The 229,130-nt window shown below is 63.5% G+C and carries 195 protein-coding genes, 2 tRNA genes, 4 pseudogenes and 2 riboswitches (2 of these 203 only partly in view); of the genes and pseudogenes, 96 read left to right on the forward strand and 105 right to left on the reverse strand.

The window, feature by feature from the left end; genetic code table 11:
* From R9B85_RS09635 to R9B85_RS09705, 15 genes are all read left to right on the forward strand, one after another.
* Positions 1-296: the 3' end of a cobalt-precorrin-6A reductase gene (locus tag R9B85_RS09635; RefSeq protein WP_112253644.1), read on the forward strand. 430 nt of this gene lie to the left of the window's left edge; only the last 296 of its 726 coding nucleotides appear in the window; its start codon lies beyond the left edge, outside the window; its stop codon occupies positions 294-296.
* A 223-nt stretch (positions 297-519) separates the two neighbouring features.
* Entirely contained in the window at positions 520-957 is a 438-nt protein-coding gene (locus R9B85_RS09640; protein WP_112253645.1) for an NfeD family protein, read from the forward strand.
* 26 nt (positions 958-983) lie between these two features.
* Positions 984-1,838 (forward strand): SPFH domain-containing protein, encoded by an 855-nt coding sequence (locus tag R9B85_RS09645; protein WP_112253646.1) that lies wholly within the window; start codon positions 984-986, stop codon positions 1,836-1,838.
* Between the two features lie 223 nt (positions 1,839-2,061).
* Positions 2,062-2,451, forward strand: coding sequence for a DUF2946 domain-containing protein (locus R9B85_RS09650; protein WP_207877189.1), 390 nt, complete (start codon positions 2,062-2,064; stop codon positions 2,449-2,451).
* Positions 2,452-2,498: 47 nt separating this feature from the next.
* Positions 2,499-2,984, forward strand: coding sequence for a copper chaperone PCu(A)C (locus tag R9B85_RS09655; RefSeq protein ID WP_112253647.1), 486 nt, complete (start codon positions 2,499-2,501; stop codon positions 2,982-2,984).
* A 23-nt stretch (positions 2,985-3,007) separates the two neighbouring features.
* On the forward strand, positions 3,008-3,439 hold the full coding sequence (locus tag R9B85_RS09660; protein ID WP_112253648.1) for a DUF2946 domain-containing protein: 432 nt from the start codon (positions 3,008-3,010) through the stop codon (positions 3,437-3,439).
* Positions 3,440-3,507: 68 nt separating this feature from the next.
* The gene (locus R9B85_RS09665) at positions 3,508-5,574 is read left to right on the forward strand and encodes a TonB-dependent copper receptor (RefSeq protein WP_112253649.1); all 2,067 of its coding nucleotides are present in this window, start codon (positions 3,508-3,510) and stop codon (positions 5,572-5,574) included.
* Positions 5,575-5,632: 58 nt separating this feature from the next.
* A complete protein-coding gene (locus tag R9B85_RS09670) occupies positions 5,633-7,000 on the forward strand; it encodes a PepSY-associated TM helix domain-containing protein (protein WP_112253650.1) in 1,368 nt (455 codons plus the stop codon).
* 237 nt (positions 7,001-7,237) lie between these two features.
* The gene (gene cycA / locus R9B85_RS09675) at positions 7,238-8,644 is read left to right on the forward strand and encodes a D-serine/D-alanine/glycine transporter (RefSeq protein ID WP_207877185.1); all 1,407 of its coding nucleotides are present in this window, start codon (positions 7,238-7,240) and stop codon (positions 8,642-8,644) included.
* 262 nt (positions 8,645-8,906) lie between these two features.
* Positions 8,907-10,172, forward strand: coding sequence for an urea ABC transporter substrate-binding protein (gene urtA / locus R9B85_RS09680; RefSeq protein WP_112253652.1), 1,266 nt, complete (start codon positions 8,907-8,909; stop codon positions 10,170-10,172).
* Between the two features lie 138 nt (positions 10,173-10,310).
* Positions 10,311-11,798 carry an urea ABC transporter permease subunit UrtB gene (gene urtB, locus R9B85_RS09685; RefSeq protein WP_313856781.1) on the forward strand — a complete coding sequence of 496 codons (1,488 nt, stop codon included), beginning with the start codon at positions 10,311-10,313 and terminating at the stop codon, positions 11,796-11,798.
* On the forward strand, positions 11,798-12,877 hold the full coding sequence (urtC, locus tag R9B85_RS09690; RefSeq protein WP_112253654.1) for an urea ABC transporter permease subunit UrtC: 1,080 nt from the start codon (positions 11,798-11,800) through the stop codon (positions 12,875-12,877). Before urtB ends, urtC begins: the two co-directional genes overlap by 1 nt.
* Positions 12,874-13,731, forward strand: a complete 858-nt coding sequence (urtD, locus tag R9B85_RS09695) for an urea ABC transporter ATP-binding protein UrtD (RefSeq protein WP_177421382.1) — start codon at positions 12,874-12,876, stop codon at positions 13,729-13,731. Before urtC ends, urtD begins: the two co-directional genes overlap by 4 nt.
* Before the next feature lie 137 nt (positions 13,732-13,868).
* Positions 13,869-14,567 (forward strand): urea ABC transporter ATP-binding subunit UrtE, encoded by a 699-nt coding sequence (urtE, locus tag R9B85_RS09700; protein ID WP_085587952.1) that lies wholly within the window; start codon positions 13,869-13,871, stop codon positions 14,565-14,567.
* Positions 14,568-14,598: 31 nt separating this feature from the next.
* On the forward strand, positions 14,599-15,114 hold the full coding sequence (locus R9B85_RS09705) for a GNAT family N-acetyltransferase (protein ID WP_215520473.1): 516 nt from the start codon (positions 14,599-14,601) through the stop codon (positions 15,112-15,114).
* Positions 15,115-15,240: 126 nt separating this feature from the next.
* Here the strand turns inward: R9B85_RS09705 and R9B85_RS09710 are convergent, their stop codons facing one another.
* Positions 15,241-15,546, reverse strand: a complete 306-nt coding sequence (locus tag R9B85_RS09710; RefSeq protein ID WP_025340803.1) for a chaperone modulator CbpM — start codon at positions 15,544-15,546, stop codon at positions 15,241-15,243.
* A gap of 2 nt (positions 15,547-15,548) precedes the next feature.
* The gene (cbpA, locus tag R9B85_RS09715; RefSeq protein WP_207877179.1) at positions 15,549-16,502 is read right to left on the reverse strand and encodes a curved DNA-binding protein; all 954 of its coding nucleotides are present in this window, start codon (positions 16,500-16,502) and stop codon (positions 15,549-15,551) included.
* A 164-nt stretch (positions 16,503-16,666) separates the two neighbouring features.
* On the opposite strand from cbpA, the gene R9B85_RS09720 reads away from it, so the two are divergent.
* On the forward strand, positions 16,667-17,938 hold the full coding sequence (locus tag R9B85_RS09720; protein ID WP_423770992.1) for an Hsp70 family protein: 1,272 nt from the start codon (positions 16,667-16,669) through the stop codon (positions 17,936-17,938).
* A gap of 134 nt (positions 17,939-18,072) precedes the next feature.
* Here R9B85_RS09720 and R9B85_RS09725 read toward each other — a convergent pair whose 3' ends face one another.
* The 3 genes from R9B85_RS09725 to R9B85_RS09735 all read right to left on the reverse strand — a co-directional run bounded on the left by R9B85_RS09725 (position 18,073) and on the right by R9B85_RS09735 (position 20,290).
* Positions 18,073-19,080 carry an AI-2E family transporter gene (locus R9B85_RS09725; protein WP_112253659.1) on the reverse strand — a complete coding sequence of 336 codons (1,008 nt, stop codon included), beginning with the start codon at positions 19,078-19,080 and terminating at the stop codon, positions 18,073-18,075.
* Positions 19,081-19,151: 71 nt separating this feature from the next.
* On the reverse strand, positions 19,152-19,439 hold the full coding sequence (locus R9B85_RS09730) for a PsiF family protein (RefSeq protein WP_003258250.1): 288 nt from the start codon (positions 19,437-19,439) through the stop codon (positions 19,152-19,154).
* Between the two features lie 62 nt (positions 19,440-19,501).
* Positions 19,502-20,290: an AraC family transcriptional regulator gene (locus R9B85_RS09735; protein WP_423770993.1), complete on the reverse strand. Its 789-nt coding sequence runs from the start codon at positions 20,288-20,290 to the stop codon at positions 19,502-19,504.
* Positions 20,291-20,516: 226 nt separating this feature from the next.
* Here R9B85_RS09735 and R9B85_RS09740 point away from each other — a divergent pair, with 226 nt between their 5' ends.
* A complete protein-coding gene (locus R9B85_RS09740; RefSeq protein ID WP_112253661.1) occupies positions 20,517-21,389 on the forward strand; it encodes a DMT family transporter in 873 nt (290 codons plus the stop codon).
* Here the strand turns inward: R9B85_RS09740 and R9B85_RS09745 are convergent.
* Complete coding sequence (locus R9B85_RS09745) at positions 21,386-22,276, reverse strand: esterase/lipase family protein (RefSeq protein ID WP_252379081.1); 891 nt, start codon at positions 22,274-22,276, stop codon at positions 21,386-21,388. The genes R9B85_RS09740 and R9B85_RS09745 overlap by 4 nt on opposite strands.
* A gap of 123 nt (positions 22,277-22,399) precedes the next feature.
* Here R9B85_RS09745 and osmE point away from each other — a divergent pair, with 123 nt between their 5' ends.
* Both osmE and R9B85_RS09755 read left to right on the forward strand, forming a co-directional pair.
* Positions 22,400-22,741, forward strand: a complete 342-nt coding sequence (gene osmE, locus R9B85_RS09750) for an osmotically-inducible lipoprotein OsmE (protein WP_112253663.1) — start codon at positions 22,400-22,402, stop codon at positions 22,739-22,741.
* Positions 22,742-22,788: 47 nt separating this feature from the next.
* Complete coding sequence (locus tag R9B85_RS09755) at positions 22,789-23,319, forward strand: ferritin-like domain-containing protein (RefSeq protein ID WP_112253794.1); 531 nt, start codon at positions 22,789-22,791, stop codon at positions 23,317-23,319.
* A 130-nt stretch (positions 23,320-23,449) separates the two neighbouring features.
* Here the strand turns inward: R9B85_RS09755 and R9B85_RS09760 are convergent, their stop codons facing one another.
* Entirely contained in the window at positions 23,450-25,516 is a 2,067-nt protein-coding gene (locus R9B85_RS09760; RefSeq protein ID WP_112253664.1) for an AsmA family protein, read from the reverse strand.
* Between the two features lie 340 nt (positions 25,517-25,856).
* Between R9B85_RS09760 and R9B85_RS09765 the strand changes: the two genes are divergently transcribed.
* From R9B85_RS09765 to R9B85_RS09775, 3 genes are all read left to right on the forward strand, one after another.
* On the forward strand, positions 25,857-26,309 hold the full coding sequence (locus tag R9B85_RS09765; protein WP_313856791.1) for a phage infection protein: 453 nt from the start codon (positions 25,857-25,859) through the stop codon (positions 26,307-26,309).
* A 122-nt stretch (positions 26,310-26,431) separates the two neighbouring features.
* Positions 26,432-27,064: a TetR family transcriptional regulator gene (locus R9B85_RS09770; RefSeq protein WP_112253665.1), complete on the forward strand. Its 633-nt coding sequence runs from the start codon at positions 26,432-26,434 to the stop codon at positions 27,062-27,064.
* Between the two features lie 175 nt (positions 27,065-27,239).
* On the forward strand, positions 27,240-28,337 hold the full coding sequence (locus R9B85_RS09775; RefSeq protein ID WP_252379083.1) for an AGE family epimerase/isomerase: 1,098 nt from the start codon (positions 27,240-27,242) through the stop codon (positions 28,335-28,337).
* Positions 28,338-28,435: 98 nt separating this feature from the next.
* Here R9B85_RS09775 and R9B85_RS09780 read toward each other — a convergent pair whose 3' ends face one another.
* From R9B85_RS09780 to R9B85_RS09805, 6 genes are all read right to left on the reverse strand, one after another.
* Positions 28,436-29,203, reverse strand: a complete 768-nt coding sequence (locus R9B85_RS09780) for an SDR family oxidoreductase (RefSeq protein ID WP_013974408.1) — start codon at positions 29,201-29,203, stop codon at positions 28,436-28,438.
* A gap of 698 nt (positions 29,204-29,901) precedes the next feature.
* Complete coding sequence (locus tag R9B85_RS09785; RefSeq protein WP_015271986.1) at positions 29,902-30,618, reverse strand: ABC transporter ATP-binding protein; 717 nt, start codon at positions 30,616-30,618, stop codon at positions 29,902-29,904.
* Positions 30,615-31,490, reverse strand: coding sequence for an ATP-binding cassette domain-containing protein (locus R9B85_RS09790; RefSeq protein WP_010955466.1), 876 nt, complete (start codon positions 31,488-31,490; stop codon positions 30,615-30,617). The genes R9B85_RS09785 and R9B85_RS09790 overlap by 4 nt, the downstream gene beginning before the upstream one ends.
* Positions 31,487-32,791 carry a high-affinity branched-chain amino acid ABC transporter permease LivM gene (gene livM, locus R9B85_RS09795; protein ID WP_112253667.1) on the reverse strand — a complete coding sequence of 435 codons (1,305 nt, stop codon included), beginning with the start codon at positions 32,789-32,791 and terminating at the stop codon, positions 31,487-31,489. Before livM ends, R9B85_RS09790 begins: the two co-directional genes overlap by 4 nt.
* A 2-nt stretch (positions 32,792-32,793) precedes the next feature.
* Positions 32,794-33,708 (reverse strand): ABC transporter permease subunit, encoded by a 915-nt coding sequence (locus tag R9B85_RS09800; RefSeq protein ID WP_013974411.1) that lies wholly within the window; start codon positions 33,706-33,708, stop codon positions 32,794-32,796.
* A gap of 154 nt (positions 33,709-33,862) precedes the next feature.
* Entirely contained in the window at positions 33,863-34,999 is a 1,137-nt protein-coding gene (locus R9B85_RS09805; protein WP_075046518.1) for a branched-chain amino acid ABC transporter substrate-binding protein, read from the reverse strand.
* A 525-nt stretch (positions 35,000-35,524) separates the two neighbouring features.
* Between R9B85_RS09805 and pncB the strand changes: the two genes are divergently transcribed.
* Together pncB and nadE are read left to right on the forward strand one after the other, a co-directional pair.
* Positions 35,525-36,730, forward strand: coding sequence for a nicotinate phosphoribosyltransferase (gene pncB, locus R9B85_RS09810; protein WP_112253668.1), 1,206 nt, complete (start codon positions 35,525-35,527; stop codon positions 36,728-36,730).
* A 3-nt stretch (positions 36,731-36,733) separates the two neighbouring features.
* Complete coding sequence (nadE, locus tag R9B85_RS09815) at positions 36,734-37,561, forward strand: ammonia-dependent NAD(+) synthetase (protein ID WP_423770994.1); 828 nt, start codon at positions 36,734-36,736, stop codon at positions 37,559-37,561.
* Between the two features lie 111 nt (positions 37,562-37,672).
* Here the strand turns inward: nadE and azu are convergent, their stop codons facing one another.
* Positions 37,673-38,119 carry an azurin gene (gene azu / locus R9B85_RS09820; protein ID WP_085627326.1) on the reverse strand — a complete coding sequence of 149 codons (447 nt, stop codon included), beginning with the start codon at positions 38,117-38,119 and terminating at the stop codon, positions 37,673-37,675.
* A gap of 349 nt (positions 38,120-38,468) precedes the next feature.
* Here azu and R9B85_RS09825 point away from each other — a divergent pair, with 349 nt between their 5' ends.
* Positions 38,469-39,056 carry a TIGR00730 family Rossman fold protein gene (locus R9B85_RS09825; protein ID WP_112253670.1) on the forward strand — a complete coding sequence of 196 codons (588 nt, stop codon included), beginning with the start codon at positions 38,469-38,471 and terminating at the stop codon, positions 39,054-39,056.
* Positions 39,057-39,177: 121 nt separating this feature from the next.
* On the opposite strand, the gene R9B85_RS09830 is transcribed toward R9B85_RS09825, so the two are convergent.
* The 8 genes from R9B85_RS09830 to rnr all read right to left on the reverse strand — a co-directional run bounded on the left by R9B85_RS09830 (position 39,178) and on the right by rnr (position 48,904).
* Entirely contained in the window at positions 39,178-41,481 is a 2,304-nt protein-coding gene (locus tag R9B85_RS09830; RefSeq protein WP_112253671.1) for a YgiQ family radical SAM protein, read from the reverse strand.
* 226 nt (positions 41,482-41,707) lie between these two features.
* Positions 41,708-43,105, reverse strand: a complete 1,398-nt coding sequence (gene dnaB, locus R9B85_RS09835) for a replicative DNA helicase (RefSeq protein ID WP_112253795.1) — start codon at positions 43,103-43,105, stop codon at positions 41,708-41,710.
* Positions 43,106-43,218: 113 nt separating this feature from the next.
* Entirely contained in the window at positions 43,219-43,665 is a 447-nt protein-coding gene (rplI, locus tag R9B85_RS09840; protein WP_003249568.1) for a 50S ribosomal protein L9, read from the reverse strand.
* Positions 43,666-43,685: 20 nt separating this feature from the next.
* Positions 43,686-44,549: a hypothetical protein gene (locus R9B85_RS09845; protein WP_085627323.1), complete on the reverse strand. Its 864-nt coding sequence runs from the start codon at positions 44,547-44,549 to the stop codon at positions 43,686-43,688.
* A gap of 33 nt (positions 44,550-44,582) precedes the next feature.
* Complete coding sequence (gene rpsR / locus R9B85_RS09850) at positions 44,583-44,813, reverse strand: 30S ribosomal protein S18 (RefSeq protein ID WP_003249563.1); 231 nt, start codon at positions 44,811-44,813, stop codon at positions 44,583-44,585.
* A 28-nt stretch (positions 44,814-44,841) separates the two neighbouring features.
* Positions 44,842-45,267 (reverse strand): 30S ribosomal protein S6, encoded by a 426-nt coding sequence (gene rpsF, locus R9B85_RS09855; RefSeq protein ID WP_003249557.1) that lies wholly within the window; start codon positions 45,265-45,267, stop codon positions 44,842-44,844.
* 305 nt (positions 45,268-45,572) lie between these two features.
* Positions 45,573-46,319, reverse strand: coding sequence for a 23S rRNA (guanosine(2251)-2'-O)-methyltransferase RlmB (gene rlmB / locus R9B85_RS09860; RefSeq protein ID WP_110745923.1), 747 nt, complete (start codon positions 46,317-46,319; stop codon positions 45,573-45,575).
* Positions 46,316-48,904, reverse strand: coding sequence for a ribonuclease R (gene rnr, locus R9B85_RS09865; protein WP_423770995.1), 2,589 nt, complete (start codon positions 48,902-48,904; stop codon positions 46,316-46,318). Before rnr ends, rlmB begins: the two co-directional genes overlap by 4 nt.
* A 271-nt stretch (positions 48,905-49,175) precedes the next feature.
* Here rnr and R9B85_RS09870 point away from each other — a divergent pair.
* From R9B85_RS09870 to R9B85_RS09885, 4 genes are all read left to right on the forward strand, one after another.
* Positions 49,176-49,262: transfer RNA gene (locus R9B85_RS09870), tRNA-Leu, on the forward strand.
* An 88-nt stretch (positions 49,263-49,350) separates the two neighbouring features.
* Positions 49,351-49,437: transfer RNA gene (locus tag R9B85_RS09875), tRNA-Leu, on the forward strand.
* A 257-nt stretch (positions 49,438-49,694) separates the two neighbouring features.
* A complete protein-coding gene (locus tag R9B85_RS09880; RefSeq protein ID WP_133975738.1) occupies positions 49,695-50,708 on the forward strand; it encodes an extracellular solute-binding protein in 1,014 nt (337 codons plus the stop codon).
* Entirely contained in the window at positions 50,708-52,273 is a 1,566-nt protein-coding gene (locus tag R9B85_RS09885; protein ID WP_112253677.1) for an ABC transporter permease, read from the forward strand. The genes R9B85_RS09880 and R9B85_RS09885 overlap by 1 nt, the downstream gene beginning before the upstream one ends.
* A 141-nt stretch (positions 52,274-52,414) precedes the next feature.
* Here the strand turns inward: R9B85_RS09885 and R9B85_RS09890 are convergent, their stop codons facing one another.
* The 13 genes and pseudogenes from R9B85_RS09890 to R9B85_RS09950 all read right to left on the reverse strand — a co-directional run bounded on the left by R9B85_RS09890 (position 52,415) and on the right by R9B85_RS09950 (position 66,929).
* On the reverse strand, positions 52,415-53,299 hold the full coding sequence (locus R9B85_RS09890; protein ID WP_372239060.1) for a methyl-accepting chemotaxis protein: 885 nt from the start codon (positions 53,297-53,299) through the stop codon (positions 52,415-52,417).
* A gap of 21 nt (positions 53,300-53,320) precedes the next feature.
* A pseudogene (locus tag R9B85_RS09895) lies at positions 53,321-54,013 on the reverse strand (methyl-accepting chemotaxis protein); the annotation flags it as partial.
* A 630-nt stretch (positions 54,014-54,643) separates the two neighbouring features.
* Positions 54,644-55,936 (reverse strand): adenylosuccinate synthase, encoded by a 1,293-nt coding sequence (locus tag R9B85_RS09900; protein ID WP_013974430.1) that lies wholly within the window; start codon positions 55,934-55,936, stop codon positions 54,644-54,646.
* Between the two features lie 56 nt (positions 55,937-55,992).
* Positions 55,993-57,180, reverse strand: a complete 1,188-nt coding sequence (locus R9B85_RS09905; RefSeq protein WP_112253679.1) for an ATP phosphoribosyltransferase regulatory subunit — start codon at positions 57,178-57,180, stop codon at positions 55,993-55,995.
* A 301-nt stretch (positions 57,181-57,481) separates the two neighbouring features.
* Positions 57,482-58,351: a protease modulator HflC gene (hflC, locus tag R9B85_RS09910; RefSeq protein WP_112253680.1), complete on the reverse strand. Its 870-nt coding sequence runs from the start codon at positions 58,349-58,351 to the stop codon at positions 57,482-57,484.
* Entirely contained in the window at positions 58,351-59,532 is a 1,182-nt protein-coding gene (gene hflK / locus R9B85_RS09915) for an FtsH protease activity modulator HflK (protein WP_112253681.1), read from the reverse strand. The genes hflC and hflK overlap by 1 nt, the downstream gene beginning before the upstream one ends.
* Before the next feature lie 96 nt (positions 59,533-59,628).
* Positions 59,629-60,930, reverse strand: coding sequence for a ribosome rescue GTPase HflX (gene hflX / locus R9B85_RS09920; protein WP_112253682.1), 1,302 nt, complete (start codon positions 60,928-60,930; stop codon positions 59,629-59,631).
* 12 nt (positions 60,931-60,942) lie between these two features.
* A complete protein-coding gene (gene hfq, locus R9B85_RS09925) occupies positions 60,943-61,203 on the reverse strand; it encodes an RNA chaperone Hfq (RefSeq protein ID WP_003258160.1) in 261 nt (86 codons plus the stop codon).
* A 94-nt stretch (positions 61,204-61,297) separates the two neighbouring features.
* Complete coding sequence (miaA, locus tag R9B85_RS09930) at positions 61,298-62,269, reverse strand: tRNA (adenosine(37)-N6)-dimethylallyltransferase MiaA (protein ID WP_112253683.1); 972 nt, start codon at positions 62,267-62,269, stop codon at positions 61,298-61,300.
* A 1-nt stretch (position 62,270) separates the two neighbouring features.
* Positions 62,271-64,169 (reverse strand): DNA mismatch repair endonuclease MutL, encoded by a 1,899-nt coding sequence (gene mutL / locus R9B85_RS09935; RefSeq protein WP_423770996.1) that lies wholly within the window; start codon positions 64,167-64,169, stop codon positions 62,271-62,273.
* Complete coding sequence (locus tag R9B85_RS09940) at positions 64,166-65,596, reverse strand: N-acetylmuramoyl-L-alanine amidase (RefSeq protein ID WP_112253685.1); 1,431 nt, start codon at positions 65,594-65,596, stop codon at positions 64,166-64,168. The genes mutL and R9B85_RS09940 overlap by 4 nt, the downstream gene beginning before the upstream one ends.
* Positions 65,597-65,607: 11 nt before the next feature.
* Positions 65,608-66,066 (reverse strand): tRNA (adenosine(37)-N6)-threonylcarbamoyltransferase complex ATPase subunit type 1 TsaE, encoded by a 459-nt coding sequence (gene tsaE / locus R9B85_RS09945; protein WP_153671421.1) that lies wholly within the window; start codon positions 66,064-66,066, stop codon positions 65,608-65,610.
* 2 nt (positions 66,067-66,068) lie between these two features.
* A complete protein-coding gene (locus R9B85_RS09950) occupies positions 66,069-66,929 on the reverse strand; it encodes an NAD(P)H-hydrate dehydratase (RefSeq protein WP_252379088.1) in 861 nt (286 codons plus the stop codon).
* 65 nt (positions 66,930-66,994) lie between these two features.
* Between R9B85_RS09950 and queG the strand changes: the two genes are divergently transcribed.
* Complete coding sequence (gene queG, locus R9B85_RS09955; protein ID WP_112253687.1) at positions 66,995-68,059, forward strand: tRNA epoxyqueuosine(34) reductase QueG; 1,065 nt, start codon at positions 66,995-66,997, stop codon at positions 68,057-68,059.
* Between the two features lie 171 nt (positions 68,060-68,230).
* Here the strand turns inward: queG and R9B85_RS09960 are convergent, their stop codons facing one another.
* Both R9B85_RS09960 and orn read right to left on the reverse strand, forming a co-directional pair.
* Positions 68,231-68,842, reverse strand: a complete 612-nt coding sequence (locus tag R9B85_RS09960) for a trimeric intracellular cation channel family protein (RefSeq protein WP_013974442.1) — start codon at positions 68,840-68,842, stop codon at positions 68,231-68,233.
* Positions 68,843-68,942: 100 nt separating this feature from the next.
* The gene (gene orn / locus R9B85_RS09965; protein WP_003258152.1) at positions 68,943-69,485 is read right to left on the reverse strand and encodes an oligoribonuclease; all 543 of its coding nucleotides are present in this window, start codon (positions 69,483-69,485) and stop codon (positions 68,943-68,945) included.
* A 142-nt stretch (positions 69,486-69,627) separates the two neighbouring features.
* Between orn and rsgA the strand changes: the two genes are divergently transcribed.
* Entirely contained in the window at positions 69,628-70,659 is a 1,032-nt protein-coding gene (gene rsgA, locus R9B85_RS09970) for a small ribosomal subunit biogenesis GTPase RsgA (RefSeq protein WP_112253688.1), read from the forward strand.
* Between the two features lie 176 nt (positions 70,660-70,835).
* On the opposite strand, the gene motB is transcribed toward rsgA, so the two are convergent.
* Together motB and motA are read right to left on the reverse strand one after the other, a co-directional pair.
* The gene (gene motB, locus R9B85_RS09975; protein WP_423770997.1) at positions 70,836-71,849 is read right to left on the reverse strand and encodes a flagellar motor protein MotB; all 1,014 of its coding nucleotides are present in this window, start codon (positions 71,847-71,849) and stop codon (positions 70,836-70,838) included.
* Positions 71,850-71,852: 3 nt separating this feature from the next.
* Positions 71,853-72,704 (reverse strand): flagellar motor stator protein MotA, encoded by an 852-nt coding sequence (motA, locus tag R9B85_RS09980; RefSeq protein ID WP_112253690.1) that lies wholly within the window; start codon positions 72,702-72,704, stop codon positions 71,853-71,855.
* Positions 72,705-72,834: 130 nt separating this feature from the next.
* Here motA and R9B85_RS09985 point away from each other — a divergent pair, with 130 nt between their 5' ends.
* From R9B85_RS09985 to asd, 3 genes are read left to right on the forward strand one after another with little or no spacing between them, the layout of a single operon-like run.
* The gene (locus tag R9B85_RS09985; protein WP_423770998.1) at positions 72,835-74,370 is read left to right on the forward strand and encodes an HDOD domain-containing protein; all 1,536 of its coding nucleotides are present in this window, start codon (positions 72,835-72,837) and stop codon (positions 74,368-74,370) included.
* A 44-nt stretch (positions 74,371-74,414) separates the two neighbouring features.
* Positions 74,415-75,224, forward strand: a complete 810-nt coding sequence (locus tag R9B85_RS09990; protein WP_243432361.1) for a rhodanese-like domain-containing protein — start codon at positions 74,415-74,417, stop codon at positions 75,222-75,224.
* A gap of 9 nt (positions 75,225-75,233) precedes the next feature.
* Positions 75,234-76,097, forward strand: a complete 864-nt coding sequence (asd, locus tag R9B85_RS09995) for an archaetidylserine decarboxylase (protein ID WP_215520481.1) — start codon at positions 75,234-75,236, stop codon at positions 76,095-76,097.
* Positions 76,098-76,227: 130 nt separating this feature from the next.
* Here the strand turns inward: asd and serB are convergent, their stop codons facing one another.
* A complete protein-coding gene (gene serB / locus R9B85_RS10000) occupies positions 76,228-77,442 on the reverse strand; it encodes a phosphoserine phosphatase SerB (protein WP_112253694.1) in 1,215 nt (404 codons plus the stop codon).
* 135 nt (positions 77,443-77,577) lie between these two features.
* On the opposite strand from serB, the gene R9B85_RS10005 reads away from it, so the two are divergent.
* Positions 77,578-79,041, forward strand: a complete 1,464-nt coding sequence (locus tag R9B85_RS10005; RefSeq protein WP_423770999.1) for a histidine kinase — start codon at positions 77,578-77,580, stop codon at positions 79,039-79,041.
* 146 nt (positions 79,042-79,187) lie between these two features.
* On the opposite strand, the gene R9B85_RS10010 is transcribed toward R9B85_RS10005, so the two are convergent.
* From R9B85_RS10010 to R9B85_RS10050, 9 genes are all read right to left on the reverse strand, one after another.
* Positions 79,188-79,898, reverse strand: coding sequence for a PqiC family protein (locus tag R9B85_RS10010; RefSeq protein ID WP_112253696.1), 711 nt, complete (start codon positions 79,896-79,898; stop codon positions 79,188-79,190).
* Positions 79,899-80,069: 171 nt separating this feature from the next.
* Entirely contained in the window at positions 80,070-82,328 is a 2,259-nt protein-coding gene (parC, locus tag R9B85_RS10015; protein ID WP_112253697.1) for a DNA topoisomerase IV subunit A, read from the reverse strand.
* A gap of 10 nt (positions 82,329-82,338) precedes the next feature.
* On the reverse strand, positions 82,339-82,857 hold the full coding sequence (locus R9B85_RS10020) for a retropepsin-like aspartic protease family protein (protein WP_112253698.1): 519 nt from the start codon (positions 82,855-82,857) through the stop codon (positions 82,339-82,341).
* Positions 82,854-83,837: an esterase-like activity of phytase family protein gene (locus R9B85_RS10025; RefSeq protein ID WP_423771061.1), complete on the reverse strand. Its 984-nt coding sequence runs from the start codon at positions 83,835-83,837 to the stop codon at positions 82,854-82,856. The genes R9B85_RS10020 and R9B85_RS10025 overlap by 4 nt, the downstream gene beginning before the upstream one ends.
* On the reverse strand, positions 83,837-85,741 hold the full coding sequence (gene parE, locus R9B85_RS10030; protein WP_015272020.1) for a DNA topoisomerase IV subunit B: 1,905 nt from the start codon (positions 85,739-85,741) through the stop codon (positions 83,837-83,839). Before parE ends, R9B85_RS10025 begins: the two co-directional genes overlap by 1 nt.
* A 34-nt stretch (positions 85,742-85,775) precedes the next feature.
* On the reverse strand, positions 85,776-86,384 hold the full coding sequence (locus tag R9B85_RS10035; RefSeq protein WP_423771000.1) for a YqiA/YcfP family alpha/beta fold hydrolase: 609 nt from the start codon (positions 86,382-86,384) through the stop codon (positions 85,776-85,778).
* Positions 86,385-86,657: 273 nt separating this feature from the next.
* Positions 86,658-87,458, reverse strand: a complete 801-nt coding sequence (cpdA, locus tag R9B85_RS10040; protein ID WP_423771001.1) for a 3',5'-cyclic-AMP phosphodiesterase — start codon at positions 87,456-87,458, stop codon at positions 86,658-86,660.
* An 85-nt stretch (positions 87,459-87,543) separates the two neighbouring features.
* Positions 87,544-87,996 carry a DUF1249 domain-containing protein gene (locus R9B85_RS10045; protein ID WP_016501905.1) on the reverse strand — a complete coding sequence of 151 codons (453 nt, stop codon included), beginning with the start codon at positions 87,994-87,996 and terminating at the stop codon, positions 87,544-87,546.
* The gene (locus R9B85_RS10050; RefSeq protein WP_112253702.1) at positions 87,987-88,604 is read right to left on the reverse strand and encodes an NUDIX domain-containing protein; all 618 of its coding nucleotides are present in this window, start codon (positions 88,602-88,604) and stop codon (positions 87,987-87,989) included. The genes R9B85_RS10045 and R9B85_RS10050 overlap by 10 nt, the downstream gene beginning before the upstream one ends.
* 196 nt (positions 88,605-88,800) lie before the next feature.
* Here R9B85_RS10050 and R9B85_RS10055 point away from each other — a divergent pair, with 196 nt between their 5' ends.
* Positions 88,801-89,547: an RsiV family protein gene (locus tag R9B85_RS10055; RefSeq protein ID WP_133975782.1), complete on the forward strand. Its 747-nt coding sequence runs from the start codon at positions 88,801-88,803 to the stop codon at positions 89,545-89,547.
* On the opposite strand, the gene cytX is transcribed toward R9B85_RS10055, so the two are convergent.
* Positions 89,516-90,799, reverse strand: coding sequence for a putative hydroxymethylpyrimidine transporter CytX (gene cytX, locus R9B85_RS10060; RefSeq protein WP_423771002.1), 1,284 nt, complete (start codon positions 90,797-90,799; stop codon positions 89,516-89,518). The two genes, R9B85_RS10055 and cytX, sit on opposite strands and share 32 nt — an antisense overlap.
* 164 nt (positions 90,800-90,963) lie before the next feature.
* Positions 90,964-92,844, reverse strand: coding sequence for a phosphomethylpyrimidine synthase ThiC (thiC, locus tag R9B85_RS10065; protein WP_025340847.1), 1,881 nt, complete (start codon positions 92,842-92,844; stop codon positions 90,964-90,966).
* Positions 92,845-92,998: 154 nt separating this feature from the next.
* Positions 92,999-93,105: riboswitch (TPP riboswitch) on the reverse strand.
* Between the two features lie 160 nt (positions 93,106-93,265).
* On the opposite strand from thiC, the gene R9B85_RS10070 reads away from it, so the two are divergent.
* A complete protein-coding gene (locus R9B85_RS10070) occupies positions 93,266-94,702 on the forward strand; it encodes a TolC family outer membrane protein (RefSeq protein WP_423771003.1) in 1,437 nt (478 codons plus the stop codon).
* A gap of 178 nt (positions 94,703-94,880) precedes the next feature.
* Here the strand turns inward: R9B85_RS10070 and waaA are convergent, their stop codons facing one another.
* Both waaA and R9B85_RS10080 read right to left on the reverse strand, forming a co-directional pair.
* Positions 94,881-96,152 (reverse strand): lipid IV(A) 3-deoxy-D-manno-octulosonic acid transferase, encoded by a 1,272-nt coding sequence (gene waaA, locus R9B85_RS10075; protein ID WP_112253712.1) that lies wholly within the window; start codon positions 96,150-96,152, stop codon positions 94,881-94,883.
* A gap of 11 nt (positions 96,153-96,163) precedes the next feature.
* On the reverse strand, positions 96,164-97,054 hold the full coding sequence (locus R9B85_RS10080) for a LysR family transcriptional regulator (RefSeq protein WP_207878661.1): 891 nt from the start codon (positions 97,052-97,054) through the stop codon (positions 96,164-96,166).
* 87 nt (positions 97,055-97,141) lie between these two features.
* Here R9B85_RS10080 and R9B85_RS10085 point away from each other — a divergent pair, with 87 nt between their 5' ends.
* The 4 genes from R9B85_RS10085 to R9B85_RS10100 all read left to right on the forward strand — a co-directional run bounded on the left by R9B85_RS10085 (position 97,142) and on the right by R9B85_RS10100 (position 100,670).
* Complete coding sequence (locus R9B85_RS10085; protein WP_004577390.1) at positions 97,142-97,474, forward strand: DMT family transporter; 333 nt, start codon at positions 97,142-97,144, stop codon at positions 97,472-97,474.
* A gap of 192 nt (positions 97,475-97,666) precedes the next feature.
* Positions 97,667-98,842 (forward strand): NAD(P)/FAD-dependent oxidoreductase, encoded by a 1,176-nt coding sequence (locus tag R9B85_RS10090; protein ID WP_112253714.1) that lies wholly within the window; start codon positions 97,667-97,669, stop codon positions 98,840-98,842.
* Positions 98,839-99,651, forward strand: coding sequence for an aldo/keto reductase (locus tag R9B85_RS10095; protein ID WP_313856860.1), 813 nt, complete (start codon positions 98,839-98,841; stop codon positions 99,649-99,651). The genes R9B85_RS10090 and R9B85_RS10095 overlap by 4 nt, the downstream gene beginning before the upstream one ends.
* A gap of 50 nt (positions 99,652-99,701) precedes the next feature.
* Entirely contained in the window at positions 99,702-100,670 is a 969-nt protein-coding gene (locus tag R9B85_RS10100) for a metal ABC transporter ATPase (RefSeq protein ID WP_133975797.1), read from the forward strand.
* 134 nt (positions 100,671-100,804) lie between these two features.
* Here R9B85_RS10100 and hldE read toward each other — a convergent pair whose 3' ends face one another.
* The 3 genes from hldE to R9B85_RS10115 form a co-directional block, all read right to left on the reverse strand.
* Positions 100,805-102,226: a bifunctional D-glycero-beta-D-manno-heptose-7-phosphate kinase/D-glycero-beta-D-manno-heptose 1-phosphate adenylyltransferase HldE gene (gene hldE, locus R9B85_RS10105; protein WP_112253717.1), complete on the reverse strand. Its 1,422-nt coding sequence runs from the start codon at positions 102,224-102,226 to the stop codon at positions 100,805-100,807.
* Between the two features lie 130 nt (positions 102,227-102,356).
* Positions 102,357-104,165, reverse strand: coding sequence for a lipid A export permease/ATP-binding protein MsbA (gene msbA / locus R9B85_RS10110; protein ID WP_112253718.1), 1,809 nt, complete (start codon positions 104,163-104,165; stop codon positions 102,357-102,359).
* Positions 104,166-104,180: 15 nt separating this feature from the next.
* Complete coding sequence (locus R9B85_RS10115) at positions 104,181-105,356, reverse strand: O-antigen ligase family protein (protein WP_215520486.1); 1,176 nt, start codon at positions 105,354-105,356, stop codon at positions 104,181-104,183.
* A gap of 101 nt (positions 105,357-105,457) precedes the next feature.
* Between R9B85_RS10115 and R9B85_RS10120 the strand changes: the two genes are divergently transcribed.
* The gene (locus tag R9B85_RS10120) at positions 105,458-106,063 is read left to right on the forward strand and encodes a toluene tolerance protein (RefSeq protein WP_133979316.1); all 606 of its coding nucleotides are present in this window, start codon (positions 105,458-105,460) and stop codon (positions 106,061-106,063) included.
* Between the two features lie 3 nt (positions 106,064-106,066).
* Here the strand turns inward: R9B85_RS10120 and R9B85_RS10125 are convergent, their stop codons facing one another.
* The 9 genes from R9B85_RS10125 to putP form a co-directional block, all read right to left on the reverse strand.
* The gene (locus R9B85_RS10125; protein WP_215520487.1) at positions 106,067-107,158 is read right to left on the reverse strand and encodes a glycosyltransferase; all 1,092 of its coding nucleotides are present in this window, start codon (positions 107,156-107,158) and stop codon (positions 106,067-106,069) included.
* A 37-nt stretch (positions 107,159-107,195) separates the two neighbouring features.
* A complete protein-coding gene (locus R9B85_RS10130; RefSeq protein WP_215520488.1) occupies positions 107,196-107,969 on the reverse strand; it encodes a glycosyltransferase family 2 protein in 774 nt (257 codons plus the stop codon).
* 66 nt (positions 107,970-108,035) lie between these two features.
* A complete protein-coding gene (locus tag R9B85_RS10135) occupies positions 108,036-108,992 on the reverse strand; it encodes a glycosyltransferase family protein (RefSeq protein ID WP_015272035.1) in 957 nt (318 codons plus the stop codon).
* 48 nt (positions 108,993-109,040) lie between these two features.
* Complete coding sequence (locus tag R9B85_RS10140) at positions 109,041-110,444, reverse strand: PIG-L deacetylase family protein (RefSeq protein ID WP_313856873.1); 1,404 nt, start codon at positions 110,442-110,444, stop codon at positions 109,041-109,043.
* Positions 110,441-111,337, reverse strand: a complete 897-nt coding sequence (locus R9B85_RS10145) for an antimicrobial resistance protein Mig-14 (protein ID WP_112253725.1) — start codon at positions 111,335-111,337, stop codon at positions 110,441-110,443. Before R9B85_RS10145 ends, R9B85_RS10140 begins: the two co-directional genes overlap by 4 nt.
* Positions 111,337-112,467: a glycosyltransferase gene (locus R9B85_RS10150; protein ID WP_112253726.1), complete on the reverse strand. Its 1,131-nt coding sequence runs from the start codon at positions 112,465-112,467 to the stop codon at positions 111,337-111,339. Before R9B85_RS10150 ends, R9B85_RS10145 begins: the two co-directional genes overlap by 1 nt.
* Positions 112,451-114,208 carry a carbamoyltransferase family protein gene (locus R9B85_RS10155; RefSeq protein WP_112253727.1) on the reverse strand — a complete coding sequence of 586 codons (1,758 nt, stop codon included), beginning with the start codon at positions 114,206-114,208 and terminating at the stop codon, positions 112,451-112,453. Before R9B85_RS10155 ends, R9B85_RS10150 begins: the two co-directional genes overlap by 17 nt.
* Positions 114,209-114,462: 254 nt before the next feature.
* Positions 114,463-115,299, reverse strand: a complete 837-nt coding sequence (locus tag R9B85_RS10160) for a 23S rRNA (adenine(2030)-N(6))-methyltransferase RlmJ (RefSeq protein WP_207878644.1) — start codon at positions 115,297-115,299, stop codon at positions 114,463-114,465.
* 185 nt (positions 115,300-115,484) lie between these two features.
* Complete coding sequence (putP, locus tag R9B85_RS10165) at positions 115,485-116,963, reverse strand: sodium/proline symporter PutP (protein WP_112253729.1); 1,479 nt, start codon at positions 116,961-116,963, stop codon at positions 115,485-115,487.
* 74 nt (positions 116,964-117,037) lie between these two features.
* Between putP and R9B85_RS10170 the strand changes: the two genes are divergently transcribed.
* Together R9B85_RS10170 and putA are read left to right on the forward strand one after the other, a co-directional pair.
* A complete protein-coding gene (locus tag R9B85_RS10170; protein ID WP_146742865.1) occupies positions 117,038-117,289 on the forward strand; it encodes a hypothetical protein in 252 nt (83 codons plus the stop codon).
* A 31-nt stretch (positions 117,290-117,320) separates the two neighbouring features.
* Positions 117,321-121,274 (forward strand): trifunctional transcriptional regulator/proline dehydrogenase/L-glutamate gamma-semialdehyde dehydrogenase, encoded by a 3,954-nt coding sequence (gene putA, locus R9B85_RS10175; RefSeq protein ID WP_215520493.1) that lies wholly within the window; start codon positions 117,321-117,323, stop codon positions 121,272-121,274.
* 421 nt (positions 121,275-121,695) lie between these two features.
* Here the strand turns inward: putA and R9B85_RS10180 are convergent, their stop codons facing one another.
* Complete coding sequence (locus tag R9B85_RS10180) at positions 121,696-121,959, reverse strand: DUF3077 domain-containing protein (RefSeq protein WP_112249403.1); 264 nt, start codon at positions 121,957-121,959, stop codon at positions 121,696-121,698.
* A 1,098-nt stretch (positions 121,960-123,057) separates the two neighbouring features.
* A complete protein-coding gene (locus tag R9B85_RS10185; protein ID WP_215520494.1) occupies positions 123,058-123,576 on the reverse strand; it encodes a hypothetical protein in 519 nt (172 codons plus the stop codon).
* 136 nt (positions 123,577-123,712) lie between these two features.
* On the opposite strand from R9B85_RS10185, the gene R9B85_RS10190 reads away from it, so the two are divergent.
* Entirely contained in the window at positions 123,713-125,515 is a 1,803-nt protein-coding gene (locus R9B85_RS10190) for an acyl-CoA dehydrogenase (RefSeq protein ID WP_423771004.1), read from the forward strand.
* Positions 125,516-125,534: 19 nt separating this feature from the next.
* Here R9B85_RS10190 and R9B85_RS10195 read toward each other — a convergent pair whose 3' ends face one another.
* The 3 genes from R9B85_RS10195 to R9B85_RS10205 all read right to left on the reverse strand — a co-directional run bounded on the left by R9B85_RS10195 (position 125,535) and on the right by R9B85_RS10205 (position 127,793).
* Positions 125,535-126,455: a DMT family transporter gene (locus R9B85_RS10195; protein WP_423771062.1), complete on the reverse strand. Its 921-nt coding sequence runs from the start codon at positions 126,453-126,455 to the stop codon at positions 125,535-125,537.
* A 65-nt stretch (positions 126,456-126,520) separates the two neighbouring features.
* Positions 126,521-127,417, reverse strand: coding sequence for a 2OG-Fe(II) oxygenase (locus R9B85_RS10200; protein WP_423771005.1), 897 nt, complete (start codon positions 127,415-127,417; stop codon positions 126,521-126,523).
* 112 nt (positions 127,418-127,529) lie between these two features.
* Complete coding sequence (locus tag R9B85_RS10205) at positions 127,530-127,793, reverse strand: DUF3077 domain-containing protein (RefSeq protein ID WP_112249399.1); 264 nt, start codon at positions 127,791-127,793, stop codon at positions 127,530-127,532.
* A gap of 367 nt (positions 127,794-128,160) precedes the next feature.
* Here R9B85_RS10205 and R9B85_RS10210 point away from each other — a divergent pair, with 367 nt between their 5' ends.
* From R9B85_RS10210 to yccS, 8 genes and pseudogenes are all read left to right on the forward strand, one after another.
* On the forward strand, positions 128,161-129,036 hold the full coding sequence (locus R9B85_RS10210) for a LysR family transcriptional regulator (protein ID WP_207879548.1): 876 nt from the start codon (positions 128,161-128,163) through the stop codon (positions 129,034-129,036).
* A pseudogene (locus R9B85_RS10215) lies at positions 129,024-129,143 on the forward strand (hypothetical protein); the annotation flags it as partial. The gene R9B85_RS10210 and the pseudogene R9B85_RS10215, both read left to right, overlap by 13 nt.
* Positions 129,144-129,175: 32 nt before the next feature.
* Complete coding sequence (locus R9B85_RS10220; protein ID WP_423771006.1) at positions 129,176-130,618, forward strand: TldD/PmbA family protein; 1,443 nt, start codon at positions 129,176-129,178, stop codon at positions 130,616-130,618.
* Positions 130,618-131,937 carry a TldD/PmbA family protein gene (locus R9B85_RS10225; RefSeq protein WP_423771007.1) on the forward strand — a complete coding sequence of 440 codons (1,320 nt, stop codon included), beginning with the start codon at positions 130,618-130,620 and terminating at the stop codon, positions 131,935-131,937. The genes R9B85_RS10220 and R9B85_RS10225 overlap by 1 nt, the downstream gene beginning before the upstream one ends.
* A 127-nt stretch (positions 131,938-132,064) precedes the next feature.
* Positions 132,065-133,492 carry a multidrug transporter subunit MdtD gene (gene mdtD / locus R9B85_RS10230; protein ID WP_112249395.1) on the forward strand — a complete coding sequence of 476 codons (1,428 nt, stop codon included), beginning with the start codon at positions 132,065-132,067 and terminating at the stop codon, positions 133,490-133,492.
* 112 nt (positions 133,493-133,604) lie between these two features.
* Positions 133,605-134,942: an ATP-dependent RNA helicase DbpA gene (dbpA, locus tag R9B85_RS10235; protein WP_235874650.1), complete on the forward strand. Its 1,338-nt coding sequence runs from the start codon at positions 133,605-133,607 to the stop codon at positions 134,940-134,942.
* Positions 134,943-135,064: 122 nt separating this feature from the next.
* Entirely contained in the window at positions 135,065-136,246 is a 1,182-nt protein-coding gene (locus R9B85_RS10240; RefSeq protein ID WP_207879536.1) for an NAD(P)/FAD-dependent oxidoreductase, read from the forward strand.
* A gap of 236 nt (positions 136,247-136,482) precedes the next feature.
* Positions 136,483-138,666, forward strand: coding sequence for a YccS family putative transporter (gene yccS / locus R9B85_RS10245; protein ID WP_112249392.1), 2,184 nt, complete (start codon positions 136,483-136,485; stop codon positions 138,664-138,666).
* Between the two features lie 129 nt (positions 138,667-138,795).
* On the opposite strand, the gene R9B85_RS10250 is transcribed toward yccS, so the two are convergent.
* Positions 138,796-139,533 carry a substrate-binding periplasmic protein gene (locus tag R9B85_RS10250; protein WP_112249391.1) on the reverse strand — a complete coding sequence of 246 codons (738 nt, stop codon included), beginning with the start codon at positions 139,531-139,533 and terminating at the stop codon, positions 138,796-138,798.
* 155 nt (positions 139,534-139,688) lie between these two features.
* Here R9B85_RS10250 and R9B85_RS10255 point away from each other — a divergent pair, with 155 nt between their 5' ends.
* Positions 139,689-140,141, forward strand: a complete 453-nt coding sequence (locus tag R9B85_RS10255) for a GNAT family N-acetyltransferase (protein ID WP_112249390.1) — start codon at positions 139,689-139,691, stop codon at positions 140,139-140,141.
* Positions 140,142-140,263: 122 nt separating this feature from the next.
* On the opposite strand, the gene R9B85_RS10260 is transcribed toward R9B85_RS10255, so the two are convergent.
* The 9 genes from R9B85_RS10260 to tkt form a co-directional block, all read right to left on the reverse strand.
* Entirely contained in the window at positions 140,264-140,560 is a 297-nt protein-coding gene (locus R9B85_RS10260; protein ID WP_003249396.1) for a winged helix-turn-helix domain-containing protein, read from the reverse strand.
* Between the two features lie 12 nt (positions 140,561-140,572).
* Positions 140,573-141,073, reverse strand: coding sequence for a M48 family metallopeptidase (locus R9B85_RS10265; RefSeq protein WP_423771008.1), 501 nt, complete (start codon positions 141,071-141,073; stop codon positions 140,573-140,575).
* A gap of 39 nt (positions 141,074-141,112) precedes the next feature.
* The gene (locus R9B85_RS10270) at positions 141,113-143,239 is read right to left on the reverse strand and encodes a putative bifunctional diguanylate cyclase/phosphodiesterase (protein WP_207879535.1); all 2,127 of its coding nucleotides are present in this window, start codon (positions 143,237-143,239) and stop codon (positions 141,113-141,115) included.
* A gap of 324 nt (positions 143,240-143,563) precedes the next feature.
* Positions 143,564-144,628, reverse strand: coding sequence for a class II fructose-bisphosphate aldolase (fba, locus tag R9B85_RS10275; RefSeq protein ID WP_008093958.1), 1,065 nt, complete (start codon positions 144,626-144,628; stop codon positions 143,564-143,566).
* A gap of 100 nt (positions 144,629-144,728) precedes the next feature.
* Complete coding sequence (locus R9B85_RS10280; RefSeq protein ID WP_112249386.1) at positions 144,729-145,058, reverse strand: MliC family protein; 330 nt, start codon at positions 145,056-145,058, stop codon at positions 144,729-144,731.
* Between the two features lie 160 nt (positions 145,059-145,218).
* A complete protein-coding gene (locus R9B85_RS10285; protein WP_112249385.1) occupies positions 145,219-145,470 on the reverse strand; it encodes a hypothetical protein in 252 nt (83 codons plus the stop codon).
* Complete coding sequence (locus tag R9B85_RS10290) at positions 145,470-146,633, reverse strand: phosphoglycerate kinase (protein WP_112249384.1); 1,164 nt, start codon at positions 146,631-146,633, stop codon at positions 145,470-145,472. Before R9B85_RS10290 ends, R9B85_RS10285 begins: the two co-directional genes overlap by 1 nt.
* A gap of 12 nt (positions 146,634-146,645) precedes the next feature.
* Positions 146,646-147,707, reverse strand: a complete 1,062-nt coding sequence (gene epd, locus R9B85_RS10295) for an erythrose-4-phosphate dehydrogenase (RefSeq protein WP_013974502.1) — start codon at positions 147,705-147,707, stop codon at positions 146,646-146,648.
* A 179-nt stretch (positions 147,708-147,886) separates the two neighbouring features.
* Positions 147,887-149,884, reverse strand: coding sequence for a transketolase (tkt, locus tag R9B85_RS10300; RefSeq protein ID WP_112249383.1), 1,998 nt, complete (start codon positions 149,882-149,884; stop codon positions 147,887-147,889).
* A 344-nt stretch (positions 149,885-150,228) separates the two neighbouring features.
* Here tkt and R9B85_RS10305 point away from each other — a divergent pair, with 344 nt between their 5' ends.
* From R9B85_RS10305 to R9B85_RS10320, 4 genes are all read left to right on the forward strand, one after another.
* Positions 150,229-151,221 (forward strand): ArsR/SmtB family transcription factor, encoded by a 993-nt coding sequence (locus tag R9B85_RS10305; RefSeq protein ID WP_112249381.1) that lies wholly within the window; start codon positions 150,229-150,231, stop codon positions 151,219-151,221.
* An 18-nt stretch (positions 151,222-151,239) separates the two neighbouring features.
* Positions 151,240-152,430: a methionine adenosyltransferase gene (gene metK, locus R9B85_RS10310; RefSeq protein WP_003249375.1), complete on the forward strand. Its 1,191-nt coding sequence runs from the start codon at positions 151,240-151,242 to the stop codon at positions 152,428-152,430.
* Between the two features lie 145 nt (positions 152,431-152,575).
* Positions 152,576-154,276 (forward strand): NAD-dependent DNA ligase LigB, encoded by a 1,701-nt coding sequence (ligB, locus tag R9B85_RS10315; RefSeq protein WP_207879533.1) that lies wholly within the window; start codon positions 152,576-152,578, stop codon positions 154,274-154,276.
* A gap of 132 nt (positions 154,277-154,408) precedes the next feature.
* A complete protein-coding gene (locus tag R9B85_RS10320) occupies positions 154,409-154,801 on the forward strand; it encodes a DUF1090 domain-containing protein (protein ID WP_112249379.1) in 393 nt (130 codons plus the stop codon).
* A 157-nt stretch (positions 154,802-154,958) separates the two neighbouring features.
* Here the strand turns inward: R9B85_RS10320 and R9B85_RS10325 are convergent, their stop codons facing one another.
* Positions 154,959-155,405 (reverse strand): c-type cytochrome, encoded by a 447-nt coding sequence (locus R9B85_RS10325; RefSeq protein ID WP_112249378.1) that lies wholly within the window; start codon positions 155,403-155,405, stop codon positions 154,959-154,961.
* Between the two features lie 119 nt (positions 155,406-155,524).
* On the opposite strand from R9B85_RS10325, the gene R9B85_RS10330 reads away from it, so the two are divergent.
* Positions 155,525-156,676 carry a murein transglycosylase A gene (locus R9B85_RS10330; protein ID WP_215520502.1) on the forward strand — a complete coding sequence of 384 codons (1,152 nt, stop codon included), beginning with the start codon at positions 155,525-155,527 and terminating at the stop codon, positions 156,674-156,676.
* Positions 156,677-156,791: 115 nt separating this feature from the next.
* On the opposite strand, the gene R9B85_RS10335 is transcribed toward R9B85_RS10330, so the two are convergent.
* Complete coding sequence (locus R9B85_RS10335) at positions 156,792-157,178, reverse strand: MAPEG family protein (RefSeq protein WP_075046579.1); 387 nt, start codon at positions 157,176-157,178, stop codon at positions 156,792-156,794.
* Positions 157,179-157,206: 28 nt separating this feature from the next.
* Positions 157,207-158,040: an EamA family transporter gene (locus R9B85_RS10340; RefSeq protein ID WP_112249375.1), complete on the reverse strand. Its 834-nt coding sequence runs from the start codon at positions 158,038-158,040 to the stop codon at positions 157,207-157,209.
* 320 nt (positions 158,041-158,360) lie between these two features.
* Here R9B85_RS10340 and R9B85_RS10345 point away from each other — a divergent pair, with 320 nt between their 5' ends.
* Positions 158,361-159,596, forward strand: coding sequence for a cation:proton antiporter (locus tag R9B85_RS10345; protein ID WP_112249374.1), 1,236 nt, complete (start codon positions 158,361-158,363; stop codon positions 159,594-159,596).
* A 122-nt stretch (positions 159,597-159,718) separates the two neighbouring features.
* Here the strand turns inward: R9B85_RS10345 and R9B85_RS10350 are convergent, their stop codons facing one another.
* Positions 159,719-160,120, reverse strand: coding sequence for an acyl-CoA thioesterase (locus R9B85_RS10350; RefSeq protein WP_009399312.1), 402 nt, complete (start codon positions 160,118-160,120; stop codon positions 159,719-159,721).
* Between the two features lie 178 nt (positions 160,121-160,298).
* A riboswitch (S-adenosyl-L-homocysteine riboswitch) is annotated at positions 160,299-160,395 on the forward strand.
* 20 nt (positions 160,396-160,415) lie between these two features.
* Between R9B85_RS10350 and ahcY the strand changes: the two genes are divergently transcribed.
* From ahcY to R9B85_RS10375, 5 genes are all read left to right on the forward strand, one after another.
* On the forward strand, positions 160,416-161,825 hold the full coding sequence (ahcY, locus tag R9B85_RS10355) for an adenosylhomocysteinase (RefSeq protein ID WP_025340892.1): 1,410 nt from the start codon (positions 160,416-160,418) through the stop codon (positions 161,823-161,825).
* Between the two features lie 166 nt (positions 161,826-161,991).
* The gene (gene metF, locus R9B85_RS10360) at positions 161,992-162,837 is read left to right on the forward strand and encodes a methylenetetrahydrofolate reductase [NAD(P)H] (protein ID WP_025340893.1); all 846 of its coding nucleotides are present in this window, start codon (positions 161,992-161,994) and stop codon (positions 162,835-162,837) included.
* A 92-nt stretch (positions 162,838-162,929) separates the two neighbouring features.
* Positions 162,930-164,006, forward strand: a complete 1,077-nt coding sequence (locus tag R9B85_RS10365) for a hypothetical protein (RefSeq protein ID WP_375150026.1) — start codon at positions 162,930-162,932, stop codon at positions 164,004-164,006.
* Between the two features lie 165 nt (positions 164,007-164,171).
* Complete coding sequence (locus tag R9B85_RS10370) at positions 164,172-164,960, forward strand: substrate-binding periplasmic protein (RefSeq protein WP_423771009.1); 789 nt, start codon at positions 164,172-164,174, stop codon at positions 164,958-164,960.
* Positions 164,961-165,179: 219 nt separating this feature from the next.
* Entirely contained in the window at positions 165,180-167,072 is a 1,893-nt protein-coding gene (locus R9B85_RS10375) for a DEAD/DEAH box helicase (RefSeq protein WP_423771010.1), read from the forward strand.
* A 158-nt stretch (positions 167,073-167,230) separates the two neighbouring features.
* Here the strand turns inward: R9B85_RS10375 and R9B85_RS10380 are convergent, their stop codons facing one another.
* From R9B85_RS10380 to R9B85_RS10390, 3 genes are all read right to left on the reverse strand, one after another.
* Positions 167,231-167,809: a YceI family protein gene (locus R9B85_RS10380; protein WP_025340897.1), complete on the reverse strand. Its 579-nt coding sequence runs from the start codon at positions 167,807-167,809 to the stop codon at positions 167,231-167,233.
* A 34-nt stretch (positions 167,810-167,843) separates the two neighbouring features.
* A complete protein-coding gene (locus R9B85_RS10385; protein ID WP_133975897.1) occupies positions 167,844-168,395 on the reverse strand; it encodes a cytochrome b in 552 nt (183 codons plus the stop codon).
* 273 nt (positions 168,396-168,668) lie between these two features.
* A complete protein-coding gene (locus R9B85_RS10390) occupies positions 168,669-170,534 on the reverse strand; it encodes a flavin monoamine oxidase family protein (RefSeq protein ID WP_215520506.1) in 1,866 nt (621 codons plus the stop codon).
* Positions 170,535-170,799: 265 nt separating this feature from the next.
* On the opposite strand from R9B85_RS10390, the gene R9B85_RS10395 reads away from it, so the two are divergent.
* Both R9B85_RS10395 and R9B85_RS10400 read left to right on the forward strand, forming a co-directional pair.
* Positions 170,800-172,206 carry an adenosylmethionine--8-amino-7-oxononanoate transaminase gene (locus R9B85_RS10395; RefSeq protein WP_207879620.1) on the forward strand — a complete coding sequence of 469 codons (1,407 nt, stop codon included), beginning with the start codon at positions 170,800-170,802 and terminating at the stop codon, positions 172,204-172,206.
* A gap of 129 nt (positions 172,207-172,335) precedes the next feature.
* Positions 172,336-173,055 carry a 16S rRNA (uracil(1498)-N(3))-methyltransferase gene (locus tag R9B85_RS10400; RefSeq protein ID WP_215520507.1) on the forward strand — a complete coding sequence of 240 codons (720 nt, stop codon included), beginning with the start codon at positions 172,336-172,338 and terminating at the stop codon, positions 173,053-173,055.
* Here the strand turns inward: R9B85_RS10400 and trhA are convergent, their stop codons facing one another.
* The 7 genes from trhA to R9B85_RS10435 all read right to left on the reverse strand — a co-directional run bounded on the left by trhA (position 173,056) and on the right by R9B85_RS10435 (position 182,743).
* Entirely contained in the window at positions 173,056-173,673 is a 618-nt protein-coding gene (trhA, locus tag R9B85_RS10405; protein ID WP_112249507.1) for a PAQR family membrane homeostasis protein TrhA, read from the reverse strand.
* 158 nt (positions 173,674-173,831) lie between these two features.
* Positions 173,832-174,305 carry a chemotaxis protein CheW gene (locus R9B85_RS10410; protein ID WP_112249509.1) on the reverse strand — a complete coding sequence of 158 codons (474 nt, stop codon included), beginning with the start codon at positions 174,303-174,305 and terminating at the stop codon, positions 173,832-173,834.
* The gene (locus R9B85_RS10415) at positions 174,298-179,250 is read right to left on the reverse strand and encodes an Hpt domain-containing protein (RefSeq protein WP_423771011.1); all 4,953 of its coding nucleotides are present in this window, start codon (positions 179,248-179,250) and stop codon (positions 174,298-174,300) included. The genes R9B85_RS10410 and R9B85_RS10415 overlap by 8 nt, the downstream gene beginning before the upstream one ends.
* A gap of 61 nt (positions 179,251-179,311) precedes the next feature.
* Positions 179,312-181,366: a methyl-accepting chemotaxis protein gene (locus R9B85_RS10420; RefSeq protein WP_133975910.1), complete on the reverse strand. Its 2,055-nt coding sequence runs from the start codon at positions 181,364-181,366 to the stop codon at positions 179,312-179,314.
* Between the two features lie 11 nt (positions 181,367-181,377).
* Positions 181,378-181,932, reverse strand: coding sequence for a chemotaxis protein CheW (locus tag R9B85_RS10425; RefSeq protein WP_112249515.1), 555 nt, complete (start codon positions 181,930-181,932; stop codon positions 181,378-181,380).
* Positions 181,929-182,294, reverse strand: a complete 366-nt coding sequence (pilH, locus tag R9B85_RS10430) for a twitching motility response regulator PilH (protein ID WP_012274551.1) — start codon at positions 182,292-182,294, stop codon at positions 181,929-181,931. Before pilH ends, R9B85_RS10425 begins: the two co-directional genes overlap by 4 nt.
* Before the next feature lie 47 nt (positions 182,295-182,341).
* On the reverse strand, positions 182,342-182,743 hold the full coding sequence (locus R9B85_RS10435) for a response regulator (protein WP_003257770.1): 402 nt from the start codon (positions 182,741-182,743) through the stop codon (positions 182,342-182,344).
* Between the two features lie 297 nt (positions 182,744-183,040).
* Between R9B85_RS10435 and gshB the strand changes: the two genes are divergently transcribed.
* The 14 genes from gshB to R9B85_RS10505 all read left to right on the forward strand — a co-directional run bounded on the left by gshB (position 183,041) and on the right by R9B85_RS10505 (position 197,067).
* The gene (gshB, locus tag R9B85_RS10440) at positions 183,041-183,994 is read left to right on the forward strand and encodes a glutathione synthase (protein WP_112249521.1); all 954 of its coding nucleotides are present in this window, start codon (positions 183,041-183,043) and stop codon (positions 183,992-183,994) included.
* Between the two features lie 91 nt (positions 183,995-184,085).
* Positions 184,086-184,991 carry an energy transducer TonB gene (locus tag R9B85_RS10445; protein ID WP_133975914.1) on the forward strand — a complete coding sequence of 302 codons (906 nt, stop codon included), beginning with the start codon at positions 184,086-184,088 and terminating at the stop codon, positions 184,989-184,991.
* A 171-nt stretch (positions 184,992-185,162) separates the two neighbouring features.
* Positions 185,163-185,732, forward strand: coding sequence for a YqgE/AlgH family protein (locus R9B85_RS10450; RefSeq protein ID WP_112249525.1), 570 nt, complete (start codon positions 185,163-185,165; stop codon positions 185,730-185,732).
* Entirely contained in the window at positions 185,732-186,169 is a 438-nt protein-coding gene (gene ruvX / locus R9B85_RS10455; protein WP_013974530.1) for a Holliday junction resolvase RuvX, read from the forward strand. Before R9B85_RS10450 ends, ruvX begins: the two co-directional genes overlap by 1 nt.
* Positions 186,170-186,218: 49 nt before the next feature.
* Complete coding sequence (gene pyrR / locus R9B85_RS10460) at positions 186,219-186,737, forward strand: bifunctional pyr operon transcriptional regulator/uracil phosphoribosyltransferase PyrR (RefSeq protein WP_063912001.1); 519 nt, start codon at positions 186,219-186,221, stop codon at positions 186,735-186,737.
* Between the two features lie 12 nt (positions 186,738-186,749).
* Positions 186,750-187,754: an aspartate carbamoyltransferase catalytic subunit gene (locus R9B85_RS10465; RefSeq protein ID WP_003257774.1), complete on the forward strand. Its 1,005-nt coding sequence runs from the start codon at positions 186,750-186,752 to the stop codon at positions 187,752-187,754.
* Complete coding sequence (locus tag R9B85_RS10470; protein WP_112249527.1) at positions 187,751-189,022, forward strand: dihydroorotase; 1,272 nt, start codon at positions 187,751-187,753, stop codon at positions 189,020-189,022. Before R9B85_RS10465 ends, R9B85_RS10470 begins: the two co-directional genes overlap by 4 nt.
* A gap of 212 nt (positions 189,023-189,234) precedes the next feature.
* Entirely contained in the window at positions 189,235-189,765 is a 531-nt protein-coding gene (hslV, locus tag R9B85_RS10475) for an ATP-dependent protease subunit HslV (RefSeq protein WP_025340909.1), read from the forward strand.
* A gap of 76 nt (positions 189,766-189,841) precedes the next feature.
* Positions 189,842-191,185: an ATP-dependent protease ATPase subunit HslU gene (hslU, locus tag R9B85_RS10480; RefSeq protein ID WP_003249308.1), complete on the forward strand. Its 1,344-nt coding sequence runs from the start codon at positions 189,842-189,844 to the stop codon at positions 191,183-191,185.
* Positions 191,186-191,348: 163 nt separating this feature from the next.
* Positions 191,349-191,726 (forward strand): gamma-butyrobetaine hydroxylase-like domain-containing protein, encoded by a 378-nt coding sequence (locus R9B85_RS10485; protein ID WP_003249306.1) that lies wholly within the window; start codon positions 191,349-191,351, stop codon positions 191,724-191,726.
* 268 nt (positions 191,727-191,994) lie between these two features.
* On the forward strand, positions 191,995-193,674 hold the full coding sequence (phaC, locus tag R9B85_RS10490) for a class II poly(R)-hydroxyalkanoic acid synthase (RefSeq protein WP_112249532.1): 1,680 nt from the start codon (positions 191,995-191,997) through the stop codon (positions 193,672-193,674).
* 62 nt (positions 193,675-193,736) lie between these two features.
* Complete coding sequence (phaZ, locus tag R9B85_RS10495; RefSeq protein WP_112249534.1) at positions 193,737-194,588, forward strand: poly(3-hydroxyalkanoate) depolymerase; 852 nt, start codon at positions 193,737-193,739, stop codon at positions 194,586-194,588.
* Positions 194,589-194,756: 168 nt separating this feature from the next.
* A complete protein-coding gene (gene phaC, locus R9B85_RS10500) occupies positions 194,757-196,439 on the forward strand; it encodes a class II poly(R)-hydroxyalkanoic acid synthase (RefSeq protein WP_112249538.1) in 1,683 nt (560 codons plus the stop codon).
* Positions 196,440-196,452: 13 nt separating this feature from the next.
* Positions 196,453-197,067 carry a TetR/AcrR family transcriptional regulator gene (locus tag R9B85_RS10505; RefSeq protein ID WP_215520509.1) on the forward strand — a complete coding sequence of 205 codons (615 nt, stop codon included), beginning with the start codon at positions 196,453-196,455 and terminating at the stop codon, positions 197,065-197,067.
* Positions 197,068-197,179: 112 nt separating this feature from the next.
* On the opposite strand, the gene R9B85_RS10510 is transcribed toward R9B85_RS10505, so the two are convergent.
* The gene (locus tag R9B85_RS10510) at positions 197,180-197,965 is read right to left on the reverse strand and encodes a phasin family protein (protein WP_207879640.1); all 786 of its coding nucleotides are present in this window, start codon (positions 197,963-197,965) and stop codon (positions 197,180-197,182) included.
* A 10-nt stretch (positions 197,966-197,975) separates the two neighbouring features.
* Positions 197,976-198,395 carry a phasin family protein gene (locus tag R9B85_RS10515; protein WP_112249544.1) on the reverse strand — a complete coding sequence of 140 codons (420 nt, stop codon included), beginning with the start codon at positions 198,393-198,395 and terminating at the stop codon, positions 197,976-197,978.
* Positions 198,396-198,573: 178 nt separating this feature from the next.
* Between R9B85_RS10515 and R9B85_RS10520 the strand changes: the two genes are divergently transcribed.
* On the forward strand, positions 198,574-203,304 hold the full coding sequence (locus R9B85_RS10520) for a hypothetical protein (RefSeq protein ID WP_423771012.1): 4,731 nt from the start codon (positions 198,574-198,576) through the stop codon (positions 203,302-203,304).
* A gap of 20 nt (positions 203,305-203,324) precedes the next feature.
* On the opposite strand, the gene R9B85_RS10525 is transcribed toward R9B85_RS10520, so the two are convergent.
* The gene (locus tag R9B85_RS10525) at positions 203,325-203,600 is read right to left on the reverse strand and encodes a polyhydroxyalkanoic acid system family protein (RefSeq protein WP_112249546.1); all 276 of its coding nucleotides are present in this window, start codon (positions 203,598-203,600) and stop codon (positions 203,325-203,327) included.
* Positions 203,601-203,724: 124 nt separating this feature from the next.
* Here R9B85_RS10525 and ubiE point away from each other — a divergent pair, with 124 nt between their 5' ends.
* The 13 genes and pseudogenes from ubiE to R9B85_RS10590 form a co-directional block, all read left to right on the forward strand.
* A complete protein-coding gene (gene ubiE, locus R9B85_RS10530) occupies positions 203,725-204,495 on the forward strand; it encodes a bifunctional demethylmenaquinone methyltransferase/2-methoxy-6-polyprenyl-1,4-benzoquinol methylase UbiE (protein WP_013974541.1) in 771 nt (256 codons plus the stop codon).
* The gene (locus tag R9B85_RS10535) at positions 204,495-205,118 is read left to right on the forward strand and encodes a ubiquinone biosynthesis accessory factor UbiJ (RefSeq protein WP_112249548.1); all 624 of its coding nucleotides are present in this window, start codon (positions 204,495-204,497) and stop codon (positions 205,116-205,118) included. Before ubiE ends, R9B85_RS10535 begins: the two co-directional genes overlap by 1 nt.
* Positions 205,115-206,734 (forward strand): ubiquinone biosynthesis regulatory protein kinase UbiB, encoded by a 1,620-nt coding sequence (ubiB, locus tag R9B85_RS10540; RefSeq protein WP_112249550.1) that lies wholly within the window; start codon positions 205,115-205,117, stop codon positions 206,732-206,734. Before R9B85_RS10535 ends, ubiB begins: the two co-directional genes overlap by 4 nt.
* A gap of 72 nt (positions 206,735-206,806) precedes the next feature.
* Positions 206,807-207,199 carry a phosphoribosyl-AMP cyclohydrolase gene (gene hisI / locus R9B85_RS10545; RefSeq protein ID WP_013974544.1) on the forward strand — a complete coding sequence of 131 codons (393 nt, stop codon included), beginning with the start codon at positions 206,807-206,809 and terminating at the stop codon, positions 207,197-207,199.
* A 1-nt stretch (position 207,200) separates the two neighbouring features.
* Positions 207,201-207,536: a phosphoribosyl-ATP diphosphatase gene (locus tag R9B85_RS10550; protein WP_013974545.1), complete on the forward strand. Its 336-nt coding sequence runs from the start codon at positions 207,201-207,203 to the stop codon at positions 207,534-207,536.
* Between the two features lie 147 nt (positions 207,537-207,683).
* Positions 207,684-207,956, forward strand: coding sequence for a twin-arginine translocase TatA/TatE family subunit (locus R9B85_RS10555; RefSeq protein ID WP_112249552.1), 273 nt, complete (start codon positions 207,684-207,686; stop codon positions 207,954-207,956).
* Positions 207,957-207,959: 3 nt separating this feature from the next.
* Complete coding sequence (gene tatB / locus R9B85_RS10560) at positions 207,960-208,337, forward strand: Sec-independent protein translocase protein TatB (protein WP_025340918.1); 378 nt, start codon at positions 207,960-207,962, stop codon at positions 208,335-208,337.
* Positions 208,334-209,125 (forward strand): twin-arginine translocase subunit TatC, encoded by a 792-nt coding sequence (gene tatC, locus R9B85_RS10565; RefSeq protein ID WP_085621727.1) that lies wholly within the window; start codon positions 208,334-208,336, stop codon positions 209,123-209,125. The genes tatB and tatC overlap by 4 nt, the downstream gene beginning before the upstream one ends.
* Positions 209,122-209,829: a 16S rRNA (uracil(1498)-N(3))-methyltransferase gene (locus R9B85_RS10570; RefSeq protein ID WP_215520511.1), complete on the forward strand. Its 708-nt coding sequence runs from the start codon at positions 209,122-209,124 to the stop codon at positions 209,827-209,829. Before tatC ends, R9B85_RS10570 begins: the two co-directional genes overlap by 4 nt.
* Before the next feature lie 217 nt (positions 209,830-210,046).
* Positions 210,047-210,991, forward strand: a pseudogene (locus tag R9B85_RS10575) (methyl-accepting chemotaxis protein); the annotation flags it as partial.
* Positions 210,992-211,132: 141 nt separating this feature from the next.
* Positions 211,133-211,846, forward strand: a complete 714-nt coding sequence (locus tag R9B85_RS10580) for a methyl-accepting chemotaxis protein (RefSeq protein WP_404940928.1) — start codon at positions 211,133-211,135, stop codon at positions 211,844-211,846.
* A 263-nt stretch (positions 211,847-212,109) separates the two neighbouring features.
* On the forward strand, positions 212,110-213,534 hold the full coding sequence (locus R9B85_RS10585; RefSeq protein ID WP_423771013.1) for a methyl-accepting chemotaxis protein: 1,425 nt from the start codon (positions 212,110-212,112) through the stop codon (positions 213,532-213,534).
* A gap of 21 nt (positions 213,535-213,555) precedes the next feature.
* Positions 213,556-214,053 (forward strand): annotated as a pseudogene (locus tag R9B85_RS10590) (methyl-accepting chemotaxis protein); the annotation flags it as partial.
* Positions 214,054-214,167: 114 nt separating this feature from the next.
* On the opposite strand, the gene R9B85_RS10595 reads toward R9B85_RS10590, so the two are convergent.
* From R9B85_RS10595 to pip, 7 genes are all read right to left on the reverse strand, one after another.
* Positions 214,168-214,902, reverse strand: coding sequence for an amino acid ABC transporter ATP-binding protein (locus R9B85_RS10595; protein WP_112249926.1), 735 nt, complete (start codon positions 214,900-214,902; stop codon positions 214,168-214,170).
* Complete coding sequence (locus tag R9B85_RS10600) at positions 214,895-215,857, reverse strand: amino acid ABC transporter permease (RefSeq protein ID WP_112249560.1); 963 nt, start codon at positions 215,855-215,857, stop codon at positions 214,895-214,897. The genes R9B85_RS10595 and R9B85_RS10600 overlap by 8 nt, the downstream gene beginning before the upstream one ends.
* Before the next feature lie 79 nt (positions 215,858-215,936).
* Positions 215,937-216,734 (reverse strand): transporter substrate-binding domain-containing protein, encoded by a 798-nt coding sequence (locus R9B85_RS10605; RefSeq protein WP_024087841.1) that lies wholly within the window; start codon positions 216,732-216,734, stop codon positions 215,937-215,939.
* Between the two features lie 235 nt (positions 216,735-216,969).
* Positions 216,970-219,543: a glucans biosynthesis glucosyltransferase MdoH gene (gene mdoH / locus R9B85_RS10610; protein ID WP_423771014.1), complete on the reverse strand. Its 2,574-nt coding sequence runs from the start codon at positions 219,541-219,543 to the stop codon at positions 216,970-216,972.
* The gene (locus R9B85_RS10615; protein ID WP_252378436.1) at positions 219,536-221,197 is read right to left on the reverse strand and encodes a glucan biosynthesis protein G; all 1,662 of its coding nucleotides are present in this window, start codon (positions 221,195-221,197) and stop codon (positions 219,536-219,538) included. The genes mdoH and R9B85_RS10615 overlap by 8 nt, the downstream gene beginning before the upstream one ends.
* Before the next feature lie 323 nt (positions 221,198-221,520).
* Positions 221,521-221,958, reverse strand: coding sequence for a D-aminoacyl-tRNA deacylase (gene dtd / locus R9B85_RS10620; protein WP_025340925.1), 438 nt, complete (start codon positions 221,956-221,958; stop codon positions 221,521-221,523).
* Positions 221,955-222,926: a prolyl aminopeptidase gene (gene pip / locus R9B85_RS10625; protein WP_112249567.1), complete on the reverse strand. Its 972-nt coding sequence runs from the start codon at positions 222,924-222,926 to the stop codon at positions 221,955-221,957. The genes dtd and pip overlap by 4 nt, the downstream gene beginning before the upstream one ends.
* 170 nt (positions 222,927-223,096) lie before the next feature.
* Here pip and R9B85_RS10630 point away from each other — a divergent pair, with 170 nt between their 5' ends.
* Positions 223,097-228,619, forward strand: coding sequence for a dermonecrotic toxin domain-containing protein (locus tag R9B85_RS10630; RefSeq protein WP_243432316.1), 5,523 nt, complete (start codon positions 223,097-223,099; stop codon positions 228,617-228,619).
* 59 nt (positions 228,620-228,678) lie between these two features.
* On the opposite strand, the gene hutG is transcribed toward R9B85_RS10630, so the two are convergent.
* Positions 228,679-229,130 carry the 3' portion of an N-formylglutamate deformylase gene (gene hutG, locus R9B85_RS10635; protein WP_207878223.1) on the reverse strand. The gene runs 352 nt beyond the window's last position, so only the last 452 of its 804 coding nucleotides appear in the window; its start codon lies off the right edge, out of view; it ends in the stop codon at positions 228,679-228,681.

Raw genomic sequence — 229,130 nt, forward strand, 5'->3', positions numbered from 1 at the left:
CAGAGCAATTCTGGACCTTGCGGGCGCTGGAGGCGTGCCCTGGCAACGATCGCTGCGAAGTGATTGGTGCGCGGGGGCCATTCCATATAGAGGATGAGCGGGCGTTGTTCCTGCGCCGCAAGATCGATGTGCTGATAAGCAAGAACAGTGGCAGCGTGGCGACCGAACCGAAGCTGGAGGTGGCGCGGGAGCTGGGCGTGCCGGTGCTGATCCTCAAGCGCCCGCCGTTGCCGGAGGTGGACCGGGCTTTCGACTCACTGCCTGATCTGACTGCAGCGCTCGACCTGCGCGAGTAAGGTGGGAGCGGGTTCACCCGCGAAGAATCAACGCGGTGCATGGCACCGGCTTCGCCGGTGTTCGCGGGTGAACCCGCTCCCACAGGGAACGCGGCAATTTTCATACATTTGCGCAAGGGAGCTGCTCCTACAGCCATTTCGGACTTTTCTTTCAAACCATGAAGTGGCCCTGTGCCGCCCTGCTACCTTAAACTCGGCACTCCCCCCGGAAGGCGCTATACATATGGAAATGCAATGGTGGATCTGGCTGGTGTTCGGCATCGCGCTGATGCTGCTCGAACTGGTCCTGCCGACGTTCTTCATCCTCTGGTTCGGCATCGGCGCCGTGCTGGTATCACTCATTTCGCTGGCCGCCCCCAGCCTGCAACTGGATATGCAGGTACTGCTGTGGGTGCTGATGTCGTCAGTCACCACTGCACTGTGGTTCAAGCTGTTCCGGCGCAAGCAACCAGACGTGCGCTGGACCGCCGAAAGCGTGATCGGCGAAGTGGGGCTGCTGACTGCTGGTGTATCGGAGTTCCAGAAAGGCCGCGTGCGCTTCCAGAAGCCGATCCTCGGCAACGAGGAATGGGTCTGCATCGCCAACAGCGAGATCGCCGCCGGCGAGCGGGTACGCCTGACCGCCATCGAAGGGAACACTGCCCGGGTCATTCGGGCCTGAATCCGCACTAAAAGGAATTTCGCATCATGACCAGCCTCATCGTCGTCATCGCCATCGCCCTGTTCGTCCTGATCACCGTGTTCAAGGGGGTGCGCATCGTGCCCCAGGGCGAGGAATGGGTCGTCGAGCGCCTGGGCCGCTACCAGAGCACGCTCAAGCCCGGCCTGAACATCGTCATCCCCTACATGGATGTGGTCGCCTACCGCCTGCCGACCAAGGACATCATCCTCGATGTGCAGCAGCAGGAAATCATCACCAGGGACAACGCGGTAATCGTCGCCAATGCCTTGTGCTTCGCCAAGGTGGTCGACCCGCAGAAGGCCGCCTATGGCGTACAGGACTTCTCGTTCGCCGTCACCAGCCTGACCATGACCTCGCTGCGCGCCATTGTCGGGGCCATGGACCTGGACGAAGCGCTGTCCAGCCGCGAGCAGATCAAGGCGCGCCTGCGCGAGGCGATGTCCGAGCAGACCGAAGACTGGGGCGTGACCGTGCGCTCGGTGGAGATCCAGGACATCAAGCCCTCGGAGAACATGCAACTGGCCATGGAGCGCCAGGCGGCTGCCGAGCGCGAGCGCAAGGCCGACGTGACCCGTGCCGAAGGGGCCAAGCAGGCGGCAATCCTGGAAGCAGAAGCACGCTTGCAGGCTGCCAGGCTGGATGCCGAAGCGCAGATCAGCCTGGCCGAGGCCTCGGCACGGGCGATTTCGCTGGTAAAGGACGCGGTAGGCAACGAGACCGTGCCGGCGATGTACCTGCTGGGCGAGCGCTATGTGGGGGCGATGGAGAACCTGGCGGGCAGCAGCAATGCCAAGGTGGTGGTGCTGCCGGCGGACCTGCAGGAGACCGTCCGCGGGCTGATGGGGCGTGGCAAGGCTTGATAATGCTGGGGGCGCTTTGCGCCCCATCGCGACACAAGGCCGCTCCTACAAGAACCGTGCATGTCTGGCCATGATGCGATCCCTTGTAGGAGCGGCCTTGTGTCGCGATGGGCTGCACAGCAGACCCCGAAGCCACCTGGCCTGCGTCACTTCACCGCACCCCGCCATTTTTACCTATACTCCGCCTTACAATACCCACCACGATTCCTGACCGGATCTCTCCATGCCCCCACGTCGGCACATCGCCTGGATAGCCTGCCTTGCAGTGCTGTTCAACCTGCTGGCCATGCCGCTGTCTTCTGCCGCGCCCAAGGGCCCGGCCGAGCAGCTGCTGTGGGGGGCCTTCTGTTCCAGCATGGCCAACAAGGCCAAGGTCGACGTCCAGGCCCTGGCCAAGATCGACCTCGGCCCGCAAAGCGACGACAGCGCCAGCATGATGAATTGCTGGTGCTGCACCGGTGCCGCGCCACTGCTGGCCCTGCCCGGCTACCCGCCGCAGCTGCACAACCCGCCGATACTGCTCGCCGGGCTGCTGCCGCCACCCGCCGACTACCACGCCACGCCTCGCCAACTCTGGCCGGCGCTCAACCCCCGTGCCTCTCCGCTGGCCTGAGTTCATCACGCTGTCTGCCTGAACCTGAACAGAAACGGAGATTCACCATGCTCAAGCACGCCCTCGTCATGGCCGCCCTGCTGCTGCCCGGCGCCTTTGCCAATGCCCACGAATACAGCGTGGGTGACCTGCACATCGCCCACCCCTGGTCACTGCAGCTGCCCCCCAATGCCCCCAACGTCGCGGCGTATTTCGTGGTGCACAACAATGGCCAGGCCGACGACCGCCTGCTCGGTGTCGACAGCCCCATCAGCGATGACGCACAACTGCACGAGCATGCCATGGGCGCCAGCGGTGCCATGAAGATGCAGCAGGTGCCCAGCGTGCTGGTGCCCGCAGGCAAGGACCTGACCTTCGCCCCCAGCGCCTACCATGTGATGCTGATGCAGCCCAAGGACCGCAGCCTGCTCAGCGACGGCAAGCGCTTCCCGTTGACCCTGCACTTCGAAAAGGCCGGCGATATCACCGTCGATGTGGCCGTGCAGAAGCAGGCGCCAACGGACCAGCCGCAAGCCCACGAACACGCGCACTGATCACCCGCTGAAAGGCACTCGTCATGAGCCTGCCACGCAACAGCATCAGCCGTACCACCCGCCCTGACCGCAGGCGCGCCGGTGGCGGATGGCTGAGCCTGTTCGCCATGTGGATGATCTTCATCGGCCCGCTGATTTCCCAGTCGATGCCGATGGACCACCACGCCGGCATGAGCATGCCGATGGACATGCCGATGGCGACCGCCCATCAGCATGGCGGCGACACCCATCACGGCCAGGCTGGTGATGGCCAGCTGCATGTGATGTGGGAAAAGTGCGGTTACTGCAGCCTGTTGTTCAACTGCCCGGCCCTGCCCCAGGCCCTCAGCCCGCTCAGCGCAGGCAGCGTCGTACCCACCACTCACCTGTTCGCACCCACGCACCAGGGCCATGCCCGGCAGGCTGTATTCCCTGGTGCGCGCAGCCGCGCCCCACCTTCCTCGATCAACGTCTGAACCCACATTTCTTGCGCACGAAGCCAGGAGGCTTCGCGCTGACTCATGACTGATCGACTGGAATCATTATGTACGGCTGCACCCCTGTTTTTGCCTTGTCCCTGCGTGGGACCATCGCCGCCGTGTGCGGCTCGCTGCTCGCGCCCGTGGCCCTGGCCGCCGACCCTGGCCATGAAGGCCATGCACACGACGCCCCCGAGCTGAGCCCGACGGTGATCACCGCCGTGGCCCCGAGCTCGCCGCTGACCGTGGTCACCAACCCGAAGGACCCGCGCCAGCCGGTGCCGGCCAGCGACGGCGCCGACTACCTGAAGACCATCCCCGGCTTCTCGGCCATCCGCGCCGGCGGCACCAACGGCGACCCGGTACTGCGCGGCATGTTCGGCTCGCGCCTGAACATTCTCACCAATGGCGGCCTGATGCTGGGCGCCTGCCCCAACCGCATGGACGCCCCCACCTCGTACATTTCGCCAGAAACCTATGACCGCCTGACCGTCATCAAAGGCCCGCAAAGCGTGATCTGGGGCCCGGGCGGCTCGGCAGGCACCATCCTCTTCGAGCGCGAGCCGGAGAAGTTCGGCACCCTCGGCAGCCGGGTCAATGCCAGCCTGCTGGCCGGCTCCAACGGCCGCTTCGACAAGGTGCTGGACACCGCCGCCGGCAACGACCAGGCCTACGCCCGCTTCGTCGGCAACCAGTCGCGCTCGGACGACTACCACGACGGCGATGACAACACCGTGCCGTCACGCTGGGACAAATGGAACGGCGATGTCGCCCTCGGTTGGACCCCGGACCAGGACACCTTGCTCGAGCTCACCGCCGGCAAGGGCGATGGCGAGGCCCGCTATGCCGGGCGCGGCATGGATGGCTCGCAGTTCAAGCGCGAAAGCCTGGGCCTGCGCTTCGAAAAGTCCAACCTTGGCGAGGTGCTCGACAAGGTCGAGGCGCAGGTCTACTACAACTACGCCGACCACGTGATGGACAACTACAGCCTGCGCACGCCTTCGGGCAGCGGCATGATGGGCATGCCGATGGTCAGCAACGTCGACCGCCGCACCATGGGCGCCCGCATCAAGGCCACCTGGCGCTGGGCCGATGTGCAACTGATCAGTGGCATCGACGCGCAGACCAACGAACATCGCAAGCGCGGCGGCATGGGCGTGGACGCGCACAAGGGCAAGGCCTGGACCAAGGATGCCGACTTCCACAACTATGGTGCCTTTGGCGAGCTGACCTGGTACGTCAGCGGCGAGGACCGGTTGATCAGCGGTGCCCGGCTGGACCGTGCTTCGGCCCGTGACTTCCGCCAGGGCAGCGCCACCGAAGGCGACACCCGCGCCGACACTCTGCCCAGCGGCTTCATCCGCTACGAGCACGACCTGGCGGCCATTCCGGCCACCACCTATATCGGCCTCGGCCATGCCCAACGTTTCCCCGACTACTGGGAGCTGTTCTCGCCCAAGCTGGCGCCACCCGGTGCGGCCAACGCCTTCGACGGCATCAAGCCAGAGAAGACCACCCAGCTGGACTTCGGCATCCAGTACCGCACCGAGCGCCTGGAAGCCTGGGCCTCGGGCTATGTCGGGCAGATCCGGGATTACATCCTGTTCGACTACCGCACCGGCATGATGGGCATGAGCACCTCGCAGGCGCAGAACATCGATGCCCGCATCATGGGCGGCGAACTGGGCGCGGCCTACCAGCTGACGGAAAACTGGAAGGCCGACGCAACGCTGGCCTACGCCTGGGGCAAGAACAGCAGTGACGGCACAGCACTACCGCAAATGCCGCCGCTGGAAAGCCGCCTGGGCCTGACCTACAGCCGCGATGTGTGGAGCGTCGGCGCACTGTGGCGGCTGGTGGCGGCGCAGAACCGCATCGCCGAGAACCAGGGCAACGTGGTCGGCAAGGACTACGACAAGAGTGCCGGCTTCGGCGTGTTCTCGCTCAATGGCGCCTACAAGGTGAGCAACCACCTCAAGCTCAGCGCGGGGGTCGACAACCTGTTCGACAAGACCTACGCCGAGCACTTGAACCTGGCCGGGAACGCCGGGTTCGGCTACCCGGCTACCGATCCACAGCCGGTCAACGAGCCAGGCAGGACCTTCTGGACCAAGGTCGACTTCAGCTTCTGACAACAACAACGGGCGCGGCGCAGGTCGCGCCCATCTGCTGGTCAAACAGGAGGTTCCCATGAGAGGAACACGCATCAACTTCTACAACCTGGCCTGGCGTTGGCACTTCTATGCGGGGCTGTTCGTGGCCCCGTTCATGATCCTGCTGGCGATCACCGGGATCATCTACCTGTTCAAGCCGCAGCTCGACCCGCTGCTGTACCGCGAGCTGATGGTGGTCGAAGCCGGCCACCACCGACAGGGCGCGGACACGATGCTGGCCGAGGTGCGCAAGGCCTATCCCGAGGGCCACGTTGGCCAGTACCTGCCACCGCTGGATGCCGAACGCAGCGCGCAGTTCGTGGTGCATGACGCCGGGCGCGAACTGAACGTGTTCGTCGACCCCTACAGCGGCAAGGTTCTTGGCGAACAGGATGGCAAGCAGAACCTGCAGGCCATCGCCCGCGCCCTGCATGGCGAACTGATGGTTGGCACGGTCGGCGACCGCCTGGTGGAACTGGCTGCGGGCTGGGGCATCGTACTGGTGGTGTCGGGCCTGTACTTGTGGTGGCCACGCGGGCGCAATGGCGCTGGCGTGCTGTGGCCACGGCTGTCTGCCCGCGGCCGACTGCTCTGGCGCGACCTGCATGCGGTGACCGGCTTCTGGGGCTCGGCCTTGTTGTTGCTGATGCTGGTCAGCGGCATGACCTGGACCGGCCTGTGGGGCAAGCAGTACGCCGACTTGTGGAACCGCTTTCCGGCGGCCATGTGGAACGACGTGCCCAAGTCGGACCAGCAGGCGGGTGAACTCAACAGCGCGCACCGCCAGACCGTGCCCTGGGCGCTGGAAAACACGCCAATGCCGCAGTCCGGCGCACACGCCGAACATGCAGGGCATCACACGATGTCGAGCGCGCCGGCAGCGCCACGGATAAGCCTGCAGCAGGTCGAAGACATCGCTAACGCGCGCCAGGTCGAACCGGGTTACAGCATCACCGCGCCGACCACGGCCGATGGTGTGTTCACCATTGCCGTATTCGCCGACGACCCGCGCAACGACGCCACCCTGCATGTCGACCAGTACACCGGCAAGGTCCTGGCCGATGTGCGTTGGCAGGACTACAACCCGGTCGCCCGTGCCACCGAGTTGGGCGTGATGCTGCATGAAGGCAAGATGTTCGGGGTGTTCAACCAGATCATCATCCTGCTGGTTTGCCTGATGATCTTGCTGGGCTCGGTGAGCGGGCTGGTGATGTGGTGGAAGCGCAGGCCGGCCGGCGGGCTGGGTGTGCCGCCGCTGCGCCATGACCTGCCACGCTGGAAGGCGGCGGTGGGGGTGATGCTGATGCTGGGGTTGATGTTCCCACTGGTGGGGGTGTCGATGGTGGTGATGTGGCTGGTGGATAGCCTGGTGGTAAGGCGCGGCCGGGTGCTGGCCAGCGCTTGAGCCTTGCTTCGTCAGTGCCGGCCCTTTCGCGGGTAAACCCGCTCCCACAGTTTTTGCGCCAAGCCTGAGGGCAGAGCGGTCCCTGTGGGAGCGGGTTCACCCGCGAAGAGGTCGGCACAGGCAAGAGACTGCTCCCCAAAAGTCGAGTCGATCTGTCGCGCCCCAACCTGGAACGCGCGTGTTAGCCTAGCCGGCTACCTCTGACAAGACGACCGACCTTCCAAGGGAATGCAGCCTATGACGCAAACCTCACCCGCAGCGCCAGATGAACAGCATCTGCAGCGCAACCTGACCAACCGCCACATCCAGCTGATCGCCATTGGCGGCGCGATAGGTACCGGCCTGTTCATGGGCTCGGGCAAAACCATCAGCCTGGCCGGGCCGTCGATCATCTTCGTCTACATGATCATCGGCTTCATGCTGTTTTTCGTCATGCGCGCCATGGGCGAACTGTTGCTGTCGAACCTCAACTACAAGTCGTTCATCGATTTTTCCGCAGACCTGCTCGGCCCCTGGGCGGGCTACTTCACCGGTTGGACCTACTGGTTCTGCTGGGTGGTCACCGGCATCGCCGACGTGGTCGCCATCGCGGCATATACGCAGTTCTGGTTCCCCGAACTGCCGCAGTGGATACCCGCGCTAACCTGCGTAGGGCTGCTGCTGTCGCTGAACCTGGTGACGGTGAAGATGTTCGGTGAAATGGAGTTCTGGTTCGCCCTGATCAAGATCGTCGCCATCCTGGGCCTGGTCGCGACCGGTCTGTACATGGTCATCAGCGGCTTCACCTCGCCCAGCGGGCGCACCGCGCAACTGGCCAACCTGTGGAATGACGGCGGCATGTTCCCCAACGGCCTGATGGGCTTCTTCGCCGGCTTCCAGATCGCCGTGTTCGCCTTCGTCGGCATCGAGTTGGTTGGCACCACCGCCGCCGAAGCGAAGAACCCGGAACGCACCCTGCCACGGGCGATCAATTCGATCCCGGTGCGGATCATCGTGTTCTACGTGCTGGCACTGATCGCGATCATGGCCGTGACCCCATGGCGCGACGTGGTACCGGGCAAGAGCCCGTTCGTGGAGCTGTTCGTGCTGGCCGGCCTGCCGGCGGCGGCGAGCATCATCAACTTCGTGGTGCTGACCTCGGCGGCCTCGTCGGCCAACAGCGGCGTGTTCTCCACCAGCCGCATGCTGTACGGCCTGTCGCAGGAAGGTGACGCACCCAAGGCATTCGAGAAACTGTCGAGCCGCTCGGTGCCTGCCAACGGCCTGTACTTCTCCTGCATCTGCCTGCTGCTGGGCGCAGTGCTGATCTACCTGGTGCCGAACGTGGTCGAGGCGTTCACCCTGGTCACCACAGTGTCGGCGGTGTTGTTCATGTTCGTCTGGACGCTGATCCTGCTGTCGTACCTGAAGTACCGCAAGCACCGCTCGGCGCTGCACCAGGCTTCAAAGTACAAGATGCCGGGCGGGCGCTTCATGTGCTACGTGTGCCTGGTGTTCTTTGCCTTCATCCTGGTGTTGCTGAGCCTGGAGGACGATACCCGCGCGGCGTTGCTGGTGACGCCGATCTGGTTCGTGCTGCTGGCGGTGACTTATCAGGGGGTGCGCAGCAAGCGTCATCCGCGCACGGCTGTGCGTAACGGCTGATGGCCCAGGGGGCTGCTCTGCAGCCCTTTCGCGACACAAGGCCGCTCCCAAAAGGCACGGTGTACGCCGTCCTATCTGTCGCGATGGGCCGCACAGCGGCCCCAATCCTGTGCACACAAATCCATCAGGCACCAACCTGGATCCGACCAACGCCCCAACACCTCGCACAACCCCTCTATTGCGCACCTTCCGCCGTTAGGCACACCCCTTGCAACACCCCTCCCCGCTTGCCCAACACATAACAACTCAGCGGAGAGAGCACATGAAGCGTCGCAGTCTGATCAAGGCCCTTACCCTCAGCGCATCGATTGCCGCAATGGGCCTGAGCTGGAGTATCCAGGCCGCCGAGACCATCAAGGTCGGCATCCTGCATTCGCTGTCGGGGACCATGGCCATTTCCGAGACTTCGCTCAAGGACATGGCGCTGATGACCATCGAGCAGATCAACGCCAAGGGCGGCGTGAACGGCAAGCTGCTCGAACCGGTGGTGGTCGACCCGGCCTCCAACTGGCCGCTGTTCGCTGAAAAGAGCCGCCAGCTGCTGACCCAGGACAAGGTGGCAGTAGTGTTCGGCTGCTGGACCTCGGTGTCGCGCAAGTCGGTACTGCCGGTGTTCGAAGAGCTCAACGGCCTGCTGTTCTACCCGGTGCAGTACGAGGGTGAGGAGATGTCGCCGAACGTGTTCTACACCGGCGCCGCGCCCAACCAGCAGGCGATCCCGGCCGTGGAGTACCTGATGAGCGAGGACGGCGGCAGCGCCAGGCGCTTCTTCCTGCTGGGCACCGACTACGTCTACCCGCGCACCACCAACAAGATCCTGCGTGCCTTCCTGCACAGCAAGGGCGTGGCCGACAAGGACATCGAAGAGGTGTATACGCCGTTCGGCCACAGCGATTACCAGACCATCGTCGCCAACATCAAGAAGTTCTCCGCCGGCGGCAAGACTGCAGTGATCTCCACGGTCAACGGCGACTCCAACGTGCCGTTCTACAAGGAGCTGGCCAACCAGGGCCTGAAGGCCACCGACGTGCCGGTGGTGGCGTTCTCGGTGGGCGAAGAAGAACTGCGCGGCATCGACACGAAGCCGCTGGTGGGCCACCTGGCGGCGTGGAACTACTTCGAGTCGGTGGATAACCCGGTCAACCAGAAGTTCGTTGCCGACTGGAAGGCCTATGCCAAGGCCAAGGGCCTGCCAGGCGCCGACAAGGCGGTGACCAACGACCCGATGGAGGCTACCTACGTAGGCATCCACATGTGGGCGCAGGCGGTGGAGAAAGCCAAGTCCACCGATGTCGACAAGGTGCGTGAAGCACTGGCCGGGCAAAGCTTCGAGGCGCCGTCCGGGTTCACCCTGACCATGGACAAGACCAACCACCACCTGCACAAGCCAGTGATGATCGGCGAGATCCAGGATGACGGGCAGTTCAGCGTAGTGTGGGAAACCGAGCAACCGCTACGGGCGCAGCCGTGGAGCCCGTTCATTCCCGGCAACGACAAGCGCCCCGATTACGCAGTGAAAGGTAACTGAGTGCATGGGGCCGCTATGCGGCCCATTCGCGGGTAAACCCGCTCCCACAGGTACGGTGCAAGGTCTGAAACCGGCGCGGTCCCTGTGGGAGCGGGTTCACCCGCGAAGAATCCACCGCCGATTTTCAGGATTACTCGCATGCTCAGACTGCTGCTCACCCTGCTCCTGCTGATCCCCCTGGCAACCCAGGCCAGCGAGGGCGAATTCTTCCTCACCGCCAAGCCCGCCGAGCAAGCCCGCCTGCTCGAAAGCTGGGCGGCGCAACCCGATACCGCACGCCTGCCGCTGCTGGACAACCTGCGCCAAGGCCGCATCGCCGCCAATGACACCCGCAAGGTGCGCCTGAACAACCGCCTGCGCGGCCTGATCGACAACGCCCTGGCCAGCCACCAGTTGCTCAGCGACAACAGCGCCACCCGCCTGGCCGCCGCCCAGCAACTGCAAAAGAGCGCGCAACCGGCGCAGATGGCCTTCCTCGACCGGCGCTTTGCCCTCGAAGTGGACCCCGCCGTGCACGCCGCCATCGGCCTGGCCCTGGCCAACCTGCAACTGGATGCCAGCGAACCGGCAGTACGTTTGGCAGCCGTTCGCCTGCTCGGCGAAACCGGTGACCCGCTGGCCCGCACCCGCCTCGAGGCATTGCTGCAACCCAACGCGGAAACCGACCCGGGCGTGCGCACCGCTGCCGAAACCAGCCTGGCCCAGGTGCAGCGCAAGCTGCTGGTGGGCGAACTGCTCGGCCAGGCCTTCAGCGGCCTGTCGCTAGGTTCGATCCTGCTGCTGGCAGCCCTTGGCCTGGCCATCACCTTCGGCCTGCTCGGGGTGATCAACATGGCCCACGGCGAAATGCTGATGTTCGGCGCCTACAGCACCTACATGGTCCAGATACTGCTGCAGCGCTACGCCCCCGGCGCCATCGAGTTCTACCCGCTGATCGCCCTGCCGGTGGCTTTCACCGTCAGTGCCGGGGTCGGCATGGCGCTGGAGCGCACGGTAATCCGCCACCTGTATGGCCGCCCACTGGAAACCCTGCTGGCGACCTGGGGCATCAGCCTGATCCTGATCCAGGCCATCCGCCTGCTGTTCGGCGCGCAGAACGTCGAAGTCAGCAACCCGGCCTGGCTTTCGGGGGGCATACAGCTGCTGCCCAACCTGGTGCTGCCGTACAACCGCCTGGTGATCATCGGCTTCGCCCTGGCCGTGGTTCTGCTCACCTGGCTGCTGCTCAACCGCACACGGCTGGGCCTGAACGTGCGCGCGGTCACCCAGAACCGCAACATGGCCGCCTGCTGCGGCGTGTCTACCGGGCGTGTCGACATGCTCGCCTTCGGCCTCGGCTCGGGCATCGCCGGGCTCGGCGGCGTGGCCCTGAGCCAGGTCGGCAACGTTGGCCCGGACCTGGGCCAGAGCTACATCATCGACTCGTTCCTGGTGGTGGTGCTCGGCGGCGTCGGCCAGTTGGCCGGCAGCCTCTGGGCAGCCTTTGGCCTTGGCATCGCCAACAAGCTGCTGGAGCCGCAGATCGGCGCCGTGCTCGGCAAGATCCTCATCCTTGCGTTGATCATTCTGTTCATCCAGAAACGCCCGCAAGGCCTGTTCGCCCTCAAGGGACGGGTAATCGACTGATGAACCAGCCACTGCTTGTCACCGCTACGCAAAAGGCCGGGCCACGCCTGACCCTGGCCATCGGCGCCGTCGTCGTCCTGCTGCTGGTGGCCCTGCCACTGCTGTCGCTGCTGCCGGCGGGCCATGCCCTGCAAGTGTCGGCCTACACCCTGACCCTGGTCGGCAAAATCCTTTGCTACGCCATCGTCGCCCTGGCCCTGGACCTGGTCTGGGGCTACGCCGGGCTGTTGTCACTGGGCCACGGGCTGTTCTTCGCCCTCGGTGGCTACGCCATGGGCATGTACCTGATGCGCCAGGCCGCCGGTGACGGCCTGCCAGGGTTCATGACCTTCCTGTCGTGGAGCGAGCTGCCCTGGTATTGGGCTGGTACCCAGCATTTCGCCTGGGCCCTGTGCCTGGTAGTACTGGCGCCCGGGCTGCTGGCGCTGGTGTTCGGCTGGTTCGCCTTCCGCTCGCGGATCAAGGGCGTGTACTTCTCGATCATGACCCAGGCCCTGACCTTCGCCGGCATGCTGCTGTTCTTCCGCAACGAAACCGGTTTTGGCGGCAACAACGGCTTCACCAGCTTCCGCACCATCCTCGGCTTCGACATTGCCGCCCAAGGCACCCGCGCGGTGCTGTTCCTGCTCACCGTCGGCCTGCTCCTGGCCAGCCTGTACCTGTGCTGGTGCCTGACCCGCAGCAAGTTCGGCCGTTTGCTCACCGCCGTGCGCGACGCCGAGAACCGCCTGATGTTCTGCGGCTACGACCCGCGCGGCTTCAAGTTGCTGGTGTGGGTGCTCAGTGCCGTGCTGTGCGGCCTGGCCGGTGCGCTGTATGTGCCGCAAGTGGGCATCATCAACCCCGGCGAGATGTCACCGACCAACTCCATCGAAGCCGCCGTGTGGGTGGCCCTGGGTGGGCGCGGCACCTTGATCGGCCCCCTGCTCGGCGCCGGCCTGGTCAATGGCATGAAAAGCTGGTTCACCGTGGCCTTCCCGGAGTTCTGGCTGTTCTTCCTCGGCGCATTGTTCATTCTCGTCACCCTGTACCTGCCTCAGGGCGTGGTCGGCCTGTTGAAGAAAAGGAGCCAGCCATGAGAGGCGTGCCCCCGGTACATCCGGAATTCATGCTCGAACCGGTGTTCGACAACCTCGGTGCCGGCCGCGACGCCATCGGCCTGGGCCAAAGCCGCAAGGCCGGCCTCGACACCCGCCACGGTACGGTGCTGAGCCTGGAAGACATCAGCGTCAGCTTTGATGGCTTCAAGGCGCTGAACGCTCTGAACCTGTACATCGGCGTGGGCGAGCTGCGTTGCATCATCGGCCCCAACGGTGCCGGCAAGACCACGATGATGGATGTGATCACCGGCAAGACCAGGCCCGACAGTGGCACGGCGTATTTCGGTGACACCCTCGACCTGACCCGCATGAGCGAATACCAGATCGCCCAGGCCGGCATAGGCCGCAAGTTCCAGAAGCCCACGGTGTTCGAGGCGCTGACGGTGTTCGAAAACCTGGAACTGGCACTGAAGACCGACAAGTCGGTGTGGGCCAGCCTGGCAGCGCGCCTGGGCGGTGAGCAGCGCCAGCGCATCGAGGAGGTGCTGGGTACCTTGCGCCTGCTGCCGCTGGCCCAGCGCCAGGCAGGCTTGCTGTCACATGGGCAGAAGCAGTTTCTGGAGATCGGCATGCTGCTGGTGCAGGAGCCGCAATTGCTGTTGCTGGACGAGCCAGTGGCGGGCATGACCGATGCCGAGACCGAGTTCACCGCCGAACTGTTCAAGGGGTTGGCTGGCAAGCATTCGCTGATGGTGGTGGAGCATGACATGGGGTTTGTCGGCAGCATTGCCGACCATGTGACCGTGCTGCACCAGGGCAGCGTGCTGGCGGAAGGGTCGCTGGAGCAGGTGCAGGCGGATGAGCGGGTGGTCGAGGTGTATCTGGGCCGGTAGACATTGAAACCTGTGTCGGCCTCTTCGCGGGTAAACCCGCTCCCACACAGGCCTGAAGAGCTGCGTGGTCCTTGTGGGAGCGGGTTTACCCGCGAAAGAGCCGGCACAGGCACAGCAACAATTTCAGGAATATACACATGCTCAAGATCGACACCCTGCACCAGTACTACGGCGGCAGCCACATCCTCCGGGGCCTGTCCTTCGAAGCCAAGGTCGGCGAAGTCACCTGCCTGCTGGGCCGCAACGGCGTGGGCAAGACCACCCTGCTGCGCTGCCTGATGGGCCTGGTCCCGGCGCGCGACGGCAACATCGAATGGGAAGGCAAGCCGATCACCAGCCTCAAGCCCCAGCAACGGGTCCACGCAGGCATCGCCTACGTCCCCCAGGGCCGCGAGATCTTCCCGCGCCTCACTGTCGAGGAAAACCTGCTGATGGGCCTTTCGCGCTTCCCCGCCCGTGAAGCGCGGGAGGTACCGCCCTTCATCTACGAACTGTTCCCCGTGCTGGAACAGATGAAACAACGCCGTGGCGGTGACCTGTCCGGCGGCCAGCAGCAACAGCTGGCCATCGGCCGCGCCCTGGCCAGCCGCCCGCGCCTGCTTATCCTCGACGAGCCCACCGAGGGCATCCAGCCTTCGGTGATCAAGGAGATCGGCGCAGTCATCCGTCGCCTGGCCGAGCGCGGCGACATGGCCATCCTGCTGGTGGAGCAGTTCTACGACTTCGCCGAGGAGCTGGCCGACCAGTACCTGGTGATGGCCCGTGGCGAGATCATCCAGCGGGGGCGCGGTGAAAACATGCAGGCCGAAGGTGTGCGCGGGCTGGTAACCATTTAATCTGCGAGCAACCACCCTGCGAGACGCTGTCATGAGTCATGAAATCCGCGACGCCCTGCTTTCCGATGTGCCGGGCATCCTCGACATCTACAACGACGCGGTGCGCAACACCACGGCGATCTGGAACGAAACACCGGTGGACCTGGCCAACCGCAAGGCCTGGTTCGATGCAAGGGCACAGCAGGGCTACCCGATCCTGGTGGCGGTGGATGAGAGTGGGGTGCTGGGCTATGCGTCGTTTGGCGACTGGCGGCCATTCGAGGGCTTTCGCCTTACTGTCGAGCATTCGGTGTATATCCGTGGCGACCAGCGTGGCAAGGGGCTGGGGCCGGTGCTGATGGCGGCGCTGGTCGAGCGCGCGCGCGAATGTGGCAAGCATGTGATGGTGGCGGCCATCGAGAGCGGCAATGCAGCGTCGGTGCGCCTGCACGAACGCCTGGGCTTCGTGGTGACCGGGCAGATGCCGCAGGTGGGGGTGAAGTTTGGCCGGTGGCTGGATCTGACCTTCATGCAGCTGGTGCTGGATCCGGGGGCAGAACCAAGCTGAATTTGATTTTGCCTGTACTGGCCTCTTCGCGGGTAAACCCGCTCCCACAGGTACTGCACACATCTCAGGAATCGTGCGATTCCTGTGGGAGCGGGTTCACCCGCGAAGAGGCCGGGCCTGCAAACCTCACATCTGGGTAAACCTGCCCAACCGCTGCCTCAGCATGTTGTTCTCGCTGCGCAACTGCTGCACTTCCTGCAGCAGCTCCAGCGCCAAAGCCACCCCTTCCCACTCCAGTTCCAGCTCCTGATGCAGCTTCGCCGCACGTTTGGCCAGCAACGGCGCCTGATCGTCGAACAACCAGTCTTCCGGCGTTCGGCCGGAAGGTTCGACAATGCCGTGCTCGACGATTTCGATCACGCAGTCAGCCGTGATATCGGCCTCCTGACACAAGGTACGCATGTCCAGTTGAACGATCAGGGTGCTGCTCATGATCACTTACTCCATTGTGTCCTCGGGTTGAACGCAGCCTTCTCGGAAAGCTTGGTCCACAGTTCGCGGGCAGACTCGTCGGATGCAGGCGGCATGACCACTTTCAGTTGCGCGTAAAGGTTGCCGCGCTCGCCACTCTTGTTGGCCAGGCCCTTGCCCGGTACGCGCAGGCGCTGGCCACTCTGGCTGTCGGGGCGGATGGTGAGGTTGATCTTGCCGTCCAGGGTCGGCACGGCCACCTTGGCGCCCAGTGCTGCCTCCCACGGTGCCAGCGGCACGGTGATGATCAGGTCATGACCTTCGACATCGAACAGCGGATGCGGTGCCATGCGAATGGTCAGGAACAGGTCGCCATTGGCCCCGCCGCCAATGCCCGGCGCGCCCTGGCCTTTGAGGCGGATGCGCTCGCCGTCGGTCACCCCGGCCGGGATCTTCACGTTCAGGGTCTTGGTAGTGAAGCCGGTGCGCTGGCCCATGGCATTGGTCTGCGGCACCTGGAAACTGATCTGCTTGGACTCCTTGCTCAGGGTCTCTTCAAGGAATACCGCCAGTTCTAGCTCCACGTCCTGCCCCCGCCTGCCGGCGCTGCGTTGCTGCTGCCGGGCACCACCGAACGGGTTGCCCCCCCGGCTACCAAAGATCGAACTGAAGAAGTCGGAAAAATCACCGCCTTCGAAACCACCGCCACCGCCGCGGCTTTCCCAGCCCGGTGGTGCCTGGAACGGCCGGCCATGCTGGCCGCCATACTTGCGGATTTCGTCGAATTCGGCACGTTTCTGCGCGTCGCCCAGCACTTCGTAGGCCTCGTTGGCCTCCTTGAATTTCTCCTCGGCGTCGCGCTCCTTGCTGACATCGGGGTGATACTTGCGCGCCAGCTTGCGGTACGCGGCCTTGATCGCCTTGTCGTCCGCCGTGGGCTCTACGCCGAGTATCTTGTAATAGTCTTTGAAGTCCATCTATGGATCACCAATGTGAATGTGCGTGTTGCAAGAGAAGATAGGGGTCAAGCATAGCCTTTCAAGACCGCCTTGGGTTTGCTCCATGGCAGACGACCGGTCTTGATTCTGTAGCCAACTGGCATACACTGCGCGGCCGTTTTGCCTCCGGAAGCTCATTTCCCATGTCTGACGTATCCCCGGCCCGCGCCCTGGGCATCGACTTTGGCACCTCCAACTCGACGGTCGGCTGGCACCGCCCCGGCGCCGAGTCGCTGATTGCCCTGGAAGACGGCAAGATCACCTTGCCCTCGGTGGTGTTCTTCAACATCGAGGAGCGTCGCCCGGTCTATGGCCGCCTGGCACTGCATGAGTACCTGGAAGGCTACGAAGGCCGCCTGATGCGTTCGCTGAAAAGCCTGCTGGGTTCCAAGCTGATCAAGCACGATACCAGCGTGCTGGGCAGCGCCCTGCCGTTCAAGGACCTGCTGGGCATGTTCATCGGCGAGCTGAAAAAACGCGCCGAGGCCGCTGCGGGGCGTGAGTTCGAGCAGGTAGTGCTTGGCCGCCCTGTGTTCTTCGTCGACGAAGACCCGGCCGCCGACCAGGAGGCCGAGGACACCCTGGCCGAAGTGGCGCGCAAGATCGGCTTCAAGGACGTGTCGTTCCAGTACGAGCCGATTGCCGCGGCCTTCGACTACGAGTCAAGCATCAGCCGCGAAGAGCTGGTGCTGATCGTCGACATCGGCGGTGGTACCTCGGACTTCACCCTGATCCGCCTGTCGCCCGAGCGCCACCTGGTCGCCGAGCGCCAAAGCGACATCCTCGCCACCGGCGGTGTACACATTGGCGGTACCGACTTCGACAAGCAACTGAGCCTGCAGGGTGTGATGCCACTGTTCGGCTACGGCAGCCGCATGAAGAGCGGCGCGCTGATGCCGACCAGCTATCACCTCAACCTCGCCACCTGGCACACCATCAACGCCCTGTATTCGCAGAAGTCGCAGCTGGCGCTGGGCAGCATGCGCTATGACATCGAGGACAGCTTCGGTATCGACCGCCTGTTCAAGCTGATCGAGCAGCGCGCCGGGCACTGGCTGGCGATGGAAGTGGAAGCCAGCAAGATCGAGCTGACCGAGCAGGACAGCCGCCGCATCGACCTGGGGCGAGTCGAGCCCGAGCTGACTGCGGAACTGACCCGCGCGCTGTTCGAAGAGGCGATCGAAGGGTTGCTGGAGCGGGTGCGTGGTAGCGTGACCGATCTGCTGGCCAAGGCGGGAGTGAGCGAGGCCCAGGTCGATACGGTGTTCTTCACCGGCGGTTCCAGCGGGATTCCGGCGCTGCGCAACAGTGTGTCGGCGATGCTGCCGAATGCGCGGCATGTGGAAGGCAACATCTTTGGCAGCATTGGTAGCGGGCTGGCCATCGAGGCGCGCAAGCGTTACGGCTTGGCCTGAGCCGACTGTCTAACCTGTGCCGGCCCTTTCGCGGGTAAACCCGCTCCCACAGGTACTGCACAAGTCTTGAGGTTTGTGCGATCGCTGTGGGAGCGGGTTTACCCGCGAAAGGGCCAGCACAGGCCAACAAACAATCAGACCAGTTCGGCCCGCTTCAGCTCACTCTTCAGGTAGGCATAGTAGATCGGCCCTGCCACCACCCCAGGCAGCCCGAACGCCGCCTCGAACACCAGCATCGCCAGCAGCAATTCCCACGACTTGGCACTGATCTGCCCGCCGACGATCCGCGCGTTGAGGAAATACTCGACCTTGTGGATGACGATCAGGTAACCCAGCGCCGCCGCCGCCACCCAGATCGACAGCGACAGGCCGACGATGGTGATCAGGGTATTGGACATCAGGTTGCCGATCACCGGCAGCAGGCCCAGCAGGAAGGTCAGCACGATCAGCGTCTTGGTCAGCGGCAGGTGCACATCGAACATCGGCAGCACCACGGCGAGGAAGATGCCGGTGAACGTAGTGTTGAGCAACGAAATCTTGATCTGCGCGAAGACGATGTTGCGAAACGCCTGTACCAGCAGGCTCAGGCGCTCGAACAGCGCCGCCGCCAGCGGCTTGCGCCGGGAGATGTCGGGGATGCGCTGCAAGGCGACGATGGCGCCGAGGATCATGCCGATCAGCAGGGTGACGAACATGTGCGCCATGCCCTTGCCGACCAGCTGCAGGTCGCTCAGGTGGCTCTTGATCCAGTCACCGATGGCCACCTTGAACTCCGCCGCACTGGCCGGCAGGTAGCTTTCGATGGACGGCGGCAGCTGCCCGCGGGCACGTTCCACCAGGGCCATGAACTTGTCCAGCGAGGCACCGGGGTTTTCCGCCTCGTGCAGCAGGAAGCTGAAAGCACCGGCAAACAGCAGGGTCAGGGTACTGACCACAAGCGTGCCGAGCAGCGCCACTGCCAGCCACCGCGCACGCTGCCCGGCGATCAGCGGCTGCAGCCGCGGCGTAAGCATGTTGACCAGCTCGAACACCAGCAAGCCGGCCAGCAGGCTTGGCAGCAACTTCAGGGGCAACGCCAGCAACAGGCCGGCAAACACGATGATCCAGCTGGCCAGGGTGACCTGGCGGGGGGTGAAGGTCATACAGCCTCAACGGCAGACAACGGGAAAGACCCGCAGTCTGCCAGCCTTACGCCTGCAGGCATAGGCGCAGGTCATTTCTTCTTCAGGCAGTCGCTCATGAACGCTTTGCGCTCGTCACCCTTCAGTGCCTTGGTGGTGGCGTCAGCGTTGCAGGTTTTCATCTTCTCTTGCTGGGTTTGTGGCACATCCTTCTTCAGGCAGGTGCTCATGAAGGCTTTGCGCTCATCGCCCTTGAGGGCCTTGGCGGTGGCGTCGGCGTTGCAGGTTTTCATCTTTTCCTGCTGCGCGGTATTGGCGGCGAAGCCTTGGGCGCTGAACAACACCGCCAATACCAGTAAGGGGATTTGCAGCACTTTCATGGAGTAGTCTCCTTGGCTCCGCGCCCTATGCACGGGGGTCGAGCTGAGTGTAGCCAAGATTCTCAACGCCCTGCCCGTGCCTGGCGACGGTAATGCTCGGGTGTGCACCGGGCCTGGCGCTGGAACATGGCGATGAACGCCGAGGCGCTGCTGTAGCCCAGGTCGAAGGCGATGGCCTGGATCGGCTGGCCGGCCTCAAGCGCTTCGATGGCGCGCAAAAAGCGCAGGCGCAGGCGCCATTCGCCAAAACCGATACCCAGTTCGCGCAGAAACTGGCGGGCCAAGGTACGTTCGCTGACATGCACCTGGGCAGCCCAGCCGGCCAGCGGGCGGTTGTCGCCCGGCTCGGCACCGAGGGCCTCGAGCACCTGGCGCAAGCCTTCGCTGTGGGCAAACGGCAGGTAGCAGGCCTGGGTGGGCGCCAGCAGCAGCTGGTCGACCAGCACCTGCACCAGGCGCTGGTCGCGCTCGCCCTCGGCCACCCGCAGTTCGCGTCGGGCGAAGTCGGCGAGGATAGCCTTGAGGATGTCGCTGATCATCAGGCTGCATGGTTGCTGCGGCAGTGCGGCGCACAGGCTGCGTTCCAGGTAGACCGAGCGGTAGACGATGGCCTGTGGGTTGTAGCAGCCATGCTCGGTGTCGGGCGGCACCCACACGGCGTATTGCGGTGGCGACAGGAAGTGCTGGCCGGCGACCTCCAGGTGCATCACGCCGTGGGCGGTGTAGTTGAGCTGGCCCCAGGCGTGGCGATGCAGGGCGCTGCGGGTGTCGGCACCGAACTCGTCGTGGCGGAAGTACACCGGGGCCGGGAGTTGGCTGAACTGGGGAATGTCGAGGTATTTGCGCGGCATGCTGTCTGCTTTGCGGGGTGAGTTGTCTGGATAGAAGTATAGGCTTGTTGACAGACAGTTGATAATGGCTGGCATCGGGGCCTGCTGCGCAGGCCATCGCGACACAAGGCCGCGCCTACAGGGACCCGCGTTGCCTTCCGGGCCAGTGCGATACCTGTAGGAGCGGCCTTGTGTCGCGATGGGCTGCAAAGCAGCCCCAATCAGTCCAAAACGAGTAAACCGCTACATGAACTACCTGTTCCCCCTGACCGCCATCCTGATCTGGGCCGGCAACACCGTGGTCACCAAGATGTCCGCCGGTGCCATCCACCCCGCCGAGATCGGCTTCTACCGCTGGCTGCTGGCCGCGTTCCTGTTCACCCCGTTCCTGCTGCCCGCCGTGTGGCGCAATCGCGCGGCCATCCGCCCGCACCTGGGCAAGGTCTTCGTGCTGGGCGTGCTGGGCATGGCGCTGTACCAGAGCCTGGCCTACTTCGCCGCCGGCATCACCAGCGCCACCAACATGGGCATCATCCTCTCGCTGATGCCACTGATGTCACTGGCACTGTCCATCGCCTGGCTGGGGCAGCGCCTGAGCTACGGCGCTCTGCTGGGCGCGCTGGTGTCATTTCTCGGTGTGCTTGAAGTGGTAAGCGCCGGCCACCCCGCCAGCCTGCTGCAACAAGGCCTGAACAGCGGCGACCTGCTGATGCTCGTGGCCACACTGGCCTACGCGCTGTACAGCTTCCTGCTGAAGAAATGGCAGCTACGCCTGCCGCCGATGCAGTTGCTGTACCTGCAGGTGCTGGTAGCCATCGTCGTGCTGCTGCCGCTGTTCCTGCTGTCGGACAAGACCGGCCTGAACAGCCGCAACATCGGCCTGGTGCTGTACGCCTGCGTGCTGGCCTCGATGATCGCGCCCCTGGTGTGGATGCAGGCCGTGCAACGCCTGGGGCCCAGCCGCACCACGCTGTTCTTCAACCTGCTGCCGCTGGTCACGGCACTGATCGCCGCCGTGGTGCTCGACGAGCAATTGGCCCGCTATCACCTCGTGGGTGGCCTGCTGACCCTGGTGGGCGTAGTGCTGGCCGAGCGCTGGACAACGCCGATCCGTCGCTAGAGCCCTGCCGCCTTGAGCCGGGCGGCATGTTCGATGAACAGCCGCACCGGTTCGGCACCCTTGCCCACCGCACCAAGCGACTGGTTGACGATATCCAGGTGGTCGAGCGGGTAATCGTCGCCGATCACCTGCCCCAGGTGCGAACTGAAGCGCCCGACCATACCGTCGCAATGGCCCTTTTCCTTGACGAAACTGCGCGCGAACAGGCGGCAGAAGTGGCTGCTGCCGTCAAAACGGTTGCGTCGCTGGTCGGTCAGGCCGGGCTGCAAGGTGCCGGACCAGGAGTAATAGCGCACGCCATCGACCTCATAGGCCCCTTCCTCGCCCCAGGTGTCTGGCAAGCCCTGTGGATAAGCCTGGTTGAACAGCGCCACCCCGGCGCTGGTCAACGACTGGTGCGAGGCGTGTACATCCACCGGCAGCGGGTCGCGGCGCCAGCCGGTTTCCAGCCACACCAGCAGCACGGCCAAGCCATGCAGCACAGCCTTCAGGATACGCCCCTGCGGGGAATCGCCCGGTGCCGTGCGCTCCAGGTAGTCGGCCAGTTCCGAGCCATGGTTGGGCCCCGCCACCGAAGTGACCGAAGCCACCCGCCCGGGCCGCCTGGCGGCCGCGTAGCGCGCGCTCAAGGCGCCCTGACTGTGGCCTATGAGGTTGACCCTTTGCGCACCGGTGCGCTGGCAGATGTCTTCGATGATCGCCAGCAACTGCTCGCCGCGCACCTCGCTGGAATGCAGCGGCGAAACCTGCACCGGGAACACCTGCGCCCCACCCTTGCGCAGGGCCGGCACGATGCCGAACCAGTAGGGGTAGAGCACGACGCGGACAAAACCGAGCATGCCCGGCACCAGAACCAATGGGTATCGCGTGGCCAATTCCTGCTGCATTGCCCCAGCCCCTTTCCGTGGACGATCGGCCAACACTACAGCGACCTTGATGACCATCGCAATCGAACTCCCGGCGCGCGCTGCGGTTCCAAACCACACATACCCTTTGCAAGGAGCGGGACCATGTACAAGCAGACCCTGGCAATCCTTTTGGCAAGCGCCACCCTCGCCGCCTGCGGCAGCCGCCCGGAAAACCCGGTGGACTACGTCACCTACCGCGACGAGCCGCTGGTCAAGCAGGTGGAAAACGGCATGACCATGCAGAAAGTCATCGCCATCGGCGGCAGCCCGTCCAACGTCATCGACCTTCCCCATGGCGGCACCTGCAACGACTACATCCTCAACCATGACGGCCACCAGCAGCCCTACTACGTGCGCTTCGACGCCACTGGCCATGTCGATGCCAAAGGCTTCAAGACCTGCAAGCAACGCCAGGAAGACAGCGACGCTGCCCACGGCGCATAACTTTCACAGGACCTGCCATGACCACCCTGATGCTTTCGGAGATGAACATGAATGCGACTGAACTGACTGATGTGCAAACGCTTCGCGAACGAGCTCGCCAGCATGTCGAGAACGGGGCCGTGACCGAGGGTTACCAGGCTGACCGCGAGCAAATCATCAGCCTGCTCAACGAAGCCCTGGCCACCGAGCTGGTCTGCACATTGCGCTACAAACGCCACTACTTCATGGCCAGCGGCATCAAGGCCAGCGTGGCTGCCGATGAGTTCCTCGAGCATGCCAACCAGGAAGCCGAGCACGCCGACAAGCTTGCCGAACGGATCGTGCAGTTAGGTGGAGAGCCGGATTTCAACCCGGACAACCTCAGCAAACGGTCTCATGCCCAGTATGTGGCGGGCACTTCATTGAAAGAGATGGTGCTGGAAGACCTGGTGGCGGAGCGGATCGCCATCGATAGCTATCGTGAGATCATTCGGTACATTGGTGACAAGGATCCGACTACGCGGCGGATTTTCGAAGACATCCTGGCGCAGGAAGAAGAGCACGCGGACGATATGTCCGACCTGTTGCAAGGCTTGTGATTGCTGGGGGCGCTTTGCGCCCCATCGCGACACTAGGCCGCTCCTACAGAGGGAGCGCCTCTCGGCAGATTTGCGCGATTCCCTGTAGGAGCGGCCTTGTGTCGCGATGGGCCGCGAAGGGTCCCCCCTGCTATTTCCGCTCTTTCACCACCGCCGGCGCCTTGCCCGCCTTCATCTGCTGCAACAGCGGCGTGCACTGGTTGGGATCATCCCCGCTGCTAGGCGCAATCAGCGCCAGCAACCCCGCAGCCGGCCCGGCCACCACGCCCAACGCCACCATCCCCGCGCCGCGCAAGGCCAACGGCACCGCCTGCACCCCGGCACTGGGTTTGGCGAACGGCCCGCGCACATACAGCGGCGAGCGCAGCGAGAACAGCCGCAACCCTTTCGATTCAGGGGTAATTTTCAGGTCCAGCTGCTCAGTGGCGAAATTGGCCGTGCCGTTGATGTAGATGATCGCGTTCTCGGTATCGAAGATGAACAGGCGCGTTGTCGCCAGGCCATCCTTGATACCAACATCAGCCGCCGCGCAATTGATCTTCACATCCTCATCGCCAAACAGCTTGCCGACCACATAGTTGCCCACGTTCAACCCGGCAATCTCCATCAGGCTGCGGCTGATGGCGCCATCGTTGATGAGCATGCGCAGGTCGCCATTGGCGGTGCCCAGCAAGGCGGCCACCGAGTTGCCCCGGCCGGTGATATCGGCATCGCCGTTCAACTCACCGAAGCTGGTCTGCATTGGCGCAAAGGAGGGGAACAACTGCTTGAGCTTGAAGCCCCGCGCCGTCAGCCGGGCACGACCCTGTAGCGGTACGTTGCGGCCATCCAGGCGGATCCTGGAAGCCAGGTTGCCGCCAGCGACGCCAAAACGCAGGGGCTCCAGGCGCAGCAGGCCGTCTTCCAGAATCACGTGGGCCGAAAGGTCGTTGAACGGCAGTTGTGCGCTGTGCACGATGCGCTTGCCGGCGAAGGTGACGTCAGCGTCCATCGCGCGCCAGCGCTCGGTGCGGAACTCTTCCACCGGCAGCACCTTGCCCGTCGGCTGCTTGCTGGCACCACCACGGGCCTTCTGCTCGGCGTTGGAGTCGGCGCCGATCAGCGGCGCCAGGTCCTTGAACAGCAACTGGTTGGATACCAGGTTACCGGACAGCTTGGGCCGTGGCTGGCTGGCAACGAAGGCCAGGTCGCCATGGATATCGCTGTCACCGATCTTGCCGTTGAAACCCTGGTAGTTAAAGGTGGCCCCTTGCGCCGCGTGCAGGTTGGCGCTGAGGTGGCCGTCGGTGGAATAGGCCGGGGTATCGGGCAAGGTTACGCCGGTCAACGGGTAGAGGTTGCCCAGGCTGGCCCCGGACAGGCGCAGGCGCAGGTCGAGGGCGCCGAGGTTGCGCGGGTCGGTCAGGGTACCGGCGAGTACCACATGAGTGTCGGCGATACGCACGTCAGCCTGCAGCGGGAACGGCTGGCTGGCGTCCTGCAGGGCCAGCAGGCCGCCGATCTTGCCAGTGCCGGACACCGGCTGGCCTTTGTAGCGGCCCTGGGCCTTGAGCCCGAAGGCATAGTCCTGCGCAGCACCAGTCTTCTCGGCGCTGGCCTTGCCGACGATGTCGCTGAATGGGACAGGCTTGCCCAGCGGGTCGATCTGCACCTTCATGCTGGTTTTCAGGGTTTGGTCATCGAAGCTGACATTGCCCTGGTCGAAGCCGATGGCACCAATATCCAGCTGCCATTTGGAAGGCTCCGCATTTTCATCCTTGGGACCGAAGTCGAAAGTCCAGTTGGCGCGGCCGTCGGCCAGGCGGGTGAGGCTGGCTGTGGGCTTGGTCAGGTCGATGCGCGGGATGCTGATCTGCTGGAACAGCAGGGGCAGCGGCGCCAGGCGGAACGCCACGCGCTCCAGGCCGACCATCTTCGGTTCCTTGAGCCAATCGGGGTTGCCCAGGGTCAGGTCTTCGGCAATGAAGTGCGGCCAAGGCACCCAGGCACGCCAGCCCCCTTCTTCTGGTTCGGTGCGCCAGTCCACGGCAAGGTTACCATTGATCGCGAAAGGCCGCTGCAGGGCCTCGGAGACTTTCTCGTTGAGCAGGGGCTTGACGCGGTTCCAGTCGAAGGTGGCGATCACCACCACCAGGATCGCCAGCAGGGTCAGCAGGCTGGTGAAGGTCCAGACGAGGATTCTGGCGGGACGCGTCATTGCGTGATTCTCCTTGCGGTATGGCACAGAACAGGCGCAGCGGTGGCGCTCAATATCTCGGACTGATGAAAACCCGTGGGGTTTTATCAATGGCGCCATGATAGCGAAGTTTTTCCTGGCCTTTTGCTCAGCAATTCGTCGCGCCAGAGCAGGCGTGTTACTCGGAAAGGAGTCTATCAAATTGCCATCAAATGACCTGAAAAGCACTATCTAGAGCAGCTTCTGACCTCTATCAATACGGTCGATTGTTACCATTACCCGTATGAACTTCTCTCTGGCGTTACCCGGCGTAGCATTGGCTCCGTACCCACTTTCCAGCCCCCGAGAGGAGCACCGAATCATGAAACGCCATCTGTTGACCCTGACCCTGTCCATCCTGGCTGCCAACGCTTTTGCCCTGCCAGCCGACGAGCAACATTTGAGCGCCGAATCGCGCTCCAGCGCAGCTGAAATTGCCCAGCCGCTGAAAACTGTTGCCGAAGGCGGTGCTGATCGCCTGATCGAACGTAGTGGCCGCGTTGCCGAAGGTGGCTCCGATCGCCTGATCGAACGTACTGGCCGCGTTGCAGAAGGTGGCTCCGATCGCCTGATCGAACGTAGTGGCCGCGTTGCCGAAGGCGGCTCCGATCGCCTGATCGAACGTAGTGGCCGCGTTGCCGAAGGTGGCTCCGATCGCCTGATCGAACGTAGTGGCCGCGTTGCCGAAGGTGGCTCCGATCGCCTGATCGAACGTAGTGGCCGCGTTGCCGAAGGTGGCTCCGATCGCCTGGTTGAACTCAGCCGTGTGAGCTGATCACCATGGCCGAAAACAACAACTTCTGTCACAACGCCTGCTCCCCTCCAAGCCCGGTCCATTGACCGGGCTTTGTTTTTTTAACTAGAGTGCCCAGCCTTACCGCCACAGAAGCCCGCACCATGCTGCCGCGCGCCGAACAGAAGCTACAGACCCGCCAGGCCCTGCTCGATGCTGCCTGCCAGCTCATGGAGAGTGGCCGTGGTTTCGGCAGTATCAGCCTGCGCGAAGTGGCGAAGACGGCCGGCATCGTACCTACCGGCTTTTACCGGCATTTTTCCGACATGGACGCCCTTGGCCTGGCCCTGGTTGCCGAGGTCGACACTACCTTCCGCCAGACCATCCGCCTGGTGCGCCAGAACGAATTCGAACTGGGCGGTATCACTGACGCCTCGGTGCGCATCTTCCTCGACGTAGTCGCCGCCCACCGTGCGCAGTTTCTGTTCCTCGCCCGTGAGCAGTACGGCGGTTCGCATGCCGTACGCCAGGCCATTGCCCGCCTGCGCCAGGACATCAGCGACGACCTGGCCACCGACCTTGCGCGGATGAAGCGCTGGCAGCACCTGGACAGCGCCGCGCTGGCGGTGATGGCCGACCTGGTGGTGAAGACCGTGTTCGCCACCCTGCCCGAGCTTATCGACAGCCCCGAAGCGGGTTACCCACAGGCGCTGACACCGCAGGAAAAGATCACCCAGCAGTTGCGCTTCATCTTCGTGGGTGCGCGGCATTGGCAGGGGCTTGGCAACCCGGGCTGATCGGTAGCCTGTGCCGGCCTCTTCGCGGGTGAACCCGCTCCCACAGGTACCCCGCATTGCTCGAACCTTGTGGTGATCCTGTGGGAGCGGGCGTGCCCGCGAAGAGGCCGGCACAGGCTACCCACAACCCAGTTCTGCTACCATGGCGCCCTGCCCGACAGCGACGAGCGCCGAAATGTCCGACCCCCGCCCCACCCTGCCCGAACTGGCCCGCTTCAACCAGCACTTCGCCGAACGCATCGTGCCGTTGTGGCAAGGCCCGGGCTGGAACGCCGACATGGCCCTGCCCTACGAAGCCCTGGACGCCCAGCACCAGCCATTGCCGGTGCAGCGCTACCGGGCCATGGCCTGCGCGCGCCAGCTGTACCTGTTCAGCAGCCGCATCGGGCAACCGGGCGCAGCCGAGCGTGCGGCCGCCCTGTTCCGCTCGCTGCAAAAGCACTTCCATGACGCCGAACACGGCGGCTGGTTCTACAGCATCGACGCCCAGGGCAAACCGCTGGATCGGCGCAAGGACCTCTACACCCACGCCTTCATCGTCTTCGCCTGTGCGCATTACTGGGGCAAGGTGCGTGAAAACCTGGTGGAGTCCACGCTGAACGCCGCGCTGGACATCATCGACCAGCAGTTCGCCCGCGACGATGGCCTGTACGAAGCCAGCCTCGCTGCAGACTGGGCAGACCTTGGCAGCGGCCCGCTGCAAAACCCGCAGATGCACCTGGCCGAAGCCTTCCTGCAAGTGCTGGCGGTGCGTGAGGACGAGCACGCTCGGCAATCGCTGCTGCAACTGTGCGAGGCGCTGCAGGCGCACTTCATCGAACCGGCCCACGGCCTGATGCTGGAAAAGCCACGCGGCGCTGTGGATAACTGGTTCGAGCCGGGGCACCAGTTCGAGTGGTTCTATCTGCTGCATACCTCGCCATTGCTGCGTGATACGCCGCTGCATGCGTCCATCGACCGGGCCTTTGGCTTTGCCGAGCAGTACGGGGTGAAGGATGCGGCGGTGCTGGCCATGCTGGATGCAGACGGCAAGGTGCTCGACGCCACCCAGCGGATCTGGGCACAGGCGGAGTATCTGCGTGCGTTGGTCTTGCGGACAGGAGGCGAGGCGAAGCTGGCCGGGCAGCTGCAGGCGCTGGAAATACGGTTCCTGCGTGAAGCGGGCTGGTATGAGTGCCGGGATGGGCAAGGCAGTGTCAGCCGGCATGACATGCCTTCGACTACGCCCTACCATTTGGCGACTTGCCTGGAAGGGCTGCAGCGCCTGGGCTGACGCATTCGCGGGTGAACCCGCTCCCACAGGGATAGCGCCTGCTCTGAAACCGGTGCAGTACCTGTGGAAGCGGGTTTACCCGCGAAGAGGCCCTCGGATCAGCCCTTGACCGACCGGTCGATCGAAAACCCTGCCCAGTCCTGGCTCACCGGCATCAGCTCGAGGCTGTTGATGTTGATATGTGCCGGCTGGTTGAGGATCCAGAAGATGGTCTCGGCAATGTCCTGCGGCTGGATCGGCTCGGCACCGGCATAGGTGGCGTCATATTTGGCCTGGTCACCGCCGAAGCGCACCAGCGAGAACTCGCTCTCGCACAGGCCCGGCTCGATGTTGCTCACACGCACACCCGTACCCCGCAGATCGCAGCGCAGGCTCAACGAGAACTGGCCGACGAAGGCCTTGGTGCCGCCGTACACGTTGCTGCCCGGGTACGGGTAGTTGCCCGCCACCGAACCCACGTTGAGGATCGACGCCCCACGGCCATGGGCGATCAGCCGTGGCAGCAGCAGGCGGGTGGTGTACATCAGGCCCTTGATGTTGGTGTCGACCATGGTTTCCCAGTCGTCCAGGCTGCAGTTCTGCGCCGCGTCCACACCCAGCGCCAGGCCTGCGTTGTTGACCAGGCCGCGCAACTTGTCGAAGCCGGCCGGCAGGTTGGCGATGGCCTGCTCCATGGCCTTGCGGTCACGTACGTCGAGCACCAGGCCGTGCACTTCGGTCTTGGCCGACAGTTCGGCGCACAGGGCATCCAGGCGCTCCTTGCGGCGGCCAGTGAGCACCAGCTTCCAGCCGGCTTCGGCGAAGCGGCGGGCTGTGGCCTCGCCGAAACCGGAAGTCGCGCCAGTGATGAATACGGTGGACGTCATGCTCTGTTCCTCACGGTGGGTTGTCATCGGCAGTGTTGCAGCATGCCCGCGCCGGGCGCTTGCAGCAACCCGCCCGCGCCACTGTTCATTTTTTGATCACATGCAGCAAAGCCTTGCAGCAGAGGGCTCGGCAGCAGCTATGCGCACGTTATCCACAAGCCTTTCCCCACGGATTGGGGGCAACTTGTCCACGGTGCGGAACCCTTTCAGCGACTTGCGGTCGGTGGATATCTCTTCGGTGATGGCGCAGGGCTTTCAAGCATGCTGCCTGCAGCGGTCTGTCCAAGGTTTTTTCACAGGGTTATCCACAGGCTTTGCGCGAGCCTTGGAATGAATGCAGGGCTTTGAAAAACCTGGGAAAATCATCCACAAGGCGCTTGTGATCAAAAAATGATCATGAAGCTGCAGGGCTTGCTATCAAAGGGCTTGAGCGAGATGCCACCATGTTTTCCACAGGCGGTTCCACATTATCCGTGGAAAAGATCGGGCCTGTGGAAACAAGGGCTTGAGATGGGATGCTGGAGTGTATGGAGGCAGGCCCGCGACAAGTTGTCCACATTTGGAATCGGGGCTGCTTTGCAGCCCATCGGGACACAAGGCCGCTCCTACAAGGGGCCGCGATGCCACATGGAATCGCAGATCGCCTGTAGGAGCGGCCTTGTGTCGCGATGGGCCGCAAAGCGGCCCCCGAATGCAACTCAATGCCCGCCGAGATAGGCGTTGCGCACTTCCTCGTTGACCAGCAGCTCCTGCCCCGTCCCACTCATGCGAATCTGCCCGTTGACCATCACATAAGCCCGGTCCGACAGTTTAAGCGCATGGTTGGCGTTCTGCTCCACCAGGAAGATGGTCATCCCGGTCTTGGCCAGTTCGCGCAAGGTCGAGAAGATCTGCTTGACCACGATCGGTGCCAGCCCCAGCGATGGCTCATCCAGCAGCAACAACTTTGGCCGGCTCATCAGCGCGCGGGCAATGGCCAGCATCTGCTGCTCGCCTCCGGACATGGTCATGGCCCTTTGGTTACGCCGCTCCTTCAAACGTGGGAACAGCTCGTACATGCGCTGCATGTCTTCGTCGGCATGCTTGTCGCCGATGGGGATGGTACCCATCATCAGGTTCTCCTCAACGGTCATGTCGGGGAATACCCGACGCCCTTCAGGCGACTGGGCAATACCGTTGGAGGCGATGTAGTGCGACGACTTGCGAGTGATGTCGGTGCCGCGGTACACGATATGCCCTGACGCCGCGCGCGGCTGGCCGAAGATCGACATCAGCAGGGTCGACTTGCCGGCACCGTTGGCGCCGATCAGGCTGACCGTCTCGCCCTCGTTGATGTGCATCGAGACCTTTTTCAGCGCCTGGATCGGGCCGTAGAACACGTCCAGGTCCTTCAGTTCGAGAATGGGTGCACTCATACCAGCTCCTCTTCATCGGCACCCAGGTAGGCGGCGATCACCGTCGGGTTGTGGCGGATATCCTGCGGCGCACCTTCGGCAATCACGTTGCCGTGGTCGAGCACCACGATATGGTCGGAAATGCTCATGACCATGCCCATGTCATGTTCGATCAGCACCACGGTGATGTCGTGCTCGTCACGCAGCACGCGGATCATGCGGCTTAGGGCCTCGGTTTCCTGTGGGTTCAGGCCAGCCGCCGGTTCGTCCAGGCAGATGATCTTCGGCCGCGTGCACATGGCCCGGGCAATCTCCAGACGGCGCTGCTGGCCGTACGACAGCTCACCGGCCAGGCGGTTGGCGCAATCGACCAGATCGACCACCTCCAGCCAGTAGAACGCATGGTCCAGTGCGTCGCTCTCGGCCTTGCGGTAGGCCTTGGTGTTGAGCACCCCGGCCAGCAAGTTGCGGTTGACCCACATGTGCTGGGCCACCAGCAGGTTCTCCACCACCGACATTTCCTTGAACAGGCGAATGTTCTGGAAGGTGCGTGCCAGGCCGGCACGGTTGACCAGGTGGGTACCGCCGAACATCTTGTAGTACATGCGGTTGGCAAAGCGCGCCGGCGACACGAAATCGGCCGCCTGGAAGCGCTCGCCGAGCAGCTGGATGACATTGGTATGGCTGCCGCGCACGTTCAGTTCGATGCGCCCGCCACTGGCTTTGTAGAAGCCGGTCAGGCAGTTGAATACAGTGGTCTTGCCGGCGCCGTTGGGGCCGATGAGGGCGAAGATCTGGTTACGCCGGACCTTCAGGCTGACATCGCTGAGCGCCTTGATGCCACCGAACTGCATCATCAGGTTGTCGACCGAGAGAATGATATCGTCGCTCATGGCGCCACTCCTTTACGCGGGGTCACACCGGTACGGCTGATGCGGATCAGCCCACGCGGTCGCCAGATCATCATCAGCACCATCAGCACACCGAACAGCAGCACCCGGTATTCGGAGAAGCTGCGCAGCAGCTCCGGCGCCACGGTCAGCACGAACGCCGCGATCACCACGCCCACGGTCGAGCCCATGCCGCCAAGCACGACGATGGCGAGGATCAGCGCCGATTCGAAGAAGGTGAACGACGACGGGTTGACGAAGCCCTGGTAGGTGGCGAAGAACACCCCTGCCAGGCCAGCGGTAGAGGCACCCAGGGTGAAGGCCGAGAGCTTGACCAGCACGTGGTTCAGGCCCATCGAGCGGCAGGCGATCTCGTCTTCGCGCAGCGCTTCCCAGGCACGGCCGACCGGCATGCGGGTCAGGCGGTGCTTGATGTACAGCACGGCCAGCACGACGATGAACAGCACCGCGTAGATGAACACGAACTTGAGGTTGGCGTTGTAATCGAAGCCGAAGAACTCATGGATCGGCACCCCGCCGTCCTTGGCCCGGCGGCCGAATTCCAGGCCAAAGAAGGTCGGTGCCGGCGCCGGCATGCCATTCGGGCCACCGGTGAACGACAGCCAGTTGTTCAGCACCAGGCGGATGATTTCGCCAAAACCCAGGGTCACGATCGCCAGGTAATCGCCATGCATTCGCAGCACCGGGAAACCGAGTATGCACCCCGCCAGCGCCGCAGCGATGGCCGCCAGTGGCAGCACGCTCCAGAAGCCCAGGCCAAGGTATTGGTAACCCAGCGCCAGGCCGTACGCGCCAATGGCATAGAACGCCACGTAGCCCAGGTCGAGCAGGCCGGCCAGGCCGACCACGATGTTCAGGCCCAGGCCCAGCAGCACGTAGATCAGGCCGAGAATGACCACGGTCAGCAGGTACTTGTTGGCGAAGATCGGGAAGACGATGGCGATCACCACCAGCGCCGGGATGATGTAGCGCAGGCGCGACACGTAGTTCGGCGCGCGCACATGCACGCCCGAGCCGCCGCTATCGAAGCCTTCCAGCATGCGCCGTCCGGCGGCTGTCTGCAGGTACAGGCTGAGCAGGAAGCGCCCGAGCATCACCCCGCCGACCAGCCACGCCACACGCCGCGGCTCGGCATTGAAGGTGTAGCCGTCGAGCACCACGCCGACGACCGGGCCAAACACGATGAGTGCCAGCAGGCCGGCGACGATGGTCTCCAGCAAGCTGCGTTTAAGGTCGAAACCCTTGTTGGTTTCGCTTACAGCGGCAGTTTTGGCAATGGACATGTTCACACCTTAGCCACGAGCGGGCGACCCAGCAGGCCTTGTGGGCGGAAGATAAGGATCATCACCAGCAGCGAGAAGCTGAATACGTCCTTGTAATCGGAGTTGATCAGGCCAGAGAACAGCGACTCGGAAATGCCCAGGATGATCCCGCCGAGCATGGCGCCAGGCAGCGAGCCGATGCCGCCGAGTACTGCGGCAGTGAACGCCTTGATACCGATGATGAAGCCGGCGTAGAAGTCGAAGGTGCCGTAGTTCATGGTGATCAGCACGCCGGCCAGGGCAGCCATTACCGCACCGATGACGAACACGTAGGAGATGACCCGGTCGGTGTTGATGCCCAGGATCGAGGCCATCTTGCGGTCTTGCTGGGTGGCACGGCACATGCGGCCGAGCTTGGTGTACTTGATCACGTAGGTGAGCAAGCCCATACCGACGAAGGCTGCCACCAGGATGAAGATCTTGGTGTAGGTCAGTTGCACGAAGCCGGTGCCCACTTCGACGCGCCAGGCGCCTTCAAGCAGGGTCGGCACGCCTTGCTGGCGCGCACCCTGGCTGATCTGCGCGTAGTTCTGCAGGATCAGCGAGATGCCGATGGCACTGATCAGCGGTGCCAGGCGGGTAGAGTTGCGCAGGGGTTTGTAGGCGATGCGTTCGATGGTGAAGCCGTATACGCCGGTGACGACGATGGTGAACAACAGGGTGCCCAGCATCAACAGGGGGAACGACTCGATACCAAAATAAGCCAGCAATGCCAGGCTGATCGCCGCGAGGTACGCGGAAATCATGTAAACCTCGCCGTGCGCGAAGTTGATCATGCCGATGATGCCATAGACCATTGTGTAGCCGATGGCGATCAGGCCATAGACCGACCCGAGGGTCAGGCCGTTGACCAGTTGCTGCAGGAAAATACCATCCATAACGCAATCTCACCTATTGAGATTGCACGAGCGCCGACCACGGCGGGCCTGGGACAGGCGGCCCTCGCAGCGCAGAACTGTGCAGATCTACGGATAAAGACAGGTACTGCGGGGCTTTGGCCCGGGGCTGACGCGCCCGGGCCATGGGCCGTTGTTATTTTTGTTTTTCCAGCTGGTGGTACTTGCCTTGGGCATCCCACTGGTAGACCACGTAGTCGGACACGGTCAGGTCACCCTTCTTGTCCCACTTTTTCTCGCCCATGACGGTCTGCACCGGGTTGGCCTTGAGCCACTCGGCAGCAGCTTCGCCCTTGTTCGACTTGGCACCGTTGAATGCGGCAGCCAAAGCCTGCAGCGAGGCGTAGGCGTACAGGGTGTAGCCTTCAGGTTCGGTACCGGCCTTGCGGAACTCCTCCACCACGGCCTTGCTGTCTGGCAGCAGGCGCGGGTCGGCACCGAAGGTCATGTACACGCCATCGACGTACTGCGCGCCGCCGGCGGTGGACACCAGTTCGTCGGTGACGATGCCGTCATCGGACATGAACTTGACGTCCTTCAGGCCCTGCTCGCGCAGCTGACGCACCAGCGGGCCGGCTTCCGGATGGAGGCCGCCGAAGTAGACCACGTCGGCACCGGTGGAACGGATCTTGGTGACCACGGCGCTGAAGTCCTTCTCGCCGCGAGTCAGGCCTTCGTACAGCACCGGCTTGACGCCGCGTTTCTCCAGCTGTGCCTTGGTCGCGTCGGCCAGGCCCTGGCCGTAGGTGTCCTTGTCGTGCAACACCGCGACTTTCTTGCCCTTGAGCACGTCGACGATGTAGTCGCCGGCGACGATGCCCTGCTGGTCGTCACGGCCGCACATGCGGAACATGGCGCCCAGGCCGCGCTCGGTGACCTGTGGGTTGGTGGAGCCCGGGGTGATGGCAATGACGCCAGCCTCGTCATACACCTCGGAGGCCGGGATGGTGTTGGACGAACAGAAGTGGCCGACCACACCGATCACCTTGTCCTGGTCGACCAGGCGGTTGGCCACGGCCACGGCCTGCTTCGGTTCGCAGGCGTCATCGCCTTTGACCAGGACGATTTTCTCGCCGTTCACGCCACCGGCGGCGTTGATCTTGTCGGCCGCTGCCTGCGCACCTTTCATGTACTGCTCGCCAAACGCTGCGTTGGCTCCGGTCATCGGGCCCGCTACACCGATCTTGACGTCGGCCTGAACATACGAAGAAACACCCAGTGCCGTAGCTACGGCCAGAGCCAGGAAACCTTTCTTGTAAAACGTCTGCGACATGAGGTGGTGCTCCTAGAGTTTTTTTTGGTTGGCACTACAACTTCTCAGCCCTGTGCTCCGAGCAAGGGCCGTGCCATAGGTTTTGTCTTTCGGAAAAACACCCGTTACAGGTTGGCGCCAGGCGACCGACGGCCTTTTCTTTATTGAGCGTGCAACCGTCTGCCATGCGGCAGGCGCCACCACACGTACAGACAAGGAGCAACCATCGAGTGCCATCATTGCAACCCTGGCAAGTGTTTACGTGCAACCGCCCTGTAACAGCGGACGTCACCGAACTGCACACAGCTGGTGCGCGACTGCTACAGGCGGCACCGTTTCAAGGCTAGCTGGTGCACGGAAAAACACGCGGTTTTGGCAGTTCCGGCCTCTTCGCGGGTAAACCCGCTCCCACAGAGCCCCCACTAGGTTCAAGGGCGGTGCAGTACCTGTGGGAGCGGGTTTACCCGCGAAGAGGCCGGTACAGGCCCAACAAGCCGCAAAAGGCTGGCACAATGTCCGCCATTCGCCGCTTCCGGAGCCCCATTGATGAGCGAGAGCGCATTCGCCGAGCGCATCGTGCACAACCTGCTCGACACCGACTTCTACAAACTCACCATGATGCAGGGCGTACTTCACAACTACCCGGACGCCGACGTCGAATGGGAATTCCGCTGTCGCAACGGCGAGGACCTGCGCCCCTACCTCGGCGAGATCCGCAACCAGCTCGAACTGCTCAGCGACCTGACCCTGGATGACGGCCAGCTGGCATTCCTCGAACGCATCAGCTTCCTCAAGCCTGACTTCCTGCGCTTTCTGCGCCTGTTCCGCTTCAACCTGCGCTACGTACGCCTGGGGATAGAAAACGACCAGCTGTTCCTGCGCCTCAAAGGCCCGTGGCTACATGTGATCCTGTTCGAAGTGCCGCTGCTGGCGATCATCAGCGAAGTGCGCAACCGCCATCTGCACCCGCGCATGCGCCTGGCAGAGGCCCGCGACCAGCTGTACCGCAAGTTCGACTGGCTACGCGCACATGCCACTGATGATGAACTGGCCGAAATGCAGGTGGCCGACTTCGGCACTCGCCGGCGCTTTTCCAGCCGTGTGCAGGAAGAAGTGGTGCGCGTGCTGCGCGACGATTTCCCGGGCCGCTTCGTCGGCACCAGCAATGTCGACCTGGCATGGAAACTGGATATCAAGCCGCTGGGCACCATGGCCCATGAATGGATCATGGCCCACCAGCAACTCGGCCCGCGGCTGATCGACAGCCAGATCGCCGCACTGGACTGCTGGGTGCGCGAGTACCGCGGCCTGCTCGGCATCGCCCTGACCGACTGCATCACCATGGATGCCTTCCTCGGCGATTTCGACCTGTACTTCGCCAAGCTGTTCGACGGCCTGCGCCACGACTCCGGCGAACCGGTGGCCTGGGCGGAAAAGGCCATTGCCCATTACCAGAAACTGGGTATCGACCCGATGACCAAGACCCTGGTGTTTTCCGACGGTCTCAACCTGACCCGCTCGCTGGAAATCTTCCGAGCCTTGCGCGGTCGCATCAATGTCAGCTTTGGCATCGGCACCAACCTGACCTGTGATATCCCGGGTGTGGCCCCGATGAGCATTGTGCTCAAAATGACCGACTGCAACGGCGCGCCGGTAGCGAAGATCTCGGACGAAGCCGCCAAGACCCAATGCCGCGACGAGAACTTCGTCGCCTACATGCGCCATGTATTCAAAGTCCCCAGCAAGGAGTAACCCATGCAAGCGGTTCAGCAAGAGATTGCCCAGGCGCTGAAGGTACAGCCGCCGTTCGCCGACGCCGCCGCGCTCGAGGCCGAAGTGGCCCGGCGCGTGGCGTTCATCAAGGATTGCCTGGCCAACGCCCGGCTCAAGACCCTGGTGCTGGGCATCAGCGGCGGCGTCGACTCGCTGACCGCCGCCCTGCTCGCCCAGCGTGCCATCAATGAGTTGCGCGCCGAAACCGGCGACAAGGCCTACACCTTCATCGCGGTGCGCCTGCCCTATCACGTTCAGCATGACGAGCACGACGCCCAGGCTTGCCTGGATGTGATCAAGGCCGATGAAGTGCACACCATCGACATCGCGCCAGCGGTCAAGGCGCTTGCTGCAGAGACTGAAGCGCTCAAGGGTGGCTCGCCCAGCCTGGTGGACTTCGTGGTGGGTAATGTGAAGGCGCGCATGCGCATGGTCGCCCAGTACACCATTGCCGGCGCGCGTGCAGGCCTGGTGATCGGCACCGACCATGCCGCCGAGGCGGTGATGGGCTTCTACACGAAGTTTGGCGATGGCGCTTGCGACCTGGCGCCGCTGAGCGGCCTGGTGAAGAACCAGGTGCGGGCAATTGCGCGCAGCTTTGGCGCGCCGGAGTCACTGGTGGAGAAGGTACCAACTGCGGACTTGGAAGACCTTGCGCCATGCAAGCCGGACGAAGCATCACATGGCATCACCTACCAGCAGATCGATGCCTTCCTGCACGGGCAGCCGGTTGACCAGGAAGCGTTCGACATCATCGTTGCCACCTACCGCAAGACCCAGCACAAGCGCGAACTGCCGTTCGCCCCTTGATAAGGCTATAGAAGGACCTGTGGGAGCGGGTTCACCCGCGAATACGATGGTGAAGCCACCGACGCATTCGCGGGTGAACCCGCTCCCACAGGGTTCACCGTCAGCCTTTGATTACTTGACGACGACCTTGCCCTTCATCATCGAGATGTGGCCCGGGAAGGTGCAGAAGAAGCTGTAGTCGCCGCCCGCTTCCAGTTTGGAAGTGTCCAGGGTGATGCTGGATTTTTCACCGGCACCGATCATTTTGGTGTGGCCGATGATCGCTGCGTTGTCAGCCTTGATGTAGTCCTTTTCCAGACCTTGCGTCATGCCTTCGGTGGCGATGGCCTGCATGTCGGCAGTCTTGCTGATCACCAGGTTGTGGCCCATGACGTTCTTCGGCAGCTTGCCACCGTGGGTCAGTTCGATTTCAACGGTCTTGCAGCTCTTGTCGACAGTGAACTCTTTGGTATTGAACGACATCTGGTCAGTCGAATCGACAGTGACTTTGCAGTCGGCGGCGAAGACGGAGGCGCTGGCGAGGGTCAGCAGGGATACCGCTACAGCTTTCGCAAACATCATGAATCTCCTTGGCAGGGTTTTATCAATTGCGAGACTGCCTGAAACCGTTCAGCCCCCTGCTGACATGAGTCAAAGGGGCGGCAAGCGGCCAGCCAGTTGAATTGTTCAATCGATTGTATACAACCAATCTAAGAGCACATCATGCCCTTTTATTGGACGATGGGACAACCTCTCATTTAGGAGCAATACGAAATGACCCTTGGTAGCTTGATGAACAGCCTGCTGGCGGCCTACGCCCATGGAGCGACTGGCGCCATATGTGAATTCTCCCGGCCGGAGTGAAACCGGCCTTGGAACTGTAGGACATGGCCCTTACCCTGTCAGCCTGAGTGACTGGAGATGAGCAATGCCCGTACGTTCCGTTTGTGTGTTCTGCGGCGCCAGCATTGGTGCCAACCCCGCCTACCGTGAAGCAGCCATCGCGCTGGGGCAGGCGATCGCCCGTCGCGGCCTGACACTGGTCTATGGCGGCGGCGCAGTCGGCCTGATGGGCGTGGTGGCCGATGCGGCCATGGCAGCCGGTGGCGAAGTGGTAGGAATCATTCCACAGAGCCTGCTGGACGCTGAAGTCGGCCATAAGGGCCTGACTCGCTTGGAAGTGGTGGATGGCATGCACGCGCGCAAGGCCCGCATGGCCGAGCTTAGCGATGCCTTCATCGCCCTGCCCGGTGGGCTGGGTACGCTGGAAGAGTTGTTCGAGGTATGGACCTGGGGGCAATTGGGCTATCACGCCAAGCCGCTGGGACTGCTCGATGTGAATGGCTTCTACGACAAGCTGGGCGGGTTCCTCGACCATATCGTCGAAGAAGGCTTTGTGCGGCCGCAGCATCGGGCGATGTTGCTGCTGGGGCAACAGCCTGATGAGCTGCTGGACGGGATGGACAGCTTTGTTGCGCCGGTGGCGCCGAAGTGGGTCGACAGGAAGCCTGACTGATACGATCAGCAGGCCGAACACCTAACCTGTGGGAGCGGGCGTGCCCGCGAATGCGGCAGTGAATCCACCATCGCATTCGCGGGCACGCCCGCTCCCACAGGGTTCCATGTAGCTTTCAAGATCAGCGCGGGATGACCGGCTGACGCGGCTTCTTGCTCTTGCCGCCACCACCCTTGCCCGCTTCCTTGCGCTCCTTGGCCGCCTGCTGGTTACGCGCAAACGCTTCGGCCTTGGCCTTTTCACGCTTGTCCCACGGCTTGCTGCCATCGCTGCCACGCGGCGGCAGACCTGTGTGCTGGGTAAGGACCTTCTGCTCCTTGCCCACTTTGTGGCTACCCGCCGGGGTCGAGTTCTTGCGGCGCGCACTCTGGTAGGTATCGCTCTGCGGCTGGTGCAGCGGGATCAGCTGGTGCTTGCCCGGCCCGATCAAGTCGGCACGGCCCATGCGCTGCAGCGCTTCACGCAGCATCGGCCAGCCCTTCGGGTCGTGATAACGCAAGAACGCCTTGTGCAGCCGGCGCTGCTCCTCGCTCTTGACGATCTCCACACCTTCGCTCTTGTAGGTCACCTTGCGCAGCGGGTTCTTGCCCGAGTGATACATGGCCGTGGCCGAGGCCATCGGCGACGGGTAGAACGCCTGCACCTGGTCGGCTCGGAAGCCGTTGCCTTTCAGCCACAGGGCCAGGTTCATCATGTCTTCGTCGGTAGTGCCCGGGTGCGCGGCGATGAAGTACGGGATCAGGTACTGCTCCTTGCCCGCCTCTTTCGAGAACTTCTCGAACATGCGCTTGAAGCGGTCATAGGTGCCGATGCCCGGCTTCATCATCTTGTCCAGCGGGCCACGCTCGGTGTGCTCCGGGGCAATCTTCAGGTAACCGCCGACATGGTGGGTGACCAGCTCCTTGACATACTCCGGCGACTCCACCGCCAGGTCATAACGCAGGCCCGAGGCAATCAGGATCTTCTTCACACCCGGCAGGGCACGAGCCTTGCGGTACAGCTCGATCAGCGAGCTGTGGTCGGTGTTGAGGTTTTCGCAGATGCCCGGGAACACGCACGACGGCTTGCGGCAGTGCTTCTCGATGTCATGGCTCTTGCAGGCGATGCGGTACATGTTGGCAGTCGGGCCACCAAGGTCGGAGACCACGCCGGTGAAGCCCGGCACCTTGTCACGCATCTCTTCGATTTCGTGCAGGATCGACTCGTGCGAGCGGTTCTGGATGATGCGGCCTTCGTGCTCGGTGATCGAGCAGAAGGTGCAGCCACCGAAGCAGCCACGCATGATGTTCACCGAGAAACGGATCATCTCATAGGCCGGAATGCGCTCCTTGCCGTAGGCAGGGTGCGGCACACGGGCATAGGGCATGCCGAACACGTAGTCCATTTCCTCGGTGCTCATGGGGATGGGTGGCGGGTTGAACCACACATCCACTTCGCCGTGTTTCTGCACCAGGGCGCGGGCGTTGCCCGGGTTGGTCTCCAGGTGCAGCACCCGGTTGGCATGGGCATAGAGTACCGGGTCGTTACGCACCTTCTCGAACGACGGCAGGCGGATCACCGACTTTTCCCGGGTCATGCTCGGGCTGTCGAGAATCTGCACGACCTTGGCTTCGTTCGGGTCCTCCTGGTCGCCCTTGGCCTGTTCGATGGCACAGGCCTGGGTGTCCTGGGTATTCACGTACGGGTTGATGATCTTGTCGACGCGGCCCGGGCGGTCGATGCGGGTCGAATCGATCTCGTACCAGCCCTGAGGCGTGTCGCGACGCACGAAAGCAGTGCCGCGCACATCGGTGATGGTCTCGATCTTTTCGCCGTTGGACAGGCGCTGGGCCACCTCGACCACCGCACGCTCGGCGTTGCCGAACAGCAGGATGTCGGCGCTGGCGTCGATCAGGATCGAGTGGCGGACCTTGTCCTGCCAGTAGTCGTAGTGGGCGATGCGGCGCAGCGAGGCCTCGATGCCGCCCAGTACGATCGGCACATGCTTGTAGGCTTCCTTGCAGCGCTGGCTGTACACCAGGCTGGCGCGGTCCGGACGGCTGCCAGCCTGGCCACCAGGGGTGTAGGCATCGTCGGACCGGATCTTCTTGTCCGCGGTGTAGCGGTTGATCATCGAGTCCATGTTGCCCGCGGCCACGCCGAAGAACAGGTTCGGCTCGCCGAGCTTCATGAAGTCGTCTTTCGACTGCCAGTTCGGCTGGGCGATGATGCCCACCCGGAAGCCCTGGGCCTCCAGCAGGCGGCCGATGATGGCCATGCCGAACGACGGATGGTCGACGTAGGCATCACCGGTCACGATGATGATGTCGCAGGAATCCCAGCCGAGCAGATCCATCTCCTCCCTGCTCATCGGCAGGAAAGGTGCTGGCCCGAAGCATTCGGCCCAGTACTTGGGATAGTCGTAGAGTGGTTTGGCTGCTTGCATGTCAGTGACCGGTTCTGGTGTGCAGGGAAATCGCGGGCGCGGAATATAGCACAAAATTTGACCAAATCCGACGATGGTTGTCGGATTCATGGTTGCTTGACGAAAGAGACTCCATCCGCTGTGGGAGCGGGTTTACCCGCGAAGAAGGCTACGCGGTGGATGGCACGGGCTGCGCCCGTGTTCGCGGGTGAACCCGCTCCCACAGTGACCGCCTCTGCCCCTGGGCTTATTCGTCGTCGTCGAAGTTGTACATGCCCGGCGCAAGGTTCTCGAAGCGGGTGTACTTGCCGATGAAGGCCAGGCGCACGAAGCCGATGGGGCCGTTACGCTGCTTACCGATGATTATTTCCGCCACCCCCTTGTGCTCGGTCTCGGGGTGGTACACCTCGTCGCGATACACGAACATGATCACGTCGGCGTCCTGCTCGATTGCACCGGATTCACGCAAGTCGGAGTTCACCGGGCGTTTGTTCGGGCGCTGTTCCAGCGAGCGGTTCAGCTGCGACAGGGCGATGACCGGGCAGTTGAACTCCTTGGCCAGTGCCTTGAGCGAGCGGGAGATCTCGGAAATTTCGTTGGTCCGGTTGTCACCGGCCGAACCCGGGATCTGCATCAGCTGCAGGTAGTCGACCATGATCATGGCGATTTCGCCGTGCTCGCGGGCCAGGCGGCGGGTACGCGCGCGCATCTCCGAGGGGCTGATGCCGGCGGTATCGTCGATGAACAGCTTGCGATCGTTTAGCAGGTTCACCGCCGAGGTCAGGCGTGGCCAGTCGTCGTCGTCCAGCTGGCCGGAACGCACCTTGGTCTGGTCGATACGGCCCAGGGACGAGAGCATACGCATGATCAGCGATTCACCTGGCATCTCGAGGGAGAACACCAGTACCGCCTTGTCGGTACGCAGTACGGCGTTTTCCACCAGGTTCATGGCGAAGGTGGTCTTGCCCATCGACGGTCGGCCGGCAACGATGATCAGGTCGGCTGGCTGCAGGCCGCTGGTCTTCTCGTCGAGGTCGGTAAAGCCGGTGGATACGCCGGTGATGTCGCTGTCGGAGTTGAACAGCGTGTCGATGCGGTCGATGGCCATGGTCAACAGTTCGTTGACGCCTACCGGGCCACCGGTCTTCGGCCGGGCTTCGGCGATCTGGAAGATCTGCCGTTCGGCATCATCGAGGATTTCCGCGGCGTTGCGCCCCTGTGGGTTGAACGCGTTGTCAGCGATGTCGGTACTGATACTGATCAGCTGACGCAACGTCGCCCGCTCGCGAATGATCGCAGCGTAGGCCTTGATGTTGGCCACCGACGGGGTGTTCTTGGCCAGCTCGGCCAGGTACGCCAGGCCACCGACTTGCGAGGACAGGCCTTCCTTGTCCAGCTGCTCGTGCAGGGTCACCACGTCGAATGGCTGGTTGGCGTCGGCCAACTTGTGCACGGCTCGGAAGATCAGGCGGTGGTCATGCCGGTAGAAGTCGCCGTCCGATACCTGGTCCAGCACCCGCTCCCAGGCGTTGTTGTCCAGCATCAGGCCACCGAGCACGGCCTGTTCGGCCTCGATGGAATGCGGCGGCACCTTCAGGGCTGCGGTTTGCAGGTCAAGCTGTTCGGAGGTGGTGATCTCGTTCATGGCCACGAAAGAATTCTGGAGGACGAAAAAGACAAAGGGCACGGCCTGTCGAAAACAGGACCGTGCCCGATGTTAACCGCCTGACCCGCAAGGAGCCAGACAGTCAGCGCAGCTTAGGCAGCTACGACGACCACGCGTACAGTGGCTTCAACGTCGCTGTGCAGGTGCACGGCTACGTCGTATTCGCCAACCTGACGGATGGTGCCGTTCGGCAGACGAACTTCAGCTTTGGCCACTTCAACGCCGGAGGCGGTCAGGGCGTCAGCGATGTCGTGGGTGCCGATCGAACCGAACAGCTTGCCTTCGTCGCCAGCGGTGGCAGTGATGGTCACTTCCAGCTCGGCCAGTTGGGCAGCGCGGCTTTCAGCCGAAGCTTTCTTGTCAGCAGCTGCTTTTTCCAGCTCGGCGCGACGCTCTTCGAACGCGGCCAGGTTGGCGGCGTTGGCAACGGTGGCCTTGCCGAATGGCAGCAGGAAGTTACGGCCGTAACCAGCCTTAACTTTTACTTTGTCGCCCAGGTTGCCCAGGTTAGCGACTTTTTCCAGCAGGATCAGTTCCATTTGGTAAAACCTCTTAACTTTTAACCTTCACCGTTCGCGGAGTCATTCCCCTTGGGGGACTTGCGACCGCGAAAATCAATCAGGCTGTCGACAATGGCCAAAACCATCAACAACGGATAAATCAGCTGCATGATCAGCGGGAGCGTCACGTACATGCCCACCAGCCAGAAACCGGCCAGTCGACCCTGTGCCACCAGCCCGTGCATCAAGGCGATGCCGGCCAGCACCAGTACCAGGCTCGAGGCCGATGCCAGGACGATGAACTGCGACCCGATGAACGGGGCCACCACCATCACTGCCACCAAGACCGCCATGGTCTGTTTCGGCAACTTCAGTTCGCGAAACTCGCGACCGAAGCCTCCAGGGTTGTACAACGCTGCCTGCCAATAGCGCGCCAGCATCAACGCCAGCACACTGAACAATTGCACCGTCACTGCTGTGGAAGCGACCAGCACAGGGCGGATCAGCTCACCGGAGAGCACCGGCTGCCCTTCGATTTTCGGCATGGCTTCGGCAAACGCCTTGGCCAGCACATCGAAGGTTTGCGCCAGCGCCAGATCAAGCACGAGGCTAAACGCCACGGCGAACACGGCACTGGCGAGCAACACCCGGCTCCAGGGATGCTCGGCACGCAACATGGCGGCCAGGGCCAGGGCACCCGCAATCACCAGAAAGGTGATGGGATCGCCCATGACCCACACGGCCAGCCCGGCCAGCAGGCCGCCGGCGATGACCGTTGTAGCATCCTTGAAACCACGCCGCAGCAGCACAAGGCTGCCGGCAGCGGCACTCAACCAGAACAGCAGCGGCAGTACCGCGCTGATGACCACCACCAGGGTGGCCTGCACACGACCGCGCATGATGAAACTTGCTAACGCTCGCATGCTAATCCCTTACTGCTTGTCGACGACCCGGTCTCAGCGGCCGTGGCTGTCGGTGTAGGGCAGCAGGGCCAGGAAGCGGGCGCGCTTGATAGCGGTAGCCAGCTGACGCTGATAACGAGCTTTGGTACCGGTGATACGGCTTGGAACGATCTTGCCGGTTTCGGATACGTAAGCTTTCAGGGTGTTGAGATCTTTGAAGTCGATCTCTTTCACGTCTTCAGCAGTGAAGCGGCAGAATTTACGACGACGGAAGAAACGTGCCATTTAATAGGCTCCTCTAAAGGTCCGTGGATTACTCGTCAGCGTTATCGCTGGAGTCGCTGTCATTGCTGTCGTCGCCTTCGGCGGAGTCAGCATGCTCAGGACGCTCGCGACGCTCACGGCGCTCGCTGCGGTTCTCTTCAGCCTTCAGCATCTCGGACTGGCCGGTAACGGCTTCGTCGCGACGGATGACCAGGTTACGGATAACGGCATCGTTGTAGCGGAAGTTGTCTTCCAGCTCGGCCAGGGCCTTGCCGGTGCACTCAACGTTCAGCATCACGTAGTGAGCCTTGTGAACATTGTTGATTGCGTAGGCCAGTTGACGACGGCCCCAGTCTTCCAGGCGGTGGATCTTGCCACCATCTTCTTCGATCAGCTTGGTGTAACGCTCAACCATGCCGCCGACTTGTTCGCTCTGGTCCGGGTGAACCAGGAAGATGATTTCGTAATGACGCATGAATGCTCCTTACGGGTTAGTAGTCTGCCAGTGAATCTGGTCAGACAAGGAGTGAATGACACTGTATGTCTTGCACGGAGGGGAGGCACATGTGCGCCTGCCAGCTCGGCAAGGGGCGCAATTGTAGAGAAGGCGGGGCGCACAAGCAAGGTAATTGGCGAATATTTGAACAGCCTGAAACACATTACAGACTGCCGGCCCTTTCGCGGGTAAACCCGCTCCCACAGGTACTCCACAGGACTCAGGCCTTGTGCGATCCCTGTGGGAGCGGGTTTACCCGCGAAGAGGCCGGTGCAGGCTATAGATCAGCGCTTGGCCTGGCGCTGACGCACAGCCTCGAACAGGCACACGCCGGTCGCCACCGACACGTTCAGGCTGCTGACACTACCGCCCATCGGCAACTTGACCAGGAAATCGCAATGCTCGCGGGTCAACCGGCGCATGCCCTTGCCTTCCGCGCCCATGATCATCACCAGCGGCCCGGTCAGGTCCTGCTGGTAGATCTCCTGCTCGGCCTCGCCGGCGGTACCGACCACCCACAGGCCCCGCTGCTGCAGTTTCTCCAGAGTGCGCGCCAGGTTGGTCACGGCCACCAGCGGGATCACCTCCGCCGCGCCGCAGGCCACCTTGCGCACAACCGGGGTCAGGGTCGCGGACTTGTCCTTGGGCACGATCACCGCCGTGGCACCGGCGGCATCGGCGGTACGCAGGCAGGCGCCAAGGTTGTGTGGGTCGGTCACGCCGTCCAGCACCAGGATCAGAGGGGGTGTTTCGGTGCGCTCGAGCAACTCCTCGAGCATCAATTCGCCCCAGACCTGGCTCGGACTCACCTCGGCGACCACGCCCTGATGCACACCCTCTACCCAGGCATCCATCTCACGGCGCTCGGCCTGGCCGACCGCCACGCGATTTTCCGCGGCCAACGCCAGCAGCGCCTGGAGGCGCGGCTCGCTACGCCCTTCCGACAGCCAGATCTGCTTGACCCGCTTCGGATGGTGCTGCAGCAATGCCTGTACGGCATGCACGCCGTAGATCTTTTCCAGCTGACTCATGACTTGCTCTTGCTCTTGCGGGGCGCGCCGGACTTCGGCGGGCCTTTACGGTGCTTGGTCGGCTTGCCGGACGCCGAGGCCTTGCCACCCTTGTCCGACTTGCTGCCGGCATGGCCGCCACTGCGCGCCTCGCTCATCAGCGCCTTCTTCATTTCGCGGCTCTTGCGCACTTCGGCGTTGCGCTGCACGGCGTCTTTCGGGAAATACGCCTCGGACGCTTCGCTCTTGCGGCTGCGCGGCTTCGGCGAGGCTTTCGCTTCGGTCACCGGCTGCTGCTGTTCAACCTTGTCGGCGGTTGGCGCAGCGCCACGCTGCTTGCGACCGATCGGTGCGGCCAGGGTCTTTTCCGACACCTCGAAGTCGATCTTGCGCTCGTCCAGGTCGACGCGCATGACCTTGACTTCGATGGTGTCGCCCAGGCGGAAGCTGCGTCCGGTACGCTCGCCAGACAGGCGGTGGTGCACCGGGTCGAAGTGGTAGTAGTCGCCCGGCAGCGCACTGACATGCACCAGGCCTTCCACATAGATGTCGGTCAGCTCGACGAACAGGCCGAAACCGGTCACCGCAGTGATCACACCCGGGAAGGTCTCGCCCACGCGGTCCTTCATGAACTCGCACTTGAGCCAGTTGACCACATCACGAGTGGCTTCATCGGCCCGGCGCTCGGTCATCGAGCACTGCTCGCCGAGCTGCTCGAGGGTGTTTTCGTCGTACGGGTAGATACGCGCCTTGGGGATGCTCATGGCGCCGGCACGCTTGACATGCGGGGTATCCACCCTGGAGCGGATGATGCTGCGGATGGCGCGGTGCACCAGCAGGTCCGGGTAACGCCGGATCGGCGAGGTGAAGTGGGTGTACGCCTCGTAGTTCAGGCCGAAGTGGCCGTTGTTTTCGGTGCTGTACACCGCCTGGCTCAACGAGCGCAACATCACGGTCTGGATCAGGTGGAAGTCCGGGCGCCCGGCGATGCTCGCCAGCAGGGCCTGGTAATCCTTCGGCGACGGGTCCTTGCCCTTGTGCAGGCTCAGGCCCAGCTCGCCGAGGAAAGCGCGCAGTTTTTCCAGGCGTTCTGGCGGCGGGCCGTCATGCACACGGTACAGGGCCGGCACGCCATGCTTCTGCAAGAACTCGGCAGTGGCAACGTTGGCCGCCAGCATGCATTCCTCGATCAGCTTGTGGGCGTCGTTGCGCACGGTCGGGCGGATCTCCGCGATCTTGCGCTCGTCACCGAAGATGATGCGGGTTTCCTGGGTCTCGAAGTCGATCGCACCCCGGGTGTGACGTGCATCCACCAGCACCTTGTACAGGTTGTACAGGTTCTTCAGGTCCGGCACGACAGCCTTGTACTCTTCGCGCAGCGCCTTGCCCTCACGGGTACGCGAGTGCTCGAGCATGCTGCTGACCTTGTTGTAGGTCAGGCGGGCGTGGGAGTGGATTACGCCTTCGTAGAACTGGTAGTCGACCATCTGGCCGGCTTTGTTCATGGTCATTTCGCAGACCATTGCCAGGCGATCGACATGCGGGTTCAGCGAACACAGGCCGTTGGACAGCTCTTCCGGGAGCATCGGCACCACGCGCTCGGGGAAGTACACCGAGTTGCCGCGCTGCTGGGCCTCGACATCCAGGGCCGAACCCAGGCGCACGTAGCTGGACACATCGGCGATGGCCACATACAGGCGCCAGCCACCCGAGAACAGCCGCAGCTTGCCCAGCGGCTCGCAATAGACGGCGTCGTCGAAGTCGCGGGCGTCCTCGCCGTCGATGGTGACGAACGGCAGGTGGCGCAGGTCGACGCGCTTCTCCTTGTCCTTCTCTTCGACTTCGGAGCGGAACTTGCGCGCTTCCTTGATCACATCCTTGGGCCAGATGTGCGGGATATCGTAGCTGCGCAGGGCAACGTCGATCTCCATGCCCGGCGCCATATAGTTGCCGATGACCTCGACCACGTCGCCCTGCGGCTGGAAGCGCGGGGTGGGCCAGTGGGTGATCTTGATCTCGACGAACTGGCCGATCTTCGCGCCACCGTTGCGCCCGGCGGTGACCAGCACTTCCTGCTGGATCTTCGGGTTATCCGGGGTCACGTAGCCGATACCGCCTTCTTCGAAGTAACGGCCGACCACGCTCTCATGGGCACGGGAGATGACTTCGACCAGCACGCCTTCGCGGCGGCCACGGCGGTCGACGCCAGAGACCCGGGCCAGGCCGCGGTCGCCGTCGAACACCAGGCGCATCTGCGACGGGCTGAGGAACAGGTCTTCGCTGCCGTCGTCCGGGATAAGGAAGCCGAAGCCGTCGCGGTGACCGGAGACCCGACCGCAGATCAGGTCCAGTTTGTCTACCGGGGCATAAGTGCCGCGCCGGGTATAGATAAGCTGGCCATCGCGCTCCATGGCACGCAGGCGGCGGCGCAGGGCTTCGATCTGGTCTTCTTCATACAGACCAAACTCTTTCGCCAGCTCCTCGCGCGCAGCGGGTTCGCCACGGTCGGCAAGGCGCTGCAGGATCAGCTCACGGCTGGGAATGGGGTTGTCGTATTTTTCCGCTTCGCGAGCGGCCTCGGGATCGAGGGATTGCCAATCGGCCATCAGAAGGGGTTCACCTTGGGGTATATAGATATGAATTCTGGCATAGGCGTATTGAAACCGGAAATGTCAGCCTTGGACAGCCCCACGGGCATACCCGGCGAGCAGGAATAGGCCTGCGGAATCAACAAGTTGAATTTTTTGAAATTTTTTTTGCTTTGGGGGTTTACAGCCTCCAGGACCGTCCGTATAGTGCGCACCACAACGACGGACAACCCCGAAGTTGTAGTAGAGATGAGCGACGCTGTAAAGCATCAGGTAATCTCGAATGTGTGCCCAGGTGGCGGAATTGGTAGACGCGCTGGTTTCAGGTATCAGTGGCTTAACGGCCGTGGAAGTTCGAGTCTTCTCCTGGGCACCAAATATTTTCAAGTAACAGATGACCAAGGATCTGTTACTACTGTGTGAAAGCGAACGATAGTCGCCTTCTCCAGATGATGCAAAGCTTTGCCCAGGTGGCGGAATTGGTAGACGCGCTGGTTTCAGGTATCAGTGACTTAACGGTCGTGGAAGTTCGAGTCTTCTCCTGGGCACCATACAAAAACCCACTAGCTTGCTAGTGGGTTTTTTCTTGCCTGCGATTTTTGTATCCCTCCCCTCTTTCGGCCACAGGTACAGACCTGTGCCCCCCCTGTGGGAGCGGCTTTAGCCGCGAAGAGGCCAGCACAGCCAACCCACCTTCAGGCTCTTGCACCATGGTCTGACCATGAATTTCTCGTCACCCGGCCACTTGAGAAACGATTTCGTTTACCATTGTTTCCAAATATGTAGCCGTAAGCGAGGAAGTACCCGCATGACGATCCGCCCGCAACCGCTGATGCGTACCTTGGCCGCCGCCGCGCTGAGCCTGGTCATCGGCGCTCCGGCCGCCATGGCAGACGCACCAGTCACCCTGACCATGTACAACGGTCAGCACAAGGAAATCGGCGAAGCCATCGCCCAGGCCTACGAGGCCAAGACCGGCGTCCACATCAATATCCGCAAGGGCAGCAGCAACCAGCTGGCCAGCCAGATCATCGAGGAAGGCGAACGCTCGCCGGCCGACATCATCTATACCGAAGAGTCCCCTCCCCTGAACAACCTGGGCGAACTGGGCCTGCTGGCGAAGATCGACGACGCCACCGCGAACATGATGCCCAAGGAGTACGTTGGCGCCAACGGCACCTGGATGGGCATTACCGCCCGTACGCGCATCGTCGTGTTCAACCCGAAGAAAGTCGACGAGAAAGACTTGCCGACCACAGTGATGGACTTCGCCAACCCCGAGTGGGAAGGCCGCGTCGGCTATGTGCCCACCAGCGGCGCTTTTCAGGAACAGGCCGTGGCCATCCTGAAGATGCACGGCCGTGAAGCCACCGAAGAATGGCTGACCGGCCTGAAGGCATTCGGCAAGACCTACACCAACAACATGGTCGCCCTCAAAGCCGTGGAAAAAGGCGAAGTGGCTGCGGTACTGGTGAACAACTATTACTGGTATGCGCTCGAGCGCGAGCGCGGCAAGCTGGACACCAAGCTCTACTACCTGGCCGATGGCGATGCCGGCAACCTGGTCACCATTTCCGGCGCAGCCGTGGTCAAGGCCAGCAAGCACCCGAAAGAAGCCCAGGCCCTGCTCAACTGGATGGCCAGCGAAGAAGGCCAGCGCGTGATCACCCAGACCACCGCCGAGTACCCACTGCACAAAGGCATGGTCTCCGACCGTGGCCTGAAGCCGTTTGAAGACCTGCGCCCGCCGAAGATCTCTCCAGCCGACCTGGGCAATGCCGAGGAAGCGATCGAGCTTGAGCGCGAGGTCGGCCTGCTCTGATGACTGCCGCCCTGACCGAACCAGTGCCGGTACGCTTCGTACCACGCCGCAAGCGCCCCTCCGTCTGGGTGGTGCTGCCTGTGCTGTTCCTGGTAGCGATGAGTTTGCTGCCTTTGCTGTACGTTGCCATGAAAGCCTGGGAGGCCGGCTGGCGCGAAGCCTTGCACCTGCTGTGGCGGCCGTTTGTCTGGGGACTGATGCGCAACACCCTGATGCTGATGGTCGGGGTGACGCTGACCTGCATGGTAGTCGGCCTGGCCCTGGCCTGGCTGCTGGAGCGCAGTAATCTGGCCGGCCGCCGATTGTGGGGCGTGGTGCTATGCCTGCCGTTTGCCGTACCGTCTTTCGTCAGCAGCTTCACCTGGGTGTCACTGAGCTCGGGCTTCGAAGGGCTGGGCGGAGCGATCATGGTCATGGCCCTGTCCAAGTACCCGCTGGTGTTCCTGCCGGTGGCCGCAACCCTGCGCAACCTCGATACCTCGCTGGAGGAGTCGGCACGTACGCTGGGTTGCAGCCGCTGGGGCGTATTCGTCAAGGTCACCCTGCCGCTGCTGTGGCCATCGATGCTGGGCGGCGCGCTGCTGATCGCCCTGCACATGCTGGTGGAGTTCGGCGCCTTGTCGATCCTCGGCCTGCAAACCTTCACCACGGCGATCTACCAACAGTTCGAACTGGAGTTCAGCAACGCCAATGCGGCCATGCTGTCCGCCGTATTGTTGGCGATGTGCCTGGTGATGCTGTGGCTTGAACTGCGGGTACGTGGCAAGGCCCGCCATGTGCGCATCGGCCAGGGTGTGGCGCGTCGTGCGCAACCGGTGCGGTTGCGTGGCTGGTCAGTGCCGGCGCAATTGTTCTGCGTGGGCCTGGCGGTATTGGGCAGCGGTATTCCGCTGGCCATGCTCGGCTACTGGCTGAGCGTGGGTTCGTCGGCGGCATTCCCTGTGGCAGCCATTTCCAAGGCGCTGTTCACCTCGTTGTCGGTGTCGCTGGGTGGTGCCGGTTTCTGCGTGCTACTGGCCCTGCCGATCAGCTTCCTGGTGGTGCGCTACAAGGGCCGCCTGGCAATCTGGGCCGAGCGCCTGCCGTACCTTCTGCACGCCCTGCCCGGCCTGGTGATTGCCCTGACCCTGGTGTTCTTCGCCCTGCATTACGTGCCGGCGCTGTACCAGACCACGGCACTGTTGCTGCTGGCCTATGCGCTGCTGTTCCTGCCACTGGCGCAATCGCCGGTGCGCACCGCGCTGAACAAGGCTTCGCCGACGCTGGAAGAAGCCGCGCGAACCTTGGGCGCAAACAGCTTTGCAGCTTTCTGCCGGGTAACCCTACCGATCATTTTCCCGGCCATGGCGGCAGCCTTTGCCCTGGTGTTCCTGGATGCCATGAAGGAGCTGACAGCGACCTTGCTGCTCAGCCCCACCGGCATGACTACCCTGGCCACCGAGGTATGGGCGCACACGGCCAACGTCGAGTTTGCAGCGGCGGCGCCATATGCGGCTCTGCTGATAGTGGTGTCGGGGTTGCCGGTTTATCTGCTGACTACGCGGATGTATCTGAACAAGGCCTGATCGGCGCCGCTCCCCAGGTTTGCGCGGTACCTGTGGGAGCGGGTTCACCCGCGAACACCGGCGAAGCCGGTGCCATCCAACGCGCTGTCTTCTTCGCGGGTAAACCCGCTCCCACAGGGGTAGCGATGTTCCCGAGAATGTCTATGCCCTGAACTGCCCCAGGCTGGCGCGCAGTTGCGCGGCCAGGTCATCCAGCACCTTGCTGCTGGCAGTGGTCTGCATCACCACTTCAGCCGAGCGTTCGGCCTGGGCATGGATGGTTTCCACCCGCCCACGTACCGCCTGCGCCCCACTCGCCTGCTGCTCGGCGGCGCGAGTAGCGAGGCCGATGGCCGCATGCACCTGCTCCACCGCTGCCTGCACAGACTGCTGGCGGCGCTCGTTGTCACGCAGCACCAACAGCCCTTCGCTGGCCTTGAGCCCGGCTTGGCTGATGGTGGCCACAGCTTCCTTGGCGCCTTTCTGCAGTGCGGCAATATGCGCCTGGATATCCCCGGTGGAGCTTTGCGTCTTGCTCGCCAGGGCCCGCACCTCATCCGCCACCACGGCAAAGCCACGCCCGGTTTCCCCAGCCCGGGCCGCTTCGATGGCGGCGTTCAACGCCAGCAGGTTGGTCTGCTCGGCAATACCGTGAATTACCGTCAGCACCACCTCGATCTGTTCGCTCTGCTTGGCCAGGCGCTCGATCACCTGGGAACCGGCATCCACCTGCCCGGCCAGGTTCTCGATCAACCCGGCGAGCTGGGTCGAGGTACGGCTGTTCTCGTCAGTCGCCTGGCGGATATCCACCACCTGCTGTAGGGCTGCCTGCATCGCGTGGCTTTCAGCCTGGGCCTCGTCGGCCATGCTCGACAGGTCGCGCAGGCTGGCAGCCACTTCATCGCGTTGCAGTGCAGCGGCAGCATCGGCGCCGGCATTGCGCTGGGCCATGGCACCAATCTCAACACCAGTGCGTTGTGCCACCTCGCCCGCCTCGCGCACGATGGGTTGCAGCTTGTCGACGAAGCGGTTCACCGCCGACGCCATGTCGCCAATCTCGTCGCGACTGTCCAGCGGCACGCGCTTGGTCAGATCGCCCTCGCCCGCCGCCAGGTCATTCAAGGCGGCAATCAGCAGGCGCAGCTTGCTCAACACCCGACGGCCCAACACCACAGCCACCACCAGCAGCACGCCGAGGCCGACCAGCACCAGGCCCAGGCCGATGCGCCAGCGCAGCTCGGCGGCAGCATCACGCACGGTCTGTGCGGTATTGGCCTGCATCGCAGCAGCGCTGCCCTGCGCCTTTTCCAGGCGCTCGCGCAGGGTCTTGCCACTGTCAGCTGCCGCACCGACCAGGCTGTCGCCGACCAATTGTTCACCACTGGCGATCAGGGCGGCGAAGCGCTGGTCAAGGGCCTTGAGTTCCTGATCGATGCCGGCAGTGGAAACACCCATCACCACCTTGCCGATTTCTGCCCCATTGGGGTTGATCGAGGCCTCCACGAAGTACACCGCCGGGTCGCGCCGGGCCGCGTCGATCACTTTGTCGAGCGCACGCTCGCCCTGCCCCTTGTCCATCAACGCCTGGTTGATCGGGTTTTGCCGATTCAGATAGCGGGTCAGGTGCTGGCCCTGGGCGTCGTCGTAGACCACAAACAGTACGTTGGGGTTGCGCTGGGCACGCCGGGCGAAGTCAGAGAGCACCGGCACGTCGTTGTCCCAGATCGCCCGCGGGGCGACCGAAGCCAGCAGCTCGGCCATATCGTTGGCGGAGTCCTTGAGGTTCTTTTCCAGCGTGCTGCGCAGTTGCTGCTGCTCATTCTGCAGGCGCGCGGACAAGCCGGCACTCAGCCGCTGGCGGGTGCTGCTGGACAAACTGTCAAGGCCCGAACGTACATCCTGCCCGGCCTTCTCCAGTTCGCCGGCAAGTTGACGGCTGTCATTGCCCAGACGCTCGCCCAGGTCGGCCTCCAGGGCGGTGACCGTGCTGCGAGTCAGCGCAACAGCAACCAGTACCTGCACCAAAAGCGCGATACCCAGGGCAACAAACACAGGCCGCAAAAGGCGGCTTCGTAACAGTGAAAGGATGGCAGACACGGTGTAACCCTCGTGTTTTCTGGCGCCACTACTTTGATGGCATCGTCAGAAACTTCTTACAGCAAGGGTTGTGCCGGGGGCAGCAGGGAAATACGCCAAGGTCTAGCAATGAGGTTGCCCGCACGGGCCTCCACGCGGGAACCCGCTCCCACATGGACCGCGCAGGTCCCCAGGACTGTGCAGTACCTGTGGGAGCGGGTTTACCCGCGAAAGAGCCAGGACAGCCATACCCCACAAATGAAAACGCCGCAGCCCCTTTCAGGGCCACGGCGTCAGATCAGCCTGGAAGGCAGATCAGGCGAACGGATGACGCAGCACGATGGTCTCGTTGCGGTCCGGCCCGGTGGAGATGATGTCGATCGGCGCACCGATCAGCTCTTCGATGCGCTTGATATAGGCGCGAGCGTTGGCTGGCAGTTCTTCCAGGGTTTTCACGCCCAGGGTCGATTCGCTCCAGCCTGGCATCTCTTCGTACACCGGCTCCAGGCCGATGTAGCTGTCGGCATCGGAAGGCGCGTCGATAACGGCACCGTTCTCGTTCTTGTAGCCAACGCAGATGTTGATGGTTTCCAGGCCATCCAGTACGTCCAGCTTGGTCAGGCAGATGCCCGAGATGCTGTTGACGTCGATGGCGCGACGCAGAATGACGGCATCGAACCAGCCACAACGGCGTGCACGGCCGGTGGTGGAGCCGAACTCATGGCCACGCTTGGCCAGGGTAGCGCCAGTCTCGTCAAACAGTTCGGTCGGGAACGGACCGGAACCCACGCGAGTGGTGTAGGCCTTGGTGATACCCAGGATGTAGTCCAGGTACATCGGGCCAACGCCGGAACCGGTGGAGATACCGCCAGCAGTGGTGTTGGAGCTGGTGACGTACGGGTAGGTACCGTGGTCGATGTCCAGCAGCGAGCCCTGGGCGCCTTCGAACATGATGTCCTTGCCGGCGCGACGCAGGTTGTGCAGCTCGGCGGTGACGTCGAGCATCATCGGCTTGAGCTGTTCGGCATAGGCCATGCACTCGTCCAGAGTCTGCTGGAAGTCGATGGCCGGCTCTTTGTAGTAATTCACCAGCTGGAAGTTGTGGTAATCCAGCAGCTCACCCAGCTTGGCGGCAAAACGCTCACGGTGGAACAGGTCGCCCACGCGCAGGCCGCGGCGTGCGACCTTGTCTTCGTAGGCTGGGCCGATACCACGGCCGGTGGTGCCGATCTTGGCTTCGCCACGGGCTTTTTCGCGGGCCTGGTCCAGGGCAACGTGGTACGACAGGATCAGCGGCGCAGCCGGGCTGATGCGCAGGCGCTCGCGCACCGGTACGCCCTTCTCTTCCAGCTTGGTGATTTCACGCATCAGGGCATCCGGGGCAACGACCACGCCGTTGCCGATCAGGCACTGTACGCCTTCACGCAGGATGCCGGACGGAATCAGGTGCAGAACGGTCTTTTCACCGTTGATCACCAGGGTGTGACCCGCGTTGTGGCCACCCTGGTAGCGCACTACGGCGGCAGCATGTTCGGTCAGCAGATCGACGATCTTGCCTTTGCCCTCATCACCCCACTGGGTGCCCAGGACGACGACATTCTTACCCATTACATTGGTCCTCATTCACGCAAACTTGGTTGCCGGCCTGTTGCCGACGCAGAAACTCACTGGGCCAGCGGCAGAACCTGCCAGCGCCCGTCTTGCTGAATCAATTGCCGATCACAATCCGCCTCGAGAGCAGCACTCAACGGCTGGCCAGGCAGGGCCTGGACCACACGCTGGCCCTCGTTGCGCAACTGGCAGACTTGCTGCCAGAGGGCCGCGTCGCCACTGTCCGGCATCCAGATGCCGCCAGCTGGCAATACGACCTCCGCTCGCCCCAGTGTGACCAGGGTCTTCAAATCCGTGGAGAAACCGGTGGCCGGGCGTGCCCGGCCAAAGTCGGCGCCGATGTCGTCATAGCGCCCGCCCTGGGCGATCGATTGACCTTCGCCCGGGACGAACACGGCGAACACCACGCCGGTGTGGTAGTTGTAACCGCGCAGCTCGCCGAGGTCGAAGTACAGCGGCAGGTCCGGGAAGCGCGACGCCAGGCGATCGGCGATCGCCAGCAGGTCGTCCAGCGCCGCCAGCACACTGGCCGGGGCACGGCCCAGGCGCACGCGGGCTTCGGCCAGCACTTCGCGGCCACCACACAGTTCGACCAGCGCGCGCAGCATGTTGCCCAGGTCCTTCGGCAGGTCGGCGGTGAGCACCTGCACTTCATCAACGGCCTTGCGCTGCAGGGCGTCGAACAGCTGCTGCTCGACCGCGCCGGACAGGCCGGCAGCACGGGCCAGGCCGCGGTAGATACCGACATGGCCCAAGTCCATGTGCACATCCGGCACATCGGTCAGTTGCAGCGTGGCGAGCATCAGGCTGATGACTTCGACATCGCTGGTGGGGCTGGCGTCGCCGTACAGCTCGGCACCCAGCTGGATCGGGCTGCGCGAGGTGGACAGGGCACGCGGCTGGGCATGCAGCACGCTGCCGGCATAGCACAGGCGGCTCGGGCCTTCACGGCGCAGGGTGTGGGCGTCGATGCGCGCTACCTGCGGGGTGAAGTCGGCGCGGAAGCCCATCAGGCGGCCGGACTGCGGGTCCACTACCTTGAAGGTGCGCTGATCCAGGTCCTGGCCGGCGCCGGTGAGCAGCGACTCCAGGTACTCGATATGCGGGGTGACGACCAGTTCGTAGCCCCAACTCTGGAACAGGTCCAACACCTGGCGGCGCGCGATCTCGATGCGCGCGGCCTCAGGTGGCAGTACTTCCTCGATGCCATCTGGCAGCAGCCAGCGGTCTACCGTTGCCATTACGCCATTTCCCCTCTGGTCCGGGCGGCTTGCCAGCAGGCGAGCCGTCAGTAAAGCCGGTATCGCGCACAGCAGCGGGCAGCACTGATCCCAGCGCAGCCACCGTACCCGATACCCTCGAATTGCCTTGCGACCTGACCAAACCGTCAACTGGCGGTTTGCCAATCAACCTTGCAGACGCAAAAAAGCCGGGAAATTTCCCGGCTGCCTCATCATACACCCCTTTTCATTCAGGATGCACCCCGCCTGGTGTTTTAGCTGCCAGGCGGGGCGCCGCTGCATGAAAATCAGGGCCTGAGCATCACGGCTTGCTCTTGTCCAGGAAGCGGAAGAACTCGTTCTTCGGGTCCAGGACCAGCACGTCGCTCTTGCTCGAGAAGCTCTCGCGGTACGCCTGCAGGCTACGATGGAACGCATAGAAATCAGCGTCCTGGCTGTAGGCCTTGGCGTAGATGGCGGCCGCCTGGGCGTCGCCGTCACCGCGGGTTTCTTCAGCTTCACGGTAGGCTTCGGCCAGCAGCACACGCCGCTGACGGTCGGCATCGGCACGGATACCTTCAGCCAGCTCGTTACCCTTGGCGCGGTGCTCGCGGGCTTCACGCTCACGCTCGGTGCTCATGCGGTCGAACACGCTGCGGTTGACTTCCTTCGGCAGGTCGATGGCCTTGACGCGCACGTCGACCACCTCGATGCCCAGCTCCTTGGAGGCCATGCGGTTCAGCGAAGCAGTGATGTCAGCCATCAGCGCGTCACGTTCACCGGAAACCACTTCGTGCAGGGTACGTTTACCGAACTGGTCGCGCAGGCCGCTTTCCAGACGACGCGACAGACGCTCGTCGGCGATCTGCTTCATGCCGGATGTGGCGGTGTAGAAGCGTTCGGCGTCCTTGACGCGCCACTTGGCGTAGGCGTCGACCATCACCGCTTTCTTCTCCAGGGTCAGGAACCGCTGGGTCGGGGCGTCGAGAGTCATCAGGCGGGCGTCGAACTTGCGCACCTGGTTCACGTACGGAATCTTCACGTGCATGCCAGGCTGGACATCCGCCTGGACCACCTTACCGAAGCGCAGCAGTACTGCACGCTCGGTCTGGGACACGATGTAGAAGCTGTTCCAGGCCACGAGGGCCAGGACCACGGCGGCGATCAGGGCGATCAGCGATCTGTTGCTCATCAGCGGCTCTCCCTAGTACGCAGCGGCTGCTGTTGCTGTTGCAGGTCCTGCGCCGCACGGGCGGCCGCATCGTTGACCGATGGCGACACGCTGGTGGTCGGCGCGGACGGGTTGCGGCTGCCTTCGACCATCTTGTCCAGCGGCAGGTAGAGCAGGTTGTTCTGCCCGTCCTTGGTCGCCACCATGACCTTGCTCGAATTGCTGTAGACCTCTTGCATGGTCTCCAGGTACAGGCGCTGACGGGTTACGTCAGGTGCCTTGCGGTACTCGGCAACCAGCTTGGTGAAGCGGTCGGCCTCACCCTTGGCGCGGGCGATGACTTCGTCGCGGTAACCGTTGGCGTCCTCGATGATGCGCTGCGCCTGACCACGGGCTTCGGGCACCACGCCATTGGCGTAGGACTCGGCCTGGTTGCGGGCACGCTGCTCGTCTTCGCGGGCGCGGATCACGTCGTCGAAGGCTTCCTGCACTTCACGCGGGGCTGCCGCGCTCTGTACGTTGACCTGGGTAACGGTGATACCGGTACGGTAGGTGTCGAGGAAGCGCTGCAGGCGTTCGCGGATATCCACGGCCATCTGCTCACGGCCTTCGGTCAGCACCTGGTCCATCGAAGTGGAACCCACCACGTGGCGCAGGGCACTGTCGGTCGCGTGCTGCAGGCTGACCTCAGGCTGGTCGACGTTGAGCACGAAGTCCTGCAGGTTGCTGATCTTGTACTGGACGGTCAGCGGTACCTCGACGATGTTCTCGTCTTCGGTCAGCATCTGGCCCTGTTTGGTATAGGCACGCTCGCGCGTGACGTTCTCCATGTACTTGCGATCGATCGGCGGGAAGTAGATGTTCAGGCCGGGACCGACCGTCTCGTAGTACTTGCCGAAGCGCAGCACCACGGCCTGCTCCTGCTCGTCGACCACGTACACGGCGCTGTACAGCCAGATTGCAGCCAGTACCGCCAGGCCGATGCCCAGCAGACCCAGGCCACCGCCCTTGCCGACATTGCGGTCACCGCCGCCACGTTTCTTGCCACTGCCGAACATGCCGTTCAGGCTGTCCTGCAATTTGCGGAAGGCCTCGTCCAGGTCCGGTGGACCTTTCTTGTCACCACCGCCGCCACCGCCATTTCGGCGACCGCCCCAGGGGTCCTGATTGTTCGAGTTGCCACCCGGCTCGTTCCAAGCCATAGCGCTCTCCATCTGATAAAGCAAAGACGCGCCCACGGCGCGCCGTCCAATGCTACAGAATGCCTGTCACTGCTGCCCGGCGACCTCGACGAGCATTTATTGCAAAGTGTGTTGCTCGACAAACATTTGCGGCTCCATGCCTTCGCGGCTGACCAGGCGATTCAGTTCGACCATGGGCAGTCGCACGCTCAGCAGGCTGCGCCCTTCTTCATCATGCTCTTCACTCTGCACGGCACCCAGGGCAAAGAATTGCGCGCGCAAGCGGGCAAAACGCTGCTCCAGGCACAGGGTACCGACAAACAGATCATCCCCCAGCAACTCGGCAATCGCCTGGCCGACCAGCTCCAGGCCACGCCCATCGCGTGCCGATACCCAGACCCGTTCCGGCTTGCCATCGGCATTGCGCTGGATCTGCGGCTCGACATCTTCGAGCAGGTCGAGTTTGTTATACACCTCGAGGATCGGCAACCCTTCGGCACCAATCTCGCCCAATACCGCCAGCACCTGCTCGATCTGCTCCATGCGCTCCGGCTCATGGGCGTCGATCACATGCAGCAACAAGTCGGAATTGCTCGACTCTTCGAGCGTAGCCCGAAATGCCTCGACCAGCTTGTGCGGCAGGTGGCGAATGAAGCCCACGGTATCGGCCAGCACGATCGGCCCCAGGTCGTTCAGCTCGAGCCGGCGCAGGGTCGGGTCGAGGGTGGCGAACAACTGGTCTGCGGCATACACCTCGGACTCTGTCAGGGCGTTGAACAGCGTGGACTTGCCGGCGTTGGTATAACCCACCAGCGACACCGACGGGATGTCCGCGCGCTTGCGCCCGCGGCGCGCCTGCTCGCGCTGGCTGCGCACCTTCTCCAAGCGTGACTTGATCTGGCGAATGCGCACCCGCAACAGGCGGCGGTCGGTTTCCAGCTGGGTTTCACCCGGGCCCCGCAGGCCGATACCACCTTTCTGTCGCTCAAGGTGGGTCCAGCCGCGCACCAGCCGCGTGCTCATGTGCTCGAGCTGGGCCAGTTCGACCTGCAGCTTGCCTTCATGGGTACGCGCCCGTTGGGCGAAGATATCGAGGATCAGCCCGGTACGGTCGAGCACACGGCACTCGAACACGCGTTCGAGGTTGCGCTCCTGACTGGGCGTGAGGGTGTGATTGAAAATCACCAGGTCTACCTGCTCGGCATGGACCAGGTCGTGCAACTCTTCGACCTTGCCACTGCCAATCAGGTATTTGGCGGAAGGCTGATGCCTTGACACCGTGACCAGCGAGACGATGTCGGCACCGGCCGACAATGCCAGCTCCTGAAACTCCTGCGGGTCTTCGCGCGCCTCAGGGTTCTGACCTTCCAAGTGAACGAGCAATGCCCGCTCACCACCACCGTGGCGCTCAAAGAACAATGCAGGCTCCTATCAGGCGTTGCCTGGCTCGCTGTCGCCGTGCTCGGAATCGGACGGGCTTGGCAGACGAACCGGACGGGCAGGGACCACGGTCGAGATGGCGTGCTTGTAGACCATCTGGCTGACGGTGTTCTTCAGCAGTACCACGAACTGGTCGAAAGACTCGATCGAACCCTGCAGTTTGATGCCGTTGACCAGGTAAATGGATACCGGGACCTTTTCTTTTCTCAAGGTGTTCAAGTAAGGGTCTTGTAGCGAATGCCCTTTTGACATATGCCGCACTCCTGTAAGGATAAATAATAGAAAATCAAGAAAATCGATAAATTAGGCCGCCCCTTCGCAAGAATAGACGGCAATCAGCAGGGACTCAGCTCAATATGGAGATGGCCCCAAGGTATTTCAAGGTGCGGGACAGATTGTCGCAGGCCAGGCTGTCAAGCCAGTGTACTTCAGGCCAGCCACGCAACCAGGTGAACTGCCGCTTGGCCAGCTGCCTGGTAGCAATGATACCGCGTTCACGCATCTCATTCTCAGTCAGCTTGCCGTCCAGGTAATCCCAGACCTGCCGATACCCCACTGCCCGTATAGACGGCAGCCCGGCGTGCAAGTCACTTCTGGCTCGCAGCGATCGGACCTCGTCGACGAAGCCCTGTTCCAGCATCTGTGAAAATCGTAACGCAATTCGCTGATGCAAAATGTGACGATCTGTAGGAGCAATCGCCAAACTCGCGACAGTATAGGGCAAATGTCCGCCAGCGCCTGCGTCTGCGCCGCGACTTTCCGCGAATTGACGCTGTCGATGTGCCGTCATGCTCTCGCCACTCACCCGGTACACCTCCAATGCCCGGATCAACCGCTGCGGGTCGTTGGGGTGGATACGCGCCGCCGACTCGGGGTCAACCTCGGCCAACTGGCGGTGCAACTCGGCCAGGCCCAGCGCTTCGGCCTGGGCTTCCAGCTCGGCACGCACTGCGGCATCGGCCGCCGGCATGTCGGCCAGGCCATCGATCAACGCCTTGTAATAGAGCATGGTGCCGCCCACCAGCAGCGGAATCTTGCCGCGTGCGGTGATCTCGGCCATGGCCTCCAGGGCATCGGCACGGAACTGCGCAGCCGAATAGCTCTCGGCCGGGTCGCGAATGTCGATCAACCGGTGCGGGTGAGCGGCGAGGACTTCTTTCGACGGCTTGGCCGAACCGATGTCCATGCCCCGGTAGACCAGCGCCGAATCGACGCTGATCAGCTCGCACGGCAGTGCTTTGGTCAGCTCGATGGCCAGGTCCGTCTTGCCGGCCGCTGTCGGACCCATCAGGAATATTGCAGGGGGCTTGCCGCTCATTTCATCGACCGCGCAGGAAGAGTTTGTCCAGGTCGTCCAGGCCCATCTGGGTCCAGGTGGGGCGACCATGGTTGCATTGGCCGCTGCGTTCGGTGTTTTCCATGTCACGCAGCAGCGCGTTCATCTCGGGGATCGCCAGGCGCCGGTTGGCGCGCACCGCGCCGTGACAAGCCATTGTACCGAGCAGCTCGTTCAGGTGCGCCTGGATACGGTCGCTGGTGCCGTATTCCATCAGGTCTGCAAGCACATCCTGCACCAGGCGGTTGGCCTCGGCCTGCTTGAGCAAAGCCGGGATCTGACGGATGGCCAGGGTCTCGGGGCCCAGGCGCTGCAGTTCGAAGCCCAGCCGCTGGAACCACTGCGCATGCTCTTCGGCGCAATCTGCTTCACGCTGGCTCAAGGCAAGGGTCTCGGGCACCAGCAGCGGCTGGCCGCTGAGGCCTTCGCTGGCCATGGCCACCTTCAGACGCTCGTACATGATGCGCTCGTGTGCGGCATGCATGTCTACCAGCACCAGGCCGATGGCGTTCTCGGCCAGGATGTAGATGCCCTTGAGCTGCGCCAGCGCATAGCCCAGCGGGGGAATGTCACCCTGGCTTTCAGGCAGCGCCGTCGTCGGCGCCGCGCCTTCATCCAGCGGCTTGTAAAACTCGCGATACACCGCCTGCGCCTCGGCGGCCGGTAGCGGTTGCGAGGGGCGCGGGGTGTACTGGTACTGGTAACCCGCGCCATTGCCACCACTGGAAAACGACTGCTGCGGGGCACGTGGCTGCTCGAGCACCGGCGAGGCCAGGCGCATTTCGCCCTGGGGGCCGAACTCGCCGGCCTGCTGGCCCGTGGCGCGGACCACTTCGGGCACGGCAGCAGGCGCCGCCAACTGGTCCTCCGGGCGCACATCGGCCAGGGCGCGATGCAGGGTGCCATACAAGAAGTCGTGCACCGAGCGCCCCTCGCGGAAACGCACTTCGTGCTTGGTCGGGTGCACGTTGACGTCGACGCCGTTGGGCTCCAGCTCCAGGAACAGCACGAAGGTCGGGTGCCGACCATTGAACAGCACGTCGCGGTAGGCCTGGCGCACGGCGTGGGCGACCAGCTTGTCGCGCACCGCACGGCCGTTGACGAAGAAATACTGCAGGTCTGCCTGGCTGCGCGAGAAGGTCGGCAGGCCGACCCAGCCCCACAGACGCAGGCCGTTGCGCTCCACATCGATCGGCAGCGCCTGTTCCATGAAGCCCGGGCCGCAGATGGCGCCCACCCGCCGCGCACGGGCGGTTTCATCGTGAGCCTCATGCAGGCTGAAAATGCTCTTGCCGTTGTGCCGCAGGTGGAAGCCGACATCGAAGCGCGCCAGCGCCAGGCGCCGGATCACTTCCTGCAGGTGATCGAATTCGGTTTTCTCGGCCTTGAGGAACTTGCGCCGGGCCGGGGTGTTGAAGAACAGGTCGCGCACTTCCACCGAAGTACCCACCGGGTGCGCCGCCGGCTGCACCCGCGGGGTCATGTCGCGGCCCTCGGTTTCCACCTGCCAGGCCTCGGTAGCGCTGGCGGTGCGCGAGGTCAGGGTCAGGCGCGCCACCGAACTGATCGAGGCCAGGGCCTCACCACGGAAGCCCAGGCTCAATACCCCTTCGAGGTCTTCCAGCTCGCGGATCTTGCTGGTGGCATGACGGGCCAGGGCCAGCGGCAGGTCGTCGGCGGAGATGCCGCTGCCATCGTCACGCACCCGCAGCAGCTTGACGCCGCCCTGCTCCACTTCAACGTCGATACGCCGGGCGCCGGAGTCCAGGCTGTTCTCCAGCAATTCCTTGGCGACAGAAGCTGGCCGCTCGACAACCTCGCCGGCGGCAATCTGGTTGGCCAGCCGCGGGCTGAGCAGCTGGATGCGCGAACCGCCACTCATTGCGAGGCCAATGTGGTAGCAGGGATGTCGAGGCGCTGGCCGACCTTCAGCTCATCGGTCTTGAGGCTGTTGGTGCTGCGCAGGCTGGTCACGCTGACCTGGTAGCGCACGGCAAGCATCGCCAGGGTCTCGCCGGGGCGCACCGTGTGCTCACGCGGGCCAGCGGCGATCTTGCCGGTGTCGCGCAGCCAGGCGATGTAGGTGCCGGGCGGCGGGTTCTGCTGGAAGTACTGGCGCACACCGGTGTGGATCGAACGGGCCAGGGCCTGCTGGTGGCTGGCGGTGGCCAGCTTGGCGGCTTCGTTGTTGTTCGAGATGAACCCGGTTTCAACGAGGATCGACGGAATATCCGGCGACTTCAGCACCATGAAGCCGGCTTGTTCCACCCGCTGCTTGTGCAGCGAGGTAATGCGGCCCATGTTGCCCAGCACCTTCTGCCCCACATTGAGGCTGGAGCTGAGCGTGGCGGTCATCGACAGGTCGAGCAGCACGCCGGCCAGCATGCGGTCCTTGTCGTCGAGGCTGACGTTACCGGCACCACCGATCAGGTCGGAACGGTTTTCCGTGTCGGCCAGCCAGCGCGCGGTCTCGGAGGTAGCGCCGCGATCGGACAGAGCGAATACCGAGGCGCCAAAGGCGGCACGGGACGGCGCGGCGTCGGCGTGGATCGAGATGAACAGGTCGGCGCCCTTCTTGCGGGCGATTTCCGTACGTTTGCGCAGCGGGATGAAGTAATCGCCAGTACGGGTCAGCTCGGCCCGGAAGCCTTTTTCGCTGTTGATCTGGCGCTGCAGCTCCTTGGCGATCTGCAGCACGATGTCTTTTTCGTGCTGACCACGCGAGCCGGACGCACCCGGGTCTTCGCCACCGTGGCCGGCGTCGATGGCAACCACGATGTCACGCTTGCCGTTGGGTACCGGCGGCAGCTTGATGGCAGGCTGGGCCGGGGTCACCGGCACTGCCGGCGTGGTTGCAGGCGTCGGTACCGGGGCTGGGGCCGGAGTCGGCGCGCTGGCCGCGATGGCATCTGCCTCCTGGTCGTACAGATCGACCACCAGGCGGTTGCCGTACTGGGCATTGGGCGCCAGGGTGAAGCTTTTTGGGGTGACCGACTTTTTCAGGTCGACCACCACCCGCAGGTCGGTCGGGGTGCGCTGGGCCGAACGGACGCTGCTGATCGGCGTATTGGAAGTGGCCACGTTGAGTGGCGCAGCCAGGGTCGCGCCATTGATGTCGATGACCAGGCGATCGGGCGCGCTCAGGGTGAAGACGCTGTGTTGCACGGGGCCAGACAGGTCGAAGACCAGCCGCGTGTTGTCCGGCGCGCGCCACAGGCGCATGCTCTTGACTTGAGTGACGGCCAGAGCGTCAACGGTCACCGTTGTCAGCAGCAGCCCAACGATGGCGACCAGTGCGCGTATGCGCATACCTACCCCACTTACTGTTTATAGTGTTCGGCCAGTGCCACGCACCAGGCCTCGCCGCGAGCCCCCTGCGGCGAAAGGATCAGCGAGCGTCCGCCCGCTTGGGGGCTTATGGTAATGGTCAGGTCGGGCTTTGGCAAAACGCCCGCACCCTTTTGTGGCCACTCGAACAGGCACAGCGGGTCGCCCTCGAAATAGTCACGAATGCCCATGAACTCCAGCTCTTCCGGATCGACCAGGCGGTACAGGTCGAAATGGAACGCCCGCACCTCGCCGATCTCGTAAGGCTCGACCACAGTGAAGGTCGGGCTTTTCACTGCACCAGTATGGCCCAGGCCGCGAATCAGGCCACGCGACAGCGTGGTTTTGCCCGCACCCAGGTCACCTTCCAGAAAAATCACGCCGTGACCGCCGGTCACCTCGGCCAGTTGTGCGCCGAATTTGACCGTGGCCGCTTCATCGGCCAGAAACAGGTTTAAGCCAGACACGCAGAATGCTCCTCCAACAACTCACGAATGACCGGCGCCAGATCGCTGGCAGCCAAGCCCCTACCTTTTACGCCCAGACGCTCGCCCGCGCAGGCGTGCAGCCATACCCCCAGCCCTGCGGCATGCCAGGCATCCAGGCCTTGGGCCAGCAGCGCCGCCAGCACGCCGGTCAGCACATCGCCCAGGCCGGCACCGGCCATGGCCGGGTGGCCACGTTCGCACAGCAGCAACTGCCCGACCGGGTCGGCTACCAGAGTGCCGGCCCCCTTGAGCACGCAGACGCTGTTGTAACGGCGCGCCAGCTTGCGTGCGGCGCCCGGGCGGTCCGCCTGCACAGCCTCGGTGGAAATGCCCAGCAGCCGCGCCGCCTCCCCCGGGTGCGGGGTAAGAATGCTGCCACTGGGCAGGGCTAACGGGGTGCGCGCCAGCAAGTTCAGGGCGTCGGCGTCCCACACCTGCGGGCGCTCGGCATTGGCCACCGCCGACAGCAGGCTGCGGCCCCAGGCCGCCTGGCCCAGGCCTGGGCCGACCACCAGCACCGAAGCGCGCTCCAGCACGCCCATCAGCTGGTTGGCCGAGCTGGCGCCCAGGCACATGACCTCAGGCAGGCGCGCCAGGCTGGCAGTCACGTGTTCGGGCCGGGTCGCCACACTGACCAGCCCCGCGCCACAGCGCAGGGCAGCTTCGGCGCTGAGCAGCACGGCGCCACCAGTGCCAAGGTCGCCACCGACCACCAGTACATGGCCGAAGTCGCCTTTATGGGCATGCGCATGCCGTGCCGGCAGGTGCGCGACAGTCACGCTGCTGAGCAATTGAGGGGTGTGGCTGGGGTGTTTGGTCTGCGGCATGGGGTCAAAGGCTCCAATGTCTGGCAGAATTATACGCACCTGAGCCCGTATTGCCTTGCCCATCCATGTCCGCCTGTACGCCTGACCTCATCCAACTGGCCCAATCGATCAAGATTTGGGGCCAAGAACTCGGTTTTGCCCACGTTGGCATCGCCGGGGTCGACCTTGGCGAACACGAACACCACCTGCAGCGCTGGCTCGACGCCGGCTATCAGGGCGAGATGGAATACCTGGGCGCGCACGGCAGCAAGCGCGCGCACCCAGAGCAGCTGATCCCCGGCACGGTACGCGTGGTATCGCTGCGCATGGACTACCTGCCCGGCGACACGCAGATGGCGCAGCGCCTGGCACAGCCGGAGAAAGCCTACGTGTCGCGCTACGCCTTGGGCCGGGATTACCACAAGCTGGTGCGCAAGCGCGTGCAGTTTCTGGCCGATCGCATTCAGGAAGCCATCGGCCCGTTCGGTTACCGCGCCTTCGTCGACAGCGCTCCGGTGCTGGAAAAGGCCTTGGCCGAGCAGGCCGGGTTAGGCTGGATCGGCAAGAACACCCTGCTGCTCAACCGCAAGGCGGGCAGCTACTTCTTCCTCGCCGAGCTGTTCGTCGACCTGCCGCTGCCGGTGGACGAAGCCACCACCAGCGAACACTGCGGGCGCTGCCAGGCCTGCCTGGACATCTGCCCGACCCAGGCCTTCGTCGGGCCGTATGTGCTGGATGCGCGGCGCTGCATTTCGTACCTGACCATCGAACTGCGCGGGCCCATCCCTGTCGAGTTGCGTTCGAAGATGGGCAATCGGGTGTTCGGTTGCGATGACTGTCAGATCGTCTGCCCGTGGAACCGCTTTGCCAGGCACAGCCAGGAACAGGACTTCCAGCCAAGGCACGGGCTGGAGAATGCCGAGTTGGCGGAGATGTTCCTGTGGGATGAAAGGACCTTCCTGCGCAAGACCGAAGGTGGGCCGTTGCGCCGGGCCGGGTATGAGCGCTGGTTGCGCAACCTGGCGGTGGGGCTTGGCAATGCGCCATCGACGATCCCGGTGATCGAAGCGCTGAAGGCGCGGCGCGAGGATGCCTCGGAGCTGGTGAGGGAGCATGTGGAGTGGGCGCTGGCGCAGCACGGCGTTTCGTAGCCACACAACCCCTGTGGGAGCGGGTTCACCCGCGAACACGGGCGAAGCCCGTGCCATGCTCCGCGTTGGATTCTTCGCGGCTAAAGCCGCTCCCACAGGGTACGCGGAGCGACAGCGCAGCCCAAAGGGCTGGGTAATTCCCACAGGGGCCAGGTTGCGCCCGCGACTGCGCTACTGCTGATCGTTGTAATGGAACTTGGGCATTTCCCAATGGAACCGAATGGCCAGCAGCCGCACCAGGAACCCGCCAAACAAGGTCAGCAGCATCGCCTGCTCCGCCGGCACCTTGAAATACACGCAACCCAGGTAGAACCACGCCGCGGCAAACGACACACTGGCGTACAGCTCGCGACGGAACACCAGGGGAATGTCGTTGCAGAAGATATCCCGCAAGATCCCGCCAAATACCCCGGTGATCACCCCGCTGATCGACGCCACCAGCATGCCCTGCCCCATCTCCAGCGCGGTCATGCAGCCAATCAGGGTAAAGGCCACCAGCCCCAGGGCATCGAGCACCAGGAACAGCGAGCGCAGGCGGCGCATCATCGGCGCGATGAAAATGGTCAGCAGCGCCGCACAGCTGGTCAGCACCAGGTATTCAGGGTGCTTCACCCAGGTCAGCGGGTAGTGCCCGAGCAGCACGTCACGCACCGAGCCGCCACCCAGGGCGGTGACACAGGCAATCAGCACCACGCCGAACCAGTCCATGCCGCGGCGGCCGGCAGACAACGCGCCGGTCATGGCTTCGGCGGTGATGGCGATGAGGTAGAGCATCAACAACATGGTGCGGAGTCCGTGCGGGCGTGCGAGAAAGGCGCGCAGTCTAACCAGTTGCCCAGGGCACCAAAAGAGGGCGCAGATACAATATCTGCGCCTTTTCGGCTCACACCTTGATGAAGTGCTCGCGATAGTGGCGCAGTTCGGCGATCGATTCGCGGATGTCGTCCAGCGCCAGGTGGGTGTTGCCCTTCTTGAAGCTGTCGCGCACGTCAGGCGCCCAGCGTGCAGCCAGCTCCTTCAGGGTCGAAACGTCCAGGTTGCGGTAGTGGAAGTAGTTTTCCAGGTTGCGCATGTGCCGGTACAGGAAGCGGCGGTCCTGGCAGATGCTGTTGCCACAGATCGGCGACTTGCCTTTCGGCACCCACTGCTCGAGGAAGGCGATGGTCTGCGCCTCGGCTTCGGCCATGCCGACCTTGCTCTCGCGTACGCGCTGGGTCAGGCCCGAAGCGCCATGGGTGCGGGTGTTCCATTCGTCCATGCGCGCCAGCACTTCGTCACTGTGGTGGATGGCGATCACCGGCCCTTCGGCCAGGGTGTTCAGTTCGCTGTCGGTGACGATGGTGGCCATCTCGATGATGACGTCGCTGTCCGGATCCAGGCCTGTCATTTCAAGGTCGATCCAGATCAGGTTCTGTGGGTTTTGCATGCGGGGACTCCTCGTATAGGCCGTCATAGTAGCGTAGTGGCCAAGGCACGCCCATTCACGGCACGAAGGTAAGCCAAATGGTCCGGCGCCTGGCGTGCTAAACTGCCTGCCGTTTTCAACCTGCCCCACGCACGGAACCTTCATGGCCAAACGCCAGCTCAATCGCCGCCAGAACTGGCGCATCGAAAAAATCCAGAACGAGCGCGCCGCGCGTGCGGCCAAACGCGAACAGCACGCACTGCAGGAACTGGAGGGTGGCGACCTGGGGCCGGAGCAGCTGGGCCTGGTGATTGCGCACTTCGGTGTGCAGGTAGAGGTGGAAGCCCAGGACGGCGAAGCCGCTGGCCAGGTGTTCCGCTGCCACTTGCGCGCCAACCTGCCGGCGCTGGTTACCGGCGACCGCGTGGTATGGCGGGCGGGCAACCAGGGCATTGGCGTGATCGTCGCGCAGATGCCGCGCAGCACCGAGCTGTGCCGGCCTAACAACCACGGCCAGCTGAAGCCGGTGGCGGCCAACGTCGACCTGATCGTGATCGTCTTCGCCCCTGCGCCCGAACCGCACCCCAACCTGATCGACCGCTACCTGGTGGCCGCAGAGCACGCCGGCATTCGCCCGCTGTTGCTGCTGAACAAGGCCGACCTGATCAACGACGAGAACGGCCCGGGCCTGCACGCACTGCTGGAGGTTTACCGCGAGCTGGGCTACCCGCTGCTGGAAGTCTCGGCACATCACGGTGACGGCATGCAACGCCTGCAGCAGATGCTCGACGGCCACATCAGCGTGTTCGTCGGCCAGTCGGGGGTGGGCAAGTCGTCTTTGGTCAACAGCCTGCTGCCGGACGCCGGCACCCGTGTCGGCGACCTGTCGGAATGGTCTGGCCAGGGCACCCACACCACCACCACTGCGCGTTTGTACCACTTCCCCAATGGGGGTGACCTGATCGATTCGCCGGGTATCCGCGAGTTCGGCCTGGGTCATGTCAGCCGCAGCGATGTGGAGGATGGTTTCATCGAGTTCCGCGACTTGTTCGGCACCTGCCGCTTCCGCGACTGCAAGCATGATCGCGAACCGGGCTGTGCGCTGCTCAAGGCGCTGGACGAGGGGCGCATCAAGCCGCAACGAATGAACAGCTATCGCTCGATCATCGCCAGTTTGCCGGAAGACGCTTACTGACCTGCCCGCTCCCGCAGGTACTAGACAAGGCTCAAGGGCCACTCCAATCCTGTGGGAGCGGGCGTGCCCGCGAAGCAGGCACCGCGGTGGTTGGCACGGGCTTCGCCCGTGTTCGCGGGCAAGCCCGCTCCCACAGGTTCCGCGCTTGCTTCAGCTACAGCGCAATCCTGTAGGGTTTACTGGTCCTTGGCCTCATCCATCTTCAGCGTCCCCTCTTCGAAGATGTTCAGCTTCTGGCGCAGTTCACGCGGCTGCATGGGTGCCTGCCCGGCCTCCCCTGGCGCAGCCGGTGCCGCAGCAGCCGGCGGCGCGGGCTCGGCAGCCGGTGCTTCTGGCGCGCCCTGCTCGCCTTCGATATTGCGTTGGGCCTTCTTGGTCAGCACGATGATGTCGATACGGCGGTTGACCGGGTTGAACGGGTCCTTGCGGTCGAACAGCGACGACGAGGCGTAGCCCACCACCCGTGCCACCTGGCCGTCCGGGTAACCACCAGCCACCAGCGCGCGGCGTGCGGCGTTGGCGCGGTTGGCCGACAGTTCCCAGTTGCCGAACTCGCCAGTGCCGGCATACGGCTTGGCATCGGTGTGGCCACTGATGCTGATCTTGTTCGGCACCGCCTTGATGGTGTCGGCCATGGCCAACAGGATGTCCTCGAAGTACGGCTGCAGGCGCGCGCTGCCGATGTCGAACATCGGCCGGTTCTCGGCGTCCATGATCTGGATGCGCAGGCCGTCCTGGGTGATCTCGAACAGGATCTGGTCCTTGAACTTCTGCAGCTGCGGGTTCTCTTCCACCTTGTTCTGCAATTCCTGCAGCAGCAACTCCAGGCGCTCACGCTCGACCTGCTCGGCCATGGTCTCCACCTGGTCCTTGTCCAGCTGGATGCTGGTATCAGGCGTCGGCTCCGACTTGGCTTCGGGGTTGATGGTCTTTTCCGGCGCCAGCTGAGGCGAGCCACCCAGGTCGATGACGTAGGGCGTACCGCTTTCCGAGAAACCGATCGGGTCCTTGAAGTAGCCGGCAATGGCGATCTTCTGTTCCGGCGTGGCCGTGGACAACAGCCACAGCACCAGGAAGAACGCCATCATCGCCGTGGCGAAGTCGGCGAAGGCGATTTTCCAGGCGCCGCCGTGGTGGCCGCCGCCATAGCGCTTGACGCGCTTGACGATGATGGGCTGATTGTTCTCCATGACTCAGCGACCGCGAACCGCTTGTTCCAGCTCGGCGAAGCTTGGGCGGTGCTTGGGGTACAGCACCTTGCGCCCGAACTCGACCGCCAGCGACGGCGGCATGCCCGAGGCCGAGGCCACCAACGATGCCTTGATCGATTCGTAGAGGTTCAGCTCTTCCTTGGCATCGTGCTCCAGGCACTTGGCCAACGGGCCGAAGAAGCCGTAGGCCGCCAGAATACCGAAGAAGGTACCCACCAGTGCCGCACCCACATGGAGGCCGATGGAGGCCTGGTCACCCTCGCCGAGCGAGGCCATGGTCACCACGATACCCAGTACCGCCGCAACGATACCGAAGCCGGGCATGCCGTCGGCGATACCGTTCACCGCATGGGAAGGGTGCTCCAGCTCTTCCTTCATGCTCAGCAGTTCCATGTCGAACAGGCCCTCGAGTTCGTGCGGGGCCATGTTGCCGGTGGACATGATGCGCAGGTAGTCGCAGACGAACGCGGTCATGCGCTCATCGGCCAGCACCGTCGGGTACTTGGCGAAGATCGGGCTGGCGGCGGCATCCTCGATGTCGGCCTCGATGGCCATCATGCCTTCGCGCCGGCTCTTGTTGAGGATCTCGTACACCAGGCCCAGCACTTCCAGGTAGAAGGCATGAGTGAAGCGCGAGCCGAACATCTTCATCGACTTCTTGATGACGTGCATGGTCATGTGGCCAGGGTTGGCCTGCAGGAATGCACCAAAGGCCGCACCGCCGATGATCAGTACTTCGAACGGCTGGATCAGTGCCGCGATCTTGCCGTGGGAAAGCACGTATCCGCCGAGCACGCTCGCGAATACGACGATGATGCCGATAATTTTAGCCATAGGTTCAAAGCACTTGCTGTCGTGGTCAGGGGAAGAGACGGGAGCTTTAAAACTCTTCTTCTACTTATCGGCAGAACTGCGCCAGACTATAGCCACTCAATGCGAAAAGCCAGTTCGGACTGATGTCAAAATGCCAATTGAAACCAAGGTGCCCGCTCAGGCTCCACGTACGCTAGAGGCCTGGGTAAAGCTGCTCGAGAGTGTTCGCATCCCCGTGCCGAAGCACAGCTACGACCGGGTCATGGCGGCCATCCACGATAGCCGCCGCTCGCTGCGCGATATCGCCGAACTGATGCAGGACAGCCCGGCACTGGTGCTGTCGGTGATGCGCGAAGCCAATCACCCCACCAATGCCAGCCTGGCAGAACCCGCCGAAAGCCTGGAAGTCGCCCTCAACCGCCTGGGCCTGGAGCGCAGCGAGCAGCTGCTCAAGCGCCTCCCGGCAGTGCCCGTCGAAGAGATCCCGCCGGTACTGTGCCAGTTCCAGCTGATCAGCCAGCACGCCTCGCAGCAAGCCAGCGGCCTGTTCGCCAGCCGTCTGGCACGGCTGTGGCAGGAAATCCACTGGGGCAGCCTGTTGTTCCTGTCGCCGCTCTGGCCGCTGGCGCTGGCCTACCCCAAGCTGCTCGATACCTGGGAACTGCGGGTTATCCACAAGGGCGAAGACGCCGCACATGTCGAGGACGAACTGTTTGGCGTGCGCATCATGGAACTGTGCCAGACCATGGCGGAGTACTGGCGCCTGCCACAATGGGTGACCCAGGGTTACCGCCTGCTGCTGGAAGAGCGAGAACAACTGGCCCAGGTGCTCAGCATCGCCCGCGACCAGGACCTGCTCAGCCAGCAACACCGCCTGGACGCCGAGCCTGGTCTGCGCCGCTGGTTCAACCAGCCGGCCAACACCGTGCTGCTGGCCAACAACCTGGCCCTGGCAGCACAGGTGGGCTGGGACAACCCGCACCTGCTGCGCTGGCAGCTGCTGACCGCACTGTACCTGCAGACCTCGCTGGAAGACGTACAGCAACAGGTGCACCAGCAGGCTGCGGCCAGCGCCCGCCGCCATGCCCAGCATGCCCTGTTCCACCCAGCCGAAGCGCTGATCTGGCCCTGGCACCAGCGCCGCCCGCACCCGGACATGCTGGCTCCGCCACCGCCGACCAACGACGAACTGGCACGCTGGCGCAAGCTGTGCCAGGACCTTCTGGCCCAGCCCAGCCCGTTTACCAACAGCGTGCACCTGGCCACACAGGTTATCGAGGCCCTTCTGGCCGCTGGCATGCAGCGGATCCTGCTACTGAGCCTGGACAGGGCCAACGACCAGCTGCGCGTGCAGCAGATGGCCGGCCTGCCCAAGGAAGCCGGGGCGCTGGTGCTGCCAGTGGCGCAGAACAAACTGCTGCAGAAGCTGCTGGCCCAGGCTGGGCAATTGCGCATCACCCCGGAAAACCACAGCCAGCTCTCGGCCCTGCTGCCAGCCCCGCTGCGTGCCTTGTTCCGCAGCGAGCACGTACTGCTGCGCTCACTGGCCGTGAACGATCAGGTGCTGATGCTGATGGTGGCTGACCAGGGCTGTCGGCCGCTGGCCGATGTCAGCGTGCAAGCCTTCGGCAAGACCGCACAGTGCACTGAACGGGCGCTGTCGGTGTTTGCCAACCGCAAGGCCTGAGCCTTGCGCTACAATCGGCCCTCTTTCCACACTGGAGACCGTGGATGACTGACTTTTCCGGCCTGCCCCTGGTGATCGAAGCTGCGGACCTGCTGCCGCGCCTGGATTCGCCACAGCTGATCCTGGTCGACCTGAGCAGCGCCAACCGCTATGTCAGCGGGCATATCCCCGGCGCACGCTTCGTCGAAGGCAAGCGTACCCAGCTCGGCCAGCCCCCCGCGCCAGGCCTGCTGCCGGCCCTGGGCGAGCTGGAAAAACTGTTCAGCGAACTCGGCCACCGCGACGATGCCGTGTATGTGGTGTATGACGATGAAGGCGGCGGCTGGGCCGGGCGCTTCATCTGGCTGCTCGACGTGATCGGCCACAAGCGTTACCACTACCTCAATGGCGGCATCCAGGCCTGGCCTGCCGACAAACTCTCCACAGAGGTACCCGCCAGCGGCAACACACAGGTGCACCTGCGCATCGACAGTTCGCCCACCGCCACCCGCGAGTACCTGCAAAGCCGCCTGGGCGCCAACGACCTGGTCATCTGGGACGCCCGTGGCCCGCAGGAATTCAGCGGCGAGAAAGTACTGGCAGCCAAGGGCGGCCACATCCCCGGCGCAATCAACTTCGAGTGGACCGCCGGCATGGACCTCAACGACCACCTGCGCATTCGCCAGGACATCGCCGAAGTCCTGCAGAACCTGGGTATCACCCCCGACAAGGAAGTGATTACCCACTGCCAGACCCACCGCCGCTCCGGTTTCACCTATCTGGTGGCCAAGGCCCTCGGCTACCCACGCGTCAAGGCCTACGCCGGCTCGTGGAGCGAATGGGGCAACCACCCGGACACGCCTGTAGAAGTCTAAGGAACCTGCATGAAATCCCGTTTGTTCATCATCAGCCAGTACCTGCTGCCGCACCACCTGCTGTCGCGGCTGGCCGGCTGCATCGCCGAGTGCCGCGTGCGCTGGTTCAAGAACGCCTTCACCGCCTGGTTCGCCAAGCGTTATCAGGTCAACATGAGCGAAGCGCTGGTCGAAGACCTGAGCGCCTATGAACACTTCAACGCGTTCTTCACTCGCGCCCTGAAGCCAGGTGCCCGCCCGCTGGACGAGACCCCGGGCGCCATCCTGTGCCCCGCCGACGGTGCCGTCAGCCAGCTCGGCCCGATCGAGCACGGCCGCATCTTCCAGGCCAAAGGCCACGGCTACAGCGCGCAGGAACTGCTGGGTGGTGACCCGGCCATGGCCGCGCCGTTCATGGGCGGCGAGTTCGCCACCATCTACCTGTCGCCCAAGGACTACCACCGCGTGCACATGCCGCTGGCCGGTACCCTGCGTGAGATGGTCTACGTGCCGGGCCGCCTGTTCTCGGTCAACCAGACAACCGCAGAGAACGTCCCCGAGCTGTTCGCCCGCAACGAGCGCGTGGTCTGCCTGTTCGATACCGAGCGCGGGCCGATGGCCGTGGTGCTGGTTGGCGCAATGATCGTCGCTTCGATCGAAACCGTATGGGCCGGGCTGGTGACGCCGCCCAAGCGTGAACTGAAAACCTTCCGCTACGACGAAGCCAGCCGCGCGCCGATCCACCTGGAGAAAGGCGCCGAACTGGGCCGCTTCAAGCTGGGGTCGACCGCTATCGTGCTGTTCGGGCCGGAGCAGGTGAAATGGGCGGAAACGCTGGGTGCCGGCTCTGCGGTGCGTATGGGGCAGCAGTTGGCGGTGCCTGTGCAGGCCTGATTACCTGATAGAACTTGGGGCCGCTTTGCGGCCCTTCGCGGGCACGCCCGCTCCCACAGAAAAGGTCGCGCTTAGCCTGTGGGAGCGGGCGTGCCCGCGAAGGGCTGCGAAGCAGCCCCAAGTTTGCAGATCAGCCGCGGGCGTCGCGGTCGCGCAGGCCCAGCAGGTACAGCACCCCATCCAGCCCCAGCGTGGAAATCGCCTGCTTGGCCGACTGACGCACCAGCGGCTTGGCCCGGAACGCAACGCCCAAGCCGGCCAGCGACAACATCGGCAGGTCATTGGCACCGTCACCCACGGCAATGGTCTGCTCCAGCTGCAAACCTTCTTCGCTGGCCAGCTTCTGCAGCAGCTCGGCCTTGCGCTGGGCATCGACGATCGGCTCCACCGCCACACCGGTCACCTTGCCGTCGACCACTTCCAGCTCATTGGCGAACACATAGTCGATGCCCAGGCGTGCCTGCACCTGACGGGCAAAGTAAGTGAAGCCACCGGACAGGATCGCCGTCTTGTAACCCAGGCGCTTGAGCTCGGCGAACAGGTTTTCGGCGCCCTCGGTCAGGCGCAGCGACGCACCAATCTCGTCCAGCACACCCACATCCAGGCCCTGGAGCAGCGCCATGCGCTCCTTGAAGCTGGCGCGGAAGTCCAGTTCGCCACGCATGGCGCGCTCGGTGATTGCGGCCACCTGCTCACCCACGCCAGCAGCCTTGGCCAGTTCGTCGATGACTTCGGCTTCGATCAGCGTCGAGTCCATGTCGAACACCGCCAGGCGACGGTTGCGGCGGAACAGATCGTCCTTCTGGAAGGCGATATCGATGCTCAGCTCTTCAGCCAGGGCGAAGAAGTCTGCACGCAGCGCCTGGGCATCGCTCGGCACGCCGCGCACGGAGATTTCGATGGCCGCCTTGCCCTTGTCGGTCTCGGCATCCAGCGCCACACGTGCCGACAGGCGCTCGATGCGCTCGATGGTCAGGCCGTACTGGCTGATTACCGCACTCACCCGCTGCAGCTGCTCTGGCGTGATCTTGCGGCTGAGCAAGGTGACGATGTGGCGCGCCTCGCCCTGGCCATCAGCCCAATGCTGGTAGTCTGCCTCGGAAATCGGCGTATAGCGGGCCTGCAGGTTCAGTTCGTGGGCCTTGGCCTGCACGCTCTGCAGCAGCGAAGTTGCCACTTCGTTGTCCGGGATATCGACCAGAATGCCGAACGACAAGGTACCGTGCATGACTGCCAGGCCAATGTCGAGGATGCTCACACCGCCCTGCAGCAGGACGCCGGTGATAGCCGCAGTGAGACCGGGACGGTCCTCACCGGTGATGTTGATCAGGACGATTTCGCGCACAACCTGGCTCCGACTTCGATGAAAAATGCGCATTCTACCGATTTTCCGTGACCATCGGGCGCCAACGATACTTTGCCGACAAAACCCGGCTCGCTATACTGCCCCACACTTTCATGCCATTAAGAGCCGAGCTCAGTGAACCGGCCCACGCCCGTCAAAGCAGACAACTTCTTCCTGATGATCTATCGCGCCCTGAGTCAACGTCGCGTGCCGCTGGCACTGCGCATCGCCTGCACCAACATATTCCTGGTGGCGCTGGCGTTGGTGATCTACGCCTGCGTAATGGGCCTGCAGTTCAAGCAGGCCATGCACGAGCAGGCCGATGCCTTGGGCCAGAGCCTGACTACCCAGACCGCCACCTCGGCGACCGAGCTGCTGGTGGCCAACGACATCCTCAGCCTCAACGTGCTGCTCGGCAACCTGGTGAAGAACCCGCTGGTGGCCCATGCGGCGATCTACAGCGTGGACAACCGCATCCTCGCCGAAGCCGGGCAGCGCCCGCGCAACAGCCTGCTGGGCGAGGCCGAAGGCCTGTACCAGACCAAGATCACCTTCCAGGATGTGACCGCCGGGCAACTGCGCATCAGCCTGGACATGAGCCAGTTCCAGCAGCCGATGCTGATCAGCCTGCAGAGCATGGGCATACTTGCCGCCATCCTGCTGGTGCTGGCGCTGACCTTGAGCCTGCGCCAGGGCCGCTTCATCACTCTGCCATTGCTGCAGCTGCGGGTGTGGCTGCGCGACCCGCAACCCTATACCCCGGCCACCGACCGGCAGGACGAGATCGGCGACATCGCCCGCCAGCTGCATGCGCGCCTGGCCCCGCCACCGCCACCTGAGCCGGAGCCTGAAGAAGAGGACGACGAGCAGTTCGATGACCTGCACGACGCAGTTCCGGCAGCCAAGGCCGCACCACGCGCCAAGCCTGCCACCCAGGCGGACGATGATGACGATGATGATGAAGCCTTCGCCGGCCTGCTGGACGACGAAAGCGCGCCCAAGGCCACCGTGATCGAATCCGACGAGCCGCAGTACAGCGCCGTGCTTGCCGTGCAACTAGGTTCGCAGGAGCAGCTGCGTCGCCTGCCGCGCACGCGCCTGACCGAACTGACCGAGCGCTACCGCGATTGCCTGGAGCACGCCGCCTCGCTCTACGACGGCGAAACTCACACGCTCAACGACGGCAGCACCCTGGTGCTGTTCCACAGCCGCGACTGCGGCGAGGACTATCTGACCAACGCCATCTGCTGCGGCGAGCTATTGCGCGCCCTGGGCCATGCCCTGCAGATCGAGGTAGCGGACAGCGGCATAACCCTGCAGCTGCAACTGGGCCTGGCCCTGGGCAATGACCTGCAAGGGCTGGAGCTGGTGGACCTGCTGATGGCCGAAAAGGCCCAGGACGCCCTGGCGCTGTCGCAGCACAGCCGCAACCTGTTGCTGGTAGAGAGGCAGATCAGCGATGACACGCTGATTCGCCAGCGCGCCCGCATTCGCCCGATTGCCAGCCCCGAAGGCGCCTGCTGCGTGGAGCGCCTGATGGAGCCCTACCCGTCGATGCTTGAGCGGCAACTGGCGCGGATGCACGAACGCCGAGCCTGATATCGAGGTGGCTTCTTCGCGGGTAAACCCGCTCCCATACCTGTGGGAGCGGGTTTACCCGCGAAGGGGCCGGTACAGGCAGTACACAAACAGCAGATACGAAAAAGCCCGCATCGTTGCGGGCTTTTTCGTATCTGGCAGTTCGATCAGAACCGGTAGACTTCCATATCGGTCCGAATCGGCGCAGCCATCGGGATCTTGGATTTCTCCGGCGTCTTCTTTACCTGAACCGGAGCAGCCTGCTTCTTTGGCGACTCTTCGGCAATCGCCGGCTGGTTTGCCAGCGGCTTGACCGCCGTGCTCAGCTGTTCGGCCAGCTTCTGCAGCAATTGCCCCTGGGCCTGCACCTGCGACGCCTCGCTGCCCGCATGTGGCTGCTCGAGGTGAACGATGCGGTTGTCACGCACGTGGCCACGGCGGTCCAGCAGGCGCCACTGGGCATCCAGGATGGCCGGCTGGTCCTTGCCCGAGTCCAGGCGCGTGATCGACAACAGCACTTGTACATCCGGGTTGAAACCGGCCGCCGCCGGGGCCAGCACCACACGCTGGCTGTCCAGGCGCCAGGCAAGCTGGCGCACCAGCAGCTGGTCGATATCCGACGAAAGGCTACCGGCCCAACGACCGTCCGTCGCCGAACTCAGGCTGCCATCAGGCTGACGCTGCAGGAACGTCTCACGTTGCAGGTAATCGGCTACCGATACCGGGCCGAGCACCACGGCCATGCCCGCACTCTGCGAAGGCTGGCCAGGATCACCACTGTCGAGCTGGTACAGGGCAACCGGCTGGTGCATGGTGCACCCGCCAAGGCCCAGCAGGCCAGTCATCAACAGCGCAAATGGAAGGCGCAGAAATTTCATCATCCCATCCAGGCGGTCGCCAACAGGCCAACCGCAGTGATACATGTATGTTCAAACGGGCACACGGCCACGCCGGCACCGCAAGGGCCATATCATCCGCGAAATAACCGTCCGACTCCAGCATTTCTGCCCGGAACGGCGCTGAAATTGCCGTTCCAGACATTTCACCGGTTATGCCGGCACTTCCACCTGCAACCCATCGACCCGCTGGAACCCGCGTGGCAGCTTGCTGCCGCGCCGTCCGCGCTCGCCCTTGTAATGCTCCAGGTCGTCCGCTTTCAGAGATAGGGTACGCTTGCCGGCTTGCAATACAAGAGTCGCGCCATCGGCAATCACGGCCAGATCGGTAACAAATTCTTCACGGCTGGCCACCCGGTCGCCCGGCACCCCGATGATCTTGTTGCCCTTGCCTTTGCCAAGCTGAGGCAGGTCACTGACCTTGAACACCAGCAGGCGGCCTTCGGTGGTGACCGCCGCCAGCCAGTCCTGCTCGCGGTTGGCCACCGGGCGCGGGGTCATGACCTTGGCACCGTTGGGCAGGCTGAGCAAGCCTTTGCCGGCCTTGTTCTTGGCCTGCAGGTCTTCACCCTTGACCACGAAGCCATAGCCGGCGTCCGAAGCCACCACGTACAGCGCATCGTCGTCCGGCAACAGCACGCACTCGAAGGTGGCCCCCGGCGGTGGCGTCAGGCGACCGGTCAGCGGTTCGCCCTGACCACGCGCCGACGGCAGGCTATGGGCGGCCAGCGAGTAACTGCGGCCAGTGGAGTCGATAAGTACGGCAAACTGGTTGGAGCGCCCGGCGGCGGCGGCCTTGAAGCCATCGCCGGCCTTGTACGACAGGCCGGTGGCATCGATGTCGTGGCCCTTGGCGCAGCGCACCCAGCCCTTCTCCGACAGCACCACGGTGACCGGCTCGGTCGGCATCAGCTCGTTTTCCGACAGGGCCTTGGCCTCGGCGCGCTCGACGATCGGCGAGCGGCGGTCGTCGCCATAGGTTTCGGCATCCTTGATCAGCTCGCTGCGTACCAGCTTGCGCAGCTTGGCCTCACTGCCCAGCAGGGCCAGCAGTTTGGCCTGTTCCTTCAGCAATTCGTCCTGCTCGCCGCGAATCTTCATCTCCTCCAGGCGCGCCAATTGACGCAGGCGGGTCTCGAGGATGTAGTCGGCCTGGATTTCGGTCAGGCCGAAGCGGGCAATCAGCGCCTGTTTAGGGTGCTCCTCGGTGCGGATGATGTGGATGACTTCATCCAGGTTGAGAAACGCGGTCAGCAAACCTTCCAACAGGTGCAGACGCTTCTCCACCTTGTCCAGGCGGTGCTGCAGGCGGCGACGAACGGTATTGGTGCGGAACTCCAGCCATTCCACCAGGATCGTCCGCAGGTTCTTCAACTGCGGGCGGCCATCCAGGCCGATGATGTTGATGTTGACCCGGTAGCTGCTCTCCAGATCAGTGGTGGCAAACAGGTGCTGCATCAGTTCATCGGCATCCACCCGGTTGGAGCGCGGGATGATGACGATGCGGCACGGGTTCTCGTGGTCCGACTCGTCACGCAGGTCGGCGACCATCGGCAGCTTCTTGGCCTGCATCTGCGCAGCGATCTGCTCCAGCACCTTGGCCCCGGAGACCTGGTGCGGCAGCGCGGTGACAACGATGTCGCCATCCTCGACGCGGTACACGGCACGCATGCGGATGGAACCGCGGCCACTTTCGTACATCTTGAGGATTTCTGCGCGCGGCGTGACGATCTCGGCCTCGGTCGGGTAGTCCGGCCCCTGGATGTGCTCGCACAGCTGCTCGATGGTGGCCTTGGGCTCGTCGAGCAGGCGCACACACGCCGTGGCCACTTCACGCAGGTTGTGCGGCGGCACATCGGTGGCCATGCCCACGGCGATACCAGTGGTGCCGTTGAGCAGGATGTTGGGCAGGCGCGCAGGCAAAACGGCCGGCTCCTGCAGGGTGCCGTCGAAGTTGGGCACCCAGTCCACGGTGCCCTGGCCCACTTCGCTGAGCAGCACTTCGGCGTAGCGCGAAAGACGCGCTTCGGTATAACGCATGGCGGCGAACGACTTCGGATCGTCCGGCGCACCCCAGTTGCCCTGGCCGTCGACCAGGGTGTAGCGGTAGCTGAACGGCTGCGCCATCAGCACCATGGCCTCGTAGCAGGCCGAGTCGCCGTGGGGGTGGAACTTGCCGAGCACGTCACCAACGGTACGCGCCGACTTCTTGTGCTTGGCATCGGCATCGAGCCCCAACTCGCTCATGGCGTAGACGATGCGACGCTGCACCGGCTTCAGGCCATCGCCGATGTGCGGCAGGGCGCGGTCCATGATCACGTACATGGAGTAGTTGAGGTAGGCCTGTTCGGTGAAGTCAGCCAGCGAGCGGCGTTCCACGCCGTCCAGGCTGAGTTCCAGTGAGTCGCTCATGCGGGCCTCGTCATTTCAGGTTCTGGCGCAGCAACATGGTGCCGCCGCGCTGGGTAAATTCAAGTTGTTTCAGGGCACTCATGCCCAGTAATACGGTCTGCCCGTCCAGGCCCGGTACCACGATGGCACGCACGTCCTGCAGGCGGATATCACCCAACTGCAGGCTCGCAAGGCGCGTGCGGTAGCCCTCGGTACGGCCGTTGGCGGTACTGAGCTGCACCGGGCTGCCGCGCTGCAGGCCCAGCTCGCGGCCCAACGCCTCGGGGATGGCCACGTCGGTGGCACCTGTGTCGAGCATGAAATGCACCACCTGGCCGTTGATCGCGCCATCCACCACGAAGTGGCCCTGGCCGTTGCCGAGCAGACGCACCTCGATGAAGCCTTCGCCATGCGACGATTGCACCTGGGCATTGGGGTTGCGCTGGCTGTCTTCCCATTGGCCGAAGAAACGCGTGGCAAGGAACAGCGCCGCCGCCCAGGCGACGATCATCAATACCTTGCCAGCCCGCTTGCCCGGTGCCTGGCTCATGGCTTGGCGCTCCATCCGCCTTCCGGCGCATCGAAGCGCCAGACGATCGGGCGTGTCTCGCCATCGGCGCGGGCGCCGTTGTTGTTGTCCACACCGATCCAGGCGCCCTTGGCATCGATCACCAGGGCCTCGGCCAGGCCGAACGGCTGTTGATAACGGCGCGACTCGACCAGGGCATCGGCAGCGAACGACCAGCAGCGCTCGACCTTGCCACTGTCAGTATCGCGACGGCACACCCTGTAAGCGTTGCGTTCGAGGGTGAACAGCTTGCCTTCGAACCAGGCCAGATCGGCGAAGTCGCGCGACAGCGCCTGGGCATTGGGCATCTGCGCCGGTTGCATTTCGACGCCAGCCTCGCTCAGCAGCACGCAGCTGCGCCCGCAGGTCCACACCGATTGCTGGCGCTCGATTGCCACCAGGCCCCGCCGCTCGCGCTCGGCGGCCAGCCACAGGCGGTCGCCCGCCGGGTTGATAGCCAGGCCTTCGAACAAGGCGTTGAAGTTCAGCAGCATGCCACTGGCCCGGGCCTGGCGCACCATCGCCGGGTCGATCTTCAACCAGTCCGGCTTGCCCTCCTGCGGTAGCTGCAGTACGGCTGCATGGGCCTCGCTGACCAGGTACAGGTTGCCAGCCTGGTCACAGGTGATGCCTTCGAAATCCAGCTCACCACCGCGAATGTACGAAGCCGCCCAGTTGCGCGACTTCAGCCCCCACGGCAGGCCGCTTTCCGGCACCGGCGGCGGCGTGAAGGTGAGCGGTTGTGCGCGCCAGGTGGCGTTCTGCTGGTCAAGGCGGTAGATGCGGTCGTCGTCGCGGTCGGACACGCCCCACAGCCCGCCCCGGCATTCCACCAGGCCAGACAGGTTGCCACCGCGCATGCCTTCGATCGGGTGCTCGGCGCTCAGCTTCAACTCTGGCCAGTTGCCCGCCAGGCTCGGCAGGGCAACCAGCGCCAGGCAGGCAGTCAGAAGCCGCGGAATCAAACCATGACCTCGGCCAGGTTGCCCTTGGTTTCCAGCCAGCTCTTGCGGTCGCCCGCGCGCTTCTTGGCCAGCAGCTTGTCCATCAGCTCGCAGGTGGCCTGCACATCGTCCAGGGTCAGCTGCACCAGGCGCCGGGTGTTCGGGTCCATGGTGGTTTCGCGCAGCTGTGGCGGGTTCATCTCGCCCAGGCCCTTGAAGCGGGTGACCTGTGGCTTGCCGCGTTTCTTCTCGGCCACCAGGCGATCGAGGATACCGTCACGCTCGGCCTCGTCGAGGGCGTAGTAGATTTCCTTGCCCAGGTCGATGCGATACAGCGGCGGCATGGCCACGTACACATGCCCGGCCTCGACCAGCGCGCGGAAGTGCTGGACGAACAGCGCGCACAGCAGCGTGGCGATGTGCAGGCCGTCGGAGTCGGCGTCGGCGAGGATGCAGATCTTGCCATAGCGCAGCTGCGCAAGGTCGGTGGCCCCCGGGTCGACGCCAATGGCCACGGCGATGTTGTGCACTTCCTGGCTGGCCAGGACTTCGCCACCGTCCACTTCCCAGGTGTTGAGGATCTTGCCACGCAGCGGCAGGATCGCCTGGAACTCCTTGTCGCGTGCCTGCTTGGCCGAGCCACCGGCCGAGTCACCCTCGACCAGGAACAGTTCGGCGCGCATCGGGTCCTGGCCGGCGCAATCGGCCAGTTTGCCGGGGAGTGCCGGGCCCTGGGTGATGCGCTTGCGCTCGACCTTCTTGCTGGCCTTCAGGCGACGCCCGGCGTTGCTGATGGCCAGCTCCGCCAGCTGCATGCCCAACTCGGGGTGGGCGTTGAGCCACAGGCTGAAAGCGTCCTTGACCACGCCGGAAACGAAGGCAGCCGCCTCGCGCGACGACAGGCGCTCCTTGGTCTGCCCGGAGAACTGCGGGTCCTGCATCTTCATCGACAGCACGAAGGTGATGCGCTCCCAGACGTCTTCCGGCGCCAGCTTCACGCCGCGCGGCAGCAGGTTGCGGAACTCGCAGAATTCGCGCATGGCATCCAGCAGGCCCTGGCGTAGGCCGTTGACGTGGGTGCCGCCCTGGGCGGTAGGGATCAGGTTGACGTAGCTTTCCTGGATGCTGTCACCGCCTTCGGGCAACCACAACAGGGCCCAGTCCACGGCCTCCTTGTTACCGGCCAGGCTGCCGCAGAACGGCTCGTCGGGCAGGCGCTGGAACTCGTTGACCGAATCGACCAGGTAGGAGCGCAGGCCGTCTTCATAGTGCCATTCGACCTTCTCGCCGCTGGCCTTGTCCTCGAAGCTGACCAGCAGGCCCGGGCACAGCACGGCCTTGGCCTTGAGCACGTGCTTGAGGCGGCTGATGGAGAACTTCGGCGAATCGAAGTACTTGGGGTCGGGACTGAAGTACACGCTGGTACCGGTGTTGCGCTTGCCAACCGAGCCGACCACTTCCAGCTCGCTGGCCTTGAAGCCATCGGCGAAGGTCATCTGGTATTCGTTGCCGTCACGTTTGACGCGCACGCGCACCTGGGTCGACAGGGCGTTGACCACCGAAATGCCCACGCCGTGAAGGCCGCCGGAGAACTGGTAGTTCTTGTTGGAGAACTTGCCGCCGGCGTGCAGCTTGGTGAGGATCAGCTCGACCCCGGACACGCCCTCTTCCGGGTGGATGTCCACCGGCATGCCGCGGCCATCGTCGCTGACTTCCAGCGAGTGGTCGGCATGGAGGATGACCTGCACCGAACGGGCATGCCCGGCCAGGGCTTCGTCGACACTGTTGTCGATGACTTCCTGGGCCAGGTGGTTTGGGCGGCTGGTATCGGTGTACATGCCCGGCCGCTTGCGGACCGGGTCAAGGCCCGAGAGGACTTCGATGGCGTCTGCGTTATAGGCGCTAGCGCTGGGAGTGGCCATAGGGTCTCGTCGTCAGTCTGGTGAATGCAAAAAGTCAAAATACAGAAAAATCGAGCGCTGCATACTGCCCACGGGCAATGCCGGCGAAGGCCAGCAGTGCCGGCAGGCGTTCGGCGAAGCCCTGGAAGCTGTGATCGCCGCCGGCCTGGATGCGCAGCGCACAAGCACGGTAATAGCGCTCGGCATGGCGATAGTCCAGGGTTTCATCGGCGGTCTGCAGCCACACTTGATAGCGGCTGGCATCCACCGGGGCTGGCACTTCCAGTTCGGCCAGGGTCTGCACGTGGTCGTGGGTCAACTCCCAGGCTTCACCGGTGTAGTGATTGTGCTGGATGCCCAGGTAGCCGTCGAAATGCTTGTGCGGGGTCACCGCCGGGTTCACCAGCAGGGCCTTGAGGCCGTGGCGCTCGGCCAGATGGGTGGCATAGTAGCCGCCGAGCGAACTGCCCACCAGTAATGGCGCGCCAAGTTCGGCGATGGCCGCTTCGAGCTGGGCGATGGCCTGGCGTGGGTGGTGGTGCAAGGCGGGCACCCGCAATTGGGCCGACAGACCCAGTTGCTGCATCACGGCCTCGAGTTGACGCGCCTTGGTCGAAAGTGGCGAGCTGTTAAAGCCATGGATATAGAGGATGGAACCCGACATGCTGCCCCCGGAATCTGTGGCTTCGCGCCCGGTGATAGGCGCAGGGACGCGCAGTGTAGCGCGTTCGCCGGGTTTTGACGCAGTGTCACGGGTTTCGCAACAATTTCTTCACCGAAGTCGCAACCACAGTTCCCTGTAGGAGCGGCCTTGTGTCGCGATGGGGCGCGAAGCGGCCCCAGGGTTGCAGCTTCGCCACAGACATTGCCGGGGCCGCTCTGCGGCCCATCGCGACACAAGGCCGCTCCTACAATTGACCGCGTCTGCAGCCGCAGCTCAATAGCCAGGGCTATCGAAATCGAGCTTCATCTGGAAATCCAGCGCCCGCTCCACTCCAGTCTCCAACCGCCCGTCGGCATGCAGGCGCAGCCAGCGGTATCCAGGCTGCTCGTCGCTCACCTTGAAGTCTTCGCTACCCGCCGCAAACTGGATACAGGTCGACGGGGTGGCCAGCAAGCGCCGACCACCGCGCACTTCATCCCATTCCTGATGCACATGCCCCCACAGCAGCGCCCGCACCTGTGGATAACCCTCGACGATATCGAACAGCGCCTGGGCATTGCGCAAGCCGATCGGCGCGATCCAGGCACATCCGATATCCACCGGCTGATGGTGGAAGCACACCAGGCAGTGCCGGTTGCCCGCCTCTTGCAGGGCTGCCTTCAACACGCTCAGCTGGTGATCTTCCAGCAGCCCATGGGTGGCCCCAGGTACCGCAGTGTCGAGCGTGATGATGCGCCACGCACCGATATCGGTCACTGCCTGCACCAGCTCCGGCGCCACTTGCGCCATGACCCGCGCCTCGTCGTGGTTGCCCGGCAACCAGCGCGTGGGCACGGCAAACGGCGCGGTCAGCTCACGGAACGCTTCGTAGGAGGCCACGCTGGCGTCCTGGGACAGGTCGCCGGTGCACAGCAGCAGGTCGACAAGCGGCTGCTCCCGCTGCACCTGGGCCACTACATGGCGCAGGCTGTCACGGGTATTGAGGCCCAGCATGCTGCCGGCCGGGTCGGCGAACAGGTGGGCATCGGTCAGTTGCACCACATGCACGGGGCGCGATTGGTCTGGCTGCGGCAACGGCCGTCTCCTCGAACGGATTCAGCAGGAATTATGGCTGGGCGACGGTCGCGAGCAAACACCCACGAACGACCTGCGTCACACTTCAGCGAACGCTCGCCAGTTCGTGGCCACAAGCCAGGCAGTGACTCAGCCATTCACCGAGGAACAGGTTGAGCTGGGCCTTTTCGTCCGGCTGGTGCATGGCCTCGTTCGGATAGGGGTAGATGCTGCGCAGGCGCCGGGTGTGCTCGGCACTGACCACTTCGGCCATGCGCGCATCGTGGTACACCTGCACTTCCAGGTGCGGTACCGGCAACCACGGCAGGCTGTGCTCCTGGCGCACGTGCAGGGTGGTGGTGTACGGGCAGGCCAGTACCACATCGAGCACCAGCACGCCGAGCATCTGGTCGCCCTGGGTCATGCCGATGCGGCGCGAGCTCTGGGTGGTGCGCATGTCTGGCAACAGGCGCATCAGCCGGGCGTAGTTGGCCTCGCAGGCTGCCTGCAGCCCGACCAGGTCGACCCGATAACGCTCGCGCAGCAGGTTCACTTCCACATACCTCTTACTTCGTCACGATTCAGCGCCAGCCATTGCAGGCCGATGATGGTCGCCGCGTTGCAGATACGCCCGTCGCGTACAGCCTGCAAGGCATTCTCGAACGACCACACGCGCACACGAATGTCCTCGCCCTCTTCTTCCAGGCCATGCAGGCCGCCCGCCCCTTCGCTGCTGCAACGGCCGAGGAACAGGTGAACGTATTCGTCACTACCGCCGGGCGACGGGAAGTAACGGGTCATCGGCCACAGGGCGGTGAAGGCCAGGCCGGCTTCTTCTTCGGCTTCGCGGTGGGCGACTTCCTCGGGTTGCTCATCCTTGTCGATCAGCCCGGCCACCATTTCGATCAGCCAAGGGTTGTCGACCTTGCCCAGCGCCCCCACACGGAACTGCTCGATCAGCACCACTTCATCGCGTTGCGGGTCGTAGGGCAGCACGCACACCGCATCATGGCGCACGAACAACTCGCGGCTGATCTCACGGCCCATGCCCCCGGCGAACAGCTCGTGGCGCAGGTGCACCTTGTCGAGCTTGTAGAAGCCCTGGAAGCAATTGGCCCGCTTGACGATCTCGACCGCCTTGGGCACCGAATTCAACGTGTCTGACATGGAAATCCTCGTTGCTACATCAACCACATGCTTACCGCATCGCGCCATCCTACTCTGCACGCCTGCCGGTTTCACCCCTTTCCGGCAACCGTTCGCCCACTCGGGACAGCGCGCCTTCTCTCTGTTAGCTTAGTGGCGAACTGAAGGCCGCGCAGACGGTCAAAGGCCGACTTTTCCCTGTTCTGCAAGGATCCTCATGACACTTGTCAAACTGACTTCCGTGGCTGTGCTGGCCCTGGCCCTGGGGGCCTGCCAAAGCCTGTTCACGCCTAACTACCGGGCGCCGCTCGAGGTCAAGCGCGATGCCTGGGAGCATGTCAAACCCGGCTGCAGCGAAAGCGACTGCCCGCTGGTGAACATCGACATGATCCACTTCCCGGCCTTGCCCAAGCTCGATGGCATTGTCGAGAAACGCCTGCTGCAACTGACCGAAGACAACCAGCGCGGTAACGCACCCGCCACCCTGCAAGCCTACGAGCAGCAGTACCTGGCCAGTGCCGACAAGCGCAACAGCAGCTATCTGCAAGCCAAGGTACGTGAGCAGCATGACGGGCTGGTGATCATCGAACTGTCCAGCTACCTGGACAGCGGCGGCGCCCACGGCATGCCCGGGCGCGGTTTCATCAACTATTCGCGCAAGCTGGACAAGGTGCTGACCCTGCAGGACATGCTGGTGCCCGGCCAGGAAGACACCTTCTGGAAAACCGTCGAAGAATCGCACCGCGCCTGGCTGATCAGCGTGGGCATGGACAAGGATGCCGAGTTCATCAAGACCTGGCCGTTCAAACGGTCGCCGCACGTCGCCCTGACGTACGGCGCGGTGGTGGTCAAGTACGAGGTCTATACCATCGCGCCCTATTCCATGGGCCACGTGGAATTGAAGATCCCCTACCCGCGCCTGAATGGCGTGCTCAAGCCCGAACTGTTTCCCGGCCGCGGCTGAAGCTCAGCAGCCCGTGCAGTAGCCCTGCCAGCAGCAATGCCGGCAGGGTCGCCCCCACATCGGGCGCTTGCGCGGCGATCACATGGTACGCCGTAACGCCCACCCCCCAGGCCAGCAATGCCTGCCAGTGCAAGCCATGTACCTGTGCCGGCAGGCGGCGGCGACGGATCACGTAGTGGTCCATCAAGACCACACCGAACAGCGGTGCAAACACCGAACCGATCAGCAGCAGGAAGTTCTCGTACTGTGCCAGCGGCGCCAGCAGGGCGATCAGCGTGCACAGCACGCCAATGGCCAGCGCCAGGTGTTCGACCTTCAGGCGCACCAGCACGCCGGTGGAAACGGCCGCCGAGTGAATGTCGGCAAATGCCTTTTCCGACTCGTCGAGTAGAATCAGCAGCAGTGGAATGCCCATGCCAGCGCCCGCCAGGGCCAGCAGCAGGGCGTTGGCTTCGCCACTGCCGGCGAAGGCCAAGGTGTAGCCCACGCCCAGGCTCATCAGCCAGGTGTTGCCGATAAAGTAGCCCAGTACCGTACCGCCGAATACATGTTTGCCGTTACGGGCAAAACGCGAGTAGTCGGCGATCAGCGGCAACCAGGACAGCGGCATGGCAATGGCAATATCGAAGCCAACGGCCAGCGACATCGAACCGTCGCCGGCGCGGTTCCACAGTGCCGCCAGGTCGGCCTTGGCGAACAGGTTCCAGGTCAGCCACAGGCAAGCACCCAGCAGCAGCCAGATGCCCCAGGTGCGCAGCACCTTGCGCACGAACGCCAGCGGCCCACCGACCGCGAGCAAGGTGGCCAGGGCGCCGAAGCACAGCGTCCAGAGCACAGGGCTGTTCCAGGCACTGGTTTCGCCGAACGCCCGCGCGCCCAGCAGGCTGGCGGCATCGCGCATGACGATGATCTCGAACGCGCCCCAGCCCACCAGTTGCAGCAGGTTGAGCAGCGCCGGCAAGCGCGCGCCGTGGCCGCCCAGGCTCAGTTTAAGCGTGCCCATGGCCGACAGGCCGGTGTCGCTGCCAATGACACCGGCGGCCCCCAGCAGCAGCACCCCCACACCGGTGCCAAGGGCAATGGCCAGCACTGCGCCTGCAAGGCCCAGGCCGGGGGCCAGCATGGCGCCGACCTGCAGCACCATCAGGCCGATGCCGAGGGAAAACCATAGCGAGAACAGGTCGCGGGCGCCGAAGATGCGCTGAGCGATGGGGACCGGGTGGTCGGGGGAGAATTGGCTGGGGGTGGTCATTGTTGTGATCGCCAAAAGGGTTGAGGTATGTGCTGAACCGACTGGCCTCTTCGCGGGTAAACCCGCTCCCACAGGGACCGCACAATGCTCAAGGCAGTGGGATACCTGTGGGAGCGGGTTTACCCGCGAAGAGGCCAGCCGGTTCAATGCAGATGTAAAGTCAGTTACACCTTGTGGTACAGCTGGCTGCCTTCCTGGCGGAACCGCTCGGCCTGCTCGCGCATGCCTTGCTCGACCGTCACATCCACGGTTTCGATCTTGGCCGCGTACTCACGCACTTCCTGGGTAATCTTCATCGAGCAGAACTTCGGCCCGCACATCGAGCAGAAATGCGCGACCTTGGCCGATTCCTTCGGCAGGGTTTCGTCGTGGTAGGCGCGAGCAGTGTCCGGGTCCAGGCCGAGGTTGAACTGGTCTTCCCAACGGAATTCGAAGCGCGCCTTGGACAAGGCGTTGTCACGAATCTGTGCACCCGGGTGGCCCTTGGCAAGGTCGGCGGCATGCGCGGCGATCTTGTAGGTGATGATGCCGGTCTTCACGTCATCCTTGTTCGGCAGGCCCAGGTGCTCCTTGGGCGTGACATAGCAGAGCATGGCGCAACCGAACCAGCCGATCATCGCTGCACCAATGCCCGAGGTGATGTGGTCGTAGCCAGGGGCGATATCGGTGGTCAGCGGGCCAAGGGTGTAGAACGGCGCCTCGTCGCAGCATTCCAGCTGCTTGTCCATGTTCTCCTTGATCAGCTGCATCGGCACGTGGCCCGGGCCTTCGATCATGCACTGCACATCATGCTTCCAGGCGATCTTGGTCAGCTCGCCGAGGGTTTCCAGTTCACCGAATTGTGCGGCATCGTTGGCGTCGGCAATCGAGCCGGGGCGCAGGCCATCGCCCAGCGAGAAGCTGACGTCGTAGGCCTTCATGATTTCGCAGATTTCGTCGAAGTGGGTGTACAGGAAGTTTTCCTTGTGGTGGGCCAGGCACCACTTGGCCATGATCGAGCCACCACGGCTGACGATACCGGTAACACGCTTGGCGGTCAGTGGCACATAGCGCAGCAGTACGCCGGCGTGGATGGTGAAGTAGTCCACGCCCTGCTCGGCCTGCTCGATCAGGGTGTCGCGGAACAGCTCCCAGGTCAGGTCCTCGGCCACGCCGTTGACCTTTTCCAGCGCCTGGTAGATCGGCACGGTACCAATCGGCACCGGCGAGTTGCGGATGATCCACTCGCGGGTTTCATGAATGTGCTTGCCGGTGGACAGGTCCATGACCGTGTCCGAACCCCAGCGGATGCCCCAGGTCAGCTTGGCCACTTCTTCCTCGATCGAGGAACCCAGGGCGCTGTTGCCGATGTTGCCGTTGATCTTCACCAGGAAGTTGCGGCCGATGATCATCGGCTCCACTTCCGGGTGGTTGATGTTGGCAGGGATGATCGCGCGGCCACGGGCGATTTCCTGGCGCACGAACTCGGGGGTGATTTCTTTCGGGATGTTGGCGCCGAAGCTGTGGCCGGCGTGCTGCTCGTCGAGCAGGCCGGCGGCGCGTGCCTCTTGCAGCTTCATGTTTTCACGGATGGCCACGTACTCCATCTCGGCGGTGATGATGCCCTGGCGGGCGTAGTGCATCTGCGAGACATTTGCGCCAGCCTTGGCACGGCGCGGGTTGCGTACGTGGGCGAAACGCAGCTTGGCCAGTTCGGCATCGTTAAGGCGCTGCTGGCCGAAGTCGGAGCTCAGGCCGGCCAGCCGCTCGGTGTCACCACGCGCCTCGATCCACGCCGAACGCACGTCGGCCAGGCCCTTGCGCACATCGATGACAACGTTAGGGTCGGTGTACGGGCCGGAAGTATCGTAGACCAGCACCGGGGCATTGGACTCGCCACCGAAGTCGGTCGGGGTGTCGTCCAGGCTGATTTCACGCATGGGGACCCGGATGTCCGGGCGCGAGCCTTCGACATACACCTTGCGCGAACGCGGGAACGGTTGCACGGACTGCTGATCGACTTGTGCCGATTCGCTTAGGTTGATCGCTTTTTCTTGTTTGGTCATCACAGGCTCTCCAGACGGCTTCCTAGCAGTGGAATGTCGGGGTGAACCTGAAAGGCGCGGACGCACCCTTCATGGGTGCAGTGCCGGATATGGGGGTGCCTGAAGCTGCATGCAGCTGTGACATTCCCGGACCTGGCACAAGAGGCTCCCCGGGAAGGCGAGCAATCTTGTTCCCTACGCAGGCGCTAACCTGATCAGGTTCAACGGGATCCGCAACTTTGCGATCTCAGCCTTTGCTTCAAGGCACCCCGACAAGAACATGCGCAGTCTAGACTGGAGTGGTCGGTGAAGCCAAGCGGGTAAATGCGCGGATGATGAAAGGCACCCCGAGCGATTGTTGCCGGGTGCGCATGGCACTACACTGGCCCGTCGCTCGATACTCAACAGTTCAGTAATTAAATTTCGTACAAGGATTGCCTCTATGCTGCGCAAACTTTCACTGGCGATAGCCGTGTCTTGTGCGTCCAACGGAGTGGTCTGGGCAGCGGACGTGCCCCAAACAGTCAAGACCGACCTGGTCAGCGTCTACCAGGAAGCGGTCGACAACAACGCTGACCTGGCTGCGGCCCGCGCCGATTACGGCGCACGCCGCGAAGTGGTGCCACAGGCTCGCGCCGGGTTGTTGCCTAACCTGTCGGCCGGTGCCGAGATGCTGAACACCCGCACCAAGCTGGACGAACCCTCGGCCACCAGCAACCGCAGCGGCAATACCTGGAGCGCTACCCTGGCGCAACCTATCTTCCGCGCCGACCGCTGGTTCCAGTTGCAGGCGGCCGAAGCGGTCAACGAACAGGCGGCGCTGGAGCTGTCGGCGACCGAACAGAACCTGATCCTGCAAACCGCGCAGAATTACTTCGCCGTGCTCCGCGCCCAGGACAACCTGGCGGCGACCAAGGCCGAGGAAGCTGCCTTCAAGCGCCAACTGGACCAGTCCAACGAACGCTTCGACGTCGGCCTGTCCGACAAGACCGATGTGCTGCAATCCCAGGCAAGCTACGACACGGCGCGGGCCAACCGGATCATTGCCGAGCGCCAGGTACAGGATGCCTTCGAGGCCCTGGTAACCCTGACCAACCGGGAATACACGTCGATTCAGGGCGTGGTCCACACCCTGCCGGTGCAGGTCCCTACGCCCAACGACGCCAAGGCCTGGGTCGAAACCGCCGGGCGCCAGAACCTCAACCTGCTGGCCACCAACCATGCGGTGGTCGCTGCCGAGGAAACCTTGCGCCAGCGCAAGGCCGGCCATGCGCCGACACTGGACGCAGTGGCCAAGTATCAGAAGGGTGACAACGACAACTTCGGTTTCACCAACCCCGCACCGGCCCCCGTTACGCGCTATGGCGGCGACGTCGAGCAGACCAGCATCGGCCTGCAGTTGAACATCCCGATCTACAGCGGCGGCCTGACCAGCTCGCAGGTGCGCGAGGCCTACCAGCGCCTGAGCCAGAGCGAACAGCAGCGGGAAAGCCTGCGCCGCCAGGTGGTGGAGAACACCCGCAACCTGCACCGCGCGGTGAACACCGATGTGGAACAGGTGCAGGCGCGCAAGCAGTCGATCATTTCCAACCAGAGCGCGCTGGAAGCCACCGAGATCGGTTACCAGGTGGGTACCCGCAATATCGTCGATGTGCTCGACGCCCAGCGTCAGCTGTACACCTCGGTGCGCGACTACAACAACAGCCGCTATGACTACATCCTCGACAACCTGAGTCTGAAGCAGGCGGCCGGCACCTTGAGCCCGCAGGACCTTGAGGACCTCAAGCGGTACCTGAAGCCGGACTACAACCCGGACAAGGACTTCCTGCCGCCGGACCTGGCGGCTGCAGCGGCCAAGAACTTCGAGCGTCGCCCCTGAAAGTACTGGACCAAGGCGAGCGCGGTCGCTGTAGGAGCGGCCTTGTGTCGCGAAAGGGCCACAGAGCGGCCCCAGAGAATCAGCAGTGATGCACAGATTGCTGGGGCCGCTATGCGGCCCTTTCGCGACACAAGGCCGCTCCTACAAGGACCGCACCATTGCTGACTCTGTTTAGAAGTCAGCTGATGAGTTTGCCCAACCCATCGAGCAACCGCTGCAAAGCCCCTTGATTGGCCCGCATCACCGCCCTGCCCGCATCACCCATGCGCTGGGCATCCTGCGGTAACTCGACCAGCCTCCGCACCGCTTCGGCCAGCCCGTCGGCATCGTCCACCTGCTGCAACGCCCCCGCCTCGCGCAGCATCGCGCTGATTTCGAGGAAGTTGAACACATGCGGCCCCATCAGTACCGGCAAGGCCAGCGCTGCGGGCTCCAGCGGGTTGTGCCCGCCGGTTGCCACCAGGCTGCCACCGACAAAGGCGATGTCGGCCAAGGCATAGAGGAACAGCAGTTCGCCCATGGTGTCGCCGACCAATACCTGCGTCTGCCCATCGACCGGCGTGCCGGCAGAGCGGCGCACGGTGGTGAACTGTTCGCTGCACAGCGTATACACCGCAGCGAATCGCTCGGGGTGGCGTGGCACCAGGATCAGCAGGGCATCGCCATGCACCTGCAGCAACTGCCGATGCGCCTGCAGGATCAATGCGTCTTCACCTTCGTGGGTACTGGCGGCGATCCACACCGGACGCTGTGCAGCGTCCCACTGCTCACGCAATGCCCTGGCGCGCGGCAACAGTTGCTCGTCGACCTTCAGGTCGAACTTGATCGAGCCGGTGACCTGCACGCACTCCGGGCGCGCGCCCAGGTTACGGAAGCGCTGGGCCTCGGTTTCGGTCTGCACGGCAATCAGGCTCATCTCGGCCAGCATGGGCCGGGTCAGCCTGGCAAAGCGCCCATAGCCACGGGCCGAACGCTCAGACAAGCGTGCGTTGGCCAGCGCTATCGGAATGCCACGCTTCGCACACTGGTGAATGTGGTTGGGCCACAGCTCGGTTTCCATGATGATGCCCAGCTTCGGCTGCACTCGATCAAGAAAACGCCCCGCCGCCCACGGCAGGTCGTAAGGCAAGTAGCAATGCTGCACGCGTGGTTCGTCGGCGAACATGGCGCGAATACGCTCGGAACCGGTCGGGGTCATGCAAGTAAGCGTGATCGGCAATTCCGGGTAGGCCTTGAGCAAGGCTCGCACCATCGGCGCCGCCGCAATGCTCTCGCCCACCGACACCGCGTGCACCCAGATGCCGCCCCGGCGCATGGCCGGCAGCTTGAAGGCAAAGCGCTCGCCGATGCGTTGGCCATAGGCTGGCGCCTTGCGCGCGCGCAGGTACAGGCGCAGCGCAACCAGCGGCAGGCCCAGGTGAAACAACAAGGTATAGAGAGTTCTGTTCATGGCCGCGGAGTTTACCCGATCGCACGCAGGTGCACCGCAAAGCGCTCGGCCAGCCACTGCGCGGCCGGCCCCAGTGGCGCGTCGCGGCGCCAGGCCAGTTCAGCCACCAAGGCCGGTGGCCGCCACTCGCTGTCCAGTTCGACCATGTGCGCCTGGTAAGTCGGGTACTGCACCACGTGCCGCGGCAGCCAGGCCCAGCCCAGGCCGCGCATCAGCAGTTCGGCCATTGCATAGAAGCTGTCGGCGCGCCACACCTGCGGGCTGATCGCCTCGCCGCCGGGGTAGCCGCTTTGCTGCGGGGTGATCAGTAATTGTCGGTGGCGCGCCAGTTGCTGGCGTGTGACCCGGGCTTCGCCGGCGAGCGGGTGGCCGACCGCGCATACGGTGACCATTTCCACGCTACCCAGAGCGCGCCGCTCCAGCGAGGCCGGGATGCTCTCGTGGTGGAAGAACAGGCCAAGATCGGCGCGCCGCTCTACCAGCTTGCGCGCCACATCACCCTGGGCGCCGCTGGCCAGTTGCACCTCCAGGAACGGATAGCGGCTGGCCAGTTCGTCGAGGCTGTCAATGACCGGCTGATAAGGCATGGCTTCATCCTGGGCGACCCGCAACAAGGCCTCCTGCCCACGCATCAGCGCCAACGCACGGCCATCCAGACGCTCGCACTGGCGCAACAGTTCGCGAGCATCTTCCAGCAAGGCGCTGCCGTTTTCGGTCAGCTTGGGTTGCCGACCACTGCTGCGCTCGAACAAGGTGACCCCAAGATCGGTTTCGAGCAGGGCGATCGCGCTGCTGATCGCCGACTGGGCCTTGCGCTGCTCACGGGCCACGGCAGAGAACGAGCGCAGTTCTGCAACACGCAGAAAGGTACGCAACTGTTCAAGGTTCCACTGCTCGGCCATCAGCCTATCTCCAATAGTGATAGGTAATGACTTTACCCCATCCAGGCAACGTCTAGAATGCCCGTCCAGTCACCGGAGGGTCCCGCCATGAATGCCTACACCTACCTCGCCATCGCCATCTGCGCCGAAGTCATCGCCACCGCTTCCATGAAAGCAGTGAAAGGCCTGAGCACGCCGTTGCCGTTGCTGCTGATGGTGGTTGGCTATGGCATTGCGTTCTGGATGCTGACCCTGGTGGTGCGCAGTATTCCGGTGGGGATCGCCTATGCCATCTGGTCGGGGCTGGGGATTGTACTGATCAGTGTGGCGGCGCTGGTGATCTACGGGCAGAAGCTGGATATGCCGGCGATGCTGGGGATGGCCATGATTGTGGGTGGGGTGGTGGTGATTCAGCTGTTTTCGAAGACTGCTGGGCATTGATGTTCGCCTGACTATTGCCGGGGCCGCTTTGCGGCCCTTTCGCGACACAAGGCCGCTCCCACAAAGCATGCGTTCTACCTGTGGGAGCGGCCTTGTATCGCGATGGGCTGCACAGCAGCCCCAAGGATCGCAAAGCCCCCGCAGGCGCGACCCTGTATACTTGCCAGCTGTCCCAGTCTTCGAGGTACCGCCATGCCATCCGCTATTTCCACTGACGTACTGATCGTCGGCGCCGGGGTCGCAGGCCTCTGGCTCAATGCCCGCCTACGCCGCCTGGGCTATTCGACAGTACTTGTGGAACGCGCCAGCCTTGGCGGCGAGCAGACCATCAAGTCCCAGGGCATCATCCATGGCGGCACCAAGTACGCCCTCCACGGTGCCCTCACCGGGGCCTCGGAAGCCATCGCCGACATGCCACGCCGGTGGCGCGAAGCGCTGAGCGGCAGCGGCGAGCTGGACCTGACCAGTACCCGCCTGCTGTCCGACGCCCACTACCTGTGGTCGCCAGGCACCCTGGCCGGCAACCTCACCAGCTTCTTCGCCAGCAAGGCCGTGCGCGGCCGGGTCGATCAGGTTAAGGGCGAACAACTGCCGCCCGCGCTGCAGGACCGCGCCTTCAAGGGCAAGGTCTATCGCCTGGCCGAGCTGGTCGTGGACGTGCCCAGCCTGCTGGCCAACATGGCCCAGCTGGCGGGTGACAGCCTGCTCGCCGGCGAACGCATCGAGCCGCTGCGCGAGGGCGACGAGCTGGTCGGCCTGCGCGTGGACGGGCGCGACATCCGCGCCCAGCGCATCGTGCTCAGTGCCGGCGCCGGTACCGAAGACCTGCTGCATGCCCTGGGCCTGAACCAGCCGGCCATGCAGACACGTCCGCTGCATATGGTGATGGCCAAGGGTGCCAACCTGAAGCCGCTTTACGCCCACTGCCTGGGCGGCGGGCCGAAGCCACGGGTGACGGTTACCACCCACCCGGCCGCCGACGGCCAGTGGGTCTGGTACCTGGGCGGTGACCTGGCCGAAGCCGATGGCGTCGCCCGCGAGCCGGCTGCGCAAATTGCCGCGGCGCAGAAAGAAATCGCCAGCCTGCTGCCATGGGTCGACCAGAGCCTGGTGCGCTGGGCCACCCTGCGGGTCGACCGGGCGGAGCCGGCGCAATCGGGCCTGGTACGCCCGGACAACGCCTTCCTCGCCGACCAGCACCGCCTGCTGGTCGGCTGGCCGACCAAGCTGGCTCTTGCGCCGGACTTCAGCGACCGGGTCATCAGCCACCTGGAGCGCGACGGCATTCGCCCACAAGCGCAGGCCGACCTGGCCGACTTGCCACGCCCACCGCTGGGCGTACCGGCCTGGGAGCAACTGCTGCCATGAGCCTGCCCACCCTGCACGACTTCCATCGCCCCTTGGGCAGCACCGGTTTCAGGGTTTCGCCACTAGGCCTGGGCACGGTCAAGCTGGGCCGCGACCAGGGCGTGAAGTACCCGACCGGTTTCACCATTCCCGGCGACGACGAAGCCCGCCTGCTGCTGGCCCAGGCCCGCGAGCTGGGCATCAACCTGATCGACACCGCCCCAGCCTACGGCCGCAGCGAAGAGCGCCTGGGCCCGCTGCTGCGCGGCCAGCGCGACGAATGGGTGATCGTCAGCAAGGTTGGCGAAGAATTCGACAACGGCCAATCACACTTCGATTTCAGCGCCACTCATACCCGCCGCTCGGTGGAACGCAGCCTGCAGCGCCTGGAAACCGACCGCATCGAACTGGTGCTGGTACATTCCGACGGCAACGACCTGGCGATCCTGGAACAGCAAGAGGTCTACCAGACCCTTGCCGAGCTCAAGCAGGAGGGCAAGATCCTTGGCTTCGGCCTGTCCGGCAAGACCGTCGCCGGTGGCTTGAAGGCGCTGGAGCAAGGCGACTGCGCCATGGTCACCTACAACCTCAACGAACAAGCAGAACGCCCGGTACTGGACTACGCTGCCGAGCATGGCAAGGCCATCCTGGTGAAGAAGGCCCTGGCCAGTGGGCATATCTGCCTGGCCCCCGGCGTTGACCCGGTGCAAGCCAGCTTCGAGCTGCTATTCGCCCACCCGGGCGTCAGCAGTGCTATCGTCGGCACCATCAATCCGTTGCACCTGGCCCACAACGTGGCCACCGTGGCCCGTATCCTGGGCCAGCATTGAGTTGCCCCAGGCCCACGGGCCTGGACTGACCCGACGCAAGGAGGAGCCTCGTGGCGCGAACGCTGATCCGCAAGAACCCGAGCAACTTCAAGACACTGCCGCTGCATGTCGAGGCCACGCCCGAAGGGCTGATCTACCAGAGCATCGGCATGCCACTGAACTTTGCCCAGACTCAACAGCGGCGCAAGGCCATCCAGTTGCCCGATGTGCAGCGCTTCGTGGTCGAACTGGCCAACCTGGGTGTGTCGGTACGGCTGACCCTGCATTGGCAGAACCGCGATTACTGGGTGCTGGTGCGTCAGCGCCGGCAAGATCGCGGCGATGTGGTGCTGAAACTGATTTCCGGCTATGTGCCAGCACAGGAACTGAACCTGCCATTGCACACGGCTGTTCAGGAAGTGGCCGAGGAATGCCTGCTGGAAACACCGGAAGGCTGGCTGGGCGGGCGCTTCAACGACACCTGGCTGCCGGTACCCTACGCTGCCGCCCTGCACTACCGCGAAACGCCGCACTTCGTGCTGACCCCGGAGTCCGGTGCCGCGCGCCCGGTGCACTGCGGCAAGCTGATGCTGCTGGAACGGCCACGGGCGTATGTGCACTTGCCCACCGCCTCGCTGCAACTGATCTACGACATGCGCCTGCAGGTACCCCGGGACGCCAAGAAGCTCAGCCTTTTCCATGTTGATGAACGGCTGGAGGGCGACCAACTGGTGGCGCGGCTGAACCGCAAACGGCCAGATCTGTACCTGATGCCATTGAAGGACGGCCAGCCACTGGCTGAGCTGTATACCGTGAAGAAGGATGAACTGGTGCCGGCGAGCACGCGCGGGCTGTACCTGGCCGAGAGTTTTGCCCGGCAGGAGGGCTGGGTGGTCACGGACGAGCGGGTGCGCTGGAAGGATTGGGTGAAACAGCAGGGGTTGGTGGAGAACAAGCCGGTGCGGGCCTCACACCTGCAGCGGTTTGGCGACAAGGCGCGGGAACTGCTGGTGCGGGCGCGGACTTCATTGCACAAGTAAGACTCTGGGTCTGCTGCGCAGCCCGTCGCGACACAAGGCCGCTCCTACAGGGATCGCGCAAGCCTTGAAGTTGCACGGCCTGGTGTAGGAGCGGCCTTGTGTCGCGATGGGCCGCAAAGCGGCCCCCGGTTTTTTCAGTTCTTGCGAATCTTCTCGACGATCGCCGTGGTCGAGCTGTTCTCGACCAGCCCCAGCACCTTCACGGTACCGCCATAGGCCTTGACGATATCGGCACCCACCACCTGGTCGATGCCATAATCGCCACCCTTGACCAGGACGTCCGGCTTGACTTGGCTCAGCAGGTTCTCCGGCGTGCCCTCGGGGAAGCTGATGACCCAGTCCACAGCCCCCAGCCCCGCCAGTACGGCCATGCGCCGGTCGACGCTGTTGATCGGCCGGCCCGGCCCTTTCAGGCGGCTGACCGAGGCATCGTCGTTGACCGCGACGATCAGGCGGTCGCCCTGGGCCCGCGCCTGCTCCAGGTAGGTCACATGCCCGGCATGCAGGATGTCGAAGCAGCCGTTGGTGAAGACGATCTTCTCTTTGTGCGCCCGAGCGTCATCGATGGCCAGCAGCAGTTGCTCCAGGCCCAGCACACCGCGCTCGGAGCCTTCCTCGCGCTGGATCGCCCGGCGCAGCTCGGGGGCGCTGATCGCAGCCGTACCCAGCTTGCCGACCACGATGCCCGCTGCCAGGTTGGCCAGGGCCACTGCGTGGGGCAGGTCCTCGCCGGCAGCGATGGCCGCAGCGAGGGTGGAGATGACAGTATCGCCCGCACCGGTCACGTCGAACACTTCACGCGCCCGCGCCGGCAGGTGCAGCGCCGGCTGGCCGCTGCGCAGCAGGGTCATGCCGTGCTCGCCACGTGTCACCAGCAAGGCGCCCAGGTCCAGGTCCTGCAGCAGCTGCAGGCCCTTGGCGACCAGCTCGGTTTCATCGGCGCAACGGCCGACGATGGTCTCGAACTCGCTGAGGTTAGGGGTGATCAGGCTGGCACCACGGTAGATGGAAAAGTCCTTGCCCTTGGGGTCGGCCAGCACCGGAATGCCTTTGGCACGCGCCGCCTGGATCAGGCTCTGGTGGTTTTTCAGTGCGCCCTTGCCGTAGTCGGACAGGACCAGCACCTTGACGCCCTCGAGCAGGCTGTCGACCTCGGCACCCAGCGACAGCGGGTCGGTGGCGAACGGTTCTTCGAAATCGATGCGCAGCAACTGCTGGTGACGGCTCATGACCCGCAGCTTGACGATGGTCGGCTGATGCGCGATGCGCTGGAACACCGAGCGCACGCCTGCAGCATGCAGGCTGTTGGCCAGGCTGTCGGCGGCTTCGTCCTGGCCGGTGACGCCAATCAGCGAAGCCGGTGCACCCAGGGCGGCGATGTTCAAGGCAACGTTGGCCGCGCCGCCGGGGCGATCCTCGATCTGATCGACCTTGACCACCGGGACTGGCGCTTCAGGCGAGATACGCGAAGTACCGCCATGCCAGTAGCGGTCGAGCATGACATCGCCGACCACCAGTACCGGGGCTTGATCGAAACGCGGCATGGACAACTTCATGGGCAACCCATATGGAAATAATGAACAGGGGCAGGATATTAGCACAGGGTAGACGACGGCTTTACGGCCAGATCACCCCAGGAAAATTCCCGTGACAATCGGGGCCATGATGGCCCCGATCAACGAGGGTTCAGGTGATATCGGCCTTGGCCGGCTCATCCAGGCCCATGGCATGCAGGCGGGCATAATGGCCATTGGCCGCGAGCAGCTCGGCATGGGTGCCGCGCTCGACCAGACGACCCTGGTCCATGACCAGGATCTGGTCGGCCTTCTCGATGGTCGACAGGCGGTGGGCGATCACCAGCGTGGTACGGCCCTGCATCACATGGTCCAGTGCAGCCTGGATATGCCGCTCGGACTCGGTATCCAGTGCCGAGGTGGCTTCGTCGAGGATCAGCAGCGGCGCGTTCTTCAACAGCGCCCGGGCGATGGCCAGGCGCTGGCGCTGGCCACCGGAGAGCAGCACGCCGTTTTCACCCACTTCGGTATCGAAGCCTTTCGGTAGCCGGTCGACGAACTCCTTGGCGTAGGCATCGGCCGCAGCGGCTTCGATGTCGGCGCGCGGGGCGCCGGCCAGGTCGCCATAGGCGATGTTGTTGGCCACGGTATCGTTGAACAGGGTGACATGCTGGGTCACCTGCGAAACGTGGCGACGCAGGTTGCGCAGACGATAGTCCTCGATCTCCACGCCATCGAGCAGGATCTGCCCCTGATCATGGTGATAGAAGCGCGGGATCAGCGCTGCCAGGGTCGACTTGCCACTGCCGGAACGGCCGACCAGTGCAATCATCTGCCCTGGCTCGGCGACGAAGCTGATATCGCTCAACACCTCACGATCGGTACCCGGGTAGGTGAAGCTGAGGTTGCGCACTTCCAGGCGCCCGTCCACCCGCTCCTTCTCGACGGTACCGCTGTCCACTTCAGGTGCTTCGTCCAGTTGTTCGAAGATGCTTTCGGCACCGGCCAGGCCCTTCTGGATGGTGGAGCTGACTTCCGAAAGCTGACGAATCGGCTTGGGCAACAGACCGGCGGCAGTAATGTAAGCCACCAGGTCACCGGCAGTGGAATCACCGCGCAGGAACAGCACCAGGAACATCAGCGCGGCCATGGCGGTGTAGATCACCAGCTGCAGCATCGGCGTGTACAGCGAGCCGGTCTTGGTCATCTGCAGCTGCTTGTCGGTGTTGCTCTGGCTGGCCTTGCCGAACCGCTGCTGCTCATAGGCCTCGCCGCCGAAGCTGCGCACCACGCGGTAGCCCTGGATGGTTTCCGAGGCGACGTGGGTGACGTCACCCATGGCCACCTGGATCTTCTTGCTCTGCTTGCGGAATTTCTTGCTGGCGACGCTGACCATTACCGCGATCACCGGAAGGATGGCAACCATCACCAGGGTCAGGTGCCAGTTCATCCACAGCAGGTAGCCGAACAGGAACACCACGGTCAGGCCTTCGCGGATCACCACCTTGATCGCATCGGTGGCCGCACCGGTGACCATGGTCACGTTGAAGGTGATGCGCGAGATCAGGTGCCCGGAGTTGTGGTTGTCGAAGTAGCGGTTAGGCAGCACCAGCAACTTGTTGAACAGTTCCACACGCAGGTCGTGCACCAGGCACAGGGAAACCTTGGCCAGGAAGTAGTTGCCGAGGAACGAGCCCAGGCCCTGCCACGCAGCGATCAGGATGATCAGCAGCGGTACCGCCTGCAGCAGTTGCAGGTCGCGCAGGTAGGGGACGTTGGGGAACAACACCGCTTCCGGGTTGCTCAGCCCATCGACGAAATACTTCAGGATCCCGGCCAGCATCGGCTGGGTCGAGGCAAAAATCACGAAACCGATGATGCTCAGCAGGAAAATGCCGACATAGGGTTTCACATAGCTCAGCAGCCGGAAGTAGATCTTCAGGCTGGAGGTGTGCTCCGCCGATCGCGGTGTTTCGGCCATTATCAAGCTCGCTGTTCAGGTTGAACCGGAAATTTTACCACAGGCGCCATTTTCGGCACTCCCCCATGGCAGCAACATGGCCAGGCCAACGGGCAGCCAGCTGATGAACCATTCGGCACGTGGCGTACCGGTGAGGCTGGCGGCATCGAACTGCATCGCCAGGGTGGAGTACACCCAGAAGCCGAGCAGGATCTTGCCGAACAGCGTGCCGCGTGCGCGTACGATTTCACCCAGGGTATACAGCCACACCATGACCCACAGCAGCATGCCGGGCAGGCCCATCTCCACGGCGATGTGGGTGAACATGTTGTGGGTATGATCGAAGTGCTTGCCCACTGCACTCACGTCGTACGCAGCCCCCAGGCCAAGGCCGGTCCACGGGTGCGCGGCGATCATGTCGACCACGGCATGGAAGATTTCCGGCCGGTAGGACGAGCCGCGCTGGGCGATCACATCGTACACAAGATAGAAGGCCAGGCCAGTGGCGATGGCCGCCAGCATGGCGAACACCCGGCTGTGGCGGTCACGGAACCACAGTGGCGCAATGATCACGGTGAGGACCAGGGCCAGGATTGCCCCACGGCTCTGGCTGAGCATGGCAAACAAGCCCAGGCACACCAGCGCCGCCAGCCACAACAACTGCAGGCCACGTTGCCGCGGCGGCTCGTAAAGCAGGAAAAGCACGGCCGAACCGATGACATAGGCGCCCAGTATCGGGTGCGATATCTCGCCGATGCCCTCCAGGCGGGCCAGCAAAGGCATGCCCAGCACGCCATAGAAATGGATGACCGAGACCAGCGCGGCAACAGCCAGCAAGGCGCTGCCGGCCAGCAGCAGTTGACGAATGCGGGCCTGACCAAGCTGGCCCAGCAGCGGGAACGCCAGCAGGAATACCAGGATGTAGAGCAGGCGCTTGGCCTCGCGCCCCGGGTCTTCTGCAGCCGACCAAACCAGGCTGAGCCCGCTCCACACCAGCAGCAGCAGAACACTCCCCCACAAGGCCGGCTGACGCCGCCAGGCCTGTACGATGACCTGCCTCGCGGACCACGCCATTACCAGCGTCGGCAACCACAGGAACAGCACCAGGCCTTGCTGATAGACCTTGTTGCTCGGTGCCAGGGCAATCGCTGCCAGGAACCAGACCAGACCAAACCCCAACCAGGCTTGCGCCCAGTTTTTTTGATACAACATCCTTTCCCCCGATGAATCAAAGACACCATCCAATGGTGCTACAACATTATTTTCGGCATTATTGCCGGTCATTCTGTTCGCCCGACGACAAGGCTCTATTCATGCAATGCTCCCGGCTCCCCCAGGTCGACTTCGATCAGCTGACACAAGGCGCACAGGTGCTTGAGGCAGATAGCCATGGCGCCAAAGTCTACCTGCTCGCGGATGGTAATTTCCTCAAGGTTTTTCGTAGAAAGCGGTTGATTTCATCTGCACTGCTGCGCCCGTACTCGCAGCGCTTCGTCGACAACGCCGCACGCCTTGCACAACTGGGTATCCCCACACTGGAGGTAATCAGCCAGCACAAGCTCGACCTGCCAGGCCGCACCGCCGTGCTGTATCGCCCGCTGCCTGGGCGTACCTTGCTGCAGATGTCGCGCGATGAGGGTTTCAGCTGGGACACCTACCTGCCGCGCCTGATCGAACTGATCCGCCAACTGCACCGCAGCGGCGTGTACTTCCGCTCGTTGCACCTGGGCAATGTGGTGGTCACTCCCGACCAGCACCTGGGGCTGATCGACGTGGCCGACATGCGCTTCCTGCGCCCGCCACTGTCGGCGCGCATGATTCGGCGCAACGTGCAGCATATGGTGCGTTATATCGAGCGGGAGAACCTGGGTGACCGGTTCCCCCTTGCCGCCTTCGAGGCAGCCCTGCTGGCACGCTGAGCCTCAGCTGCGCAGCAGGCTCTGCGAGCCGTGACAGAAAGCTTGCCAGGCCTGCTCCGGCGCCAGCGCCTCACGCTGCCGGGCAGCTACTGCCGGGGCACCGAGCACCGAGCACCGCTCGATCGCCTCGGCCCAGGCATTTTCATTGGCCACAGGCAGGTAGCCACCGGTGTCCTGCAACTGCTCGCGGAACACCTGCAGGTCACTGCACACCACCGGCACATCGGCCATTACCGCCTCCTGCACCACCAGCCCCAGGCCTTCGGAGCGCGAAGGCACCAATAACCAGTCGAATGCCCGGTACAACTGCTGCAGGTCGTCGCGGTGACCGCTCAAGTGAACACGCCCGACCAGGCCCAGCGCGTCGATACGGGCTTGCAGCACCTCACGCTGAGGGCCTTCGCCGATGATCGCCAATTGCAGGTTCGGCTGGCGCACGCAGGCCTTGGCGAACGCCTCGATCAGCATCTCGAAACCCTTGCTTTCCACCAGCCGCCCGACCGCACCCAGCATCACCCCGTTTACCGCTGGCAATTGCAGGGCTCGCCTGGCCGCCTCCCGGCTTAACAAAGGCTCGGCGAAAGCCAGCGGGTCAAGGGCCATGCGCAACGTCTGCACCGGCCTGCCAAGGTCGTGTTCGAGTGATGTGGCAAGCGTCTGCGAAACGGCGGCGATGCTCAGCCGATCGGCAGGGAGCATGCGCAGCAGGCGAACATCACTGGCATTCAGGCGCGTCTTGCCGTGGAACAGCACCTTGGCACGTACCTGCGGAACCTGCTGCAACAACGGCAACACCAACCGCGCCACACCGACACCGTCGAGGAGCACCACCTCAGCCTGGGCCTCGTTCAGCGCCTTGCGCAAGCGCATGCGCAACCATGGGCGCAACAGACGCCAGAAGTGCCGCCCTTTCAGCGCTCGTGAAGGCATATGCCATTCCCGGGTAGAACCAAGCCCACAGCAGAGCCCGCTACCCAGCAACAGCCAGTTACTGATCCGGGCATCGGCACCCGCGTGCGACAGTATTTGCCGATGCACCTTGTGGATGGACATGTACGGCGTTCCACCCGCCCACATCATATTGACGATGTTCATTGGCCCTCTCCCGCTCATGTCAGGTGGGACAGCGACTTCATTGAACAAAAATGGTGATTCCCATGCCAATCAAGGCACCCGCCACCAGCGTCAATGCCAACTTTATCCGATCACGTCTACGACGCTTTACCTTGCGCTCCACTTCGATGGGCAAGGTCACGTGATTACCAAATCCAGTGTGCAATACTGCATCACCCTCCAAGGTGACCGCTGTCAGATTTAACTCAGCGTAGCGTCGGGAAAGTGCCTTTTCTCCAGCATAGGCGGCAAATGGCGCGCAACGCTGGTAATCGCTCAACCGACGCAGCCCCGGGTTGAGCGAAAACGCCTGCCACTCGGCCTTGTCGGACAGCAGCGGGTAGCAAGGCACCCCGGCGATCACCTGGCGGTCGCCCAGGTGGATGTACGGGCTGTGGATGGCCAGGTCATGGGCATGACTGCGCAGCCACACCTGCAACAGGTCGGGGCTGACCTCCAGGATGGCCCGGGAGTCTTCGACGAAGCCCTGGCGATAGAAGTGCCAGTCGTCTTCGCAATGGAAGATGTAGGGCGTCCTGACGTGGCTGTAGGCCAGGTCGATAGACGGCAACTGGCCCAGCTTGGGCCGGTTGACGAACACCTTGCAGTACGGTTTCCAGTGCTCAGGCACAGCGGCATGCACGGCATCATCACCGGAATCTTCGGTGATGAACACTTCGCGAATGGGCGCGGTATTGTAGCGATCGAAACTCTCAAGGGTATCTTTGAGCAGATCGAACCGCCCACAACTGGTCACGACGAGCGTGACGTCACTCTCATTTGAAAAGCGCACCGGACTCCCTCCGCATTGCGACTATCGACTTTCAACGCCCGTTCCGCAGGCGCGAAAGCTCTTATGTTAGATGCCCAGCTTCAGGCGCAGCCGCTGCCATGCAGACAACGGCGGATGGGGCCTGAGCGCCGGGCGCATGTGGTCGACGATGCTACGTCCAACTGCGCCGAAACTGAAACGGGAAACCGCCAGATGGCGGCCATTTTCTGCAATCTGCCGAGCCAGCTCAGGGTCCGCACGCAAACGGCGGAGCTTTTCCTGGAGGGTCGGGATGCTGTCATAGAACACCACGTTATGCATGTCCTGCAGGCCCAGTGCGCGGTTCTCTTCCTCGCCCTGGTCATACGCCAGCAACACACAGCCACAGGCCATGGCTTCGAAGTTTTTGATCATGTATTCGCCCATGCCGACGTCGGCACTGACGAAGAAGCGGATCCGGTTGAGCGTGTTGCAATAGTCTTCACCCGACTTGGTACGAGTGACTACCAGGTTCTCGACGCGGCCCAGCTCGTCCAGCAAGGCCTTGCGGCCGCTGTAGGCCACGCTGTTGGTGCTGCCGACGAAGGCGAGTTCGATGTCGCGCTCACGCCCTTGGTCGGCAAGCAACTGCTCGTCGTAGCCCTTGGGCACGAACACGGCGTCGAAACCTTCCTGGCGCAGGCGCTCGCTGACCATGTAGCCGGAGCTGATCACCCGCGCCCAGGGCAACTTGCGGTAATGGGCGCTGAACTTGCCGGTGTACTTGCACGGGATGTAGTTCTGGTAGGCATCGTGCTCGAGGATGACCAGGTTCGGCACGGTACGGATGAACGCTGCCTGACGGATTTCCTGCTTGAAACGCAGGAAGAAGACAATGCGGTCATAGCGCTCGACCTGCACTTCACGCTTGAAATAGCGGCGCAGGTTGCGCTGGTCTTCGCTGGTCAGCCAGCGCAGGTCGCACTCGCAGTTGGCCGCGACGCCATCGTACAGGCGGTCGAGAATCGCCCGCTGTTCCTTCTGCACTAGAAATAGGACTTTCATTGGGTTCCTTGGGCGCTCTGCGCCATCGCGGTCAAGCATGGGGCGCGGCTACAGCTCACGCCGCCAGAACAGTTCATGTCGGCGCACGGCCTTGCGGAAGAATTCATTCTCGCCGTAAGGCGACGGCCGTCGCCCGGCCAGCCAGCGCTGCAACAGGCGGCGCAGGCGACGCTTGAACGGCGCCGGTGGCTGCAGGTCGTGCATCATGCCCAGGGCCATGGCCTTGTCGCGCTGGGTTGCCAGGTCCAGTACCAGGCTGCAAGGGGCCCAGGCCTGGGCAATGCTCATCTGTGGCGGCAAGGCCACGCCATCACCACTGTCGCCCATTGGCCAACGGTCGTTGTCATGCAGGTGGTTGGCGTAGCACAGCAGGGTTTGCGGCTGCCAGGCCAGGCCTTGCAAGGCCTCCAGCACCGCTGCCTGGGCACAGATGTGGTCGGGGTGCGGGTCGAGCTGCGGGTGCGGCATCACCAGCACCTCTGGCCTGGCCATTTCCAGCAAGGCCCGCAGGTCGGCCAGCAGGTTGTGCCAGGTCGGCGCGCCATCATCGTCGGCCGGCAGCGGGAACGGGTTGAACTGGCGGAACACGCGAATATCGGCGAGGTCAGCCTCCCGGGAAGGGATCGGCTGGTCTGGCGCGGCCTGCATGGCAGGCAGCTGCAGGCAGAAGTAGCCCAGCTGCACACAACGCGACTCGGCCACACCGGCCCAGCGTGGCACGGCAATACTGTCCCAGGCCCGCAGGCGGCCCTTCAGCCGAGCGGCCTCGGCCTTTGCCAGACCCATCTGCTGATAGTGTTCGGCCTCGATCTCACCGGCGGTCAGGGTCACTACCCAGGTTTCGTCAGCCTGGCTGTATAGGCCGTAAGCGGCCAGCTCGGCGTCATCGGCATGCGGCGCGATCACCATCACCCGGCGCCGTTGCAACTCCACCGCCGGGGTTATCCACAAGCGCGGCTGGCCCGACAGCCGGCAATGCCGGCCACGCAGGCGCAACGCGCCAGCCTGCAGAGGTGCGGCGAGGCCGGTCAAGTTGAGGAAGCGCAGGCCATCGACGCCGCGCTCGAAGGTTTGCCGGTCGGCCTGCTCGCCAGCCACCAGCTCGACCTGCGGGTCGAGGAAGCGTCCCAGCCAGCTGCTTTTCAGCTGCAGCTCGAGAATCAGGGTTTCGTTGCCCTGCAATGCGCAGTCAGCCTTGAGCAGGCCGCCGTTCAGGCTGACAGGGGCTTCCCGCGTCTGCTCGCCGAAGTCGTAGGCGTAGTCCTCGGCTGGCGCGTAGAACAGGTGGTCGGCAAACCAGGCCTCATGGGCAGCCCACAGCAGCGGCAACAGCAGCAGTGGCAACCACCACCAGCTGAACACACCTACGGCCACCAGCGCGACCAGGCCCGCCAGCAGGCCCAGGCGCTTGTTGCGCCGGTGGCGCTTGAGCAACTGCTGCTTGCGACTCACGCCTGATACACCGGTACGGGGTTGCACCAGCGGTCCTTGTACTCGCGGTCGGCACGGCCGAACGAGAACCGCAGCGGCTTGTTGCGCGCACGGGCGTCTTCCCAGGCGGCCTGGGTATTGAGGAAGCTCAGCACGCTACCAGGGCTGAAGGCCTTGGTTTCAGGGTCGACACCGCCATTGATGTACTCGACGCTGATCCATTCCGGCGCTTCGACACGGTACACCAGCTGAATGGCAATCGGCTTGCCGTCCAACAGCAGCACCGAGCCGATCAACAACTCACGCAGGCGTTCCAGCACCTCGGCCATGCGCTCGGCACCAGTAGCCGGGAAGCCCCAGCGGCGCTGGAACAGGTCGCAGTACATGCTGGCGATTTCCTTCGCGCTGAAGTCGCTGATCGTGCGCACCACGCCGCCCGCCTCTTCCAGCAGGCGCAGCTCGCGGCGCTGGTTGTAGCGGAACTTCTTCGACAGGTCTTCGTGGGCGCGGGCCATGGCCAGCTGTTCCTTCTGCGCCTTGAGGCCGCTGAAGCGGCCCTGGTTCAGTTCGGACAGGTAGCGCGCGGCATGGCGCAGCGGTGCAGCGGCATCGGCCGCCGCCGGCAGGATGATCTCGGCGTTGCCCAGGTCGAACAGGGCCTTTTTACCTGCACGCTTGAGCACATCCTTGGACAGCGCGAGGTGGCGCCCCCAGGTGGGGATGGCGGCCTTCAGCTCGCCGGCCTGGTGCCACCCCAGGTAACGCACCGGGATCTGCGCCAGGTCCGCCAGTTGCTCGACCACCAGCGGATGCGTGGCGACACTTCCGCCAAAGCGTGCCCATGCCTCGGCATAGGCCTTGGCGTCGATAACTTGCCAACCGCGCTCGCGGAAGGCCTGGATACGGTTGAGCATCAGGCCTGCCCCACCAGCGCACGAACCTGCGGCAGCTGCCAGAATGCCTCGCGCACCGCCTGATCGGAGAAGCGTTCACGCAGGCGCTGCAGCATGTGCTCGGCACAGGCCTGGCGCTGCTGCCCATCGAGCACCGCCATGTGTTTCAGGCCTTGGGCCAGCTGCCCGGCATCGCCCAGCGGGAACAGCACGCCGACACCCTCGACCACTTCGCGGGCACCGCCACAGGCCGTGGCCAGTACCGGTACACCGGCGACCATGGCTTCAAGCAGGACCATGCCGAACGGCTCATGGTCGGAGCTCAGGGCGAACACATCAAACGCCTGGAAGTAACGGCGCGCATCCGGCACCTGGCCAAGGAAGTCCACTTGCCTGGCAATGCCAAGCTCGGCGGCCTGGGCCTTGAGCCTGGCTTCCAGGCGGCCCTGGCCAAGGATTGCCAGGCGGGCGCCGGCTGGCAGCCCCGGCAGCGCTTCGGCAAAGCCACGCAGCAGAGTGGCCTGGTCCTTGTCCGGGTGCAGGCGCCCGACGTTACCGACAATCCACGCCTGCGCATCCAGGCCGAGGGCCTGGCGGGCCTCGGCGCGTGGCACCAGGGCCGCTTGCAGGGCGTCGATGTCGATGCGGTTGTACAGGGTCTGGATACGCTCTGCCGGCCACTGTGGCAGACAGCGGCGCATGTCGTCGCGTACTGCGTCCGACACGCCCAGCAAGCTCAGGCGTTTGCTGAACAGGTTGGCGAAGATGCGTCGCCCCTTGCGCTCGTAGTCACCGAAAGCATGGTGCACGCCGATCACCGGCAAGCCGGTGCCCAGCAACGCCACGTAGATCGGCTTGAAGCGATGGGCAATGCAGAAGGCGAAATCGCGCTCGGCCGCAATCCGCCGCAATGCACGGATGGCGCCGAGTTTCAGGCCGCGCACGGCCTTGGAGCTGAATTCCAAGAACAGCACCTCGTCCGACGCGCAGCCAGCCGCGACCTGCGGGTCGGCGGCGCCGGTGAGGAATACGGTGGTCACCTGGTAGCCACGCCCCTGGAACAGGCTGGCGTACTGACGGGCGCAGTCCAGGAACGGCCCGTCATAGCCATGGCAAAATTGCAGGATGCGCGGTTCAGAGCGGCTGGTCATACAGGGCCGCGCCGTCCTTCACAACCAGGATGTCTTCCATGATCAGGTACTGCAGGTCCGAGCCGAAGAACATGTTCAGGGCGTCGGTCGGCGAGCAGATCATCGGTTCACCACGGCGGTTCAGCGAGGTGTTCAGCGACACGCCGTTGCCGGTCAGGTCTTCCAGCGCCTTCATCATGTCGTAGTAGCGCGGGTTGTACTCGCGCTTGAGCACCTGGGCACGCGAAGTGCCGTCCTCGTGGACCACTTCCGGCACGCGGGTCTTCCACTCTTCAGCCACTTCGAAGGTGAAGGTCATGAACGGCGCCGGATGGTCGACCTTGATCATTTGCGGGGCGACGGTGTCGAGCATCGACGGGCAGAAAGGTCTCCAGCGTTCGCGGAACTTGATCTGCTCGTTGATGCGGTCGGCTACGCCCGGCACGCTCGGGCAACCGATGATCGAACGGCCGCCCAGGGCTCGGGGGCCGAACTCCATGCGACCCTGGAACCAGGCCACCGGGTTGCCATCGACCATGATTTTGGCGATGCGCTGCGGCATGTCGTCGAGCTTGCGCCACTTCGGCGCGTTCGGATGACGGGCGCAGGCAGCAATCACGTCTTCGTTGGAGTACGAAGGGCCGAGGTAGACGTGCTCCATCTTCTCGACCGGCACGCCACGGGCGTGGGAAACATAGGCGGCAGCACCCACGGCGGTACCGGCGTCACCGGAAGCCGGCTGGACGAACAGCTCTTTCAGGTCTGGGCGAGCGATGATCTTCTGGTTGAGCTTGACGTTCAGCGCGCAACCGCCGGCAAAGGCCAGCTTGCCGGTTTCACGCAGAACGTCGCCCAGGTAGTGGTCGATCATCTGCAGGGCGATCTTCTCGAACAGCGCCTGCATGCTGGCTGCGTAATGGATGTACGGCTCGTCGGCAATGTCGCCTTCGCGCTTGGGGCCCAGCCATTCGATCAGCTTCGGCGAGAAGTAGAAGCCCTTGCCCTTCTCTTTATAGCGGCGCAGGCCGATGACGTTGGCGTATTCGGTGTTGATCACCAGTTCGCCGTTTTCGAAGCTGGCCAGACGAGAGAAGTCGTACTTGCTGGCGTCACCATAGGGCGCCATGCCCATGACCTTGAACTCGCCATCGAGCATCTCGAAGCCGAGGAACTCGGTGATTGCACCGTACAGGCCGCCCAGCGAGTCCGGGTCGAAGAACTCCTTGATCTTGTGGATCTTGCCGTTTTCACCATAGCCAAAGAAGGTGGTGGCGTATTCGCCTTTACCATCGATGCCGAGAATTGCGGTTTTTTCCTTGAAGCCCGAGCAGTGGTAGGCACTGGAGGCGTGGGCGAGGTGGTGCTCGACCGGCTCGATCTTGACCTTTTTCGGGTCGAAGCCCAGTTGCTCCAGGCACCAGACGATCTTCTTGCGGTAGCGCTTGTAGCGACGGTTGCCCATCAGGATGGCGTCAAGGGCGCGGTCCGGGGCGTACCAGTAGCGCTTGGCATAGTGCCAGCGCGCCTTGCCGAACAGGCTGATCGGGGCGAACGGGATGGCTACCACGTCGACGTCGGATGGCTTGATGCCTGCCTGCTCCAGGCAGAACTTCGCCGACTCGTAGGGCATGCGGTTCTTCGCATGCTTGTCACGCACGAAGCGCTCTTCTTCGGCGGCGGCAATCAGTTTGCCGTCAATGTACAAGGCCGCGGAAGGGTCATGGCTAAGGGCGCCGGACAGGCCAAGAATCGTCAATGCCAAGGGATTAGCCTCTTCATTCGGTAGAAATGCGCCAGCGGCCTCTTGGGCGGGTGGCGGCTAAAGGGCGGGATTATAACGCAAAGCGCAGTACGCGCATGCCTCTGCGAGGGCTGCGCCCTCGATCGCGACACAAGGCCGCTCCCACAGGGATAGTGCAACCCTTGTGGGAGCGGCCTTGCGTCGCGAAAGGGCCGCACCGCGGCCCCAGGGATTTCAGCCACACCGCATGAGTTTCATGGGCCTGCGCTGTTCGCTTATTCAGCGATCAACCAGTCCATCCGGTAGCTACCGGCAGTCTGCGCCAGCTCTTTGGCCAGCCATGGCAGCAGTTCCTTGAGCTCTTCCTCCAGCCCCCACGGCGGGTTGGCGATGGCCAGACCTGAGCCATTGAGCCCCTGCGGGCTGTCCTGGTGGTGCACATACAACTCGACCCGCAGCAGCTTCGGTGCGCCGGTGCTGGTCAGGTCCTGGTAAAAGCGGGTCAGCGAGCGCTGGTCCTTGATCGGGTACCAGATTGCCGCGACGGTCTGGCGCATGCGGCCAATCGCTTCTTTCATGGCGGTAGTGCAGCGCTTGAGCTCATCAGCCTGTTCGAACGGCGGGTCGATCAGCATGATCGCGCGCTTTTCCTGAACCGGCAGCAAGGCCCGCGGCACATGCCAGCCTTCACCCAGGTGCACGGTCACGCGCGGGTCTTTCTTCATGTTTTCCTTGAGCAGCGGCCCGTCTTCTGGGTGCTTCTCGTTGAGCAGGGCGCGGTCCTGCTGGCGCATCAGGCGGCGGGCCAGTTCAGGCGAGCCGGGGTAGTAGCGCAGCTCGCCATCGGCATTCAGGCGCTTGATGATGCGCAAGTAGTCATCGGCCATGGCCGGCAGGTCATCGCGATTCCACAGACGGGCGACACCTTCCAGATACTCGCCGGTGCGGCTTGCCTGATCGCCCTGCAGGTCGTACAGGCCGAGCCCGGCATGGGTATCGATATAGGCGAATGGCTGTTCCTTGCGCGACATCAGGGCGATGAGGCGGGTCAGCACGATGTGCTTGAGGACGTCGGCGTGGTTGCCGGCGTGGAAGGCGTGACGATAGTTCATGGCAACTCCTGCGGGGGTGACAAGTTTACCTTGCCTTGCAGGCGGAGTCAGGCCTGGCTGCTGATCGGCGGGGGCTTCTTCGCGGGTAAACCCGCTCCCACAGGGATTGCACAGAACTCGAAGCCTGCGAGGTACCTGTGGGAGCGGGTTCACCCGCGAAGCAGGCGCCGCCGATTCAACCGGTGTTACTTGTCAGCGTGATAAGCCGCATCAGCAGTTTCGAAGCGCTTGACCATCGCCTGCGACGGGCTGCCCAGCTTGCTCACCACGATGATGGCGATGCTGGCGAACAGGAAGCCCGGGATGATTTCGTACAGCCCGAGGGTGTCGAAGTTCTTCCACAGGATCACGGTCAGGGCGCCGACCACGATACCGGCCAGTGCGCCGTTGCGGGTCATGCCTTTCCACAGTACAGAAATCAGCACCACCGGGCCGAAAGCAGCACCGAAGCCGGCCCAGGCGTAAGCCACCAGGCCCAGCACGCGGTTTTCCGGGTTGGCAGCCATGGCGATGGCGATCAGGGCGACGGCCAGCACCATCAGGCGGCCCACCCATACCAACTCGACCTGCGAAGCGTTCTTGCGCAGGAACGCCTTGTAGAAGTCTTCGGTCAGGGCGCTGGAGCACACCAACAGCTGGCAGCTCAAGGTGCTCATCACCGCAGCCAGGATGGCCGACAGCAGCACACCGGCGACCCACGGGTTGAACAGGATCTTCGCCAGCTCGATGAACACGCGCTCGTGGTTCTCGGTGACCGGACCCGCCAGTTCAGGGTGCGCAGAGAAGTAGGCGATGCCGAAGAAGCCCACGGCGCAGGTGCCGGCCAGGCACAGGATCATCCAGGTCATGGAGATGCGGCGGGCATTGGCGATCGACTTCACCGAGTCGGCAGCCATGAAGCGCGCCAGGATGTGCGGCTGGCCGAAGTAGCCCAGACCCCAGCCCATCAGCGAGATGATGCCGATGAAGGTGGCGCCCTTGAGCATGTCGAAGTTGGCCGGGTTCACCGCCTCGATGGCAGCGAAGGTGGTATCGAAACCGCCAGTGGAGATCAGCACGATCACCGGAGTGAGGATCAACGCGAAGATCATCAGCGACGCCTGCACGGTATCGGTCCAGCTCACCGCCAGGAAACCACCGATGAAGGTGTAGGCGATGGTCGCTGCGGCGCCGGCCCACAGAGCGGTTTCGTACGACATGCCGAAGGTGCTCTCGAACAGGCGGGCACCGGCAACGATGCCGGAAGCGCAGTAGATGGTGAAGAACACCAGGATGACGATGGCCGAGATGATCCGCAGCAGGCCGCTATTGTCTTCGAAACGGCTGGAGAAGTAGTCCGGCAGCGTCAGCGCATCACCGTTGTGCTCGGTCTGCACGCGCAGGCGGCCAGCTACGAACAGCCAGTTCAGGTACGCGCCGACGGTGAGGCCGATGGCAATCCAGGCTTCGGACAAGCCGGAGAAGTAGATGGCGCCCGGCAGGCCCATCAGCAGCCAGCCACTCATGTCGGAAGCGCCGGCGGAAAGCGCGGTGACCACACTACCCAGGCTGCGGCCGCCGAGGATGTAGTCGGAAAGGTTTTTGGTGGAGCGATAGGCGGCGAAGCCGATCAGCACCATTGCGGCGATATAGACCACAAAAGTGATCGTTAGTGGATTACCCATGCGTGTGCCCTGGCGTTTGTTTTTATGTCATGCACAACCGCAGCCATGGCGGTTGCACCCAGGCGGCGAATCGTATGCAACAACGCAAAGCGGGTGCAACCATTTTTCATTTGCAAGTTGCACCTGCTCGTGCATTTTCCGAAAAATCTGATTTCTTGCTCCTTTTTGGAGCAAAAAGCCTGCTTTCAAGAATAAAACGCACCAGAAACGACCCTTTTCAGAATATGGAAATGGCAGTCGGACGAGTTGCACCTTTTCCGTCAAAAATTCGGGTTGCACCTGGTTGCACCCGAATTGTCCTACAGCTACTCTTGGCGTCAGCTTAGGCCACAACCGTGGCAATAACGAGGATAAGAAATGGCGACGACCACCCTTGGGGTCAAACTCGATGACCCGACCCGTGAGCGACTCAAGGCAGCTGCGCAGTCGATTGACCGCACCCCGCACTGGTTGATCAAGCAAGCGATCTTCAATTATCTGGAGAAGCTCGAGGGTGGTGCCACCCTGACCGAACTCAACGGCCATGCCAGCAACCTGGCTGACGACGCCGGAGAGGTCCAGCCCGAACACAGCCACCAGTGCTTCCTCGAGTTCGCCGAGAGCATCCTGCCGCAGTCGGTACTGCGCTCGGCGATCACCGCCGCCTACCGCCGCCCCGAGCAGGAAGTGGTGCCGATGCTGCTGGAGCAGGCGCGCCTGAGCGCCCCGCTGGCCGAAGCGACCAACAAGATGGCCGCCGGCATCGCCGAAAAACTGCGTAACCAGAAGAGCGCTGGCGGTCGTGCCGGCATCGTCCAGGGCCTGCTGCAGGAATTCTCGCTGTCGTCCCAGGAAGGCGTGGCACTGATGTGCCTGGCCGAAGCCTTGCTGCGCATCCCCGACAAGGGCACCCGTGACGCGCTGATCCGCGACAAGATCAGCACCGGCAACTGGCAGCCGCACCTGGGCAACAGCCCGTCGCTGTTCGTCAATGCCGCCACCTGGGGCCTGCTGCTGACTGGCAAGCTGGTGTCCACCCACAACGAATCCGGCCTCACCTCTTCGCTCACTCGCATTATCGGCAAGAGCGGCGAGCCGATGATCCGCAAGGGCGTCGACATGGCCATGCGCCTTATGGGCGAGCAGTTCGTTACCGGCGAAACCATCGCCGAAGCCCTGGCCAACGCCAGCCGCTTCGAGTCCAAGGGCTTCCGTTATTCCTACGACATGCTTGGCGAAGCCGCACTGACCGAGCACGACGCACAGAAGTACCTGGCGTCCTACGAGCAGGCCATCCACTCGATTGGCAAGGCCTCCCATGGCCGTGGCATCTATGAAGGCCCGGGCATCTCGATCAAGCTGTCGGCGCTGCACCCGCGCTACAGCCGCGCCCAGTACGAGCGCGTGATGGAAGAGCTGTACCCGCGCCTGCTGTCGCTGACCCTGCTGGCCAAGCAGTACGACATCGGCCTGAACATCGACGCCGAAGAGGCCGACCGCCTGGAGCTGTCGCTCGACCTGCTCGAGCGCCTGTGCTTCGAGCCTTCGCTGGCCGGCTGGAACGGTATCGGCTTCGTCATCCAGGCCTATCAGAAGCGCTGCCCATATGTGATCGACTATGTCATCGATCTGGCCAAGCGCAGCCGCCACCGCCTGATGATTCGCCTGGTGAAAGGCGCCTACTGGGACAGCGAAATCAAGCGCGCCCAGGTCGAAGGCCTGGAAGGCTACCCGGTCTACACCCGCAAGGTGTACACCGACGTGTCCTACGTCGCCTGCGCCCGCAAGCTGCTGGCAGTGCCAGAAGCCATCTACCCGCAGTTCGCCACCCACAACGCCCACACCTTGTCGGCCATCTACCACATTGCCGGTCAGAACTATTACCCGGGCCAGTACGAGTTCCAATGCCTGCACGGCATGGGCGAGCCGCTTTACGAGCAGGTGGTCGGCAAGATTTCCGAAGGCAAGCTGAACCGCCCGTGCCGCGTCTATGCACCGGTCGGCACCCACGAAACATTGCTGGCCTACCTGGTGCGTCGCCTGCTGGAAAACGGCGCCAACACCTCGTTCGTCAACCGCATCGCCGACCACTCGATCTCCATCCAGGAACTGGTCGCCGACCCGGTCGCCAGCATCGAGCGCATGGGCACCCAGGAAGGCAGTATCGGCCTGCCGCACCCACGTATCCCGCTGCCGCGTGAACTGTATGGCAGCGAGCGGGCCAACTCGGCCGGCATCGACATGGCCAACGAACACCGCCTGGCATCGCTGTCCTGCGCCATGCTGGCCACCGCCCACAACGACTGGAAAGCCGCGCCACTGCTGGCCTGCGCCGCCAGCGAGGGCGCAGTCGCACCGGTGCTGAACCCGGCGGACCACCGCGACGTGGTCGGCCATGTCCAGGAAGCCACTGTCGCCGACGTCGACAATGCCATCCAGTGCGCACTGAATGCAGCACCGATCTGGCAGGCCACCCCGCCGGCCGAGCGCGCCGCCATTCTGGAGCGCACCGCCGACCTGATGGAGGCCGAAATCCAGCCGCTGATGGGCCTGCTCATCCGCGAGGCCGGCAAGACCTTCGCCAACGCCATCGCCGAAGTGCGTGAAGCCGTGGATTTCCTGCGCTATTACGCGGTGCAGGCACGCAACGATTTCAGCAACGACGCCCACCGCCCGCTGGGCCCTGTGGTGTGCATCAGCCCGTGGAACTTCCCGCTGGCGATCTTCACCGGTCAGGTGGCCGCAGCGCTCGCCGCCGGCAACCCGGTCCTGGCCAAGCCGGCCGAGCAGACCCCGCTGATCGCTGCGCAGGCCGTGCGCCTGCTGCTGGAAGCCGGCATCCCTGAAGGCGTGCTGCAACTGCTGCCAGGCCGCGGTGAAACCGTCGGTGCCGGCCTGGTGGGTGACGAGCGCGTCAAAGGCGTGATGTTCACCGGTTCCACCGAAGTGGCCCGCCTGCTGCAGCGCAATGTTGCCGGCCGCCTGGACAACCAGGGCCGCCCGATCCCGCTGATCGCCGAAACCGGTGGCCAGAACGCGATGATCGTCGATTCCTCGGCACTGACCGAGCAGGTGGTGATCGATGTGGTGTCCTCGGCCTTCGACAGCGCCGGTCAGCGTTGCTCGGCACTGCGCGTGCTGTGCCTGCAGGAAGACTCCGCCGACCGCGTGATCGAAATGCTCAAGGGCGCCATGGCCGAAAGCCGCCTGGGCTGCCCGGACCGCCTGGCCGTGGACATCGGCCCGGTGATCGACGCCGAAGCCAAGGCCGGCATCGAGAAGCATATCCAGGGCATGCGTGAGAAAGGCCGCTCGGTCTACCAGGTGGCGATTGCCGATGCTGCCGAGATCAAGCGCGGCACCTTCGTCATGCCGACCCTGATCGAGCTGGAAAGCTTCGACGAGCTCAAGCGTGAAATCTTCGGCCCGGTGCTGCACGTGGTGCGCTACAACCGCCGCAACCTGGACCAGTTGATCGAGCAGATCAACAACTCCGGCTACGGCCTGACTCTCGGCGTGCACACCCGCATCGACGAGACCATCGCCAAAGTGGTGGAAACTGCCAACGCCGGCAACATGTACGTCAACCGCAACATCGTCGGTGCGGTGGTAGGTGTGCAGCCGTTCGGTGGTGAAGGCCTGTCCGGCACCGGCCCGAAAGCCGGCGGCCCGCTGTACCTGTACCGCCTGCTGTCGACCCGCCCGGCCGACGCGATTGGCCGCCACTTCCAGCAGCAGGACGGTGAAGGCAAGCCTGACCGCGCCCTGCACGAACAGCTGATCAAGCCACTGCACGGCCTGAAGGCCTGGGCCGAGAGCAACCAGCTGGCCGACCTGGCCGCGCTGTGCAGCCAGTTCGCCAGCCAGTCGCAGAGCGGCATCGCCCGCCTGTTGCCAGGCCCGACTGGCGAGCGCAATAGCTACACCATCCTGCCACGCGAGCACGTGCTGTGCCTGGCCGACAACGAAGCCGACCTGCTGGCGCAGTTCGCCGCAGTGCTGGCCGTTGGCAGCTCGGCGGTATGGGCTGACGGCGAGCCAGGCAAGGCCCTGCGTGCCCGCCTGCCGCGAGAGCTGCAGGCCAAGGTCAAGCTGGTGGCGGACTGGAACAAGGATGAAGTGGCGTTCGACGCTGTGATCCACCACGGCGACTCGGACCAGCTGCGCGGCGTGTGCCAGCAGGTGGCCAAGCGCGCCGGGGCGATCGTGGGTGTGCATGGGCTGTCCAGCGGCGACCACCAGATTGCGCTGGAGCGCTTGGTGATTGAGCGGGCGGTGAGTGTGAACACTGCTGCTGCCGGTGGTAATGCCAGCCTGATGACCATTGGCTGAGGCTGAGGGTTGTTAACGAAAAAAGGAGAGCTTCGGCTCTCCTTTTTTTATGGGGGTTGGGGTTGGGCTGACAGGTGTTCGCCACAACATTTTCTGCGCCTGTGGTATCGAGCGCCGCCCGCGCGGCGCTTCGCGGGGCAAGCCCGCTCCCACATTTGTTGCAACGTGCCAAACCTGTCAGGCCATAGTTACCCGCTTTGTTGGTCCGCCGATATCTCCATGTTGGCGTGGCTGCCGTCCAACATGTCTTTAGTCATGCGCCAAGGCTGACAACCATGGCCTCACAGGCATGGCCACGTTGCAACAAATGTGGGAGCGGCCTTGTGCCGCGAAGCGCCGCGCGGGCGGCGCTCGATATCACAGGCGCAGAAAATGTTGCGGCAAACACCTAGCGGCCTTCATTCAACCTGAAGCCAAACCCTCACTGCCTCATCCCCAACTCAGCATCATCCATCAGTGCCTTGGCCATCGCACTCAGGTAATGGGCAGCCCAGATCATCATCGGCTTCTCATCCATCAGCCCGGTAATGGTCAATTCACGGACATAACCCATCAACTCCGACGACTGCTCACGGGCGTCCCTGCACGGGATGCCAGGCTCGATGCGGAACAGCGGGTGAGTGCCGTTTTCACCCTGGTAGAAGGTGGTCTTGCCGGCGGTGAATTGGGTGTCTTCTGTTGTCATTGTTCAATCCCCTGATAATTCTCGAGTGCCTGGCCGGGCCTATTCGCGGGCGCGCCCGCTCCCACAGGATCACCACAGGCTTCATGACTTGCACCGTACCTCTGGGAGCGGGCATGCCCGCGAAAGGGCCGGTTCAGGCGACACATCAATAAGCCTCAGTGCGAAGTTCGCGACCTAGATTAGGATCTTCGAGTGAAACTGCGTTCAGGGGTGGATCAGGAACTATCTTCATCATTGGTATTTTTCTCGGTAAGGGCTATCACCACCTGCTGTCAAACAAGAGGGTGGCAGCTGTGCATGGGTTGACAGACCGGTAGAAAAATCCAAAAACCCGGCGCACACGAGGTGCCCCATACACAGCCGCCATAAAGGCGAAAGCCATGAGAATTTTCTGGTCGGCCTGTCAAAGCCGGTCACTGATTTGGCAGCGACCACCCGAGACTATGGCCCGATCCAGAGCACCGCAATGGCTAGGAAGGGGTTGGGAGTATGTTTGGGAAATGGACTACATGGAATAGGCGAAAACCTAAAAAACTGCCGGGGTGCTGACTGAAATGCGGTAGGGCTGGCAGGTTTCACCTCGCCCTTTGCAGCGCGCCTGTGTGACCGCTCGCCGCTCGGTCACACAGATATAGAAGGAACCAAAGCAAGCACCCTTTAATGCCCTCGCTCATCCGGGCCTTCGCCAGAACCACCAAAGGCTTAGGATTTTAGCCCCTTCAGAAGCTGCGAAAAGGCTCAACCAAACCCACGTACTGGTATCTGGCAATAATAGAAACAAAGAAAACGACGGAACTATAAACAAGATACGAAATGGAAACTGAACGAAAGCCAGATAACGCCCTGATCTTCTCCCCATACAAAGTAATATGCTACTGGCAACAAGGGATACCTGGACAATCAGCCCCATCCACACCATGACCTCAAGCCCTCCCCCCCACTGCTCCATGTTTGCAAGAGCGGAATTGAGATCACTGACAAAGGGGGTCACACCTCTATTCAGGCTACTGACCACAACGAAAAAAATGTAAAAAGCATCCATACCACCCCAAAACAAACCGACCAAACGCGTTGACCTTATCAAACCGATGCTCCAGCTCATTTATCTTTCAACTCATATTCTTCATTTGCTATTATTGGTCGCCAATGCCATGAGGTTCCCGACACATCCCAGGCATCATCGGCCTCCACATAAATTTGCGTTACTTTACGTTCCATTCCATATCTGTGGATTGCGGAGGATGGCGAAAAATACTGTTCCTCTTCATCAAGCGGCACCCATTCCTGCGTAACTGTTCTCGTCGTATTCGCAAAATCTTTCCCTGACGACAAGAAGACACGCCCCTCATCTCCTCTTGATGTCAGGAAGTTCGCAACAAAGGCAGCACTCGAAGCAAGTTTATTAACACGTATAGATGTTATTTTCCATTTGCCCGGACCACTCATCGCAGAAACGGTGTTAATCAGAAAATCGCCATCGTCGCTCTCACGACAATTTCTCGCATACCAATTCTCTTCGAGATCTATCGGCTTGAATGGCCTATCTTTAATCAGCATCCACTCACCTGATGCCGGACCACTTCTGATAACGTTGTGGGAAATTTCTCCATTTTTCATGAAAAGCAACATCTGTACGGATGCCAGACCGCAGGTCTAATTACTCTTTCTCAACCCATATCACTCAAACCTATTAACCTGTTCCCCACCCCACCACCCTCCTACACTCGCAGCATCCCGCCTCAGGACCGCGATCATGCCCGAGACCCTGCTCAGCCCCCGCAACCTCGCCTTCGAACTCTACGAAGTCCTCGACGCCGAGGCCCTGACCCAGCGCCCACGCTTCGCCGAGCACAGCCGCGAAACCTTTGATGCGGCGCTATCAACTGCCCGCACCATCGCCGAAAAGTTCTTCGCCCCGCACAACCGCAAGGCCGACGAAAACGAGCCGCGCTACGTGAACGGCCGCGCCGAGCTGATCCCCGAGGTGAAACCTGCTGTCGAGGCCTTCCTCGAAGCCGGCTTCCTCAACGCCAACCGCGACTTCGAGGTCGGCGGCATGCAGCTGCCCAGCCTGGTCTCGCAAGCCTGCTTCGCCCACTTCCAGGCCGCCAACGCCGGCACCACGGCCTACCCGTTCCTGACCATGGGCGCGGCCAACCTGATCGAGAGCTTCGGCAGCGATGAACAGAAACGCCTGTTCCTGCAGCCGATGATCGAAGGGCGCTACTTCGGCACGATGGCCCTGACCGAACCTCACGCCGGCTCGTCACTGGCCGATATTCGCACCCGCGCCGAACCTGCCGGTGACGGCAGCTACCGGCTCAAGGGCAACAAGATCTTCATCTCCGGCGGTGATCACGAGCTGTCGGAAAACATCGTGCACATGGTGCTGGCCAAGCTGCCCGATGCACCGCCCGGCGTGAAGGGCATCTCACTGTTTATCGTGCCCAAGTACCTGGTCAACGAAGATGGCAGCCGTGGCCCGCGCAACGATGTGCTGCTGGCCGGGTTGTTCCACAAGATGGGCTGGCGCGGTACCACCTCCACCGCGCTGAACTTCGGCGACAACGGCCGGTGCGTCGGCTACCTGGTCGGCCAGCCGCACCAGGGCCTGGCCTGCATGTTCCAGATGATGAACGAGGCACGCATCGGTGTCGGCATGGGCGCGGTGATGCTCGGCTACGCCGGCTACCTGTATTCGCTGGAATACGCCCGCCAGCGCCCGCAGGGCAGGCTGCCGGACAACAAGGACCCGCACAGCCCGGCAGTGCCGATCATCGAACACACTGATGTAAAACGCATGCTGCTGGCACAGAAGGCCTACGTGGAAGGCGCCTTCGACCTGGGCCTGTATGCCGCGCGCCTGTTCGACGACACCCAGACTGCCAGCGACGACAGCGCCCGCAAGCAGGCGCAGGAGCTGCTCGACCTGCTGACCCCGATCGTCAAGTCCTGGCCCTCGGCCTTCTGCCTCAAGGCCAATGAACTGGCGATCCAGATCCTCGGCGGCCACGGCTACACCCGCGAATACCCGGTGGAGCAGTACTACCGCGACAACCGCCTGAACCCGATCCACGAGGGTACCGAGGGTATCCAGTCGCTCGACCTGCTCGGCCGCAAACTGGCGCAGAACAATGGTGCCGGCCTCAAACAGCTGATCCGCCTGATCGCCGCCACCGGCGAAAGCGCCAGCCACCACCCGAATCTCGACCCACTGCGCCAGCCGCTGGAGCAACTGGTCAACCGCCTGCAAGGTGTGACCCTGACCTTGCTTGGCGACCTGGCCGAAGGCAAGGTCGCCGGTACCCTGGCCAACTCCGCCCTGTACCTCAAGGCCTTCGGCCACTGCGTGATCGGCTGGCGCTGGCTGGAGCAGGCGATTCATGCCGAGCTTGGCCTGCTCAAGGGCAACCCTGCCGACCGCGACTTCTACCTCGGCAAGCTACAGGCCGCGCGTTATTTCCTGACCTGGGAAGTACCGGGCTGCCATAATGAGCTGGCATTGCTCGGGGCGCGCGACGACACCTGCCTCGCCATGCAAGAGGAGTGGTTCTAGACAGCACCTGTGAAGTGAATCACTGAGTACACTTGGCGGGCGATGCCGAGCTGCGGGGGTTGCGAGCAATAGCGATTCCTGCAGCGACTACCGCAATGCCCAGGTAGGCTGCCCAATGAATCGCGTCGCCGAACATCAACGCAGCCCATAACAATGTCACTGGCGGTTCCAGATAAACCAGCGCCGACACGCGGGTCGCGGTCAGCTTGGTCAGCAATATCCACAGGCTCAAATAGGCGATGAACGTTGAGAACAGTGTCAGCCAGGCGACAGCCACCCAGGCCTGGGTGCTGGCAGGCACTTCGATCAAGCCCAACGGCAAGCCTGTAGCGGTGAGCAACACCAGCGTCGCGGTCGATTGCAGAAACAGTGGCATCAGCAAACCGTCCTTGCTGTGGTCTGTCTCCAGAACCGATTGCCGTCGCTGGTAAAGCGTGGCGATGGACAGCGTGATGGCAGCGATCAGCGGCAGAGCGTACAGCCAGAATTCAAGCCGGGCTGTCGACAGGCTGTACTCACCCAGAATGACTACGCTGACGCCCGCAAACCCAAGCACAAGCCCCAGCCACTCCTGCCGGCCACTGCGTTCACCGTGGTCCCTGCTGCTCATCGATGCCGTGATCAATGGCTGCAAGGCGCAAATGATGGCAGCAATACCCGCCGGCAGGCCGCCGCGGATGGCGATGTAAACGCTGACCAGGTAGGCAAACTGGGCCAGAAAACCGATCACGGCGTTGTAACGTATCTGCGCCCACGACAGTACACGCAGTCGGTGCAAGACAAAGGGCAACAGGCAGATGCAGACCAGCAAAAAGCGCCAGAACAGCAGGTTTATTGCACCAGCGTCCTCCGTGCCCAGCCGGGCGCCAATGAAGCCCGAACTCCAGGAAAGGACAAAAATGACTTGCAGCAGGATCAGGTATGGCGCACTGCTTGGCATATTCACGCCCCTATGTGATGCAATTCCTCGAACGTAATCGGCTGGATGCCTATACGTGCGTATTGTCAAGCAGCTGATCGGTGCAGGGCCCAGCGCAACCCCAACCAGTTGGGGATGGTCGCGGGAATGCCGTCGTCGGAGGCTAGGTGCCAGAAGCGGTTGGAGTCGTCACCGAAGTAAGGGCAATGGAAGGACAACACCAGTGACATGCGCCGCCCGCTGAGCACCGGGCGAACGCCGTGGAACAGGCGGCTGCCATAGATGAACAAGGCATCGCCGGGCTCGTCCAGGCGTGCGGTTTCGAAGGTGCGGTAATCCAGAGCATCAAAGGTATCGACAGTACCGTTGTGGAACAGGAACTCGCCACCGCTGTAATCGGCCGGCCCCGACAGCACGATGTTCAGCACATAATTGGTGCCGTCCGTATGCCAAATACCCAGTTGCTGCTGTTGCTCGACAGGCTTGGGGTAGTAGTAGTTGATCTGCGAGCGGGCATTGAGCATGGGGTAAGGCACGAGCGGCACGCCAGCGATGCGCGAGATGGCCAGCAGGAATGAGCGACTGCACATCATGTCGTTGATGAACGACGACAGCCCCGTCACCCCTCGTGTGCGCCGGGAAATGATCCAGTCGCTGTCGCCCGCCCCTTCCTCCAGGCGGGCGCAGATGTCTTGCAAGGCCGCGACGCCCTCGAGCGTGAACAACCGATGGACGACAGCGACCCCCGTGATGGCATCTACCGCAACTTTCGAGTGTGGGCTTTGGCTATAACCCAGTTCCCCCAGCGTTCGGGTGTCCGTGACGGTGGGCCCTTGTCGTCGAAGCAGATCATCCCGCCAGGCAACCTGCTCGCCCAGGCAGATCGACGAAGCTCGCGGCGTGCGCTTCAACGTTGACTTGAGCGCCAGCTTCACGCGGCCTACGCCGCGCTCGAACAGGGATAAGGTGTTGGAGTGGTTCATGATGCGTCTGTCCCTGTGGAGCCGCTACTGAAGGTACTCGCGACTTGATAGCGCACCGAGCCGTCCCCGCTGGCGGATTCCTGGGAGACTTCAGCGACCTGAAAACAATCCCTCACTGCTTCATCCCCAACTCAGCATCATCCATCAGCGCTTTGGCCATCGCACCCAGATAATGTGCAGCCCAGATCATCATCGGTTTCTCGTCCATCAGCCCGGTGATGGTCAATTCGCGCACATAGCCCATCAACTCCGAAGACTGCTCGCGGGCGTCCCTACATGGGATGCCCGCCTCGATACGGAACAATGGATGGGTGCCGTTCTCACCCTGGTAGAAGGTGGTCTTGCCAACGGTGAACTGGGTGTCTTCTGTTGTCATTGTTCAATCCCCTGATAATTCTCAATTGCCTGGGTGGGCCCTTTCGCGGCGGTTCGACGCCTCGACAAGCCCGCTCCAAAGGCCACTGCAGGCCATGGCATGTGATGACCGTTGTAGGAGCGGGTTTACCCGCGAAGAGGCCCACCCAGACAACACATCACTCAAACCTCAGTGCAAAGTCCGAAACTCATTAGGCATCTGCACCTGAATCAATGCCGACTCCTGCATGACCTGATGCTCATTCGTATCATTCCATTGCACTTCCGAGTGACAACCGTGCTGCAACCACACAGTAAGAGGGGGTATAAAGCCTGTACAGTTGATTAAATCGAAGCGCTGGTTCGATCCGGCTAAATCAGGTGGTTCAATGGGGAAAGGCCTCGACATCAACGTACTCAGAACCTTCCAGGCAGTAGCCCGGCTGGGCCGCTTCAAGGATGCCGCCGACTATGTCCATCGCAGCCCGTCGGCGGTGACGACGCAAATACAGAAGCTGGAGGAACAGATCGGGCAACAGCTGTTTGCTCGCAGCAACCAGTCCGTAGAACTGACCCCGGCGGGTCGACACCTGCTGGTTGAGGCGACACGTTTTCTGATGGCCCATGACAGGCTGCTGGCTACGTTGTCGCCCCAGCAGATGACCGGCAAGGTCCGCCTTGGGGTACCAGACGGATATGCAGCCAGCCTCATGAGCGATTTCCTGCCAGTTTTCGTAGCCAGTAATCCGAAGCTGGAACTGGAGGCCATAGCGCGGTCCAGCGCAGAGCTCGTCGACCTTTTTGCACGACAGCGCCTGGACTTGGCAGTGGCGGTCAGCAGCGAAGTATGGGAACAAGGGGAGTGGCTTCGCTCGACCAGGCCTCGTTGGGCCGCAGCCCCAGGGTTCCACCACGACCCTGACCTTCCTTTGCCACTGGCCCTGCAGTTGAAGGGCTGCCCGTACCGAGAGGCGGCATTGCAGGCATTGAAGACGCATGGCATTGCGTACCGCATCCTGCTGGAAAGCGCCAACTGGCATGCGGTACTAGCCTGCATGAGGAGCGGCCTGGCAGTCGGTATTGTCGAGGGGCTGGACAGTGGTGATACATCACTTGCGTACGTGGAAGGCATGGGCTTCCCCGCGCTCGCCGAGCATCACGTCTACCTGCTCACGGACACCACTCACCATGTTGCGTCGCATCTGAACGAAATGTTGAAGGCCACCATCCGCAAGGATGGACCTGCAACACCGGGCCCTTGCTGACCGCACTTTATTTCCTGACCTGGGAAGTACCTGGCTGCCATAATGAGCTGGCATTGCTCGAGGCGCGCGACGACACTTGCCTCACCATGCAGGACGAGTGGTTCTAAGGGGGAGCCACCGTGTACACGGAGGCTTCCACATGTTCGATACCAGCGCCCTGCTGCGCCAGCGCTTTGCCGCGCTGCGCAGTACGGCCGAGTTGTTTTCCCTGCGCCATGTGAAACAGTCGCACCAGGCGCTGTCGGTTCGCCGCAACGTCGCGGAACCACCCTTCTTCAGCCAGGACGAGGGCGCCATGCTCACCGTGCGGGTGAATGGCGTGGAAGCCTATGCCGCCACCGCCGACCTGTCCCAGGCCGGCCTGCAGCGTGCCCTGGAGCACGCCGAGGCACTGGCCCGGCAGATCGCCCGGTACAACCTGCTGGACCTGCGCGAGCAACCGGTGACCAGCGCACGCCACGACCACATTTCGCCCAACTTCGACCAACCCGTGCCCAACCTCGCCGACTGCCTTGGCCTGCTCGCTGCCGAATCGGCCAGCGTGCCCAAGGACAGCCGCCTGGTGGACTGGCAGGCCAGCCTGGGCCTGAGCCTGGTCGAGCAGACCTACCTGAACTCGGCCGGCGCCGAGCTGCGCCACGCCCAGCGCTTCCTGTTCCCGGGCCTGGGCGTGACCGCCAGCGATGGCCAGGACAGCCAGAGCCGCAGCCTGGGCCGCGACAACTTCGGCCAGCAGGGCGGCTTCGAGATCATCGAGCGCTGTGGCCTGGTCGGCGCTGCCCGCCGGGTGGCCGACGAGGCGCTGCAGCTGCTGCTGGCACCGAATACCCCCAGCGGCCCGCGCGACCTGCTGTTGATGCCGGACCAGATGATGCTGCAGATTCACGAATCCATCGGCCACCCGCTGGAGATGGACCGCATTCTCGGCGACGAGCGCAACTACGCCGGCACCAGCTTCGTCAAGGCCGGTGACTTCGGCCACCTGCAGTACGGCTCCCCGCTACTCAACGTGACCTTCGACCCGACCATAGGCGAAGAGCTGGCCAGCTACAGCTTCGATGATGACGGCACCCCGGCCAGCAAGCAGTTCCTGATCCGCGATGGCCTGCTGCTGCGCCCGCTGGGTGGTGCGCTGTCGCAGTTCCGCTCCGGCCTCGACGGCGTGGCCAACAGCCGCGCCTGCGGCTGGAACCGTGCGCCGATCGACCGCATGGCCAACCTCAACATCGAGCTGGGCGACCAGAGCCTGGATCAGCTGGTGAAGGGCATCGAGCACGGCATCCTGATGCGCACCAACCGTTCCTGGTCCATCGACGATGCGCGCAACAAGTTCCAGTTCGGCTGTGAATGGGGGCAGTTGATCGAAAACGGCGAGCTCAAGGGCATCGTCAAGAACCCCAACTACCGCGGCATCTCCGCGCAGTTCTGGCGCAACCTGGCGGCGGTCGGCGACAGCAGTACCTTCCAGGTGCTGGGCACGCCCAACTGCGGCAAGGGCGAACCCAACCAGGTGGTGCGGGTCGGCCACGCCTCGCCGGCCTGCGTGTTCCGCCAGATCGACGTATTCGGAGGAGACGCCTGATGAAACACGCTTTCGAAACCCTGGTCGGGGATGTGCGCAAAGCTCTGCAGGCGGGCGAACAGTTCACCCTGGGCTACAGCGCCGAACAGTCGCAATTCGTGCGTTTCAACCATGCCAAGGTCCGCCAGGCCGGCACCGTGAACCAGGCCGGGGTGCAACTGCGGCTGATCCGCGATGGCCGCCAGGCAGAGCAACAGGTGACCTTGAGTGGTGACACGCAACTGGATAGCCAGCGCCTGTTCACGGCCTTGGAGCAACTGCGCCAGACCTTGCCTCTGCTGGCGGTTGATCCGTACCTTCGCCTGGACGAAAGCGCCTGGCACAGCCACAGCCAGCAGGAGCAGCCGCTGCCCGAACTGAGCGATGTGCTGACGCTGCTCGAGCGCGAAGCCGGCGACCTGGACCTTGTCGGCATCTACGCCGCCGGCCCCATCTGCCGGGGCTTCGCCAGCTCGTTCGGGGCCTTCGGCTGGCACCAGGCCAACAGCTTCAACTTCGACTGGAGCCTGTTCCACGAAAACGGCGAGGCGGTGAAGGCCAATTATGCCGGGCAAGTGTGGAGCGCCGACGACTTCACCGCACGCCTGCGCCAGGCGCGGGAACAGCTGGGTTTCCTTGGCCGCCCTGCCGTCACGCTGAAACCTGGCAGCTACCGTGCCTACCTGGCCCCGGCGGCCATGGACGAAATAGCCGGCATGCTGTGCTGGGGCGGCTTTTCCGCACAGGCCCTGGCCACTGGCAACAGCGCCCTGCAGCGCCTGTACAACGGCGATGCGCGGCTGAGCCGGCTGGTGAGTTTCACCGAACAGGTCAGCGGCTCGCTGAGCCCGGCGTTTTCCGATGAAGGCTCGCCGCGCCTGGATGTGCCATTGATCCAGCAAGGCGAGGCCCGGCAGCGATTGATCAGTGCGCGCAGTGCCGCCGAGTTCGAGCTGCTGGCCAATGGCGCCGATAGTTACGAGTCGCCGTGTGCGCTCAGCCTGGCAGCAGGTAGCCTGCCCAGCGAGCAGATCCTGGAGCGTCTTGGTACCGGGCTGTACATCAGCAACCTGTGGTACCTGAACTATTCCGACCTGCCGGCAGCACGCATGACCGGGCTGACCCGCTTCGCCACCTTCTGGGTGGAGGATGGGCAGATCCAGGGCCCGGTGAGCACCATGCGCTTCGATGACAGCCTGTACAGTTTGCTCGGCAGCCAGCTGGAAGACCTGACCCAGGAGCGCGAGATGATTCTGTCGACCAGTACCTATGGACAGCGCAGTACCGGGTCGAGTCATTTGCCGGGGGCACTGGTCAAAGGGTTGACCCTGACATTGTGATTGGACTCGCCGGCCCTTTCGCGGCTAAAGCCGCTCCCACAGGATCTCCACTGCCCTTGAATGTGGTGACATCCCTGTGGGAGCGGGTTCACCCGCGAAGAGGCCGGTACAGACAAACGAGGAAGTCATGCCCGAACGCACCCCGCTGGACCCCGTCACCGCCCGCTGGATCCCCTGGGTGGTGGCCATCGCCTTCTTCATGCAGTCCCTTGACGGCACCATCCTCAACACTGCGCTGCCGGCCATGGCCCGCTCGCTGGCCGAAGACCCGCTGCGCATGCAGGGCGTGATCATTGCCTACATGCTCACCGTGGCCCTGCTGATCCCCGCCTCGGGCTGGATCGCCGACCGCTTCGGCACCAAGCGCATCTTCTTCAGCGCCATCCTGCTGTTCAGCTTCGGCTCGCTGCTGTGCGCCGCCGCCAACAGCCTCGGTTTCTTGATCTTCGCCCGCGTCGTACAGGGCCTGGGCGGGGCGCTGATGCTGCCAGTCGGGCGGCTGGTGGTCCTGCGTGCCTACCCGCGCACCGAGCTGGTGCGCATCATGAGCTTCATCACCATCCCCGGCCTGCTCGGGCCACTACTGGGCCCTACGGTTGGCGGCTGGCTGGTGGAAATTCTGAGCTGGCACTGGATCTTCCTGCTCAACCTGCCGGTCGGCCTGATCGGCTGCTACGCCGTGTGGAAGTTCATCCCCGACCTGCGCGGTGCCGAGCGCACCACGTTCGATGGCCCCGGGTTCCTGCTGTTTGGTGCAGCGATGGTATTGATCACCATCGCCATGGAAGGCCTGGGCGAACTGCACCTGCCGCACTTGCGGGTGATGTTGCTGCTGTTCGCCGGCATGGCCTGCCTGGCGGCCTACTGGCTGCGCGCCGGGCGCGACCCAGAGCCGCTGTTCTCGCCCAGCCTGTTCCGCGTACGCACCTTTGCCATCGGTATTCTCGGCAACCTGTTCGCCCGCCTGGGTAGCGGCGCCTTGCCGTTCCTGGTGCCGTTGCTGCTGCAAGTGGCGCTGGGCTACTCGCCGGCCCAGGCCGGCATGAGCATGATCCCGCTGGCGGCTGCGGCGATGCTGGCCAAGTCCATTGCCCGGCCACTGATCGAACGCTTTGGCTACCGCATCATCCTCACCGGCAACACCCTGCTGCTGGGCCTTCTGCTGGCCAGCCTGGGGCTGGTGGACGAGCAGACGCCCTATTGGCTGTTGCTGGTACAACTCGGTCTACTGGGCGCGGTGAACTCCATGCAGTTCACCGCGATGAACACGGTGACCCTGATCGACCTCGACGACGCCAGCGCCAGCAGCGGCAACAGCCTGCTATCAGTGGTCGCGCAGCTGGCCCTGAGCCTGGGCGTGGCGTGTGCGGGTGCATTGCTCGGCGGCTTTACCGCAGCCGGCAGCGCCGACGGCGTGGAAACCACCTTGGGCGCATTCCAGCTGACCTTCGTCACCATCGGTGTGATGGCCATGCTGGCCGCGGCGATCTTCCTGCAGCTGTCGCCGACAGACGGAAGGCGTGCCCGTCGTCCGGAACAACACATGGAGTCGTAGGGCGAATGGCCACGAGGCTGGTAGACTGTGCGGCATTTTTCGCTTCGCACCGCAGGCCCGCCTCGTGACCACCGAATCCACCGCCTTTGCCACCTTGCCGCTGTCCACTGCCATGCTGGCCAACCTGGACGCCCTCGGCTATGCCTCGATGACGCCGATCCAGGCCCAGAGCCTGCCGGTCATCCTCAAGGGGCAGGACCTGATCGCCCAGGCCAAGACCGGCAGCGGCAAGACCGCCGCCTTCGGCATCGGCCTGCTCAACCCGATCAACCCACGCTACTTCGGCTGCCAGGCGCTGGTGCTCTGCCCCACCCGCGAGCTCGCCGACCAAGTGGCCAAGGAGCTGCGCCGCCTGGCCCGCGCCGAGGACAACATCAAGATCCTGACCCTGTGCGGCGGCGTTTCGCTGGGCCCACAGATCGCTTCGCTGGAGCACGGCGCGCACATCATCGTCGGCACCCCGGGGCGCATCCAGCAGCACCTGGACAAGGGCACCCTGGTGCTCGACGGGCTGAACACCCTGGTGCTGGACGAAGCAGACCGCATGCTCGACATGGGCTTCTTCGATGCCATCGCCAGCATCATCGGCAAGACCCCGTCGCGCCGCCAGACCCTGCTGTTTTCGGCCACCTACCCGGCCGGCATCAAGCAACTGGCCGCCGACTTCATGCGCAACCCGCAACAGGTCAAGGTCGAGAGCCTGCATGCCGACAACCAGATCGAGCAGCGCTTCATCGAGATCGACCCGCAACAGCGTCTCGAGGCCGTCACCCGCGTGCTCGGCCACTACCGCCCGCAGTCCTGCGTGGCGTTCTGCTTCACCAAGCAGCAGTGCGAGGATGTGGTCGCCCACCTGACCGCCAAGGGCATCGTTGCCCAGGCCCTGCACGGCGATCTGGAGCAGCGCGACCGCGACCAGGTGCTGACCATGTTCGCCAACCGCAGCAGCTCGGTGCTGGTAGCCACCGACGTGGCGGCGCGCGGCCTGGACATCGATGGCCTGGACATGGTCATCAATGTCGAGCTGGCGCGTGATGCGGAAATTCATGTGCACCGTGTGGGCCGCACCGGCCGTGCCGGGGAGAAAGGCATTGCGGTCAGCCTGGTGGCGCCAGCCGAAGGCCACCGTGCCCAGGCCATCGAACAACTGCAGAAGAGCCCACTGCGCTGGGATCAGCTGGACAGCTTGAAGAGCAAAGGTGGCGAGCCGCTGCTGCCGGTGATGAGTACCCTGTGCATCGCTGCCGGGCGCAAGGACAAGCTGCGCCCGGGCGACATCCTCGGGGCGCTGACCGGTGATGCCGGGATCCCGGGCAAGCAGGTGGGCAAGATTGCGATCTTCGACTTCCAGGCGTTCGTGGCCGTCGAGCGGGCGCTGGCCAAGCAGGCCATGCAGCGGCTGAACAGCGGCAAGATCAAGGGCCGCTCCCTGAAAGTCCGCATTATCTAAAGCCATGCAAGGTCCCTGTGGGAGCGGGTTTACCCGCGAATGCGATAGTGGGCTCACTGCCGCCTTCGCAGGTGAACCCGCTCCCACAGGGTTCTGTGTTTCTTTCTTATAAGGTTTACACCGTGCACTCCACCGACGTGATCATCCTCGGCGCCGGCGCCGCCGGCCTGATGTGCGCCCAGCTCAGCGCCCGCCGTGGCCGCCGGGTATTGGTGCTCGACCACGCCAACAAACCGGGCAAGAAGATCCTCATGTCCGGCGGCGGCCGCTGCAACTTCACCAACATGTATACCGAGCCGGGCAACTTCCTCTCGCAGAACGCACACTTCTGCAAGTCGGCCCTGGCCCGCTACACCCAATGGGACTTCATCGAGTTGGTATGCAAGCATGGCGTGGCATACCACGAGAAGAAGCTCGGCCAGCTGTTCTGCGACAACAAGGCCAGTGACATCCTCGACATGCTGCTGGCCGAGTGCGATGAGGCCGGCGCCGAGATCCGCATGCACACCAGCATCGAGCAGATCGAGAAGACCGAAGGCGGCTATCTGCTGCAGACCAGCGGCGGCCAGTTCACCTGCCAATCGCTGGTGATCGCCACCGGCGGCCTGTCGATCCCGACCCTGGGTGCCACCGGCTTCGGCTACCAGGTGGCCCGCCAGTTTGGCCACACCCTGCTGCCAACACGCGCCGGGCTGGTGCCGTTCACCATCACCGAGCCCCAACTGAAGGCACTGTGCACCGAGCTTTCGGGCACCTCGCTGGATTGCACCGCCAGCTGCAACGGCACCAGCTTCCGCGAGAACCTGCTGTTTACCCACCGCGGCCTCAGCGGCCCGGCGATTTTGCAGATCTCCTCGTTCTGGGAAGCCGGTGACACCGTCGAGATCAATCTGTTGCCTGACCGTGATGCGCTGACCTGGCTGCAACAGATGCAGGCCGAGCGCGCCAACGCCGAACTGAAGACAGTGCTGGGCGAAGTGTTTACCCGCAAGCTGGCCAACCTGTTGGCGGAGCAGTGGTTCGAGTCCAGACCGATGAAGCAGTACACCCCGGCGGAACTGTCACAGATCGCCGAGAAACTGTCGAACTGGCAGGTTGTACCGGCCGGCACCGAGGGTTACCGCACTGCCGAAGTGACCCTTGGCGGCGTGGATACCCGCGAGGTGTCGTCCAAGACCATGGAATCGCTGAAGAGCCCCGGGTTGTATTTCATTGGCGAGGTACTGGATGTGACCGGCCACCTGGGCGGTTTCAATTTCCAGTGGGCCTGGGCATCGGCCAACGCCGCAGCGCAGTTCGTGTAGAGTAGAATCCATTCAGCAGCACGGAACGCTTCTTGCTGGCCCGTGCTTGAGCGCCGGTAAAGCAGTGGGGCTGCCGTGCAGCCCATCGCCGGCAAGCCAGCTCCCACAGGGTCTCCACAGGCCTTCAGGCTTGTGCAGTACCTGTGGGAGCTGGCTTGCCGGCGATGGGCCGCGACAGCGGCCCCAATTGCACGGCCTCGAAAGATATTCCTCTGATCACTGCCTAGCAGGCCATCATGTCATCGAGCTCGTTCCGTCAGTCACTGCGTCGCCTGTGGGGTCAAGACAAGTTCAGCTACAGCATCCGGGTCACCATCGCCCTCACCGGCAGCCTGGCCCTGTGCTGGTACCAGAACGAAATGGCCCTGCTGATTCCGCTGTTTCTCGGCATCATCGCCAGCGCACTGGCCGAAACCGATGACAGCTGGCAGGGCCGCCTCAGCGCCCTGGCCGTCACCCTGGTGTGTTTTGCCATCGCCGCGCTGGCGGTCGAACTGCTGTTCCCCTACCCATGGGTATTCGTCATTGCCCTGGCCTTGGCGGCCTTCGGCCTGACCATGCTCGGTGCCCTGGGCGAGCGTTATGGCGCCATCGCATCAGCGACCTTGATCACTGCGGTGTACACCATGATCGGCGTGGACCAGCGCGGCGGCCAGGTCACCGACTTCTGGCACGAACCGCTGCTGCTGGTGACCGGTGCAGCCTGGTACGGGCTACTGTCGGTGCTGTGGCAGGCGCTGTTTTCCAACCAGCCGGTGCAGCAGAGCCTGGCCAAGCTGTTCTTCGAGCTAGGCAGCTACCTCAAGCTCAAGGCCAGCCTGTTCGAACCCATCCGCACCCTTGACGTCGAAGCCCAGCGCCTGGAACTGGCCCAGCAGAACGGCAGGGTGGTGGCGGCGCTCAACGCGGCCAAGGAAATCATCCTGCACCGGGTGGGCAACAGCCAGCCGAACTCCAAGGTCAGCCGCTACCTCAAGCTGTACTTCCTGGCCCAGGACATCCATGAACGGGTCAGTGCTTCGCACTATCCCTACAACGCGCTGACCGAGGCTTTTTTCCACAGCGACGTGATGTTCCGCTGCCAGCGCCTGCTGCGTAAACAGGGTTCTTCCTGCCAGGAACTGGCCCGCTCCATCCGTCTGCGCCAGCCGTTCGTGCTGGCCAGCGGTTACCCCGAAGCCCTCGAAGACCTCAACGCCTCGCTGGAACACCTGCGCATGCAGAACAACCCGGCCTGGCGCAGCCTGCTGCGCTCGCTGCGGGCGCTGGCCGTCAACCTGGCGACGCTGGACCGCCTGCTCAGCGCTGCCAGCAACCCGGACAGCCTGGCCGATGCCAGCGACAGCAGCCTGCTCGACCGCTCGCCGCGTTCGCTGAAGGATGTATGGAGCCGTCTGCGTACTCAGCTGACACCGACCTCGCTGCTGTTCCGCCATGCCTTGCGCCTGCCGCTGGCGTTGTCGATCGGTTATGGCATGGTGCACCTGATCCACCCGACCCAGGGCTACTGGATAATCCTGACCACGTTGTTCGTGTGCCAGCCCAACTACGGTGCAACCCGGCGCAAGCTGGTACAGCGCATAATCGGTACCGCCGTCGGCCTGACGGTGGGCTGGGCACTGTTCGACCTGTTCCCCAATCCGGTCATCCAGTCGCTGTTCGCCGTGGTCGCCGGGGTGGTGTTCTTCGTCAACCGTACTACCCGCTACACCTTGGCCACGGCCGCGATCACCCTGATGGTGCTGTTCTGCTTCAACCAGATCGGCGATGGTTATGGCCTGTTCCTGCCACGCCTGTTCGATACCCTGGTCGGTAGCCTGATCGCCATCCTCGCGGTGTTCCTGTTCCTCCCCGACTGGCAGGGGCGGCGGCTGAACAAGGCGCTGGCCAATACCCTGGCCTGCGCCAGCGTGTACCTGCGGCAGATCATGCAGCAGTATGCCCACGGCAAGCGCGACGACCTGGCCTACCGCCTGGCCCGACGCAACGCCCACAACGCCGATGCGGCGCTGTCCACCACCCTGGCCAACATGCTGATGGAGCCGGGGCACTTCCGGAAGGAAGCCGACGTCGGCTTCCGCTTCCTGGTTTTGTCGCATACCTTGCTCAGCTACCTCTCGGGGCTGGGCGCGCACCGCGACACTGCCCTGCCGGCGGAGGTGCAGGAGCAGTTGATCGAAGGTGCCGGGCAAAGCCTGGCCAGCAGCCTGGACGAGATTGCCAACGGCCTGGCCGCGCGGCTGCCGGTGGCGATTCACAGTGATGCCGAAGAGGCCCTGGCCAATGCCCTGGAGCAGATGCCGGAAGAGCTGGATGAGCATCAGCGGCTGGTGCAGACGCAGTTGGCGTTGATCTGCCGGCAGTTGGGGCCGCTGCGGACCTTGGCCGCGCATTTGATCAAGGAAGGTGCACCGGCCTGAATGCATTGTTACCTGTTCTGGCCTCTTTGCGGGTAAACCCGCTCCCACAGGAACCCTACAAGTTTCGAGATCTGTGTAATACCTGTGGGAGCGGGTTCACCCGCGAAGAGGCCAGAACAGGCGACAAGATCAAAAGCCATGCTGACGCATGAGCCGCGCATAGCTGCCATCCGCCTTCATCGCCGCGATCGCCTGTTCGAACCGCTCGACGATCCGCGCATGCTCCGGGTGCTTCAGGCTGACCAGGATATGCAGGGTGTTCTCTGCCAACGGCGGTTCCACCAGCATCACCCCATCGCGCACTTCCGGCAGCTCGCGCTGCAAGTTGTAACGGGCCACGTACTCGTCTTCCACCGCCAGGCCCACCCGCCCCGCCGCCAGCATGCGTACCGCAGAGGAAAAGTTGCGCACCGCCACCTTGTGCAGGCGGGTGTCGCGGTCGAACTCGGGTGAATAGGCGTAATCACGCACCACAGCGATACTGTAGGGGTACAAGTCAGACTGGCGCTTGTAGCTAAACGCCTCGCCCTTGCGCTGCAGCAGGCGAATACGGTTGACCAGGTAGGCTTTGGAAAACTGCCCGATGCTGGCGCGCGAGTCGTTGTACCAGGCGTTGATCAACACGTCGTAACGCCCCTCGTTCACCCCCCGCAGGGCCCGCGCCCACGGCGCCTCTTCTACCCCACTGGCGTAGCCGGCCCGGGCCAGTGCCGCGGTGACGATACTGGTCGCCAGGCCACCGCCCGGCATGCTGGCATCGGTGAACGGCGGCCAGTTGTCGGCCACCAGGCGTAGCGTCTCACGACCCGGGGCGGGCGTTGCAAGCATCATTGCCAACAATCCCAGAACACAAAGCAGTGGCCGCATGCTCACGTCCTTTCGCAATGGAGGGCACACACTGCCGACGAGATTACACAAAGCCGTTGGCGAGGGCAGCGGCCAATAGTGTCATTTAGCCTCTATTTTGGCCGTGACACATACATCATGCGATGATCGACGGCTCACTCAAGGAGTTCGCGCCAATGTCCATCGACTGGCTCTGCAAGCACCACACCGATCTCAGCAAGGACCAGCTGTACGCCATTCTGCAATTACGCACTGAAGTGTTCGTGGTCGAGCAACGCTGCGCCTACCAGGAAGTCGATGGCCAGGACCTGACCGGCGATACCCTGCACCTGATGGGCTGGCAGGATGACAAATTGGTGGCCTACCTGCGCCTGCTCGACCCGCAATCCCAGGGTGGGGATGTGGTGATCGGGCGGGTGGTGACTGCGCCCGCGGCGCGCGAGCTGAAGCTGGGGCATACCTTGCTGCTCAAGGGGCTGGAAGCAGCAGAGCATTGCTGGCCGGGGGTGCCGGTTTACCTGTCGGCGCAAGCGCATTTGCAGGGGTTCTATGCCCGGCATGGGTTCGAGGTGGTGGGCGAGGAATATCTGGAGGACGATATTCCGCATATCGGGATGCGCAAAGGCTGAGTTAACCGCTATCCCTGTGGGAGCGGGCTTGCCCGCGAATCAGGCACTGCGGTGGATGGCACGGGCTTCGCCCGTGTTCGCGGGCACGCCCGCTCCCACAGGGAATGCGTCAGCTTTTCGATTCAGGGATAGCCCAGCACTTCGCGAATCTGCCGCAAATGCCGGATGATCCACTGCTTGTCGATCGCTCCCCAGTCATGAATGCGGTAGTGCCCGGCGTGGTTGCGCGCGCCTTCCTGCTGTTCGAACTCGCAGACGATATCCAGGTCGGCCAGCGCCGCAATGGTGTCCTGAGCGGTGCGCCGGGGCATGCCGGTGGCCTCCATCAGGGCCGGCACGCTGGTCGCGGTCTGGCTGTCGATCAGCCAGGCCACGTACAGGCGGCGGTAGAAGCTGCTCTTGGTCTTGCTCACTTCCATGCTGCGTGGTCCTTAACAGTTGCCCGGCAGCTCCCGATAGGTCAGGTAGACGCGCAGGTCGAATTCCAGTTGGTGGTAGTCCGGCTCCATATGCTGGCAGAGCTGGTAGAACGCCTTGTTGTGGTCACGCTCGCGCAGGTGCGCCAGTTCGTGTACCACGATCATGCGCAAGAATTGCGGCGCAGCCTCCTTGAACAGCGAGGCGATGCGGATTTCCTTCTTCGCCTTGAGCTTGCCGCCCTGCACCCTCGATATCGCCGTATTCAGGCCCAGGGCCCGATGGGTCAGGTCGAGACGATTGTCGAACAGCACCTTGTCCAGGTTCGGCGCGCTGCGCAGGTATTGCTGGCGCAGATCCTGGGCATAGCCGTACAACGCCTTGTCGTTCTGCACGTCATGGCGGTCGGGGTAGCGGCGCTGCAGGTACTCGCCCAGGCGGTCGCTTTCGATCATCTGCCGCACCTGCTGCTGCAGGTGCGGAGGGTAGGCTTGCAAGTATCGTAATACGGTCATGGCGCTGCATTCGGTGTAACGAATGCCGATTCTAGCCAATCATGGCCCCGGCCAGGAGAAAATCGCCGGGAAGCTGCTGGCATCGGTGGCGGTCATCGGGTAAGCCACCAGGAACCCTTGCACGTACTCACAACCATTGGCCTTGAGCCAGGCAGCCTGGACCGGGGTTTCCACCCCCTCGGCGATCACCGTGATGCTGTAGTCGGCGCACAGGCCGATGACGCTGCGCACCAGCGCTGCATCCACCGCCGAATCAGGCAGGCGCGCCACCAGATGGCGGTCGAGCTTGAGTGTATCTATCGGCAGGTCGCGCAACATGCGCAACGAACAGTCGCCGGCACCAAAATCATCCAGCGCCACCCGTACACCCAGCTCGCGCAAGCGGTGTATCTGTTTCACCGCCGCATCGATGTTGTACATCAGCGAGGTTTCCGCCACTTCCACTTCCAGCTGCGCCGGGTCCAGCTGGTAAAGCTGGATGACCCGGTGCAGCTCGTCGACCAGGCTTGGCATGACGAACTGCGCACGGCTCAGGCTGATACCCAGCACCAGGTCCGCCGGGAAACGCTGGCACCATGCCTGACGCTGAGCCGCGCCCTGGCGGTAGATCCAGCTGGCCAGGCGGTTTATCAAGCGCGCCTCTTCCAGCAACGGGATGAACAGCCCCGGCGGTACGTCGCCGACACTGGGGTGCTGCCAGCGCAGCAAGGCCTCGAAGCCACGCAAGCGGCCATCGTGGAAGCCGACCTGCGGCTGGTAAACCAGCGTGAAGTCTTGCTGCTCCACGGCCGTGCGTACGCTGTCCTCGAGCATCAGCCGCGAACGCGCCCGGCCATTGAGCTCCTGATCGTAGAAGCGATACTGCTGGCGCCCCGCCTGCTTGGCCGCGTACATCGCCGCATCGGCCGCGCGCAACAGGCCTTCGACATTGGCGCCGCAATCCGGATAGGTGGCAATGCCGATGCTCACCCCAAGGCTCACATCCAGCCCTTCCACTTGGTGGCTGATGGAAATACGTTCCAGCAACCGCTCGGCATAGCGCCCGGCCTGCTCCGGGTAAGGCAGGCTGTCGAACAGTGCAGTGAACTCGTCCCCGCCCATGCGCGCCAGCAGCGCCTCACTGCCCAGGCAATCCTTGAGCTGTTCGGCCACCCAGTGCAGTACCCGGTCGCCCGCGTCGTGGCCGAGCGAGTCGTTGATGCGCTTGAAGCCATCCAGGTCCATGTACATCAGCGCCTGCGCCTTGTCCGAGCGCTCGTTGCGCAGCAGCACACCTTCGGCGGCCTGGTAGAACCCGCGGCGGTTGAGCAGGCCGGTAAGCGGGTCGGTAACGGCCTGGTACTCCAGCTGCTGGTGCAGGTTGCGTACCACTGACATGTCCAGCACGGTGACCACCATGCCCTGCTGTTCGGCCGGCAGTGGCGCACACGACAACGCCACCGGCACCAGCTCGCCGCCAAGGGTGCGCAGCTGGGCATCGTGCACGCGGAAGATGCGCCGCCCCAGATAGGCCTGGTAGAAGTCCGATTCGTTCCACGAGCAGGCAGTGGCCAGTTGCACCAGGTCGAGCAGATGGGCGCCCTGCAACTGTTGCACCGGCGCTGACAACAAACGGGAAATGGCCGGGTTGGCGAAACTGATGATGCCTCGGGCGTCAACCACCAGAATGCCCTCGGCGGCATTCTCCAGGATCGACGCGTTGAACGCCCTGGCCGCTTCCAGCTCTCGGGTCAGGCGCTGCAGCATGCGCCGGTTGCGCTGCTGGTCGAGCAGCGCCTGAACCTTGGGCTTTAGAATTTGCGGGTCGAACGGTTTGAACATGTAGTCCACGGCGCCGCTGGCGTAACCCTTGAGCACGGCCGCTTCGGACTGTTCGTTGGCGGTGAGGAAAATGATCGGGGTCAGCCGTGTGCGCTGGCTGCCGCGCATCAGCCTGGCGACTTCGAAGCCGTCCATCTCCGGCATCTGTACATCCAGCAGAACCAGGTCGACATCGTGCTCGAGCAACGCACTCAAGGCTTCCATCCCGGAGTTTGCCGTCAACACCTGCCAATCCTGACGGGCCAGCAATGCCCGCATGCTGATGAGGTTTTCGGGGTAATCGTCTACCACCAGAAGAACCGAGTTGCCATCCAGTGGCTGAGGTTGAGGGTGAGCGACATCCATGCTGCTTCTCTGTTATGTGACCGACTTCAATATACGGTTGGATCCACTAGTACTCTAGACCTGAGCGGATAACACGCAATGCAATCAGAACGCTATCAGTGCCTCAACTCTACGGTAGCCGACTAACGGTCAGTTTGCCGGGAATATGTGCCGGGCCTCTTCGCGGGTAAACCCGCTCCCACAGGTACTGCGCTGCCTGGTGGGTTTGAATGCTCCCTGTGGGAGCGGGTTTACCCGCGAAGAGGCCAGCACAGGCGTAGGATTCCAACACCCAGAAATGAAAAAACCCGCATCGCTGCGGGCTTTTTCATCAATGCCAGAAGATCAGTTGACCTTGGCGGCCAGCTCACCTTTCAGGTAGCGCTGGAACATGCCTTCCAGGGAGATCGGCTTGATCTTCGAGGCATTGCCAGCGGTGCCGAAGGCTTCGTAACGGGCGATACAAACGTCACGCATGGCCTTGACGGTTTCACCGAAGAACTTGCGCGGGTCGAACTCGCTCGGGTTCTGCGCCATCAGGCGGCGCATGGCACCGGTGGAGGCCAGACGCAGGTCGGTGTCGATGTTGACCTTGCGCACGCCGTGCTTGATACCTTCGACGATTTCCTCGACCGGTACACCGTAGGTTTCCTTGATGTCGCCGCCGTACTGGTTGATGATCGCCAGCCACTCTTGCGGTACCGAGGACGAACCGTGCATCACCAGGTGGGTATTGGGGATGCGCTTGTGGATTTCCTTGATGCGGTCGATGGCCAGCACGTCACCGGTTGGTGGCTTGGTGAACTTGTAGGCACCGTGGCTGGTACCGATGGCGATCGCCAGGGCGTCGACCTGCGTCTTCTTGACGAAGTCGGCGGCCTCTTCCGGGTCAGTCAGCATCTGGCTGTGGTCCAGCACGCCTTCGGCGCCAATACCGTCTTCTTCACCGGCCATGCCGGTTTCCAGCGAACCCAGGCAGCCCAGCTCGCCTTCTACCGAAACGCCGCAGGCGTGTGCCATGGCAACGGTCTGCTGGGTAACGCGGACGTTGTATTCGTAGTCGGTCGGAGTCTTGCCGTCTTCACCCAGCGAGCCGTCCATCATCACCGAGCTGAAGCCCAGCTGGATCGAGCGCTGGCAGACGTCGGGGCTGGTGCCGTGGTCCTGGTGCATGCACACCGGGATATGCGGGAATTCTTCGATGGCCGCCAGGATCAGGTGACGCAGGAACGGCGCACCGGCGTACTTGCGAGCACCGGCCGAAGCCTGGACGATCACCGGGGAGTCAGTCTTGTCGGCCGCTTCCATGATGGCGCGCATCTGCTCGAGGTTGTTGACGTTGAAAGCTGGTACGCCGTAACCGAACTCGGCGGCGTGGTCCAGCATCTGGCGCATGCTAATGAGTGCCATTGTGTATCTCTCTCCCGACAAGCGTCGTTTGTTTCGTGCAAGCCTGCCGCAGGGGCGGTTGCTGTTCAAGTAGTGTGGGCCACCCTAGCGGCCCGGCCAGTCACGGTGCCTTGCAGCCCCGCCCAATCAGATCGTTGGTTGCCACCCAGTACACCAGGCCTTCTTCGCCCTTGGTATGGAAGGCCAGCATGCCATCGCTGTACAGCGCACCCGAGGCACCTTGCTCGGCCTTGAGCCGGTAGACCTGGTCGCCGCCACCAAGGCGCACATCGACCTGGTCGCGCTGCGCATCGGCGAAGCGCCACAGCACTTCAGCCTGGGTGTCGCAGACCCAACGGGTCCATTCGTCAGCCGGGGCGGGTTGCGCCGGCTTCAGTAGCGAGCATCCTGCCAGTGTCGCCAGAGCCGTCACGGCCAAAAGCGCTTTCATTCAGTTTCCTCGATTTGGGGCTGCTGTGCAGCCCTTCGCGGGCTTGCCCGCTCCCACAGGTCAAGCGCTGCACATGTGGGAGCGGGCAAGCCCGCGAAGGGCCGCTCAGCGGCCCCTACCTCAAGACCACAAATCAGCCTTCAGGTTGCCTGTTACCCGATCAAGGGCAACCTGGCGCCTTGCGCTGGTGGTCTTCGTCGTACTTTTCCAGGCCTTCCGGGCCCACGCGCTTGCTGATGACCGGCACAGTCTCGGCCTGCCACTCGGACTGGTAGCAACCGCCCTTGGGCGACCGCGTCGGGTCGGCATCCGAGGCCGGGCTGCCGGCGCATGCGCTCAGCAGGCCAGCCAGCATCATCACAGGCAATTGCTTGACCATCAGGCCGCTCCCTTTGCCAAGCGCCGACGTCATCAGGCCTTGGCCCGCTCTTCCAGAATCGCCACGGCCGGCAGGACCTTGCCCTCGACGAACTCGAGGAAGGCGCCACCACCGGTAGAAATGTAGGAGATATCGGCGCCAACGCCATATTTGTCGATGGCTGCCAGGGTGTCCCCGCCGCCGGCAATGGAGAACGCGGCGCTGTCGGCGATGGCCTTGGCCAACACCTTGGTGCCGTTGCCGAACTGGTCGAACTCGAACACGCCTACCGGGCCGTTCCACAGGATGGTCTTCGACGACTTCAGCAGCTCGGCGAAGTGGGCTGCGGTTTGCGGGCCGATATCCAGGATCATGTCGTCGGCGGCAACGTCGGCAATGGCCTTGACGGTGGCTTCGGCGCTCTCGGCAAACTCCTTGGCAACCACCACGTCGACCGGCAGAGGCACGCTGACCTTGGCGGCGATGGCCTTGGCGGTGTCGACCAGGTCAGGCTCGTACAGCGACTTGCCCACTGGGTGGCCGGCTGCGGCCAGGAAGGTGTTGGCGATGCCGCCACCGACGATCAGCTGGTCGCAGACCGAGCTCAGGCTGTTCAGCACGTCCAGCTTGGTGGAGACCTTGGAACCGGCAACGATGGCCGCCATCGGCTTGGCGGGGGCCTTCAGGGCCTTGCCCAGGGCATCCAGCTCGGCAGCAAGCAGCGGGCCGGCAGCAGCGACCTTGGCGAACTTGGCAACGCCATGGGTAGAACCTTCGGCACGGTGGGCAGTGCCGAAAGCGTCCATGACGAACACGTCGCACAGGGCGGCGTATTTCTGCGCCAGTTCGTCGGCGTTCTTCTTCTCGCCCTTGTTGAAGCGCACGTTCTCGAACAGCACCAGGTCACCAGCCTTGACCTCGACACCGCCAAGGTAATCGGCAACCAGCGGCACGTCGCGGCCCAGGGCCTTGCTCAGGTAGTCTGCGACCGGCTTGAGGCTGTTCTCGGCAGAGAACTCACCCTCGGTCGGGCGGCCCAGGTGCGAGCAGACCATTACCGCCGCGCCCTTCTCCAGGGCCAGCTTGATGGTCGGCAGCGCTGCCAGGATACGCGCGTCGCTGGCTACCACACCGTCCTTCACAGGCACGTTGAGGTCTTCGCGGATCAGTACGCGCTTACCTTGCAGGTCGAGGTCGGTCATCTTCAACACGGTCATGAATGCAGTCCTTCAGGGCTGTTTGTTGCGGGTTGGGTGGACGACGTGCAGATAGTGTTCGGCAACGTCGAGCATACGGTTGGCGAACCCCCACTCGTTGTCGAACCAGGCCAGCAGGTTCACCAGGCGGGGGCCGGAAACACGGGTCTGGCTGGCATCGACGATCGCCGAATGCGGGTCATGGTTGAAATCACAGCTGGCGTGGGGCAACTCGGTGTAGGCCAGCAAGCCTTTCAGCGGGCCTTCCAGCGCCGCCTCGCGCAGCACCCGGTTGACTTCGGCCGCGCTGGTATCGCGGGCGGTCTGCAGGGTGATGTCCAGACACGAGACGTTGACGGTTGGTACGCGTACCGCTTTGGCCTGGATTCGCCCGGCAAGTTCCGGAAGCAGGCGCTCGATACCACGTGCCAGACCAGTGGACACCGGGATCACCGACTGGAAGGCCGAACGCGTGCGGCGCAGGTCTTCATGGTGATAGGCGTCTATCACCGGCTGGTCGTTCATCGCCGAGTGGATGGTGGTGATCTGCACATACTCGATGCCGAATGCCTGGTCCAGCACGCGCAGCAGCGGTACGCCGCAGTTGGTGGTGCACGATGCGTTGGACACCAGGCGCTCGTTGCCGGTCAGGCAAGCCTGATTGACACCGTAGACCACCGTGGCATCGACGTCGGCCTCGCTGGCCATCGGCTGCGAGAACAGCACCCGCGGCGCCCCGGCGTCGAGGAACCGCTGGCCATCGGCACGGGTGTGGTAGGCGCCGGAGCATTCCAGCACCAGGTCGATGTCCAGGGCTGCCCAGTCGATGCCTTCGGGGGTGGCACTGCGCATCACCTTCACGCAGTCGCCATTGATATGCAGACAGTCGCCATCGACCTTCACCTCACCGGGGAAACGCCCGTGGGTGGAGTCGAAGCGTGTCAGGTATTCCAGGCTGGCCTGGTCGGCCAGGTCGTTCAGCGCGACGATCTCGAAACCGGCCTTTGCCCCCCGCTCGAACAGCGCGCGCAGGACACAGCGGCCGATACGGCCATAACCGTTGAGTGCAACTTTGTAGGGACGCAGGTGGGGCATTCGTTGGCTCGCTAACGCATGATGGCTGTTGGGGCCGCGTTGCGGCCCATCGCGACACAAGGCCGCTCCTACAAGGAGCTGCATGCGCAGTACCCTGTAGGAGCGGCCTTGTGTCGCGATGGAGGGCGAAGCCCTCCCCTTTGCACGACCTGGAGGGCGTCATTGCCCCCACTGATACATCAGTCTTCCAGCAGCTCTTCGGCAGTACCGAGGATGTTCTCCACGGTGAAGCCGAACTCTTCGAACAGTGCCGAAGCCGGCGCCGACTCACCGTAGGTGGTCATGCCGATGACACGACCTTCCAGGCCGACGTACTTGTACCAGAAGTCGGCGTGCGCGGCTTCGATGGCGATACGCGCACCTACTTCCAGCGGCAGCACGGACTGCTTGTAGGCAGCGTCCTGGGCATCGAACACGCTGGTGCACGGCATGGAAACCACGCGCACCTTGCGGCCTTGTTCGGTCAGCTTGGCGTACGCCTGAACAGCCAGGCCCACTTCGGAACCGGTGGCGATCAGGATCAGCTCAGGCTCGCCGGCGCAGTCCTTGAGCACGTAACCGCCTCGGCTGATGTCGGCGATCTGCTGGGCATCGCGGTCCTGGTGCTGCAGGTTCTGGCGCGAGAAGATCAGCGCCGAAGGGCCGTCCTTGCGCTCCAGGGCGTTTTTCCAGGACACGGCGGATTCCACCGCGTCGGCTGGGCGCCAGGTGTCCAGGTTCGGCGTGCTGCGCAGGCTGGTCAGCTGCTCGATCGGCTGGTGAGTCGGGCCGTCTTCGCCCAGGCCGATGGAGTCGTGGGTGTAGACGTGGATCACGCGCTGCTTCATCAGCGCCGACATGCGCACGGCGTTACGGGCGTATTCCATGAACATCAGGAAGGTCGCGCCGTAAGGCACCAGGCCACCGTGCAGGGCAACGCCGTTCATGATGGCGGTCATGCCGAACTCGCGCACGCCGTAGAACACGTAGTTGCCGCTGGCGTCGTTGGCTTCGACACCCTTGCAGCCCTTCCACAGGGTCAGGTTGGAACCGGCCAGGTCGGCCGAACCGCCGAGGAACTCTGGCAGCAGCGGGCCGAAGGCATTCAGGGCGTTCTGGCTGGCCTTGCGGCTGGCAATGGTTTCGCCCTTGGCAGCCACTTCGTTGATGTAAGCCTGGGCCTTCTCGCTGAAGTCGGCCGGCAGCTCGCCGCTGGCACGGCGCTTGAACTCGGCAGCCAGCTCCGGGTAGGCCTTGGCGTAGGCATCGAAGCGCTGGTTCCAGTCGGCTTCGGCCTTGGCACCGGCGGCCTTGGCGTCCCACTCGGCGTAGATCTCGGCCGGGATTTCGAACGGGCCGTGGTTCCAGTTCAATTCCTTGCGGGCCAGGGCGATTTCGTCGTTGCCCAGCGGTGCGCCGTGGCAGTCTTCCTTGCCCTGCTTGTTCGGCGAGCCGAAACCGATGATGGTCTTGCAGCAGATCAGGGTCGGGCGATCGCTCTTGCGGGCGGTTTCGATGGCGGTCTTGATCTCGTCGGCGTCATGGCCGTCGACGTTGCGGATCACCTGCCAGTTGTACGCTTCGAAGCGCGCCGGGGTGTTGTCGGTGAACCAGCCGTGCACTTCGCCGTCGATGGAAATGCCGTTGTCGTCATAGAAGGCGATCAGCTTGTTCAGGCCCAGGGTGCCGGCCAGCGAGGCGACTTCGTGGGAGATACCTTCCATCATGCAGCCGTCGCCGAGGAACACGTAGGTGTTGTGGTCGACGATGGTGTGGCCGTCACGGTTGAACTGGGCAGCGAGCACTTTTTCGGCCAGGGCGAAGCCCACGGCGTTGGCGATACCCTGGCCGAGCGGGCCGGTGGTGGTCTCGACGCCTGGGGTGTAGCCGTATTCCGGGTGGCCCGGGGTGCGGCTGTGCAGCTGGCGGAAGCCTTTGATGTCATCGATGGTGACGTCGTAGCCGGTCAGGTGCAGCAGCGAGTAGATCAGCATCGAACCGTGGCCGTTGGACAGTACGAAGCGGTCACGGTCGGCGAAACTCGGGTTGCTCGGGTTGTGCTTCAGATAGTCGCGCCAAAGCACTTCGGCGATATCCGCCATGCCCATGGGGGCACCTGGGTGGCCGCTGTTGGCCTTTTGCACGGCATCCATGCTGAGGGCACGAATGGCGTTGGCACGTTCACGACGGCTGGGCATCGCTGATCTCCTGAGGGGCTTGAATAGGTGGTGTCACGAAAAAAGGCGGCCATTTTCGCCCACTGGGGGGGCTTGGGGCAATGACGTATGGTCGCAGTCGGGGGATTTTCCTCTGATTGGCACTCATTTCGGGGCAAAATCTGGAAATCGATGCCGGCTTCTTCGCGGGTGAACCCGCTCCCACAGGGTCGCACCAAGCCTGAGGGCAGTGCTGAACCTGTGGGAGCGGGTTCACCCGCGAAGAGGCCCGAAAGGGCAACCCCGCACTCCGCCCATCATCCAATATCAAAACTTTTTGATATTGCCCTTGCTAGGGCAACGATGCCTGTCTAGACTGCCGCACCATGAACCTCCGTGCGCAATCGATCCCCGAGCAACGCGAAGCATTGGCAGCCCTGTGCAAAGCCAGTGGCGACGAGTTGCGCCTGAACGTATTGCGCGCCCTGGCCAACGACTCGTTCGGCGTGCTGGAACTGGCGCAGATCTTCGATGTGGGCCAGTCAGGCATGAGCCACCACCTGAAAGTGCTGGCCCAGGCTGAGCTGGTGGCAACCCGTCGCGAGGGCAATGCCATTTTCTACCGCCGCGCCCTTCCCGACAGCCTGCGCCTGGGCGGTCGGCTGCATGCGGCGTTGCTCGAAGAGGTGGATGACCTGACCCTGCCGCCTGACGTGCAGGCGCGCATCGCCCAGGTACAGCAACGCCGCGCAGCCACCAGCCAGGACTTCTTCCTGCGCGTGGAAGAGAAGTTCCGCGCTCAGCAAGACCTGATCGCCGGCCTGCCGCAGTACCGCGAAAGCCTGCTGGCGTTGCTCGACAAACTGAATTTCGATCCGGCCGCCAGCGCCCTGGAGGTCGGCCCCGGCGACGGTGGCTTCCTGCCCGACCTGGCCCGGCGCTTCGCCGAGGTCACTGCCCTGGACAACAGCCCGACCATGCTCGAACTGGCGCGCCAGGTGTGCCAGCGCGAAGGGCTCGACAATGTGAACCTGCAGTTGGCCGATGCACTGGGTGCAACGGATGTGGCCGCCGACTGCGTTGTGCTGAACATGGTGCTGCACCATTTCAGCGACCCGGCCCTGGCCCTGCGCCAGCTGGCCAAAAGGGTGAAGGCAGGCGGCAGCCTGCTGGTAACCGAACTGTGCAGCCATGACCAGGGGTGGGCGCGCGAAGCCTGCGGCGACCTGTGGCTTGGCTTCGAGCAGGACGACCTGGCCCGTTGGGCCAACGCCGCCGGGCTGGCCCCCGGGGACAGCCTGTACGTGGGTTTGCGTAACGGTTTCCAGATCCAGGTCCGCCATTTCCAGCGGACGGCTGGCGACATACACCATCGGTAAATTTCAGGAACCTTCGAGATGAGCGAATACTCCCTTTTCACCTCCGAGTCCGTGTCCGAAGGGCATCCGGACAAGATCGCCGACCAGATTTCGGACGCCGTCCTTGATGCCATCATCGCCCAGGACAAGTACGCCCGCGTAGCCTGCGAAACCCTGGTCAAGACCGGTGTCGCCATCATCGCCGGCGAAGTTACCACATCGGCCTGGGTCGACCTGGAAGACCTGGTGCGCAAGGTCATCATCGACATCGGCTACAACAGCTCCGACGTCGGCTTCGACGGCGCCACCTGCGCCGTGATGAACATCATCGGCAAGCAGTCAGTGGACATCGCCCAAGGCGTCGACCGCTCCAAGCCGGAAGACCAGGGCGCCGGTGACCAGGGCCTGATGTTCGGCTATGCCAGCAACGAAACCGAAGTGCTGATGCCAGCGCCAATCTGCTTCTCGCACCGCCTGGTCGAGCGCCAGGCCGAAGCACGCAAGTCCGGCCTGCTGCCATGGCTGCGCCCGGACGCCAAGTCGCAAGTCACCTGCCGCTACGAAAACGGCAAGGTGGTCGGCATCGACGCCGTGGTGCTGTCGACCCAGCACAACCCTGAGGTTTCGCAGAAAGACCTGCAGGAAGCCGTGATGGAGTTGATCGTCAAGCACACCCTGCCTGCCGAACTGCTGCACAAGGGCACCCAGTACCACATCAACCCGACCGGCAACTTCATCATCGGCGGCCCGGTGGGTGACTGCGGCCTGACCGGGCGCAAGATCATCGTTGACTCCTACGGCGGCATGGCCCGCCACGGTGGTGGCGCGTTCTCCGGCAAGGACCCGTCCAAGGTCGACCGTTCGGCCGCCTACGCCGGCCGCTACGTGGCCAAGAACATCGTCGCCGCAGGCCTGGCCGAGCGTTGCGAGATCCAGGTGTCGTACGCCATTGGCGTGGCCCAGCCGACCTCCATCTCGATCAATACCTTCGGTACCGGCAAGGTCTCCGACGACAAGATCATCCAGCTGGTGCGCGAGTGCTTCGATCTGCGTCCTTACGCCATCACCACCATGCTCGACCTGCTGCACCCGATGTACCAGGAAACCGCTGCCTACGGCCACTTCGGCCGTACCCCGCAGCAGAAGACTGTCGGCGACGACACCTTCACCACCTTCACCTGGGAGCGCACCGACCGCGCCCAGTCGCTGCGTGACGCTGCCGGCCTGTAAATTTCCCATTGCGCTGGTCGAAAGCCCCTGCCGAGCAATCGGCAGGGGCTTTTTTGTGACATATGGGCTGACAAACACCGCATGGCGACCTGCACGCAACCTGCCTAGGCTGAGGGCTCCCACCCGCCATGCAAGGATGCTGGCCATGCCGTTGATACTGCTGTTCACCCTGTTGTTGACACTGAGTTCCCCCCTGGCACGTGCCGCCACATGCCCTACCTGGAACCCGCAACAAGTCGAGGCTGAAGTAAGCCGACTAAGTGCCACGCTCGCCCACTGGGACGACCACTACCACCGCCAGGGCGTTGCGCTCGTACCCGATGAACTCTACGACCAGAGCCGCCAACGCCTGACGCACCTGCAGCAATGCTTTGGCATCGCGACCATCCAGTCTCCGCTGGCCAGCGCTGGCGGGCCGATCCCGCATCCGGTGCCACATACCGGCGTCGACAAGCTGGCCGACCGCCTGGCTGTAGAACGCTGGCTGGCCGGCAAGACCGATGTCTGGGTGCAGCCAAAGGTCGATGGCGTAGCGGTCTCCCTCATTTACCGACAGGGCCGGCTGGAGCAGTTGATCAGCCGCGGGGACGGCGTGCAGGGGCACGACTGGAGCCGCCACATTCCCCAGCTCCACGCCATCAATCGGCAGTTGCCCCAGGCCATCGACCTGCAACTGCAGGGCGAACTGTACCTGCGTCTGGACGCGCATGTGCAAGCCCAGGCAGGCAGCGCCAACGCCCGAGGGACGGTAGCCGGGCTGCTGGCTCGCAAGCAGCTGGGTCGTGAGCAAGGCGAGCGCATTGGCCTGTTCGTGTGGGACTGGCCGCGCGGCCCCGAGCAGCAGGCCGAACGCCTCGCGCAGCTGGCGGAACTGGGCTTTGCGCACAGCCGGGATTACAGCGTCGCCATAAAAACAGTGGACGATGCGGCGCACTGGCGTGAGTACTGGTACCGCTCACCCCTGCCCTTCGCCACCGATGGCGTGGTGCTGCGCCAAGGCGGCCGGCCACCGGCCGAGCGCTGGCAGGCCAAGGCCCCCTATTGGATCGCAGCGTGGAAGCACCCGTACACACAGGCCTTGGCCGAAGTGCGCGAGGTCCGCTTCCGCATCGGCCGCACCGGTAGGGTCACACCGGTCTTGCAGGTGCTGCCGGTTACCCTGGATGACCGGCGAATCACCCAGGTGAGCCTGGGCTCACTGGCACGTTGGCTCAAGCTCGACATCCGTCCCGGTGACCAGGTGGCCGTCAGCCTTGCCGGGCTGACCATCCCACGCCTGGAGCAAGTGGTGCACCGCGCCGCCGAGCGCCAACCGGTGACCGCACCAGCGCCCGGCCAACATCATGCCCACAGTTGCTGGCAGATCAGCGAAGGCTGCGAGGACCAGTTCATTGCCCGCCTCACCTGGCTCAGCGGCAAGCAGGGGCTGGCCCTGCCGCGCACCGGCCCTGGCACCTGGCGCCGGCTGGTGGCTGCCGGGCTGGTGACTTCGATGACCGACTGGCTGCATCTGGACGCCGAGCGCTTGGGCCAGGTAACCGGTATCAGTGACGCAACGGCTGCGCAGTTGCTCGGCACTTTCGACCAAGCCCGCTCACGGCCCTTTGCCCAATGGCTGCGCGGGCTGGGCGCGCCCACACCCACCGGCATGCAGGTGACAGGCGACTGGCTGGAGCTTGCTGCCCGCACCAACCTTGAATGGCAAGCCATGCCCGGTATCGGCGAAAAGCGCGGGCAACAGCTTGCAGGATTTTTTGCGGCCGCCGAGGTGCAAGCCATTGCAACGCAGCTGGCCAAGGCAGGGATCGACGGCTTCCGGCCCGACAGGCAAAGCATCAAGCAATGATTGTTTACCAATTTACTCGTAGGAAAATCCTGAGATTAAGCCGGAAAAGCCCAACAAGGGTTTCTAAATGGGCAAAACCAAGGCAGGATTTCCCCCAACTTTTGCTGCCCCGCCCCGTCAAGGAGGCTTTTCATGAAACGTATTTCGACCCTTTTCCTGCTTGCGACACTGGGCCTGGCCGCTGGCGCCGCACAAGCCGCCCAGCCGGATGCCGGCCTGACCGGTTGCGCCGCCAAGCGCAGCGCCATCGAGAACCAGTTGAAGATTGCCCGTGATCAAGGCAACAGCCACCAGGCCGCAGGGCTCGAAGAGGCGCTGCGAGGGGTCGACAACTGCACCGATGCCGGCCTGCGCAAGGAACGCGAGCAGAAGGTGCTCGACGCCCGTCACGAAGTGGCGCAGCGGGAAAGGGACTTGAAGAAAGCCGAGAAGAAAGGCGATTCGGAGAAGATCAACAAGCGCAAGGACAAGCTGGCCGAGTCGCGCAAGGAGCTGCAGGAAGCGGTAGAGGATCTCGACCGCTGAAGCTCCGACCGGGCGAACGCGATCATTGTAGGAGCGGCCTTGTGTCGCGATAGGGCTGCGCAGCGGCCCCAGGATTTCAGCTGATGCATAAATCGCCGGGGCCGCTTTGCGGCCCATCGCGACACAAGGCCGCTCCTACACAGAGCAATGCAGGCAATCAATGATTGCGGAATTCGGTATGACAGGCCTTGCAAGCTGCTTCGACCTTGTCCATCGGCGCCTTCAACTGCGCAGCGTCCAGCGGCTGGCCGCGAGTGACATCGACCAGTTCGCCAGTGACGCTTTCCAGCTGCCGGGCCAGGTCATGAAAGCGCGCCTGACGTTCCCATACCTCGGCCCGTGCGCTACTGTCGCCGCCATCACGCGCCTGGGGAAAGTGCTGCCAGGGCTGGTGCGAAAGGTTGTCCAGCTTCAGCGCACCGTCGGCAAACTTCACCCCGTCGAAGGGCAACCGCCCACGCAACATGCCGCCCAGGTCTTCGCTGGTCTTGAGCATGTCCTTGAAGATTACCTTGCGCTTGCCCAGCGGGGAGTTCGGGTCAACCCGGTCGCAACCACCCAGGGCCAGTGCTGCCAGCAGAACAATGGTCAATCGCTTCAACATCACGGTCACTTCGGCCTACGCAAATGGGTGGCCAGTATCGCTGCCCAACGGCCAAAGACCAATAGCCACATAAAAAACAGGGGCGAATATCCGTATTCACCCATGACAGGAATGTATTCATGAAATCTGCCCTGCGCCACCTGGCCTGGACACTCCCGGTACTGGCCCTGCTGGCCGGCTGCAATGGTGGTGAAAGCGCCAAACCCGAGCCGCATGCCATCGCCACCTACGCCAATGCCACCTGGCAGGACCTGCCCACCGTCAGCGACAGCGACCTGGTGGCGGGCTTCCAGGCCTGGCGCAACGGCTGTGAAAAGCTCAAGCGCGACACCGTCTGGGCCAGCACCTGCGAAGCAGCCGCCAACGTGCCCGACAATCCCTTGCAGGTGCGCGCCTTCCTGCAACAGAACCTGCAGGTATACGGCCTGCGTTCGGCCGAAAACAATGCCAACGGCCTTATCACCGGTTACTACGAACCGGTCTACCCTGGCAGCCTGAGCCAGTCGGCAACCAACCATGTGGCGGTTTACGGCATCCCCGACGACATGATCGTGGTCGACCTGGCCAGCGTGTATCCCGAACTCAAGGGCAAGCGCCTGCGCGGTCGCCTCGATGGCCGGGTGCTCAAGCCTTACGACACCGCCGAGGTAATCAACCGTGACGGCGTCAAGGCACCGGTGCTGGCCTGGCTGACCGACCCGATGGACCTGCAGTTCCTGCAGATCCAGGGCTCCGGCCGGGTACAACTGGAAGATGGCCGCCAGCTGCGCCTGGGTTACGCCGACCAGAACGGCCACCCCTACCGGCCGATCGGGCGCTGGCTGGTGGAACAGGGCCAGTTGAAGAAGGAAGAAGTGAGCATGGGTGCCATTCATGCCTGGGCCCAGGCCAACCCGCAGCGGGTACCGGAACTGCTCGCCAGCAACCCCAGCTACGTGTTCTTCAGCACCCGCCCGGACAGCAACGAAGGGCCGCGAGGTTCGCTGAACGTGCCGCTGACCGCTGGCTACAGCGTGGCCATCGACCGCAAGGTGATTCCGCTGGGCAGCTTGCTGTGGCTGTCCACCACTCGCCCGGACGGCACACCGGTGGTACGCCCGGTGGGGGCTCAGGATACCGGCGGTGCAATTACTGGTGAAGTGCGGGCGGACCTGTTCTGGGGCACTGGACCAGAGGCAGGGGAACTGGCCGGGAACATGAAGCAGCAGGGGCAGATCTGGATGCTGTGGCCCAAGGGCAAGCCGCTGCCTGAGGTGCCGAAAGTCCTCTGACGTTACGCTGCCCCTGTGGGAGCGGGTTTACCCGCGAAGAAGACTACGCGGTATATGGCACCGGCTTCGCCGGTGTTCGCGGCTAAAGCCGCTCCCACAGAAACCGCACCAGCTTTCAGATGGAAACCACGAAGAACGCCACGATAATCGCCATCCCGGCAAACCACACCAGCGATCGCAGCATGGCCCAGTCGGCCAGGTAACAGATGATGTAGAGCAGCCGGCTGGTGATGTACATCACCCCCAGCACATCCTGGGTCACCTGCTCGGCATTGCCGACGATATCCGCCACCAGCACCGCCGCGGCAAATGCCGGGAAAGCTTCGAAACTGTTCTGCTGGGCAGCATGTGCGCGCCGCGGCAGCCCGGACAGGGTATCCAGGAAGGCGCGCGGGTCGTGGTTGTCGCGCAGGCGGAAGCGGCCACTACCGACTTTGGCGATCAACGCACACAGTGGGGGCAAGAACAGCGCGATCAGGATGCACCACAGGGCAACAGTCATGGACAGGACTCCTTGTTCAGTCTTCGGGTCAAAGCTTCATTACCAGCATGCCGGCCAACACCAGCCCGCAAGCTAGGAGTCTCGGCCCGCCAAAAGGTTCTTTCAGGTAGCGCATCCCCAACAGCACCACCAGAATCACGCTCAACTCGCGCAACGCCGCCGCTTCGGCCACCGACCCAAGGTGCATGGCCCACAGCACCAGCGCGTAACTGAGCAATACACACAGCCCCACTGCCAGCCCCAGGCGCCACTGCAGGCGCCAGAACAATACGAACGGCGCACGCCGCGCCACGCTGGCCAGCAGCGGGAAGGGCCAGGCACTGAGCAAAGTCAGCCACACCAGGTAATCCCAGGGCTTGCCCCACAGGCGCACGGCCTGGCCGTCGAACCAGGTGTAGCAACCAATACACAGGCCGATCAGGGCAACAACCGGCAGCATCGACCAGGGCAGCCGGTCCCCGCCACCGCCCTGCCACAGCAGGCAGGCCATGCCACAGGGGATCAGCAGGATGCCGATGATCTGCTGCTGGCTCAGCGACTCACCGGCAAAAGCCAGGGTCAGCCCCAGCACCACCAGCGGCGACAGCCCGCGCATCAGAGGATAGACCAGCCCCAGGTCGCCCACGCGGTAGGCCTGGATCAACAGGAAGCGGTACAGCTGCTCGGCCAGCGCCGAGGCCAGCAACCACGGCCAGATGTTGGCTGGCGGCAGCTCGACGAAGGGCACTGCCAGCACCGCGAAGGCCAGCGCCACCGTGTCCATGCTGGCAATCACCAGCAAGCGTTCGCCGCTGAATTTGATCAGGGTATTCCAGGTCGCATGCAGCAGGGCAGCGACCAGCACCAGGGATGTTGCCAGCACGCCTTGTTGTCCTTATGGCTTTTTTACGGCAGTGAATATATAGCGTTTGCAGGGACTGTTGTGGGAGCGGGTTCACCCGCGAAGAAGGCGACCCGGTGTATGGCACCGGCCCTGCCGGTGTTCGCGGGTGAACCCGCTGCCACAGAGATCGCACCAGCCCTTATGTTTTGAGCGTGCTTGAGTACGCAGTTCAGCCTGTTAACGGGAACGATTGGAACGAATCCGGTCAAACCTTGTGTCCCGAACCCCGCGCCAGGTCATCAAAGAACTGCCCGAGCCATTCGGGTTACGACTTGGAAGCCACTGTTACAGGATTCGGGATGCTTGAACTAGTTGCCGCGTTTATCTGCCTTACCACCCTCCTCACCTATGTAAATTACCGTTTCATCGGCCTGCCCCCCGCCATTGGCGTGATGGTAACGGCGCTGCTGTTTTCCCTGATGCTGCAGGGCCTGAGCCTGATCGGCTTCCCTGGCCTGGAAGCGCGCGTCGAAGGGCTGATGAACCAGATCGACTTCAACGACTTGCTGATGCACTGGATGCTGGCATTCCTGCTGTTCGCCGGCGCCTTGCACGTCAACCTCTCCGACCTGCGCAGCTACCGCTGGCCGATCGGCCTGCTGGCCACCGTCGGGGTGCTGATCGCCACCGTGGTCATCGGCTACCTGTCGCACTGGGTGTTTGCCCTGTTCGGCTGGCAGGTACCGCTGATCTATTGCCTGCTGTTCGGTGCGCTGATCTCGCCCACCGACCCGATTGCCGTACTGGGCGCGCTGCGTACCGCGAATGCCTCCAAACCCTTGAAAACCACCATCGTCGGCGAGTCGCTGTTCAATGACGGCACCGCCGTGGTGGTGTTCACCGTGTTGCTGGGCATTATCCAGCTGGGCGAAACGCCAAGCATGGCCGATACGGCCGTTCTCTTCGCCCGCGAGGCCATCGGCGGTGTAGTGTTCGGCGGGCTGATCGGCTACGCCACCTACCGCATGATCAAGAGTGTCGAGCAATACCAGGTGGAAGTGATGCTGACCCTGGCGCTGGTCATCGGCGGCTCGGCGATGTGCTACGAGCTGCACGTTTCGGCGCCGATCGCCATGGTGGTGGCCGGGCTGATCATCGGCAACCTGGGGCGCAACCTGGCGATGAACGACATGACCCGTCGCTACATGGATGGCTTCTGGGAACTGATCGACGACATGCTCAACGCCCTGCTGTTCGCATTGATCGGCCTGGAACTGTTGCTGCTGCCATTCAACTGGATGCACCTGGCGGCCGGCAGCGTGCTGGCGCTGGCGGTGCTGCTGTCGCGGCTGCTGACGGTGGCCCCGGCGATCGTGCTGCTGCGACGCTGGCGCCCGGTGCCAAAAGGCACGGTGCGTGTACTGACCTGGGGTGGCCTGCGCGGTGGAGTGTCGGTGGCCCTGGCGCTGTCGCTGCCATTGGGCGCAGAACGTGACCTGCTGCTGTCGATCACCTACATCGTGGTGCTGTCGTCGATCCTGGTGCAGGGGTTGAGCATCGGGCGGGTGGTGCGCAAGGTCAGCGACCAGCCTTGAGCAATAGTGCTTGCCTCTTCGCGGGTGAACCCGCTCCCACAGAATCTCCGCTACCTTTCGGGCAGTTAAAACCTTGTGGGAGCGGGTTTACCCGCGAAGAGGCAAGCACCGACAACCGAAATCTATTCGACTGCACTGTCCGGGAACTGGTCTTGAATGTACTTGATCTCGGTCCGCCCATGCGGCGCCGGCAACCCATCCTCGCCAAGGTTGACGAAGACCATCTTGTCGACCGTGAGAATGGCCTTGCGGGTGATCTTGTTGCGCACTTCGCACTTGAGGGTGATCGAGGTGCGGCCAAACTCGGTGGCGGTGATACCCAGCTCGATGATGTCGCCCTGGCGCGAGGCACTGACGAAGTTGATTTCCGATATGTACTTGGTCACCACGCGCTGGTTGCCCAGCTGGACGATGGCGTAGATCGCCGCCTCTTCGTCGATCCAGCGCAGCAGGCTGCCACCGAACAAAGTGCCGTTTGGGTTGAGGTCTTCGGGTTTAACCCACTTGCGGGTATGAAAGTTCATCTGTACTCCTGACCTGCTTGGCTAACGTACAGCAATGATGGCAGAGCGGCCGCTGTCGCTCCATTGAACATCGACTATCGTCGCGATTAATCGACAGAAAACCTTGGGCAAGCCGCCGGGCGCGGCTATAATCTTTGCCGCTTCACATGGCCGCCCACAGCGGCGCCATGCCCGCCACCCGTCCGAGGGGCGCTGCAGCAGGCTAGGCCTGTCAGGCTCGGATGGGGCGTTGCTCGCTCTCGCGGGCGCTTAACGCACAACGGCGCCCATTCGCACACTACGAATGGAGGCTCTCATGAGCGCTGCAAACATGCCTGCTGGTTTTACCGATTACAAAGTCGCCGACATCTCCCTGGCCGCCTGGGGTCGTCGCGAAACCATCATCGCCGAATCGGAAATGCCTGCACTGATGGGCCTGCGTCGCAAGTACCTGGCCGAGCAACCGCTCAAGGGTGCGAAGATTCTGGGCTGCATCCACATGACCATCCAGACCGCCGTGCTGATCGAAACCCTGGTCGCCCTGGGTGCCGAAGTGCGCTGGTCGTCCTGCAACATCTTCTCCACCCAGGACCAGGCCGCCGCGTCCATCGCCGCCGCCGGTATCCCGGTGTTCGCCTGGAAAGGTGAAACCGAGCAGGAGTACGAGTGGTGCCTGGAGCAGACCATCCTCAAGGATGGCCAGCCATGGGACGCCAACATGGTCCTCGACGACGGTGGCGACCTGACCGAGCTGCTGCACAAGAAATACCCGCAAGTGCTGGAGCGCGTGCACGGTGTGACCGAAGAAACCACCACCGGCGTGCACCGCCTGCTGGACATGCTGGCCAAGGGCGAGCTGAAAGTCCCGGCGATCAACGTCAACGACTCGGTTACCAAGAGCAAGAACGACAACAAGTACGGTTGCCGTCACAGCCTGAACGACGCCATCAAGCGTGGTACCGACCACCTGCTGTCGGGCAAGCAGGCCCTGGTGATCGGCTACGGTGACGTGGGCAAGGGCTCGGCCCAGTCGCTGCGTCAGGAAGGCATGATCGTCAAGGTCACCGAAGTCGACCCGATCTGCGCCATGCAGGCCTGCATGGACGGTTTCGAAGTGGTTTCGCCGTTCATCGACGGTATCAACAACGGCACCGAAGCCAGCATCGACAAGGCCCTGCTGGGCAAGATCGACCTGATCGTGACCACCACCGGTAACGTCAACGTCTGCGACGCCAACATGCTCAAGGCGCTGAAGAAGCGTGCCGTAGTGTGCAACATCGGCCACTTCGACAACGAGATCGACACCGCCTTCATGCGCAAGAACTGGGCCTGGGAAGAGGTCAAGCCGCAGGTGCACAAGATCCACCGCACCGGCGCTGGCAGCTTCGACCCGCAGAACGACGACTACCTGATCCTGCTGGCCGAAGGCCGCCTGGTCAACCTGGGTAACGCCACTGGCCACCCAAGCCGCATCATGGACGGCTCGTTCGCCAACCAGGTACTGGCACAGATCTTCCTGTTCGAGCAGAAGTTCGCCGACCTGTCGGCCGAGAAGAAAGCCGAGCGCCTGACTGTTGAAGTACTGCCTAAAAAGCTCGACGAAGAAGTGGCCCTGGAAATGGTCCGCGGCTTCGGCGGCGTGGTCACCCAGCTGACCAAGCAGCAGGCCGACTACATTGGTGTGACCGTCGAAGGCCCGTTCAAGCCGCACGCCTACCGCTACTAAGCGGCAAGCTTGACGGCTCAAGCGGCAAGCAAAGGCAGACCGTGCCATTGCCGCTTGCAGCTCAAGCATCAAGGATCTTGAACGATGCCCAAGCCAGGCCGGCCATGACCGGTCTGGCTTTTACTTGCAGCCTGCCGCTTGAAGCTTGCTGCTAGAGGAACGCCTGATGTCCCAGGAACGCCGTTACAGTTTCGAGTTCTTCCCGACCAAGACCGATGCCGGTCACGAAAAGCTGATGGGCGTGGCCCGCCAGCTTGCCGCATACAACCCGGACTTCTTCTCCTGCACCTACGGTGCCGGTGGTTCGACCCGCGACCGCACGCTGAACACCGTGCTGCAGCTGGAAAGCGAAGTGAAGGTGCCTGCCGCGCCGCACCTGTCGTGCGTTGGCGACACCAAGGCCGAACTGCGTGCCCTGCTGGCCGAATACAAGGCTGCTGGTATCAAGCGCATCGTTGCCCTGCGTGGTGACCTGCCGTCAGGCATGGGCATGGCCAGTGGCGAACTGCGCTACGCCAGCGACCTGGTCGAATTCATCCGCCAGGAAACCGCCGATCATTTCCACCTGGAAGTGGCCGCCTACCCGGAAATGCACCCCCAGGCCCGCAACTTCGAGGCTGACCTGGCCAACTTCGTGCACAAGGTCAAAGCCGGTGCCGATAGCGCCATTACCCAGTACTTCTTCAACGCCGACAGCTACTTCTACTTCGTCGAGCGCGCGCAGAAGCTGGGCGTGGACATCCCGGTGGTGCCTGGCATCATGCCGATCACCAACTACAGCAAGCTGGCGCGTTTCTCCGATGCCTGTGGCGCCGAGATCCCGCGGTGGATCCGCAAGCAGCTGGAAGCCTATGCCGACGACACCGCCAGCATCCAGGCGTTCGGCGAAGAAGTGATCACTCGCATGTGCGAACAGCTGCTGCAAGGCGGCGCACCGGGCCTGCACTTCTACACCTTGAACCAGGCCGAGCCGAGCCTGGCGATCTGGAACAACCTGAAGCTGCCGCGCTGAAATTTTTTGCAAAATCTGTTTAAGATTTGATTAAGGCTTTGGTCATAGACTAAAGCCTTATTCATTTTCCGGTTAAACAGGTCTTGCCTGCCATGCAGCACCCCCAGCCATCGCGTCCACAGCTCGTCTACCTGGCTTTTGGCCCGGCAACCTACCATCAGGAAGCCTGCTTCAGCATCGTCAGCGCCCTCGCCCATCTGGGTACGGCAGCAGGCGAAGCCATGGACATCCAGGTCTACACCGACAACCCACAACCTTATGCCGGCCTGCCGGTCACCGTTCACCTGCTGGACGAAGCCACGCGCGAGGCATGGAACGCCCCTCACGGTTACCACTTCCGCAGCAAGCATGTGCTGTTGCGTCAGGTGCTGCAGCAATACCCGCTGGCAGTGCTGATCGACACCGACACCTTCTTCCGCAAGTCGCCGCTGGAGCTGTTTGCCCGGGTAGCCCCAGGCCGCCTGCTGTGCAATGCCATCGGTGCGCGGTATGGCAGCAACCAGAAGTGCCTGCTGTACAAGAACCTGCTGGCCATCCTCGAGTCCAGGGGCCTGGCCGATTGCCAGATGCCACTGATCAACTCCGGGGTGATTGGCCTCAGCGCGAAAGACGCCAGTACCCTGGACCGCTCCATCGCCATGATGGACGAATTCCACCCCCTGGCTCGCGAGGCCTATACCCTCGAGGAGTTCTGCCTGGCGGTGGCGGCCTACCGCACGCTGGAGCTGGCCGAATGCACAGATGTCATTCATCACTACTGGAGCCGCAAGGCGCAGTTTCGCGCCAAGATCCAGGCCTGGCTGCGCAAGCATGGCCATGACCCGCTGAGCCACGCGGCGCTGGCCGACGTGTCCCTGGTCAATGACCAGCTGCCACGGCCGCCGGCCCTGCAACGCCTGGGTTACAAGGCGCTGAGCATGACCCTGCCCAGCCATGAGCGCCAATTTGCCCGCGAGCTGCTGTATGGCTGCTACCCCTACCCCAATGAGTTCGACCGCGCCTGCGCACCAGCCTGGTGGGACAAGGCCCTGGAAAACCTCAATGCCCGCCATGGCCACATGGAGCCCGAGCAACTGCGCCAGTGCCTGCGCCACCCAGGGATGCGCCTGTCACTGGGCGAACGGCGCAAGGATATCGAGGCGCATCTGCTGAGGTCCTCCCAAACTTGATTGAACTGTGGCGGCCTCTTCGCGGGTGAACCCGCTCCCACAGGATCTCTGCTGGCTTGCAGGCTCGTGCTGTACTTGTGGGAGCAGGTTCACCCGCGAAGAGGCCGGCACAGGAGAACATCACGCCCGCTGGCCTTGGAATGGCCGAGCGCGTAATCTCCGGCCATGCCACCCGTCGCCCGTCTGTTCTGGATCCTGTTGCTCGCCTGCCTGAGCCCGCTGGCCCTGGGCGAGCGGCTGCGCCTGGTGACTGATGACTGGGCACCCTATGTGTACCAGCACGACGGCCAGCCGCGCGGCATCGACTACGAAGTCACCACCCGCGTGTTCGAACGCCTTGGCGTCGAAGTGCAGTGGGAATTCCTGCCATGGAAGCGCTGCCTCGCAATGATCGAGCAAGGCCAGGCCGACGGCATCATGGACATTTTCCAGACCGAGTCGCGCCGGCCCTATCTGGTATACGCCCCCGAACCCATGTCGGAAGTCGAGTTCGTCCTGTTCCAGGCCAGCGCACGTCGCCATGCCGTCAAGGCTCTGGATGACCTTGCCGGCCTCACTGTCGGCACCTCACCCGGCTACGCCTATGGTGCCGCGTTCAACGAGGCCCTACATTTCAGGCGCGAGGCCGCGCCTACCCATGAAGCCAATTTCGGCAAGCTGATGCTGGGCCGCATCGACCTGGCAATCACCGACCGCAGGGTCGGCCATTACCTGCTGCGCCATCTGGGCCTGCAACAGCAGGTCGAGGAGCTGCCACTGGTGATCAGCCGTCAGGCGCAATACCTGGGGCTGGTGCGCAAGCCGGGGCGGGAGGCACTGGCCCAGGCCTTCGCCATGGAACTGCAGCGCTTCAAGCAGGAACCGGCTTATGCAGCTATAAGTAACCGCTACACAGACGACATCGGAAACATTCTCAACGCCGTTGAGCAGCAGGAAAGCAGCACAGCGCGATAGCTCTGTTATACTCGGGCCTTCCCGCCCGGCTCACGCCCGGACGCTCGGCCTCGCAACAGGCATCCCGATCGGCATCGACGCGCCTTCGCGTCCACCCTCCGCTAACCGGATGTGCAGTGAAAGCCCAGCTGGACCGGACGCGATCGCATCCCACCGATGCCCGTCGCGCCAGGCAGAACATCCCAAACGGGCCCAGCCCACACGAGAACAGGATTGCCCATGTCCTTTGCTTCCCTCGGTCTCTCCGAGGCTCTTGTCCGCGCTATCGAGGCTGCGGGCTATACCCAGCCGACCCCCGTGCAACAGCGGGCGATTCCCGCCGTGTTGCAAGGCCGCGACCTGATGGTCGCCGCACAGACAGGTACTGGTAAAACCGGCGGTTTCGCCCTGCCGATCCTCGAGCGCCTGTTCCCGGCCGGCCACCCCGACAAGTCGCAGCGCCACGGCCCGCGCCAACCTCGCGTGCTGGTCCTGACCCCGACCCGTGAACTGGCAGCCCAGGTGCATGACAGCTTCAAGGTCTATGCCCGTGACCTTCCACTGGTCAGCGCCTGCATTTTCGGCGGCGTCGGCATGAACCCGCAGATCCAGGCCATTGCCAAGGGTGTGGACGTGCTGGTCGCCTGCCCCGGCCGCCTGCTGGACCTGGCCGGCCAAGGCAAGGTTGACCTGGCCCACGTGGAAATCCTGGTGCTGGACGAAGCCGACCGCATGCTCGACATGGGCTTCATCCATGACGTCAAGAAGGTCCTCGCCCGCCTGCCGGCCAAGCGCCAGAACCTGTTGTTCTCGGCCACCTTCTCCAAGGACATCACCGACCTCGCCGACAAGCTCCTGCACAACCCGGAGCGTATCGAGGTCACCCCGCCGAACACTACCGTCGAGCGTATCGAACAGCGCGTCTACCGCCTGCCGGCCAGCCACAAGCGCGCACTGCTGGCGCACCTGATCACCCAGGGTGCCTGGGAACAGGTGCTGGTGTTCACCCGCACCAAGCACGGCGCCAACCGCCTGGCCGAGTACCTGGAAAAGCACGGCCTGACCGCCGCCGCAATCCACGGCAACAAGAGCCAGAACGCCCGTACCAAGGCGCTGGCCGACTTCAAGGCCAATAGCGTTCGCGTGCTGGTCGCCACCGACATCGCCGCCCGTGGCCTGGACATCGACCAATTGCCGCACGTGGTCAACTTCGAGCTGCCGAATGTCGAGGAAGACTACGTCCACCGCATTGGCCGTACCGGCCGTGCCGGTCGTTCGGGCGAGGCCATTTCCATGGTTGCGCCGGATGAAGAGAAACTGCTCAAGAGCATCGAGCGGGTGACCAGGCAGAAGATCCCGGACGGCGACCTGATGGGCTTCGACGCCAGCCAGGTAGAAGCCGAAAAGCCTGAAGTGCGCGAACGCCAGCAGAACAACGGCCGTGGTGGCCGTAACCAGCAGGCCCGCGGCGAAGGCGGCAAAGATGCCAACGGCGGCCGCAAGGACAAGGGCAAGGATAAAGGCAAGGCCAAGCAACAGGCTGCGGACAAGCCGGCCGACAAGGAAAAGAGCGGCGACAAGCAACAGCAGCAACGCAAGCCGCGTGACAAGAAGCCGCGCCAGCAGCAACAGCAGGCCAGCAACAGCAGCGCGCCGAAAGCGCCTGTCGACCGTGATCCGGAAGAATTCCTGGACGACGATATCGACAACTTCGGCAACCGTGCCGACTATGTCAGCCCGTACCAGGGCAAGAACCAGGGCCGCAATCGCCGCCCGGGTAGCAATGCCGGCCAAGGTCAGGGTAATGGCCAGCGCAGCAACGCCGGTGGCCAAGCTCGCAATAGCGGCCAGCCGCGCAGCGGCGGTAGCGGTGGCGGTGGCGGCGAGAAACGTCCACCCCGCGCCAACAACGGTGGCGGTGCCCGCCGTGATGGTGGCGGCCGTGGCCGCCCGGCCCGTGACGATGCTGCCCGGCAAGAGCCGGCCGTGCGCAACCCGCGCCAGCCGGAAAAACAGCCAGTAATCATCCGCAAGGAGTCCAAGCTCGACCGTTACCCGACGCCCGAGCAGCTGGATGACCTGCCAAGCCGCCCGCGCGGTGAGCGCCCGGCGCTGCTGACCCGCAAGGGCTGACAGAAAGTATGAGAGGGCCGCTTTGCGGCCCTTTCGCGACACAAGGCCGCTCCCACAGGTATTGCGCTGCAAGTGAAATCTGCGCAATACCTGTGGGAGCGGCCTTGTGTCGCGAAAGGGCTGCGAAGCAGCCCCCTCGGTATTTCAGCTAAAGCAAATTACTTCTGCTTCACACCTTCAACACTGATATCCAGGTCCAGGGTCTGCGAAGTAGCGCCCGGGCCCTTGATGCCGAAGTCGTTCAGGTTCAGCGTGGTGGTTGCGTTGAAACCAGCGCGCTCACCGCCCCATGGGTCCTTGCCTTCACCGTTGAAGGTGGCCTTGAAGGTAACCGGCTTGGTCACACCGTGCATGGTCAGGTCGCCAGTCACGTCAGCGGTCTTGTCGCCAGTCGACTTGACGCTGGTGGAGACGAACTTGGCCTCCGGGTACTTCTTCACGTCAAGGAAGTCGGCGCTGGCAATGTGCTTGTCACGCTCGGCGTGGTTCGACCACAGGCTGGCGGTTTTCAGGTCGACGTTGATCTTGCTGGCTTCAGGCTTGGCACTGTCCCAGGTGAAGTTGCCGTCGAAGTCCTTGAAGGTACCGTGAATGAAGCTGTAGCCCAGGTGGCTGATCTTCCAGTCAACGAACGCGTGCTGGCCTTCCTTGTCGATCTTGTACTCGGCAGCCATGGCCTGGCCAGCGGAGAGCAGAGCGGTACCGAGCGCCAGAGCGGCAAAAGTCTTTTTCAACATCCTTACTTCCTTCCTATGCAATTGAGGTTGAGAGTCAAGCTTTGCGGCCCAGCATGCGGGTCAGGGTCGCGTCACGGTCGATGAAATGATGCTTGAGCGCTGCCAGGCCATGCAGCACGGCAAAAATCACCAAGCCCCATGCCAGCCAGAGATGAATCACGCCAGCCAGGTCTGCCTGGTCGGGCAGGTCGCTGACCAGTGCCGGCACTTCGAACAGGCCGAACACCGGAATGCCGACACCGTCGGCGGTGGAAATCAGGTAACCGGCGATCATCACCGCGAACAGCCCCACGTACAGGGCCAGGTGGCCCAACTTGGCTGCCAGTCGGGTGAATGCGCCGTGGTTGGCCGGTGCCGGTGGCGGCGGGCTGATGAAGCGCCAGACCACCCGCAGCAGCATCACCGCCAGCAGCACCAGGCCGATGCTCTTGTGCAGGTCCGGGCCGGCCTTGCGCCAAGGGCTGTAGTAGTCGAGGCCGACCATCCACAGGCCCAGGCCGAACAGGCCGAACACTGCCAGAGCCACGCCCCAGTGCAGGACGATGCTGACCACGCCGTAGCGAGAAGGTGAATTGCGCAGTTGCATGTTGACGTGTTTCCCCGTGAAAGCTGTGCACAGACTAACGCGTAACGTATCGAAGAAAAGCGGAAAAAATTGCTTTGGATTATCGAGAAATCCGATATGTATTCTGTAACCTTGCCATTAAGGAAACATTAACGATAGACGGAGCGTTCGCGGTTGCCAGTGCCGGCCCTTTCGCGGGTAAACCCGCTCCCACAGGGTCGGCGCAGTTCCTGCTACCTGTGACGGACCTGTGAGAGCGGGTTTACCCGCGAAAGGGCCGGCACTGTCAATAAATCAACCGGCCTTGGCTTGGGTATTGGTTACACCTTTCTTGGCCGGTTCGGACTTGGCAGTCGCTTTCTTGGCCTCGGCAGGCTTGTGGGCCGGCTTGTGCGTCGGCACACGCTTGCCAGATGCAGCCTTGGTCGCAGCAGGCTTGGCCACCGCTTCCTTGGCCACAGGTGCTGGTGCAACCGGGGCCGGGGCGGCTTGTGGCGCTGGCGCAGGTACCGGCGCCACCTCTTCAGCCTTGGCAATCGGCTCGGCCTTCACCTCAGGCTTGTCCGCCCCGCCAAACAGGCGCTTGAAGAAGCCCGGCTTGTCCTGCCTGGCCTCATCATCCTTTTTCGGCTCGGCCTTGGCAGGGGCCTTGTCAGCCTTGTCGCCCTTGTCGTCAGAGCCGCCAAACATATTGGAGAAGAACCCACCCTTGCCCTCCTTGGCCGCCACGGCACCTGCAGCTGCTGCTGCCGCCACCGGTGCCGCCTTGGCCGGGTCGAACGATTTGCCGGCCAGCAGGTCCTGTACCTGGCTGGCCGCGCGCTGGCCGCTGCGAAGGGCGCCTTCCAGGGTGCCTGGGTAGAGGGCGTCGGTATGCTCACCGGCAAAGGTGATGCGCTGCACCGGGCGCTCCCACAGGCGCCAGTACTTACTGATCTGGCCCGGGCCATAGGCCAGGTAGGCGCCACCGGTGCCGGCGTCGGTGCTGTAGCGCTTGACCTCGTAGCCGGTGAACGAGCCACGCGCCTGCGGGTAAAACGCATGCAGGCGGATCAGCACCTGGTCGACCATCTGCTTGTCGCCGAACGCCTGCAGCAGGCGGGCGTTGTCACCCGACAGGTTGATCACCACGTTGGCCCCACCCTTGAGCGCAGGCTCGATCCACAGCATGCCCAAACCAGCGTTACTGAAGATTTCGCCCGACATGCGCGCACGGCTTTCCCACACCGGCTTCTTGAACTTGAGCATCAGCTGGTCGCGCCAGCCATAGTTGGTGCCTTTCAACGCCGCCAGGTGCTGGCTGTCCAGGCCCGGGGTCATCTGGATCTTGGCCAGGGCACGCAGAGGGACGGCCATGACCAGGTAATCCGCCTGGTAGCCGACGCTGCCAACCTTGACCGTGACACCGTCCTTGTCCTGGACGATGGAGGTCACCGGCGAACTGGTCTTGATGGTCTTCAGTTGCTTGACGAATGCCTGGGCCAGTACCGGGCTGCCGCCGGGCAGGCGCGCGGCACGCAGGTCACGGTCGCTGACACCGCGATACACGCGGTTCTGCTGGGCAAAGTACAACAGCGACAGACGCGATGGCTCATCGTAGCGGGTACGGATCTGCTGGTTGACCAGCTGACGGGCGGTGGACGGCAGTTGCAGCTTGTCCAGCCAGGTGGAGACGTTGATCTGGTCAAGGGCAAACAGCGTGCTGTTGGCTTGCGGTTTCAGTGGGTCGTCGATCGAACGGGCCAGGTCATCGAGGGTTTTCTCGTAACGCTTGAGCGCCTCGGCGGTGGCCGGCTGCTTGGTGGCCAGGTCGGTGGCACTGAAATACTCGCCATCGATCAGGTAACCGGGGGTACGCACGAACTCCGGTGCCGGCAGTGTTTCAAGTTTGAAACGGTCGAGGTACTGGTTGAGCACCGGCTGCGCCTTCGCGTTGCCGATCCACTCGCTGGTGGCCAGGCCCGAGCGCCCGCCCATGCCTGGCTTGGCTTCCAGCAGCGTTACCTGCCAGCCTTTGCTCTGCAGCTCGTAGGCGGCCGTCAGGCCCGCCAGGCCGCCACCCACGACGATCGCCGAAGGCGTCTTGTCCTTTGCCAGCGCGGCGCCGCTGGACACACCAATCAATACCAACGCGCACAGGCGCACCCAAGCAGCAGCCATGTCGGCGAACTCCGAGTCAGGGGGTTACAGAAACGGGGAGAGGCAGGAATGCCCCGGGAGAGATGCGTTAAGAATACGTCAGGTCCGCCGCCCCTGCCAGCGCAGTGACATCAAGTCCTTTTCGCCACTGACATTTTTATCTGCGGCGAATTCGAACGGTGGCAAGCGAAGCTGGCAACCCGATGAACAGCGGCGGTTGTTCTGCCCTGCGGCATTGCTTAGGCTTACGCGGTCGAACCAAGGCGCAAAGCCAGGAGAAGTGCCCATGGGCCTCAATGATCAGTGGATGCAACGCGACCTCAAGGTCCTGTGGCACCCCTGCACCCAGATGAAAGACCACGAGCAGCTGCCGCTGATCCCGATCAGGCGCGGCGAAGGCGTGTGGCTGGAAGACTTCGAAGGCAAGCGCTACCTGGATGCGGTGAGCAGCTGGTGGGTCAACGTGTTTGGCCACGCCAACCCGCGCATCAACCAGCGCATCAAGGACCAGGTCGACCAGCTGGAGCACGTGATCCTGGCCGGTTTCAGCCACCAGCCGGTGATCGAGCTGTCCGAGCGTCTTGTAGCCATGACCCCCGCCGGCCTCGACCGGGTGTTCTATGCCGACAACGGTTCGTCGTGCATCGAAGTGGCGCTGAAGATGAGCTTCCACTACTGGCAGAACGTCGGCAAGCCGGGCAAGAAGCGCTTCGTCACCCTGACCAACAGCTACCACGGCGAAACCATCGCTGCCATGTCGGTCGGCGATGTGCCGCTGTTCACCGAAACCTACAAGGCGCTGCTGCTCGACACCCTCAAGGTGCCCAGCCCCGACTGCTACCTGCGGCCCGCAGGCATGAGCTGGGAAGAGCACTCGCGCAATATGTTCCAGGCCATGGAGCAGACCTTGGCCGAGCACCACGCCTCGATCAGTGCGGTAATCGTCGAGCCGCTGATCCAGGGTGCTGGCGGCATGCGCATGTACCATCCGGTGTACCTCAAGCTGCTGCGCGAGGCCTGCGACCGCTACGACGTGCACCTGATCCACGACGAGATCGCCGTGGGCTTCGGCCGCACCGGCACCATGTTCGCCTGCGAACAGGCCGGCATCCGCCCCGACTTCCTGTGCCTGTCCAAGGCCCTGACCGGCGGTTACCTGCCACTGGCCGCCTGCCTGACCACCGACAAGGTGTACCAGGCGTTCTACGACGATTACCCGACCCTGCGCGCGTTCCTCCACTCGCACAGCTACACCGGCAACCCGCTGGCCTGCGCCGCGGCGCTGGCGACCCTGGACATCTTCGAGCAGGACAACGTGATCGAGGCCAACAAGGCCTTGGCCACACGCATGGCCAGCGCCACCGCGCACCTGGCCGACCACGCACATGTGGCCGAGATTCGCCAGACCGGCATGGCCCTGGCCATCGAGATGGTCCAGGACAAGGCCGGCAAGGTCGCCTACCCATGGCAGGAGCGTCGTGGCCTGAAAGTGTTCGAACATGCCCTGACTCGTGGCGCCCTGTTGCGGCCGCTGGGCAGCGTGGTGTACTTCCTGCCGCCTTATGTGATTACGCCAGAGCAGATCGACTTTTTGGCAGAAGTGGCCAGCGAAGGCATCGACATTGCCACCCGTGATAGCGTCAGCGTGGCCGTACCGGCCAACTTCCACCCCGACTTCCGTGACCCGGGCTAAGCCCGAAAGCCCGCCGCGTACTCTGTGGGAGCGGGTTCACCCGCGAATGCAATAGTGGAGTCACCGCCGCATTCGCGGGTGAACCCGCTCCCACAGGGACCACCTTCTACCTTTAGCTTGAGCTCAACCATGAGACTGTCCCGCTTCTTCATCGACGCCCCCCTGAGCCTTGGCGAGCACGATCTGCCCGAAGCCCAGGCCCACTACATCGGCCGCGTACTGCGCATGGCCCCTGGCGATGCCGTGCAGCTGTTCGACGGCAGCGGCCAGGAATACCGCGGCCAGTTGCTCGAAGTGGGCAAGAAAACCGTCCGCGTCAGCCTCGACCAGGCCCTCGCCGGCCAAGCCGACTCACCACTGCACGTGCACCTCGGCCAAGGCCTGTCCCGTGGCGAGCGCATGGACTGGGCGATCCAGAAAGCCACCGAGCTGGGCGCCAACGAAATCACCCCGATCGTCAGCGAACGCTGCGAAGTGCGGCTGAAGGACGAACGCGCCGACAAACGCCTGGCCCACTGGCGCCAGGTGGCCATCAGTGCCTGCGAACAATGCGGCCGCTCGACCTTGCCGGTCATCCACCCACCGGTGACCCTGGCCGAATGGCTGAACGGCGCCAAGGCCGACCTGAAACTGGTCCTGCACCCAGTGGCCGAACCGCTCACCAGCCATGCCAAGCCTGCCACCCTGGCCTTCCTGATCGGCCCCGAAGGCGGCCTGAGCGAGGCGGAGGTCGACCAGGCCAAGACTGCCGGTTTTCACGCAGCACGCCTGGGCCCACGCGTGCTGCGCACCGAAACCGCCCCAGTGGTGGCACTGTCGGTGGCACAGCAACTGTGGGGCGACTTTTAACTAGCGCACGTACAACGACACCGCCACGAAGTGCATGAGGCTGCCGGCAATCACGAACAAGTGCCAGATGCCATGCCAGTGGCGGAAGCGGCTGTCGAAGGCGAAGAAGATGATGCCGACGGTGTAGAACACCCCGCCGGCAGCCAGCCAGGCAAAGCCGGCGCTGCCGAGTGAATGCAGCAATGGCTTGACCGCCACCAGCACGATCCAGCCCATCACTGCATAGATGATGATCGACAGGATGCGCGCCTCGGAGCGCGGCTTGATTTCCTGCAGCATGCCGATCACCGCCAGCCCCCAGACCACCCCGAACAGGCTCCAGCCCCAGGGCCCGCGCAGGCTGACCAGGCAGAACGGCGTGTAGCTGCCAGCAATCAGCAGGTATATCGACAGGTGATCGAGCTTGCGCATGATCACCTTCGCCCGCCCGCGAGTGCTGTGGTACAGGGTAGAAATGCTGTACAGCAACAGCAAGGTGCTGCCGTAGATGGAGAAACTGACGATCTTCCACGGGTCGCCCTGCAGGCCCGCAGCCACGATCAGCCAGATGGCACCGATACAGGCCAGGACGGCACCGACCAGGTGGGTCCAGGCATTGAAGCGTTCACCGTAGTACATGCAAACACAGACCTCCTGAGGTGGGCTGGGTTCCTGCGTCCTTCTGTTCCGGCCTCTTCGCGGGTGAACCCGCTCCCACAGGGATCCTAAAAAGCCTGAGGACGGTGCCGTATCTGTGGGAGCGGGTTCACCCGCGAAGAGGCCCTATGGCTTACATCCTACCCAACCTCAGGTTGCAATTGCGCGTCACGCACCAGCCGCTCCAGCCCCACCAGGTCGGGCACCCGTGCCACCTGTTCACCTACCTGCACCGCCGCCAGCTCCAGCCGGCCCAGCGCCACATCCACGTAGTTCAGCTGGCTGTCGAGCTTGCACGAGCGCGGTATGTCCTGCAGCAACAACGCCAGGTAGCGCAGGCCGGTATCGCCCAGGGCATTGAGCACCACCACGCGAGCCCGCTCGCCGCAGGGTGTCTCGCCACCACATGCGGCTTCGAAGCCGATCAGCGGCAGGCGCTGCTGGCGCCAGTCGATCCAGCCCAGATGCCAGGCCGGCTCGCCGCGCTGGCACACCAGGTTGCGCTGGCCACTCAGTTCAGCCACCGCCACGTTGGGCAACACCAGGGTACGGTCGCCCAACGGCAGCAAAAGCCCGGTCAGGCTGCTGCGCTGGCCGGCGATCAATTCAAGCATGGGTCTGGCTCCAATGGGCAATGCTCTGCAACAGGATCGACTCCTGGTACGGCTTGCCCAAGTATTCGTTGACGCCGATGGCCATGGCACGGTCGCGGTGCTTCTGCCCGGTGCGCGAGGTAATCATGATGATCGGCAAGTCTTTCAGCCGCTCGTCACGGCGGATGCGTGTGGCCACCTCGAAGCCGTCCATGCGTGGCATCTCGATATCCAGCAGCAACACGTCGGGGCGATGTTCTTCCAGCAGGGCCATGGCATCGACTCCGTCCTTGGCCGTCAGCACGCTCATGCCATGGCGTTCCAGCAGGCGGCTGGTGACTTTGCGCACGGTCACCGAGTCATCCACTACCATTACCAGCAACGCCCGCCGTGGCGCCGGGCCGAACACCTGGCGCCGGGCCGCGTCGCCGCCCGGCAGGCGCGCCAGGCGCCGCTGCTGGCCACGCAACTGGCCCAGCAGGTCGAGAATCAGCACCACCCGGCCATCGCCCAGCAACGTCGCCCCCGACAAACCTGCAACCGCGGCAAACTGCGGCCCCAGGCTCTTCACCACGATCTCGCGGCTGGGCGACAGGCTGTCGGCCTGGATGGCGAACGACTGCTCCTGAGAATGCACCAGCAGCACCGGCAGCGGAACGCTCTGCCCGAGCAATGCCGGGCGCGGCATACCTTGGAGCAGCTCACCCAAGTAGCGCAGCTCGTATTCGTGGCCGGCGTACACATAACGTGGGGCGTCCAGCTGGTAGCACGCTGCCAGTTCGGCCGGCGGCACGCGGACGATACCCTCGATGGTGTTCAGCGGAATGGCGTACTGCTCTTCGCCCAGGTGCACCATCAGCGCACGGTTGACCGACACGGTAAACGGCAGGCGGATCAGGAAGCGCGCGCCCTTGCCTTGGGCCGATTCGATACTCATCGAGCCGCCCAGCTGCTTGACCTCCTCGTGCACCACATCCATGCCCAGGCCGCGCCCGGAAATCTGGGTGATCTTCTCGGCCGTGGAAAAGCCCGGGCGCAGGATGAACTGGAGGATCTCGTGATCGCTCAATTGCGCCTGCGGGTCCAGCAGGCCGCGCTTGATGGCCTTGCGGCGCACCGCTTCCAGTGGCACCCCGGCACCGTCGTCGGTCATTTCGATAACGATGTCGGCGCCTTCGTGCAACAGATTCAGGTGGATGGTGCCCTGCTCCGGCTTGCCGGCGGCCAGGCGCATTTCGCGGCTTTCCAGGCCATGGTCAACAGCGTTGCGCAGCATGTGCTCCAGCGGCGCCACCATACGTTCGAGCACGCTACGGTCCAGTTCGCCCTCGGCATTGCCGACCACCAGCTCCACTTGCTTGCCCAGCTCGCTGGCCACCTGCCGCACCACACGCTGCAAGCGCGGTACCAGGCGCTCGAAGGGCACCATCAGGGTAGCGGTCAGGCCTTCCTGCAACTGGCTGTTCACCCGCGCCTGCTGCTGCAACAGGCTGTAGGCCTCCTGGGCCCGCTGTGCCAGGGTTTCCTTGAGGTCGAGCAAGTCCGAGGCCGACTCGAACAGGGCCCGCGACAGCTGCTGCAGCTGCGAGTGGCGGTCCATTTCCAGCGGGTCGAAGTCGTCATAGGCATCGCCTTCGAACTGCTGCCGGCTGGAGATCCGCCCTTGGGTCTCGATGTCCAGGCGCAGCAACTGGTCGCGCATGCGCTCGAGGGTGGTTTCCATCTCGTTGAGGGTGAACTGCGCATCGTTGACCTGCTGCTCGATGCGCCCACGGATGACCGAGTGCTCACCGGCCAGGTTGCCCAGGTCGTCGAGCAACTCGGCATCGACCTTGACCATGTCGCCTGGCGCCCGCTCGGGAGCTGCCGCAGGCGCCTCACTGATCGCGGCCTCGACCGGCCCCTGGCCGGCGGCGCTGTCGGCCAGGGCCGAGAAGCTGAAGTTGCGGATGTAGTCGATCAGCGCGGTGGCGGCATGCAGCGGTTGCCGCAGACGCACAGCATCGAGCATGTGCGCCAGGCGGTCATGGCAGTTCTGCAGCAAGGCGAACAGTGGTGCGCTCGGCGGCATACGGCCAGCGGCCAGCAGCTCGTAGAGGAACTCCAGTTCGTGGGCCAGGTCGCCGATCGGTGCGATTTCGACCATGCGCGCCACGCCCTTGAGGGTGTGCAGGTCGCGCATCAGGTTGTCCACTTCGACGCTGCTGCGCGGGTCGGCCTGCCAGCGCGCCAGGGCTGCGGCGGCACTCTCGACGATGTCCGAGCTTTCTTCCAGAAAGACGTCCAGCAGCTCTTCGCCAGGGCTTTCCGGCTCTTCGGTCAGCGGCTCGGCCACGGGCGGCAGCAAAGGGTTGTGCGCCTGCCCCAGGCCAAGGGTATCGGCCAGGTCCATGTCCGGGTGCAGCGGCGTGACCGTGTCGATGCCCACCAGGCCAGTGGCCTCCGGTGCCAGGGCCTGGCCCAGCAGGTTGCGCAGGCTGTCGACCAGCTCTGCCCTCGGCGGGATGTCCTGCCCAGCCGCCACTTCGTCGAGCATGTCGAGCAGGGCCTCATGGGCCCGCTGCACATGGGCGAAGAACCGTGCATCAGCGGGCAGACTGCCCTCCTCAACGGCGCCGTACAGGTCGAGCAAGGCCTCGCACACGTCGTCCATCTGCCACAGGTCGGCCAGGTGTGCGGCGTGGCCCAGGGATGTCAGTTCGTCGAGCAGGGTTTCCAGCGCATCGCGCTGGCCGGGCTGCTCCTGCCAGCGTGACAGCAACGACTCGGCATCCAGCAGGATATCCATTGCCTGGGCCAGGAAACTGGCAGTCAATTGCGGGTCGCGCTTGCTACGCCGCGCATGCTGCGGGTCGCCATGCAAGCTGGCCAGGTGCCCGTCCACCGCCTGGCCGACCTGCTCGATCAGCTCTGCGGCGCCGGGGATGGCCGCCAGCGGTGTGCTGTCGAGTTGCGCCAGGCCCAGGTGGAACAGCGAGCGCGCAGCTTCCAGCCATTCGATCTCGGCCATTTGCAGGGGCAGTTGGTGGCCCTTGTATTCACGTGCCAGGCGGTCGAAGGCGGTGGCCAGTTCGGCGACTGGCATCACCCCGGCCATGGCGGCACTGCCCTTGAGCGTGTGAAGGGCGCGCTGCAGGCCATCGCTGACCTGCGCATCGTGGCCGTCGGTGCCCTGCAGAAAAGCATCCAGGCTGGCCAGGTGGCCCTGCGCCTCGCTGCGAAAAATATCCAGCAATTGCGGGTCGAGGCCGTCGATGTCGGCCGCCACCGGGGCATCGTTTTCGGCCAGGGCATGCAGGTGCCCGGCCAGTTGCTCGATTTCCGTCAGTTGCGGCAACTGGCCTGCGGCAAAATCGGCCAGCAGGTCGGGCAGGTGAACGAACACCTGCTGCAGGGCCACTACGCCTTCCGGGCTGAGCACGCTGCGGCCCTCGAGTACCCGGTTCAACAGGTGCTCGGCGCCCCAGGCCAGCTCGGCCACCGCCTCGGCATGTACCATGCGCCCGCTGCCCTTGAGCGTATGCAAGGCGCGGCGCACTTCTGCCAGTGCCTCGCGCTGCTGGTTGTCGGCACGCCAGCGCAACCAATGGCGCTCGATTTCCGGCAGCAGTTCACCAGCCTCGTCGAGAAACACTTCGCGCAGCTCGTCATCAATGCCATCAGCGCTGCCATCGTGGCCTACGGTGGCCTCGACCAGCGCGCAGTGCACACCCAGCGTCGCCAGGCTGGCGCGCGCCATGTCGATGAAGGGCTGGCCATCCGCCAATGGGTCCGCCACACGCCATTGCAGGTAGCATTCGGCAGCGCTCAGGGCCTCGGCCAGGTGCGTCAGCTCGTCGGCTGGCGGTTCTACATCCAGATGCTGCAGCCAGCGCTGCACATAGCTGGCGCAACCGGCAAACAGCTCGGCCACCGCCGGTAGCATCAACATCGCTAGCGCACCGCGAATCTGTTGCAACAGCCCTGGCAAGGGTTGCAGGCGTTGTCGCGGCCAGCCGGACTCCAGGCAATCGCCGATCAGATCCTTGGCCTGCTGCAGCACGTTCAGCGATTCGTTCAACACCAGTTGGCGGATTTCGGCCAGGTCCGAGCCCGGCAGGCCGCCCTGGCCGTTTTCCTCCAGCGGGCCGACCATGCCATTGAGCGTGGCCTCCACATACAGCAGGGCCCCTGCTACATCCATCAACACCGCGTCGTCCACCGCCCGCTCGCCCTGGGCCAGGGCCTGCAGCGCCAGCACCTGGTCGATGATCACCCGGCGTGGCTGCTGGAAGCCCAGCACTGCCAGGGTGTCGGCCACGTGGCGCAGGGGTGCCAGCAGGGCATCGAGCTGCTCGCTGTGCTGGCGATCGCCGCGCACGAACTGGTCCAGGCGCTCCTTGATGCGCACCAGGTCGTCGCACAGCGCAGTTACCACCGAGCGCAGGGCATCGCGTCCGGGCCCTGCCTGCAGCTGCTCGCGCCAGTTGCCCAGCGACAGGTCGAGGTTGGCCAGGTCGTCGGCACCGGCAAAGCGTTGGGTGGCGCCGCTGATCAGGCTGGCCTGCGCCAATGGCTCCTCGCCACGGCAGGCCCGCAGCTGGTTGAGCAGCGGCAGCATCACCAATGGCAGGTCGTGGCGAGCGCCGCGCAGGCGCTCCAGATACGACGGCAGTTGCTCCAGGCCACGGAACAATGCGCCCAGGCAATCACCGCGGGGGCTGACCTGGCCATCGGCCAGGGCCTTGGCGAACAGCTCCAGTTCTTCGGCCAGGCGCGTGGCCCCGCGCAGTTCGAGCATGCGCAGGCAACCGTGCACCTGGTGCAGATTGTCGACCACGAATGCCAGCATCGACAGGTCGCCAGGCTCGCCGGCAAAGCGCTCCAGCGCCTGGCGCGCCTGGCCCAGGCAGTCGAGGATGGCGGCCTTGGTCCAGGCCAGCGCCACTGTGTCGTGGCGCTCGGGGCTTACAGCTGCTACAGCCATGGGCACTCCTCGGCGCGGCTTTTCAGTTGAGCTCATCAGTTGAGCTCATCAGTTGAGCTCATCATTTGGGCTCTGCTGGTGGCGGCAGGGTGAACCCGGACACCGAACGGCGCATCTCGCTGGCCATGCGCGCCAGGTGGCGGATACTGTCGGCAGTGGCGCTGGAGCCGGCAGAGGTCTGCGCGGTAATCTGCTGGATGACCGCCATGGTGTGGGAGATCTGCCCGGCAGACGAAGTCTGCAGCTGGGCGGCATCGGAGATGCTGTGGATAAGGTCGGCGAGGTTCTGCGATACGCCTTCGATCTCGGCCAGCGCCACCCCGGCATCCTGGGCCAGGCGGGCACCGCGCACTACCTCGGCGGTGGTCTGCTCCATGGAGATCACCGCCTCGTTGGTGTCGGCCTGGATGGTGCGCACCAGCGCCTCGATCTGCCGGGTGGCCGACGACGAACGTTCGGCCAGGCGCTGCACTTCGTCGGCGACCACGGCGAACCCACGGCCGGCCTCGCCAGCCAGCGAAGCCTGAATCGCCGCGTTGAGGGCCAGGATGTTGGTCTGGTCGGCAATGTCGTCGATCAGGCTGACGATATCGCCGATTTCCTGGGAAGACTCACCGAGGCGCTTGATCCGTTTGGCAGTGTCCTGGATCTGTTCGCGAATGTTGTCCATGCCGTTGATGGTGTTGTGCACCACCTCGTTGCCCTTGTTGGCGATTGCCACGGAGCGCTCGGCCACCTTGGCCGACTCGTAGGCATGCGCCGAAACCCGGTCGATCGATTCGACCATGTCGCCGACCGCCTCGGATGCCTCGCTGATCTGTTCGGCCTGGTGCTCGGAGGCCTTGGCCAGCTGGCGTGCGGTGTTCTGTGTGTCCTGCACGGCAGCAGCGACCTGCACGGCGCTGTGGTTGATGGTGGCGACCAGGTCGCGCAATTGGTCCACGGAATAGTTGATCGAATCGGCAATGGCGCCGGTGAAGTCCTCGGTCACCGATACGGTCACGGTCAGGTCGCCGTCAGCCAGCTCTTCGATTTCGTCGAGCAGGCGCATGATCGCCTGCTGGTTGCGTTCGTTCTTTTCCGCCGTCTCGCGCAGCTGGCGGTTGGTGGTGCGTACCATGACCAGGCCGATGAGGATGATCGAAGCCAGCGCCAGAAGGCCCAGGGCATAACCGCCGACGGTGTCGAGCGTGCGCCCGCCGGCCAGGTTCTCGAAACCGTTGGCCAGGTGCGAGGCCTCGTCGAGCAGGGTTTGCGACAGGCTGAAGATGTTGCCCGCCGCCTCCCGCACGCGGAACAGTTCTGGCGATGTTTCGAGGATTTCATCCACCGAGCCTGCAACGAACTGGAACAGCTCGGCAATTTCAGCCAGACGCGCGCGGGCATCGGCGTCCTCTACGCGGGTCACCTGGATCGCCGCGTTGCCACTGAGCATGCCCTCGAGTACCTGGCCGAAGCGCCCGGCATCGCGGCCAAAGGCGTCGGCCGCCTGGGCCGCGGCATCGTCACCGGCCAGCACTGTGTTGACCGAGCCGAGAATGCGTTCGGCCAGCAGCAGCTGGCGCTGGGCTACCGCCACCTGGTTGGCCGGGGCACCGCTCTGCAGCAGGATCTCGACCACTTTCTCGTATTCCACCTGCAACTGCGGCACGGTCTCGGCCAGGGTCGCCGCCACCTGGTGCAGCGACAGCACGGTCTGCTCGCTGGCCAGGATGGTGTCGGTGTTCTTGCGCAGGTTTTCCCAGTCGCGGCGTACCGCTTCCATCTCGTCACGCACCGTGGGCGGCGCAGGTGGCAGGCCGGTGGACTTGTCACCTTCACGCAAATAGCCCCAGCGCCGTTCGAAATCGTTGCGCGCGTCCGATAGCAGCTTGAAGGCCAGGGCCTTGCCGGTGGCGGCTTCGGTGGCGTTCTTGGCGATGCGCTGCGACAGCACCCGCAGTTCGCCGGCGTGGCCGATGTACTGCTTGTCGTAGTTGGACTGGGTGTTCAAGTAGGCAAAGTTGGCGAACAGCAGGATGATCGACAGGATCAGGATCAGGAACAGCACGGTGATCTGCGCGATGCTGCGGGTACGCGGGGTCACGCTGGTGACGGGGGTGGCAGGCTTGTTCACGTTCGCAGGTCCTATAACGCCACATCGAGAAAGCCCGGCGCCTGGGCCAGGGCGAAGGGGCTGAAGATCGCCCAGTTGCGTTCACGCGGGAAGTGCCCCTGCACGAAGGGGGCAGCGGCGCGAATCAGGGGTTGTGGTGGCGACAATTGCAGGCTGTCCAGGGCAAAGTGCTGCAGGCCCAGCACCTCGTCCACCAGCAGGCCGACGAACAGGTCCTCGCGGTCCAGCACCAGCACCCGCCGCTGCTTGCCAGGGGCGGCGTGGCCCAGGCCGAAGAAGCTGCTCAGGTCCATCACCGGCAACAACCGGCCGCGCAGGTTGGCTACCCCGCACACCCATGGCTGCACGCCGGGGACGCGGCTGCTGCGCGGTTCGCGCAGCACCTCGGCCACCTCGCCCATGGGCGCGACGAACCATTGCCCGGCAATGCGAAAGCCGATGCCGCTCCACTGTTGCAGGCGGATATCCTGCGGCGGCTGGTCGGCGACCAGCAGGCGGCAGCGCCGGTCGATGTCCAGCAACAACTCGAAGGCGGTCAGCGACGCGCCCTGCGGGCGGGTGGTCAAGCCCCAAGCACCTCTTTGAGCTTGGCGATCAACGCGTCCTCTTCCACCGGTTTGGTCAGGAAGTCACGAGCGCCCTGGCGCGTGGCCCAGATACGGTCGGTTTCCTGGTCCTTGGTGGTGACCACGATCACCGGGATGGCGCTGGTTTCCGGGTCCTTGCTGAGCTGGCGGGTAGCCTGGAAGCCGTTCATGCCGGGCATGACGATGTCCATCAGCACCGCGTCGGGCTTGTCCTGCCGGGCCAGGGCCACGCCATCGGCACCGTTGCTGGCCTTGAGCACCTGGTAGCCGTGCTTTTCCAGCCATTCGGTCAATCGGTACATCTCTGTCGGCGAGTCGTCGACAATCAGAACTCGGGCCATGCTGTTTCCCCATCAGGAAAGAAAGACCGTGCCATGGCGGGGCGCGGTCAGGGTGCGTGTTGTTGGGCTGCGGCAAAACCGGGCACGTGGGCGCGGATCGCGTCGAGCAGTTCTTCCTTGCTGAACGGTTTGGTCAGGAACTGGTCGGAACCGACCACCCGGCCGCGGGCCTTGTCGAACAGGCCGTCACGGGACGACAGCAGAATGACCGGGGTGTCCTTGAAGGCACTGTTGTGCTTGATCACCGCGCAGGTCTGGTAGCCGTCCAGGCGCGGCATCAACACATCGACAAAGATGATGCTGGGCTGGTGGTCGACGATCTTGGCCAGGGCATCGAAGCCATCGCTGGCGGTGATCACCTCGCAGCCCGCTTCACCGAGCAACATCTGCGCGGTGCGGCGGATCGTGCGCGAATCGTCGATCACCATCACCTTCAGGGGTTGTTCCATCTCTTGGGCTACCATCGCTGCTTATGCCGAATTCCCGGGGCCGCTTCGCGCCCCTATCGCGACACAAGGCCGCTCCTACAAGGGACCGCGATCTCCTGTAGGAGCGGCCTTGCGTCGCGATAGGGCTGCGCAGCAGCCCCAAAGGCCTGTTGTATAGCGCTATGCCTGGCATTTTTAGCACACTCCGGGTGGCCGTTCCATCTGCGGCGCCCCTTGACCGGCGGCGTTCACGGCGCCACCCTGAGCCACTTTTCTTTCGATCCATCGCGGCCACCTGCCGCCAAGAGGAACCACCCCATGAGCGTTCGCCTCGGCATTGTCATGGACCCCATCGCGTCCATCTCCTACAAGAAGGACAGCTCGCTGGCCATGCTGCTGGCCGCCCAGGCACGCGGCTGGAGCCTGTTCTACATGGAGCAGCGCGATATGTACCTGGGCGCCGGCCAGGCCCGTGCACAGATGCGCCCGCTGAAAGTGTTCGCCGACCCGGCCCGCTGGTTCGAGCTGGGCGAGGAGCAGGACAGTGCGCTGGCCGAGCTGGATGTGGTCCTGATGCGCAAGGACCCGCCCTTCGACATGGAGTTCGTCTACAGCACCTACCTGCTGGAGCAGGCCGAACGCGAAGGCGTGCTGGTGGTCAACCGCCCGCAGAGCCTGCGCGACTGCAACGAAAAGCTGTTCGCCACCCAGTTCCCGCAGTGCATGGCGCCGACCCTGGTCAGCCGCCGTGTCGACATCCTGCGCGAGTTCGCCAACAGCCGTGGTGACGTAATCCTCAAGCCGCTGGACGGCATGGGCGGCGCCTCGGTGTTCCGCCACCGCAAGAACGACCCGAACCTGTCGGTGATCCTGGAAACCCTGACCCAGCATGGCAACCAGCAGATCATGGCGCAGGAGTACCTGCCGCAGATCGTCGACGGCGACAAGCGCATCCTGATGATCGACGGCGAACCGGTGGACTACTGCCTGGCGCGTATCCCGGCCAGCGGCGAGACCCGTGGCAACCTGGCCGCCGGCGGCCGTGGCGAGGCACGCCCGCTGACCGACCGCGACCGCTGGATCGCCGCCCAGGTCGGCCCGACCCTGCGCGAGAAGGGCCTGATGTTCGTGGGTCTTGATGTGATCGGCGACTACCTCACCGAAATCAACGTCACCAGCCCCACCTGCATCCGCGAGATCGATGCCGCCTACAACACCGACATCGGCGGGCAATTGATGGATGCCATTGATCGCCAGCTGAAGGCGCGCTGACCGCCGACGCACGGCTACAACCCAGAGTGGGGTATGATGCGGGTCCTTTTAGCCTGGCCTGCTACCCCGCCCTGCGGTTGCTGGAAACCCGATGACGCTGCCCGCTGACATCCCCGCCGACCTGCTGCCTCCCCGTGTTCGCCCAGTGGACCGGCTCGGCTTTACCCTGTTCCTGGCTGCCCTGGTGCACCTGGCGCTGATCCTTGGTGTCGGTTTCAGCGTGGTCAAGCCTGCCGAAATCCGCCACACCATGGACATCACCCTGGCCACCTTCAAGAGCGAGAAAGCGCCGGAGAAGGCCGATTTCCAAGCCCAGGACAACCAGCAGGGCAGCGGCACCCTGGACAAGAAAGCGGTGCCCAAGACCACCGAACTGGCACCGTTCCAGGACAGCAAGATCAACAAGATCACCCCGCCACCCGCGGCCAGGCCCGAGGTAACACCGCCGCCTACGCCCGAGAAGTCGGCAGTGGTGACCAAGGCGCCCAAGCCGCAGAAAGTCGAGCCCAAGCCGAAGGAAAGCAAGCCGCAGCCCAAGCCGGCAGCCCCGGCACCGGACTTCGACAGCTCGCAGTTGTCCAGCCAGATCGCCAGCCTGGAGGCGGAGCTGTCCAACGAGCAGCAGATGTACGCCAAGCGCCCGCGCATCCACCGGCTCAATGCCGCCTCGACCATGCGCGACAAGGGCGCCTGGTACAAGGAAGAGTGGCGCAAGAAGGTCGAGCGGGTGGGCAACCTGAACTACCCCGACGAAGCGCGTCGGCAGCAGATCTACGGCAACCTGCGCATGATGGTGTCGATCAACCGCGATGGTTCGCTGTATGAGGTACTGGTGCTGGAGTCGTCCGGGCAGCCGGTGCTGGACCAGGCGGCGCAGCGCATCGTTCGGCTGGCGGCGCCGTTTGCGCCGTTTACCGGGGATTTGGCCGAGTTCGACCGGCTGGAGATCATCCGCACCTGGCGCTTTGCCCGTGGGGACCGTTTGTCCAGTAACTGACCTGCGGTATTACGCGGTCCCTGTGGGAGCGGGTTTACCCGCGAAAGCGTCCGACTAAGCGACATCGCTGCCTGATCTGGCGCATTCGCGGGTAAACCCGCTCCCACAGGCAACGCGCAAGCCTCGTTACGCACCTTGTCAGCCTCGCCACCTGGCGCCACACTATCCCCCATGAAAACCCTCACGCCGAGCTACCTCAAGCATCAGTTCCTGATCGCCATGCCGCACATGGCCGATCCGAACTTCGCCCAGACCCTCACGTACATCGTCGAGCACAACGCCCATGGCGCCATGGGCCTGGTGGTAAACCGGCCGCAGGAGCTGAACCTGGCCGATATCCTCGAGCAGCTGCGCCCGGACGAAATGCCTCCGGCCAGCACCTTGCAGGTGCCGATCTACCAAGGTGGCCCGGTACAGACCGACCGTGGCTTCGTGCTGCACAGCAGCGAGTGCAGCTTCCAGGCCACCGTGGCGCTGGAAGGGCTGTCGCTGACCACGTCGCAGGATATTCTATTGGCCATCGCCGCCGGAGTCGGCCCGAAACAGAGCCTGATCACCCTGGGCTATGCCGGCTGGGAAGCCGGACAACTGGAAGAGGAACTGGCCGACAACGCCTGGCTCAACTGCCCGTTCGACCCGGAAATCATCTTCGGCAAGGCCAGCGACCTGCGCCTGGAAGCCGCTGCCGCCAGCCTGGGCATCAACCTGAACCTGCTGACCAGCCAGGCGGGCCACGCCTGATGGCTGAACTGCACCCTGAACTACGCCTGCTGCTGGGCTTCGACTACGGCAGCAAACAGATTGGTGTGGCCGTCGGCCAGGTGGTCACCGGCCAGGCCCGCGAGCTGTGCACGCTGAAGGCCCAGAACGGCGTGCCGGACTGGGCCCAGGTGGAAAAGCTGATTGCCGAATGGAAGCCCGACGCCATCGTCGTGGGCCTGCCGCTCAACATGGACGGCACCCCCAGCGAAATGAGCGCCCGCGCGGAAAAGTTCGCCCGCCGCCTGAACGGCCGCTTCAACCTGCCCGTGCACACCCACGACGAACGCCTGACCACCTTCGAGGCCAAGGGTGAGCGCATGGCCCGTGGCGGCCAGCGCGGCAGCTACCGCGACAACCCGGTCGATGCCATCGCCGCCGCCCTGTTGCTGCAAGGATGGCTGGAGGCCAATACCTGATCATCTTTGCCGCCGGGCGCGCCCGGCGCACCCTTCCGAGGAGCCCGCAATGAGCCTACCCAATCCCGCCGAGCTGATCCGGCAGATGGCTGACGACCTACGCGCCCACCTGGCCCGCCGGGCAATTACCGAGCCGCGCTACATCGGTATCCGCACCGGCGGCGTCTGGGTTGCCCAGGCCCTGCAGGAAGCCATGGGCGACACCAGCCCCATGGGCACCCTGGACGTCTCGTTCTACCGCGACGACTTCAGCCAGAACGGCCTGCACCCGCAAGTGCGCCCGTCCGAGCTGCCGTTCGAGGTCGAAGGCCAGCACCTGGTGCTGGTGGATGACGTACTGATGAGCGGCCGCACGGTGCGCGCCGCGCTCAACGAACTGTTCGACTATGGCCGCCCGGCCAGCGTCACCCTGGTCTGCCTGCTGGACCTGGATGCCGGCGAACTGCCAATCCGCCCGAATGTACTCGGCGCCACCCTGTCGCTGGCCGCCCATGAACGGGTAAAATTGACCGGACCCGCACCGCTCGCCCTCGAGCGCCAGGACCTCGCCTCCGCTTCCGCCCTTTAAGAGTCCCCCGCGATGACGCCAATCGACGCCAAGCGCCCGCTGCAGCTCAATGATCAGGGCCAGCTGCGCCACTTCCTCTCGCTCGACGGTTTGCCCCGCGAACTGCTCACCGAGATCCTCGACACCGCCGACTCCTTCCTGGAAGTCGGTGCCCGGGCCGTGAAGAAAGTCCCGTTGCTGCGCGGCAAGACCGTGTGCAACGTGTTCTTCGAGAATTCCACCCGCACCCGTACTACCTTCGAACTGGCGGCCCAGCGCCTGTCGGCCGACGTGATCAGCCTGAACGTGTCGACCTCTTCGACCAGCAAGGGCGAAACCCTGTTCGACACCCTGCGCAACCTCGAAGCCATGGCCGCCGACATGTTCGTGGTGCGCCACTCCGACTCCGGTGCCGCGCACTTCATCGCCGAGCACGTGTGCCCGGAAGTTGCCGTGATCAACGGCGGTGACGGCCGCCATGCGCACCCGACCCAGGGCATGCTCGACATGCTCACCATCCGCCGCCACAAGGGCAGCTTCGAGAACCTGTCGGTGGCCATCGTCGGCGACATCCTGCACTCGCGCGTGGCGCGTTCCGACATGCTGGCGCTCAAAGCGCTGGGTTGCCCGGACATCCGCGTGATCGGCCCGAAAACCCTGATTCCGATCGGAATCGAGCAGTACGGCGTGAAGGTGTACACCGACCTCGCCGAAGGCCTCAAGGACGTCGACGTGGTGATCATGCTGCGCCTGCAGCGTGAGCGCATGGCCGGTGGCCTGCTGCCCAGCGAAGGCGAGTTCTACCGCCTGTTCGGCCTGACCACCGCGCGCCTGGCCGGTGCCAAGCCCGACGCCATCGTCATGCACCCGGGCCCGATCAACCGTGGCGTGGAAATCGAGTCGGCGGTGGCCGACGGCAAGCACTCGGTGATTCTCAACCAGGTCACCTACGGCATCGCCGTGCGCATGGCCGTGCTGTCCATGGCCATGAGCGGGCAGAACGCGCAACGTCAATTCGACCAGGAGAACGCCCAGTGACCATCAGTATTCTCGGCGCCCGGGTCATCGACCCCAACAGCGGCCTGGACCAGGTCACCGACCTGCACCTGGACGGCGGCCGCATCGCCGCCATCGGCGCCGCCCCGGCCGGGTTCAGCGCCAGCCGCACGATCCAGGCTGATGGCCTGGTCGCCGCGCCCGGCCTGGTAGACCTCGGCGTGTCCCTGCGCGAGCCGGGCTACAGCCGCAAAGGCAACATCGCCAGCGAAACCCGCGCCGCCGTCGCCGGCGGCGTCACCAGCCTGTGCTGCCCGCCGCAGACCAAGCCGGTGCTGGACACCTCGGCCGTGGCCGAACTGATCCTCGACCGCGCCCGCGAGGCTGCCAACAGCAAGGTCTACCCGATCGGCGCCCTGACCAAGGGCCTGGAAGGCGAGCAACTGGCCGAGCTGGTGGCCCTGCGCGACACCGGTTGCGTGGCCTTCGGCAATGGCCTGAAGGAAATTCCCAACAACCGTACCCTGGCACGAGCCCTGGAATACGCCGCCACCTTCGACCTGACCGTGGTGTTCCACTCCCAGGACCGCGACCTGGCCCAAGGTGGCCTGGCCCATGAAGGCGCCATGGCCAGCTTCCTCGGCCTGCCAGGCATTCCGGAAACCGCCGAGACCGTGGCCCTGGCGCGCAACCTGCTGCTGGTGGAACAGACCGGCGTGCGTGCGCACTTCACCCAGATCACCAGCGCCCGTGGCGCGCGGCTGATCGCCCAGGCCCAGGCCCTGGGCCTGCCGGTAACCGCCGATGTGGCGCTGTACCAGCTGATTCTCACCGACGAATCGCTGCGCGAGTTCTCCAGCCTGTACCACGTGCAGCCGCCGCTGCGCACCGCCGCTGACCGCGACGGCCTGCGCGAGGCCGTGAAGTCGGGGGTGATCCAGGCGATTTCCAGCCACCACCAGCCACACGAGCGCGACGCCAAGCTGGCCCCGTTCGGCGCCACCGAGCCGGGCATCAGCAGCGTCGAACTGCTGCTGCCGCTGGCCATGACCCTGGTGCAGGACGGCCTGCTCGACCTGCCAACCTTGCTGGCCCGCCTGAGCAGCGGCCCGGCGGCGGCCCTGCGCCTGCCGGCCGGTGAGCTGAAAGTGGGTGGCGCGGCCGACCTGGTGCTGTTCGACCCGCAAGCCTCGACCGTGGCTGGCGAGCAGTGGTTCTCGCGCGGCGAGAATTGCCCGTTCATCGGCCACTGCCTGCCGGGTGCGGTGCGTTATACCTTGGTCGATGGGCACATCTGCCACGAGGCCTGAGTAAAGCCATTCGCGGGTAAACCCGCCCCACAGGTATTGCGCTGTCCTTGAAAACAGCGGGATCCCTGTGGGAGCGGGTTTACCCGCGAATGACCCAACACAGATCTACCTGCCCGGCCCGACCATTCATCCCCCACGGTTGAAATCCTTTCCCCCACCCCCATATGAGTCTGCATCAGGCACTTTCGCCCCGCTGCGTGGAGACTCTCCCCTTGACCACCATCGTTTCTGTCCGCCGTAACGGCAAAGTCGTCATGGGCGGCGACGGCCAGGTATCCCTCGGCAACACCGTGATGAAAGGCAACGCCAAGAAAGTGCGCCGCCTGTACCACGGCCAGGTCATCGCGGGCTTCGCCGGTGCCACCGCCGATGCGTTCACCCTGTTCGAGCGCTTTGAAGGCCAGCTCGAGAAACATCAGGGCCACCTGGTCCGTGCCGCCGTCGAGCTGGCCAAGGAATGGCGTACCGACCGCTCCCTGAGCCGCCTGGAGGCCATGCTGGCCGTGGCCAACAAGGACGCCTCCCTGATCATCACCGGCAACGGCGACGTGGTCGAACCCGAAGACGGCCTGATCGCCATGGGTTCCGGTGGCGCCTACGCCCAGGCCGCAGCCCGCGCCCTGCTGAACAAGACCGACCTCTCGGCCCGTGAAATCGCCGAAACCGCCTTGAACATCGCCGGCGACATCTGCGTGTTCACCAACCACAACCTGACCATCGAGGAGCAGGACCTGGCCGAGTGATTCAGCTGTTCTGGCGCCCCCGCCCGGTGCGGGGGCTTTTCCACGCTGACTCATCTGCCCCAGGACCCAATTGATCATGTCCATGACCCCCCGCGAGATCGTCCACGAACTCAACCGCCACATCATCGGCCAGGACGACGCCAAGCGCGCCGTGGCCATCGCCCTGCGCAACCGCTGGCGGCGCATGCAGCTCCCCGCCGAGCTGCGCGCCGAAGTAACCCCGAAAAACATCCTGATGATCGGCCCCACCGGCGTCGGCAAGACTGAAATCGCCCGCCGCCTGGCCAAGCTGGCCAATGCGCCGTTCCTCAAGGTCGAAGCCACCAAGTTCACCGAAGTGGGCTATGTGGGCCGCGACGTCGAGTCGATCATCCGTGACCTGGCCGATGCCGCGCTGAAAATGCTGCGCGAGCAAGAGATCATCCGCGTGCGCCACCGCGCCGAAGACGCCGCCGAAGACCGCATCCTCGATGCCCTGCTGCCACAGGCACGCGTGACCAGCTTCAGCGAAGAAGCCGCGCAGACCAGCAGCGATTCCAACACCCGCCAGCTGTTCCGCAAGCGCCTGCGCGAAGGCCAGCTGGACGACAAGGAAATCGAGATCGAAGTGGCCGATGCCGTGGGCGTCGAAATTGCCGCGCCGCCCGGCATGGAAGAAATGACCAACCAGCTGCAGAGCCTGTTCGCCAACATGGGCAAAGGCAAGCGCAAGGCGCGCAAGCTGAAGGTTAAAGAAGCCCTCAAGATGGTTCGTGATGAAGAAGCGAGCCGCCTGGTCAACGAGGAAGAGCTCAAGGCCAAGGCCCTGGAAGCGGTCGAGCAGCACGGTATCGTGTTCATCGACGAAATCGACAAGGTTGCCAAGCGTGGCAATGTTGGCGGTGCCGATGTGTCCCGTGAAGGCGTGCAGCGCGACCTGCTGCCGCTGATCGAAGGCTGCACTGTCAACACCAAGCTGGGCATGGTCAAGACCGACCACATCCTGTTCATTGCCTCGGGTGCGTTCCACCTGAGCAAGCCGAGCGACCTGGTGCCCGAGCTGCAAGGCCGCCTGCCGATCCGCGTGGAGCTCAAGGCCCTGACTCCTGAAGACTTCGAGCGCATCCTGCAGGAGCCGCACGCGTCGTTGACCGAACAGTACCAGGCCCTGCTCAAGACCGAAGGCCTGAACATCGAGTTCCTCGCCGACGGTATCAAGCGCCTGGCCGAGATTGCCTACCAGGTCAACGAGAAGACCGAGAACATCGGTGCCCGCCGCCTGCACACCCTGCTCGAGCGTTTGCTCGAAGAGGTGTCGTTCAGCGCTGGCGACCTGGCCAGCACCCATGACGAAGCGCCGATCCAGATCGACGCGGCGTATGTGAACAGCCACCTGGGTGAGCTGGCGCAGAACGAAGACCTGTCGCGCTACATCCTGTAAGACTGGTTTCACCTTCTTCGCGGGTAAACCCGCTCCCACAGGGTCACCACAATTCCAAGGAATGTGATGACCCTGTGGGAGCGGGTTTACCCGCGAAAGGGCCCTTGAATCCCTCGCCCATAAGCTGGAAGCTTGCTTCATCAGCTCCGGAGAGATTCTGCCCATGGCCCGCCTGCCCACCGCCATCAACCTGCACAAAGCCTCGAAAACCCTCAGCCTCACCTACGCCCCCGGCGAGGTCTACCACCTGCCCGCCGAGTTCCTGCGCGTGCATTCCCCCTCCGCCGAGGTCCAGGGCCACGGTAACCCAATCCTGCAGTTCGGCAAGATCAACGTCGGCCTCAGCGGCCTGGAACCTGCCGGCCAATATGCACTGAAACTGACCTTCGACGACGGCCATGACAGCGGCCTGTTCACTTGGGAATACCTCGAGCAGCTGTGCCTGCGCCAGGAACAGCTGTGGGCCGAGTACCTCGACGAACTGCACAAGGCCGGAAAATCCCGCGACCCCGCCGAGTCGGTGGTCAAACTCATGCTCTAGCGCAAGGCCTGAAAGGTTTAGAGCGCATTTTCTAGATTCATCTGTTTGAATGGCCTACAGACAGCCCAGTGAAGGGCTGTCTTGCGCATTACATGAAAGTCGGGTAACCAATGAGGCTGGCAAGCTCCCTGCATCCATTTGCAGGTAGACAGAACCCTCGCAGCACCGCTGTTCCTTATCACTGGTCACCCGAGTAGCAGTACCGGGCTCAGGACTGTGCACCTGTCACAGCAACCGGTACTCGTCTCAGGACAACGGAGCGTCTTAGATGAGTAACAAGAACAACGATGAGCTGCAGCGGCAGGCCTCGGAAAACACCCTGGGGCTGAACCCGGTCATCGGTATCCGGCGCAAGGATCTGTTGAGCTCGGCACGCACCGTGCTGCGCCAGGCCGTACGCCAACCGCTGCACAGCGCCAAGCATGTGGCCCATTTTGGCCTGGAGCTGAAGAACGTGCTGCTGGGCAAGTCCAGCCTTGCCCCGGAAAGCGATGACCGTCGCTTCAATGACCCGGCATGGAGCAACAACCCTCTCTACCGCCGCTACCTGCAAACCTACCTGGCCTGGCGCAAGGAGCTGCAGGACTGGATCGGCAGCAGCGATCTGTCGCCCCAGGACATCAGCCGCGGCCAGTTCGTCATCAACCTGATGACCGAAGCCATGGCTCCGACCAACACCCTTTCCAACCCGGCGGCGGTCAAACGCTTCTTCGAAACCGGTGGCAAGAGCCTGCTCGACGGCCTGTCCAACCTTGCCAAGGACATGGTCAACAACGGTGGCATGCCCAGCCAGGTGAACATGGACGCCTTCGAGGTGGGCAAGAACCTGGGTACCAGCGACGGCGCCGTGGTATACCGCAACGATGTGCTCGAGCTGATCCAGTACAGCCCCATCACCGAGCAGGTACATGCCCGCCCACTGCTGGTGGTGCCGCCGCAGATCAACAAGTTCTACGTATTCGATCTGAGCCCGGAAAAGAGCCTGGCGCGCTACTGCCTGCGCTCGCAGCAACAGACCTTCATCATCAGCTGGCGCAACCCGACCAAAGCCCAGCGCGAATGGGGCCTGTCCACCTACATCGATGCGCTCAAGGAGGCGGTCGACGCGGTGCTGGCGATTACCGGCAGCAAGGACCTGAACATGCTCGGTGCCTGCTCCGGCGGCATCACCTGCACGGCGTTGGTCGGCCACTATGCCGCCCTCGGCGAGAACAAGGTCAATGCCCTGACCCTGCTGGTGAGCGTGCTGGACACCACCCTGGACAACCAGGTCGCGCTGTTCGTCGACGAGCAGACCCTGGAAGCCGCCAAGCGCCATTCCTATCAGGCTGGCGTGCTGGAAGGCAGCGAGATGGCCAAGGTGTTCGCCTGGATGCGCCCCAACGACCTGATCTGGAACTACTGGGTCAACAACTACCTGCTCGGCAACGAGCCGCCGGTGTTCGACATCCTGTTCTGGAACAACGACACCACGCGCTTGCCGGCGGCCTTCCACGGCGACCTGATCGAGATGTTCAAGAGCAACCCACTGACACGCCCGGACGCCATGGAAGTGTGCGGCACCCCGATCGACCTGAAACAGGTCAAATGCGATATCTACAGCCTCGCCGGCACCAACGACCACATCACCCCATGGCAGTCGTGCTACCGCTCGGCGCACCTGTTCGGCGGCAAGATCGAGTTCGTGTTGTCCAACAGCGGCCACATCCAGAGCATCCTCAACCCACCAGGCAACCCCAAGGCGCGCTTCATGACCGGTGCAGATCGCCCGGGTGACCCGGTGGCCTGGCAGGAAAACGCCACCAAGCATGCCGACTCCTGGTGGCTGCACTGGCAGAGCTGGCTGGCCGAGCGTGCCGGCGAGCTGAAGAAGGCGCCGACCCGCCTGGGCAACCGTGCCTACGCCGCTGGCGAAGCCGCCCCGGGCACCTACGTTCACGAACGTTGAGCTGCAGCGCCGTGGCCCCTGCGGGGAGCCACGGTGTTCATTTCACCCCATGAGTCACGTGCATGCCGCAACCCTATATCTTCAGGACCGTCGAGCTGGACAACCAGTCCATCCGCACCGCCGTCCGCCCGGGCAAACCGCACCTGACGCCCTTGCTGATCTTCAACGGCATCGGCGCCAACCTGGAGCTGGTGTTCCCGTTCATCGAAGCACTGGACCCGGACCTGGAAGTCATTGCCTTCGATGTGCCCGGGGTCGGCGGCTCGTCCACGCCGCGCCACCCGTACCGCTTCCCCGGCTTGGCCAAGCTGACGGCGCGCATGCTCGACTACCTCGATTACGGCCAGGTCAATGTCATCGGCGTGTCCTGGGGCGGCGCCCTGGCCCAGCAGTTCGCCCATGACTACCCCGAGCGCTGCAAGAAGCTGGTGCTGGCCGCCACTGCCGCCGGTGCGGTGATGGTACCGGGCAAACCCAAGGTGCTGTGGATGATGGCCAGCCCACGGCGCTACGTACAGCCGTCGCATGTCATCCGCATCGCACCGATGATCTACGGCGGCGGCTTCCGACGGGACCCGGAGCTGGCCATGCAGCACGCCGCCAAGGTGCGCTCCGGCGGCAAGATGGGCTACTACTGGCAGCTGTTCGCCGGGCTTGGCTGGACCAGCATCCACTGGCTGCACAAGATCCAGCAGCCGACCCTGGTGCTGGCAGGCGACGACGACCCACTGATCCCATTGATCAACATGCGTCTGCTGGCCTGGCGAATTCCCAATGCCCAGCTACACATTATCGACGACGGTCATCTGTTCCTGATCACCCGGGCCGAGGCCGTCGCCCCGATCATCATGAAGTTCCTTCAGCAAGAACGTCAGCGCGCTGTCATGCATCCCCGCCCGGCTTCGGGTGTGTGAGGGCGATTTGGGGCCCTGTGGGAGCGGGTTCACCCGCGAAGAATCCAACTCGGTGCATGGCACCGGCTTCGCCGGTGTTCGCGGGTGAACCCGCTCCCACAGAGCCCCTGCTAAATCAGTGAATATGTTTAGTCATGAAGCACCAGGTCAGGACGAGGGAGTGTTGCCATGAAAGACAAACCGGCCAAAGGAACGCCAACGCTTCCCGCCACCAGCATGAACGTGCAGAACGCCATCCTCGGCCTGCGTGGCCGTGACCTGATTTCCACGCTGCGCAATGTCAGCCGTCAAAGCTTGCGCCACCCGCTGCATACCGCGCATCACCTGTTGGCTCTGGGTGGCCAGCTGGGTCGGGTGATGCTGGGTGACACACCGTTTCAGCCGAACCCGCGCGATGCGCGCTTCAACGATCCGACATGGAGCCAGAACCCGTTCTACCGGCGCGGCCTGCAGGCCTACCTGGCCTGGCAGAAGCAGACCCGCCTGTGGATCGAGGAAAGCCACCTGGACGACGATGACCGGGCCCGTGCGCACTTCCTGTTCAACCTGATCAACGATGCACTGGCACCAAGCAACTCGCTGCTCAACCCGCTGGCAGTCAAGGAACTGTTCAACAGCGGTGGCCTGAGCCTTGTACGCGGCGTGGCCCATCTGCTCGATGACCTGCGCCACAACGACGGCCTGCCACGCCAGGTCGACGAGCGCGCCTTCGAAGTGGGCGGCAACCTGGCCGCGACCGCCGGTGCCGTGGTGTTTCGCAACGAACTGCTGGAGCTGATCCAGTACAAGCCGATGAGCGAAAAGCAACACTCCAGGCCGCTGCTGGTGGTGCCCCCGCAGATCAACAAGTTCTACATCTTCGACCTGAGCTCGACCAACAGCTTCGTCCAGTACATGCTCAAGAATGGCCTGCAGGTGTTCATGGTCAGCTGGCGCAACCCCGACCCGCGCCACCGCGAATGGGGCCTGTCCAGCTACGTGCAGGCCCTGGAAGAAGCGCTCAACGCTTGCCGCAGCATCAGCGGCAACCGCGACCCCAACCTGATGGGCGCCTGCGCCGGGGGCCTGACCATGGCCGCGCTGCAGGGCCACCTGCAGGCCAAGCACCAGCTGCGCCGGGTACGCAGTGCCACCTACCTGGTCAGCCTGCTGGACAGCAAGTTCGAAAGCCCCGCAAGCCTGTTCGCCGACGAGCAGACCATCGAGGCCGCCAAGCGTCGCTCCTACCAGCGCGGGGTGCTGGATGGCGCCGAAGTGGCGCGGATCTTCGCCTGGATGCGGCCCAACGACCTGATATGGAACTACTGGGTCAACAACTACCTGCTCGGCAAGACACCACCAGCCTTCGACATCCTGTACTGGAACGCCGACAGCACGCGCCTGCCCGCCGCACTGCATGGCGACCTGCTGGACTTCTTCAAGCTCAACCCGCTTACCCACCCCGCCGGGCTGGAGGTATGCGGTACACCCATCGACCTGAAGAAGGTCGAGCTGGACAGCTTCACCGTTGCCGGCAGCAACGACCACATCACCCCGTGGGATGCAGTGTACCGCTCGACCTTGCTGCTGGGTGGCGACCGGCGCTTCGTGCTGGCCAACAGCGGGCACATCCAGAGCATCATCAACCCGCCCGGCAACCCCAAGGCCTATTACCTGGCCAACCCCAAGCTGTCCAGCGACCCGCGTGCCTGGTTCCACGATGCCAAGCGCAGCGAAGGCAGCTGGTGGCCGTTGTGGCTGGAGTGGATCACCCCGCGCTCCGGCCCGCTCAAGGCACCGCGCAACGAGCTGGGTAATGCCACCTACCCACCGCTGGGCCCGGCGCCGGGCACCTATGTGCTGACCCGATGAGCATGCCGACTGGATGAAGACTCGCGATCGTATCCTCGAATGTGCCCTGCAGCTGTTCAACCAGCAGGGCGAACCGAACGTGTCCACCCTGGAAATTGCCAACGAACTGGGCATCAGCCCCGGCAACCTCTACTACCACTTCCATGGCAAGGAGCCGTTGGTGCTGGGGCTGTTCGAGCGCTTTGAAGAAGCGCTGATGCCCCTGCTCGACCCGCCGCTGGAGGTACGCCTGGATGCCGAGGATTACTGGCTGTTCCTGCACCTGATCGTCGAACGCATGGCGCAGTACCGTTTCCTGTTCCAGGACCTGTCGAACCTGACTGGGCGCCTGCCCAAACTGGCGCGCGGCATGCGCAGCCTGATCAACGCGCTCAAGCGCACGCTGGCGGCGTTGCTGGCCAGCCTCAAGGGCCAAGGGCTGATAGAGAGCGAGACCCAGGCGCTGGGGCAACTGGTGGAGCAGATCACTTTGACACTGATGTTCTCGCTGGATTATCAGCGGGTACTGGGGCGCGAGGGGGATGTGGGGATAGTGGTGTACCAGGTGATGATGCTGGTGGCGCCGCATCTGCAGGCCCAGGCAAGGGGGGCGGCTGAGCAGTTGGCGGTGCGGTATCTGGAGGGGTAAGACTGACAGGAATGTATTGCAGCAACCGACGCATTCGCGGGTGAACCCGCTCCCACAAGGTCTGTAGTGTGCCTGTGGGAGCGGGTTCACCCGCGAATAAGGCGACGCGGTGTCAGATCAGAGTGCCGGTGCCTGTCGGTGCCGAAGGCGGGTTGCTGGCCGGAGCCGCGGTTGGTGCCGGAGCTGCGCTAGCGGCCGGAGTGGCGCTGGCCGCTGGAGCTGCCGGCTTGGCGGCCGCCGGCTTGGCCGGGGCTTTCTTCACTGCAGGCTTTTTCGCCACGGCCGGCTTGGCCGCTGCCGGTTTCGCCGCGGGTTTGGCCGCCGCAGTCTTGGCAGCAGGTTTAGCCGCTGCGGTCTTGGCTGCTGCTGGCTTGGCTGCGGGCTTGGCTGCCGCGGTTTTCGCCGCAGGCTTGGCCGCTGCCGTCTTGGCCAGTGGCTTGGCCGCCTTGCTCGCAGCCGGTTTGGCCGCAGCGCGCGACGAAATCGGCGTAACCGAAGCGCCGGTGAGCTTTTCGATCTGCTTGGTCAGGCTGTCCACCTGCTGGTGCAGGGCCTTGATCTCATTGCGGCTAGGCACGCCAAGGCGCGAAATGGCGCTGTTCAGGCGCTTGTCGAAAGCCTCCTCGAGTTCGCTCCACTTGCCCAGTGCACGGTCCTTCACGCCCGACACACGCGAAGTGGTCGACGACTTGGCAGTTTCAGCAACATCTTCGGCAGTCTTCTTCGCCTGCTTCTCGGCCTTCTCGCCATCCTTCACCAGCGAGTCGAACAGCTTGGGGCCGTCCTGGTCGATCTTCGAATAGATACCAAGCCCTGCCAGCCAGATCTTGCGGGAGTACTTCTCGATCCCGCCGACCCAGGAGCTGCCTTCTTTCTCGGAATTCTTCTTGCCAGCCATCCTGCTCTCCTTATGGTTTGTGCGCGACGCGCTCGAGCAGCTCATGCAGCTGTTCAAGCTTGATGGACAACGCCTCAACGTCATGTTTAGACGGAATGCCGAGGCGATTCAAGGCGCGCCCTACCCGCGCGTCGAAAGCTTTTTCAATCTTGTCGAGTTGAATTTCTACCCGGCCTGGCACACGGCTGACAGCCTGGGTGGCTTCATCGATCTGGTTATTGGCTGCCTCCAGCTCCTGATCGATGCGCTTCTTGCCACGTTTCTCGACGCCTTCGCCAGCCTTGACCAGCTCATTGAAGTAGTCCGAGCCCTCCTGCCCCACGCGTGCGTACGCGCCAATCCCGGCCAGCCAGATCTTGCGTGCGTAGCCGCGCACCTCGCCCAGGGTGCCCGGGGCGTCGTCCTTTTTCTTCACGTTCACTTTGGCCATGCTGTGTACCTCATGCTCATGAGTGGGAACAACCGCCCATGAAGGTTGGGCTTGAGCATACGGTAGGCAGGAAAATTAGAATCCTCACCCTAAGGTGCCACCGGCTTTAACCATCTACCGCATGTGCAGGGCAACCCCACGCTAGCGTCACGTCACTCACCTGTTCGGAGCTGACGCCATGACTGACACCCCTGACGCAACCAGGGAAACCTTCAAACAAAAAGTCGCAGACTGTTTCGCTGGACGCCCCACGGTACGTGAGGTGCTGTCCCATGAAGGGTTCCAGGTTCTCGTTGATCATTACCCGTGGGTGCGCAACAACCATCCACAGCTCACCTCGCTCGATGAATTCGTCATCCTGCCCACTGCAGGTGGTGCCGACCCGCACCGCTCGCTGCTGGATAAACTGCTTGAGCATTTTCTGACGGGTAAACATCTGCAGCTGAGCCCTGGCGATCGGCCAAGCATCGCGCCGCCGCAGCCGTTTCAGGTACAGGTTGAGGGGACGGGCAGCAGCAAAAAGCCTGCGATTGCCCTGGACCTGAGCAGGCTCAACGAGGACCTGGACCACGTGCTGGGGGCCCTGCTGGAGAAGTTTCAGCAGGCGCAGGTCGGTTTCTGGAATGGCATCGACCAAACCAGCCAGGTCTGCCGCATGCGCTGGCTCGAGCACACGATCAAGGCCGCGCTGATCAGCAACATGCACGATCAGGGCCTGGACAACGATGAAAAGGCTGCCCTGTACGCTCTGCTCGCCGAGGCCCATGAAGACCTGGTCATCAGCGCAGTGAGCGTAAGCCTGAAAACAGCAGGCGGGACGCTGCCGGTAACACTGGCGGGCCTGCTGCTGAGCATGACGCACGGCTCGCGGCGCCTGCTTCTGCATTGCAAGCCTGATGGCAGGGTGCGCAGGTTCACCGACCTTGCAGCCTTCGCCAGCGCACTGCAGGACGAGTTGGCCCGGGGCTATCGCTTTGAGCGACTGTCATGGGCGCACACCCCCGTGATTGGCAGTCCATTCGCCTTTCAGGCCAGGCAAATGCTCAATGCCATGCTTGAAGACATCGAGCGCTTGCGCCTCGGCTCGTTGACCTCGGTGAGTGACCTGCAGAACCAGTTGCACCGGCTGACCGACCCAAGTGCGCACTTTCTGAACCAGGCCTGTCGGCTGCACGACTCGCCTGCTGTCAGCCTGCCGGCATGGCTGGCCGACGCCGAGGGCAGCGACCGTTACGCCTATCATGCGGCGCTGCTCGACCTGGCGGCTCAGCAAGGGCAGGCCAAAGGTTCCACCTCACTCAGCGATATCGACGACCTTCAGCGCTACGCCAAACGCCGCCTGCGCGAACAACTGCAAAGCAGCTACCCGCAGGTGGCACAGCACGACCCTGACGAGGTCATGATCGAGGTTTCACAAAGCATCGTCGGCAACACGATACAAGGCGGGCAATCGCTGCCCCTGCGCAGGGTAAGCTTGACTGAGCTGGCGATCGCTCGCCTGCGCCTGGGCGCTGGCGAGGTAATGACTGGCGTGACGGTGCCCACTGGCGGCAAGCCCGGCGGTTGGCTGAGCATCGAGCAGATCAACGCGCTGATACACGAAGTGGATATTGGTGGCCAGTACCCTCGCTATCTGGACACTACAGTGGCCGAACAACCACGCAGGGCCGAGCGGATCCGGCAATACGCCCGGGAATGGCGTAGCCACTTGCTGTTCAGCACCCTCCAGGCCAGCATCCAGCAACAGCTGAGCGAATCCGCGCGCGATGCGCTACTGGCTTGTTGCCAAGGTAACGGCGATGGCCAGCCACTGCGCATTGCCCCCTTGGCCTTTCTTTGCGCGCCAGGCGCTGCGACCACGGACATCGCCCACGGCATGTTCCTCATCAAGCTACCCGCCACGCACGGCTGGGTCCTGTACCGACCGTTCTATGCCAGCCAGGCCCTGCTGGAGTTCGCTGAGCTGGATCAGCTGATGGCCGCAATCCGCACTGAAGGTGAGCTGCAACAAAGTGTCCTCGACTGGCTGCATGAAGACGTACGCGCGGTTTATGCAAACGACGGCTTCACACGCCCTCACCTCCATCCCAGGCTGGAGCAACTGGCACATTTGCTGGGTGGGGACAGCCTGGTGGCGGATGAACTCGTGCAGCTGCTTCGACAACCGGTCGATTGCGTTTTCAGCCCCTGGCTCACCGATCTGGACACGCACCTGTTCGACGCCAGGATCAGCGCCATGCGTCTGGCCGCATCCACCAGCAGCATGTCCAACGCGCAGGAAAAATGGCAACTGGTGCAACAAGCGGCCTGGTCGTTGTTCAACAACCTGACCGTGTTCTGGCGCGGCCCCTTGGCCGTCCTGACCTGGCTGGTGCAAGCGCTGTCGGCCACCCGGAATGATATATCGGTGTTGGCCAACGGTAGCGATGACGCGCGGATCGTGGCGACAGTCGACCTGCTGACCAACCTGGCCATGCTTCTGGCACACCGAGATGCGCCCCTCCCCGCCAGCGGCTTGCCGGCTGAGAGGTTGCGATTCGCCGAGCCCGTCGAGCCGGACGGTGCCATGACAGCGGTCGCAGACAAACCGCATGAGCGCACCTGGGAAACACTGACCACCGAACAGAAGGCCGTGCCAATGCGGCTCTCCAGCTGGCACAACAACCAACGCATGGGCAACCTGACGCCGCCCGAGCGCCAGGCGCTGGTCAAGCTTCGGGCCACCTTGTCGCTGGAGGGTCATGCACCGTTGGTAGAGGGCCGCCTGCGCGGGTTGTATAAAATCGCCGACCGCCACTATGTGGCACTGCAGGGGGTAGCGTACGAAGTACAGGAGACATGGGGCGGCATACAGATCGTCGGCCCGGACCCGAGCAGCAGTGAATGGCAATCACGATGGCAGGGCGCACCCGACGGTTACCACATCGTAGGCCGTGAACGTAGCAGAGGCCCTTGGCTGACGCGCTGGAACGGAGAATGGGCGCTCAACCTTAAATTGGCAGGTGGCATGCCCAGGACCAGCAGGTCCATCAACGCCGACAACCAGCAGCGCTACTCACAACTGCACGATGCGGCAATGCGCAATGGCGACGCGCTGAACAAGCTGCGCCCTCTCATGGAACGCAACAGCCAGCGCCTTGCCGATCATGACGAGCTCGCCGCAGCCTACCGCCGCGCGTCGCAAGCGTTGCCCGCGCATGAGCGCGCCAATCCACCAGAAGCACTGCAGGCGCAAAAACAACAGCTGCTGGCCCAGCGTCGGCTACATGCCACCGAGCTCAAGGCTTCTGCGCTGTTCCTGGAGAATCAGGGCGAGATTCTGCAAGCGAACGTCAACACCTTCAGGGAGCTGAGTGAACCGCGCTTTCTAAGGCTCGACACCACCGAAAACAACGCACGCAAATTCAGCAACTGGTTCGGGGCGGCCATCGAAAACGACATGCTGTTATGCCAACGTCTGCTGGAACAAGTCGATCGTGAACTGCTGGTGGAGCAGGGCAAGCGCATGGTGCGGCTGCCGCAGACCGACGAGCAGATTCAGAGCTATCTCAGCTACCGTGACAGCGTTCGCGACTCGCTGCAGGCCAGCCGCCGTCTGCTGGTGGTCAGCCGACGCCTGGATCGGGCCATACCCGAAGCATTGGAAAACAGCAAAATCGACTTCGCCGACAAGGCCACCAAGATCGAAAACGCCATCAAACGGCGCACCTATTCAACGCTAGTGGTGCGCGCGCAATTAATCGGCGACCTGGCCTACCTGACACTGGACAAGACCAAGCTAACCGCCGAAGCAGCCGACAACCTGCTGCCGTTACGGGAGGTGCTCAGCAACAATGAACTGAGCCGTACGATCTGGAGCCATGACGGCCTCGCCACGGCCGACGGCTCTGCCGAAGACAAGGCCGACGTGCTGGAGGATGTGCTACGCCGGTATCGCGCGATACTCGACAAGGCCCACTACATGAGGTCGCTCAGCGACCCGGCCCTGGACGAGGCCATCCTCGATGAATATATCCAGGAAATGCAAGCGCTGGTACACACGACCGAAGCCCAGCTGGCCACGGCGTTGGCCAGCCTCGACAAAGGCATCGCCACGCCGCCGCAGCGCACAATCCAGCACCCGATGCCGGCCAGGCGCACGGTGATCCGCGTCGCACGCGGGCGCCCGGCGCTGGTCGAAGCGCAAGGCGACCGCGCGGTTCAACGCAACCCGCTGAATCAGCAACCCGCTGGCAACTACGAGCGACGCGGCAATGAGTGGCATGAGCAAGTCGCCCAGCCGCGCGCCGCAGAGCCCGACCTGTCCCAGCTGCGCACGGAAGCCAGGCACCTGCTGGCAAGAATTGACGAAAAACTCGACTTCGCAGCCCGCTACGCAAACCAGCCCAATAGCCTGGCTGACTTTCTGGACTGGCCTATCGATGACATGAGCGCGCTGGCGCGACAACTGGAGCGGACCGACGGCAGCCTGGTCGATCAGCTGCGCCAGGCGATCGCCAGGGTCAGCGAGCGCAAGCAGCTGCTGCTCACCAATGCCTACCTGAACTCCCGCCACCCAGACAGCGCCGCCTTGCGCTACCTGGTAGGGCAGCAGCGCGTCTCGATCAGGCCAGGCATAGTGCGCAAGGCGCTTCGCCACGCCGATGACTACCTCGACACCTACCTGATCAGCGACGTCCAAGCGCCGCAAACGGTACTGTGGGAGGCCCACTTTCATTACCGTACTGCGGATGCCCAGCCCCATGATTTCGTCAAAGGCCACCTGAAATTCCGCGAGCCCCGCGCTGTCGGCCGGGACGCCGAACTGGAGCTGGCCAGTAACCCGCGGGAGCGAATAGCGATTTACCGTGGCGACCTGCGCCTGGCACAGATTGCCGATCTCATCCCGTTTCCGCCCGCGTTACCATAGCAGGCCGCGCGCGCTGGGCCTCAGGCCAGGGCCTTGTCCAGTGCGCGCTCGATTTCGCCCTTGATGGTACCGCTCATCATCGACAGCATCATGCCCAGCTTCAGCTCCACGCGGATGCTGTCCTCACCGATATGCACGCTACCGTTGGCGCCGCTGCGCGCCACGTCGACCCGGTCACCGTTCCAGGTGGCCTTGAGGTCGTATTCGCGGGTCAGCCTGTCGACCAGCGCTTCGGCCTTGGCACGGGCGGCATCGCGGCCGAGGGAATGTTTGCGTTCGACGCTGATCTGAGTCATGCAGGTGTTCCTGAAGATGAAGACATAATGGGCATTATGCCCGCCCCTGCCCACTGGCACACCCCGCCAAGACAAATCCGCCCGTTCGCCCTAGAATGGCGGTAATTTTTTCCGGTGAAGCGATATGAACGACCAGCGCAAAGGCGACCACGCCGAACCCACCACCCATTTCGGTTACCAGGATGTCCCTGAAAGCCAGAAGGCGAAGAAAGTCGCCGAGGTGTTCCACTCGGTAGCGGCCAAGTACGACCTGATGAACGACGTGCTTTCCGGCGGCATGCACCGCCTGTGGAAGCGCTTCACCATCGAGTTGTCGGGCGTACGCGCCGGCAACCGTGTGCTGGACATCGCCGGCGGTACCGGCGACCTGGCCGCCAAGTTCTCGCGGCTGGTCGGCCCTACCGGCCAGGTAGTGCTGGCCGACATCAACGAGTCGATGCTCAAGGTCGGCCGTGACCGCCTGCTCGACCGTGGCGTGGCCGGCAACATCGAGTTCGTCCAGGCCGACGCCGAAAAGCTGCCATTCCCCGACAACCACTTCGACTGCGTGACCATTGCCTTCGGCCTGCGCAACGTTACCCACAAGGACGAAGCCATCCGCTCGATGCTGCGCGTGCTCAAGCCGGGCGGTCGCCTGCTGGTGCTGGAGTTCTCCAAGCCGACCAACAAGCTCATGTCCAAGGCCTACGACGCCTACTCGTTCGCCTTCATGCCGCTGGCCGGCAAGCTGATCACCAACGACTCGGAGAGCTACCGTTACCTCGCTGAGTCGATCCGCATGCACCCGGATCAGGAAACGTTGAAGGCCATGATGGTCGAGGCCGGTTTCGACCGCGTCACCTACCACAACATGACCAGCGGCATCGTCGCCGTGCACCGGGGAATCAAACCCTGATGCTGCTGGCCGGGCTGCTCGCCAGCGTCGAACATGGCCTGAACCGCGTGCTGCGCATGGACAGCACGGCTCTGCCGCGGCTGGCCGCGCTGGAAGGCAAGGTCATCGAGATCGACTGCCGCCAACCGGCCCTGCAGGTGTTCATCCTGCCCGATGAAGAGGGCCTGATGCTCGCCGCCCACTGGCAAGGCGAGGTCGACTGCAGCCTGCGCGCCCCGGCCGGCAGCCTGGCACAACTGGCCGTGGCCAGGGACAAGACTGCCGTGCTGCACAGCCCGCAAGTCGAACTGCATGGCGACAGTGCCGTGCTGCTCGACCTGTTCGGCGTGCTGCAGGACCTGGAGCTGGACTGGGAGCACGAGCTGCAACGCTGGCTCGGCCCGGTCGCCACCGCGCTGCTGGCCGGCCACATCCGCCTGCGCGCACGCTGGACCCGCCAGGGCCTGGCGCGCTTCAGCCAGAACCTTTCCGAGTACCTGGCCGAAGAATCCCGCACCCTGGTCGGCAAACGCGAAGCCGAAGCCGCCTTCAGCGAGCTCGATGCCCTGAAGCTCGATACAGAACGCCTCGAGGCGCGCCTCAAGCGCCTCTCCCGATCCCTTGATATCAGCGATAACGCATGAAGCTGCTCGCCGTCCGCCGTCTTTTTCGCATCCAGCGTGTAGTCATCCGTTACCGGCTGGATGACCTGCTGTTCGACTACCCGCTGCCCTGGTGGCTGATGAGCCTGCGCCTGCTGATGCCGTGGCGTTGGCTCCCGCGCAAGCCGTCCGAGCTCAGCCGTGGCGCGCGCCTGCGCCTGGCACTGCAGGACCTTGGGCCGATTTTCATCAAGTTCGGTCAGCTGCTGTCTACCCGCCGCGACCTGCTGCCAACCGACATCGCCGATGAGCTGATGTTGCTGCAGGACCGCGTGCCGCCGTTCGACCCGCAACAGGCCGTGGCGCTGATCGAAGAGCAGCTCGGCGCCCCGGTCAGCCAGGTCTTCAGCCGCTTCGACGTCGAGCCACTGGCCTCGGCCTCGGTGGCTCAGGTTCACGCTGCCCGCCTGAAAAGCGGCGAAGAGGTGGTGGTCAAGGTAGTCCGGCCAGGCCTCAAGCCGGTGATCGCCGCTGATATTGCCTGGCTGTTCCTGATCGCCAAAGGCGCCGAGCGTGTCTCTGCCGATGCTCGCCGCCTGCACCCGGTGGAAATCGTCGGCGATTACGAAAAAACCATCTACGACGAACTCGACCTGCTGCGCGAAGCGGCGAACGCCAGCCAGCTACGGCGCAATTTCGAAGGTTCCGAGCTGATGTATGTGCCACAGGTGTACTGGGACTGGTGCCGGCCGAAAGTACTGGTGATGGAACGCATCTATGGTGTGCCGGTGACCGACATGGCCACGCTCGCCGATCAGCGCACCGACATGAAGATGCTGGCCGAACGCGGCGTGGAAGTATTCTTCACCCAGGTGTTCCGCGACAGCTTCTTCCACGCCGACATGCACCCCGGCAACATCTTCGTCAGCACGGTACGCCCCTGGAGCCCGCAGTACATCGCCATCGACTGCGGCATCGTCGGCAGCCTGACGGACGAGGACCAGGATTACCTGGCGCGTAACCTGATTGCCTTCTTCAAGCGAGACTATCGCCGCGTCGCGCAACTGCACATCGACTCGGGCTGGGTACCGGTGCACACCAAGGTCAATGAATTCGAAGCAGCGATCCGTACCGTCTGCGAGCCGATCTTCGAAAAACCGTTAAAAGATATTTCCTTCGGCCAGGTGCTGATGCGTCTGTTCCAGACGGCACGGCGTTTCAACATGGAAGTCCAGCCGCAGCTGGTCCTGCTGCAGAAAACCCTGCTCAACATCGAAGGCCTGGGCCGTCAGTTGTACCCCGACCTGGACCTGTGGAGCACCGCCAAGCCGTTCCTCGAACGCTGGATGCGTGACCGCATGAGCCCGAAAGCCGTGCTTGGCAACATCCACAGCCAGGTCGAGCAGTTGCCGCACCTGGCCGACATGGCCCGCGACGTCCTCGAACGCCTGTCACAACCGCACCTGCACGACCCGCAACTGCCTGAACGCCGTCGCCAGGGCGACCGCTGGGCGCTGCGCCTGCTGGGTGCCGGCCTGCTGGGCGGTGGTGCGGTACTGGCTGCTGGTGCCGCCGAGGCCGCGAGCCTGACCGCCCCTGCCGCCTGGCCTGCCTGGCTGATGCTGGCCGCCGGCCTTTACCTGATCGTGCGCCAATAGCCAGCCGCGCCCATGGCTGGCACACTAGCGCAAAGGGCCCGGCACAGGAGCGGGCCCGCTTTGGAGTCGACGATGAAAGACTGGCTGGACGAGATCAAGTGGAACAGCGAGGGCCTGGTACCGGCTATCGCCCAGGACCACAAGACCGGACGCGTGCTGATGATGGCCTGGATGAACCGCGAATCGCTGGCCCTGACCGCCGCCGAGCAACGCGCCATCTACTGGTCGCGTTCGCGTGGCAAGCTGTGGCGCAAGGGCGAGGAATCCGGGCATGTGCAGAAGCTGCATGAAATGCGCCTGGACTGCGATGCCGATGTGATCATCCTGATGGTCGAGCAACTGGGCCATATTGCCTGCCATACCGGCCGTGAAAGCTGCTTCTACCGCGTCTTCGAAGACGGCCAGTGGAAAACCGTCGACCCGGTCCTGAAAGACCCGGATGCCATCTACAGCGCAGGACACTGACATGAGCGACACCCTCAACCGCCTGGCCGAAGTGCTTGAAGAACGCAAGCAAGCGGCCCCCGACAGCTCCTACGTTGCCAGCCTGTACCACAAGGGCCTGAACAAGATCCTCGAAAAGCTTGGCGAAGAGTCGGTCGAGACGATCATTGCCGCCAAGGACGCTGCGGTCAGCAAGGATTACAGCGATGTCATCTACGAAACCGCCGACCTGTGGTTTCATAGCCTGGTAATGCTCAGTGCGCTGGGCCAGCATCCGCAAGCCGTGCTCGATGAGCTGGAACGTCGCTTCGGTTTGTCCGGGCATGATGAGAAGGCCGCACGCCAACCGTCGGCCTGATGTATTTTCCCCCTGTGGGAGCGGGTTCACCCGCGAAGAATGCAACGCGGTGGCACCGGCTTCGCCGGTGTTCGCGGGTAAACCCGCTCCCACAGGGGCCGCGCTGCCGAAAAAATTCGCTGTACCTGTAAATTTCAGGAGTACGAAATGGGTATCTTTGACTGGAAACACTGGATCGTCCTGCTGGTCGTCGTGGTCCTGGTGTTCGGCACCAAGAAGCTGAAGAACTTCGGCAGCGACCTGGGCGAGTCGATCAAAGGCTTCCGCAAGGCCATGAGCGACGAAGAGAACAAGCCGGCCGAGCAGACTCCGCCGCCTGCCCAGCCCGTTCCACCGGTGCAGAACACTGCCCAGCAGAACCAGGGCCACACCATCGAAGGCCAGGCCCAGTCGGTCCAAGAGCCGCAGCGGAAAGACTGACTAATGTTCGGCATCAGTTTCAGCGAGCTGCTGCTCGTCGGCCTGGTCGCCCTGCTGGTGCTCGGCCCCGAGCGCCTGCCCGGTGCCGCGCGCACGGCAGGCCTGTGGATCGGCCGGCTCAAGCGCAGTTTCAACAGCATCAAGATGGAAGTGGAGCGCGAGATCGGCGCGGACGAAATCCGCCGCCAGCTGCACAATGAGCACATTCTGCAGATGGAAGAGGAAGCCAAGCGCATCCTCAACCCGATGACGCCACCGGCGCAGCCGCCTGTCACCACCGCCACCGTGCAGCCGCCCGCCGGGCTCGAAGCCAGGCCGGTCGAGACCGCTGCCACCCCGGCCACGCCTTCTGAACCGCCTCAACCGCCGCGAGCCCCATGAGCGAAAATCCGGAACATGACCAGCCTATGCCGCTGGTTTCGCACCTGACCGAACTGCGCACCCGCCTGCTGCGCTGCGTTGCCGTCATTTTCCTGATCTTTGCCGGGCTGTTCTCCTTCGCCCAGCAGATCTACACCCTGGTCTCCGCACCGCTACGCGAGCACTTGCCGGCCAATGCCACGATGATCGCCACCGATGTGGCATCACCGTTCCTCACGCCCTTCAAGCTGACCATGATCGTCTCGCTGTTCCTGGCGATCCCGTTCATCCTGCAGCAGATCTGGGGTTTCATCGCACCCGGGCTCTACCGTCATGAAAAGCGCATCGCCATTCCGCTACTGGTGTCGAGCATCTTCCTGTTCTACGCCGGCATGGCCTTCGCCTACTTCCTGGTGTTCCCGCTGATCTTCGGCTTCTTCGCCAGCGCCACGCCGGAAGGCGTGTCGATGATGACCGACATCGCCAGCTACCTCGACTTCGTGATGACGCTGTTCTTCGCCTTTGGCGTGGCCTTCGAAATACCGGTGGCGGTGGTGCTGCTGGTATGGATCGGCGTGGTCGATGTGAAGTACCTCAAGAAGATTCGCCCCTACGTGATCATCGGCTGCTTCGTGGTCGGCATGGTCCTTACCCCACCGGACATCTTCTCCCAGACCCTGCTGGCCGTACCCATGTGGCTGCTGTTCGAGATCGGCGTGCTGTGCGGCAGCCTGATCCGCAAACGCAGCGAAGCCGACGATAGCGCCGCCAACGACCATAACGACCAGCCACCAGCGACCCAACCGTGAACCTGTTGCTCCTTGAAGAGGCCGACTTCGTCTCGGCCAACCGCGTCGTTCTCGCAGACCGGCGTTTCACCCACATGCAGGACATCCACCGTGTGGCGGTGGGCGACAATTTGCGCGTGGGCCGTATCAACGGCCTGATGGGCAAGGCCACGGTGCTGCGCCTGGAAAAGCACGAAGCCGAACTGGAAGTCGTCTTTGACCAGCAGCCACCGGCCAAGCTGCCGCTGACCCTGGTGCTCGCCGTACCTCGGCCGAAAATGCTGCGCCGGCTGTTCCAGACCGTGGCTACCCTCGGCGTGCCGCGGCTGATCCTGCTGAACAGCTACAAGGTCGAGAAAAGCTTCTGGCAAACACCCTTCCTGCAACCGGAAAGCATTCGCGAAAACCTCATCCTTGGTCTGGAACAAGCGCGCGACACCGTGCTGCCCGAAGTAATCATCGAGAAGCGCTTCAAGCCGTTCGTCGAAGACCGCCTGCCGGCCATCGCCGCAGGCACCCTGGGCCTGGTCGGCCACCCCGGCCCCTACCCCGCCTGCCCGCGCGCCGTGGAGCAGCCCGTGACCCTGGCCATCGGCCCGGAGGGCGGCTGGATCCCCTACGAGGTGGACCTGCTGGGCAAGGCAGGCCTGGCTCCGGTCCAGCTGGGCGACCGCATCCTGCGGGTCGAGACTGCTGTGACAGCACTGCTCTCGCGGATTTTCTGACACGTAAGTCAGCTTTTACCCATAAAGTTTCCCTTCCCCAGGCCGATTGTCTTGGCAACACAACAATTAATGGTGCTGCCAAGCCGCCGGGGAGTCGTACATGTATCAATGGTTCGCCCAATCATTGGGCAATGTGAGCGTCAATCGCAAACTGGGGCTGGGCTTCGGCCTCGTGCTGCTGCTGACCCTGGCCATCACCCTGGCCGGCTGGCACGGCATGGACAGCATCATCGACCGTGGCGACAAGCTGGGAAACATCTCTGTCATCCAGCAGTACACCCAGGAACTGCGCATCGCCCGCCAGCATTACCAGCGCCAGCCTGACGATGCTTCGGTGGCAGAGCTGGAAAAGGCCCTGGGCAACCTCGACAGCCAAGTGCAGCTTATGCTCGGGCAGATAGAGCAACCCGCTGACCGCCAGCGCCTGGAGCAGCAGCGCGAGGCCGTGCGTGGCTACCAGCAGGCATTCAACGAACTGAAACAGGCCGGCCAGCGCCGCGAGGCCAGCCGCGCTGTGCTTGGCGACACTGCCGACAAGGCTGCGGAGCTGATTGGCCGGGTGCAACGCGGCCTGCTGCAGGGTGGCGACATCAGCCAATACCAGCACGCGGTGGAAGTCAGCGCCCTGTTGCAACAGGCACGCTTCCAGGTACGCGGGTACACCTACAGCGGCAACGCCGACTACCAGCAAACGGCCCTCAATGCCATCGACCAGGCCTTGGCCGAACTGCGCGCGCTACCGGCCAAAGTGCCAGCGGAGCACGCTGCCAGCCTGGACGATGCCACCACCGCCCTGGGGGGCTACCGCGACGCGGTCACCCAATACGGCAGTGCACAGGTCGCCAGTGAACAGGCCCTGCAGAGCATGGTCGAGCACGGCACGGTTCTGCTGCAGACCAGCCAGGCCATGACCACCTCGCAAACCGCCGTGCGCGATGCCGGTGCGGCCCAGGCCAAGACCGTGCTCGCCGTGGCCACCGTGCTGGCCCTGGCCCTCGGCCTGCTGGCGGCCTGGGTCATCACCCGGCAGATCATCATCCCGCTGCGCCAGACCTTGCGCGCCGCCGAACGCGTGGCCAGTGGCGACCTGTCCCTGGATCTGCAGGCACAACGCCGCGACGAACTGGGCCAGTTGCAAGCCAGCATGCACCGCATGACTCAGGGCCTGCGCGAACTGATCAGCGGCATCGGTGATGGTGTCACGCAGATCGCCAGCGCTGCTGAGGAGCTGTCGGCGGTGACCGAGCAGACCAGTGCCGGGGTCAACAACCAGAAGGTCGAGACTGATCAGGTGGCGACCGCCATGAACCAGATGACCGCCACCGTGCATGAGGTGGCGCGCAATGCCGAGCAGGCCTCGGAAGCTGCGTTGATGGCCGATCAGCAAGCCCGCGAAGGCGATCGTGTGGTCGGCGAGGCGGTGGCGCAGATCGAGCGCCTGGCCGGCGAAGTGGTCAACTCCAGCGAAGCGATGAACCAGCTCAAGGCCGAAAGCGACAAGATCGGCAGCGTGCTCGATGTGATCAAGTCGGTGGCCCAGCAAACCAACCTGTTGGCCCTCAACGCGGCGATCGAGGCGGCCCGTGCCGGCGAGGCCGGGCGTGGCTTTGCCGTGGTGGCTGATGAGGTGCGCAGCCTGGCGCAGCGCACCCAGCAATCGACCGAAGAGATCGAGGAACTGATTGCCGGCCTGCAGAGCGGCACCCAGCGCGTGGCCAGCGTGATGGATAGCAGCCGCCAGTTGACCGATAGCAGCGTCGAACTGACCCGCCGCGCTGGCAGCTCCCTGGAGACCATTACCCGGACCGTGTCGTCGATCCAGGCCATGAACCAGCAGATTGCCACCGCTGCGGAAGAGCAGACCGCAGTAGCTGAAGAGATCAACCGCAGCGTGATGAACGTGCGGGATATTTCTGACCAGACCTCGGCGGCCAGTGAAGAAACGGCCAGCTCCAGTGTGGAGCTGGCGCGGTTGGGTACCCATTTGCAAGGGTTGGTGGGGCGGTTCAGGCTCTAGGTTGATGTGTAGGTCGCCTGTACTGGCCTCTTCGCGGGTAAACCCGCTCCCACAAGTACCGCACAGTTCTCAATGTCTGTGTAGTACCTGTGGGAGCGGGTTTACCCGCGAAGAGGCCGACGCAGGCGGAATATTCCTACCTATTGAAGTGAAATTTCCTACCTGATTATCAGGTCAAGTCCTACAGCTCCGCTGCCGATTGGCAAAGGTGTGATGCCAGCAATGTGCCTGCATCCTAGCCCCCAATCGCACGGAGATTCCTCATGCTCGGCTACCTCAACCGCAAGCTCGGCAACATCAGTGTCGGCGCCAAGCTCGCCCTCGGCTTTGCCGTGGTCCTGCTACTTACCTTGGCAACCACCGTCAGTGGTTGGCGTGCACTGGATGACGCCATTGTCCGCTCGCAGCAACTCAGCGAAATCGGCCTGATCAACGACCTGACCAAGGACTTGCGCGCAGAGCGCATCACGTACCGCGTCCTCAACGACAACGCCAGCAGAACGCGGATAGCCAACATTCTCGACCAGCTCAACAGCATGCTGACCACCTTGCAACAACGTAGCAGTGTGGATGAGTCGCGGCAGATGCTGACTGAAAAGCTGGAGCTGCTGCAGCGCCTGCGCGGCGACTTCAGCGAGCTGGAGAATACTGTCGCCAAACGTATCGCCCTGCGCCAGGCCATGCAGGCCCAGGAGCAGAAGCTCAGCGAAGTGATCGATGATCTCCAGACCCAGGCCTTGCTGAGGATGCCTGCCGACAGCCAGCAAGGCGGTGTGCTGGGGCTGATGGACACGCTGAGCCGACATGTCGACGGTGCCAACCAGCAGATTCTGGTTCCGGCCTATACCTTCTCCCCTGTGGAAAGCTTCGCCAAGGTCGGCGACAGCTCCCTGGATGCTGCCGACAGCAGCCTTGCGCAACTGCTCAAAGGCCTTGCGCCACTTGGCTTGCCCCGTTCACTCACTCAGCAACCCGGGGAGCAGCTGGCCAAGTACCGCGCCAGCCTGGATGACTATCGCCGGGCTGCGGTGCGTGTGGAACAGCTGCAAGACAACATGGAGAACATGGGCAACGAGCTGCGCGCGGTAAGCCTGGAACTGGGCAAACGCAAGATCGAGCAGCGTGACAGGGAAGCCCTTGAGGCCCGCTCGGTGCTGACCACTGTAGCCCTGCTGGCGCTGGTCGTAGGCGTCGTCGCCGGTTGGCTGATCACCCTGCAGATTACCCAGCCTTTGCGCCAGACCCTGGCCGTGGCCGCACGCATTGCCAAGGGCGATCTGAGCCAGGTCGAACCGGTGCTACGCCGCGACGAGATGGGCCAGTTGCAAGCCAGCATGCGCGAAATGACCTTGAGCCTGCGCGAGCTGATCGGTGGCATCGACCAGGGCGTCGGCAGCCTGTCACAGGCCGCCACGCAACTGGCGGCCAGCAGCGAAGACACCAAGCTGCGCATCAACCAGCAGCGCGAGGAAACCGACCAGGTGGCCACGGCCATGAACCAGATGAGCGCCACCGTCCAGGAAGTGGCGCAGAACGCTGAACAGGCCTCGCTGGCAGCGACCAACGCCGACCAGCAGGCCCAGGTCGGCGACCAGGTGGTGGCCGAAGCTATCGGCCGCATCGAACAGCTTGCCGGGCAGATGGACCATTGTCTGGCCGCCATGCAGCACCTGGCGGGCGAGAGCTAGCGCATTGGCAGCATCCTCGATGTGATCAAGTCAGTGTCCGAGCAGACCAACCTGCTGGCCCTGAACGCGGCGATCGAAGCGGCGCGGGCGGGCGAAGCCGGGCGTGGCTTTGCCGTGGTGGCCGATGAGGTACGCGGCCTGGCCCAGCGCACCTCGACGGCCACCGAGGAAATTGGCCAACTGATCGACAGCCTGCACAACGGCACCGACGAAGTGACCCGCCTGCTGGACAACAGCAAGAACCTGACCGAGCAGAGCGTGGAGCTGAGCCGCAAGGCCGGGCATGCGTTGAGCCAGATCACCGACACGGTGTCGAGCATCCAGGGCATGAACCAGCAGATTGCCACGGCGAGCGAAGAACAGAGCGTGGTGGCCGAGCAGATCAACCGTAGTGTGCTGAATGTGCGCGATGTGTCGGATCAGACCAGTGCGGCCAGTGAGCAGACGGCGGCTTCGAGTGGGGAACTGGAGCAGTTGGGGCAACAGTTGCGGGGGATGGTCGGGCGGTTCAACATCTGAGATTGTTGGGCTGCTTTGCAGCCCATCGCGACACAAGGCCGCTCCTACAAAAGATTGCATTCCCCTGTAGGAGCGGCCTTGTGTCGCGAAAGGGGCGCAGAGCGCCCCCAGCGGCTAAAGCACCTGGCGCAGGAATGCCTGCGCGCGCGGGTCCTTCGGCGAGGCAAAGAACGCGGCCGGCGCCGAATCTTCCAGCAACTTGCCATGGTCGAAGAACAGCACGCGGTCCGCCACTTCGCGGGCAAAGCCCATTTCGTGGGTAACGCAGACCATGGTCATGCCTTCCTGAGCCAGGGTCTTCATCACGTCCAGCACCTCGCCGACCATTTCCGGGTCAAGCGCCGAGGTCGGTTCGTCGAACAGCATCACTTTCGGGTCCATGGCCAAGGCACGGGCGATCGCAACCCGCTGCTGCTGGCCACCAGACAGGCGCGATGGGTATTCGTTGGCCTTCTGCGCAATGCCCACCTTCTCCAGCAACGCCCGGGCCTTGGCCTCGCGGTCAGCCTTGTTACGCTTGCGCACCACCTTCTGCGCCAGGCACAGGTTCTCCAGCACGGTCATGTGCGGGAACAGGTTGAAGTGCTGGAACACCATGCCGACTTCGCGGCGGTAGGCGTTGATGTCGGTCTTCGGGTCGGCCAGTTGCAACCCGTTGATGGCCACATGGCCTTCGTCGAAATGCTCCAGGCCGTTCAGGCAGCGCAGGAAGGTCGACTTGCCCGAGCCCGACGGGCCGAGCACCACCACCACCTCGCCCTTGGCGACCTGGGTGGTGACGTTATCCACGGCCCGTACCACGTGGCCACGGGTGTCGAAGACTTTCAGCAGGTCACGGACTTCAATCACTTTGCGCAAGCCTCCGCTCGAGCCGGCTGGCCAGGTGCGACAGCGGCAGGTTGATCAGCAGGTACAGGCCTGCCACGCAGAACCAGATCTCGAAGGTCGAGAACGATGTGGTAATGGCCTCGCGGCCGCTCTTGGTCAGTTCGGTGATGGCGATCACCGAGACCAGCGAGGTGTCCTTGACCAGGCTGATGAACTGGCCGGCCAAAGGCGGCAGCACACGCTTGAAGGCCTGCGGAAGGATAACGTGGCGCATAGACTGGCCAGCGTTCAGGCCCAGCGAGCGGGCCGCTTCGTTCTGGCCCTTGGCGATGGATTGCACGCCGGCACGAACGATTTCAGCCACGTAGGCACCGGTGAACAGCGCCAGTGCAGCCACCCCGGCAAACTCGCGGGACAGGTTGAGCACGGTACCGATGAAGAAGTAGAAGATGAATATCTGCACCAGCAGCGGTGTACCGCGCACCAGTTCGACATACACCGTCGAAAGGTCATGCAGCGTTGGGTTGCTGGACAGTCGGCAGAGACCCGCGAACAGGCCGATCAACAGGCCCAGGGCACCGGATACCACGGAAATCCAAAGCGTTGTCCACAGGCCCCAGGCCAGCGGGCCAGCCGCCCAGTGGCGGGTGACGCCAATCTGGTCGCCTTCGGACACATCATCGCCACGGGACAGCTGCAGGCTGTCCTTGGCCACATCGAGCACCTGCTCGGCACCATTTTCATCTTTCAGCGTGACACGGGCATTGTCGCCAGAGATGACGATCTCCTGCACGGTACCGTAACCGGCTGCACGTTGTGCTTCCTCGGCCTTGTAGGCGAAGTACTGCGGTACGCGGTTCCAGCGCCACTCGTAGGAAATCATCGAGGTGGCCATGTACAGGCTGAATGCCAGGCCCACCAGGACCAGGGCAGTCAAACCGTGCCAGGGCCACTGGGCTTTCTTGTGTTTGATCACGTGGGGTACTTCCGTAAATGCGAACGCGCAGGGTTTGCCTGCGCGTCGAGGTCATAAAGCCGGGCTTGTGGCCTGGGCCTTATTCCATTTCCTTCAGCCAGTCCTTGTTCTTGAACCACTTGTCGTGAATACGATCGTAGGTCCCGTCATGCTTGATCTGGTGCAGGAAGTTGTTGATGAAGTTGATGCTGTCGTAGTCGCCCTTCTTCAGGCCAAAGGCCAGCGGCTCGTAGGTGAAGGGTTCTTCGAGGAACAACAGCTTGCCGGCACCGGCCTTGTCCACTGCCACCACGTTGTACGGTGCGTCATAGACGAAGGCGTCAGCCTTGCCGTTGACCACGTCCATCACCGCTTCCTGCTCGTTGTCGTAGCCGTGGTACTTGGCTTTGGCGATCAGCTTCTTGGAAACCATTTCGCCGGTGGTGCCGAGCTTGGAGGTGATGCGGTACTTCTCGTTGTTCAGGTCCTTGTACGACTTGATCTCGCCCGCCAGTTCCTTGCGGATCAGCAGGGTCTGGCCAACCACGATGAAGGGTTCGCTGAAGTTCAGGCGCAGGTTGCGTTCCTGGGTGAGGGTCATGCCGCTGCCGATCATGTCGAACTTGTCGGTCAGCAGGGCCGGGATGATGCCGTCATAGGCCGTGGATACCGGCTCGAACTTGACGCCCATGGACTTGGCCATGGCTTTGAGGATATCGACTTCGAAGCCGATGATCTCGCCACGCTTGTTGGTCATCTGGAACGGCATGTAGGTCGGGTCCATGCCCACACGCAGGGTGCCGCGCTTGACCGCGTCATCGATCGCGCCCGCCTGGGCCGCCGTCACGGCGACCAGGGCGGTGACACCGACCAGCAGTCGCGAAAGGTATTTCTTGATCATCACCAAGTCCCCTAGCAAGAAAAGTAGCGAATCTTATTGTTGGCATGGCCGTGGCGGCCGATGCGTCATATCGGGGAGGGATGCTAACGCATGGCGGCCCGGGGACCTAGAGCCGGGGGGGACTTTGTTGGCCAAAATCTAGGCAAGGCCCTAAAAGCTTCGCGGGTGAACCCGCTCCCACAGGGACTGTGAATAACCCTGTGGGAGCGGGTTTACCCGCGAATAGGCCCTGTCAGGCACCAACCAGGGAAGGCTGGGCCTCGTTCTCCGGGTGCAACGGCAACAGCGGCGAATGCGGGTCGTTCTTGATCGATGCGCGCCACACGTTGATCCATTCCGCATTGTGCTCGGCCCAGACCTGCTCGTGCAAGCGGGTCAGCGCCACCGGGTCGCTGAGCAGGGCCAGGCGGGTATTGAGGTCCAGCCCTTGCGGCCCGACCTCCATCGCCTTGGCCACGCGCTCCACGCGCAGTGCCTCGATCGGTGCCGCCTGACCATGACGGGCAGTGGCCATGGCGCAGGCCAGGGCGTTCTGCCGCGGGTCGACCACAGCCCGCACGAAGCCGTCATGCAGGGCATGCCAGCGGTTTTCGTGGGTGTACTGGTCGGTAGCCAGCAGCTCTGGCGGAGTGGCGTATTCCTCGGGGATGAGGAACAGCTTCTCGTCCTTGGCCGCCAGGCCCAGGCGGGTGCGGCTGGAAATCACCGAAACCGGAATCGACAGCACCAGCGAACCGACGATCGGCGCCAGCCACCACAGGAAGCTCGGGTTCAGCCAGGCCACCAGCGCCGCCCAGGCAAGGCCCAGCACGGTCTGCGGGCCATGCCGGCGCACCGCTTCGCCCCACGGCGTGGAGTCGTCGTCACGCTGCGGCGAGTTCCAGGTCGCGGCCCAGCCGAGGAAGGCGGCCAGTACGAAACGGGTGTGGAAAATCATGCGCACCGGTGCCAGCAGCATGGAGAACAGCATTTCCATCAGCATCGACAGGGTGACCTTGATGCGCCCGCCAAACTCGGTCGCGCCCTTGGCCCAGATCAGGATGACGCTGAGCAGCTTGGGCAGGAACAGCAGCACGATGGTGGTCGAGAACAGCGCCACGGCTTTCTCCGGGTGCCACTGCGGCCACAGCGGGTAGAGCTGGTACGGCTCGATGAAGTACTGCGGCTCCATCAGCGTGTTGGTCGCCAGCAGCGCGGTCGACAGCACCAGGAACAGGAACCACAGCGGCGCCGACAGGTACGACATCACCCCGGTCAGGAACACCGCGCGGTGCACCGGGTGCATGCCCTTGACCAGGAACAGGCGGAAGTTCATCAGGTTGCCATGGCACCAGCGGCGGTCGCGCTTGAGCTCGTCGAGCAGGTTCGGCGGCAGTTCTTCATAGCTGCCCGGCAGGTCGTAGGCGATCCACACGCCCCAGCCGGCACGGCGCATCAGTGCAGCTTCGACGAAGTCGTGCGACAGAATGGCACCGGCGAACGCGCCCTTGCCCGGCAACGGCGCCAAGGCGCAGTGCTCGATGAACGGCTTCATGCGGATGATCGCGTTGTGGCCCCAGTAGTGCGACTCGCCCAGCTGCCAGAAGTGCAGGCCAGCGGTGAACAGCGGGCCGTACACGCGGGTGGCGAACTGCTGCATGCGCGCATACAAGGTATCCATGCCCGAGGCTTTCGGCCCGGTCTGGATGATGCCGGCGTCCGGGTTGGCCTCCATCAGGCGCACCAGGCTGCTCAGGCATTCGCCGCTCATGACGCTGTCGGCGTCGAGCACGACCATGTACTTGTACTCACCGCCCCAGCGACGGCAGAAGTCGTCGAGGTTGCCGCTCTTGCGCTTCACCCGGCGCCGACGGCGGCGGTAGAAGATACGGCCGAAGCCTTTGGTTTCGCGGCACACGTCCAGCCAGGCCTGTTGCTCGGCCACGGCGATGTCGGTGTCGTTGGTGTCGCTGAGCACGAAGAAGTCGAAGCGATCGAGGTTGCCGCTGGCGGCCACCGACTCGAACGTTGCGCGCAGGCCGGCGAACACGCGCGGCACGTCTTCGTTGCAGATCGGCATCACCAGCGCGGTACGCGCCTCGGGCGCGATCGGCTCGTTGCCTGCACTGCTACCCGAAATCTTGTACTTGTCACGCCCGGTGAGCAGCTCGAGGAAGCCCATCAGCGCGGTCCAGAAGCCCGCCGATACCCAGCAGAACAGGATGCCGAAGAGAACCAGGATGGACGTCTGCAAGGCATACGGCCAAACCTGTACCACGGTGTCCCACAGCGGCTGGTTGACGACTTCGTCAAAGTCCACGAACGACCAGCCCTGGTACGGCAGGATGCCCTTCATGTACCAGCCGGCAACGATGGTCTGGCCGATCATCAGCGCCAGCAGGATGTAACGGCGGATCGAGCCGACCGTACGCCAGCGGGCTGGCGGCAGCTCGCGCTTGGGCGGCTGCGGGGCGTTGGTGCGGCCGGTCATGCGCCGCCACATGCGGATCAGCACGTTGGTACGCCATGGCTCGGGCACGACCTTGGTGCGCTTGATCGGCGGAGCGATCTTCAGGCACAGGCGGCCGCTGCCGTCGACACCAAGCATTTCGGCGTCTTCCAGCTCGGCGGCGCTGCCTACGGTCAGGCGCGGGCCCACCGAGGCCTGCACGGCCTCGGCAGAGCTGGCGGCCGGGTTGGCCGCCAGGCGTTGGTGCAGCTCACTGAATGACGTGCAGCTGGCGAGTTCCGCCCGTTGCTCGTCGCTCAGTGGTAGGTGGGCCAGGTACTCGCGAAGCGATTCCGGCCTTGCGCTTGAGTTACTCATCGGCAGGCAACTGATAGCTCCAGGTCTCGGTCAGCACCTTCTCGGTGGTGGCCGGGGTCCCGTTGGTGGGCGCCGCATCGGCGGCAGGTTGTTCGGCCTTGGCAGCTTTCTCGGCCTTGGCTTGCTTGGCAGCAGCCTTGTCCTGCTTGGCGTCCTTGGCAGGCTTGGCGGCTTCGACCGGCACGTCACGCACCAGCGCGGCACGCATTTCGGTCGATTTGTTGGCTTCCTTGACCTTCAAACGCAGGGTCAGGCGCCAGCCCTTGGTCTCAGGGTTATAGCGCAGGTTGTTCTCGACCACCTCGGCGTTGTCGCCCACGCTGATCTGGCTGCGCACGGCGGTGTCTTCCGGCAGGGCGGCCAGCGCCGGGCCGGCGAAGTCGACCAGGAAGGCCACGCTGCCGTCTGGCTGGCGGATCAGGTTGGACTGCTTGACGTCGCCGGTGGAACGCAGGGTCTGCTTGACCCAGCCCAGCTCGGAAGCCTGGAACTTCGGCTCGTCGATGGTCCAGTGCAGGCGATAGGCATACTCGAATGGCTTGCCTGGCTCAGGCAGCTTCTCCGGGCTCCAGAAGGCCACGATGTTGTCGTTGGTCTCGTCGGCAGTCGGGATTTCGACCAGGTCGACGGTGCCCTTGCCCCAGTCACCCTTCGGCTCGATCCAGGCGCTTGGGCGCTTCTGGTAGTTGTCGTCGAGGTCTTCGTAGTCGCTGAAGGCGCGCTGGCGCTGCATCAGGCCGAAACCACGCGGGTTCTCGACGCTGAAGTTGCTCACGGCCAGGTGTTTCGGGTTGTTCAGCGGGCGCCACAGCCATTCGCCGTTGCCGGCATGGATCGACAGGCCTTCGGAGTCGTGCAGGGCCGGGCGGTAGTTGAGGACCTTGGACGGCTGGTTGGGGCCGAACAGGTACATGCTGGTCAGCGGGGCAATGCCCAGGCGGCTGACATGGTCACGCAGGAACACGCGGGACTGCACGTCGACCACGGTGTCGTTGCCTGGGCGCAGGATCAGCTTGTAGGCACCGGTGGAGCGTGGCGAGTCCAGCAGGGCGTAGATCACCAGGTGCTTGTCGGCCGGCTTGGGCTTCTCGACCCAGAACTCGGTGAAGCGCGGGAACTCCTCGCCCGACGGCAGTGCGGTGTCGATGGCCAGGCCACGGGCCGACAGGCCGTACACGTGGCCCTTGCCGACCACGCGGAAGTAGCTGGCGCCAAGCAGGGTCATGATCTCGTCCTGCTTGTCGGCCTTGTTGATCGGGTACAACACGCGGAAACCGGCGTAACCCAGATTCTTGGTGGTTTCCGGGTCGTGTGGCACGTCACCGAACTCGAAACGGTTCGGGTCGTACTTGATTTCCTCGACCTTGGTGGCGGTGACCTGGTTGATCTTCACCGGGGTGTCGAAGTGCATGCCCTGGTGATAGAACGACAGCTTGAACGGGGTCTTGTCCTTGGCCCACTCGGCCTTTTCCTGCAGGAAATGAATCTTCTGGTAGTCCGCGAACTTCATGTCGCGGAATACGGCCGGCAGGTTGCTTTTCGGTGCTTCGTACTTCTGGCCGGCCAGATCCTTTGCCTTGGCTGCAACATCGTCAAGATTGAATGCCCACAGCTGGCCCGCGCTCATCAGGCCGACCAGTGCCACACTGGCCATCAGGGCCTTGCGCAGCCCGGTACCGGGGATTCTTGATGCTTTTTGGGGACTAACAATCACGAGCAACCCTCGCCGAAAACAGATCATGAAACCAACGGCCAGCGACAAATGCCGGGTTGGCGAGCACTGTTCGGACCCCGTGAGGGCGTAATGATTCCCCAAACGGATCCAGACAATGCTCGAGTCAGAGTGAAACGAACCTGCGAACGCAGGTCCATGCAGCGCGCGATTATCCAGCAGGTCGCGTGACAACGCATCAGGCTGGAACAACTATTTATCGTACAAAACCCCTTGTTTTCCTGTGAACAAGGGGTTTTTTACACTCACATTTGTAACATAAATGTTACGGGGCCATCATTGACCAGGTGCACCTGCATGTCTGCGCCGAATTGCCCGCTTGCCACATCGGCGTGCCGGGCCTTCGCCTGCTGCAAAAGATAGTCGAACAACTCGGCGCCGAGGGCCGGTGGCGCTGCCGTCGAGAAGCTCGGGCGCATGCCGTTGCGGGTGTCTGCCGCCAGGGTGAACTGCGACACCAGCAACAAACCTCCCCCCACATCCTTGAGCGACAGGTTCATCTTGCCCTGCTCGTCGCTGAACACCCGGTAGTTCAACAGCTTGTGCAACAGTTTGTCGGCCTGCTCACGGGAGTCTTCAGGCTCGACAGCCACCAGCACCAGCAAACCCTGGTCGATGGCACCTACCACCTCCCCCGCTACTTCCACCCGCGCACCACGCACGCGCTGCAGCAGGCCCCTCATGCTTCTTCCAGGGGCAGGTCGAGCAGGCGCCGGGCCATCTGGTCGGCGGCACGCACCAGGGCATCGGTGATGCCCGGCTCGGAAGCCGCGTGGCCAGCGTCACGGATCACCTTCAGTTCGCTGTTCGGCCAGGCCTGGTGCAGCGCCCAGGCGTTGTCCAGCGGGCAGATCACATCATAGCGGCCATGCACGATCACGGCCGGCAGGTGGGCGATTTTCGGCAGATCGCGGATCAGCTGGTCCGGCTCGAGGAAGGCGTTGTTCATGAAGTAGTGGCATTCGATACGGGCGATCGACAGTGCACGCTGCGGCTCGGAGAAGCGATCGACCACCAGCGGGTTGGGACGCAGGGTGGCGGTACGGCCTTCCCAGGTAGACCAGGCCTTGGCCGCGTGCATCTGGGCGATCTGGTCGTTGCCGGTCAGGCGCTTGTGGAAGGCCGTGACCAGGTCACCGCGCTCCTCCGGCGGGATTGGCGCGATGTAGTCCTGCCAGTAATCGGGGAACAGGCGGCTGGCGCCTTCCTGGTAGAACCATTGGATTTCCTGGGGCCTGCACAGGAAGATGCCGCGCAGGATCAGGCCATGCACCCGCTCGGGGTGGGTCTGGGCGTAGGACAGGGCCAGGGTGGAGCCCCACGAGCCGCCGAACAGCACCCACTTGTCGATGCCAAGGTGCTCGCGGATGCGCTCAAGGTCCTCGACCAGGTGCCAGGTGGTGTTGTTTTCCAGGCTCGCGTGCGGCGTGGAGCGGCCACAGCCGCGCTGGTCGAAGGTGATGATGCGATACAGGGTCGGGTCGAAGTAGCAGCGGCTCTGGGCGTCGCAACCGGCGCCCGGGCCGCCGTGGATGAATACCACCGGCAGACCTTCTGGCGAGCCGCTTTCGTCGACATACAGCACATGCGGCGCTTCCACGGCCAGATCGTGCCGGGCGTAGGGTTTGATCTGCGGGTACAGGGTCTGCATTGCGCACTCCGTGTGAGGATTATTCGGCCGTGGGCCATCATAAACCTGAATTGCGCTTTGAGCACTGCCCGCGCTGATGCCGCCGCACCTCAAGGGCACATATATCTACCTCCAGCAGTTCAGGCAGGCCCGCGATAGTCCCTCGCCCCAAATCAAGCAAGGGCCTCGCCATGCCAACTGCAGTCACTGCCGTGCCTAGTGTTCATTACGCCACCATCGAGCGCAGAATCCCCACCTGGCTCAAGCAGGCTCCACCAGAAACCCGACTTGCGATGCGCAACTGGCATCAACCCCCTGCCTGGCTGGTGACGGCACTCCAGCAACAACCGGAAGTCGCCAAGGCATGGCAGGAAGAGCACGCACGCCACCGCGAGCACCAGGTGCAGGTGCACAAGCTGTTCGAACAGCTTCCGACCCTGGAAACCTACGCCGCCAAGGCACTCACCGAAGCCATCCAGCAGCGATTCAGGTTTGACCTGGATGTGCGCAACACCTACCTCGTCGATGCCCGCCTGATCGAAACGACCGACGCCATCGACAGCCGCCAGGCCGTCGACCGGGCTACACGTTCGCTGCTGCACTGCGCCTTGCACAACTTCGACCAGGCCGCCGCTGCCGAACACGGCATGGACGCGCCCGCCTCCCTGCTCAAGAGGTCGGTCATCGTCGATCACCGGCGCTTCATGGGCACCGTGCCGATCATCAATGCACTGGGTATCGCCGCCGAAGACTTCGCCGACTTGTGTCGCACGCTGGATATCGGCGGCAAGTATCACGAACAGGTACATGCCATCTACTACCCGGTGGCCACGCCGTCACTCGGCGCCGATGAAGCCGCACTGGCCGTTTATGAAATCTTGGGGCGTGCCGAGGTCTCGGCATTCCGGCAATCCCTGCATTTCGCCCGCCTCAAGGGTGATATCAGCGAAACGCTATATTCCGCCGCTCTCGCCACACCACTTGACCAGGCGCCATCGCCCTCTTCGCCGGTGACATTCAGCTTGCTCGAGTTGTGGGAAGCCGAGCTGACCGGCGTTGTGCTCATTACCCTGCAAGCTGAAGGGCATCAGGCCGTGGCGCTGTACATCCCTGAAGACAGCACCACGCCCCTCAAGGAGTTCACCAGCCAGCAAGCCATGCACGACGAATTGCGCGACAGGCTCCAGGCCGATATCGGCTACCTGGACAGCCACCTCGCCGACCGCGACAAGGCGCGGATAACCACCCGCCTGAAGGACCGGCTCATGCCCCTCGCCTGGAGTGTCCGCGGCTTGCATGAACGTGTTCCGGACCCGCACGCCACCCTGTATCCGGTCATGAAGCCTTTCAGTTACGCCTTCCAAGGCGTGATGGCTTTCCAGAAGGCCCAGCGTCATGAAAAGGATGTGCTGTTCCACGCCACTCCCACCGAAATCGTCGACCGGCGCACCACGCAAGCCCACCGGGAACTGATCGCCGGCCGTGTGCTTACGGCCTTGAACATCGCCGGCTTCTTCGTGCCGGGGCTTGGCGAGGCAATGCTTGCCGTTTGCCTGGCCCAGCTGGCCCATGAGGTGTATGAAGGGATCGACGCCTGGGAAAACGACGAGCGTGATACTGCCTATGGCTATCTGGTCGATGTGATCGAAAACGTGGCCGTCATGGCCGCCCTCAGCGCAGCAGCCAAAGCATTGAGAGGCTCGCAGGGCAGCGAAACCGGCACGCCTTCGGAAGGTCCGGCGGTAGAAGAGCCAGAGGACGAGGAACCAGGGATAGCCCGTATTCCTGTAGAAACGCCTTCATTCATCGAAGAACTGGAAGACGTGGAAACATCCGATGGTCAGATGCGGCTGTGGAAACCCGACCTCACGCCCTACCAGAGCTTCGAGACACTGCCCCATGACCTGGTACCGGACGAACTGGGCCTACGGCATCACCAAGGCAAACGCTGGCTGGTACTGCAGGGCAATCAGTACATCGTCAGCCAAGCGCCAACGACTGGTGAATATCGTTTGCAACACCCTGCAAGTCCTCGCCGTTACCAGCCGCCAGTGCGGCACAACGGTGCCGGAGCATGGTTGCACGTTACCGATAAGCCACTGAGTTGGTCGGGCATGACACTCCTGCGCCGCATCGGCCACTTGAGTGGGCACTTCGACGAGCCGACGCTGCAACGGATTATCGCCGTCAGCGGCGTACACGAAGACGAGCTGCGCCGCGCCCTGGCCGAAAGCCAGCGGCTGCCGGCCTTGCTGGAAGACACCCTGCAACGTTTCAAGCTGGACGAAACGGTCCGCCAGCTGGCGGACGAGAGCACTCGGCCCGCTGAGTTTGCCAGGGCCTACGCCGGCCTTTCGCGCGACCTGGCGCCGGGCGCCGAGGCCATCCAGAGGGCGTATCCGAAATTGCCGTCAGCAGTCGCCAATGAGCTGGCGCGCGAGGCCAGTGCCAACGAACTGCAGATACTCGACAACGGCAAGGTACCACTGCGCCTTGCCGAAGAGGCCCGCATCTACCAGCAACAAATTCGCCTTGCACACGCCTGCGAAGGGCTGTACCTGTCCAGCGTGCCGAACTGGGATAGCGACCTGTTGATCGTGCATACGCTCGAACGCTTGCCAGGCTGGCCTGCACAGACCAGGCTCCGGCTGCTCCAGCGCATGTCCTGGCCGACCCAGGATCATGCCATAGGCACACTGGACACCCGCCCATTCAAGACCATCACCCATGCCCAGGCAGGGTACATCGTCCACGACGAAAGCCTGCCCAGCGCGGCGGTCAAGGTGTATTCAAGCCTTTACGCTGCATTGTACGAGGCACTGCCAGCGGCCATGGCAAGCATGGACGTCGCCGATCAGCAAGCGCTGCAGCGCCTTGTACAGGAAAGCCCGTTGCTGCCTCGCCCGGCCTTGAGGGTGCTGCTGGGCATGCAGCCCGTACGCCCAGGCTACCGTTCTCCCATGCGCCTGGCTGATGGCCGCCTGGGCTACCCACTCAGTGGCGGCGGCCCGGCCACCCATGGCATCACCCGCCAGCAGCTGTTCGAAGCTATCGAAGCCACAGGGCTCGCCGAACGCACCGGCCGCTCGGCGGATCAGGTTCTGCTGGCACTTGCCAGCCGCGGCCGTACGCAACTGCAGATATTCGAACATTTGCAGACACTACTGGAGCAGCGCAACGAGCTGCAAAGCAGCCTGGACGATTGGAGCGAAGCCATTTCGCCGGCAAGCGACCAGGCAGCACAGGACTACGACAGCCTGCGTGACTCGATCATGCAACATTGGTACGACACTGCGCTGGACAGCACCGGGCCCACCACCGAACTGCGTATCGCCCGCGTCCCCCTTGCCGACGTGCCCCTCACCTTGCCCGCTTTTTTCAACGCACGCGTGCGCAGCCTGAGCCTGATCGACTTACCGTCAGGGTCCTTGGCGGGCTGGGCGCAAAACGAGCGCCTGCTGCAACGCCTGCTCAGGCAGATGCCGCAGATCGAGTCGCTGGAAATCAGCCGTCCGTTTGACCCCAGGGCAACACCCTCGCCCTTCCTGTTCAGCGTGCCCACCATCACCGAGTGCCTGCCAGCGTTGCAACGACTGGTGCTCACCAACCAGAACATGACGCTCTCCGAAAGCGACCTGAACCTGCTGTCAGGGCTTCGCCAATTGAGATACCTCGACCTGAGTGGTAACCGGCTGGCGCAGAGCAACAGGCCAAGCTTCCATGAATTGACCCTGGATTACCTGGGCCTGGACCAGATGCAATTGGCCCAATGGCCGATCGGGATTGGCAGCGACGCCTTGGCGCGCATTGCCCACCTGTCATTGCGCCACAACAATCTCAGGTCGTTGCCCACGTTCCTGCTTCATGAAGCGGACATGCTGACCACGCCACCGGTGATCTCGCTGGAAGGCAACAGTATCAATGAATCCCACCTGCAGCGCTTGTTGCTGAACGAGCACGTCGACACCTCGGGTATCACCACGGACCAGCCAGCAGCACTTTCCGAACAGCTAGCACGCATTCGCGATGAGCGACGGCAGATGCGCGATGCGATCGATGGCTGGGCCCAGGCATCCAGTTCGAGCAACCCATTGACCCAGGCCGCACTGGCGGACAGGCAACGTATCGCGTCAGCAATCGATCAATTCTGGGAACAACAGGAGCAGGGCCAGTCATACCTGCGCCTGCAACTCGAGGACGTGGCCATCGAGCATTTCCCCAGGCGGCTTCCAGCGTTCTTCGGCGCCCGCGTACGTGCACTCAGCCTGACGCGGTTGCGAGGCAGCACCTCACAGCTCGATGAACTACTCAGCCGGTTCCCTAACATCAGCCGGCTGACCATCGATGCACACCAGGCCGCCATGCCCTCGCTGGCATCCGCCCTGGCTCGCCTTCCCCAACTCACCTACCTGGAGTTTCGCAACATGGGTCTGGAGGTCGACCAGGCCATGATGGACATTTTCGCAGGGCTGCGAAACCTGACCTCGCTGGACCTGTCGGGCAACCGGGCAGGCAGCATCGACCATGTGCCCGCATCGCTGGCCGGCAACCTGCAGTCACTCGCATTGACCAACATGAACCTGCAAGCCTGGCCCAGCTGGTGTGACAGTTTGCTGCCACTGGAACTTCTGGACCTGAGCTCGAACAACATCACCCAGTTGCCCGAGCACATCCTGACGAACCTGAACAATCCCATGCCAATCTCGTCGATCGCCTTGTTCGACAACCCGCTGCCTCTTGAAACCATCCTGCGGGTACGCACGTTCTCGGACAGCCAGCACAGCTATTCCTTTGCCCTGGATATCCCCGACGACCTGATGTTCTTCGACTCTTCCAGCGAAGGATCTCTCGACCACCCTCACTTCCCACTGCTGGGCGATGATACGCCCAGGCTGGAGGACTGGATGCTGGGTAGCGAAGCACAGAATGCCGCATTGCAGGACTGCTGGGAACGGCTCGAAGGCAGTGATCTGTTGCGTCTGGCGGGCCGTTTGCACAATGCCGCCCCATACGTTGACCCGAATACGCGAGCCACCTTCTGCGAACGGGTGCGCTTGATGCTGGTGGTGGCTGCAAGCAACGAAACCGAACGCCCGATCATGGAGAGCATCGCCGCAGCGGCATTGCCAGACCCGGTAACCGGCTCGCAGACCTGCCATGACGGAGCGCTGCAGGAGTTCAACAATATTGAACTGTACCTGATGAGCCAACGCCTGTTGGTCGACGCCGGCGATTCCCTGCAAGCACTGCGTCGTCGCCTGTTGCAGCTTTTCCGGATCGAACAGCTGGAGCTGCTGGCCAACCAACGGACCGGCTCGGGTGACCTGGTCTCGGTACGCCTGGCCTACCGCCGGGAACTGGCCAGGGAACTGGACCTGCCGATCGCCGACAGCATGCGTTTTCGAGGTGCTGCGAACCTGGCGCGCGATGAGCTATCCAGTGTGTTGGAAAAGGTCCGCAAAAGTGAACTGAGCGATGCACTGGTCGACTACATGCTGGCGAATACGGACTGGACCACGCGCCTGCGCGCCGAGTGTGCCGACCGCTTCGCCGAAATAGACGCACGTTTCCGCCTGCGGGTACTCGAGCTGGCCAGCAAGGACCACTCGCTTCAGGACGAGTTGAACTTGCAGCAAGGCCTGCAAGATGACAAGGACCAGGAAGAGAAGGAGCTACTGCGCGAACTTACCATCAAGCAGATCAACAACAACTGACCCGTAGTGACTGGCGACGCGCATGGCCTGCATCGCGTCGCCATTCTTACTGGCGAACTTCACCGCCCGTAATGCGCCTTGCCCCAGTCCAGCACTGCCTGCAGAAGCTGCTTCAACACCTCCTGTGTCGGCCGTGCCAGGTCTTCGCGGTAAGCGAACGGCTCGGCTTCTTCCATGTAAGTGCTCTGCGCCAGCTCCAGCTGCACCGCATGGATGTGATTGGCCGGATCGCCGTAATGCCGGGTGATATGCCCGCCCTTGAAGCGGCCATTGAGCACATGGCTGTAGCCTTGGGCCTGGGCGCACACCTCTTTCAGCCGTTCGGCCAGAGCCGGGTCGCAACTGGCGCCGTTGAAGGTACCCAGGTTGAAATCCGGTAGCTTGCCGTCGAACAGGTGCGGGATCAGTGAACGGATCGAATGGGCGTCCCACAGCAGGGCGTAGCCGAACTGCTCGCGCAGCCGCGCCAGCTCGCGACGAATCGTGTCGTGGTAGGGGCGCCAGATCTGCT

Origin of the sequence: Pseudomonas sp. NLJ1, assembly GCF_049486705.1 — a bacterium.
GTDB classification, from domain to species: Bacteria; Pseudomonadota; Gammaproteobacteria; order Pseudomonadales; family Pseudomonadaceae; genus Aquipseudomonas; species Aquipseudomonas inefficax.

What these genes read in the sequence shown, in the direction of transcription:
- R9B85_RS09640 (WP_112253645.1), top strand. Translation starts at nt 520, where the DNA reads ATGGAAATGCAATGGTGGATCTGGCTGGTGTTCGGCATCGCGCTGATG.
- R9B85_RS09645 (WP_112253646.1), top strand. Translation starts at nt 984, where the DNA reads ATGACCAGCCTCATCGTCGTCATCGCCATCGCCCTGTTCGTCCTGATC.
- R9B85_RS09650 (WP_207877189.1), top strand. Translation starts at nt 2,062, where the DNA reads ATGCCCCCACGTCGGCACATCGCCTGGATAGCCTGCCTTGCAGTGCTG.
- R9B85_RS09655 (WP_112253647.1), top strand. Translation starts at nt 2,499, where the DNA reads ATGCTCAAGCACGCCCTCGTCATGGCCGCCCTGCTGCTGCCCGGCGCC.
- R9B85_RS09660 (WP_112253648.1), top strand. Translation starts at nt 3,008, where the DNA reads ATGAGCCTGCCACGCAACAGCATCAGCCGTACCACCCGCCCTGACCGC.
- R9B85_RS09665 (WP_112253649.1), top strand. Translation starts at nt 3,508, where the DNA reads ATGTACGGCTGCACCCCTGTTTTTGCCTTGTCCCTGCGTGGGACCATC.
- R9B85_RS09670 (WP_112253650.1), top strand. Translation starts at nt 5,633, where the DNA reads ATGAGAGGAACACGCATCAACTTCTACAACCTGGCCTGGCGTTGGCAC.
- cycA (WP_207877185.1), top strand. Translation starts at nt 7,238, where the DNA reads ATGACGCAAACCTCACCCGCAGCGCCAGATGAACAGCATCTGCAGCGC.
- urtA (WP_112253652.1), top strand. Translation starts at nt 8,907, where the DNA reads ATGAAGCGTCGCAGTCTGATCAAGGCCCTTACCCTCAGCGCATCGATT.
- urtB (WP_313856781.1), top strand. Translation starts at nt 10,311, where the DNA reads ATGCTCAGACTGCTGCTCACCCTGCTCCTGCTGATCCCCCTGGCAACC.
- urtC (WP_112253654.1), top strand. Translation starts at nt 11,798, where the DNA reads ATGAACCAGCCACTGCTTGTCACCGCTACGCAAAAGGCCGGGCCACGC.
- urtD (WP_177421382.1), top strand. Translation starts at nt 12,874, where the DNA reads ATGAGAGGCGTGCCCCCGGTACATCCGGAATTCATGCTCGAACCGGTG.
- urtE (WP_085587952.1), top strand. Translation starts at nt 13,869, where the DNA reads ATGCTCAAGATCGACACCCTGCACCAGTACTACGGCGGCAGCCACATC.
- R9B85_RS09705 (WP_215520473.1), top strand. Translation starts at nt 14,599, where the DNA reads ATGAGTCATGAAATCCGCGACGCCCTGCTTTCCGATGTGCCGGGCATC.
- R9B85_RS09710 (WP_025340803.1), bottom strand. Translation starts at nt 15,546, where the DNA reads ATGAGCAGCACCCTGATCGTTCAACTGGACATGCGTACCTTGTGTCAG.
- cbpA (WP_207877179.1), bottom strand. Translation starts at nt 16,502, where the DNA reads ATGGACTTCAAAGACTATTACAAGATACTCGGCGTAGAGCCCACGGCG.
- R9B85_RS09720 (WP_423770992.1), top strand. Translation starts at nt 16,667, where the DNA reads ATGTCTGACGTATCCCCGGCCCGCGCCCTGGGCATCGACTTTGGCACC.
- R9B85_RS09725 (WP_112253659.1), bottom strand. Translation starts at nt 19,080, where the DNA reads ATGACCTTCACCCCCCGCCAGGTCACCCTGGCCAGCTGGATCATCGTG.
- R9B85_RS09730 (WP_003258250.1), bottom strand. Translation starts at nt 19,439, where the DNA reads ATGAAAGTGCTGCAAATCCCCTTACTGGTATTGGCGGTGTTGTTCAGC.
- R9B85_RS09735 (WP_423770993.1), bottom strand. Translation starts at nt 20,290, where the DNA reads ATGCCGCGCAAATACCTCGACATTCCCCAGTTCAGCCAACTCCCGGCC.
- R9B85_RS09740 (WP_112253661.1), top strand. Translation starts at nt 20,517, where the DNA reads ATGAACTACCTGTTCCCCCTGACCGCCATCCTGATCTGGGCCGGCAAC.
- R9B85_RS09745 (WP_252379081.1), bottom strand. Translation starts at nt 22,276, where the DNA reads ATGCAGCAGGAATTGGCCACGCGATACCCATTGGTTCTGGTGCCGGGC.
- osmE (WP_112253663.1), top strand. Translation starts at nt 22,400, where the DNA reads ATGTACAAGCAGACCCTGGCAATCCTTTTGGCAAGCGCCACCCTCGCC.
- R9B85_RS09755 (WP_112253794.1), top strand. Translation starts at nt 22,789, where the DNA reads ATGAATGCGACTGAACTGACTGATGTGCAAACGCTTCGCGAACGAGCT.
- R9B85_RS09760 (WP_112253664.1), bottom strand. Translation starts at nt 25,516, where the DNA reads ATGACGCGTCCCGCCAGAATCCTCGTCTGGACCTTCACCAGCCTGCTG.
- R9B85_RS09765 (WP_313856791.1), top strand. Translation starts at nt 25,857, where the DNA reads ATGAAACGCCATCTGTTGACCCTGACCCTGTCCATCCTGGCTGCCAAC.
- R9B85_RS09770 (WP_112253665.1), top strand. Translation starts at nt 26,432, where the DNA reads ATGCTGCCGCGCGCCGAACAGAAGCTACAGACCCGCCAGGCCCTGCTC.
- R9B85_RS09775 (WP_252379083.1), top strand. Translation starts at nt 27,240, where the DNA reads ATGTCCGACCCCCGCCCCACCCTGCCCGAACTGGCCCGCTTCAACCAG.
- R9B85_RS09780 (WP_013974408.1), bottom strand. Translation starts at nt 29,203, where the DNA reads ATGACGTCCACCGTATTCATCACTGGCGCGACTTCCGGTTTCGGCGAG.
- R9B85_RS09785 (WP_015271986.1), bottom strand. Translation starts at nt 30,618, where the DNA reads ATGAGTGCACCCATTCTCGAACTGAAGGACCTGGACGTGTTCTACGGC.
- R9B85_RS09790 (WP_010955466.1), bottom strand. Translation starts at nt 31,490, where the DNA reads ATGAGCGACGATATCATTCTCTCGGTCGACAACCTGATGATGCAGTTC.
- livM (WP_112253667.1), bottom strand. Translation starts at nt 32,791, where the DNA reads ATGTCCATTGCCAAAACTGCCGCTGTAAGCGAAACCAACAAGGGTTTC.
- R9B85_RS09800 (WP_013974411.1), bottom strand. Translation starts at nt 33,708, where the DNA reads ATGGATGGTATTTTCCTGCAGCAACTGGTCAACGGCCTGACCCTCGGG.
- R9B85_RS09805 (WP_075046518.1), bottom strand. Translation starts at nt 34,999, where the DNA reads ATGTCGCAGACGTTTTACAAGAAAGGTTTCCTGGCTCTGGCCGTAGCT.
- pncB (WP_112253668.1), top strand. Translation starts at nt 35,525, where the DNA reads ATGAGCGAGAGCGCATTCGCCGAGCGCATCGTGCACAACCTGCTCGAC.
- nadE (WP_423770994.1), top strand. Translation starts at nt 36,734, where the DNA reads ATGCAAGCGGTTCAGCAAGAGATTGCCCAGGCGCTGAAGGTACAGCCG.
- azu (WP_085627326.1), bottom strand. Translation starts at nt 38,119, where the DNA reads ATGTTTGCGAAAGCTGTAGCGGTATCCCTGCTGACCCTCGCCAGCGCC.
- R9B85_RS09825 (WP_112253670.1), top strand. Translation starts at nt 38,469, where the DNA reads ATGCCCGTACGTTCCGTTTGTGTGTTCTGCGGCGCCAGCATTGGTGCC.
- R9B85_RS09830 (WP_112253671.1), bottom strand. Translation starts at nt 41,481, where the DNA reads ATGCAAGCAGCCAAACCACTCTACGACTATCCCAAGTACTGGGCCGAA.
- dnaB (WP_112253795.1), bottom strand. Translation starts at nt 43,105, where the DNA reads ATGAACGAGATCACCACCTCCGAACAGCTTGACCTGCAAACCGCAGCC.
- rplI (WP_003249568.1), bottom strand. Translation starts at nt 43,665, where the DNA reads ATGGAACTGATCCTGCTGGAAAAAGTCGCTAACCTGGGCAACCTGGGC.
- R9B85_RS09845 (WP_085627323.1), bottom strand. Translation starts at nt 44,549, where the DNA reads ATGCGAGCGTTAGCAAGTTTCATCATGCGCGGTCGTGTGCAGGCCACC.
- rpsR (WP_003249563.1), bottom strand. Translation starts at nt 44,813, where the DNA reads ATGGCACGTTTCTTCCGTCGTCGTAAATTCTGCCGCTTCACTGCTGAA.
- rpsF (WP_003249557.1), bottom strand. Translation starts at nt 45,267, where the DNA reads ATGCGTCATTACGAAATCATCTTCCTGGTTCACCCGGACCAGAGCGAA.
- rlmB (WP_110745923.1), bottom strand. Translation starts at nt 46,319, where the DNA reads ATGAGTCAGCTGGAAAAGATCTACGGCGTGCATGCCGTACAGGCATTG.
- rnr (WP_423770995.1), bottom strand. Translation starts at nt 48,904, where the DNA reads ATGGCCGATTGGCAATCCCTCGATCCCGAGGCCGCTCGCGAAGCGGAA.
- R9B85_RS09880 (WP_133975738.1), top strand. Translation starts at nt 49,695, where the DNA reads ATGACGATCCGCCCGCAACCGCTGATGCGTACCTTGGCCGCCGCCGCG.
- R9B85_RS09885 (WP_112253677.1), top strand. Translation starts at nt 50,708, where the DNA reads ATGACTGCCGCCCTGACCGAACCAGTGCCGGTACGCTTCGTACCACGC.
- R9B85_RS09890 (WP_372239060.1), bottom strand. Translation starts at nt 53,299, where the DNA reads ATGGCGTCGGCGGTGAACCGCTTCGTCGACAAGCTGCAACCCATCGTG.
- R9B85_RS09900 (WP_013974430.1), bottom strand. Translation starts at nt 55,936, where the DNA reads ATGGGTAAGAATGTCGTCGTCCTGGGCACCCAGTGGGGTGATGAGGGC.
- R9B85_RS09905 (WP_112253679.1), bottom strand. Translation starts at nt 57,180, where the DNA reads ATGGCAACGGTAGACCGCTGGCTGCTGCCAGATGGCATCGAGGAAGTA.
- hflC (WP_112253680.1), bottom strand. Translation starts at nt 58,351, where the DNA reads ATGAGCAACAGATCGCTGATCGCCCTGATCGCCGCCGTGGTCCTGGCC.
- hflK (WP_112253681.1), bottom strand. Translation starts at nt 59,532, where the DNA reads ATGGCTTGGAACGAGCCGGGTGGCAACTCGAACAATCAGGACCCCTGG.
- hfq (WP_003258160.1), bottom strand. Translation starts at nt 61,203, where the DNA reads ATGTCAAAAGGGCATTCGCTACAAGACCCTTACTTGAACACCTTGAGA.
- miaA (WP_112253683.1), bottom strand. Translation starts at nt 62,269, where the DNA reads ATGAGCGGCAAGCCCCCTGCAATATTCCTGATGGGTCCGACAGCGGCC.
- mutL (WP_423770996.1), bottom strand. Translation starts at nt 64,169, where the DNA reads ATGAGTGGCGGTTCGCGCATCCAGCTGCTCAGCCCGCGGCTGGCCAAC.
- R9B85_RS09940 (WP_112253685.1), bottom strand. Translation starts at nt 65,596, where the DNA reads ATGCGCATACGCGCACTGGTCGCCATCGTTGGGCTGCTGCTGACAACG.
- R9B85_RS09950 (WP_252379088.1), bottom strand. Translation starts at nt 66,929, where the DNA reads ATGCCGCAGACCAAACACCCCAGCCACACCCCTCAATTGCTCAGCAGC.
- queG (WP_112253687.1), top strand. Translation starts at nt 66,995, where the DNA reads ATGTCCGCCTGTACGCCTGACCTCATCCAACTGGCCCAATCGATCAAG.
- R9B85_RS09960 (WP_013974442.1), bottom strand. Translation starts at nt 68,842, where the DNA reads ATGTTGTTGATGCTCTACCTCATCGCCATCACCGCCGAAGCCATGACC.
- orn (WP_003258152.1), bottom strand. Translation starts at nt 69,485, where the DNA reads ATGCAAAACCCACAGAACCTGATCTGGATCGACCTTGAAATGACAGGC.
- rsgA (WP_112253688.1), top strand. Translation starts at nt 69,628, where the DNA reads ATGGCCAAACGCCAGCTCAATCGCCGCCAGAACTGGCGCATCGAAAAA.
- motB (WP_423770997.1), bottom strand. Translation starts at nt 71,849, where the DNA reads ATGGAGAACAATCAGCCCATCATCGTCAAGCGCGTCAAGCGCTATGGC.
- motA (WP_112253690.1), bottom strand. Translation starts at nt 72,704, where the DNA reads ATGGCTAAAATTATCGGCATCATCGTCGTATTCGCGAGCGTGCTCGGC.
- R9B85_RS09985 (WP_423770998.1), top strand. Translation starts at nt 72,835, where the DNA reads ATGCCAATTGAAACCAAGGTGCCCGCTCAGGCTCCACGTACGCTAGAG.
- R9B85_RS09990 (WP_243432361.1), top strand. Translation starts at nt 74,415, where the DNA reads ATGACTGACTTTTCCGGCCTGCCCCTGGTGATCGAAGCTGCGGACCTG.
- asd (WP_215520481.1), top strand. Translation starts at nt 75,234, where the DNA reads ATGAAATCCCGTTTGTTCATCATCAGCCAGTACCTGCTGCCGCACCAC.
- R9B85_RS10010 (WP_112253696.1), bottom strand. Translation starts at nt 79,898, where the DNA reads ATGAAATTTCTGCGCCTTCCATTTGCGCTGTTGATGACTGGCCTGCTG.
- parC (WP_112253697.1), bottom strand. Translation starts at nt 82,328, where the DNA reads ATGAGCGACTCACTGGAACTCAGCCTGGACGGCGTGGAACGCCGCTCG.
- R9B85_RS10020 (WP_112253698.1), bottom strand. Translation starts at nt 82,857, where the DNA reads ATGAGCCAGGCACCGGGCAAGCGGGCTGGCAAGGTATTGATGATCGTC.
- parE (WP_015272020.1), bottom strand. Translation starts at nt 85,741, where the DNA reads ATGGCCACTCCCAGCGCTAGCGCCTATAACGCAGACGCCATCGAAGTC.
- R9B85_RS10035 (WP_423771000.1), bottom strand. Translation starts at nt 86,384, where the DNA reads ATGTCGGGTTCCATCCTCTATATCCATGGCTTTAACAGCTCGCCACTT.
- R9B85_RS10050 (WP_112253702.1), bottom strand. Translation starts at nt 88,604, where the DNA reads ATGTCAGACACGTTGAATTCGGTGCCCAAGGCGGTCGAGATCGTCAAG.
- R9B85_RS10055 (WP_133975782.1), top strand. Translation starts at nt 88,801, where the DNA reads ATGACACTTGTCAAACTGACTTCCGTGGCTGTGCTGGCCCTGGCCCTG.
- cytX (WP_423771002.1), bottom strand. Translation starts at nt 90,799, where the DNA reads ATGACCACCCCCAGCCAATTCTCCCCCGACCACCCGGTCCCCATCGCT.
- thiC (WP_025340847.1), bottom strand. Translation starts at nt 92,844, where the DNA reads ATGACCAAACAAGAAAAAGCGATCAACCTAAGCGAATCGGCACAAGTC.
- R9B85_RS10070 (WP_423771003.1), top strand. Translation starts at nt 93,266, where the DNA reads ATGCTGCGCAAACTTTCACTGGCGATAGCCGTGTCTTGTGCGTCCAAC.
- waaA (WP_112253712.1), bottom strand. Translation starts at nt 96,152, where the DNA reads ATGAACAGAACTCTCTATACCTTGTTGTTTCACCTGGGCCTGCCGCTG.
- R9B85_RS10080 (WP_207878661.1), bottom strand. Translation starts at nt 97,054, where the DNA reads ATGGCCGAGCAGTGGAACCTTGAACAGTTGCGTACCTTTCTGCGTGTT.
- R9B85_RS10085 (WP_004577390.1), top strand. Translation starts at nt 97,142, where the DNA reads ATGAATGCCTACACCTACCTCGCCATCGCCATCTGCGCCGAAGTCATC.
- R9B85_RS10090 (WP_112253714.1), top strand. Translation starts at nt 97,667, where the DNA reads ATGCCATCCGCTATTTCCACTGACGTACTGATCGTCGGCGCCGGGGTC.
- R9B85_RS10095 (WP_313856860.1), top strand. Translation starts at nt 98,839, where the DNA reads ATGAGCCTGCCCACCCTGCACGACTTCCATCGCCCCTTGGGCAGCACC.
- hldE (WP_112253717.1), bottom strand. Translation starts at nt 102,226, where the DNA reads ATGAAGTTGTCCATGCCGCGTTTCGATCAAGCCCCGGTACTGGTGGTC.
- msbA (WP_112253718.1), bottom strand. Translation starts at nt 104,165, where the DNA reads ATGGCCGAAACACCGCGATCGGCGGAGCACACCTCCAGCCTGAAGATC.
- R9B85_RS10115 (WP_215520486.1), bottom strand. Translation starts at nt 105,356, where the DNA reads ATGTTGTATCAAAAAAACTGGGCGCAAGCCTGGTTGGGGTTTGGTCTG.
- R9B85_RS10120 (WP_133979316.1), top strand. Translation starts at nt 105,458, where the DNA reads ATGCAATGCTCCCGGCTCCCCCAGGTCGACTTCGATCAGCTGACACAA.
- R9B85_RS10125 (WP_215520487.1), bottom strand. Translation starts at nt 107,158, where the DNA reads ATGAACATCGTCAATATGATGTGGGCGGGTGGAACGCCGTACATGTCC.
- R9B85_RS10135 (WP_015272035.1), bottom strand. Translation starts at nt 108,992, where the DNA reads ATGAAAGTCCTATTTCTAGTGCAGAAGGAACAGCGGGCGATTCTCGAC.
- R9B85_RS10145 (WP_112253725.1), bottom strand. Translation starts at nt 111,337, where the DNA reads ATGCTCAACCGTATCCAGGCCTTCCGCGAGCGCGGTTGGCAAGTTATC.
- R9B85_RS10150 (WP_112253726.1), bottom strand. Translation starts at nt 112,467, where the DNA reads ATGACCAGCCGCTCTGAACCGCGCATCCTGCAATTTTGCCATGGCTAT.
- R9B85_RS10160 (WP_207878644.1), bottom strand. Translation starts at nt 115,299, where the DNA reads ATGAACTATCGTCACGCCTTCCACGCCGGCAACCACGCCGACGTCCTC.
- putP (WP_112253729.1), bottom strand. Translation starts at nt 116,963, where the DNA reads ATGGGTAATCCACTAACGATCACTTTTGTGGTCTATATCGCCGCAATG.
- R9B85_RS10170 (WP_146742865.1), top strand. Translation starts at nt 117,038, where the DNA reads ATGCAACAACGCAAAGCGGGTGCAACCATTTTTCATTTGCAAGTTGCA.
- putA (WP_215520493.1), top strand. Translation starts at nt 117,321, where the DNA reads ATGGCGACGACCACCCTTGGGGTCAAACTCGATGACCCGACCCGTGAG.
- R9B85_RS10180 (WP_112249403.1), bottom strand. Translation starts at nt 121,959, where the DNA reads ATGACAACAGAAGACACCCAATTCACCGCCGGCAAGACCACCTTCTAC.
- R9B85_RS10185 (WP_215520494.1), bottom strand. Translation starts at nt 123,576, where the DNA reads ATGAAAAATGGAGAAATTTCCCACAACGTTATCAGAAGTGGTCCGGCA.
- R9B85_RS10190 (WP_423771004.1), top strand. Translation starts at nt 123,713, where the DNA reads ATGCCCGAGACCCTGCTCAGCCCCCGCAACCTCGCCTTCGAACTCTAC.
- R9B85_RS10195 (WP_423771062.1), bottom strand. Translation starts at nt 126,455, where the DNA reads ATGCCAAGCAGTGCGCCATACCTGATCCTGCTGCAAGTCATTTTTGTC.
- R9B85_RS10200 (WP_423771005.1), bottom strand. Translation starts at nt 127,417, where the DNA reads ATGAACCACTCCAACACCTTATCCCTGTTCGAGCGCGGCGTAGGCCGC.
- R9B85_RS10205 (WP_112249399.1), bottom strand. Translation starts at nt 127,793, where the DNA reads ATGACAACAGAAGACACCCAGTTCACCGTTGGCAAGACCACCTTCTAC.
- R9B85_RS10210 (WP_207879548.1), top strand. Translation starts at nt 128,161, where the DNA reads ATGGGGAAAGGCCTCGACATCAACGTACTCAGAACCTTCCAGGCAGTA.
- R9B85_RS10220 (WP_423771006.1), top strand. Translation starts at nt 129,176, where the DNA reads ATGTTCGATACCAGCGCCCTGCTGCGCCAGCGCTTTGCCGCGCTGCGC.
- R9B85_RS10225 (WP_423771007.1), top strand. Translation starts at nt 130,618, where the DNA reads ATGAAACACGCTTTCGAAACCCTGGTCGGGGATGTGCGCAAAGCTCTG.
- mdtD (WP_112249395.1), top strand. Translation starts at nt 132,065, where the DNA reads ATGCCCGAACGCACCCCGCTGGACCCCGTCACCGCCCGCTGGATCCCC.
- dbpA (WP_235874650.1), top strand. Translation starts at nt 133,605, where the DNA reads ATGCTGGCCAACCTGGACGCCCTCGGCTATGCCTCGATGACGCCGATC.
- yccS (WP_112249392.1), top strand. Translation starts at nt 136,483, where the DNA reads ATGTCATCGAGCTCGTTCCGTCAGTCACTGCGTCGCCTGTGGGGTCAA.
- R9B85_RS10250 (WP_112249391.1), bottom strand. Translation starts at nt 139,533, where the DNA reads ATGCGGCCACTGCTTTGTGTTCTGGGATTGTTGGCAATGATGCTTGCA.
- R9B85_RS10255 (WP_112249390.1), top strand. Translation starts at nt 139,689, where the DNA reads ATGTCCATCGACTGGCTCTGCAAGCACCACACCGATCTCAGCAAGGAC.
- R9B85_RS10260 (WP_003249396.1), bottom strand. Translation starts at nt 140,560, where the DNA reads ATGGAAGTGAGCAAGACCAAGAGCAGCTTCTACCGCCGCCTGTACGTG.
- R9B85_RS10265 (WP_423771008.1), bottom strand. Translation starts at nt 141,073, where the DNA reads ATGACCGTATTACGATACTTGCAAGCCTACCCTCCGCACCTGCAGCAG.
- R9B85_RS10270 (WP_207879535.1), bottom strand. Translation starts at nt 143,239, where the DNA reads ATGGATGTCGCTCACCCTCAACCTCAGCCACTGGATGGCAACTCGGTT.
- fba (WP_008093958.1), bottom strand. Translation starts at nt 144,628, where the DNA reads ATGGCACTCATTAGCATGCGCCAGATGCTGGACCACGCCGCCGAGTTC.
- R9B85_RS10280 (WP_112249386.1), bottom strand. Translation starts at nt 145,058, where the DNA reads ATGAAAGCGCTTTTGGCCGTGACGGCTCTGGCGACACTGGCAGGATGC.
- R9B85_RS10285 (WP_112249385.1), bottom strand. Translation starts at nt 145,470, where the DNA reads ATGACGTCGGCGCTTGGCAAAGGGAGCGGCCTGATGGTCAAGCAATTG.
- R9B85_RS10290 (WP_112249384.1), bottom strand. Translation starts at nt 146,633, where the DNA reads ATGACCGTGTTGAAGATGACCGACCTCGACCTGCAAGGTAAGCGCGTA.
- epd (WP_013974502.1), bottom strand. Translation starts at nt 147,707, where the DNA reads ATGCCCCACCTGCGTCCCTACAAAGTTGCACTCAACGGTTATGGCCGT.
- tkt (WP_112249383.1), bottom strand. Translation starts at nt 149,884, where the DNA reads ATGCCCAGCCGTCGTGAACGTGCCAACGCCATTCGTGCCCTCAGCATG.
- R9B85_RS10305 (WP_112249381.1), top strand. Translation starts at nt 150,229, where the DNA reads ATGAACCTCCGTGCGCAATCGATCCCCGAGCAACGCGAAGCATTGGCA.
- metK (WP_003249375.1), top strand. Translation starts at nt 151,240, where the DNA reads ATGAGCGAATACTCCCTTTTCACCTCCGAGTCCGTGTCCGAAGGGCAT.
- ligB (WP_207879533.1), top strand. Translation starts at nt 152,576, where the DNA reads ATGCCGTTGATACTGCTGTTCACCCTGTTGTTGACACTGAGTTCCCCC.
- R9B85_RS10320 (WP_112249379.1), top strand. Translation starts at nt 154,409, where the DNA reads ATGAAACGTATTTCGACCCTTTTCCTGCTTGCGACACTGGGCCTGGCC.
- R9B85_RS10325 (WP_112249378.1), bottom strand. Translation starts at nt 155,405, where the DNA reads ATGTTGAAGCGATTGACCATTGTTCTGCTGGCAGCACTGGCCCTGGGT.
- R9B85_RS10330 (WP_215520502.1), top strand. Translation starts at nt 155,525, where the DNA reads ATGAAATCTGCCCTGCGCCACCTGGCCTGGACACTCCCGGTACTGGCC.
- R9B85_RS10335 (WP_075046579.1), bottom strand. Translation starts at nt 157,178, where the DNA reads ATGACTGTTGCCCTGTGGTGCATCCTGATCGCGCTGTTCTTGCCCCCA.
- R9B85_RS10345 (WP_112249374.1), top strand. Translation starts at nt 158,361, where the DNA reads ATGCTTGAACTAGTTGCCGCGTTTATCTGCCTTACCACCCTCCTCACC.
- R9B85_RS10350 (WP_009399312.1), bottom strand. Translation starts at nt 160,120, where the DNA reads ATGAACTTTCATACCCGCAAGTGGGTTAAACCCGAAGACCTCAACCCA.
- ahcY (WP_025340892.1), top strand. Translation starts at nt 160,416, where the DNA reads ATGAGCGCTGCAAACATGCCTGCTGGTTTTACCGATTACAAAGTCGCC.
- metF (WP_025340893.1), top strand. Translation starts at nt 161,992, where the DNA reads ATGTCCCAGGAACGCCGTTACAGTTTCGAGTTCTTCCCGACCAAGACC.
- R9B85_RS10365 (WP_375150026.1), top strand. Translation starts at nt 162,930, where the DNA reads ATGCAGCACCCCCAGCCATCGCGTCCACAGCTCGTCTACCTGGCTTTT.
- R9B85_RS10370 (WP_423771009.1), top strand. Translation starts at nt 164,172, where the DNA reads ATGCCACCCGTCGCCCGTCTGTTCTGGATCCTGTTGCTCGCCTGCCTG.
- R9B85_RS10375 (WP_423771010.1), top strand. Translation starts at nt 165,180, where the DNA reads ATGTCCTTTGCTTCCCTCGGTCTCTCCGAGGCTCTTGTCCGCGCTATC.
- R9B85_RS10380 (WP_025340897.1), bottom strand. Translation starts at nt 167,809, where the DNA reads ATGTTGAAAAAGACTTTTGCCGCTCTGGCGCTCGGTACCGCTCTGCTC.
- R9B85_RS10385 (WP_133975897.1), bottom strand. Translation starts at nt 168,395, where the DNA reads ATGCAACTGCGCAATTCACCTTCTCGCTACGGCGTGGTCAGCATCGTC.
- R9B85_RS10390 (WP_215520506.1), bottom strand. Translation starts at nt 170,534, where the DNA reads ATGGCTGCTGCTTGGGTGCGCCTGTGCGCGTTGGTATTGATTGGTGTG.
- R9B85_RS10395 (WP_207879620.1), top strand. Translation starts at nt 170,800, where the DNA reads ATGGGCCTCAATGATCAGTGGATGCAACGCGACCTCAAGGTCCTGTGG.
- R9B85_RS10400 (WP_215520507.1), top strand. Translation starts at nt 172,336, where the DNA reads ATGAGACTGTCCCGCTTCTTCATCGACGCCCCCCTGAGCCTTGGCGAG.
- trhA (WP_112249507.1), bottom strand. Translation starts at nt 173,673, where the DNA reads ATGTACTACGGTGAACGCTTCAATGCCTGGACCCACCTGGTCGGTGCC.
- R9B85_RS10410 (WP_112249509.1), bottom strand. Translation starts at nt 174,305, where the DNA reads ATGCTTGAATTGATCGCCGGCCAGCGCAGCAGCCTGACCGGGCTTTTG.
- R9B85_RS10415 (WP_423771011.1), bottom strand. Translation starts at nt 179,250, where the DNA reads ATGGCTGTAGCAGCTGTAAGCCCCGAGCGCCACGACACAGTGGCGCTG.
- pilH (WP_012274551.1), bottom strand. Translation starts at nt 182,294, where the DNA reads ATGGCCCGAGTTCTGATTGTCGACGACTCGCCGACAGAGATGTACCGA.
- R9B85_RS10435 (WP_003257770.1), bottom strand. Translation starts at nt 182,743, where the DNA reads ATGGAACAACCCCTGAAGGTGATGGTGATCGACGATTCGCGCACGATC.
- gshB (WP_112249521.1), top strand. Translation starts at nt 183,041, where the DNA reads ATGAGCGTTCGCCTCGGCATTGTCATGGACCCCATCGCGTCCATCTCC.
- R9B85_RS10445 (WP_133975914.1), top strand. Translation starts at nt 184,086, where the DNA reads ATGACGCTGCCCGCTGACATCCCCGCCGACCTGCTGCCTCCCCGTGTT.
- R9B85_RS10450 (WP_112249525.1), top strand. Translation starts at nt 185,163, where the DNA reads ATGAAAACCCTCACGCCGAGCTACCTCAAGCATCAGTTCCTGATCGCC.
- ruvX (WP_013974530.1), top strand. Translation starts at nt 185,732, where the DNA reads ATGGCTGAACTGCACCCTGAACTACGCCTGCTGCTGGGCTTCGACTAC.
- pyrR (WP_063912001.1), top strand. Translation starts at nt 186,219, where the DNA reads ATGAGCCTACCCAATCCCGCCGAGCTGATCCGGCAGATGGCTGACGAC.
- R9B85_RS10465 (WP_003257774.1), top strand. Translation starts at nt 186,750, where the DNA reads ATGACGCCAATCGACGCCAAGCGCCCGCTGCAGCTCAATGATCAGGGC.
- hslU (WP_003249308.1), top strand. Translation starts at nt 189,842, where the DNA reads ATGTCCATGACCCCCCGCGAGATCGTCCACGAACTCAACCGCCACATC.
- R9B85_RS10485 (WP_003249306.1), top strand. Translation starts at nt 191,349, where the DNA reads ATGGCCCGCCTGCCCACCGCCATCAACCTGCACAAAGCCTCGAAAACC.
- phaC (WP_112249532.1), top strand. Translation starts at nt 191,995, where the DNA reads ATGAGTAACAAGAACAACGATGAGCTGCAGCGGCAGGCCTCGGAAAAC.
- phaZ (WP_112249534.1), top strand. Translation starts at nt 193,737, where the DNA reads ATGCCGCAACCCTATATCTTCAGGACCGTCGAGCTGGACAACCAGTCC.
- phaC (WP_112249538.1), top strand. Translation starts at nt 194,757, where the DNA reads ATGAAAGACAAACCGGCCAAAGGAACGCCAACGCTTCCCGCCACCAGC.
- R9B85_RS10505 (WP_215520509.1), top strand. Translation starts at nt 196,453, where the DNA reads ATGAAGACTCGCGATCGTATCCTCGAATGTGCCCTGCAGCTGTTCAAC.
- R9B85_RS10510 (WP_207879640.1), bottom strand. Translation starts at nt 197,965, where the DNA reads ATGGCTGGCAAGAAGAATTCCGAGAAAGAAGGCAGCTCCTGGGTCGGC.
- R9B85_RS10515 (WP_112249544.1), bottom strand. Translation starts at nt 198,395, where the DNA reads ATGGCCAAAGTGAACGTGAAGAAAAAGGACGACGCCCCGGGCACCCTG.
- R9B85_RS10520 (WP_423771012.1), top strand. Translation starts at nt 198,574, where the DNA reads ATGACTGACACCCCTGACGCAACCAGGGAAACCTTCAAACAAAAAGTC.
- R9B85_RS10525 (WP_112249546.1), bottom strand. Translation starts at nt 203,600, where the DNA reads ATGACTCAGATCAGCGTCGAACGCAAACATTCCCTCGGCCGCGATGCC.
- ubiE (WP_013974541.1), top strand. Translation starts at nt 203,725, where the DNA reads ATGAACGACCAGCGCAAAGGCGACCACGCCGAACCCACCACCCATTTC.
- R9B85_RS10535 (WP_112249548.1), top strand. Translation starts at nt 204,495, where the DNA reads ATGCTGCTGGCCGGGCTGCTCGCCAGCGTCGAACATGGCCTGAACCGC.
- ubiB (WP_112249550.1), top strand. Translation starts at nt 205,115, where the DNA reads ATGAAGCTGCTCGCCGTCCGCCGTCTTTTTCGCATCCAGCGTGTAGTC.
- hisI (WP_013974544.1), top strand. Translation starts at nt 206,807, where the DNA reads ATGAAAGACTGGCTGGACGAGATCAAGTGGAACAGCGAGGGCCTGGTA.
- R9B85_RS10550 (WP_013974545.1), top strand. Translation starts at nt 207,201, where the DNA reads ATGAGCGACACCCTCAACCGCCTGGCCGAAGTGCTTGAAGAACGCAAG.
- R9B85_RS10555 (WP_112249552.1), top strand. Translation starts at nt 207,684, where the DNA reads ATGGGTATCTTTGACTGGAAACACTGGATCGTCCTGCTGGTCGTCGTG.
- tatB (WP_025340918.1), top strand. Translation starts at nt 207,960, where the DNA reads ATGTTCGGCATCAGTTTCAGCGAGCTGCTGCTCGTCGGCCTGGTCGCC.
- tatC (WP_085621727.1), top strand. Translation starts at nt 208,334, where the DNA reads ATGAGCGAAAATCCGGAACATGACCAGCCTATGCCGCTGGTTTCGCAC.
- R9B85_RS10580 (WP_404940928.1), top strand. Translation starts at nt 211,133, where the DNA reads ATGAACCAGATGACCGCCACCGTGCATGAGGTGGCGCGCAATGCCGAG.
- R9B85_RS10585 (WP_423771013.1), top strand. Translation starts at nt 212,110, where the DNA reads ATGCTCGGCTACCTCAACCGCAAGCTCGGCAACATCAGTGTCGGCGCC.
- mdoH (WP_423771014.1), bottom strand. Translation starts at nt 219,543, where the DNA reads ATGAGTAACTCAAGCGCAAGGCCGGAATCGCTTCGCGAGTACCTGGCC.
- R9B85_RS10615 (WP_252378436.1), bottom strand. Translation starts at nt 221,197, where the DNA reads ATGGCCAGTGTGGCACTGGTCGGCCTGATGAGCGCGGGCCAGCTGTGG.
- dtd (WP_025340925.1), bottom strand. Translation starts at nt 221,958, where the DNA reads ATGAGGGGCCTGCTGCAGCGCGTGCGTGGTGCGCGGGTGGAAGTAGCG.
- pip (WP_112249567.1), bottom strand. Translation starts at nt 222,926, where the DNA reads ATGCAGACCCTGTACCCGCAGATCAAACCCTACGCCCGGCACGATCTG.
- R9B85_RS10630 (WP_243432316.1), top strand. Translation starts at nt 223,097, where the DNA reads ATGCCAACTGCAGTCACTGCCGTGCCTAGTGTTCATTACGCCACCATC.